This window comes from Sedimentimonas flavescens (genome assembly GCF_019264375.1).
GTDB lineage: Bacteria > Pseudomonadota > Alphaproteobacteria > Rhodobacterales > Rhodobacteraceae > Rhodobacter > Rhodobacter flavescens.
Genome location: NZ_JAHVAI010000002.1, coordinates 275,783 through 446,642, shown reverse-complemented (window position 1 = coordinate 446,642; position 170,860 = coordinate 275,783). Strand labels below are relative to the sequence as shown.

164 protein-coding genes and 1 tRNA gene (1 of these 165 only partly in view) are annotated in these 170,860 nt (G+C 64.9%); 96 read left to right on the top strand and 69 right to left on the bottom strand.

Going from position 1 to position 170,860, the window contains the following annotated elements; translation table 11 throughout:
• Positions 1–404 precede the first annotated feature (404 nt).
• The 5 genes from KTQ37_RS16935 to KTQ37_RS05240 all read left to right on the top strand — a co-directional run bounded on the left by KTQ37_RS16935 (position 405) and on the right by KTQ37_RS05240 (position 8,731).
• Positions 405–2,456 (top strand): choice-of-anchor F family protein, encoded by a 2,052-nt coding sequence (locus KTQ37_RS16935; RefSeq protein ID WP_218629415.1) that lies wholly within the window; start codon positions 405–407, stop codon positions 2,454–2,456.
• Between the two features lie 251 nt (positions 2,457–2,707).
• Positions 2,708–3,712, top strand: coding sequence for a Hint domain-containing protein (locus KTQ37_RS05255; RefSeq protein WP_236021076.1), 1,005 nt, complete (start codon positions 2,708–2,710; stop codon positions 3,710–3,712).
• A gap of 235 nt (positions 3,713–3,947) precedes the next feature.
• Positions 3,948–6,239, top strand: coding sequence for an arginine/lysine/ornithine decarboxylase (locus KTQ37_RS05250; protein WP_218629414.1), 2,292 nt, complete (start codon positions 3,948–3,950; stop codon positions 6,237–6,239).
• A gap of 107 nt (positions 6,240–6,346) precedes the next feature.
• Entirely contained in the window at positions 6,347–7,252 is a 906-nt protein-coding gene (locus tag KTQ37_RS05245; RefSeq protein ID WP_218629413.1) for a LysR family transcriptional regulator, read from the top strand.
• Between the two features lie 105 nt (positions 7,253–7,357).
• Positions 7,358–8,731: an aspartate ammonia-lyase gene (locus KTQ37_RS05240; protein ID WP_218629412.1), complete on the top strand. Its 1,374-nt coding sequence runs from the start codon at positions 7,358–7,360 to the stop codon at positions 8,729–8,731.
• 25 nt (positions 8,732–8,756) lie between these two features.
• Here the strand turns inward: KTQ37_RS05240 and KTQ37_RS05235 are convergent, their stop codons facing one another.
• Positions 8,757–9,602 carry an asparaginase gene (locus KTQ37_RS05235; RefSeq protein ID WP_218629411.1) on the bottom strand — a complete coding sequence of 282 codons (846 nt, stop codon included), beginning with the start codon at positions 9,600–9,602 and terminating at the stop codon, positions 8,757–8,759.
• A 33-nt stretch (positions 9,603–9,635) separates the two neighbouring features.
• On the bottom strand, positions 9,636–10,067 hold the full coding sequence (locus tag KTQ37_RS05230; protein WP_218629410.1) for an Lrp/AsnC family transcriptional regulator: 432 nt from the start codon (positions 10,065–10,067) through the stop codon (positions 9,636–9,638).
• 118 nt (positions 10,068–10,185) lie between these two features.
• Here KTQ37_RS05230 and rocF point away from each other — a divergent pair, with 118 nt between their 5' ends.
• The 10 genes from rocF to KTQ37_RS05180 all read left to right on the top strand — a co-directional run bounded on the left by rocF (position 10,186) and on the right by KTQ37_RS05180 (position 18,208).
• The gene (rocF, locus tag KTQ37_RS05225) at positions 10,186–11,112 is read left to right on the top strand and encodes an arginase (RefSeq protein ID WP_218629409.1); all 927 of its coding nucleotides are present in this window, start codon (positions 10,186–10,188) and stop codon (positions 11,110–11,112) included.
• Entirely contained in the window at positions 11,112–12,158 is a 1,047-nt protein-coding gene (locus KTQ37_RS05220; RefSeq protein ID WP_218629408.1) for an ornithine cyclodeaminase, read from the top strand. Before rocF ends, KTQ37_RS05220 begins: the two co-directional genes overlap by 1 nt.
• Before the next feature lie 177 nt (positions 12,159–12,335).
• Positions 12,336–13,112, top strand: coding sequence for an ABC transporter ATP-binding protein (locus KTQ37_RS05215; protein WP_233677273.1), 777 nt, complete (start codon positions 12,336–12,338; stop codon positions 13,110–13,112).
• Positions 13,113–13,135: 23 nt separating this feature from the next.
• Positions 13,136–13,861: a transporter substrate-binding domain-containing protein gene (locus tag KTQ37_RS05210; RefSeq protein WP_218629407.1), complete on the top strand. Its 726-nt coding sequence runs from the start codon at positions 13,136–13,138 to the stop codon at positions 13,859–13,861.
• Between the two features lie 54 nt (positions 13,862–13,915).
• On the top strand, positions 13,916–14,614 hold the full coding sequence (locus tag KTQ37_RS05205) for an ABC transporter permease (RefSeq protein WP_218629406.1): 699 nt from the start codon (positions 13,916–13,918) through the stop codon (positions 14,612–14,614).
• A complete protein-coding gene (locus tag KTQ37_RS05200) occupies positions 14,611–15,345 on the top strand; it encodes an ABC transporter permease subunit (protein WP_218629405.1) in 735 nt (244 codons plus the stop codon). The genes KTQ37_RS05205 and KTQ37_RS05200 overlap by 4 nt, the downstream gene beginning before the upstream one ends.
• Positions 15,346–15,491: 146 nt before the next feature.
• The gene (locus tag KTQ37_RS05195) at positions 15,492–16,007 is read left to right on the top strand and encodes a YeeE/YedE thiosulfate transporter family protein (RefSeq protein WP_218629404.1); all 516 of its coding nucleotides are present in this window, start codon (positions 15,492–15,494) and stop codon (positions 16,005–16,007) included.
• The gene (locus KTQ37_RS05190; protein WP_218629403.1) at positions 16,004–16,645 is read left to right on the top strand and encodes a DUF6691 family protein; all 642 of its coding nucleotides are present in this window, start codon (positions 16,004–16,006) and stop codon (positions 16,643–16,645) included. The genes KTQ37_RS05195 and KTQ37_RS05190 overlap by 4 nt, the downstream gene beginning before the upstream one ends.
• A 24-nt stretch (positions 16,646–16,669) precedes the next feature.
• Positions 16,670–17,389 carry a protein tyrosine phosphatase family protein gene (locus KTQ37_RS05185; protein WP_218629402.1) on the top strand — a complete coding sequence of 240 codons (720 nt, stop codon included), beginning with the start codon at positions 16,670–16,672 and terminating at the stop codon, positions 17,387–17,389.
• A 60-nt stretch (positions 17,390–17,449) separates the two neighbouring features.
• Positions 17,450–18,208 (top strand): DUF6969 family protein, encoded by a 759-nt coding sequence (locus KTQ37_RS05180; RefSeq protein ID WP_218629401.1) that lies wholly within the window; start codon positions 17,450–17,452, stop codon positions 18,206–18,208.
• 18 nt (positions 18,209–18,226) lie between these two features.
• Here KTQ37_RS05180 and ygiD read toward each other — a convergent pair whose 3' ends face one another.
• From ygiD to KTQ37_RS05165, 3 genes are read right to left on the bottom strand one after another with little or no spacing between them, the layout of a single operon-like run.
• Entirely contained in the window at positions 18,227–19,045 is an 819-nt protein-coding gene (gene ygiD, locus KTQ37_RS05175) for a 4,5-DOPA-extradiol-dioxygenase (protein ID WP_218629400.1), read from the bottom strand.
• Positions 19,046–19,100: 55 nt separating this feature from the next.
• The gene (locus KTQ37_RS05170) at positions 19,101–19,505 is read right to left on the bottom strand and encodes a DoxX family protein (protein ID WP_218629399.1); all 405 of its coding nucleotides are present in this window, start codon (positions 19,503–19,505) and stop codon (positions 19,101–19,103) included.
• 21 nt (positions 19,506–19,526) lie between these two features.
• Positions 19,527–20,153: an NADPH-dependent F420 reductase gene (locus KTQ37_RS05165; protein ID WP_218629398.1), complete on the bottom strand. Its 627-nt coding sequence runs from the start codon at positions 20,151–20,153 to the stop codon at positions 19,527–19,529.
• A 133-nt stretch (positions 20,154–20,286) separates the two neighbouring features.
• Between KTQ37_RS05165 and KTQ37_RS05160 the strand changes: the two genes are divergently transcribed.
• Complete coding sequence (locus tag KTQ37_RS05160) at positions 20,287–21,168, top strand: LysR family transcriptional regulator (RefSeq protein ID WP_218629397.1); 882 nt, start codon at positions 20,287–20,289, stop codon at positions 21,166–21,168.
• Between the two features lie 3 nt (positions 21,169–21,171).
• On the opposite strand, the gene KTQ37_RS05155 is transcribed toward KTQ37_RS05160, so the two are convergent.
• The 11 genes from KTQ37_RS05155 to ubiT all read right to left on the bottom strand — a co-directional run bounded on the left by KTQ37_RS05155 (position 21,172) and on the right by ubiT (position 30,670).
• Entirely contained in the window at positions 21,172–21,699 is a 528-nt protein-coding gene (locus tag KTQ37_RS05155; RefSeq protein WP_218629396.1) for a DUF2478 domain-containing protein, read from the bottom strand.
• A gap of 13 nt (positions 21,700–21,712) precedes the next feature.
• Positions 21,713–22,417 (bottom strand): NapC/NirT family cytochrome c, encoded by a 705-nt coding sequence (locus tag KTQ37_RS05150; RefSeq protein ID WP_218629395.1) that lies wholly within the window; start codon positions 22,415–22,417, stop codon positions 21,713–21,715.
• A gap of 24 nt (positions 22,418–22,441) precedes the next feature.
• Complete coding sequence (locus tag KTQ37_RS05145) at positions 22,442–22,891, bottom strand: nitrate reductase cytochrome c-type subunit (protein ID WP_218629394.1); 450 nt, start codon at positions 22,889–22,891, stop codon at positions 22,442–22,444.
• A 20-nt stretch (positions 22,892–22,911) separates the two neighbouring features.
• Positions 22,912–23,832, bottom strand: a complete 921-nt coding sequence (gene napH / locus KTQ37_RS05140; protein ID WP_218629393.1) for a quinol dehydrogenase ferredoxin subunit NapH — start codon at positions 23,830–23,832, stop codon at positions 22,912–22,914.
• Positions 23,829–24,644, bottom strand: coding sequence for a ferredoxin-type protein NapG (napG, locus tag KTQ37_RS05135; protein WP_218629392.1), 816 nt, complete (start codon positions 24,642–24,644; stop codon positions 23,829–23,831). The genes napH and napG overlap by 4 nt, the downstream gene beginning before the upstream one ends.
• Before the next feature lie 27 nt (positions 24,645–24,671).
• Complete coding sequence (gene napA / locus KTQ37_RS05130) at positions 24,672–27,155, bottom strand: nitrate reductase catalytic subunit NapA (RefSeq protein WP_218629391.1); 2,484 nt, start codon at positions 27,153–27,155, stop codon at positions 24,672–24,674.
• Positions 27,156–27,171: 16 nt separating this feature from the next.
• Positions 27,172–27,432 (bottom strand): chaperone NapD, encoded by a 261-nt coding sequence (locus KTQ37_RS05125; protein WP_218629390.1) that lies wholly within the window; start codon positions 27,430–27,432, stop codon positions 27,172–27,174.
• Positions 27,426–27,926 (bottom strand): ferredoxin-type protein NapF, encoded by a 501-nt coding sequence (locus KTQ37_RS05120; RefSeq protein WP_218629389.1) that lies wholly within the window; start codon positions 27,924–27,926, stop codon positions 27,426–27,428. Before KTQ37_RS05120 ends, KTQ37_RS05125 begins: the two co-directional genes overlap by 7 nt.
• 319 nt (positions 27,927–28,245) lie before the next feature.
• Entirely contained in the window at positions 28,246–29,148 is a 903-nt protein-coding gene (ubiV, locus tag KTQ37_RS05115) for a ubiquinone anaerobic biosynthesis protein UbiV (RefSeq protein ID WP_218629388.1), read from the bottom strand.
• Between the two features lie 2 nt (positions 29,149–29,150).
• Positions 29,151–30,128 carry a ubiquinone anaerobic biosynthesis protein UbiU gene (gene ubiU / locus KTQ37_RS05110; protein ID WP_218629442.1) on the bottom strand — a complete coding sequence of 326 codons (978 nt, stop codon included), beginning with the start codon at positions 30,126–30,128 and terminating at the stop codon, positions 29,151–29,153.
• The gene (gene ubiT, locus KTQ37_RS05105) at positions 30,128–30,670 is read right to left on the bottom strand and encodes a ubiquinone anaerobic biosynthesis accessory factor UbiT (protein ID WP_236021075.1); all 543 of its coding nucleotides are present in this window, start codon (positions 30,668–30,670) and stop codon (positions 30,128–30,130) included. Before ubiT ends, ubiU begins: the two co-directional genes overlap by 1 nt.
• 140 nt (positions 30,671–30,810) lie before the next feature.
• On the opposite strand from ubiT, the gene KTQ37_RS05100 reads away from it, so the two are divergent.
• From KTQ37_RS05100 to KTQ37_RS05090, 3 genes are read left to right on the top strand one after another with little or no spacing between them, the layout of a single operon-like run.
• Complete coding sequence (locus KTQ37_RS05100) at positions 30,811–32,319, top strand: UbiD family decarboxylase (protein WP_218629387.1); 1,509 nt, start codon at positions 30,811–30,813, stop codon at positions 32,317–32,319.
• Positions 32,316–32,882 carry a UbiX family flavin prenyltransferase gene (locus KTQ37_RS05095; RefSeq protein ID WP_218629386.1) on the top strand — a complete coding sequence of 189 codons (567 nt, stop codon included), beginning with the start codon at positions 32,316–32,318 and terminating at the stop codon, positions 32,880–32,882. Before KTQ37_RS05100 ends, KTQ37_RS05095 begins: the two co-directional genes overlap by 4 nt.
• Positions 32,883–32,911: 29 nt before the next feature.
• A complete protein-coding gene (locus tag KTQ37_RS05090) occupies positions 32,912–34,009 on the top strand; it encodes an NnrS family protein (protein ID WP_218629385.1) in 1,098 nt (365 codons plus the stop codon).
• Here KTQ37_RS05090 and KTQ37_RS05085 read toward each other — a convergent pair.
• Positions 33,988–35,241 carry an MgtC/SapB family protein gene (locus KTQ37_RS05085; RefSeq protein ID WP_218629384.1) on the bottom strand — a complete coding sequence of 418 codons (1,254 nt, stop codon included), beginning with the start codon at positions 35,239–35,241 and terminating at the stop codon, positions 33,988–33,990. The two genes, KTQ37_RS05090 and KTQ37_RS05085, sit on opposite strands and share 22 nt — an antisense overlap.
• A 162-nt stretch (positions 35,242–35,403) precedes the next feature.
• Here KTQ37_RS05085 and KTQ37_RS05080 point away from each other — a divergent pair, with 162 nt between their 5' ends.
• Positions 35,404–35,703 carry a spike base protein, RCAP_Rcc01079 family gene (locus KTQ37_RS05080; protein ID WP_236021074.1) on the top strand — a complete coding sequence of 100 codons (300 nt, stop codon included), beginning with the start codon at positions 35,404–35,406 and terminating at the stop codon, positions 35,701–35,703.
• The gene (locus tag KTQ37_RS05075; RefSeq protein ID WP_218629383.1) at positions 35,703–36,923 is read left to right on the top strand and encodes a phage head spike fiber domain-containing protein; all 1,221 of its coding nucleotides are present in this window, start codon (positions 35,703–35,705) and stop codon (positions 36,921–36,923) included. The genes KTQ37_RS05080 and KTQ37_RS05075 overlap by 1 nt, the downstream gene beginning before the upstream one ends.
• Here KTQ37_RS05075 and KTQ37_RS05070 read toward each other — a convergent pair.
• The 8 genes from KTQ37_RS05070 to KTQ37_RS05035 form a co-directional block, all read right to left on the bottom strand.
• Complete coding sequence (locus KTQ37_RS05070; RefSeq protein WP_218629382.1) at positions 36,905–38,077, bottom strand: glycosyltransferase; 1,173 nt, start codon at positions 38,075–38,077, stop codon at positions 36,905–36,907. The genes KTQ37_RS05075 and KTQ37_RS05070 overlap by 19 nt on opposite strands.
• Positions 38,055–39,173 carry a hypothetical protein gene (locus KTQ37_RS05065; protein WP_218629381.1) on the bottom strand — a complete coding sequence of 373 codons (1,119 nt, stop codon included), beginning with the start codon at positions 39,171–39,173 and terminating at the stop codon, positions 38,055–38,057. The genes KTQ37_RS05070 and KTQ37_RS05065 overlap by 23 nt, the downstream gene beginning before the upstream one ends.
• Entirely contained in the window at positions 39,170–40,057 is an 888-nt protein-coding gene (locus KTQ37_RS05060; protein ID WP_218629380.1) for a sulfotransferase, read from the bottom strand. The genes KTQ37_RS05065 and KTQ37_RS05060 overlap by 4 nt, the downstream gene beginning before the upstream one ends.
• Positions 40,054–41,334, bottom strand: coding sequence for a lipopolysaccharide biosynthesis protein (locus KTQ37_RS05055; protein ID WP_218629379.1), 1,281 nt, complete (start codon positions 41,332–41,334; stop codon positions 40,054–40,056). The genes KTQ37_RS05060 and KTQ37_RS05055 overlap by 4 nt, the downstream gene beginning before the upstream one ends.
• On the bottom strand, positions 41,331–42,116 hold the full coding sequence (locus tag KTQ37_RS05050; RefSeq protein WP_218629378.1) for a WecB/TagA/CpsF family glycosyltransferase: 786 nt from the start codon (positions 42,114–42,116) through the stop codon (positions 41,331–41,333). The genes KTQ37_RS05055 and KTQ37_RS05050 overlap by 4 nt, the downstream gene beginning before the upstream one ends.
• 92 nt (positions 42,117–42,208) lie before the next feature.
• Positions 42,209–45,253: an efflux RND transporter permease subunit gene (locus tag KTQ37_RS05045; RefSeq protein WP_218629377.1), complete on the bottom strand. Its 3,045-nt coding sequence runs from the start codon at positions 45,251–45,253 to the stop codon at positions 42,209–42,211.
• Positions 45,250–46,293 (bottom strand): efflux RND transporter periplasmic adaptor subunit, encoded by a 1,044-nt coding sequence (locus KTQ37_RS05040; protein ID WP_218629376.1) that lies wholly within the window; start codon positions 46,291–46,293, stop codon positions 45,250–45,252. The genes KTQ37_RS05045 and KTQ37_RS05040 overlap by 4 nt, the downstream gene beginning before the upstream one ends.
• The gene (locus tag KTQ37_RS05035) at positions 46,290–47,321 is read right to left on the bottom strand and encodes an efflux RND transporter periplasmic adaptor subunit (RefSeq protein WP_218629375.1); all 1,032 of its coding nucleotides are present in this window, start codon (positions 47,319–47,321) and stop codon (positions 46,290–46,292) included. The genes KTQ37_RS05040 and KTQ37_RS05035 overlap by 4 nt, the downstream gene beginning before the upstream one ends.
• Before the next feature lie 459 nt (positions 47,322–47,780).
• On the opposite strand from KTQ37_RS05035, the gene katG reads away from it, so the two are divergent.
• The 4 genes from katG (at position 47,781) to KTQ37_RS05015 (ending at position 51,881) form a co-directional block, all read left to right on the top strand.
• On the top strand, positions 47,781–50,006 hold the full coding sequence (katG, locus tag KTQ37_RS05030; RefSeq protein ID WP_218629374.1) for a catalase/peroxidase HPI: 2,226 nt from the start codon (positions 47,781–47,783) through the stop codon (positions 50,004–50,006).
• A 157-nt stretch (positions 50,007–50,163) separates the two neighbouring features.
• Positions 50,164–50,622, top strand: a complete 459-nt coding sequence (locus KTQ37_RS05025; protein ID WP_218629373.1) for a GNAT family N-acetyltransferase — start codon at positions 50,164–50,166, stop codon at positions 50,620–50,622.
• A gap of 52 nt (positions 50,623–50,674) precedes the next feature.
• Positions 50,675–50,751 (top strand) — tRNA-Arg (locus KTQ37_RS05020).
• 128 nt (positions 50,752–50,879) lie between these two features.
• Positions 50,880–51,881: a type I glyceraldehyde-3-phosphate dehydrogenase gene (locus KTQ37_RS05015; protein ID WP_218629372.1), complete on the top strand. Its 1,002-nt coding sequence runs from the start codon at positions 50,880–50,882 to the stop codon at positions 51,879–51,881.
• A 126-nt stretch (positions 51,882–52,007) separates the two neighbouring features.
• Here the strand turns inward: KTQ37_RS05015 and KTQ37_RS05010 are convergent, their stop codons facing one another.
• A complete protein-coding gene (locus tag KTQ37_RS05010; RefSeq protein ID WP_218629371.1) occupies positions 52,008–52,781 on the bottom strand; it encodes a Bax inhibitor-1/YccA family protein in 774 nt (257 codons plus the stop codon).
• Positions 52,782–52,886: 105 nt separating this feature from the next.
• On the bottom strand, positions 52,887–53,846 hold the full coding sequence (locus KTQ37_RS05005; RefSeq protein WP_218629370.1) for an NADPH:quinone oxidoreductase family protein: 960 nt from the start codon (positions 53,844–53,846) through the stop codon (positions 52,887–52,889).
• Between the two features lie 355 nt (positions 53,847–54,201).
• Between KTQ37_RS05005 and KTQ37_RS05000 the strand changes: the two genes are divergently transcribed.
• The 3 genes from KTQ37_RS05000 (at position 54,202) to KTQ37_RS04990 (ending at position 56,883) form a co-directional block, all read left to right on the top strand.
• Complete coding sequence (locus KTQ37_RS05000; protein WP_218629369.1) at positions 54,202–54,564, top strand: helix-turn-helix domain-containing protein; 363 nt, start codon at positions 54,202–54,204, stop codon at positions 54,562–54,564.
• 85 nt (positions 54,565–54,649) lie between these two features.
• A complete protein-coding gene (gene hisN / locus KTQ37_RS04995) occupies positions 54,650–55,471 on the top strand; it encodes a histidinol-phosphatase (RefSeq protein ID WP_218629368.1) in 822 nt (273 codons plus the stop codon).
• A 74-nt stretch (positions 55,472–55,545) separates the two neighbouring features.
• A complete protein-coding gene (locus KTQ37_RS04990) occupies positions 55,546–56,883 on the top strand; it encodes an 8-oxoguanine deaminase (RefSeq protein WP_218629367.1) in 1,338 nt (445 codons plus the stop codon).
• On the opposite strand, the gene guaD is transcribed toward KTQ37_RS04990, so the two are convergent.
• Entirely contained in the window at positions 56,880–58,160 is a 1,281-nt protein-coding gene (gene guaD / locus KTQ37_RS04985) for a guanine deaminase (protein WP_218629366.1), read from the bottom strand. The two genes, KTQ37_RS04990 and guaD, sit on opposite strands and share 4 nt — an antisense overlap.
• A 139-nt stretch (positions 58,161–58,299) precedes the next feature.
• Between guaD and mgtE the strand changes: the two genes are divergently transcribed.
• The 6 genes from mgtE (at position 58,300) to KTQ37_RS04955 (ending at position 64,091) form a co-directional block, all read left to right on the top strand.
• A complete protein-coding gene (mgtE, locus tag KTQ37_RS04980) occupies positions 58,300–59,685 on the top strand; it encodes a magnesium transporter (protein WP_218629365.1) in 1,386 nt (461 codons plus the stop codon).
• A complete protein-coding gene (locus KTQ37_RS04975; RefSeq protein WP_218629364.1) occupies positions 59,682–60,236 on the top strand; it encodes a 5-formyltetrahydrofolate cyclo-ligase in 555 nt (184 codons plus the stop codon). The genes mgtE and KTQ37_RS04975 overlap by 4 nt, the downstream gene beginning before the upstream one ends.
• A 111-nt stretch (positions 60,237–60,347) precedes the next feature.
• Positions 60,348–61,163: a TIGR00282 family metallophosphoesterase gene (locus KTQ37_RS04970; protein WP_218629363.1), complete on the top strand. Its 816-nt coding sequence runs from the start codon at positions 60,348–60,350 to the stop codon at positions 61,161–61,163.
• 82 nt (positions 61,164–61,245) lie between these two features.
• Positions 61,246–63,024 (top strand): SLC13 family permease, encoded by a 1,779-nt coding sequence (locus KTQ37_RS04965; RefSeq protein ID WP_218629362.1) that lies wholly within the window; start codon positions 61,246–61,248, stop codon positions 63,022–63,024.
• A gap of 78 nt (positions 63,025–63,102) precedes the next feature.
• Positions 63,103–63,843, top strand: a complete 741-nt coding sequence (locus KTQ37_RS04960) for a YebC/PmpR family DNA-binding transcriptional regulator (RefSeq protein ID WP_218629361.1) — start codon at positions 63,103–63,105, stop codon at positions 63,841–63,843.
• A gap of 83 nt (positions 63,844–63,926) precedes the next feature.
• On the top strand, positions 63,927–64,091 hold the full coding sequence (locus tag KTQ37_RS04955) for a hypothetical protein (RefSeq protein WP_218629360.1): 165 nt from the start codon (positions 63,927–63,929) through the stop codon (positions 64,089–64,091).
• A 3-nt stretch (positions 64,092–64,094) separates the two neighbouring features.
• Here KTQ37_RS04955 and KTQ37_RS04950 read toward each other — a convergent pair whose 3' ends face one another.
• Positions 64,095–64,955: a LysR family transcriptional regulator ArgP gene (locus KTQ37_RS04950; RefSeq protein WP_218629359.1), complete on the bottom strand. Its 861-nt coding sequence runs from the start codon at positions 64,953–64,955 to the stop codon at positions 64,095–64,097.
• Positions 64,956–65,035: 80 nt separating this feature from the next.
• Here KTQ37_RS04950 and KTQ37_RS04945 point away from each other — a divergent pair, with 80 nt between their 5' ends.
• Together KTQ37_RS04945 and KTQ37_RS04940 are read left to right on the top strand one after the other, a co-directional pair.
• A complete protein-coding gene (locus KTQ37_RS04945; protein WP_218629358.1) occupies positions 65,036–65,638 on the top strand; it encodes a LysE/ArgO family amino acid transporter in 603 nt (200 codons plus the stop codon).
• A gap of 52 nt (positions 65,639–65,690) precedes the next feature.
• Positions 65,691–66,602: a DMT family transporter gene (locus KTQ37_RS04940; RefSeq protein WP_218629357.1), complete on the top strand. Its 912-nt coding sequence runs from the start codon at positions 65,691–65,693 to the stop codon at positions 66,600–66,602.
• A gap of 3 nt (positions 66,603–66,605) precedes the next feature.
• Here KTQ37_RS04940 and choV read toward each other — a convergent pair whose 3' ends face one another.
• From choV to choX, 3 genes are all read right to left on the bottom strand, one after another.
• Positions 66,606–67,655, bottom strand: coding sequence for a choline ABC transporter ATP-binding protein (gene choV, locus KTQ37_RS04935; protein ID WP_218629356.1), 1,050 nt, complete (start codon positions 67,653–67,655; stop codon positions 66,606–66,608).
• Complete coding sequence (gene choW / locus KTQ37_RS04930) at positions 67,652–68,488, bottom strand: choline ABC transporter permease subunit (protein WP_218629355.1); 837 nt, start codon at positions 68,486–68,488, stop codon at positions 67,652–67,654. Before choW ends, choV begins: the two co-directional genes overlap by 4 nt.
• 66 nt (positions 68,489–68,554) lie before the next feature.
• Positions 68,555–69,484 (bottom strand): choline ABC transporter substrate-binding protein, encoded by a 930-nt coding sequence (gene choX / locus KTQ37_RS04925; protein ID WP_218629354.1) that lies wholly within the window; start codon positions 69,482–69,484, stop codon positions 68,555–68,557.
• Positions 69,485–69,602: 118 nt separating this feature from the next.
• On the opposite strand from choX, the gene betI reads away from it, so the two are divergent.
• The 4 genes from betI (at position 69,603) to KTQ37_RS04905 (ending at position 73,669) form a co-directional block, all read left to right on the top strand.
• On the top strand, positions 69,603–70,184 hold the full coding sequence (betI, locus tag KTQ37_RS04920; protein ID WP_218629353.1) for a transcriptional regulator BetI: 582 nt from the start codon (positions 69,603–69,605) through the stop codon (positions 70,182–70,184).
• Positions 70,181–71,632 carry a betaine-aldehyde dehydrogenase gene (gene betB / locus KTQ37_RS04915; protein WP_218629352.1) on the top strand — a complete coding sequence of 484 codons (1,452 nt, stop codon included), beginning with the start codon at positions 70,181–70,183 and terminating at the stop codon, positions 71,630–71,632. The genes betI and betB overlap by 4 nt, the downstream gene beginning before the upstream one ends.
• Before the next feature lie 59 nt (positions 71,633–71,691).
• A complete protein-coding gene (gene betA / locus KTQ37_RS04910; RefSeq protein ID WP_218629351.1) occupies positions 71,692–73,347 on the top strand; it encodes a choline dehydrogenase in 1,656 nt (551 codons plus the stop codon).
• Positions 73,348–73,429: 82 nt separating this feature from the next.
• The gene (locus KTQ37_RS04905; protein ID WP_218629350.1) at positions 73,430–73,669 is read left to right on the top strand and encodes a YdcH family protein; all 240 of its coding nucleotides are present in this window, start codon (positions 73,430–73,432) and stop codon (positions 73,667–73,669) included.
• A 46-nt stretch (positions 73,670–73,715) separates the two neighbouring features.
• On the opposite strand, the gene KTQ37_RS04900 is transcribed toward KTQ37_RS04905, so the two are convergent.
• Positions 73,716–75,110, bottom strand: coding sequence for a helix-turn-helix domain-containing protein (locus KTQ37_RS04900; protein ID WP_218629349.1), 1,395 nt, complete (start codon positions 75,108–75,110; stop codon positions 73,716–73,718).
• 48 nt (positions 75,111–75,158) lie between these two features.
• Entirely contained in the window at positions 75,159–76,355 is a 1,197-nt protein-coding gene (locus KTQ37_RS04895) for a multidrug effflux MFS transporter (RefSeq protein WP_218629348.1), read from the bottom strand.
• A 507-nt stretch (positions 76,356–76,862) separates the two neighbouring features.
• On the opposite strand from KTQ37_RS04895, the gene KTQ37_RS16930 reads away from it, so the two are divergent.
• The 9 genes from KTQ37_RS16930 to KTQ37_RS04855 all read left to right on the top strand — a co-directional run bounded on the left by KTQ37_RS16930 (position 76,863) and on the right by KTQ37_RS04855 (position 87,063).
• Positions 76,863–79,001, top strand: coding sequence for an autotransporter outer membrane beta-barrel domain-containing protein (locus KTQ37_RS16930; protein ID WP_218629347.1), 2,139 nt, complete (start codon positions 76,863–76,865; stop codon positions 78,999–79,001).
• 487 nt (positions 79,002–79,488) lie between these two features.
• Positions 79,489–81,021 (top strand): acyl-CoA carboxylase subunit beta, encoded by a 1,533-nt coding sequence (locus KTQ37_RS04885; protein ID WP_218629346.1) that lies wholly within the window; start codon positions 79,489–79,491, stop codon positions 81,019–81,021.
• 10 nt (positions 81,022–81,031) lie between these two features.
• Positions 81,032–81,472, top strand: coding sequence for a DUF6497 family protein (locus KTQ37_RS04880; protein ID WP_328799694.1), 441 nt, complete (start codon positions 81,032–81,034; stop codon positions 81,470–81,472).
• A 226-nt stretch (positions 81,473–81,698) separates the two neighbouring features.
• Positions 81,699–81,824 (top strand): hypothetical protein, encoded by a 126-nt coding sequence (locus tag KTQ37_RS16855; RefSeq protein WP_268921050.1) that lies wholly within the window; start codon positions 81,699–81,701, stop codon positions 81,822–81,824.
• 159 nt (positions 81,825–81,983) lie between these two features.
• A complete protein-coding gene (locus KTQ37_RS04875) occupies positions 81,984–82,334 on the top strand; it encodes a hypothetical protein (protein ID WP_218629344.1) in 351 nt (116 codons plus the stop codon).
• A gap of 75 nt (positions 82,335–82,409) precedes the next feature.
• A complete protein-coding gene (locus tag KTQ37_RS04870) occupies positions 82,410–82,799 on the top strand; it encodes a hypothetical protein (RefSeq protein ID WP_218629343.1) in 390 nt (129 codons plus the stop codon).
• A gap of 325 nt (positions 82,800–83,124) precedes the next feature.
• Positions 83,125–83,325: a hypothetical protein gene (locus tag KTQ37_RS04865; protein WP_218629342.1), complete on the top strand. Its 201-nt coding sequence runs from the start codon at positions 83,125–83,127 to the stop codon at positions 83,323–83,325.
• A 170-nt stretch (positions 83,326–83,495) separates the two neighbouring features.
• Complete coding sequence (locus KTQ37_RS04860) at positions 83,496–85,499, top strand: acetyl-CoA carboxylase biotin carboxylase subunit (RefSeq protein ID WP_218629341.1); 2,004 nt, start codon at positions 83,496–83,498, stop codon at positions 85,497–85,499.
• Between the two features lies 1 nt (position 85,500).
• Entirely contained in the window at positions 85,501–87,063 is a 1,563-nt protein-coding gene (locus KTQ37_RS04855) for a hypothetical protein (protein ID WP_218629340.1), read from the top strand.
• Positions 87,064–87,070: 7 nt separating this feature from the next.
• On the opposite strand, the gene KTQ37_RS04850 is transcribed toward KTQ37_RS04855, so the two are convergent.
• Entirely contained in the window at positions 87,071–87,538 is a 468-nt protein-coding gene (locus KTQ37_RS04850) for a DUF4174 domain-containing protein (protein ID WP_218629339.1), read from the bottom strand.
• Between the two features lie 203 nt (positions 87,539–87,741).
• Here KTQ37_RS04850 and scpA point away from each other — a divergent pair, with 203 nt between their 5' ends.
• The 5 genes from scpA to KTQ37_RS04825 all read left to right on the top strand — a co-directional run bounded on the left by scpA (position 87,742) and on the right by KTQ37_RS04825 (position 92,635).
• Positions 87,742–89,871 (top strand): methylmalonyl-CoA mutase, encoded by a 2,130-nt coding sequence (scpA, locus tag KTQ37_RS04845; RefSeq protein WP_218629338.1) that lies wholly within the window; start codon positions 87,742–87,744, stop codon positions 89,869–89,871.
• A gap of 133 nt (positions 89,872–90,004) precedes the next feature.
• Positions 90,005–90,493 carry a GNAT family N-acetyltransferase gene (locus tag KTQ37_RS04840; RefSeq protein ID WP_218629337.1) on the top strand — a complete coding sequence of 163 codons (489 nt, stop codon included), beginning with the start codon at positions 90,005–90,007 and terminating at the stop codon, positions 90,491–90,493.
• Between the two features lie 17 nt (positions 90,494–90,510).
• Complete coding sequence (locus KTQ37_RS04835) at positions 90,511–91,209, top strand: tellurite resistance TerB family protein (protein WP_218629336.1); 699 nt, start codon at positions 90,511–90,513, stop codon at positions 91,207–91,209.
• Positions 91,209–92,222, top strand: coding sequence for an endonuclease/exonuclease/phosphatase family protein (locus KTQ37_RS04830; protein ID WP_218629335.1), 1,014 nt, complete (start codon positions 91,209–91,211; stop codon positions 92,220–92,222). Before KTQ37_RS04835 ends, KTQ37_RS04830 begins: the two co-directional genes overlap by 1 nt.
• A 17-nt stretch (positions 92,223–92,239) precedes the next feature.
• Positions 92,240–92,635, top strand: coding sequence for an AAA+ family ATPase (locus KTQ37_RS04825; RefSeq protein WP_218629334.1), 396 nt, complete (start codon positions 92,240–92,242; stop codon positions 92,633–92,635).
• Here the strand turns inward: KTQ37_RS04825 and KTQ37_RS04820 are convergent.
• From KTQ37_RS04820 to KTQ37_RS04805, 4 genes are all read right to left on the bottom strand, one after another.
• Positions 92,632–94,185, bottom strand: a complete 1,554-nt coding sequence (locus KTQ37_RS04820; protein ID WP_218629333.1) for a Ppx/GppA family phosphatase — start codon at positions 94,183–94,185, stop codon at positions 92,632–92,634. The genes KTQ37_RS04825 and KTQ37_RS04820 overlap by 4 nt on opposite strands.
• A gap of 61 nt (positions 94,186–94,246) precedes the next feature.
• The gene (locus KTQ37_RS04815) at positions 94,247–96,412 is read right to left on the bottom strand and encodes an RNA degradosome polyphosphate kinase (RefSeq protein WP_218629332.1); all 2,166 of its coding nucleotides are present in this window, start codon (positions 96,410–96,412) and stop codon (positions 94,247–94,249) included.
• 53 nt (positions 96,413–96,465) lie between these two features.
• Positions 96,466–97,140 carry a P-loop NTPase family protein gene (locus KTQ37_RS04810; RefSeq protein ID WP_218629331.1) on the bottom strand — a complete coding sequence of 225 codons (675 nt, stop codon included), beginning with the start codon at positions 97,138–97,140 and terminating at the stop codon, positions 96,466–96,468.
• A 7-nt stretch (positions 97,141–97,147) separates the two neighbouring features.
• Positions 97,148–98,254 carry an AI-2E family transporter gene (locus KTQ37_RS04805; protein WP_218629330.1) on the bottom strand — a complete coding sequence of 369 codons (1,107 nt, stop codon included), beginning with the start codon at positions 98,252–98,254 and terminating at the stop codon, positions 97,148–97,150.
• Positions 98,255–98,521: 267 nt separating this feature from the next.
• On the opposite strand from KTQ37_RS04805, the gene proS reads away from it, so the two are divergent.
• The 6 genes from proS to KTQ37_RS04775 all read left to right on the top strand — a co-directional run bounded on the left by proS (position 98,522) and on the right by KTQ37_RS04775 (position 103,946).
• Positions 98,522–99,859 carry a proline--tRNA ligase gene (gene proS, locus KTQ37_RS04800; protein WP_218629329.1) on the top strand — a complete coding sequence of 446 codons (1,338 nt, stop codon included), beginning with the start codon at positions 98,522–98,524 and terminating at the stop codon, positions 99,857–99,859.
• On the top strand, positions 99,859–100,347 hold the full coding sequence (locus KTQ37_RS04795; protein WP_236021071.1) for a DUF2937 family protein: 489 nt from the start codon (positions 99,859–99,861) through the stop codon (positions 100,345–100,347). Before proS ends, KTQ37_RS04795 begins: the two co-directional genes overlap by 1 nt.
• Positions 100,348–100,442: 95 nt before the next feature.
• On the top strand, positions 100,443–101,576 hold the full coding sequence (locus tag KTQ37_RS04790) for a cytochrome-c peroxidase (protein ID WP_218629328.1): 1,134 nt from the start codon (positions 100,443–100,445) through the stop codon (positions 101,574–101,576).
• Between the two features lie 80 nt (positions 101,577–101,656).
• The gene (locus KTQ37_RS04785; protein ID WP_218629327.1) at positions 101,657–102,949 is read left to right on the top strand and encodes a lipoprotein-releasing ABC transporter permease subunit; all 1,293 of its coding nucleotides are present in this window, start codon (positions 101,657–101,659) and stop codon (positions 102,947–102,949) included.
• Positions 102,942–103,619 (top strand): ABC transporter ATP-binding protein, encoded by a 678-nt coding sequence (locus KTQ37_RS04780; RefSeq protein WP_218629326.1) that lies wholly within the window; start codon positions 102,942–102,944, stop codon positions 103,617–103,619. The genes KTQ37_RS04785 and KTQ37_RS04780 overlap by 8 nt, the downstream gene beginning before the upstream one ends.
• 3 nt (positions 103,620–103,622) lie before the next feature.
• The gene (locus KTQ37_RS04775) at positions 103,623–103,946 is read left to right on the top strand and encodes an arsenate reductase family protein (protein WP_218629325.1); all 324 of its coding nucleotides are present in this window, start codon (positions 103,623–103,625) and stop codon (positions 103,944–103,946) included.
• A 43-nt stretch (positions 103,947–103,989) separates the two neighbouring features.
• Here KTQ37_RS04775 and KTQ37_RS04770 read toward each other — a convergent pair whose 3' ends face one another.
• Together KTQ37_RS04770 and thrS are read right to left on the bottom strand one after the other, a co-directional pair.
• Positions 103,990–104,196 carry a cold-shock protein gene (locus KTQ37_RS04770; RefSeq protein ID WP_218629324.1) on the bottom strand — a complete coding sequence of 69 codons (207 nt, stop codon included), beginning with the start codon at positions 104,194–104,196 and terminating at the stop codon, positions 103,990–103,992.
• A gap of 254 nt (positions 104,197–104,450) precedes the next feature.
• Entirely contained in the window at positions 104,451–106,397 is a 1,947-nt protein-coding gene (gene thrS / locus KTQ37_RS04765) for a threonine--tRNA ligase (protein WP_218629323.1), read from the bottom strand.
• Positions 106,398–106,713: 316 nt separating this feature from the next.
• Here thrS and KTQ37_RS04760 point away from each other — a divergent pair, with 316 nt between their 5' ends.
• Positions 106,714–107,460, top strand: coding sequence for an alpha/beta hydrolase (locus tag KTQ37_RS04760; protein ID WP_218629322.1), 747 nt, complete (start codon positions 106,714–106,716; stop codon positions 107,458–107,460).
• Positions 107,461–107,649: 189 nt separating this feature from the next.
• The gene (locus KTQ37_RS04755; RefSeq protein WP_218629321.1) at positions 107,650–107,892 is read left to right on the top strand and encodes a hypothetical protein; all 243 of its coding nucleotides are present in this window, start codon (positions 107,650–107,652) and stop codon (positions 107,890–107,892) included.
• A 3-nt stretch (positions 107,893–107,895) separates the two neighbouring features.
• Here KTQ37_RS04755 and ilvN read toward each other — a convergent pair whose 3' ends face one another.
• Together ilvN and KTQ37_RS04745 are read right to left on the bottom strand one after the other, a co-directional pair.
• Positions 107,896–108,456 (bottom strand): acetolactate synthase small subunit, encoded by a 561-nt coding sequence (gene ilvN, locus KTQ37_RS04750; RefSeq protein ID WP_218629320.1) that lies wholly within the window; start codon positions 108,454–108,456, stop codon positions 107,896–107,898.
• Positions 108,457–108,534: 78 nt separating this feature from the next.
• Positions 108,535–110,280, bottom strand: a complete 1,746-nt coding sequence (locus KTQ37_RS04745) for an acetolactate synthase 3 large subunit (protein WP_218629319.1) — start codon at positions 110,278–110,280, stop codon at positions 108,535–108,537.
• Between the two features lie 709 nt (positions 110,281–110,989).
• Here KTQ37_RS04745 and KTQ37_RS04740 point away from each other — a divergent pair.
• A complete protein-coding gene (locus tag KTQ37_RS04740; RefSeq protein WP_218629318.1) occupies positions 110,990–111,559 on the top strand; it encodes a TRAP transporter small permease subunit in 570 nt (189 codons plus the stop codon).
• A complete protein-coding gene (locus tag KTQ37_RS04735; protein WP_236021070.1) occupies positions 111,559–113,382 on the top strand; it encodes a TRAP transporter large permease in 1,824 nt (607 codons plus the stop codon). Before KTQ37_RS04740 ends, KTQ37_RS04735 begins: the two co-directional genes overlap by 1 nt.
• Positions 113,383–113,435: 53 nt before the next feature.
• Here the strand turns inward: KTQ37_RS04735 and KTQ37_RS04730 are convergent, their stop codons facing one another.
• The 3 genes from KTQ37_RS04730 to ccmI are packed head-to-tail and all read right to left on the bottom strand — an operon-like array spanning position 113,436 to position 115,691.
• Entirely contained in the window at positions 113,436–113,693 is a 258-nt protein-coding gene (locus KTQ37_RS04730; RefSeq protein WP_218629316.1) for a DUF1289 domain-containing protein, read from the bottom strand.
• The gene (gene ruvX / locus KTQ37_RS04725) at positions 113,686–114,165 is read right to left on the bottom strand and encodes a Holliday junction resolvase RuvX (protein WP_218629315.1); all 480 of its coding nucleotides are present in this window, start codon (positions 114,163–114,165) and stop codon (positions 113,686–113,688) included. The genes KTQ37_RS04730 and ruvX overlap by 8 nt, the downstream gene beginning before the upstream one ends.
• Positions 114,162–115,691, bottom strand: coding sequence for a c-type cytochrome biogenesis protein CcmI (ccmI, locus tag KTQ37_RS04720; protein ID WP_218629314.1), 1,530 nt, complete (start codon positions 115,689–115,691; stop codon positions 114,162–114,164). Before ccmI ends, ruvX begins: the two co-directional genes overlap by 4 nt.
• A gap of 221 nt (positions 115,692–115,912) precedes the next feature.
• Here ccmI and KTQ37_RS04715 point away from each other — a divergent pair, with 221 nt between their 5' ends.
• The 7 genes from KTQ37_RS04715 to rarD all read left to right on the top strand — a co-directional run bounded on the left by KTQ37_RS04715 (position 115,913) and on the right by rarD (position 123,454).
• The gene (locus tag KTQ37_RS04715; protein WP_218629439.1) at positions 115,913–117,160 is read left to right on the top strand and encodes a sarcosine oxidase subunit beta family protein; all 1,248 of its coding nucleotides are present in this window, start codon (positions 115,913–115,915) and stop codon (positions 117,158–117,160) included.
• 72 nt (positions 117,161–117,232) lie between these two features.
• Positions 117,233–117,556, top strand: coding sequence for a sarcosine oxidase subunit delta (locus KTQ37_RS04710; protein ID WP_218629313.1), 324 nt, complete (start codon positions 117,233–117,235; stop codon positions 117,554–117,556).
• Positions 117,553–120,504 carry a sarcosine oxidase subunit alpha family protein gene (locus KTQ37_RS04705; protein ID WP_218629312.1) on the top strand — a complete coding sequence of 984 codons (2,952 nt, stop codon included), beginning with the start codon at positions 117,553–117,555 and terminating at the stop codon, positions 120,502–120,504. Before KTQ37_RS04710 ends, KTQ37_RS04705 begins: the two co-directional genes overlap by 4 nt.
• Positions 120,497–121,048: a sarcosine oxidase subunit gamma gene (locus KTQ37_RS04700; protein ID WP_218629311.1), complete on the top strand. Its 552-nt coding sequence runs from the start codon at positions 120,497–120,499 to the stop codon at positions 121,046–121,048. The genes KTQ37_RS04705 and KTQ37_RS04700 overlap by 8 nt, the downstream gene beginning before the upstream one ends.
• 264 nt (positions 121,049–121,312) lie before the next feature.
• On the top strand, positions 121,313–121,912 hold the full coding sequence (locus tag KTQ37_RS04695) for a superoxide dismutase (protein ID WP_218629310.1): 600 nt from the start codon (positions 121,313–121,315) through the stop codon (positions 121,910–121,912).
• A 139-nt stretch (positions 121,913–122,051) separates the two neighbouring features.
• Positions 122,052–122,495, top strand: coding sequence for a baeRF12 domain-containing protein (locus KTQ37_RS04690; RefSeq protein ID WP_218629309.1), 444 nt, complete (start codon positions 122,052–122,054; stop codon positions 122,493–122,495).
• Positions 122,496–122,572: 77 nt separating this feature from the next.
• On the top strand, positions 122,573–123,454 hold the full coding sequence (rarD, locus tag KTQ37_RS04685; RefSeq protein ID WP_218629308.1) for an EamA family transporter RarD: 882 nt from the start codon (positions 122,573–122,575) through the stop codon (positions 123,452–123,454).
• Between the two features lie 3 nt (positions 123,455–123,457).
• Here rarD and KTQ37_RS04680 read toward each other — a convergent pair whose 3' ends face one another.
• Positions 123,458–124,012 carry an LOG family protein gene (locus tag KTQ37_RS04680; RefSeq protein ID WP_218629307.1) on the bottom strand — a complete coding sequence of 185 codons (555 nt, stop codon included), beginning with the start codon at positions 124,010–124,012 and terminating at the stop codon, positions 123,458–123,460.
• Positions 124,013–124,134: 122 nt separating this feature from the next.
• Between KTQ37_RS04680 and KTQ37_RS16850 the strand changes: the two genes are divergently transcribed.
• From KTQ37_RS16850 to der, 5 genes are all read left to right on the top strand, one after another.
• Positions 124,135–125,334 (top strand): LysM peptidoglycan-binding domain-containing protein, encoded by a 1,200-nt coding sequence (locus KTQ37_RS16850; protein ID WP_218629306.1) that lies wholly within the window; start codon positions 124,135–124,137, stop codon positions 125,332–125,334.
• Between the two features lie 101 nt (positions 125,335–125,435).
• The gene (locus tag KTQ37_RS04670) at positions 125,436–127,349 is read left to right on the top strand and encodes an ABCB family ABC transporter ATP-binding protein/permease (protein WP_218629305.1); all 1,914 of its coding nucleotides are present in this window, start codon (positions 125,436–125,438) and stop codon (positions 127,347–127,349) included.
• Between the two features lie 84 nt (positions 127,350–127,433).
• Positions 127,434–128,078 (top strand): tetratricopeptide repeat protein, encoded by a 645-nt coding sequence (locus KTQ37_RS04665; RefSeq protein WP_218629304.1) that lies wholly within the window; start codon positions 127,434–127,436, stop codon positions 128,076–128,078.
• A 55-nt stretch (positions 128,079–128,133) separates the two neighbouring features.
• Positions 128,134–129,453, top strand: coding sequence for a PQQ-like beta-propeller repeat protein (locus tag KTQ37_RS04660; RefSeq protein ID WP_218629303.1), 1,320 nt, complete (start codon positions 128,134–128,136; stop codon positions 129,451–129,453).
• A 48-nt stretch (positions 129,454–129,501) separates the two neighbouring features.
• Positions 129,502–130,995, top strand: a complete 1,494-nt coding sequence (gene der, locus KTQ37_RS04655; protein ID WP_218629302.1) for a ribosome biogenesis GTPase Der — start codon at positions 129,502–129,504, stop codon at positions 130,993–130,995.
• 15 nt (positions 130,996–131,010) lie between these two features.
• On the opposite strand, the gene KTQ37_RS04650 is transcribed toward der, so the two are convergent.
• Both KTQ37_RS04650 and serS read right to left on the bottom strand, forming a co-directional pair.
• A complete protein-coding gene (locus KTQ37_RS04650; protein ID WP_218629301.1) occupies positions 131,011–131,217 on the bottom strand; it encodes a hypothetical protein in 207 nt (68 codons plus the stop codon).
• A 144-nt stretch (positions 131,218–131,361) separates the two neighbouring features.
• A complete protein-coding gene (serS, locus tag KTQ37_RS04645) occupies positions 131,362–132,654 on the bottom strand; it encodes a serine--tRNA ligase (RefSeq protein ID WP_218629300.1) in 1,293 nt (430 codons plus the stop codon).
• 197 nt (positions 132,655–132,851) lie between these two features.
• On the opposite strand from serS, the gene KTQ37_RS04640 reads away from it, so the two are divergent.
• Both KTQ37_RS04640 and KTQ37_RS04635 read left to right on the top strand, forming a co-directional pair.
• The gene (locus KTQ37_RS04640; RefSeq protein WP_218629299.1) at positions 132,852–133,838 is read left to right on the top strand and encodes an efflux RND transporter periplasmic adaptor subunit; all 987 of its coding nucleotides are present in this window, start codon (positions 132,852–132,854) and stop codon (positions 133,836–133,838) included.
• Complete coding sequence (locus tag KTQ37_RS04635) at positions 133,828–137,055, top strand: efflux RND transporter permease subunit (RefSeq protein WP_218629298.1); 3,228 nt, start codon at positions 133,828–133,830, stop codon at positions 137,053–137,055. Before KTQ37_RS04640 ends, KTQ37_RS04635 begins: the two co-directional genes overlap by 11 nt.
• A 66-nt stretch (positions 137,056–137,121) precedes the next feature.
• Here the strand turns inward: KTQ37_RS04635 and KTQ37_RS04630 are convergent, their stop codons facing one another.
• From KTQ37_RS04630 to KTQ37_RS04620, 3 genes are all read right to left on the bottom strand, one after another.
• Entirely contained in the window at positions 137,122–138,168 is a 1,047-nt protein-coding gene (locus KTQ37_RS04630) for a YeeE/YedE family protein (RefSeq protein WP_218629297.1), read from the bottom strand.
• Positions 138,169–138,211: 43 nt separating this feature from the next.
• Positions 138,212–138,493, bottom strand: coding sequence for an ArsR/SmtB family transcription factor (locus KTQ37_RS04625; RefSeq protein WP_236021087.1), 282 nt, complete (start codon positions 138,491–138,493; stop codon positions 138,212–138,214).
• A 211-nt stretch (positions 138,494–138,704) separates the two neighbouring features.
• Entirely contained in the window at positions 138,705–139,118 is a 414-nt protein-coding gene (locus KTQ37_RS04620) for a hypothetical protein (RefSeq protein ID WP_236021069.1), read from the bottom strand.
• Between the two features lie 98 nt (positions 139,119–139,216).
• On the opposite strand from KTQ37_RS04620, the gene KTQ37_RS04615 reads away from it, so the two are divergent.
• The 10 genes from KTQ37_RS04615 to KTQ37_RS04570 all read left to right on the top strand — a co-directional run bounded on the left by KTQ37_RS04615 (position 139,217) and on the right by KTQ37_RS04570 (position 148,526).
• On the top strand, positions 139,217–139,954 hold the full coding sequence (locus tag KTQ37_RS04615; protein ID WP_218629437.1) for a cytochrome c biogenesis CcdA family protein: 738 nt from the start codon (positions 139,217–139,219) through the stop codon (positions 139,952–139,954).
• 15 nt (positions 139,955–139,969) lie between these two features.
• A complete protein-coding gene (locus KTQ37_RS04610; protein WP_218629295.1) occupies positions 139,970–140,527 on the top strand; it encodes a thioredoxin family protein in 558 nt (185 codons plus the stop codon).
• 204 nt (positions 140,528–140,731) lie between these two features.
• Positions 140,732–141,202 carry a sulfur oxidation c-type cytochrome SoxX gene (gene soxX, locus KTQ37_RS04605; protein ID WP_218629294.1) on the top strand — a complete coding sequence of 157 codons (471 nt, stop codon included), beginning with the start codon at positions 140,732–140,734 and terminating at the stop codon, positions 141,200–141,202.
• 25 nt (positions 141,203–141,227) lie between these two features.
• Positions 141,228–141,647, top strand: a complete 420-nt coding sequence (soxY, locus tag KTQ37_RS04600) for a thiosulfate oxidation carrier protein SoxY (protein WP_218629293.1) — start codon at positions 141,228–141,230, stop codon at positions 141,645–141,647.
• Positions 141,648–141,667: 20 nt separating this feature from the next.
• Positions 141,668–141,997, top strand: a complete 330-nt coding sequence (gene soxZ / locus KTQ37_RS04595; protein ID WP_218629292.1) for a thiosulfate oxidation carrier complex protein SoxZ — start codon at positions 141,668–141,670, stop codon at positions 141,995–141,997.
• A gap of 91 nt (positions 141,998–142,088) precedes the next feature.
• On the top strand, positions 142,089–142,943 hold the full coding sequence (gene soxA, locus KTQ37_RS04590) for a sulfur oxidation c-type cytochrome SoxA (protein ID WP_236021086.1): 855 nt from the start codon (positions 142,089–142,091) through the stop codon (positions 142,941–142,943).
• Positions 142,944–143,078: 135 nt separating this feature from the next.
• Positions 143,079–144,770: a thiosulfohydrolase SoxB gene (soxB, locus tag KTQ37_RS04585; protein ID WP_218629290.1), complete on the top strand. Its 1,692-nt coding sequence runs from the start codon at positions 143,079–143,081 to the stop codon at positions 144,768–144,770.
• Positions 144,771–144,809: 39 nt separating this feature from the next.
• A complete protein-coding gene (gene soxC / locus KTQ37_RS04580) occupies positions 144,810–146,090 on the top strand; it encodes a sulfite dehydrogenase (protein ID WP_236021067.1) in 1,281 nt (426 codons plus the stop codon).
• A complete protein-coding gene (locus tag KTQ37_RS04575) occupies positions 146,074–147,129 on the top strand; it encodes a c-type cytochrome (protein ID WP_218629289.1) in 1,056 nt (351 codons plus the stop codon). Before soxC ends, KTQ37_RS04575 begins: the two co-directional genes overlap by 17 nt.
• A 422-nt stretch (positions 147,130–147,551) precedes the next feature.
• Positions 147,552–148,526 (top strand): magnesium transporter CorA family protein, encoded by a 975-nt coding sequence (locus KTQ37_RS04570; protein ID WP_218629288.1) that lies wholly within the window; start codon positions 147,552–147,554, stop codon positions 148,524–148,526.
• Here KTQ37_RS04570 and KTQ37_RS04565 read toward each other — a convergent pair.
• Genes KTQ37_RS04565 through KTQ37_RS04555 form a run of 3 tightly spaced genes read right to left on the bottom strand, consistent with a single transcriptional unit; the run spans position 148,523 to position 150,169 of the window.
• A complete protein-coding gene (locus tag KTQ37_RS04565; RefSeq protein WP_218629287.1) occupies positions 148,523–149,101 on the bottom strand; it encodes a retropepsin-like aspartic protease family protein in 579 nt (192 codons plus the stop codon). The genes KTQ37_RS04570 and KTQ37_RS04565 overlap by 4 nt on opposite strands.
• 48 nt (positions 149,102–149,149) lie before the next feature.
• Positions 149,150–149,767, bottom strand: coding sequence for a MarC family protein (locus tag KTQ37_RS04560; RefSeq protein WP_218629286.1), 618 nt, complete (start codon positions 149,765–149,767; stop codon positions 149,150–149,152).
• Positions 149,768–149,776: 9 nt separating this feature from the next.
• Positions 149,777–150,169, bottom strand: coding sequence for a helix-turn-helix transcriptional regulator (locus KTQ37_RS04555; protein WP_218629285.1), 393 nt, complete (start codon positions 150,167–150,169; stop codon positions 149,777–149,779).
• A 183-nt stretch (positions 150,170–150,352) separates the two neighbouring features.
• Between KTQ37_RS04555 and KTQ37_RS04550 the strand changes: the two genes are divergently transcribed.
• From KTQ37_RS04550 to KTQ37_RS04530, 5 genes are read left to right on the top strand one after another with little or no spacing between them, the layout of a single operon-like run.
• The gene (locus KTQ37_RS04550) at positions 150,353–150,568 is read left to right on the top strand and encodes a twin-arginine translocase TatA/TatE family subunit (protein WP_218629284.1); all 216 of its coding nucleotides are present in this window, start codon (positions 150,353–150,355) and stop codon (positions 150,566–150,568) included.
• 47 nt (positions 150,569–150,615) lie between these two features.
• On the top strand, positions 150,616–151,128 hold the full coding sequence (gene tatB, locus KTQ37_RS04545; protein ID WP_218629283.1) for a Sec-independent protein translocase protein TatB: 513 nt from the start codon (positions 150,616–150,618) through the stop codon (positions 151,126–151,128).
• Complete coding sequence (gene tatC / locus KTQ37_RS04540) at positions 151,125–151,955, top strand: twin-arginine translocase subunit TatC (RefSeq protein ID WP_218629282.1); 831 nt, start codon at positions 151,125–151,127, stop codon at positions 151,953–151,955. The genes tatB and tatC overlap by 4 nt, the downstream gene beginning before the upstream one ends.
• Positions 151,952–152,788 (top strand): ATP-binding protein, encoded by an 837-nt coding sequence (locus KTQ37_RS04535; protein WP_218629281.1) that lies wholly within the window; start codon positions 151,952–151,954, stop codon positions 152,786–152,788. Before tatC ends, KTQ37_RS04535 begins: the two co-directional genes overlap by 4 nt.
• 37 nt (positions 152,789–152,825) lie before the next feature.
• A complete protein-coding gene (locus KTQ37_RS04530) occupies positions 152,826–154,271 on the top strand; it encodes an SLC13 family permease (RefSeq protein ID WP_218629280.1) in 1,446 nt (481 codons plus the stop codon).
• Positions 154,272–154,300: 29 nt separating this feature from the next.
• Here KTQ37_RS04530 and KTQ37_RS04525 read toward each other — a convergent pair whose 3' ends face one another.
• From KTQ37_RS04525 to KTQ37_RS04510, 4 genes are all read right to left on the bottom strand, one after another.
• On the bottom strand, positions 154,301–155,482 hold the full coding sequence (locus KTQ37_RS04525) for a peptidoglycan DD-metalloendopeptidase family protein (protein ID WP_404830291.1): 1,182 nt from the start codon (positions 155,480–155,482) through the stop codon (positions 154,301–154,303).
• Positions 155,483–155,538: 56 nt separating this feature from the next.
• A complete protein-coding gene (locus KTQ37_RS04520) occupies positions 155,539–156,210 on the bottom strand; it encodes a protein-L-isoaspartate(D-aspartate) O-methyltransferase (protein ID WP_218629279.1) in 672 nt (223 codons plus the stop codon).
• Entirely contained in the window at positions 156,207–156,995 is a 789-nt protein-coding gene (surE, locus tag KTQ37_RS04515) for a 5'/3'-nucleotidase SurE (RefSeq protein WP_218629278.1), read from the bottom strand. The genes KTQ37_RS04520 and surE overlap by 4 nt, the downstream gene beginning before the upstream one ends.
• A gap of 88 nt (positions 156,996–157,083) precedes the next feature.
• Entirely contained in the window at positions 157,084–157,755 is a 672-nt protein-coding gene (locus tag KTQ37_RS04510; protein ID WP_218629277.1) for an SDR family NAD(P)-dependent oxidoreductase, read from the bottom strand.
• 205 nt (positions 157,756–157,960) lie between these two features.
• Here KTQ37_RS04510 and KTQ37_RS04505 point away from each other — a divergent pair, with 205 nt between their 5' ends.
• Positions 157,961–158,269 (top strand): biotin transporter BioY, encoded by a 309-nt coding sequence (locus tag KTQ37_RS04505; RefSeq protein ID WP_218629276.1) that lies wholly within the window; start codon positions 157,961–157,963, stop codon positions 158,267–158,269.
• 77 nt (positions 158,270–158,346) lie between these two features.
• Here the strand turns inward: KTQ37_RS04505 and KTQ37_RS04500 are convergent, their stop codons facing one another.
• The 3 genes from KTQ37_RS04500 to gltX all read right to left on the bottom strand — a co-directional run bounded on the left by KTQ37_RS04500 (position 158,347) and on the right by gltX (position 161,604).
• Complete coding sequence (locus KTQ37_RS04500) at positions 158,347–158,766, bottom strand: DUF1284 domain-containing protein (RefSeq protein WP_218629275.1); 420 nt, start codon at positions 158,764–158,766, stop codon at positions 158,347–158,349.
• Between the two features lie 66 nt (positions 158,767–158,832).
• A complete protein-coding gene (locus KTQ37_RS04495) occupies positions 158,833–160,128 on the bottom strand; it encodes a citrate synthase (protein ID WP_218629274.1) in 1,296 nt (431 codons plus the stop codon).
• 75 nt (positions 160,129–160,203) lie between these two features.
• Positions 160,204–161,604 carry a glutamate--tRNA ligase gene (gene gltX / locus KTQ37_RS04490; RefSeq protein ID WP_218629273.1) on the bottom strand — a complete coding sequence of 467 codons (1,401 nt, stop codon included), beginning with the start codon at positions 161,602–161,604 and terminating at the stop codon, positions 160,204–160,206.
• Between the two features lie 182 nt (positions 161,605–161,786).
• Here gltX and KTQ37_RS04485 point away from each other — a divergent pair, with 182 nt between their 5' ends.
• Complete coding sequence (locus tag KTQ37_RS04485; RefSeq protein WP_328799689.1) at positions 161,787–163,820, top strand: ComEC/Rec2 family competence protein; 2,034 nt, start codon at positions 161,787–161,789, stop codon at positions 163,818–163,820.
• On the opposite strand, the gene lexA is transcribed toward KTQ37_RS04485, so the two are convergent.
• From lexA to KTQ37_RS04455, 6 genes are all read right to left on the bottom strand, one after another.
• Positions 163,814–164,512, bottom strand: a complete 699-nt coding sequence (gene lexA, locus KTQ37_RS04480; RefSeq protein WP_218629271.1) for a transcriptional repressor LexA — start codon at positions 164,510–164,512, stop codon at positions 163,814–163,816. The genes KTQ37_RS04485 and lexA overlap by 7 nt on opposite strands.
• A 90-nt stretch (positions 164,513–164,602) precedes the next feature.
• On the bottom strand, positions 164,603–165,784 hold the full coding sequence (locus KTQ37_RS04475) for a molybdopterin molybdotransferase MoeA (protein WP_218629270.1): 1,182 nt from the start codon (positions 165,782–165,784) through the stop codon (positions 164,603–164,605).
• Positions 165,784–166,257 (bottom strand): cyclic pyranopterin monophosphate synthase MoaC, encoded by a 474-nt coding sequence (moaC, locus tag KTQ37_RS04470; RefSeq protein ID WP_218629269.1) that lies wholly within the window; start codon positions 166,255–166,257, stop codon positions 165,784–165,786. The genes KTQ37_RS04475 and moaC overlap by 1 nt, the downstream gene beginning before the upstream one ends.
• Positions 166,254–167,048 carry an indole-3-glycerol phosphate synthase TrpC gene (gene trpC / locus KTQ37_RS04465; protein WP_218629268.1) on the bottom strand — a complete coding sequence of 265 codons (795 nt, stop codon included), beginning with the start codon at positions 167,046–167,048 and terminating at the stop codon, positions 166,254–166,256. The genes moaC and trpC overlap by 4 nt, the downstream gene beginning before the upstream one ends.
• Positions 167,045–168,064 (bottom strand): anthranilate phosphoribosyltransferase, encoded by a 1,020-nt coding sequence (gene trpD, locus KTQ37_RS04460; RefSeq protein WP_218629267.1) that lies wholly within the window; start codon positions 168,062–168,064, stop codon positions 167,045–167,047. Before trpD ends, trpC begins: the two co-directional genes overlap by 4 nt.
• The gene (locus KTQ37_RS04455; protein ID WP_218629266.1) at positions 168,061–168,648 is read right to left on the bottom strand and encodes an anthranilate synthase component II; all 588 of its coding nucleotides are present in this window, start codon (positions 168,646–168,648) and stop codon (positions 168,061–168,063) included. Before KTQ37_RS04455 ends, trpD begins: the two co-directional genes overlap by 4 nt.
• Before the next feature lie 150 nt (positions 168,649–168,798).
• On the opposite strand from KTQ37_RS04455, the gene KTQ37_RS04450 reads away from it, so the two are divergent.
• A complete protein-coding gene (locus KTQ37_RS04450; RefSeq protein ID WP_218629265.1) occupies positions 168,799–170,205 on the top strand; it encodes a divergent polysaccharide deacetylase family protein in 1,407 nt (468 codons plus the stop codon).
• Between the two features lie 46 nt (positions 170,206–170,251).
• Here the strand turns inward: KTQ37_RS04450 and trpE are convergent, their stop codons facing one another.
• Positions 170,252–170,860: the 3' portion of an anthranilate synthase component I gene (gene trpE / locus KTQ37_RS04445; RefSeq protein WP_218629264.1), read on the bottom strand. The gene runs 900 nt beyond the window's last position; 609 of the gene's 1,509 nt are visible here — the last part of the coding sequence; the start codon falls outside the window, past its right edge; the stop codon is at positions 170,252–170,254.

Genomic DNA, 170,860 nt, shown 5'->3' with positions numbered 1-170,860 from the left:
AGATGCTGTCGCCCGTCGAGTTCGAACGGCAGCGGAAACTGAGACCCGAAGGCGTCTAGAAAACGCGGGGCTATTCACTTTGTAGTAATTGAACCCGCGCGAAACGCTTCCTCCCTCTGCTGGCGTCAGAGGGCCAGAGGTGTCTTGGCGCGTACAGCCCCGCCGGATCGGGGGGCGTCGGCTGCCTGCAGGGGCCGATCGGGTGATGTGTCTTACGACAAGGCAATCCGACATTTCTGTAGGGAGCAGACTGTGAGCAGAGCTAGCAGAGCCATGTTTGCGACGGTGGCACCGATCGCGCTTTTTTCCATACTACCGGCACCGCTTTGGTCGGGTACCTTCGATGATCTTCCGGTGATCGAGGTAATCGGCGACGGCTACATCTTCGCTGATCCGGCCGAGGGGTGCTTGAGCCTGGTTTGAAGGCGGTCACGCTGACGCCGAATGGCGATTTCGACAACCCCGACAATCCGAAGGGCGTGGACAACTGCCTGATGGCGAACAACCCAGACATCCTGTGCACGGCCTCGCAGGGAGCGGGCAAGCGCATCAAGACGCGCCTGACCGGCAAGGATGGGATGGATATTCGCCTGAGCACGCAGCCGAGCGAGGGCATCACCGAGTATTTCCTTTATGGCAAGACCTCGAACCTGACCGGCGCGCGGATCACCGGTTTCACCATCGAATTCGGCACCGGCACGGGCGCGGATTTCGTGGCCATGGACCCGAGCGATCCGGCGACGGCTGCGCTTTTTGATCCTGACTTCAACCCCTATGCGAACCTGCCCGACGGTCTGTTCGGCGACGGTGGCCAGGAAGGCACCGGCATCGGTTTCTTCGACGGCTCGGGTGCTGACATGACGGTCGAGACGGTCAACCCGGCGCTGAACCTCAGCGCGCTGTCGAACGCCACGCACGCGACCTATTTCGGCGATGCGCTGCTTGATGACAGCATGGTGCCCGACGCCTATTTCTGGGACGTCACCGGCACCGAGATCGAATCCGACGAACCGGTGTTGATCGCCTGGCACAATCTGAGCGAGGGCGCCTGGCTTTACGGCAACCTCGGGCTGGAAGAGGGCGATCTGGACCTGCGCCTTGCAGCGCTCGCCGACAGCCTTGGCGTGACCGTTGACGATCTGGCATATGCGCCGGGCGGTGAACTGCCCGAGCATATCGTGGCGCTGATGGAGGGTAACGCGCTCTTCGAGGTCGCTATCATCGAGGACCTGCGCAACCTCAACCTCAACTTCATGATCGACCTTGGCGATGTTGCGGGCAATGAGGTGACGCTGCGCCTGTCCCCGATCTTCGCCGATATCGTGCAGGAAACCCAAAGCGACTATCAGTTCGTGACTGCGGCGCTGCTCGATGCGGCGGCCAACGTACCCTATTTCGATCTGGGCAATGCCGAGGAATACCAGTCCGCCATCGCCGCGATCCTCGCGCTGGACGCGCCCGAGCAGGCCGAGGCGCTGGAGCGTACGGGCTTCAGCTTCCTCTCCGCCTTCAGTGGGCTTGGCTTCGAGATGGGCCGCGCGCAGGTTCTGGCCTTTGACGGGCTTGGCGCGGAAAGCGGCTCTGACGGGGCGGTTCTGTCCTCGAAAGGCCTGCCGAACGGCTGGATGCTGGGTGCCGACACATATGGTTTCGTCAGCCTCCAGGGCGCGGCCGCAAGCTATGAAAGCACCGCCAATAGCATCGGCTACGACGTGGACAGCTTCGGCGTCAGCGGCGGTGTCGAGCGGATGATCGACCCGACCCTGTCGGTGGGCGTCATGCTCGGCGCGGCCAGCGCCACGAGCGAGGCCTATAACGACCGCGGCGAGATCGACGCCAAGGGCTATTCGCTCGCGCTCTTCGGTCGCAAGGCCTTTGGCGAGGGCGGTACCGTGCAAGCGATCCTGGGCTATCAGGATCTGTCCTTCGATACCTCGCGCAACGTCATGGACCTGACGGCGAAGGGCGAGACCGACGGCTCGCAGATATTCGCGGCGATCAAGGCCGATTACATGTTCGAGCGCGGCGCCCTGCGTTGGGGCCCGATGGGCGGGATCGAGTATTACCACCAGAAGGTTGACGGCTTCACCGAAACCGGCGCCGACGCCTGGAACCTCTCGGTCGGCGATCAGTCGGGCGACGTGACCGTGGCGTCGCTTGGGGTAAAGGGTGACTATCGCCTGAACGCCTCGGACAGCCGCCTGACCGCGAGCCTGTCTTACAACAACGCCTCGGGCGATGATCAACTGATCCGGATGGGCTTTGTCGGCCTGCCGGGCGGGTTGGCGCCGGTCGATGGTTTCGATCAGGACTGGGTCGATGTGGCGCTTGGCTTCTCGTCGTCGATGCCGGGCGCGAACGGGCGCGGCGCGCGCATTCAGGGCGGATATGTCGGCTCGTTCGGCGACGATTACGAAAACCACGCCGTGCAGGTCGCGCTGAAAATGGCGTTCTGAGCACGCTGACGCTTTAGTTAAGAGTACGCGGGCGGGCCGGGGATTACCTCGGCCCGCTTTTCTGTACCGGTTTTTTTGGGGGAGGGGTGTGTACGCACTGATTTGGTACGGTTTGATGCGAATACCTTTCCTAACGGCACCAAATCGCGACTTTCTGCTAGAAATAGAGGATATAGCCCTTGATTGCGAGGTTCCCGCGCCGATAGGACTGAACCTGATCGATTGAAACTGTCGGCCTGAAGGGCGGGAATTTGCTGCTAGAGAACGAATACGAGTGGCAGAGAACGCCGGTCGATGAGGCGACCGGAACCGCTCAGGCGGCTTCCACGCCGGTTCTCGTGTGGTTCGGAGTGGATCCGCCGCCGGATCCTGGTCTCTACGAACTGGTGATCATCGACAGTGACGGGGATGGCAAGATTTCGCCCGAAGAGTGGGAGGACGCCACCGGAAGCGCTGGCACGAAGCTTCGCGGCGATACCACCAATAACCGCCTCTACAACCCCGACCCCTCACTGGGGAAATCGGACGGTTATGTCTATACGATCCTCCCGGTCTCGGCTGGCGAAACCGGTCTGCTCGATGACATGGTCAACGAGTTTCTTCCCGTCTATCCGACCTCTCTTGACCCCTACAACGACGTTCCCTGCTTCGCGCGCGGCACCTGGATCGAGGTTCCGGGCGGGCGTTGCCGGGTAGAGGATTTGCGCATCGGCGATGAGGTTCTGACCGCCGCCGGGCGCGCGGCCGAGATCCGCTGGATCGGGTCGCGCCGCCTGACGCGCGAGTTGCGCGAACGTCCGCACCTGCGGCCGATCCGCATCTCGGCCGGTGCCCTGGGGCCGGGCATCCCGTCCGAGGATCTTATCGTTTCACCCCAACACCGGGTGCTTGTTCGCTCGCCCATCGCGCAGCGCATGTTCGAGACCGATGAGGTTCTTGTGCCGGCCAAGCACTTGCTGGGGTATCCCGGTGTCGGCATCGTGGAAGACCTCGACATGGTCGAGTATTTCCACATCCTGCTCGATACGCACGAGATCCTGATCTCGAACGGGGCCGAGACCGAGTCGCTTTATCTTGGGCCGCAGTTCGTGAAATCCGCGGCAAGCGCCACGCTGCGCGAGATCCGCGAGATCTTCCCCGATCTTGAAGATGAGATCCCGCCGCTCGCCCACCCGGTGATCGGCGCGCGCCACGGGCGCAAGCTGACCGAACGGCATCTGCGCAATCGCAAGCCTCTGACCGTTCCGCGTGGCTAAGGCGCGGGCGCTGCGCGCCATCCTTTGGCCCGTTCGGACCCGGCCGGTAATTCACATTTGCCGCAGTTGCACGCGGGATGCGGGCGCCTATGTTTCAAGGGCCTTGACGGCACCCCCGCTACAGGAAAGAAACAGGTCCGATTTCCGCGCCGCGGCGGCCGGAAACGAGGGGGGGCTGGAACGTGTCACCGCACTTTGATTTCCCCGACCGCTGTTTTCCGGATAGGAGACTCCCATGAAATTTCGCTTTCCCATCGTCATCATCGACGAGGACTTCCGGTCGGAAAACTCGTCAGGTCTGGGTATTCGCGCTCTGGCGGAAGCCATTGAGAACGAAGGGTTCGAAGTGCTGGGGGTGACCAGCTACGGCGATCTTTCGCAATTCGCGCAGCAGCAGTCGCGCGCCTCGGCCTTCGTGCTTTCGGTCGATGACGAAGAGTTCACCCCCGGACCCGAGCTTGACCCCGCGATCATCCGCCTGCGCGACTTCATTGAGGAAGTGCGCTGGAAGAACGCCGAGGTGCCGATCTACGTGCACGGCGAAACCAAGACCGCGCGGCATCTGCCCAACGACATCCTGCGCGAGTTGCATGGCTTCATCCACATGTTCGAGGATACGCCCGACTTCGTCGCCAAGCACATCATCCGCGAGGCGAAGGGCTATCTGGAGGGCATCCAGCCGCCGTTCTTCCGCGCGCTTCTCGATTATGCCGAGGATGGCTCGTATTCTTGGCACTGTCCGGGGCATTCGGGGGGCGTGGCCTTCCTGAAAAGCCCGATCGGCCAGATGTATCACCAGTTCTACGGCGAAAACATGCTGCGCGCCGATGTGTGCAACGCGGTCGAGGAACTCGGCCAGTTGCTGGACCATAACGGCGCCATCGGTGCGTCCGAGCGCAACGCCGCGCGGATCTTCAACGCCGATCATTGCTTCTTCGTGACGAACGGCACCTCGACCTCGAACAAGATGGTCTGGCACCACACCGTCGCGCCCGGAGATGTGGTCGTGGTGGACCGCAACTGCCACAAGTCGATCCTGCATTCGATCATCATGACCGGTGCGATCCCGGTCTTCCTGCGCCCGACGCGCAACCATTACGGCATCATCGGCCCGATCCCGCACGCCGAGTTCGAGATCGAGTCGATCAAGGCCAAGATCCGCGCCAACCCGTTGCTGGAAGGCTACGACGCCGAAACAGTTAAGCCGCGCATCATGACGCTGACGCAATCGACCTATGACGGGGTGCTTTACAACACCGAGGTGATCAAGGGGATGCTCGACGGCTATGTCGAGAACCTGCATTTCGACGAGGCATGGCTGCCCCACGCGGCCTTCCACCCGTTCTACGGCACCTACCACGCGATGGGCCGCAAGCGTGGGCGCACCAAGCATTCGGTGACCTACGCGACGCAGTCGATCCACAAGCTGTTGGCGGGGATCAGCCAGGCCAGCCACGTTCTGGTGCAGGACAGCCAGGACACCAAGCTCGACCGGCATCTGTTCAACGAATCCTACCTGATGCACACCTCGACGAGCCCGCAATATTCGATCATCGCAAGCTGCGACGTGGCCGCTGCGATGATGGAGCCGCCGGGTGGCACCGCGCTGGTCGAGGAAAGCATCCTCGAGGCGCTCGATTTCCGCCGCGCGATGCGCAAGGTCGATGAGGAATTCGGCGAGGACGATTGGTGGTTCCAGGTCTGGGGCCCCGAGGCGCTGGAAGAGGAAGGCATCGGGCGCAACAAGGACTGGGTTCTGCGCCGCACCGACGAGGACGGCGTTCAACTGGCCGATGGCGAGGATAGCTGGCACGGCTTTGGCGACATGGCGCCGGGCTTCAACATGCTCGACCCGATCAAGGCCACGATCATCACGCCCGGTCTCAACCTCGACGGACGCTTCGAGCAGACCGGTATCCCGGCCTCGATCGTCACCAAATACCTGGCCGAACATGGCGTCGTGGTCGAAAAGACCGGGCTTTACAGCTTCTTCATCATGTTCACGATCGGCATCACCAAGGGCCGCTGGAACACGCTTCTGGCGGCGTTGCAGCAGTTCAAGGACGACTACGCCAAGAACCAGCCGATGTGGCGCGTCATGCCCGAGTTCTGCGCAAGCCAGAAACGCTACGAGCAGATGGGCCTGCGCGATCTGTGCGATCACGTGCACACGCTTTATGCCAAGTATGACGTCGCGATCCTGTCGACTGACATCTACCTGAGCGACCACACCCCCGCGATGAAGCCGAGCGATGCGTTCTCGCATATCGCACGGCGCACCACGCAGCGCGTGCCGATCGACGAGTTGGAAGGGCGCATCACCACCAGCCTCGTGACCCCCTATCCGCCGGGGATCCCGCTGCTCATTCCGGGTGAGGTCTTCAACAAGAAGATCGTCGAGTACCTCAAGTTCAACCGCGAATTCGCGCGCGAATGCCCGGGCTTCGAGACGGATATCCACGGCCTCGTGCAAGAGGTCGGCCCTGACGGGCAGGTGCATTACTTCGCCGATTGCGTCGCCGAGTGATCGCAGTGACAGACCGCATCCCGCCTTCGCGGTGGGGTGCGTCTTTCTTTGTCGCCGCTGTCGCGACTTGCTAAGATAGTCGCCAGAACAGTCGCCAAGGGGCATCCATGGATATCGGTTGGCTCGAAGATTTTCTCGCACTTGCCGAGCTGCGCAACTTCACCCGCGCCGCCGAGTTCCGAAATGTCAGCCAGGCCGCGTTCTCGCGCCGTATCCAGTCGCTCGAACACTGGCTGGGCACGGGGCTGATTGTGAAGGGCTCGCAGCCCGTGCGCCTGACCGAGGCGGGCGAGCAGTTTCGCGAAACCGCGCAGGTCTCGGTCGAGCGGCTGCTCGAAACCCGCGCTTCGATCCGCGGCAGTCAGTTCGACGCCATGAGCCAGATCCGCCTGGCCATGCCCAACGTGCTGGCCCGGTCCGAGTTCAAGCGCATTCTGGGGGTCATCGGGCCGCGCACCAAGACCTCGTTCTCGGTCATCGTCGGCACCACGAGCGAGGTAACCGCGCGCTACCTCGCGGGTGATGCCGAGATTCTATTCGCGCATGACGCGCCCGCGCTGCCCACGCATGAGGCGCTGGCCAGTCACGAACGGCTTGCCCTGCGGCGCGACCGTTTCCTGCCCTATGCCACGCGCGACGCGGCGGCGCGCGAGCGTTTCGGCTTTCCGGGCGCACCCGAGCGCGCCTTTCCACTGATCGCCTATTCGCAGCGCGCCTATTTCGCGCGGCTTTTTGAGCATGTGCTGGAACGCGCATCACACCGGCCCAGCTACAAGGTGACCGTGCAATGCGACATGTCGGATGTGCTCAAAGAGGTGATCGTGGCGGGCTACGGCGTCGGCTGGCTGCCGCAAAGCACGGTGGATGCCGCGAGCGCCGAGCAGATCGCGCCGGTCGATGACAAGGACTGGGCGATGGAGCTAGAAATCTGCGCCTTCCGCCCGCGCCACCCGCTTGGCCCCAAGATTGAGGCCGTGTGGGAGGCCCTTCGCGCCTCGGTCCCGCAGGGGTGATGCAAGGCCTGCATGGGCCATGCGGCATCGGCATTGGACTTGCGCGCCCGCGTGACGCTTTTGTGTCGCCAAGCTGCACCGTGCAGCGCGATACAGGAGAAAGACATGCATCACGCGATGCGCATCGAAGAGGACAACCTCGGCCAGATCACCCTGCCCAGCACCTGCCTGTGGGGCATCCACACGCAGCGGGCGATCGATAACTTCCCGATTTCGGGGATCAAGCTGAACCTCTTCCCCGAGTTCATCCGGTCACTGGCCTGGGTCAAGACCGCCGCGGCACGGGCGAACCGCTCGCTTGGAGTGCTTTCGGGCGAAAAGGCGCGGGTGATCGAAGAGGTTTGCGCCGATATCGTCGCGGGCCGCTATCACGACGCCTTCCGCGTGGACATGATCCAGGGGGGGGCGGGCACCTCGACCAATATGAACGCCAATGAGGTCATCGCGAACCTCGGCCTGATGCGGATGGGCCATGCTCCGGGTGAGTATGACTATCTGCACCCAAATGACGATGTGAACCGCTCGCAATCCACCAACGACGTCTATCCCACGGCCATGCGTCTGGCGATTGTGTCGCAATGCGACGACTTCCGCGCAGCCCAACTGCGCCTTGTCGAGGCCTTCAAGGAACGCGCCGAGGCCTTCGCCCACATCCGCAAGATCGGCCGCACCCAGTTGCAGGACGCCGTGCCGATGACCTTGGGCCAGGAGTTCGCGGGCTTCGCCGCGACGATCCTTGAGGATGTCGAGATCATTGGGCGGCTTTCGCACCTGCTGCTGGAGGTCAACCTCGGCGGCACCGCGATCGGCACCCGCGTCAACACCCCCGAGGGCTATGCCGAGGCCGCCGTGCGCGAGCTTGCCATCGTCTCCGGGCTGGAGGCCAAACTGGCCACTGACCTGATCGAGGCCTCCTCGGACACTGGCGCCTATGTCACCTTCTCGGGCGTGCTCAAGCGCATCTCGGTGAAACTCTCCAAGATCTGCAACGACTTGCGGCTGCTGTCCTCGGGGCCGCGCTCGGGCTTCATGGAGATCCGGCTGCCAGCGGTACAGGCGGGGTCGTCGATCATGCCGGGCAAGGTCAATCCGGTGATCCCCGAGGTGGTGAACCAGGTGGCCTTCCAAGTGATCGGCAACGACCTGACCGTGACCATGGCCGCCGAGGCCGGGCAGCTTCAGCTGAACGCCTTCGAGCCGGTGATCGTGCTCAACGTGCTGCAAAGCATGCGTATCCTGATGCATGCGATGGACACGCTGGCCGAGCGTTGCGTGAAGGGGATCGAGGCGAATATCGCCGAATGCGAGGGGGCGCTGGAAAACTCGCTGGTGCTGGCGACGATGCTGGTGCCGCATATCGGCTACAGCAAGGCTGCCAAGGTCGCCAAAACCGCGCTGGCCGAGGGCGCGCAGGTCATCGAGACCGCCGTCAAGCTTGGCTATGGCACGGCCGAGGAAATTGAGGCGATGATCCGATAGGAAAGGGGGGCTTCGGCCCCCTTTTTCAATTCAGCCACAGTTCGATCAGGGCGGCCTCGGGCGTTTCGGTGCCGCCATTTTCGACCCCCGCCGCCCAAAGGGCTGCACCCGCGGCATAGGCGCCGGGGGCAAGCCCGCCGGCCTCGCACTGGCTGACCGCACGGATACGCTTGCCCGCCCGCACGGCCTCAGACAGCGCCCCTATCAGAGCAGGATCGCTCATCGCCGTGCCCGCCCCGAACACACGCAACACCGCACCGTCCAGTGTGCCCAAGGCCGCACGCAGGGCCTCGGCCGGAAGCCCCGGCGAGAGGCTGAGGATCGCCAGACGCTGCGCGCCAAAGCGCCGCCGCGCGGGCAGGTGTAGCGGCGCCTGCGGCTGGCTGCGGAAACTGTCCGAGGCGTGGCTGTCGTGCTTGATCAGTCCCGCCGCAGAAAGCACACGGCCGGAAAACGCCAGATGCACCCCTTCGCCCGGTAGCAGAACCGAGCGCAGCGCGAGGTCAAGATTGCCCTCGGCATCGCCGCCCTGCGCCAGCGGCACCATCGAGCCGCAGAGCACCACGCGCCGCCCCGATCCTACCAGCGCCCGCGATAGGGCCGCGCCGGTGAAGGACATCGTATCCGTGCCATGCGTCACGATCACCGGCATCGCGGCATGCGCGTCGATCTGGTCGAGCATCCGGTTCCAGTCGGCGGGGCCGACATTGGCGCTGTCGAGCAGCGGGTCGAAGACATGGCTGGTCAGGTGAATGTTTTCGGGCAGACGCGCGGCGATAGCGGCCTCGACAAGCCCCGGCCGGGGCGTCAGGCCCTGCGCGCCCGGCACCATACCGATCGTGCCTCCGGTGTGGATCAGCAAGAGCTTCATGCGCGGCCTCCAGAGGTTCGCAACTGGGCCGGCTCAGTTCGTGACATGCGCAAGCAGCAGGCAGCTTTCGCTGTTCAGCACGCCCGGCACCTCGCGAATCTCACGCAGGACGCGGTCGAAATTGACGAGGCTGTCGGTCTTGATCTCGACCACCAGATCCCAGGCGCCGTTCGTGGCGTAGACGGTGGCGACCTCGGGGATGCGCGTCAGGGTACGGATCACGTTGCGCGACATCTTGCCTTGCAACTCGACCATGGTAATTGCGCGCACCTCACCCTCGACATCGGTGTCGGTCTCGACGGTGAAGCGGCGGATGCGGCCTTCGCGCACGAGCGCCTCAAGCCGGGCCTTGGCAGTGGTGCGCGAGATGCTGACGCGATGCGCCAGTTCGGTGATCGACATGCGCGCATCGTTGCGCAGCGCGGCGATGATCGCGCGGTCGGTGGGGGAGAGGGGCGTGCTCATTACGCGTCTTGTCCTGGACGGTGTTCAATTTGCGCAGAATAGACGTCAATCGGGTCAATTTAGCAATCAGTTTCTACATCGGATTCACGAATTCTTGTTCGCCATAAGGGAGAACAAGATGAGCCGTAGCTGTTCGATTCTCGGCGCGCCGATCCAGACGGGCGCGTCGCAGCCGGGGTGCCTGATGGGACCGGCCAGCCTGCGCACCGCGGGCCTGGGCAAAACTCTGGCCGATCTGGGCTGGAGCGTGCGTGATCTGGGGGATCTGTCGATTGCCCCGCAACAGGCGCTGAGCCACGCCAATGCCGCTATTCATGACCTGGCCGAGACCCGTGCCTGGATCGAGGTTCTGGCCAGCGCCGCCTTCGATGCCGCGCGCGATCATGACTTCCCGATCTTCATGGGCGGGGATCACTCGATGGCTGCGGGCACGGTCGCGGGCCTTGCGCGCCATGCGGCGGGGCAGGGGCGGCCGCTGTTCATCCTGTGGCTTGATGCACACCCCGATCTGCACACGCTGGCCACCACCGAAAGCGGCAATCTGCACGGCACGCCCGTGGCCTATTTCACCGGTGAGCCGGGCTTCGAGATCTACCCGCCGCTGAGCCACGCCGTCGATCCGCGCAACATCTGCATGATGGGTATCCGCTCGGTCGATCCGGCGGAGCACGAGCTGATCCTGCGCAGCGGGATCGAGGTGCATGACATGCGCGCCATCGACGAAACCGGCGTTCTGCCGCCGCTGCGCGCCTTCCTTGAGCGTGTGCGCGCCGCAAACGGGATGCTGCACCTCAGCTTTGACGTCGATTTTCTTGACCCCGACATCGCGCCCGCCGTGGGCACGACCGTGCCGGGCGGCGCCACCTTCCGCGAGGCGCATCTGATCATGGAGACGCTGTGCGACTCGGGTCTCGTGACCTCGCTCGACCTCGTCGAACTCAACCCCTTCCTCGATGAACGCGGTCGTACCGCCAAACTGATGTGCGACCTGACGGCCAGCCTGTTCGGCCGCCGCGTTCTTGACCGCATGACCCGGAGCTACTGATGAAACCGACCCCTTCGCACCTGGCCTATGTGCCCTTCGTTTCCGTCGAGAACATGATGCGCCTTGTGAATGCCACCGGGCCCGAGCGCTTCATGGCCGAGCTTGCCGGCTATATCGAGGAAGACTTCAAGCGCTGGCCCGAGTTCGACAAGACGCCGCGCGTGGCCTCGCATTCGCAAGATGGCGTGATCGAGCTGATGCCGACCGCCGACAGCGAGAATTACGGCTTCAAATACGTCAATGGCCACCCGAAAAACATGCGCGAAGGCTATCAGACCGTGACCGCTTTCGGCGTGCTCTCGTCGGTGGCCAACGGCTACCCGATCCTGTTCACCGAGATGACGGTGCTGACCGCGCTGCGCACGGCGGCCACCTCGGCGCTGGTCGGCAAATACCTTGCGCCGAAGGGCGCCGAGGTCATGGCGATGATCGGGAACGGCGCGCAATGCGAATTCCAGGCGCTGGCCTTCCGCGCGATCTGCGGGATTAACCGGCTGCGGCTTTACGATATCGACCCAGCGGCCACCGAAAAGGCCGCGCGCAACCTGATCGCGCAGGGCTTTGAGGTGGTGAAATGCGCCTCGGGCAACGAGGCGGTCGAGGGTGCGCAGGTGATCACCACCTGCACCGCCGACAAGCAATATGCCACGATCCTGACTGACAACATGGTCGGCGCGGGTGTCCATATCAACGCCATCGGCGGCGACTGCCCCGGCAAGACCGAGTTGCACAAGGATATCCTGCTGCGCTCGGATATCTTCGTGGAATACCCGCCGCAGACCCGCATCGAGGGCGAGATCCAGCAGCTGCCGGAGGACCACCCGGTGATCGAACTATGGCAAGTCATGCGTGGCGAGCTGCCCGCGCGTCGCGATGCCAAGCAGATCACGCTCTTCGACTCGGTAGGCTTCGCGATCGAGGATTTCTCGGCGCTGCGCTACGTCCATGACCGCATCAAGGGCACCGACTATTTCGCGCCGCTCGACATGCTGGCGGACCCGGACGATCCGCGTGATCTGTTCGGGATGGTTATGCGCGCGGCCTGATCGCCGCACCCTCGCTACCACAGGTGGAATCTACGCCATTCGCGCATCGAACTGATCACTTCGGTCAGAACGACATTCACGATGCGCGAATTGGCAAGTGTTTTTGGGCGCTGCCCAAAGGGATGACCTTGTCGCGCTTCTCGGGGGGAGAGGCGCCCAACGGGAAAGGGAGACTAGATGAGCGCCGATGCCATCATCGACGTGCGCGATCTGCACAAATCCTACGGCAATCTCGAGGTGCTCAAGGGCATCAGCCTGACCGCGCGCACGCATGACGTGATCTCGCTGATCGGGGCCTCGGGGTCGGGTAAATCGACCTTCCTGCGCTGCCTCAACCTGCTTGAGATCCCGACGCGCGGCGAGGTTTTCGTGCATGGCAAGCGCATGCCACTGTCCGACCCGGATCCGTCGCGGGGCGAGCGCCGCGTGACCTCGGAACGCGAACTGCGCGAGATCCGCACCCATCTGGGCATGGTGTTCCAGCAGTTCAACCTGTGGTCTCACATGACCGTGCTGCAAAACGTCATCGAGGCGCCGATCCGCGTGCGTGGCATGGCCCGCGCCGAGGCCATCGAGCGCGCCAAGGACCTGCTGGACCGCGTGGGCCTGTCGGCCAAGGTCGACAACTACCCCAGCCAGCTTTCGGGCGGCCAGCAGCAGCGCGTGGCGATCGCGCGGACTTTGGCGCTCGACCCCGAGATCATCCTGTTCGACGAGCCGACCTCGGCCCTCGACCCCGAAATGGTGGGCGAGGTTCTGGCGGTGATGCGCGATCTGGCCTCGGAAGGGCGCACGATGATGGTCGTGACCCATGAGATGGGCTTTGCCCGCGAGGTCTCGACCGAGGTCGTCTTCCTCGAAAAAGGCAAGGTCGGCGAGCGCGGCGCGCCCGAGCAGATCTTTGGCGATCCGCAGACCGCCGCCTGCAAACAGTTTCTGAACAAGGTCCTCTGACCGGAATACCCAGGGAGAATCCAATGACAAAGACCCTTATCGCGCTGGCCCTTCTGGCCGCGTCGCCCGCCGCTGCCGAACCGCTGCGCATCGCCACCGAGGGCGCCTTCCCGCCCTTCTCGGAGATCAACGCAAACGGCGAGGTCGTGGGCTTCGACATTGATATCGCCAAGGCGCTCTGCGCCAAGATGGAGCGTGAGTGCGAGATCATCGCGATGGACTGGGACGGGATCATCCCGGGTCTCGTGAACGACAAATACGACGCGATCGTCGCCTCGATGTCGATCACCGAAGAGCGCAAGCAGACCGTCGATTTCACCAACCCCTATTACAGCAACTACCTTGTGCTGCTGGCCAAGAAGGGCTCGGGGCTGACGGTTGACGGAATCGCGCAGCAGGCGGTTGGTGCGCAGCGCGCCTCGATCTCGTCGTCCTGGGCCGAGGAACAGGTCGGCGCGCGCGGTGATCTGCGCCTTTACGACACGCTGACCGCGTCGTTCACCGACCTTGAGGCCGGCCGGATCGACAGCATCGTGTCGGATTACTTCCCGGCGCTCGACTGGCTCAAGGACCACCCCGATTTCGAAGTCGTCGGTGACCGCATCGACATCGGCGATCAGATCGGCATCGCCGTGCGCAAGGACGACGCCGAGCTGCGCGACGCGTTGAACGTGGCGCTGGAGGGCATCGTGGCGGACGGTACCTATGGCCAGATCTCGACCGGCTATTTCGGCACCGACATCCACTAAGGCCGAATGCGTGCGGGCCCGCGCGGCCCGCCGCTTTCCGGGGGAGGCAAGATAATGGAACTCTTGGGTTTCGGCGCCGAGGGCTGGGGCGACGATCTGTTGCGCGGCGCGGCCCTGACGGTGCAACTCGCCGTGGTTTCGCTGGCCATCGGCCTGACCTTCGGGATGGTTCTGGCGCTGGCCAAGCTGTCGCGCTTCGCGCCGCTGCGCTGGCTGGCGCAGGGCTATACGCTGTTCATCCGCGGCGTGCCCGAGTTCCTGATCCTGCTTCTGGCCTTCTTCGGCACCGAAAAGGCGGTTGCCGCCGGTGCGGCGCTGCTGGGCCTTGAGGGGGGCATCGAGGTGCCCAAGTTCGCCGCCGCCGTGGGCGGCCTGTCGGCGATCTTCGCGGCCTATGGCTGCGAGGTGATCCGCGGCGCCTGGCTTGCCGTGCCCAATGGCCAGATCGAGGCGGGCCACTCGGTCGGCCTCAGCCGCTGGCAGATCTTCTACCGCATCCGCCTGCCGCAGTTGTGGCGCATCGCGCTGCCGGGCTTGGGGAACCTGTGGCTCGTGATGCTCAAGGACACCTCGCTGGCCGCCGTTCTGGCCATCGACGAGCTTTTGCGCGTCGCCAAGGTCGCGGGTGAGGTCACCCGTCAGCCGTTGATGTTCCTGCTGGCGGCGGGGGCGATCTATCTGCTGCTGACGGCGATTTCGGACAAGATGCGCGCCTCCTTCGAGGCGCGGGCGAACCGGGGGATGGCGCGATGAGCCTGTATCAGGATCTGAAATACGCGATCTCGGACGGGGTCTGCTATGCCGCGCAGGGCGTGACGCCCGAGGGGTTTGCCGCCTATTGCCCGCGCTACATCGACGGCTTCCTCGTGACGCTCGAATTGCTGCTGCTGTCCTCGGCGCTCGGCCTGAGCATCGGCACGCTGGTGGCCGTGGCGCGCGTGTCGCGGCAGCGCGCACTGCGCACGGCGGCGTGGGCGTGGTCTTACGTTTTTCGGGGCACGCCGCTGCTCGTGCAGCTCTGGATCGTCTATTACGGCCTTGGCAGCCTTGGGCCGGAGAAGCTGGGCATCCTGTGGCCATTCTTCAAAAGCGGGTGGGCGGTGGGGCTTGCCGTGCTGACCATCAACACCTCGGCCTATATCGCCGAGATTCTGCGCGGTGGGATCGGAACGCTGCCTCCGGGGCAACTTGAGGCCGCGCTCAGCTGTGGCATGTCGCGCGGCATGGCGATGCGCCGGATCCTGTTGCCGCAGGCCTTCCGGGTGGCCTGGCCGGCCTATGGGAACGAGTTGATCTTGCTGATGAAAGGCTCGGCGCTGGTTTCGACGATCACGGTCATGGACCTGATGGGGCAGACCCGCTCGGTCTTTGCGCGCGGCTACTCGCTGGAGACATACATGTATAGCGCGGTTCTTTACGCTTTGCTGGCGCTTCTGCTGACGGCGGGGTTGCGGGCGGTGGAAAAGCGCCTTCGCGTTGCCTAAAGCACTTCGGAAAATGACCAGAAAGGCCCGCGCATCTGTGCGGGCCTTTTTCGTTGTGCCGCGCGCGCCTCCGTCAAAGGCATTGATCTTTCCCGAAACACTAATATCATCGAATTCGAATATGAATTCATGTCTGGGGGAGGCGCATGATCGAGAAACCACAGCCATTTTGGTCGCCCGTCGCTGCGGGTGTCGCACTGGGTCTGGCCCTGCTGCTGACATTCGTCATTACTGGAAACGGGCTTGGGGCCTCGGGCTTCATCACCCGTTTTGCCGCGCAGACCAGCGCGTGGGTCGCCCCCGAGGCGACCGCGACAAACGCCTATTTCGGGCCCTTCATCCAGGCGGGCAAGCCGCTCGTGTCGTGGATTACCTGGGAAGCGATTGGCGTTCTGATCGGCGCCTATCTGGGTAGCCGCAATGCTGGCCGTATCAGTGTTCAGGTTGAGCGCGGTCCGAGCATCGGGCGTGGCGAACGTATGGTCTATGCCCTGATCGGTGGCGCGCTTGTGGGCTTTGGCGCGCGGCTTGCGCGCGGCTGCACCAGCGGCCTTGGCCTGTCGGGCGGCGCGACGCTTGCGGTCGCGGGCTTCGTCTTCCTGATCGGGTTCTTCGCGGCGGGCTTCCTTGTCAGCGCCGTCTTCCGGAGGGCCTGGCAATGAGCTTTCCGCTTTATGACTACGGCATCGCAAGCGGCCTGATCTCGGGCGTTCTGTTCGGCTACGCGCTGGAGGCGGCGGGCTTTGGCAGCCCGCGCAAACTGACGGCGCAGTTCTCGTTGCGGGACTTCTCGGTGTTCAAGGTGATGTTCACCGCCGTTCTGGTCTGCGCGGTGGGCCTGTACCTGCTGCGGATGGGCGGGATCATCGCCGACAACGCGGTCTTTGTGCCCACGCTTTTCTTCTGGGCGATCCTGGTGGGCGGTCTGCTGATCGGTGGCGGCTTCGCGCTTGGCGGCTATTGCCCCGGCACCTCGCTGGTCGGGATTTCGTCGGGCCGGATCGACGCGGTGGTCTTCACCATCGGCATGATTGGCGGCACGGCCGCCTTCGCCTTCGTCTATGAGCCGTTGCAGGATTTCTACTTTGCGGGCAAAGGCCCCGACGCACAGCGCCTGCCGGATCTGCTGGGCATTCCCGAATGGGCGGTGCTGGTGATCCTGGGGGTGTTTGCCCTTGCCGGGTTCGCCGTCGGCTCGCTGCTCGAACGCGCGCGTGGTGGCCCGCTGACCGCAGAGGAGGTCTGCACCCCTGCGGGAGAAGAGCCTATGTCGGCCTCGGGCCATGCGATGAAAATCTGAAGATCCTAGGGAGGAGATCGTTCCATGAAGACCAAGACCCGCAAGAGCCTGCTTCGTGCGGCGCTGGTGCCGGTGGCCGCGCTGGCCGTTGGTTCCGCCGTTCCGGCCATGAGCCGCGCTCAGGGCACCAACCCCTGTGCGCCCGCGATGGCACCCGCCAACCCCTGCGCTCCGGCGATGAAGCCCGCGAACCCCTGCGCGCCCGCCGCCGCACCGGCCCCGGCCACCTCGGCCGAGGCCGCCGCGATGCCCTCGGGCCCCTATGATACGACGACCAAGTATCCGCAGGCGGTCTATGGCAACGAGATGCCCAATATCGTTTCCAACTACACGCGTGCCACGCCCTATGTGGGGACGGGCGGTCTGATCGACCCCTCGGGGATCGGGATGCTGGCCGGGATGGGCTTCAAGACCATCGTCAGCCTGAACACCTCGGAAGAGGGTGCCGACACCGAGCAGCCGATGATCGAGAAGGCGGGCATGACCTTCATCGGCATCCAGGTGCCGACCAAGGCCCCGACCGCCGAACAGGTTGCCGAATTCGCCGCTATCGTCGAAAATCCGGCGAACTACCCGATGCTCGTGCATTGCGAATCTGCCAACCGCGTAGGCGCGATGTGGGCGCTGTATCGGGCCTCGAAAGGCGTTCCGGCCGAGGTTGCGGTGGAAGAGGGCCGTGCCATCGGCCTCAAGACCAGCCGCGAGCCGGCGGTGCGCGAACAGCTTGGCCTGCCGCCGCTCTGAGCGGTCAGCGCCATGCACAGCGGGGTCGCGCCACCGGCGCGGCCCGACACGGGAGGAGACATGGCGGATCACCGAGCAACCCCCGACAAGCCGCTGTCACGGCGACTGGCGCCGCTGGATCTGACCGCGCTGCCGGTCGAACGTCTTGAAGACATGCATGACGCCGCCGCGACCGTTCTGGAATGCGAGCACGCGTTGCAGAAATCTGGCATGAGCGTGATTTCCGAGGTGCTGCGCGGCCAGGGCGATTTCGTCATATGGGAGCGCTATCCCAAGGGCGACATCTTCGACTCCGAGACCCACAGCCACTACTTCTACCACTCGCACACGCCCGAAGAGATGGCCGATGGCGAGAATGGTCACTTCCACCTGTTCGTGCGGCCTGCGGGGCTCGCGCCGGGGCTGAAGCCCTGGGCCTTCTCGGGCGCGGTGATCACCGAGGACGAGGCCGCGCGCTTCATCCATATCGGCGCGATCAGCGTGGATGGCTATGGCCGCCCGCTTCGGCTGTTCACGACGAACCGGTGGGTCACGGATGAAACTCTCTATCGCGCCGCCGATATCGTGCCGCTTCTGGACCGCTTCGCCATCGAACTTGCCCACCCGAACTGGGCGGTCAGCAAATGGCTGACCTCGATGGTGCGGCTGCACCTGCCGCAGCTGGCCGCGCTGCTGCATTTGCGCGATGCGGTAATCATGGACTGGTCCTCGCGCCATGCGGCCGAGACGCTGGAGGATCGCCGCTTGCAGAATACCAGCGAGGTCGCTCTGGATATCCCGGCGCAGATCGCGGCGGTTGAGGCGGCACTTGGGCTGTAAGCGCCGCCTGCCGGTTGCTCAGTAAAACACGAAGCTGCGCATCGAGACCGAGGCGATATCGATGCTTTCGTTCATGAAGATTAGCTGGTCGCGCTCGTCCGAGGCCCCCGCAATCGTCAGCGCGGGCAGGTAGTGATCCAGCGAGGGATGCGCCATCTGCAACAGCGGGCCAAGGCCCTGACGGTCGGCCAGTGCGGCCATGTCACGTTCACCTAGACGATTGGCGAAATGGGCGTCGAACTCCTGCGCCCAGTCATAGGGCGAGCCGCCCCACCGCATGGTGCGCAGGTTATGCACCACATTGCCCGAGCCAAGGATCAGAACGCCCCGGTTGCGCAACTCTGACAGGGTCTTGCCGATCGAGAGGTGCCAGTCCATGTCCTTGGTCATGTCGATCGACAGCTGGAACACCGGCACGTCGGCCTCGGGGTAGAGGCGCGCAAGGACAGACCATGCGCCGTGATCTAGGCCCCATCGGTCATCGCCCTCGGCATGGTGGCTGGCCAGTAGCGAGATCACTTCTTTCGCGACCTCCGGGCTGCCCTCGGCCGGGTAGCTCTGGGCATAAAGCTCGGGCGGGAAGCCGTAGAAATCGTGGATCGTGCGCGGCATCGTCGAGACATCGACCAGCGTCGTGCCATGGGTCATCCAATGCGCCGAGACGACAAGGATCGCCTGCGGGCGCGGTAGGCTGCGACCAAGGGCGGCCCAACTGCGGGCGTAATCGTTATCCTCGATCGCGTTCATCGGGCTGCCGTGGCCAAGAAAGACGACCGGCATCCGGTCCGAGGCCTTGAGGCTGTCTTTCAGGGCCTGAAGTTTCTGTGCAACGCTCATCTTCTGTTCCTCCTGGCGGTTGGCCCGCCGCAGGGGATGCGGCGGGCGTATTGTCTCAGCGACGGCGCAGCGGGTAAAGGGCGTGGGCGCCATCCCCCAGCAAGGCAAGCGTGGCCTGAACCAGCGCCCACATCGCGGGATATTCCCAACCGCCGCCGGGGTTGCTCCAGCCAAACCCATTGCCGAAGTGGGCAACGAAGGCCGCACCAAGCAGCACCGGCACCAGCGCGGCCGAGACGTAGCGGGCGGCGAGGCCAAGGATCAGCGCAAGGCCGCCGCCGATCTCGGCAAGCATGGTCAGATAGCCTAGCGCGCCGGGAAGGCCGATGGATTCAAAGTAGCCGGCGGTGCCCGCAGGGGTGAAAACGAAAAGCTTCACAAGCCCGTGGTAAAGGAAAAGGGCGCCGGTCGTGACGCGCAGCAGCAATACGGCGTAGGGGGCAAGTTTGAGGTCGATCATTGGTCTGTTTCCTGTCCTGAATTAGCCGACCCATTTCGGAGCAATGCCGGCGCCTTGACCGAGCATGTAGCCGAACTGGATGTTCATGTAGCCGAGCGGCTCGAGGTAGCGGGCGTTGCTCAGCCCGCCCGCGTCGCGGACCTCAAAGCCCGCATCGGTCGCGAGAGTGGTGACGGTTGCTTTCGCCTCGGCGTCGTCGCTGGCGACGAATGTCTGGATCGGTGCGCCACCGATCTTCAGATCGCCTGCGTAATGCTGCGCGAAGACCGTGTTGAAGGCCTTGACCACTTTCGCGCCGGGCGCGAGGCGGGCGATCTCTTCGGCGGCCGAAGTGGTGTGGCCCAGTTGCAGTGCCGAGAAATCCTCGGTCACCGGGTTCGACAGATCGACGACGATCTTGCCGTTCAGGTCCGCTTCCGCCACGATCGTGGCCGAGGCGCCGTAGGGCGTGGCCAGGATCACCGTTTCGGCCGATTTGATGGCGGTTGCCACGTCGGTGGCCTGAACGCGCACGCCCTCGGCCTTGAGCTTGTCGGCAGCGGACTGGCCGCCCTCGCGGTCCGCGACCACGACGCCATGTTTCGTTTTGCCAAACACCCGCGCGAGACCCGCGCCGATGTTTCCGGTTCCAATGATTGCGATGTTCATGTGCTCTTCCTTTTGTCGCCCCGGCTTGCCGGGGGTGTCATTCGTCATGAGCGGAAGATGCGTCATTGCGTTCGACAACAAAATGGCGATGATAGCGAATGACTATCGCCATTTTGTTCTTAATTGGTGTCGTATGGATCTACTCGAAGGGATCAGGGCTTTTGTCGCAACCGCTCAGACCGGGTCGTTCACCGCGGCGGCCGAGCGGTTGGGCGTGTCGAACCGGTTGACCTCGAAATATGTGGCCGAGCTTGAGCTGCGCCTTGGCGTGCGGCTGTTGCAGCGCACGACGCGCAAGGTGGGGCTGACCCCGGCGGGGGAGGATCTGCTGGCCCGCGCGCCCGTTCTGCTCGATGAGCTTGACGATCTGGTCGCGGGACTGGGTGAAGAGGGGCGGGGGCTAAGCGGCGTATTGCGCGTCTCGGCGCCGGTGACCTTCGGCGAGGTCTTTGTGCAAGATATGCTGCGCCGCTTTGCCGAACCCCATCCCGATCTGACCATCGATCTGCGCCTGAGCGATCGCTTTGTTGATCTGGCGACCGAGGGGATCGACCTTGCCTTCCGGATTGGTGTGCCGCGTGTTTCGGCCCTGCGGGCGCGCAAACTGGGCGAGGTGTGCAGCCGTATTGTCGCCTCGCCCGACTATCTGGCGCGCAACGGTGCCCCCGAACACCCCGCCGATCTGACCAATCACGCCTGTATCCTCGACACGAACCGCGCGGCTGCATCCCGGTGGGAGCTTCTCGATGCTGGCCAGGTTGTCCCGGTCGAGGTCAAGGGGCGCTTTCTGGTGAACAGTGCGCGCGCGGCGCGCGATCTGGCGCTGGCGGGTTGTGGCATCGCCTTTTGCCCCGATTTCGTTCTCGCGGACGATCTGGCGCAGGGACGCCTGGTGGCCTTGCTGCCGGGCTATGAATCCCCGCGCCGCCCGCTCAATGCGATCTATCTTGATGGGCCGGTTCTGCCGCGCAAAGTGCGGGCACTGATCGACTTCGCCGTGCGCGAGTTGGGTTGAGATTCAGACCGCGCGGCGTGCGGGCTGCTCGGGGCAGTCGGCATCCAGCCACGCGGCGATGGCGTCGCCGGTCGGGTCGAGGCGCTCCGCGAATGCGCCCGCGAAATCTGCGAATGCGTCGATGTTCAACCCGTTCAGGCCGACGATCACGGGAATGCCGCGCATCAATGCGCTGCCGATCAGCTCGCGAAACCCGCGGCCCTCGGCTTCGTGTTTGCCGAACTTGTTGACGATCATCAGATCGGCGCCGCTTTCCAGCGCGCCTTCGGTCAGGCGCACGGCTTGCTCAAGCGCAGATGGGTCGAGGCGACAGCCCCGCGACTGTGTGCCAAGCGACTGCGAGATGCGTAGCACGGGGCCGTCGGGCAGGACGCGGACGTCCATGTCGCAATGCTTGCCGTCGGTCGGGTCGTGATTCACCTGGACCGTCCCGACGACGCGCAGCCCGCGCTGCGAGGCGCGGGCTGCGAGGTCGGAGAGCAGGCGATTGGTCTCACCCCGGCCCGTCGCCAGAACGGATGCGAGTCTCATTGCCTGCAAACCTTCAGTTCGTCTGTTGGATATTGGTCGCGACATCCTTGCCGTTGTTCGGCGTCTGCGGCGGGATGGCCCCTTCGGCCTCCAGCTTCTTGACGACTTCGCGATAGCTTTCGAGGTAACCCGCCGGCAGTTCATGCGCGATGCCCTGATGGCAGTCGATGCAGGTCTTGCCCTCATCCAGCGCCTTCTGGTGGTTCGTCGCCGCGCGGTTTTCCTGGAGCGTGAAGTCCATGAACTCGAAGCTGTGGCAGTTCCGGCATTCCTTGGAGTCGGATCGCTTCATGCGTTCCCACTCGTTGCTGGCGAGATGAAGGCGGTTCTCCTCGAACTTCTCGCGCGTCCAGATCGACTTGGTGACGAAGTGCCCGTACAGCTCCTTCGTGGCCTTGATCTTGCGGATCATCTTCGGGCCCCAGTCCTTCGGAACGTGGCAATCGGGGCAGGTGGCGCGCACGCCCGAGCTGTTGTTCTGGTGAACCGAGCCCTGATACTCCGCGAAGGCGTTGTCACGCATCTCGTGGCAGCTGGTGCAGAACTTCTCGTTGTTGGTCATTTCGAGTGCGGTGTGGAAGCCGCCCCAGAACAGAATACCCGTCAGGAAGCCGACGATCAGCAGCACGCCAAGCGAGATGGCGCCGGCCGGGCTCCAGAAAAAGCGCCACATGCGCCGGATGAGGCCCGGGCGGGCGGAAGGATTGGTGTTGGACATGTTCTTGTTCCTCTCGCCTCGGCCTTACTTGTCGGAGCTCTGGAAGGTGTTCTGGACCAACTCGGGGGCGTTGACCTGCGGAACGTGGCACTGGTTGCAGAACCAGCGGCGCGGCGCAACGTTATCGGTCTGCGCGCCGTCACGGCTGACGTAGTGCGTCATCGACAAGGTGGGAGCAGCGCGATCAGCCGCATTCTTCCAGTCGTGGCAGGCCAGACATTCGTTGGCCTTCACATCGATCTGATACTTGTCGATCGTGTGCGGGATGATCGGCGGCTGCAGGCGGTAATTGCGGTCCTGACGGCCCTCTGACTGATGATAGACCGGGGCAAGCCCGATGTCCTGATCAGGCTGGGCGCCGCGCAGCGAGGTCACCGTGCCCGAGGAGGTTCCCGCGGACTGGGCAAGCGCGAAACTGGCGGCGAACCCGAGCGAGGCCGCGGCGATGGCGCTGAAGAGAGTGGCGTTTTTCATGGCTTGGTCTCCGTAGGATCTCAGGCGGCACGCGTTTGCTGTGCCGGGGATTTGCGGGCTGCCTCGTCGCGGCCCGGAGCGGGGGCCTTGTCGAAGCGGTTGGTGAAGCGGAAGACATCGACCGAACAGACGTCGATGCAACGACCGCAATTGGTGCAGTCGGGCGACAGGATCAGAGGGGTGTCCTCTGTCTTGCCGCGCAGGGCGGGGGTGATGACATGCATTTCGGGGCAGACGGCGAAGCAATCCATGCAATCGTCGCAGGCAGCGCGGTTCGTGGCCGAGACACGCAGCAGCGCCTTGTTGCCGACAAGGCCGTAGAAGGCGCCGACCGGGCAGAGGTGGCTGCACCAGCCGCGGCGCGAGACGAACAGGTCGAACAGGAAGATCCCGAGGACGAGTGTCCAGCCAAAGCCCATCCCGAAGACCAGTCCGCGCTGAAGCATGGTGATCGGGTTGACGAACTCCCACGCGACGGTGCCGGTTGCCGCCGAGACGATCAGCAGCATCGCAAGCAACCAGTAACGCGTCGATTTCTTCGGCTGCCAGCCTTTCGGCACGCCAAGCTTGTTGTGCAGCCAGTACGCGCCATCGGTGACCGGGTTGATCGGACAGACCCACGAGCAATAGACCCGTCCGCCGATCAGCGCATAGACGGCCAGCACGATCAGCGCGCCAAGGATCGCCGTCATCTCGGGCCAGTGCCGGGCAACGATGCTTTGCAGCAAAACGAGCGGGTCGGTCAGCGGCAGCGTCTCAAGGGTCAGCGAACCGGCCAGGTTGCCCTTGACGATCCACAGCCCGAACCAGGGGCCGATCAGGAACAGACCCAGGAAAAACGCCTGCGACAGTCGGCGCAGCAGCAGCCACTTATGCGCACCGATCCAGCCCTTGGTGGCAACGGCTTCGGCGCCGATCGGTAGTTTGGTCTTCTCGCTCATTCGCTCGCCCCTGGGATCTTGAAGGCGGGCTCGAAACCACCCGGAGCGGCCAGGTTGTCTGTGCCGGGGCCGGGCAGGCGGTCGGGCAGGTCGATGATGCCTTCAACCACCGGGCCGCCCTTCTCCTGCATTTCTTCCCAGCCAAGGCGGTAATGCTCGCCCAGTTTGCCGCGGGCCAAACGTTCGGGCAGCACTTTGATGGCCGCCTCGGGGAGCACACAGGATTTCTCGCATTTGCCGCAGCCGGTGCAGTATTCGGCATGGACGGTCGGCATGAACATCGCGTGGTGGCCCGAACGCTCGTTATGCGTGAGTTCGAGCGTGATCGCCTCGTCGATGACGGGGCACACGCGGTAGCAGACGTCGCAGCGCAGACCGAGCGCGTTGAGGCAGTTCTCGCGGTCCACCAGAACCGCAATGCCCATGTTGGCGTCGCCAATATCGTCCAGCGCGGGGTCGAGCGCGCCCGTTGGGCAGGCTTTCACGCAGGGGATGTCCTCGCACATCTCGCAGGGGATGTCGCGGGCGGTAAAGAACGGGGTGCCGGTGGCCGGGCCTTCGCCCAGTTCGGCCAGTGTTAGTGTGTCATAAGGGCAGTCGCGCACGCACAGCCCGCAGCGAATGCAGGCGGCGAGGAAATCGCCCTCGGGCAGCGCACCCGGCGGGCGCAGGGCCTCGGCCGGAAGGGCGCGGGCCTGTCCGGCATAGGCGCCCAAAAGCGTGCCCGCCACCGCGCAGCCGGCCGCAACGCGCGCAGCATCCAGAAGGAAGCGACGGCGGTCGATCGGTTTGGCTTTGGCGGCGGCGGGCATCACTTGTCTCCTTGGGAGGGACGGGCGTTACGCCCGTTCCACCTTCACGGCGCACTTCTTGTAGTCGGTCTCTTTCGAGATCGGGCAGGTCGCGTCGAGCGTGAGCTGGTTAACCAGCTGGCTTTCGTCGAACCAGGGCATGAACACGAGGCCTTTCGGCGGTTTGTTCCGGCCGCGGGTTTCGACGCGGGTCACGATCGAGCCGCGACGGGTGCTCACGCGGACTTCCTGACCCCGCTTGAGGCCGCGCTCGGTGGCGTCATCGGGGTGCATGAAGAGGACCGCAGACGGGAAGGCGCGGTGCAGTTCCGGCACACGGCGGGTCATCGACCCCGAGTGCCAGTGCTCAAGCACACGACCGGTCGAGAGCCACAAGTTGTACTCTTCGTCCGGGCTTTCGGCCGCCGGCTCGTAGGGGGCGAAGATGATCTTGGCCTTGCCGTCCTTCTGACCGTAGAACTTCACGCCCTCGCCTGCCTTCACATAGGGGTCATAACCCTCGCGGAAGCGGTAGAGCGTTTCCTTGCCGCCGACGACGGGCCAGCGAAGACCGCGCGCCTGGTGGTAGGTGTCGAAATCCGCAAGGTCGTGGCCGTGGCCGCGCCCGAAGATCGCGTATTCCTCGAACAGGCCCTTTTGCAGGTAGAAGCCGAAGTCCTTGGATTCGTCGTTGTCAAAGCCCGCATAGGTGTCGGTGAGCGGATACTTGTCCACCACGCCGTTGGTGAAGAGCAGCTCGTAAAGCGTCTTACCCTTCAGCTCGGGCTTCTTGTCGAGCAGCTCGGCCGGCCACACCTCATCAGTGGTGAAGCGCTTCGAGAATTCGACCAGCTGCCAGACGTCCGACTTGGACTCGCCCGGAGCGGCAACCTGCTGGCGCCAGAACTGGGTGCGGCGCTCGGCGTTGCCGTAGGCGCCTTCCTTCTCGACCCACATCGCGGTGGGCAGGATCAGGTCGGCGGCCATCGCGGTGATGGTCGGGTAGGGGTCCGACACGACGATGAAGTTCTCCGGGTTGCGATAGCCCGGCCAACCTTCCTCGTTCATGTTCGGCGCGGCCTGCATGTTGTTGGTGCACTGCACCCAGTAGGCGTTGATCTTGCCGTCTTTCAGCAGGCGGTTCTGCAGAACGGCGTGGGCGCCGACCTTCTCCGGGATCGTGCCTTCGGGCAGGCCCCAGATTTCCTCGGTGAGCTTGCGGTGACCTTCGTTGGTCACCACCATGTCGGCCGGCAGGCGGTGGGCGAAGGTACCCACTTCGCGCGCGGTGCCGCAGGCCGAGGGCTGACCGGTCAGCGAGAAGGGCGAGTTGCCCGGCTCCGAGATCTTACCGACCAGCAGGTGCACGTTGTACATCAGCGAGTTGACCCACGAGCCGCGCGCGTGCTGGTTGAAGCCCATCGTCCAGAGCGACATCACCTTGCGGTTCGGGTCGGCATATTGCTGCGCCAACTTGAGCAGCTTTTCCTTCGGCACGCCCGAAAGCTCGGCGGTGTAGTCAAGCGTGTAATCAGCGACCATGGCCTTGTAAGCCTCGAAGTCGATCGCATCCATCTTGCCCGTGGTCTTCGGGTCAACGCCTTCTTCAAGCTTGTGGGTCGGGCGCAGGCCGTAACCGATATTCGTCTGGGTCTTTGCGAAGTTGACGTGATTGTTCACGAAGTCCCAGTTCACCGCATTGTTTTCAATGATGTAGTTGGCGATGAAGTTGAGGATCGCGAGGTCCGTCTGCGGCGCGAAGATGATGCCGTTATCGGCCAGTTCGAACGAGCGGTGCTCGAAGGTCGAGAGCACATGCACCTGGCAGCCCGGCTTGGTCAGGCGGGTGTCGGTGAGGCGCGACCACAGGATCGGGTGCATCTCGGCCATGTTCGAGCCCCAGAGCACGAAGGTGTCGGCGTGCTCGAGGTCGTCATAGCAGCCCATCGGTTCGTCGATGCCGAAGGTGCGCATGAAACCGGCCACGGCCGAGGCCATGCAGTGACGCGCGTTCGGGTCGATGTTGTTCGAGCGGAAACCGGCCTTCATCAGCTTGGCGGCGGCATAGCCTTCCCAGACCGTCCACTGGCCCGAGCCGAACATGCCGATTGCCTCGGGACCCTTGGCCTTGAGCGTGGCTTTCCACTTCTCGGCCATGATGTCGAAGGCCTCGTCCCAGGAAACCGGGGTGAATTCGCCGTTCTTGTCATAGACGCCGTTGGTCTTGCGCAGCATCGGCGTGGTCAGGCGGTCCTGACCATACATGATCTTGGACAGGAAGTAGCCCTTGATGCAGTTCAGGCCGCGGTTCACCGGGGCCTCGGGGTCGCCCTGGGTGGCGACGACGCGGCCATCCTTGACGCCTACCAGAACCGAGCAGCCCGTGCCGCAGAAGCGGCAGGCGGCCTTGTCCCAGCGGATGTTGTTGTCAGCGGCGGCCGCCGGGGTCGCCATCTGAATGCCGGCTGCCGAAGCGGTCGCTGCGGCGGCGGTGGCCTTGAGGAAGGTGCGGCGCGTGGTGTCGAGCGTCATGGGTCAGTCTCCCGGATCAGGAAAGGGTTGCAGGCGCTTCGTCTTCGAGCGCTTCGAAATGGTGGTAGGTGAGGGTCACGCCGATCACGCCCGGGATCTGGTGCATATCCATGATCAGATCAGAGGCGAGGCGTGTTTGGGTGTCCTCAACGGTCACGACGATCCGGCCCTTGTCATGGGCATGGACCTCGCTGCCTTCGGTCGCGTTGAGCGCCTCGATGACGCTTGCGGTCCGGTCGGGGGCCGTCTGGACGAGGCATCCGCAAATATTCAGCATTGGGCAGGCTCCGTCGGGTTGAAGGGGTGCAGGGCGATGGCCCCGGCAGGACAGGGCGCCACGCAGGCGCCGCAGCCGGTGCAGGCGGCATCGTCGAACAGCGGTTGCGCCGATCCGCCGGGCATCAGCCGGAAACGGATCGCGCTTGCATCGCATTGGTCCTCGCAGGCGCGGCACTGCACGCCGTTGAGCGAAAGGCAGTTGGGCTCGGCGGCGGCGCGCCAGGGGAAAGGCTGCCCCGCGATCAGCGCGCCGGTTTCGCAGGCCTCGGTGCAGGCCCCGCAGAAGGTGCAGGCGCCAGTGCGCGCGTCGAGCACGGGAAAGCCCTCGGCATCGCGCAGGATGATTTCTTCGGGGCAGGCGCGTGCGCAATCACCGCATTGGGAGCAGGCATCCTCGAACGCCATCGGCGCAAGCGCGCCGATCGGGCGCGGGTGCGGGCGGGCGTTGACCTTGCCGCGCAAGATCGCGCGCCGGGAAGGCGAGGACGTCATCGGCTTGTGGGCTCCGGGTTGAATAGGTGACGCTATCTGAACCATAGCAAAGTCCCTAGCATCACGTCCGGATGATTCCGTTGATCTGCGTCAATTAGCAGAATTGACTTCGAGGAAGAAAAGAACGTGGTGACGCTTTCAGTCTGGCGGGGCAAGAAAGGTAAAACCGCTGACATGGCTATTGCTTTGTTGGCCCGGGGCCCAAGGCGTTCGCTTCGTTCAGGCGGTGGATACCAAGGTGAAGTTTGCCGCACCTTGACCAAAGTCATTTGCATGCCGCTTTGCGGCATCAAGAAATCCGTGGAATTTGTGAAGCTTGCTATGCGGTCGATTCTACTGACCAGGCAACGCCCCGCGCGCCGTCGATGAAGCCGTCGCTGAGCCGAACCTCGGGTGTCAGCGCGGTAAGTTGCGCGATCGCGGCCTCGGGCGCGACAGAGCCCTCCAGCATCGCCCGGTAGATTCGGCACAGATCGGCGAATCGCTGCGACTGCGGCGAGAGCCGCAGGGCTGCGACACCTGCGTCGCGCAATGCGTCGATCTGGTTCAGTGTGCAGGCATGCGTGTCCGAGAGCGTCTGCACCCCGTTGATCGCCAGAAAGGGCTGCTGGTCGAGCGTCTCGACCGGGCGGCCATCGGGGTCTTCCTCGCAGGCATATTGGCAATTGTCCTTGGGCCGCCCGTAGAGGCGCGAGTGGTAGCAGCGCCCCGAGATCGCCAGCGGCAGCCGTCCGTGGCCCCAGACCTCGATCTGAACACCAAGCGCCTTGGCCGCCTGTGCAAGCACCCGGATCGAGCCAAGCGGCAATTCGGGCGGCAGGCTGATCCGCGTGGCACCGCGTGCGGCAAGCCAGGCGAGCGTGCCCTCGTTATAGGCATTGACGAGCGGTCCGACCGAGAAAGCCGTGCCTTCGGGCAGATAGGCCAGCGCGGTCAGGTCGTTGATCTCGATCTCGACGCCCATCTCGGCCAGTTCCGCCATCAGCTTGCGCTCGCGCCGCAGGGTGATCAGAGCAAGGCTGGTCAGCACAACCTCTTTGCCCGCAGCCTGCAACGTCGCCACGGCCTCGGGGATCAGATCCTGGTAGAAGGGCAGGCGTTTCGAGCAGACAAGCTCGCCCAGAACCACCCGGTCCACCGGAGCATCGGCGAGATCGGCGTGAAACTGCGCCCAGAATTCCGGCTTCCAGAAAAACTGCACGGCACCGACGGTCAGTTCCATAGTCATCTCCAGGTCTTGCGATAGGCGCCGGTGGTGTTGGCCTGCCCCTCGGACAGGCGCACCAGCATCCCCTCGGGCATGGCGCGCCCCGCGTCGAGCGCGTCCACCGCGGCGCGGAAGTTGCGCACCACCTGCGAGACATAGGACACCGAGCGTTGCCGCCCCTCGATCTTGAGCGCGGTGACGCCCGCTTTCTGAAGCTGCGGCATCAGCGCCTCGGCGTTCAGGCTGACCGGGTCTTCGAAGAGGTGGCCGGTCTTGCTGCCCGCGCTGAAGCACCCCTTGCACAGGGTCGGGTAGGGGGCGGGTTCGCCCTTGCCGACGCGGTGGATCGTGTAGCCGCCAAGGCGCGCATCCAGTTGCCCGTCTTGTTCGTGGTATTCCACATGGCTTGCGGGCGAGCAGACGCCGTTCATGTTGGGCGACTTGCCCGTCGCGTAGGATGACAGCGAACAGCGCCCCTCGGCCATGACGCACAGGCCGCCGAAGACAAAGACTTCGGTCTCCACCTCGGTCTCGGCATTGATCGCTGCGATCTCGGGCACAGTCAGGACGCGCGGCAGTACGACGCGCTTTACCCCGAAGGTGCGGCCGTAGAAATTGACGATGTCGGCGTTCGCGGCAGCGGCCTGCACCGAAAGATGGCGGCGCAACTCGGGGAAGTTCTGGTGCGCGAAGGCCAGCAGGCCGATATCGGCCAGAATGACGGCATCGGCACGGCATTTCGCGGCATCGGCGACGGCGCGATGCCACAGCGCCTCGTCCCCGGCGCGCGGATAGGTGTTGATGGCGATCAGAACCTTGGCGCCGTGATCATGGGCGAATGCGATGCTGTCGCGCATCTCGTCGCGGTCGAAGTTCAGCCCAGGGAAGTTGCGGGCGTTGGTCTCGTCGGCAAAGCCACAATAAACGGTATGCGCCCCCGCCTTGACCGCCGCGCGCAGCGCCGCCGGGGTGCCCGCCGGGCAGACGATTTCCATTACCAAGTCTCGATCTCCTCGTGTCGGCTCAGGGCAACGCCGGTGCGCCGCTCGCCGAATTCGGTCAGTCTGCGCACGAGGCCCGATGCAGGGCCAAGCGCCTCGGCCAGTTCCGCGCCCAGATCCAGCTCCGCCGCGTCGATCGCATTGCGCAGCGCCAGAACGGCCGAGGTATCGCCCTCGACGGTCAGATCGCGCGAAAAGAACAGTGCATCCCCGTCATAGGCGCCGTGGACCATTCCCAGCAGGGCCGCCAAAGGCCCTGCGATGCGTGCATCGCAGGGCTTGGGCTGACGTGACAGCGCGACAAGGGGAGCGCCGCCACGTGGCTCGATCACGATGACGAAGGGTAGGTCTGTCGGATCGATCTCGAAGCGCGCATGGGCATAGTTGCCCATGCGGCGAAACATGGAAGGGTGAGTGCGCGCCACGCGCCGCGCAAAGCGGTTCAGCGCGAGGGCGACGGGGGCCAGCGGGGCCACACGCAGGAAGCGCGCCGGAAGGCGCGGAAAGATCGGGATGTCGTCGAGGGGCTGCGACAAGGGGTGGTCCTGATGGTCTGGCACCGGTCTGTGCCGGTCTGGGGCGTTAATAGCGCGCCGCGACTCGGGGCGACTTGACCATTCTCAAGTTGCCCGCATCGACGCGCTGCTATGCCGCTTGGAACAGGAACGGATACAAGATGCGCCAACTTCCCGCCTTCCGCACGCTGCGCGATTTTCTCGATTGGTGCGCGGCCCAGAACCAGCTTGCGACGATCTCTGAGCCGGTTTCGGTGCGCCATCGCATGACCGCCGTTCATCGCGCCGCGCTGGAACGCGGCGGCCCGGCGCTTCGCTTCGATACGCCGGTGCTGGCGGATGGGCGGGTCTCGGGCATTCCGGTGGTCACCAATCTCTTTGGCACGACAGATCGGGTCGCCGCGGGGCTTGGCGTAAGTGCCGAGAGCCTGCCCGATCTCGGCGAGTTCCTGGCGGCGCTGCGCGCACCGACCCCGCCAGAAGGGATGCGCGATGCGCTTTCGCGCTGGCCGATGCTGCGTGCGGCACTGGCAACGCGACCCAAGATGGTCTCGCACCCGGCGGTGCAGGAGGTGGTCGAGGAAGGCGGCGCGATCGACCTTGGCGGCTTGCCCGTTCAAACGCACTGGCCGGGCGATGCTGGCCCCCTGATCACATGGCCTGTGGTGCTGACACGCCCCTATGGCACCGAGGCAGACAGCGTGTCGCGCTATAACGCAGGGGTTTACCGGGTGCAGGTGATCGGGCGCGACCGGCTGATCATGCGCTGGCTGGCGCATCGGGGCGGGGCCGCACATCATCGCGGTTGGGCCCGCGCGGGCGAGCCTATGCCCGTTGCCATCGTCCTTGGCGCCGCGCCGGGGTTGCTTCTGTCCGCCGCGCTGCCGCTGCCCGAAACGGTCTCGGAGCTTGGGTTTTCCGGTGTTCTGGGGGGCGCGCGCCCACGCCTGACCCCCGCGCGCTCCGTCCCGCTGCTGATTCCCGCCGACGCCGAGATGGTGATCGAGGGCTGGGTCTCTCCCGCGGAAGCCGCGCCAGAGGGGCCGTTCGGCGATCACACCGGCTACTATAACGCGGCCGAGCCCTTCCCGGTGATGCAGGTCAGCGCGGTTACGCGGCGCGCGGATGCACTTTACCTGTCCACCTATACCGGCCGCCCGCCGGATGAACCCGCGATCATCGGTGAGGTCTTCAACAAGCTCGCCCTGCCAACGATCCGCGCCCAGATCCCCGAGATACGCGATCTGTGGCTGCCGCCTGCCGCCTGTTCCTACCGGATGGCGGTCGTCAGCATCGACAAGCGCTATCCGGGGCAGGCGCGGCGCGTGATGATGGCGCTTTGGGGGATGCTTCCGCAGTTCAGCTATACCAAGGCGATCATCGTCGTGGATGATGATCTGGACCCCTCGAACTGGGACGACATCGCCTGGGCGCTTGCGACGCGCATGGATCCGTCGCGCGATGTGATGATCCTCAATGACACGCCCATGGATTACCTCGATTTCGCGTCTCCTCAGCCGGGCCTTGCCGGAAAGATGGGGATCGATGCGACGAACAAGATCGGCCCCGAGACCACGCGCGACTGGGGCACGGTGATGCGCATGACCCCCGAAGATGAGGCCGCCGCGCTGGACATTCTCGCGCGCCATCTGCCGGAGGGAATGCCATGAGCGCACCGCGCGTCGTCTTGGGAGTATCCGGCGCGTCCGGCGCGGCGCTTGGCCTTTGGGTCGCGCGCCATCTGCGCGCGCTCGGTGCGGAAATCGATCTGGTGACCAGCGCCGCAGCCGCGCGCACCTTGGCCACCGAATGCGGCCCTGCCGCGCAGGAGGAACTGCGCAGCCTTGTGGATCGCCATCACCCGATCGGAGATATCGGGGCGTCGATTGCCTCGGGCTCGGCGCCTGTCGCCGGAATGATCGTGGCGCCCTGTTCGATGCGCAGTCTCGCGGCCATCGCGCAGGGGCTGGACGACAACCTGCTCACCCGCGCGGCCTCGGTGCAACTGAAAGAGCGGCGCAGGATTGTGCTGCTGGCGCGCGAGGCGCCGCTGACGCTTGCGCACCTGCGCAACATGACCTCGGTGACCGAAATGGGGGCGGTGGTGATGCCCCCGGTGCCCGCGTGGTATCTGATGCCCGAAAGCGTCGATGACATCTCGCGCCAGATTGCGGCGCGGGCGGTCGATCTGCTCGGGCTTGGCGCGCCTAGGGCGAGCGCCTGGACGGGGTGAGGATGACGGTCTTGTCGGCCCCCTGGCGGGTGCCCCACCTGAGCTTGTTTGCTCTGGCCGGTCTTTGGGCAGCCGTGGTGCCGCTGGTCTGGGTGCTCGATCCGGGAGGCTGGCCTGCCGACCCTGTCGCATGGCACCGCCATGAGTTGATGTTCGGCATGGGGGGCGCGGCAATTGGCGGCTATCTGCTGACTGCCGCCACGCATTGGACGGGGCGACGGTTCACGCCGGGGCTGACGCAGGCCGTGGTCGCGGCATGGTGCGCGGGGCGCATCGGCTATTCGGCAGGCTGGGGCTGGCTTGGGCTACTTTATCCGGCGTTGCTCGCGGCAATTCTTATTCAGGCGGTCTGGGCCGCGCGGCGTTGGCGACGCTTGCCCATTGCGTCGATGCCGCTTGCGCTGTGTGCCGCCGAAACGGCGCTGCTGAGCGGCCACGAACCGGATGCGACGACGTTGATCTTTGGTTTCGGTGCGCTGATCGCTGTGGTCGGAGGGCGCATTGTGCCCGCGTTCTTGCGTGCCCGCGCAGGGGACGATGGTGGACGGGCATGGTCTTGGGCGAATGCCTTTGCAGACTCTACTGTGCTGGCTCTGCCGGTCTTCGCTGCCGTGGGTGTAGGCCCGCAAATCCTGGGCGTGGCAACGATACTGGCGGCCTGCGCGCAGATCTTGCGCATGCTGCGCTGGCCGATGCGGGCGGCGTCAGGGCAGGGCGATCTGATGCTCTTGCTTCTGGCGTGGCTTTGGCTGCCTGCGGGGATGGCACTGGCGGGAGGTGAGCTGTTGTTCGCGGCGGGTGGTTCTCTGGGCCGATACCTGCATATGCTGGCACTGGGCGCGATGGGGGGAATGGTTTTCGCCGTTGCCGGGCGCGCCTATATGCGCCGCGCACCGGGGCGACTGGTGCCGGGGCGCTGGCTGCGCGCCGGGTTTGGTCTGATCTGGTTGTCAGTGCCCTTGCGGCTGGCGCCCGAGTTGTTGCCCGAAGGGTTGCGCCTATCCGCGCTGGTCTGGTGCGCGGGTTGGGGCTGCTTTCTGTGCGCGGCGCTGGCCGCCCTGTGGCGCGATCTCCCCCATCCGGTCCTGAGTGCGCGGCGCGCGGGTCAGACCCTCAGCATCACGTAATAGGCCAGCCCCCCTGCGAGCAGCGCGACCAGCGTCGCCCCGGCCAGCGGTACCCAGAACTTGCGCGGACCGGCCATCGCCGCCAGAAACAGCCGCCCGAACGCGTTCGAGCTTAGCGCGATCAGGATCGCAGTCGCGATCAGGTCGGTGCCGATCGGGCCGCCGTTCAGCCGCACCGCGCCCAGAACCGCGACATCGACGTCGAACATGCCCGAGAGGGCCGAGGTGGCCAGCAGGCTTATCTCGCCGAACCAGTCCACAACCGCAGCGTTCGCCATCGAAACAAGGGCAAAGAAGCCGGCGAAGGCCAAGAGCGCGCGTAGCTCGAACGGGTTGCGGATATCGCCTTGCTCGACCGAGGAGGTGCCGTCTTGCGACAGCGCAAGCCCGCCCAGAAGCGCCATCACCAGCGCTGCGGCAAGCGTGCCGGGCAGGATCTGCACCGCGATCTGCGGCGCGAGGAACCCCACAATGATGCTGACGCGCAGCAGCGAAACCGTTGCGGCCAGCGCGGCCGTGCCGGCAAGTCTGCGCGGGTAGGGGTTGGCGCGCGCCATTCGGGCCAGCGCGACCGTCACGGCGGTGGAGGACACGACTGCCCCGGCAAGGCCGCTCAGCAGAAGTCCGCGGCGTGGCCCAAGCATCTGAACCGCGATGTAACCGGCAAAGGAAATCGTGGCGATCAGAACCGTGAAGAACCAGATCTCCCACGGATTGAGCCCGCCCCAGGGGTCGATCGTGCGGTTGGGCAGCATCGGCAGCACGATCACGGTCATCACCGCCAGAACGACAGCCGAGCGCAGCTCGACCCAGGACAGTTTGCGCAACACCGCGTGCAGCCATTCGCGGCTGGCCAGCACGGCGGTCAGGGCGGCGCCCGCGGCCGCGGCCACCTGATAATCGCCCACCACCGCCAGTGCCCCCAGTCCGAAGACACCCAGGCCCGCCATCAGGCCGGTTGCGCTGAACGTGTCCTCATGGGCGGCCTCGTGATACTGGAACGCGCCGAACAGCAGCGCAAAGCCCAGGTAGGCGGCGGCCAGAACGATCGGGGCATCCATCGCCGCGCTGATGGCGGCGAAGATCCCGCCCAGAAGGCCGAAGATGCCGAAGGTGCGCAGCCCGGCGGTGCGGCTGCCCTCGGGCTGATCGCGCTCGCGCCAGCCGCGTTCGAGCCCGACCAGCAGGCCGATCGCAAGGGCGACGGCAAGTCTCAGGATCGTGTCGGTCATCTCTGGCCCTCGGGATAGCGAATGCCTGTGCCTAGCTAGACAGCCAGCGCGCGCGATAGTCAACGTGGCCAAATGACAGGGTTTTTTGCGCCGCGCGTGGCAGCGAACGCTCCGTTCAGGGAAAATGCAGCGGTTTTCCCAATGATTTGTCGCGCAAGGCCTATGGCCGATGGATCAAATATCGAGGAACCGACAATGCGTAACCCCTTCGAGAATCGCGCCCCGGCGCTGCATGGCCCCGCGCTGGATATGGTGCCGGTGAGCCCCGCCGATGGCGCTGATCTGACCGATGTCGCCTCGGCGCTTTACGTCGAGACCGGTGGCGCGGTCAGCTTCGTGACGCTAGCGGGCGCGGTGCGCACCGTCTCGGTCGCTGACAAGTCGATCCTGCCGGTTGCGGTCCGGCGGGTGCGGGCCACGGGTACCACGGCCAGCGGCATCTTCGCGATGGTGCATGTCTGATGCTGTTTCCCGGTCTTTCCCTTCCGGCCCGGGCGGTGGCGCGGTGCCGCGCCACCGTGGCGGCATGGCTGGTGCCATACCTGTCAGGCTCGGGGGCGGTGCCCTCGCTTGTGCTCGATTATGCGGCGGGGCTTTACGCGGTGGGCGGTCAGCAGGTTGCTCAGCCCGTCACCGGGGCGCGGCTTGGCCCGCGCGCCGTCGATGGTCTGGGGCAAGGCGTGATCGTCGATCCGGCGCGCAGCAACCTTGTGACGCAGTCGGTCGCGACCGCTGCGGGCTGGTCAATCATCGGCAGCACGCAGCGCACCCAGTTGTCGGAGAATGCCCACGGCCTGTTTCCGGGCCTTGAGGTCGTCTCGGAGGGCCAGAACTGGCATCGGGCCCAACCGCCGAGCGGCAATTTCGCGGCCAACGTTCCTTATGCCGTGTCAGTCTGGTATCGGGCCGGATCGTCCGGGCGGATGCGGTGCATTCTTTACAGCGGGGCGACCAATCCGGTGACCTCGGTCGCACTGGCCGGCACGGCGGGGGCGGTGACGCTGAATACCTCTTCGGGCGCAACAATCTCGAATGTCGAGAATCTAGCGTTGGGCGGAGGGTATCACCTGCTGCGTTTCGTGATGATGCTGGCCAGCGCGGTCAGCGCCACTGCCTTCGGGGTCGGGCCGGACAGCACGGTTTCGGGCCAGAGCGTCATCGTTCACGCGATGCAGGTCGAGCAAGCCGTCGCGCCAAGCGGATACATCGGCACCTCGGGCAGCGTCGTCGCCCGTGCGGCCGATACGGCGGGGCTTGCAGGGGGCGGCTGGCTTGCGGCCCCCGAGGGGACGCTGCTTCTCCGCGCGCGCCTGCGCTGCGCGGGCGAGGTGCCTCTGGCGCGCCTGTCCGGGGCGGGGGATGCGCTGGATCTCTACCGAACGGCGGGTGGAAAGCTGCGCGCGCGGTTCGGCGGCGCGCCGGGGTTGTTGCTCGACAGTGCGGCCAGCGTCCCAAGCCACAGCGACGTTGCGATCGCGCTTGGCTGGTCGGGCAGCGGCATGTCGCTGTGCCTGTCGGGCGGTGTCGTGGCGACGGCAGGCGGGGCAGAGCCATCCGCGCTCAACCGGCTTGATTTCGCGGTGCCCGGCGTGGGGGCTGGCGCTGGCCCCGCGTTGATCCGGGCCGTCCGGTTCTACCCCAAGCGCCTGAGCGATGCAGAGCTTCAGGGCCTGACCGCCTGATCGGAGGTGCCGTGTCGCCGTTCCAGCGCCTCGGTATAGCAATGCTCAAGCAGCGCAAGGTTGGTCTCGTCTGAATAGGCAAGCGCATATTGCCGTTGCGCGGCCGCCGATAACCGGCCCGGATCGGCCCCATAGACCTCGCGGACCTTGTCCGCGAGGTCTTGTGCATCTCCGGGCGTGAAGAGGGCGCCGAACTCCGGGGAGACAATCTCGGCGGCAGCCCCGATCCGCGCAGCGACGATGGGCAAGCCTGCGGCCATCGCCTCGACAAGGGTCATGGGGAAGCCCTCATACCAGATCGAGGGGAACACCAGCAGCCGCGCCCGTGCCATGCGTTGCAGGACGGCTTCGCGCGGGAGGGCGCCGGTAAAGGTGACATTGCCCGGTGCTGCGCGGCGCAGGGCTACCTCAAGCGGGCCGCTGCCGACGACGGTCAGCGGGATCTCGGGTAGGGATCTCCACGCCGCGATCAGGCTCTCGACGCCTTTTTCCGGTGCGAGCCGCCCAACGAACAGCGCGCCCTCGCGGTGGCCGGGCGCGGGAATGTCCGCGCGCGCCACGAAGTTCGGCTTCACGAACACGCGGTCAGCCGGCAGTCCGGCCTTGGCGAAGACCTCACGGCTGAACCGGGTGAGGACGATGAAGCGGTCGATCTGCGCGCGCCAGTCACCCCGCGTGGCTGATTGCATGGCCAGAACTGTGGCGGTACCCGGCAGCGAGCCGCGATAGCAGCGACGCATCAGGGCGACGGCGCGGCTACCCTCCAGGCAATCCGTGCACAGCTTGCCATCCCTTAGAAACATCGCGTTGGCGCACAGCAGGCGGTAGTTATGCAGCGTCTGCACTACCGCAGCCCCGGCCTGCCTTGCCGCCCCATGGACGGCGGGCGACAGGAGCGGGAAGAAATTGTGGACATGTACGATCTGCGCCTGCGTTTCGCGCACAAGGTGCGCCACCTGCCTTGCCGTGTGGCGGTTATGGGCCACGCGCGCCAGCGCCCCGAAGCGCGCGCCAACCCCCTCGATCTGCTGGTTCGAGACCTGATGCAGATGGACCTCGTGCCCGGCGCGGCGCAGCAATGCGATTTCAGCCTCGACCACCGCATCCTCGCCGCCGCGCTGACGATAGGCGTTATGCAGAACGAGGATCTTCATCGGGCACCCGCAGCAGGGCAATCGCGATCACCCAGTAGTAGAAGTATGTCAGCACATTGTCGGTCAGGAAAATCAGCGCGGTATAGGTGGCGATCCCGCGAGCCACGGGCGCCGCGCGGGCCATGCGCTGAAACGCCCAGAAGGCACCCGCAAGGCCCAAAAGCCCGTAATCGCTGTAAAGCCGCAGGATGTCGTTATGCAGCAGCGGGAAATGCTTTTGCGACAGGTCGGTGCTCTCAGCCAGAAACCGTGTCGAAAACCCCGGCCCGTGACCGACGAGGCTGCTGAACAGCCCTGACTGCGCCCCAAGCCAATCCTGAAACAGTAAACTCGCGAAATAGCGCCCCGATGAGATCTGATCCGGAGAAAGCGACAGGTCGAATAGTGAAAGCGCGAGGGCGGAGAGTTGCTCATAGATCAGTGCCGAGTTCAGGCCACACAGAAAGACCGCCGCTATCAGGGCCCCGCGTAACACCGCGCCCAAGCGCACGAAACGCCCGGATTGCAGCACCTCCAGCGCAATCACGATTGCCAGTGCCAGCAGGGCGATGCGCTTGAACATCAGCACACTCAGCAGGAGGCTGAGCAGGAAGATCGGCCGCCTCCCGGTCGCATAGGCGTGGATGGCGACAAGCGGCAGGGCCAGCCCAAGTGAGGTCTCTCCCGCCGTCTGCGCCGAGCGCAGCAGATCAAACCCGGCAAACAGGCCCGCCGTGCTGCGCAGCGCCGAGATCAGCGCAACGCATCCCCCGGCAATCAACAGCGCAATCGGAAACCGCTGCGGGGTTTCGAAATGCAGTGTCAGCACCAGGAGCGAGGCGGCAACGAACAGGGCCTCATGCACACCCGCGCTGCCATTGGGTAAGGACAGTGGCAGCCAGAGCGCCAGAAAGCACAGGCCCATGAATGCCGTGCCCCGGTGTAGATCGGTGCGCCCGCTTGCCAGGCTTTCGGCGATGAAAAACAGCGGGAAAGCGTAGATCAGATCGCGCGCGCCGGCGCTTTCGGGCTGGCAGAAATAGACCGCAAGGCAGGCTGCGAACAGATAGAGACTGCGCAGCGGCGGGGGCGCGGGGATGGCGCTGGCCGCGGTCATGGTGCGCGCTCTCTGTCCCGCCGTATCAACGGATAGCCATAGCGCCAAAGCAACGGCGCGGTGAGCAACGTGACCAGCAGCCACCGCACACCGCGAAACTCGGTCAACCATCTGCGGTCAGGCGCAAGGCGTCGCGGCACCGTATCGAAGCGAAGCGGATTGCCCGAGACGGAATGGACAAGCGCCGCGCCTTCGGGCCGCGCAAGATCTGCCAGGAACGCGCGGCCCTCTGCCAGATCCTCGTAGCGCAGCAGCTGGTAGCCCGGCGTTCTGGCGAAAAGCCGGGCGGTTGCGAAATTGATGAAAAGCCAATCGAGGGCGCCCCGCAGCGCACCGATCCGGGGCATGTATTCCTCGGCCCAATGCACTTCGGGGCGGAGCTTTGGCCGCCCCCAGGAATGGGCCACGGCACGGCTGTCGCGCACGAGGTGCAGGATCGTCGCCTCGGGGGCCAGTTCGCGGATCAGGTCGATATGGGGGGGGTCTTTCGAGCTGTCGATGATCAGATCCGGCCCCGAGACGGCGGCGATCGCTTCATGGACCCGGCGCAGGATGGCCAGGTATTCGGCACGGTCTTCGGCGTAGCGCGCCGAGGGCAGCCCGATCAGCCGCCGGAGCATCAGGATGCGGTGGCGCTCGACCCGGCGACGCAGGGCCTCGATCCGCGCGGGGTCCAGCCCGTCAGGGAAGGCGCGCGCGATGACCTCGGCCCAGAACGGGCAGTCGGGGGTGGGGCGGCCACAGCCGCACAGTTCGCCGCGCATCAGCCCGCGCGACCAGAGGTATTTCAGCTCACCAACGGCAATGCCGCCCCGCGTTGCGATCATCCGCTCCAGAACAGTGCTGCCCGAGCGTCCGGTGCCCGCGATGCAGATGATCCTCATGATGCTGCCTCGGGTCTTGGGGCGGCGAGTGCGGTTCCGATCATCGCGCCAAGCGCCCCGGCGATCTGCCCGAGAACAGCCGCGACGGCCCCGAGCGGAGAAAGCAGCACAAGCGTTACGCCAATCGAGCACACCGTTCCGAAGGCCGTCGCGCGGGTGACGACCTGCGGGCGGCCGAGCGCGAGGGTCCAGCTTGTCAGCGGCAAACGCAGCAGAACGATCAGGTTGAGCAGGCAGTAAAGCAGCAACTCCGCCGAACCGCGCGGCACATCGATCTGCATCCATCGCGCGGACAAAACCGACCAGAGCGCCAGCAACGCCGCCATGGCGAGGACAAACAGGCCGGCGGTACCAAGGCTCAGGCGCAGCAACGCGCGCCGCAGGCCGTAGACGCCAAGCCTGGCATGGCAGCGCGCGGCGATTGAGGGCGCGATCTGGGACAGCGCATTAAAGGGCAGTGCCAGCAGGTTCGTCACTTGCTGAAGTGCCCGCAGAAGCCCAAGCGCGCCATCGCCCAGGATAAACCCGGCGATCAGCAGCGGGGCGTTGCCCTGCACGGTCTCAAGCAGCGTCGTCGGCAGCTGCCAGCGCGCGAGATCCCAGAGCTTCGGGCCAAGGCTGCGCGCGAACCGGGGGCGCAGCGTGGCGCGGCCGAACAGCGCAAGACCAAAGGCCACACTCGCGCTACTGCCTAGGCACAGCGCCCAAAGCGCCTCGATCTCGGTCATTTCACTGGCGGAGCGGATCAGGACCGCGATCGCTCCGATCTGCGTGGCGTGGCGCAGCACATCCTGAGCGCTGGCCGCACGGGCGCGCTCGAACACCAGCAGGTGGCGGCGCAGGAAATCGGCGAGTGTGCCGAGCAGGTTGGCCAGCGCCAGCGGGAGCGCGGCCGGCGCCGCCCAGGCATCACCATCGGCCTGTGCCAACAGAGCGAACCCTGCGAAAAGCGTCAACGACCCGATGGCGCCAAGGCAAAGCGCCAGCGCCAGCGCCAACCCGCGAAAGGCGGCAAGCGAGGTGTTGCGCAATCTTGGCCCGATTAGCGCCAGCGGCGTCAAAAGCACCGCACCCAGCAGGTTGCGCAAGATCATCAGCGCGATGAAACACAGCGAATAGCGCCCGAACCCCTCCAGCCCCATCGCGCGCACCAGCAGGACCGAGGTCGCGAAATTCCCGCCGCTGGCGACGACCTGCCCGATCAGTGTCCAGCGCGCCTCGCGCGTTTGGCGCAAAAGACCCGCCCATGGCGCGGGGCTGCGCAGCGCGGCCATCATGCCTTGGCCCCCGCGTTGCGCAGGATCAGCCAGACAAAGCGGGGCGCAAGGATCAGGTAGCGCCGCCATAACCGGCGCGGCTCTGAGATCAGCCGGTGCAACCATTCGAGCCCCGCGCGCTGCATCCAGCGCGGGGCGCGGCGCACGGTGCCGGCGTGGAAATCGAAGGCCGCGCCGACGCCGATCAGGGTGGCGGGCAGGGCCGCGACATGCTCGGCCATCCAGATGTCCTGCTTGGGCGAGGACAGGCCGACCCAGACGATATCGGCGCTGCTTTCGCGGATCAGGCGGATCACCTCGGCGTCTTCCTCGGCGGTCAGGGGGCGGAAGGGCGGGCAATAGGTGCCGACGATGTGCGCACCGGGGGCGCGGGCGCGAAAAACCTCGGCCACGCGCTCGGCCACGCCGGGCTTGCCGCCGTAGAGGAAGTGCCGCAACCCGTCCTGCGGCGCCTCGCTCAGCATCTTTTCCATCAGGTCAGGGCCGCAGCTGCGCGTGACGGGCAGGCCGCGGCTGCGCCCGATCCACACCAGAGGCATCCCGTCGGGCAGGTTCATCGCCGCACCTCGCGCGATCCGGGTCAGCGCCGGATCGTCGCGCATCGCCATCAGCGAGGGCACCTCGCGCACGCCGATATAGCGCCCTTGGCGGTCATTGGCCCAGAAGCGCAGGCTTTGCGCCGTCGCCTCAAGCGTCGTGACCGAGATCGGAATGCCTAGCACGTCGTAGCTCGGCGCCGGTTCGGCGGGCGCAGGGGCGGTCGGGGCAGGGCGAGAATCCATCAATCGGGGCCGCGCAGGAGTTCATCTTGCACAACCTTAGGATGAATTGTGGCGCTTCCGCAATCGCCATGGTTAACTAAGTGCGGAGGGCGTCAGTGCTCCGCCTCGGGCTTCACCTTGAACACCGCGCAATACAGTGCGGGCGCAAAGAGCAGCGTGATCAGCGTTCCGGCGATAATGCCGCCCATCATGGCAAAGGCCATCGGCGCCCAGAACACCTCGCGCGAGATCGGGATCAGCGCAAGGCTTGCTGCTGCCGCCGTCAGCAGGATCGGCCGCGCGCGGCTGTCCGAGGCCTCGAACACAGCCTCCCAATGGGATCTGCCCTTGGCCAGAAGCTCGGTCACCTCGTTGATCAGGATGATCGAGTTGCGGATCAGAATGCCGACCAGCGCCAGCACCCCGAGGATCGCAACGAAGCCAAGCGGCGCGCCTGCGGGCAGCAGGGCCGCGACAACACCCACCAGCCCCAGAGGGGCGACCGCCAGAACGATGAACATCAGCCGGAAGCTTTGCATCTGGATCATCACCAGCGTCAGCATGATCAGCACCATCAGGGGCACGACCTCGGTGATGGGGCCCTGGCTTTCCGAACTCGTCTCGATCACACCGCCCTTTTCGATGTGGTAGCCGGCGGGCAGGCGGGCGGCGATCTCGGCGATCTGCGGGTCAAGCTGTTTGACGATGGTCGCGGGTTGATCATCGCCGTTGACGGCGGCCTTGACGGTGATCGTGGGCACGCGGTCGCGCTGGTGGATGACCGGGGGCTCCATGTCCCACTCAAGGCGCGCGAAGCTGAACAGCGGGATCGGAATGCCCGTCGGACTGGGGATCTGCAAGGATTGCAGCGAGTTGATCGAACTACGATCCGCCGCGCCACCGCGAGCGATGACGTCGATCAGCGTATTGCCGCTGCGCAACTCGGTGACGGCGATGCCGCTGAACAGGGTTTGCAGCGCCTGCGCCACATCCTTTTGCGTCAGACCCAACTGCCGCAGCCGCTCCTGATCGAGGATTACGCGGGCGACGCGCGCAGGCTCCCCCTGATCGAGTGCAATATTCGACAGGCGCGGGTCGGTGGCCATCAGTCGGGCAATCCCGCGCGCCTCGCTCAGCAGCAGGTCGCGATCCGGGCCAGAGATGCGGAATTGCACAGGCTTGCCCACGGGCGGGCCAAGTTCCAGCGTCTTGACGAAAAGATCGACCCCCGGGATCTGCGTGGCATGTTCGTTCAGCGCGTCGCGCAGGGCGTTTCGCTCGTCCAACCCCTTCGACATGATGACGATCTGCCCCATGAAGGGCGCGGGCGTGGGCGCATCGAGCGACAGCAGGAAGCGCGGCGCCGAGCGCCCGACATAGGTCGTCCAATAGGCGGCCTCGTCGCGGGTCGCCAGCCAGTCCTCGATGCCGGCCATGGCGCGGTCGGTCTGCTCGATGGTGCTGTTCTGGCGCAGGTTGATATCGACCAGAAGCTCGGGGCGGTCGGAGGCGGGGAAGAACTGCTGCTCGACAAAGCGCATCCCGAAAAGCGACAGGCCGAAAAGCGCGACGGTGACGCCGATGGTCAGCCATTTGTGGTGCATCGAGGCCCGCAGCGCCACGCGAAACCCGCGCCGCAGGCGGCCTGCGCGATGCGCGTGATGCGAGAGTTTCGCGGGCAGGAAGGTCACCCCCAGAAGCGGCGCGAACAGGACCGCCACGATCCACGACAACAAAAGCGAGATCGCCAGCACGTAGAAGAGTGACAGCGTGTATTCGCCCGCCTGGCTCGAGTTCAGCCCGATCGGAATGAACCCTGCCACCGTCACCAGCGTGCCCGACAGCATCGGGAAGGCGATGGAGGACCAGGCATAGGAAGCGGCCTTGCCAAGGCTCTCGCCCAGTTCCAGCCGGGAAATCATGGTTTCGATTGCGATCATCGCATCGTCCACCAGCAACCCAAGCGCGATGATCAGCGCCCCGAGCGAGATGCGTTGCAGCGTCACGCCCATCATGTCGAGAATGACGAAGGTCATCGCCAGCACCAGCGGGATCGACATCGACACCACCAGCCCCGCGCGCCACCCGAGCGAGACGAAGCTGACGAAAAGCACGATGGCCACCGCCTCGGCCAATGCCTTGAGGAAATGGTTCACCGATTCCTCGACGACCTTGGGCTGGTCGGCGACCTTGTTCAGCGTGATCCCGACAGGCAGTTCCTGCTGGATACGCTCCATCAGCGCGTCAAGATCGGCGCCGAATTCCAGGATATTCGCGCTTTGGCGCATGCCGATGATCAGGCCGATGGCATCTTGCCCGTTGTAGCGAAAGATTGAGCTGCGCGGGTCTTCGTAGCCATCGCTGACGGTGGCCACATCGCCAAGCGTAAAGAAGGCGTCGTTGACCCGCAGCGGCGTTGCCGAAAGCTCGGCTGCCGAGGCGAAACGCCCCGACAGGCGCACGGCGATCATCTCATCTGCGGTGCGGATGATCCCCGAGGGCACGATCGCGTTTTGCGCCGCCAGCGTGTTCAGCACGACGGTCTTGTCGAGACCAAGCGCCGCCAGCCTGCGGGCCGAGAACTCGACATGCACCACCGGGTCGCGGGTGCCAATCAGTTCGACCTTGCCGGTGTCGCGCAGCGTCAGCACCGCCGAGCGGATATCCTCGACCCTTTCTTTCAGCTCGCGCGGGGTGAACCCGTCCGAGGTGATCGCAAAGATCGTGCCATAGACATCGCCGAAGCCGTCGTTGAACGAGAACCCGGCGAACTCTGCGGGAAACTCTCCGCGGATGTCGTTCATCATGTTGCGCACCTTGAGCCAGGTCTGCGTGACCTCCTCGCCGCGCACCTGGGGTTGCAGTTCCAGATAGACGATGGCCTGTCCGGGGAAGGTCTCTGAGCGCGTGAACTTCAGCCGCGGCAATTCCTGGAGCTTCTTCTCGATCCGGTCGGTGACCTGCTCGCGCGTTTCCTCGGCCGTGGCGCCGGGCAGGGCGGCGGCGATGGTCATGATCTTGATGGTGAACGAGGGGTCTTCCTCGCGGCCCAGATTCATATAGGCCAACGTTCCCGCGACAAGCGAGACGATGATCATGAACCACACCATCGAGCGGTGGCGCAGCGCCCAGTCCGAAAGGTTGAAGCCGCCCATCATTGCTCGCGCTCTCCCAGAATCTCGCCTTCGCTGACCGAGTGGATGCCCCGGATCAGGATCTCGTCGCCCTCGCTCAGCCCTTCGCGCACGGCGATGCGGCCGCCGACCCGGGGGCCGGGCAGGATGGTGACCTGTTCCGCGATACGGTCTGGGCCAATGCGCCAGACCGAAATCACGCCATCGGCTTCCAGCAGCGCCTCGACCGGCAGGGTCAGGATCGGAGTGTCGGGCTGGTCGAGGCGGGCATCGACCATCGTGCCCAAACGCGGCGGCTCGACCTCGGGCGAGAGGGTGATGTGCAGACGCCGATTACGAATGCTTTTGTCGGCGACCGGTTCGATCAGCCGCAGGGAGCCACCGAGCGGCGCCGCGCCAAGCGTGCGCGGCTCGATCACGAAGCGTGCGGCGGGGGGCAGAAGGCTGATCACCTCCTCGGGCACGTCGATCACCGCCTCGCGACCCTGATCGGTGGCCAGCATCAGAACCGGCGTTCCGGCCGAAACCTCGGCGCCGGGTTCGGCAAGGATCGCGGTGATCACGCCGCTGGCGGGTGCGCGCAGCGCGCCGAAGCGTTCGGCATCAAGCGCGCGGGTCAGGTTGGCGCGTGCCGCGCGCAGCCTGCCCTCGGCGCTTTCGGCCTGCGCGGTCGCGGCCTCAAGCGCTGCCTGCGAGGCCACGTTGCGTGCTTGCAGCTCACGCGCGCGGGTCAGCGATTGCTGCGCGAAATCCAGTTGCGCCTGCGCCGAGGCCAGCGCCGCGCGCGCCGTGCTGACATCCTCGTCCAGGGTGATCTGGTCGAGCGTCGCGAGCACATCGCCGGTCACGACGCGATCGCCGAGCCGGACCGGGCGGGTGGCGATCCGGCCCGAAGTCTGGAAGGCCAGCGTGGTTTCAACCTCGGCGGCGATCTGGCCGGGGTAGCTGCGCAGGGCCACGGTTTCACGCGTCAGGATCTCGGACACGACCGGGCGCGGCTGATCGGCCAGTGCGGGGGTGCACAGCAGCGCGGCAAGCATCAGGGGCAGCAGGGGGCGGATCATGGTTTGCCTCCGGCGCTGGTCACAACGCGCCCCGGGTACAGCAGCTGCGCGCCCGAGGTCACGACCTCGGCGCCCGCCGCCAACCCCTCTGACAGCTCGACCGAGCGATCGGTGAAATGGTCGATCTTGACCGGCACAAGCGCGACCTGCCGCGTCGCCGGATCGACGACCCAGACCGCCGGCCCGCCTTCGGCACGCATCAGTGCGCCCGCAGGAACGCCGATGGTTGCGGGCATGGCGAAGGAGACCTCGCTTGCCACCGCGGCCCCAAGGCTGGCGCCACCGGCGGGAGTGTCGAACCGGGCCTTGACCATGATGGTCCCCGATTGCCCGAAGATCATCGGCGAGATCTCAGAGATCGTCGCCGCAAGCCTGCGGTCGCTGCCGTCAAGGATGCGCAGCTCGATCTGTTGACCCAGAAGATCGTCGATCTCGGCAAAGTCGGGGGCGTGGAACACGGCCTCTCCGGCGCCGTCGCTGGCGATCGTCAGCACGGTCTGCGTGGCGCCCACGATCTGCGCGGGTTCGGCGGTGCGCGAGATCACGATGCCCGCCGCAGGCGAGCGGATGACGGTGTCGCGGCTTGCCTGACGTGCCTTGTTCAACTGTGCCTCGGCCTGATCGCGGCCCGATTGCGCCGCAAGCAGCGTTTGCGTGGCGGAGTCGAGCGCGGCCTGCGTCGCGGCCCCGCGCTCGGTCAGGGCGGCGATGCGTTCCTGCGCCTGCCGGGCCTGAAGCAATACCGCCTCGGCAGCGGCGAACTGCGCCTCGGCTACGGCCTCGGCGGCCTTGGCCTGCGTGTCATCCAGCCGCGCCAGGATCTGACCTTGCAGCACCTGATCGCCCATGTCGGCGACGATCTCGGTGATCCGGCCACCGCTGCGGAAGCCCATCGGCACGGCCTCGGCCGCCTCGACAGAGCCCGACAGTTCAACCGTCATCGCGGTGACGCGCTCTTGTGCGATCACGGTCTGGACGGAGAGGGGCACGTCAGCCCCCGCCGGGGAGACGGGGATGAGCACGGCCATCAGGAAAAATGATCTAACAAAACGCATATCGGCACCATGTCGCCCAGCAGGCTGCGCCACAATGTTCTGAAATCGAGGCGGGAAACAACACCATCCCCGGATTCCGTGGCGTTACCCTAGGCTGAGCCGGGGAAGGGTGGCATTTCACCTCCGAGTTGTAACTGCGGCAAATGAGCTTTCCACGCAAATCGTTAATATCAGGCTATCTTATTGAAGCGATCAATATTTACGATTTTTTCCTATGGCGCGGAGTTGCTAAACGATATGAAGCTGAGAGGAGAACGAACCCATGCCAAGCCCCCTGTGCAGGCCGCGCCCGCTGCGCCTGCTTGATGGCGATTACAGCCTTGGGTGCGGGCATATCTGAATTCAACGGTGATGCGCGCGGCCCGAGGGAAGACCTTCGGGCCGCGCGCAGCGCCCAATCCATCCACCAAGAATTGCTCTGGGAGAAAGATAATGGACGGTAATGATGTCGCGAAATCGGGCAAGTGCCCGGTTCTTCACGGGGTGAACCCGAACGTGACCTTCAAGGCACGCTCGATCCGGGACTGGTGGCCGAACCAGCTGAACCTCAAGGTGCTGCACCAGAACTCGGCCCTGTCGAACCCGATGGGCCCCGATTTCAATTATGCCGAGGCGTTCGGCAAGCTTGACCTGAACGCGGTCAAGCAAGACCTCTACGCGCTGATGACCGACAGCCAGGAATGGTGGCCGGCCGACTGGGGGCACTATGGCCCGCTCTTCATCCGCATGGCCTGGCACAGCGCCGGCACCTATCGCACCGCTGACGGGCGTGGCGGCGGCCGCACCGGCACGCAGCGTTTCGCGCCGCTCAACTCCTGGCCCGATAACGTCAACCTCGACAAGGCGCGCCGCCTGCTTTGGCCGATCAAGCAGAAATACGGCAACAGCCTGTCGTGGTCGGACCTGCTGATTCTGGCGGGCAATGCCGCGCTGGAATCGATGGGCATGAAGACCTTCGGTTTCGGCGGCGGTCGCCCCGATGTGTGGGAACCCGAGGAGGACATCTATTGGGGCGCCGAGAGCGAATGGCTCGCCCCGTCGGACAATCCCGACAGCCGTTACTCGGGCGAGCGCGATCTGGAGAACCCGCTGGCCGCCGTGCAAATGGGCCTGATCTACGTGAACCCCGAAGGCCCGGACGGTAACCCCGACCCGGTGGCCTCGGGCCGCGACGTGCGCGAGACCTTCGGCCGCATGGCGATGAACGATGAGGAAACCGTGGCGCTGGTCGCTGGCGGTCACACCTTCGGCAAGTGCCACGGCGCAGGCGATGCGGGTCTTGTCGGCCCCGATCCCGAAGCGGCGGGCATCGCCGAGATGGGCCTGGGGTGGAAGAACGCGCTCGGCTCGGGCGTCGGTATCGACACGATCTCGAGCGGCATCGAGGGCGCGTGGAAGCCTAACCCGACGACCTGGGATATGGGCTACCTCAAGGTGCTGTTCAAATACGACTGGGAACTGGTGAAGAGCCCGGCAGGCGCGCATCAGTGGCTGGCGAAAGATGTGGAAGACGAGGACATGATCGTAGATGCCCACGACCCCTCGAAGAAGCATCGCCCGATCATGACCACGGCCGACCTGTCGCTGCGTTTCGATCCGATCTATGGGCCGATCTCGCGCCGCTTCCTCGAAAACCCCGAGGAGTTCGCCGACGCTTTCGCCCGTGCATGGTTCAAGCTGACCCACCGCGATATGGGGCCGAAGGCGCTCTATCTCGGCCCCGAGGTTCCGGCCGAAGATCTGATCTGGCAAGATCCGATCCCGGCAGTGGATCACGCGCTGATCGACGCCGAGGACATCGCCGCGCTCAAGGGGCAGATCCTGTCCTCGGGCCTTAGCATTGCCGAACTCGTCTCGACCGCATGGGCCTCGGCCTCGACCTTCCGCGGTTCGGACATGCGCGGCGGTGCGAACGGTGCGCGCATCCGTCTGGCCCCGCAAAAGGACTGGGAAGCGAACCAGCCCGAGCAACTGGCCAAGGTGCTGGCGGTCTATGAGGACATCAAGGCGGGCTTCGACGCCACCGCCTCGGGCGGCAAGCAGGTTTCGCTGGCTGATCTGATCGTGCTGGGTGGCGGCGCCGCGATCGAGGCTGCGGCCAAGGCCGCCGGTCACGCGGTCGAGGTGCCCTTCACCCCGGGCCGCATGGACGCGACCGAAGAGCAGACCGATGCCGAGTCCTTCGCCGTGCTCGAGCCGCAGGCCGATGGCTTCCGCAACTACCAGAAGAAATCCTACTCGGTTTCCGCCGAAGAGATGCTGGTGGATCGGGCGCAGCTGCTGACCCTGACCGCGCCCGAGATGACCGTTCTGGTTGGCGGGATGCGCGCCCTTGGCGCCAATCACGGCGGCTCCGCGCATGGTGTGTTCACCGCGCGTCCCGGCCAGCTGACGAACGACTTCTTCGTCAACGTGCTCGATATGGGCACCGTCTGGACGCCGGTGTCCGAGGCCGAGGATCTGTTCGAAGGCCGCGACCGCGCCACCGGTTCGGTCAAATGGACCGCGACGCGCGTCGATCTGGTGTTCGGCTCGAACTCGCAACTGCGCGCCCTGTCCGAGGTCTATGGCCAGAATGACGGTCAGGCCAAGTTCGTGGCCGATTTCGTCGCCGCCTGGACCAAGGTGATGAACGCCGATCGCTTCGATATCGCCTGAGCGAGGCTCTGAAAAACGACTGCGGCGCCCCGGTTTTCGCCGGGGCGCCGTTGCCATTTTCTCCGCCCGGTCACATCTTTGCGCGGCCCTGTCCAAGTGCCTTGGGCGCGGGTAATACTGCTGCCGGACAGACCGGCACGGCCGCAAGGAGCAGACCATGATCACGATCACTCTCGAACATCCCGTGCAGGAGGATCTGGCCCTGCTACATGCGCGCCACCACGCGGCCATGCATGCCGACACCCCGCCCGAGTCGATCCACATGCTACCCCCCGATGCGCTGGCTGCCCCCGGCATCACCTTCTTCGTGATGCGCGAAGAGGGGCGCGCCGTGGGCATGGGCGCCTTCAAGCGCATCGATCCGGGCCATGCCGAGATCAAATCCATGCATGTGCTGATGGAGTTGCGCGGACGCGGGCTGGCGCGCATGATGCTGGCGCATCTGATCACCGAGGCGCAGGCTGCGGGTTATTCGCGCCTCAGCCTCGAGACCGGCGCGCAGCCCTCGTTCGAGGCCGCGCGGGCGCTCTACCTGACCGCCGGATTTGTCGAATGCGGCCCCTTCGAGGGTTACGGACCTGACCCGAATTCGGTCTTCATGACACTTGCCGTCTGAGGTCTTGCGGGGCTTGCACGCGCGCGCCCAATGCCGCAAAAGGGATGCCAGCGGCCCCTTAGCTCAGCTGGATAGAGCATCCGCCTTCTAAGCGGACGGCCGAGGGTTCGAATCCTTCAGGGGCCGCCAGACAACTTCCCGAGCTTGAGTATTGGGGCTGTCTTGGCCTCCGCGATTGTATCCATGTCAATCGTGGGCTTTCGGCCCCGCGCGCGGCGTCCTAAACAAGAGACAGGGAGGCGCTGCGGGAGTCGGTCATGCGCATATTCATCAACGGGTTCGGTCGGATCGGGCGCTCGGTTCTGCGCGCGCTGATGCTGGAGCGCGCGCGCGGCGGCGTGCGCTGGCCGGGGCTGGAGGTCGTGGGCATCAACGATATCGCCGCGCCCGAGATGTGCGCCTACCTGTTCGAATACGACAGTGTCTTCGGGCCCTGGCGCGGCTCGGTCGCGCAAGCGCCGGGTGCGCTGGTGATCGACGGGCAGCGCATCGCGCTGCACCGGGTTGACGATCTGGGGCAGCTCGACCTCTCGGGCGTGGATCTGGTTCTGGAATGCACCGGGCGCGCGGATCGGGCGGATGTGGCAGGGCAGGGGCTGGCTGCCGGGGCGGGACGTGTGCTGATCTCGGGGCCGTCGCAGGCGGCCGAGTTCACCGTGGTGCTTGGCGCCAACGAGGAAGGGCTTGATGCGCAGCGCATCGTGTCGAACGCAAGCTGCACAACGAATGCGCTGGCGCCGCTGATCCGGCTGCTCGATGACCGATGGGGAGTGGTGACCGGGTCGATGACGACGATCCACTGTTATACCGGCTCGCAGCCGACGGTCGATGCGCCCGCCGCGGATTTCGCGCGCTCGCGCGCGGCGGCACTGTCGATGGTGCCCACGACGACCTCGGCGGGGCGGTTGCTGGATGGAGTGTTGCCCGAACTCGCCGGGCGTATCATCGCCCAGGCGGTGCGGGTGCCGACCGCGAGCGTCTCGGCGGTCGATCTGGCGGTGATGACCCGCGTGCCGGTGACGGCGGAGCAGGTCAACGCAATCTTCCGCGCCGAGGCTGCTGGCGATGGGGTGATCGGTGCCACCGATCAGGCGCTGGTCTCCACCGATCTGCGCGCGCGCCGCGAAAGCGTGATCATGGCCTGCCCCGAGACCCGGGTGACCGAGGGCGGGATGCTGCGCGTCTTCGGCTGGTATGACAATGAATGGGGCTTCTCGAACCGGATGCTCGATGTGGCCTGCCTGATGGCCGAGGGGTGAGGCGCGGGGGGCGCCGGGGCATCCGCCCCGGCGCCCCCCGCGCCCCCGGGCGCCCCGCAATTGGGGCGCAACGAAAAAGCCCCGCGCGATGCGCGGGGCTTTTCCTTGTCAGGTCGCTCTGTCTGGTTACTCGCGATTGCCGAGGAACTGGAGCAGGAACATGAACAGGTTGATGAAGTCGAGATAGAGCTGCAGCGCACCCAGGATCGCGGCCTTGCCCAGGAAGTCGCTGTTCGACTCCGCCATCTGCAGATAGGTGTTCTTGATGTTCTGCGTGTCATAGGCGGTGAGGCCCGAGAACAGCAGCACGCCGATCACCGAGATCGCGAATTGCAGCGCCGACGAGGCGAGGAAGATGTTCACGATCGAGGCAACGATCAGGCCCACCAGACCCATCATCAGGAACGAGCCGAAGGCCGACAGGTTACGCTTGGTCGTGTAGCCGTAAAGCGACAGGCTCGCGAAGGCGATGGCGGTCACGAGGAAAGTCTGCGCAATCGACATGCCGGTGAAGACGACGAAGATCGACGACAGCGACGCGCCCATCAGCGCGGCATAGCCCCAGAACACCAGTTGCGCCGTCGAGGTCTGCATCTTGTGCAGCGTCGCCGAGAAGGCGAAAACCACGATCAGCGGCGCGAACATCAGCACCCATTTGAGCGGCGTGGTGTAAAGCGTGACCCCGAACGAGGTCAGGTATTTCGACGCGCCAATCTGCATCGCGGCGGCCGAGGGATCGGTCGTCATCGCCATGCTGGCCAGCATCCAGGCCACCGCGCCGGTGATCAGCATACCCACCGACATCAGGCCATAGACCTTGTTCATATGGGCGCGCAGACCCTCGTCGATCAGTTGAGCGCGCGTTCCGGCGCCAGCGCGCATGGTTTGGAACTCAGCCATTCATACCTCCGTGCATGTCCCTTTGCAGCGCCCTGGCGCCGCTTTCCGTTCGAATATTGGGGCGCCGCGCTTGGCTTTCAAGAACTTGCACCCCGAAAATCGGTCTCACTCCATCGTGACCACGACCTTGCCGGTCGAACGCCGCGAGCGCAACATCTCCAGCGCCTCGGCGGTGCGCTCCAGCGGCAGCCGAGCCGAGATATGGGGGCGCAATCCGCCCTCGGCAAACCAGCCAAACAGCGTGCGCATCGAGCCGGTCAGCACGGCGGGGTCGGTCTTGAGATAGCCGCCCCAGTAAAGCCCGTGGATTTCGAGGTTCTTGACCAACGCATGGTTGAGCCGCAGCTTCGGTTGGCTGCCGCCGGCAAAGCCGATCACCAGATAGCGCCCGCCGGGCTTGAGCGCGCCAAACGCGGCCTCACCGGCCTCGCCACCAATCGCGTCATAGACCACATCCGCCCCGCCTGCGGCCTTCAGCGCGGCCTTGAGGTCGGGCGTCTCGCTGTCGATCAGCACATCGGCGCCCGCCTTGCGCGCAACCTCCAGCTTGTCGGCGCCGCGCGCGCAGGCGATCACGCGCGCACCCATCCGCTTGCCGATCTCGACCGCCGTCAGCCCAACGCCGCCAGCGGCACCCAGAACCACCAGAGTTTCACCCGCAGCCAGCCGGCCGCGCGGCCCAAGCGCCACATGCGAGGTGCCATAGGCAATCTGGAAGGCCGCTGCCTCGTCAAAGCCCATCGCGTCGGGAAGGGGGGTGCAGCGCGCCTCGGCGAAGTTGCCCGCCTCGGCCAGCCCGCCCTGACCCGAGAAGACCGCCACTCGCGTGCCGACCGGGGTCGAGGTGCCCGGCCCGGCGGCGACGACCGTGCCCGCGAGTTCCATGCCCATGACAAAGGGCGCCTCGGGCGTGTCCTGATACTTGCCCTCGGTCATCAGCAGATCAGCGAAGTTCAGCCCGCAGGCGGCAATGCGCACCTGCACCTCGCCGGGTCCGGGCGCGGGCAGCGGCAGATCGACGAGGGCGGGAGTGCTCCCAATGGTGGTAAGCTGATAGGCGCGCATCGGGGCTCCTGTAGGGTCGGTGGTCCGTTCGGCGGCGACATTAGCGGCTCGTCCGGCCACGGACCAGCCCGATAGAGAGCGGAAAGCTCAAATCAACCATAACGCTAATTTTTCGCCCGGAAGGTGTATCTGATTCGCGAAATTTGGTGCAGAATGCGACACACGCAGGGCGCGAGTGTCCTTTTGGACAGTCTCGCTCTGGTCGCGGAGGGGAGTTTTTCCGCTTTTTGCCGATTTGCGCGCGGGTCGGTCGCCGCGCGACCTGTCTTTTTGGATAGGTTGGTGCATTTCGAACAAAAATTCCCGTCATGCGCGTGTTAGCTTGACCGCAGTTGGTGGTTTGAGGACGATTTTTATGAAACATCCCGTAGATGTCCACGTGGGGAAGCGCATCCGTCATCGTCGCTGGATGATCGGCATGACGCAGCAACAATTGGCCGACAAGGTCGGCATCAAGTTTCAGCAGATCCAGAAATATGAAACCGGCATGAACCGGGTTTCGGCCTCGCGTCTTTGGGATATCGCCGATGCGGTTGACGTTCCGATTTCTTTCTTCTTCGAAGGTCTGGCGGGCGACTCCGCTCCGGCGCGCGAAGTCTCGGGCGACATTCTTGCCGACAAGGAGGCGCTGGCGCTCGTGCGGTCCTATTACGCGATCCCCGAGGCGCAGCGGCGTCGGCTGTTCGAACTGGCCAAGGTGCTTTCGGACGCGGCCTGAACATTACGAGTATCGACGGGTGCTTGACCCGTATGAAGGGGGCGGTTACCGCTCCCTTTATTCATTTCCGAACCCGGAGGATGCGATGAGCCAGGTCCTGAGCGCGGCTGAAAAGGCCGAAGTGATCGAAATTGCGCAGGAATTGGCGGATGTTGCGCGGATTGAGACGCTGCGCCACTTCCGCGCCGATGGCGGTCTGGATGCCGAAAACAAGGAGGTCGCGCGCTTCGATCCGGTGACCGTGGCCGACCGTGCTGCCGAGGCTGCGATGCGCGAGATCCTCGTGCGGCGGCGTCCGCAGGACGGCATCTATGGCGAGGAATTCGGGATCGAGCGGGGGCGTTCTGGCCTGACCTGGGTGCTTGATCCGATCGACGGGACGCGCGGCTATATGTCGGGAACGCCGACCTGGGGGGTGCTGATTGCGCTTGCCGAAGAGGGCGAGGGTGCGCCTGGTGCGCCGCTGCTGGGGGTGATCGACCAGCCCTATATCGGCGAGCGGTTCATCGGCGGTCTGGGGCTGGCGCAAAGCATCGGCCCGATGGGCGAGCGCGCGTTGAAGGCGCGGGCGACGCGCGCGCTTTCGCAGGCCACGCTGTTCTCGACCTTCCCCGAGGTCGGCACGCCCGAGGAGGGCGCGGCCTTTGCGCAGCTTTCGCGGCAGGTGCGGCTGACCCGTTATGGTACGGATTGCTATGCCTATGCGCTGATTGCCGCAGGTCAGATCGATCTGGTGGTCGAAGCCGGTTTGCAACCCTACGATGTGCAGGCGCCGATCGCTGTGATCGAGGCGGCGGGCGGGATCGTTACCAACTGGCAGGGCGGGCCTGCCTGGGCGGGCGGTCAGGTGCTGGCGGCGGCGAATGCCGAGTTGCACGCCGCTGCCATGGCGGTGTTGAACGGCTGAGCGGGGCAGGGGGCGCTGCCCCCTCGGCCTTGCGGCCTCACCCCCGAGGTATTTCGACAAGGAGAAGGGCTGTGATGCGCGAGGTTCTGATCCGGGGTGCCGAGGTCGTTGTGACGATGGATGGCGCGCGACGGGAGTTGGCCGGGGCGGATGTGCTGATCCGCGACGGCGTGATCGCTGCCGTGGGTGTGGGGCTGGCAAGCACGGGTGAGGTGGTGCTCGCGCGCGGCTGCGTTGTGACGCCGGGGTTGGTGAATACCCATCACCATCTTTACCAGACGCTGACGCGGGCGGTGCCGGGCGGGCAGGATGCGCTGCTCTTTGGCTGGCTCAAGACGCTTTACCCGATATGGGCGAAGATGGGGCCCGAGGAGATCCGGGTCTCGGCCCTGATCGGTCTGGCGGAGCTGGCGCTAACGGGCTGCACGCTGAGTTCGGACCACCTCTATCTTTACCCGAACGGTGCGCGGCTGGAGGATACGATCCATGCGGCGGGCGAGATCGGGCTACGCTTTCACCCCACGCGCGGCGCGATGAGCATTGGCGAGAGCGCGGGGGGATTGCCGCCCGACAGTCTGGTCGAGCGCGAGGCCGATATTCTGAACGACTGCATCCGAGTGATCGACAGCTTCCATGATGCTTCAGAGGGCTCGATGTGCCGGGTGGGGGTGGCGCCATGCTCGCCCTTTTCCGTATCGCGCGGCTTGATGAAGGATGCGGCCGATCTGGCGCGCGACAAGGGCGTGATGCTGCACACCCATCTGGCCGAGAATGATGAGGATATCGCCTATTCGCTGGCGCAGTTTGGTTGCCGTCCGGGCCAATATGCGGAGGATCTGGGCTGGACCGGGGCGGATGTCTGGCACGCGCATTGCGTCAAGCTGGATAGCGCCGAGATCGACCTGTTTACGCGCAGCCGCACGGGCGTGGCGCATTGCCCCTGCTCGAATTGTCGGCTTGGGTCAGGGATCGCGCCGGTGCGCGCGATGCGGGATGCGGGCGTGAAGGTGGCGCTTGGGGTGGACGGGTCGGCCTCGAACGACGCAGGGAACCTGATTGCCGAGGCGCGGCAGGCGATGCTGTTGCAGCGCGTGCAGAACGGGGCCGACGCGATGAGCGCGCGCGAGGCGCTGGAGATTGCGACCCTTGGCGGGGCGCAGGTGCTTGGGCGGCCCGATTGCGGCAGTCTTGAGGTGGGCAAGCGCGCCGATATTGCGATCTGGGATGTCTCGGGGCTGGAGGCCGCCGGGGCCTGGGATCCGGTCGCGGCGCTTTTGCTGGCCGGGCCCCCGCGCGTGCGACACCTGTTTGTCGAGGGGCGGCAGGTGGTGCGCGACGGGCAGATCACCACCATCGACCTGCCGCGCGTGATCGAGACCCAGAACCGTCTTGCGCGCCAACTGGCCGGTTAACGCAGCTTCTTGCCGTTCACCCAGACGCTGGAGATGGCGCGGTCGTCGCCCATCATGATCGTGGGGAAAAGCGCCTCCCAGAAGCTATCGGCGCGGGCGCTGCGTTGCGCGATCACCGGGGTTGAGGCAAGGTCGAGCACGATCAGGTCGGCCTCCATCCCCGGTGCGATATTGCCGATCCGGTCGCCCACCCGCAGCGCATTGGCCGAGGCGCCGGTCGCCAGCCACCATAGCTGCGCGGGGTGCAGCGGGTTGTGGCGCAGCTGCGCGATCTCATAGGCGGCGGCCATGGTGCGCAGCATCGAGAAGTTCGACCCGCCCCCGGTATCGGTGGCCAAGCCCACCCGCAGGCGCGGCGCAAGGTGGGCCATGTCAAAGAGCCCGGATCCGATGAAGGTGTTCGAGGTCGGGCAATGCACCAGCGCCGCCCCCACCTCGGTCAGCCGGTCGATCTCGCGCGGTTCCAGGTGGATCGCGTGGCCGTAAAGCCCGTTCGGACCCAAGAGGCCGAACGCCTCGTAAGTGTCGAGGTAATCGCGCGCCTCGGGGAAGAGGCCCTTGACCCAGGCGATCTCGTCCACCTGCTCGCTCAGATGGGTCTGCATCAGGCAATCGGGATGCTCGGCCCAAAGCGCGCCGAGCGCTTCGAGCTGCGCGGGCGTTGAGGTGGGGGAGAAACGCGGCGTGATAACGTAGGACAGGCGCGCGCGGTTGTGCCAGTGCTCCAGCAGCGCCTTTGACTGATCATAGGCGCGGGCGGGGGTGTCTTGCAGCCCTTCGGGGGCGTTGCGATCCATGCAGGTCTTGCCCGCGAAGGCACGCATCCCGCGGGCCTCGGCGGCGGTGAAAAAGGCGTCCACGCTTTCGGGGTGGATGGTACAGTAGCTGCACATCGAGGTCGTGCCATGGTCGAGCGCGAGGTCAAGGTAAGTGTCGGCCACCTGCGCGGCATAGGCGGGATCGCCAAAGCGCATCTCTTCGGGGAAGGTATAGGCATTGAGCCAGTCGATCAGGCGCTTGCCCCAGCTCGCGATGATCGCGGTCTGCGGGTAGTGCACATGGGCATCGATGAACCCGGCCGAGATCAGCTCCGCGCCATAGTCATGGACCTGCGCCTGCGGATGGGCCGCGCGCATCGCGGCAGCCTCGCCCAACGCCACGATCCGGCCATCGGCGACCACGACGCCGCCCTGCGCGATGTGATGCGCGGCCTCGGGGCCCTCCAGCAGCGGATCGCCCGAGAAATGGATCACCTGTCCCAGTAGCAGTTCGGTCATGCGCGCCTCCGTTCTAAGGGCCATGCTAGGGGTTCGCGCGGGGCGCGGCAATCGCCTGCGCGCGGCGGGTTTTTCCGCGCCTCCCCCTGTTGCCCGCGCTGCGCCTCCGTTATGGTGCGCGCAAATTGCAGGGGGTGGCATGGCGGAAGAACGGGCCGAAGAGCACGAACGCGAAGAGGAAGACTATCGTCTGGATGGCGATCTGGTCGATCTGATCCTCGAAGCTGCCGAGGCGGGCGATGCAGACCGCCTCACCGCGCTTATGGAGCCCCTGCACGCCGCCGACATCGCCGACCTTCTCGAACAGGTCGGCGGGGCCGAGCGCCGCGCCATCGTGCGTCTTTACGGGCGCGAGATGGACGGTGAGATCCTGACCGAGATCGACGAGTCGATCCGTGAAGAGGTCATCGAGGCGCTGCCCAAGGACGTTCTGGCCGAGGCGGTCCGCGAGCTTGATTCGGATGACGTCGTCGACCTGATCGAGGACCTCGAAGAGCCGCAGCAGGAAGAGATCCTCAAGGTTCTGGACGAAACCGACCGTGCCGCGGTCGAGCAGTCGCTGACCTATCCGGAATATTCGGCCGGTCGTCTGATGCAGCGCGAGGTGGTGACCGCGCCCGAATTCTGGACCGTGGGCGAGACCATCGACTTCCTGCGCCGCGAGGAAGACCTGCCCGACCAGTTCTACCACGTCATCCTTGTCGATCCGGGCCATCATCCGATCGGCTATGTGACACTGGGCAAGTTGCTTGCGTCCAAGCGTGCGCTCGCGCTGAAGGACATCACTGAGGACAGCTTCCGCACCATCTCGGCCTGGCAGGAAGAGGGCGACGTTGCCTATGCCTTCAACCAGTATCACCTGATCTCGGCGCCGGTCGTGGATGACGATGATCGCCTTGTGGGCGTGATCACCATCGACGACGCCATGGCCGTTCTGGACGAAGAGCACGAGGAAGACATCCTGCGTCTGGCCGGTGTGGGCGATGAGAGTGCGATCTCGGATACCGTGATCGAGACGGTGCGTCAGCGCCTGCCGTGGCTGTTCGTGAACCTGCTGACGGCGATCCTTGCCTCGGGCGTGATCGCGGTGTTCGAGGGCACGATCGAGCGGCTGGTTGCGCTGGCGGTGCTGATGCCCATCGTGGCCTCGATGGGCGGCAATGCGGGCACGCAGACGCTGACCGTGGCGGTGCGCGCGCTGGCCACGAAGAACCTGACCGAAAGCAACGTCTGGCGTGTCGTGCGACGCGAGGCCATTGTGGGTCTGCTCAATGGTCTCGCATTCGCTTTGGTGATGGGGCTTGTCGCCTGGGTGTGGTTCGATACGGCCAGTCTGGGGCTGGTGATCGGCGCGGCCATGGTGATCAACCTCTTTGTCGCCGCCGTGGCGGGGATATTGGTGCCTCTGACGCTTGAGAAACTGGGCGCCGACCCGGCGCTGGCTTCGGGGACTTTCGTGACCACCGTGACCGATGTGGTGGGCTTTTTCGCCTTCCTCGGTCTTGCAGGGATGATGCTGCTGTGAGCCTGACCGAGCAGAAAGCCGAGGCGCGCCGCGCCGCCTTCGCCGCGCGCAAGGCCGCCCATGCCGAAGGTCCGGGCCATGCGCCCGAAATCCTGGCCGAGGTTCTCGCGGGCTGCGGTTCCGCGCCGCTTGCAGGCTATATGCCGATCCGCACCGAGATCGACCCGCTGCCCGTCATGGCGCGCCATACCGGCCCGGTCGGTGTGCCGGTCATTCAGGGGCCGGGGCGGCCCTTGGTGTTCCATCGCTGGACGCCCGGCTGCGCCATGGTCGCAGGTGAATTCGGCGCGCTGATCCCCGAGGTGGCCGATCCGATCGTGCCGCGCATCCTGATCGTGCCGATGCTGGCCTTCGATCAGCGCGGCTATCGTCTGGGCTACGGCGGCGGGTTCTATGACCGCACGCTAGAGATGCTGCGCGCTTCGGGGCCGGTGATCGCCATTGGCTATGCCTATGCGGCGCAGGAACTGCCCGAGGTGCCGATCGAGCCGACCGACCAGCCGCTCGATCTGATCGTGACCGAGGCCGGTATTCTGGCGCCCGCGCCCTGAGGCTGGCCGGTCGCCGGTGGCTTCGCGCCCCCGGACCCCCGCGGGATATTTGCGCAAAGCCGAAAGGGAAAGGGTTTGCGCTTTCGGGGCACCGGGGCTAGGGAATGGGCCATGAAAATACTCTTTCTTGGCGATGTGATGGGGCGTGCGGGGCGTGCGGCGGTGGTCGAGCGCTTGCCGAAACTGCGCGCGGAATGGGGTCTCGATTTCGTCGTGGTGAACGGCGAGAACGCCTCGGGCGGAATGGGCCTGACGGGGGACCATGCGAAGATTCTGCTGGATGCGGGGGCCGATGTGCTGACGCTGGGCGATCATGCTTTCGATCAGAAGGACATGATGCGCGCCATCGAGGGCGAGCCACGGATCATCCGGCCGCTGAACTATGCGAAAGAAGCGCCGGGGCGCGGGGCGCGGCTGTTTGAAGACCGGCGCGGGCGCAAGGTGCTGGTGGCGCAGGTGTTGGGGCAGGTCTTCATGAAGCGGCCCTTCGACGATCCGTTCTCGGCGGTGGATGCGGTGCTGCGGGCACACCCGCTGGGTGGGCTGGCGCAGGCGATCTTGCTGGATGTGCATTGCGAGGCCACGAGCGAGAAGATGGCCATGGGGCATTGGTGCGACGGGCGGGCCTCGGTCGTGGTGGGTACGCATACGCATGTGCCGACCGCCGATGCGATGGTGTTGCCGGGTGGCACGGCCTATCTGACCGATGCGGGCATGTGCGGCGATTATCATTCCGTCATCGGGATGGAGAAGGCAGAACCCATGCGCCGCTTCATCACCGGCATGGCGAAGGAGCGGTTCACGCCCGCGAATGGCGAGGCCAGCCTGAGCGGTTTCTACGTCGAGACCGACGACCGCACCGGGCGGGCTACGCGCTGCCAGACAGTGCGTGTGGGCGGGCGCTTGCCCCCGTGCGCGCCGGTCTGAGCGCCGCCTTCCACGACAGCGCGCTTGTGCGGGCGCAGCGAGCAGCTAATATCGGCCCGAGCAACCTGCTGGACGAGGTATCATGATCGAACTCCCGTTTTCCGAGACTGGCACCGCCATCGCCGCGCTGGTCATCGTTATGGGCATGTTCCTTATGTTCCTGCGAGAGAGGTTTCCGCCCGAGGTCGTGGCCATGGGCGGCGCCGCGACGATGCTGGTGCTGGGGCTGGTGCCCTATGACGACGCGGTGGGGATGCTGTCGAATTCGGCGCCCTGGACGATTGCCTTCATGTTCCTGATTATGGGCGCGCTGGTACGCACGGGCGCGCTGGATGCCATGACCCGCTATGCCGAGGCGCATATCTCGGCCCGGCCGGTGGTGACGGTGGTGATGCTGTTCGCGCTCACCATGTTCGCCTCGGGCGTGATGAACAACACGCCCGTCGTGGCGGTGATGATCCCGGTCTTCATCCAGGTGGCGCGCAAGCTGGGTTCTTCGCCCTCGCGCTTTCTGATGCCGCTGAGCTACTTCACTGTCATGGGCGGGATGCTGACGCTGATCGGCACCTCGACCAACATCCTTGTCGATGGTGTCGCGCGCAAGGACGGGCTGGCACCCTTCTCGATCTTCGAGATCATGCCCCTTGGTCTGGTCGTGGCGTTGGCAGGATCGATCTTCATGGCGCTTTTCGCCAAGAAACTGGTGCCCGAGCGGCACTCGATGTCCTTCATGCTCGGCCAGCGCCCCAAGATGAAATACTTCACCGAGGTCGCGATCCCCGAGAATTCGGGCCTGATCGGCACGCCGGTGCTGACGGTCGATGTGTTCAAGCGCGAGGGTGTGCGCGTTGTGGACGTGCTGCGCGGCGATGCCTCGCTGCGGCGCGATCTGGCCAATGCGGTCTTGCAGGCGGGCGACCGCGTCGTGCTGCGCACCGAGATGAGCGAGCTTCTCTCGATGCAGCAAAACACCGACCTGCGGCTGGTGGACAAGCTCAGCTCGGTGCAGACCGAGACGGTGGAGGTGCTGATCTCGCCCGGCTGCCGGATGATCGGGCGGAGCTTGGGTGAGCTGCGCCTGCGCCGCCGCTACGGGGTCTATGTTCTGGCCGCGCACCGCCGTAACCAGAACATCGGGCGCCAGCTTGACGATCTGGTCGTTGTCGTGGGCGACACGCTGCTGCTGGAAGGCGCGCCCGAGGATATCGGGCGTCTTGCCGCCGATATGGACCTTGTGGACGTCTCGAAGCCCACGGTGCGCGCCTTCCGCCGCTCGCACATGCCGATCGCCATCGGGGCGCTCACGGCGGTGGTGGCGCTGTCTGCTTTCAACGTGGCGCCGATCATGTCGCTTGCAATGGTGGCGGTGGCGGTGATCCTTGTGACCGGCTGCATCGACGCCGACGAGGCTTTCAGCTTCATCGACGGGCGGCTTCTGGCAATGATCTTCTCGATGCTGGTCGTGGGCGAGGCGCTGGACGCCTCGGGCTCGGTCAAGATGCTGGTCGATGCCGTGGCGCCGTTCCTGGCAGAACTGCATCCGATGACGGCGCTGTTTGCGGTCTATTTCATTGGCCTGATCCTGACCGAGTTCCTCTCGAACAACGCGGTGGCGGTGATCTACGCACCTATCGCGATCAAGCTGGCGCTGGCGCTTGGGCTTGATCCGCGGCCCTTTGCGGTGGCGGTGATGTTCGCGGCCTCGGTCGCCTTTGCCACGCCCATTGGCTACCAGACGCATATGATGGTCTACGGCCCCGGCGGCTACCGCTTCTCGGACTTCCTGCGGCTCGGAATTCCGCTCGATATCGTCACGGGCGTCGTGGCCTGCCTGACGATCCCGCTGATCTGGCCGCTATAATCGCCGCTCTGCTTGCAGGCACACCCCGGGCTGGACTATAGAGGCCGGGAATTCACAGGTATTTCGACGGAGAAGGTCATGGCAGGCCATTCCAAATGGGCGAACATCCAGCACCGCAAGGGCAAGCAGGATGCTATCCGCTCGAAAATGTTCTCGAAGCTGGCGAAGGAAATCACCGTCGCCGCGAAGATGGGTGACCCCGATCCCGACAAGAACCCGCGCCTGCGTCTGGCGGTGAAGGCCGCCAAGTCGCAGTCGATGCCCAAGGACGTGATCGACCGCGCCATCAAGAAGTCGCAGATGGGCGACGCGGCGGACTATACCGAGATCCGCTACGAGGGTTACGGCCCCAACGGCATCGCGATCATCGTCGAGTGCATGACCGACAACCTCAACCGCACCGCCTCGAACGTGCGCAGCTACTTCACCAAGTCGGGCGGCAACCTCGGCCAGACCGGCTCGGTCAGCCATGGCTTCGACCGCGTGGGCGAGATTTCGTATCCCGCCTCGGCGGGCGACGTGGACACCGTGATGATGGCCGCGCTGGAAGCGGGCGCCGATGACGTGGAGTCGGATGAAGAGGGCCACTGGATCTATTGCCAAGTCGAAAACCTCAGCGAGGTTTCCGAGGCGCTCGAACAGGCGCTTGGCGAATCGAATGAGTCCAAGCTGATCTGGAAGCCGCAGGTCAGCACCGAGGTCGATCTGGAAACCGCGCAAAAGCTGATGAAGCTGATCGACGCGCTGGAAGAAGATGACGACGTGCAGAACGTCACGCATAATTTCGACGTCCCCGAGGATGTCGCGGCGCAGCTTTAAGGCCGCGCAAAGCCAATGACGGGGCGCCTTCGGGCGCCCCTTGCCTTTGATGGGGTCACGCCCCGAACGGAAAGAGAGAGACGATGGATTACAGCAAATCCGGCGGTGCCAAGCAGGGCAAGAACACCCCGCGCCACTCCGAGCACAACGCCAAGGGCTCCGAGAAGAACCCCTTTGGCAAGACCGAGACCAAGGCCGAGCTGCTGGCCCGCATGAAGGCCGCCGCCGAGGCGCGCAAGGGCAAGTAAGCCCTAGACTTGCAACAGAACCTGCGCGGCCGCCTTGCGGATCGCGCGGGTCAATGGCGCCAGCGGCGCGCGCAGCCGCCGCAGGCTTTGCCAGTAAAGCGGCACCTCCAGCGGCTCGGGCGACAGCGCCACAAGCCGCCCCGCCGTAATCGCGCGGCCCACCATCTGTTCAGGGTTCATCCCCCATCCCATGCCCAGAAGCGAGGCCTCGACAAAGCCCGCGCTGGAGGCGATGCGGTGCTGGGGCAGGGCGGGGCTTTGCCCGGTTTCGCGCCGCGCCCAGTCGTTTTGCAGCCGGTCTTTTTCATTGAAGACAATGGCCGGCGCCTCGGCCAGCGCCTGCGCGGTGATGCCCTGCGGGAAGTGGCGTTTGACGAAGGCGGGCGAGGCCGTCGCGAAATAGCGCAGCGCGCCGAGCGAGACGACATCACAGCCCGGAACCGCCGTGGCCGAAGCGGTGACGGCACCGACCACCTCTCCGCGCCGCAGCCAGTCGGCCGAGTGGTCCTGATCGTCGATCACCAGATCGAACAGTTGCCCCTCCACTTCGGCGAGCGCTTGCAGAACCCAGGTCGCCAGGCTGTCGGCATTGACCGCGATGCGAACGGTGGGGGCGGCGTCGCGCGGGGCCAGATCGGCCTCCATCAGCGCGACGGCTTCGGCATGGCGGGCAAGGCGCAGGCCCAGGTCGGTCCCGGTGCAGGGCGTGCCGCGCACGATCAGCACGGCGCCCATCCGCTCTTCAAGCTGTTTGATGCGCTGCGAGATGGCGGGCTGCGTGACATGCAGCCGCCCCGCCGCGCCCTCGAAGGAACCCGTCGAGATCACGGCGGCAAGGGCCTCAAGCGCGGCATAGTCCAGCATAAGTATTCCTTATTTTAGATAACACAAAATAAGTCGCATGAAATCGCCGCCCCGGCTAGGGAAAAGCCCGGAGGTGCCGCATGGTTTTCGTTTCTGGCTTCAAGCTGACCCTGGGATTGATCGTCGCGATTGGGGCGCAGAATGCCTTTGTCCTGCGACAGGGCCTGCGGCGCGAGCATGTGCTGCCGGTCGCGCTCTTCTGCGCGGCCTCGGACGCGGCGCTGATCGCGCTTGGGGTTTCGGGATTTGCGGTGGCGACCCGCTCGGCCCCCTGGCTGGCCGAGGCGCTGCGGTGGGGCGGGGTGGCCTTCCTGCTGTGGTATGGCGCGCGGGCGGCGCTGGCCGCCTGGCGCGGCGGCGAGGCGCTGGAGGCCACGAACGGCGGCAAGCAAAGCCTGCGCACGGTGATGCTGACGCTGGCCGCCATTACTTGGGCCAATCCGCATGTCTGGCTGGATACGGTCGTGCTGATCGGCGCGGTCTCGGCGCAGTTTCCGGGGCAGGGGCTGGTGTTCTGGGCGGGGGCATCGGCGGCCTCGTTCTCGTTCTTCCTGGCTCTGGCCTATGGCGCGCGGCTGCTGGCGCCGATGTTCGCGCGACCCGTGGCCTGGCGTGTGCTTGAGGCCTGCGTGGCGCTGATCCTGTGGTCGGTCGCGGCCAAGCTGATCTGGGGCGGGCTGTAACCCATACAATCGGGGCCTTGCGGGGGGCTGCGGGATCGGATCATCTGGCGCGATGAACGCACATGCCACCTCGCAAGATCGGCCCGTGCTGGGCGTGATGTGGATGCTGGCCACCACGCTCAGCTTTACCGGCGTCAATGTCATCGTCCACCATCTTGGCGCCGATCTGCCCGCTGCGCAGACATCGTTCGTGCGGTTCCTCTGGGGGATACTGTTCGTGGCCCCGGCGATCTGGCAGTTGCGCAAGATGCGCTTTTCGGCGCGGATCTGGGGGCTTTTTGGGTTGCGCGGGGCGATGCAGGCGCTGGCCGTGCTGCTGTGGTTCTACGCCATGGCACGCATCCCGATCGCTGATGTCACGGCCATCGGCTACCTCAACCCGATCGTGGTGACACTAGGCGGTGCGCTTTTGCTGGGCGAGGGCTTTGCCTGGCGCCGGGGCGCGGCCATTGCGTTTGCGCTGATCGGCGCGCTGATCATCCTGCGCCCCGGCCTGCGCGAGGTCGCGCCGGGCCATGTCGCGCAGCTTGGCGCTGCGATCTTCTTCGGGCTGGCCTATCTGGTCGCCAAGCATCTTAGCGCCCATGCGCCCGCAAGCATCATCGTGGCGCTGATGACGCTGAGCATCACGCTCTGCCTTGCCCCCTTCGCCATTGCCGTCTGGCAGCCCATGAACCTGAACGAGACGCTCTGGCTGGGCCTGACGGCGGTTTTCGCGACTTTGGGGCATTACTGCATGACACGCGCCTTCGCCTGCGCGCCGGTGACGGTGACGCAGCCGGTGGCCTTCCTGCAACTCGTCTTCGGCTCGACCGCTGGCCTGCTGCTCTTTGGCGAGCATATCGACCCCTATGTGCTGCTTGGCGGCGGCATGATCATCGGCGCGGTCAGCTATGTGACATGGCGCGAGGCCAAAACGAAACGCCGGGGCGTGACCCCGGCGATTCCGCAGACCAAGGTCTGACGATCAGGAACCCATGCCGCCGCGCGGGTCGATCAGCCGCCCGATGACGCCCTCACGCGTGATCCGGCGGCCATCGCTCAGAGCCACGGCCGGGACCGAGCGCAGCATTTCCATCACGTCTTTCACGGGCGTGTCGAGCGCGAGCGCCGGGCCGTCAGCGGGGCCGACCTCGGCCAGATCCACGGCGGTCAGAACCCCAAGCGGGTTCATATGCGCAACGAAATCAGCAACATAATCGTTGACCGGGTTGGCGATGATCTCGCGCGCGGTGCCAAGCTGGACGATGCGCCCGCCCTCCATCAACGCAATCCGGTTGCCCAGTTTGAAGGCTTCGTCGAGGTCATGGCTGACGAAGATGATCGTGCGCCGGAGCGTCGATTGCAGCTCCAGCAACTCGTCCTGCAACTTGGCTCGGATCAGCGGGTCGAGGGCCGAGAAGGGCTCGTCCATCAACAAGATCGGGGCCTCGGTTGCGAAGGCGCGGGCCAGGCCCACGCGCTGCTGCATCCCGCCCGACAGCTCGCCCACCTTGCGTTCGGCCCAGTTCGACAGGCCGACGAGTTCAAGCTGTGTGTCCACGCGTTCGCGTCGCTCGGCCTTGGACATGCCGTCGAGTTCAAGGCCAAGGCCGACATTCTCGCGCACGGTGCGCCAGGGCAGCAGGCCGAACTGCTGGAAGACCATGGCCACGCGATGCAGCCGGATGCGGCGCAGGGTCGCCGGGTCGGCATGGGTCACATCCACCAGCGCATTGCCATCGCAGACATGCACCGCACCACGGCAGACCGGGTTGAGCCCGTTCACCGCCCGCAGAAGCGTGGATTTGCCCGAGCCGGACAGGCCCATGAGCACGAGGATCTCGCCTTCGGCCACGTCGAGCGAGCAGTCATGCACGCCCAGAACCTGACTGGTGGCCTTCTGGATCTCGGACCGGGTCAGGCCCTGATCCATCAGTGGCAGGGCGCGGTCAGGATGGTCGCCGAAGACAATGGAAACATTGTCGAATTTGACGGCGATGCCTGCGGTCTGCCCGGGATCGGTCGTTTGGGTCATTTGCGGCCTCCCACGCGCAGCATCCGATCAAGGATGATCGCGACGACGACGATGATGAAGCCCGACTCAAAGCCAAGCGCGGTGTTGACCGAGTTCAGTGCCCGGACGACCGGCACGCCAAGCCCGTTCGCGCCGACCAGCGCCGCGATAACCACCATCGAGAGCGATAGCATGATCGTCTGGTTCAGCCCCGCCATGATCTGCGGCGTGGCGTAGGGCAGTTCGACCTTCCAAAGCACCTGCCGGGGCGTGCCGCCGAAGGCACGGGCGGCCTCAAGCAGGGCTTGGGGGGTCGAGGAGACGCCCAGATGCGTCAGGCGGATCGGAGCGGGCAGGACGAAGATCACCGTTGCGATCAGGCCCGGAACCATGCCGATGCCGAAGAAGACGATGGCCGGGATCAGGTAAACAAAGGTCGGCAGCGTCTGCATCAGGTCAAGGATCGGCTGCATGAATGAGTAGAGACGCGGGCGATGCGCCGCGGCAATGCCGATCGGCACGCCGATGGCCATGCACACCACGCAGGCGGACAGCACGAGCGTGAGGCTCTCGGTCGTGTTCTTCCAGTATCCCTGATTGAGGATGAACATGAACCCGAGCAGCACCAGCAGGGCGGTCTTCCAGCTGCGCTGCATCGCGTAGGTAAAACCGACGAAAACGGCAATGATCACCAAGGGGTGCGGGGTCTGCAAAACCCAGAGGATCGCGTCGATCAGCCCCTGCATCAGGGCCGAGAGCGTATCGAAAAAACCACCGGCATTGTCCTTGAGCCAGTCGAAAACGAGCTTCGCGGTCTTGCCGACGGGTATCTTGTGGGCTGTAAGCCACTCCATCACGCGGTTTCTCCCTTGAACGCGTGGGAGGTGTGCGGCGGGATGCGCCGCACACCTGTTTCGGGGTTACTTCAGCGCCGCAGTCACGGCGGCCATCGCATCGCCGCCGTCCTTGGTGGTCACACCCTCAAGCCAGGGGCCGAGCACCTCGGGATGGGCCGCAAGCCAGGTCTTGGCAGCTGCGGCCGGGTCTTCGCCATCGTTGAGGATCGCGCCCATGATCTCGTTCTCCATCGCGAGCGAGAATTCAAGGTTTTCCAGAAGCTTGCCGGTGTTTGCGCATTCGGCAACATAGCCCGCGCGCACGTTCGTCGCCACCTCGGCGCCGCCGAAGTTCGGGCCGAAGAAATCGTCGCCGCCGGCAAGATAGGTCATGTCGAAATTGGCGTTCATCGGATGCGGTTCCCAGCCGAGGAAGATCACCGGCTTGCCTGCCTTGTCGGCGCGCTCGACCTGCGCCAGCATCCCCTGTTCCGAGCTTTCGATCACCTCGAAGCCAGTCAGGCCGAAGGCATCGGCGCCGATCATGTCCATGATCAGGCGGTTGCCGTCATTGCCCGGCTCGATGCCGTAGATCTTGCCATCGAGCGAGTCCTTGTTCGCGGCGATATCCGCGAAATCCTTGATGCCCAGGGCCGCGCCCGCAGCGTTGGTGGCCAGCGTGTATTTCGCGCCGACCAGGTTGGTGCGCACCGTCTCGACCGTGCCGTTGTCGCGATAGGGGGCGATGTCGGCCTCCATCGTCGGCATCCAGTTGCCGAGGAACACGTCAACGTCGCCCGTGGACAGCGCGGTATAGGTCACCGGTACCGAGAGCACCTTGATGTCGGTCTCATAGCCAAGCGCCTGAAGGACGGTCGTGGTAACGGCGGTGGTGGCGGTGATGTCGGTCCAGCCCACATCCGAGAAGGTCACCTTGTCGCAGCCAGCGGCGCCCGCGGCCGAGGTCAGTGCGATGCTGGCGGCGCCCGCCAGCAGGATGGAACGAAGGGTCATTTCAGTCTCCCTAGTTAGCCCAGTTGTGGTTGAGGCGTTTTTTGTTGATTGACGAGTCAATAAACTTACCTGTAGCTCGGAAAAGGCAAGCACTTTTTGCAGAAAGGTTACAAAACCCATGCCGAAGCTTGGCGCTGAGCCTATTCGACGGGCCGCCTTGGTGAAAGCCACGATCGAGACAGTGGGCGAGGCGGGCTCGCTTGAGGTCACGGTTGCGCAGATCGCGCGGCGGGCGGGCATGAGCTCGGCGCTCGCGCATCACTACTTCGGCTCGAAGGAGCAGATCTTTCTGGCGGCGATGCGCTCGATCCTGACGCTTTATGGCGCCGAGGTGCGCGGGGCGCTGGCCACCGCGACCGGCCCCGAGGCGCGGCTGCGGGCGATCGTCGCGGGCTCGTTCGGCGTGGGCAGCTTCCGGCGCGAGGTGATCTCGGCCTGGCTGAACTTCTACGTTCTGTCGCAGACCCAGCCCGAGGCGCGGCGTCTGCTGCATGTCTATCAGCGCCGCCTGCGCTCGAACCTGCGCCATGAGCTGCGCCCGCTGGTGGGATCGCGGGCCGAGGCGGTGGCACGCGGCCTCGGCGCGCTGATCGACGGGGTCTATATCCGCGCGGCGCTGGCGGAAGGCGCGCCGGATCGGCGCTATGCACTTAAAATCGTTACGGAATATTTGGAACGCGAGCTGGAGGGACAAGCATGAAGGCACAACCGAAAGCGAGCCATTTCGTCAATGGCGAATGGCTGGAAGATACCGCTGGCGAGGTGATCGAGGTGATCTATCCCGGCACGCTCGAGGTGATCGCGCGGCTGCACGCGGCGACGCCTGCGGTGGTAGATGCGGCGATCTCGGGTGCGGTTGTGGCGCAGCGCAAATGGGCCGCGATGAAGCCGGTCGAGCGCGCCCGGATCCTGCGCCGTGCGGCCGATATCATCCGCGAACGGGGCGAGGAACTGGCGCGGCTTGAGACGCTCGACACCGGCAAACCGATCCAGGAAACGCGCTGCGCCGACTGGCCCTCGGGGGCCGATAGTTTGGAGTTTTTCGCGGGTCTGGCGCCCACGCTGACCGGCGAGACGATCCCCCTGGGCGGCGATTTCGCCTATACGATCCGCGAGCCTCTGGGGGTTTGCGTGGGGATCGGCGCGTGGAATTACCCCAGCCAGATCGCCTGCTGGAAGGCGGCTCCGGCGCTGTCCACGGGCAATGCGATGGTGTTCAAACCCTCGGAAATGACGCCGCTTGGGGCGCTGCAACTGGCGCAGATCTTCGTTGAGGCGGGGATGCCTGCGGGCGTGTTCAACGTGATTCAGGGGCGCGGCGCGGTCGGTGCGGCGCTCTCCACCGATTCGCGGATTGCCAAGGTCTCGCTGACTGGATCGGTGCCGACGGGCGCCAAGGTCTATGCCTCGGCCGCTGCTGGCATGAAGCATGTGACGATGGAACTGGGCGGCAAATCGCCGCTGATCGTGTTCGACGACGCCGATATCGAAAGCGCGATCGGCGCGGCGATGCTGGGGAATTTCTACTCCTCGGGGCAGATCTGTTCGAACGGCACGCGGGTCTTTGTGCAGAAGGGCATCAAGGAGGCCTTCCTGAGGCGTCTGGCCGAGCGCACGGCGGCCATCGTCGCGGGCGATCCGCTGGACGAAGATACTCAGTTCGGCCCGCTGATTTCGGCCGCGCAGCACGAGAAGGTCATGGGCTATATCGAGACCGCCAAGGCCGAGGGCGCGCGGCTGGTCAGTGGTGGTGCCTCGGGCAACGAGGGACCGCTTTTCGTGCAGCCCACCGTCTTCGCCGATGTGACCGACGATATGACCATTGCGCGCGAGGAAATCTTTGGGCCGGTCATGTCTGTGCTGGATTTCGAGACCGAGGAAGAGGTGATCGCGCGCGCCAACGGGACCGAGTTTGGTCTGGCGGCGGGCGTCTTTACCGCCGATCTGTCGCGCGGGCACCGGGTGATCGCGCAGCTTGAGGCCGGCACCTGCTGGATCAACGCCTATAACCTGACGCCGGTCGAGATGCCTTTCGGGGCGGTCAAGGCCTCGGGCCTCGGACGCGAGAACTCGAAAGCGGCGGTTGAGCATTACACGCAGGTGAAGGCCGTCTACGTGGGCATGGGGCCGGTCGAGAGCCCCTATTGACGGAACCGGGGCGCTGCCCCGGGCCCCGAGGTATTTCGGCCAAGAAGAAAGCAGGAACGATGGAAGCGGATTACGTTGTCATTGGAGCGGGCTCGGGCGGATCGGCGCTGGCCTATCGGTTGGCCGAGGCCGGGCGCAAGGTTCTGATCATCGAGCATGGCGGGTCGGATGCCGGGCCGTTCATCCAGATGCCCGCAGCTTTGTCCTATCCGATGAACATGGGGATCTACGACTGGGGCTTCATGTCCGAGCCTGAGCCGGGGCTTGGCGGGCGGCGGCTGGTGACGCCGCGCGGCAAGGTGATCGGCGGGTCGTCCTCGATCAACGGGATGGTCTATGTGCGCGGGCATGCCTGCGATTTCGATCACTGGGCCGAGCAGGGCGCGCAGGGCTGGGGCTATGCCGATGTGCTGCCCTATTTCAAGCGGATGGAGACCTGGCACGGCGGCCATGACGGCGGGGATGCCGAATGGCGTGGTGCCTCGGGGCCGATGCATATCACTCGCGGGCCGCGTCGCAATCCGCTTTTCGGGGCCTTTATCGCGGCGGGCCAGCAGGCGGGCTATCCGGTGACTCCGGATTACAACGGCGGTCAGCAGGAGGGCTTTGGGCCGATGGAGGCGACGATCTGGAAGGGTCGGCGTTGGTCCACCGCGAATGCCTATCTGCGGCCCGCGATGAAGCGCGGGAATGTCAGTATTATCAGAGGCTTGGCGCGCAAGGTTCAGATCGAGAACGGGCGCGCGACCGGGGTCGAGATTGAGCGTGGCGGCAAGGTTGAGGTGATCCGGGCGCGGGCCGAGGTGATCCTCGCGGCCAGCTCGATCAACACGCCGAAGATCCTGATGCTATCGGGGATCGGCCCTGCGGCGCATCTGGCAGCGCAGGGGATTGAGGTGATCGCGGATCGCCCCGGCGTGGGCACGAACCTGCAGGACCATCTTGAGGTTTACATGCAGTTTGCCGCGCAAGAGCCTGTCACGCTTTATAAATATTGGAACCTGTGGGGCAAGGCGCTGATCGGGGCGCAGTGGTTGTTCACCAAACAGGGCCTGGGTGCGTCGAACCAGTTCGAGGCCTGCGGCTTCATTCGTTCGGACGCGGGCATCGAGTATCCCGATATTCAGTATCACTTCCTGCCGATCGCGGTGCGCTACGATGGCAAGACGGCGGCCGAGGGGCATGGATTCCAGGTGCATACTGGTCCGATGCGCTCCAAATCGCGCGGGGCGGTGACCCTGCGCAGTGCCGATCCGCGCGAGGCGCCGGTGATCTCGTTCAACTACATGAGCCACCCGGACGACTGGGCGGAGTTCCGCAAGGTAATCCGGTTGACGCGCGAGATCTTTGCGCAGCCCGCGATGGCGGGCCATGTGAAGCGTGAGATCCAGCCCGGCGCGGCGGTGCAGAGTGACGATGAGATCGACGCCTTCATCCGCGAGCACGCGGAAAGCGCCTATCATCCCTGTGGTACCGCACGGATGGGTCGGGCCGACGATCCGACGGCCGTGGTGGATCCGGAAGGTCGGGTGATCGGGGTCGAAGGGCTGCGGGTCGCCGACAGCTCGATCTTCCCGCGCATCACCAATGGCAACCTCAACGCGCCCTCGATCATGACGGGCGAGAAGGTGGCCGACCACATCCTTGGGCGCCGCCTGCCGTCGGAAAATGTCGAACCCTGGATCAATCCGAACTGGCGCGTCGCGCAGCGCTGAGGCCGAGTTTGACAAGGGTCAAAGTCGGCGCGCGCGCGGGGCGCTAGGGTCGATTCGAAACACAGGAAAAGGGAGATAACCCATGTCGAACACCCCGCATACGCTGCAGGAAGAATTCCCCTTTGACATGGAGAAACTGCACGAACTCAAGGTTTCGAATGCGCATTTCGCACGTCTGTTGAACGAGTATGACGAGGTCAACGACCAGGTGCACAATGCGGAAACGAATGTGACCCCGATGGATGGCCTGGCCGAGGTGGAGCTTCGCAAGAAGCGCACCGCGATCAAGGATGAGATCGCTCGGATGCTCGCTGCGGTGTAATCCGTGACAGGAATGACGAAGAAGCCCCGGGAAACCGGGGCTTTTTTCATGAGATGTCGTAGGGTAGCAGGCCGCGCCGGTCGGGGTTGACCGACAGGCGGCGTTCGAGCGGCGGGACCGAGCGCTGGTGGCAATCCTTGCGCTCACAGATCCGGCAGGAGATGCCGATGGGCTGATAGGCGCGCGGGTTCGACAGTTCCATGTCATCGGCATAGACGAGGCCGCGGGCATGGCTGACCTCGCAGCCCAGGCAGATCGCGTAGCGGCGCACCGGGGCGGTGAAGGAGCCGCCGGGTTTCGAGACGTCGTGCGCCAGGCACAGGTAACGCACCCCGTCGGGGGTTTCGGCCAGTTGGCGCAGAAAGCGCGTGGGCGTCTCGAACGCCTGATGGACGTTCCACAGCGGGCAGGCGCCACCGAAGCGGGCGAATTGCAGCCGCGTGGCCGAGTGGCGCTTGGTGATCGTGCCGGCCTGATCGACGCGCACGAAGAAGAACGGGATGCCCTTGGCGCCGGGGCGCTGGAGGGTCGAAAGGCGATGCGCCACCTGTTCGATCGAGGCGCCGAACATATCTCCGAGGCGTTCAAGGTCGTGCCGGGTTTCCTGCGCCGCCTCAAGGAAGACGCGGTAGGGCATCAGCGCGGCCCCGGCGAAGTAGTTTGCAAGACCGATCTTTGCGATGGCGCGCGAGGTCTCTGACTGGAAGCGCGCGAGATCGAGGGTCGCTTCGAGCAGCTCATTTTGCGTGATCAGCGCGACCTGATGCAGAAGCTGGAAAGCCTGCGTCGGGCGCCCAGCATGGGCGGAAAGGGTGATGGTCTTGCCCTCGCGGGTCCGGAGCGCCGAAGTGTCCGCGAATTGCACATCGATTCCACGCGCGTTCAGCGCCTCGGTTGCGCGAATAAAGGGCTCCAAGCGCTTGCCATCAGGGCAGGAAAATCGCTCGGCCGCGCGATCGACAACGTCGATGTAGTTGTCGCAATAGTGGAAGAAGTCGCGCACCTCTTCCCACGGGCTGACGATCGCCTGGCCGGCCTCGCGGCCGAGGGCCTCATCAAGCGAGGCGAGACGTTCATGCGCCTGCCGATAGGCGCGGTGCAGTTCAAGAAACGTCCGCGCAAGCGCCGGCGCGTTCGACGCGGCCAGCCGTAGATCGGCCAGCGGCGGGGCGCCATCGGCAAAGACCGGATCGGCCAGCGCCTCGCGCATGTCCGACACCAACCGCTCGGCATCGCCTGCGGAAAGCTCGGTCACGTCGAGGCCGAACTCCCCCGCCAATCCCAGGACGACTGCCGCCGAAACCGGGCGATGGTTGTTCTCCATCTGGTTGAGGTAAGGCAGCGAAACGCCAAGCCGGTCGGCAAAGGCCTTTTGTGTCAGGCCAAGGCGGGCGCGGGTCTCGCGCAGTTTCACACCGGCATAGAGTTTCTGAGTCGCCATAGCGCCCTCCTTTTGCAAAGAAATTGGTAGCTTTGCAAAGCGGGCGCGTCAAATCCCCAGTCGCCTGCGGCGATGAAAGACCCAAAGAATCGCGCCGACCGAGGCCGCCGAGGAGGCGAGCATGATCAGAACCAGCGGAATGGCGCCCGAGCCTGGGCCGAGCATGGCGCCCGACAGCGCGGCCAGCGCGGCCCCTCCGCCGATGCTGAGCGTCGCGCCGAGGCCCGAGGCGGTTCCGGCAAGCTCGGGGCGCACCGACATCATGCCCGCGTTCGACGAGGGCAGGGCGATGCCATTGCCCATGCCGGTCACGCCGACCATCGAGAAGAAGATGAACGGAGAAGAGTAGCCGATCATTTCCGCACCGAGCGCCACGATCAGCGCGGCGGTGGCCAGCAGCGTGCCGTAAAGCACCATGTGATCCATCCCCGTGCGCATGGCGAAACGGCCCGACAGGTAATTGCCGATCGCATAGCCGACTGCGGGCAGGGCGAAGAAATAGCCCACCTGCGCCGAGGTCAGATGAAACACCTGATCGCCCACGAAGGGCGCGCCGCCCAGGTAGGCGAAGAACAGGCCCGAGGCGAAGGCGGTGGCCAGGCAGTAGCCCCAGAACCGCTGCGAGCGCAGCAGGATCGGATAGGCGCGCAACTGGTCTTTGAACGGCACGCCGCCCTTGGCGGTGGTTTCGCCCATATCCGCCCAGACCAGCGCCGTGATCGCCACGCCGAAGGCCAGGAGCAGGGCGAAGTTCGCGCGCCAGCCGAAGGCCTCATCCAGAAAGCCGCCGATCACCGGGCCGATCATCGGCACCAGCGACATGCCCATGGTGACATAGCCGATGACCGAGGCGGCCTCGGGGCCCGGCACCATGTCGCGCACCGTCGCGCGCGACAGCACGAAGGCGGTGGCCACGACCGCCTGCACCATGCGCGCCGCGATGAAGGTCTCGAAACTGGTTGCGAGAAGGGTCGCGACGGTTGCCAGCAGGAAGATCGAGAACACGGTCAGCAGCACACGCCGCCGCCCGTAGCGATCCGAGATCGGGCCGATCACCAGCTGCAACCCCGCCGACACGGCAAGATAGCCCGAGACCGCGAGCTGCATCTGCCCGTATGGCACGCCAAAGAACCGTGCCATGCCCGGCAGCGAGGGCAGGAAGATGTTCAGGCTGAGCGCCCCGAGCCCGGAAACGAGCACGAGCGTGACGATGCTGGGGTGGGTGCGCCGGTCGAGGAAAGCCATACCCAACCGCTAGGCGCAGCGCGGTTCCTTGTCCATCAGGTAAAATGTGTGGAGCACAAGTTTGTGCCGCTCAGCCGCGCCCGGTGAAGATCACAGCACGCCCCACGACGATCTGCGCGAAGCCCGTGACGGTGCACAGGGTCACGGGCTCACCCGGCCAGAGCGCGTTGAAGGCGATGAGGATGGTCCGTGAGATGACCCCCTGAAACGTCAGGCGTTGCGCGGCGCGGAGCGCGCCATAGGCGGTGCGGTTGGCACCTGAAGGACCTATTCGAAAAAGGCGACACCCCGGATGACCAGAATCGCAATGCGGAGCAGGCTGCTGCTGTGGGGGGCGTTTCGCCCCCGGTCCGGGCAGGCCAAAGGCCCCGTCGCTTTGGGTTACACCCGCTGATCCTGCCAGTCGTTGCGCGCGTTTCGGGCGTTTGCGGGGCTGCTTCTCCCCGGCGTTTGAACCCCGCCGAGCGGCTGCGGGGATATTCGCTGGCCAACAGCACCTAGGTTGCCGTGCTCAATATCGTTGGTAACACCTATGGTGGCAGCTCCCCCACGGGTAGCACCCCCTCCACCACTCCGACCGGCAGTTTCCTGAACGAAGGCGGTGCCACGCTGAACATCTCGGGTGGCGAACTCGAAGTGGCAGGATTCACCAACAGTTCGGCGGGCAGCGGCACGACACTGGCCACTGCGGGCGTGCAGGTCGAGGCCAGCGGCATTCTGGATGCCAGCACCATCGAAAACACCGGGAGCGGTACGATCAACAACGCAGGCACGATGCGCGCCACGAGCGTGACCAATGCTGCGGACGCGACCCTTGTCAGCACCGGCACGATCAGCGGCAATACCCAAAACAGCGGGACGCTGAACGCTGCGGGCACGCTGGCCGGATCGCTGAGCAACACCGGCGCGGGCACCGTCACCACCAGCGGCGATTTGGCCGGGATCACCGCGCTGGATCAGACCAGCACCGGCCTGATTACGGTGTCCGATGGCGACACACTTGAGGCGCAGACGATCACCGTTGCGGCCGGGTCGGGGGGCATCGCGGTTGGCGCGGGCTCAACCCTGTCGGGGACCGGCAACACGCTCAACAACAGCGCGCTGATCGCGGTCGCTGCGGGGGGCACACTGAGCGATATCGGTGCGATCAACAACCTGTCCGGCGGGGTGTTCGATTTCGCGGGCGGAGGCTATCTGTCTGCCGATACCGACGCCACGGGCGACGAGGATATTACCAACGCGGGCAGCATCACCCTGGGCGCAGGCACGCTGGAGGTCGCTCTGGGCGGCGCAGGGGCCTTCATCAACAACAACCTTCTGCAGCTTGCCTCGGGCAGCGCGGTGACGGTGGACGGGCGTTATGCCAACAACGGTACGACCGACATGCAGAACGGCACTGCGGGCGAAACCGTAACGGTGAACGGCGAATATTCCGGTGGCGGTGTGTTGGCCATTGATGTCGACTTCACCGCGGACACCTCTGACCGGCTGCTGGTGAACGGGGATGTGACGGGCGCCCAGACGAGTGTCGCGGTGGCCGATGTCTCGACCGGCGGGGCCAGCGGCAACCCGGTGGTGATCGCCTCGGTCAGCGGCACCGCCGCAGCCGACGCCTTCACCCTGTCCACGCCGCTGTCCTTCGGCGCATTGGTCTATGAAATCAGCCAGAGCGGTGCGGATTTCGTTCTGGCCGGAACCGGCGGCTTCGTGCCCGAAGTGACCGGGCTTGAAGCCTTGCCCTATGCGATGCTGCAGCAAAGCAGACTGCCGAGCCTGCGCGAACGCTCTGGCACGGATCAACTGGGGGTGCCTACCGAGCTGCAGTCTGTGTGGTTCCTGGTCGATGGCGGCACATCGGAGTTTGCTCCGGCGTTTTCCGGTTCCGGCTTCCAGGCCGAGATGGATCAGGCCCGGATTCGCGGCGGCCTGAACTTCGACGCCCATACCTCCGATACCGGGCATCTGGTTCTGGGGGTCAATCTTGGCTACGGGTCCGCCCGTTCGACGATTTCCTCAGACGTCGCGACAGCGAGGATCGACACCGATGCGCGCTCGCTCGGGCTGACGGCGACATGGTTCGGCAATTCCGGCTTCTATGTCGACGGGCAGCTGCAATACACCGATTTCAGCAGCGACCTGACATCGGCGGGTTTCGCCAGCGCGATCTCGGGCGAAGGTGTCTCCAGCGAGCTTGAAATCGGCCAGCGGTTCCGCATGGCAAATTCGCCCTGGTCTCTGACGCCGCGCGGGCGGCTGAAATACAGCACGGTTAGCTATGATCCGTTCACCAGCGGGGGCGGGCTGGCGACATCGCTGGACACGGCCGAAAGCCTGCAATTGGGCATGGGTCTGGTCGCCGAGCGGCAGACCGCATCGCGCGCGGGCGGGCAGGATCAAGGCCCGACGTTCTATGGATCGGCCGACATCTTCCGCGAACTCGCGGGCGACATCACCACGATAGTTGCGGGAACGCCGGTGGTGAGCGCGGCCGAGGACTGGAGCGGCGAGATCGGTCTGGGCCTGCAGCATCGCTTCGGCAACGGGCGCGGCACGATCAATGGCGAGCTGACCTATGTGACGGGCTTTGACAATCCCGGCCGCAACAACGCGCTCTCCGTGGCGATCAGCGGTCGCATCGCCTTCTGACGAAACGGATCAGGGGCGGCCTGCACGCCAGCGCCGCCCCTGCCAGCCCCTTGGCGCAGATCACAATGCGCGTCGGACCCCAATCCAAGACTGCCTCCTCCTCCAATCGCAACCGCCCGAGAACCCGATCTTCAACGCTTGGGCAAAGGCGGAGGCCTGCGCATTGGTCGGCCCGGTGCTCTGTCGCGCGCCGGATCAGGCGGACGGGTTGGGAGATCGTAAGTGACTGATATTGCGATATTTCGTATATCAAGGACTCTAATGTCCCCTGAACTGGGTCGCCGAAATCGCCATGTGGGGTTAGAATTGCTACCGGGGTCATTTGCCAGAAGGTCTTGGGCCGCGGCGCGCGTAACAAGCGGATGAAGGTTTCGCGACTTTGCAATTCGCAATCATCGTCCTGCCAAGAATTTGCAAATTTTCGCAAATCTGCTTTGTAATGTAGTTATGTGCGTATAGGGTGCCTGAAATCTTCGGAGGGGACCCCATGAAAGACATCCTGAACCAGCTTGAAGAGCGTCGTGCCGCAGCGCGTCTTGGCGGCGGGCAGCGCCGCATCGACGCCCAGCACGCAAAGGGCAAACTGACCGCGCGTGAGCGCATCGAGCTGCTGCTCGACGAAGGCACCTTCGAAGAATTCGACATGTTCAAGGCGCACCGCTGCACCGATTTCGGTATGCAGGACGAGAAGCCCGCAGGCGACGGCGTTGTCACCGGCTGGGGCACGGTGAATGGCCGCATGGTCTATGTCTTCTCGCAGGATTTCACCGTGTTCGGCGGCTCGTTGTCCGAAACGCACGCCGAAAAGATCTGCAAGATCATGGATATGGCCATGCAGAACGGCGCGCCGGTCATCGGCATGAACGACTCGGGCGGTGCGCGTATCCAGGAAGGTGTCGCCTCGCTCGCCGGTTACGCCGAGGTGTTCCAGCGCAACATCATGGCCTCGGGCGTGGTGCCGCAGATCTCGCTGATCATGGGCCCCTGCGCGGGCGGCGCGGTTTACTCGCCGGCGATGACCGACTTCATCTTCATGGTGAAGGACTCGTCCTACATGTTCGTGACCGGTCCCGACGTCGTGAAGACCGTGACCAACGAGATCGTCACCGCCGAGGAACTGGGCGGGGCCTCGACTCACACCAAGAAATCCTCGGTCGCCGATGGCGCCTATGAAAACGACGTCGAGGCGATCGCCGAGACCCGCCGTCTGATCGACTTCCTGCCGCTGTCGAATCGCGAGAAGGCGCCGGTGCGTCCGTTCTTCGACGAGGTGAACCGCGTCGAGGATTCGCTCGACACGCTGATCCCGTCGAACCCGAACATGCCCTACGACATGAAGGAACTCATCGTGAAGATCGCCGACGAGGGCGACTTCTTCGAGATCCAGAAAGACTACGCGGGCAACATCATCACCGGCTTCATCCGCATGGAAGGCCAGACCGTTGGCGTCGTGGCGAACCAGCCGATGGTGCTGGCGGGCTGTCTGGACATCGACTCGAGCCGCAAGGCCGCGCGCTTCGTGCGCTTCTGCGATGCGTTCGAGATTCCGATCCTGACGCTGGTGGACGTGCCCGGCTTCCTGCCCGGCACCGGCCAGGAATACGGCGGGGTCATCAAGCACGGCGCGAAACTGCTGTTCGCCTATGGCGAAGCGACCGTTCCGAAGGTCACCGTGATCACCCGCAAGGCCTATGGCGGCGCTTATGACGTTATGGCCTCCAAGCACCTGCGCGGCGATTTCAACTACGCCTGGCCGACCGCCGAAATCGCGGTGATGGGTGCCAAGGGCGCAGTCGAGATCCTTTACCGCAGCGAACTGGGCGATGCCGAGAAGATCGCGGCGCGCACCAAGGACTATGAAGACCGTTTCGCCAACCCGTTCGTGGCGGCCGAGAAGGGCTTTATCGACGAGGTGATCCAGCCGCATTCGACCCGTCGCCGGGTGGCGCGCGCATTCGCTTCGCTGCGCTCGAAGAAACTCTCCAACCCCTGGAAAAAGCACGACAACATTCCGCTCTGAGGGGCGCGGAATGGGGCGCGCGGCCGGGCGAACGCAGAGATTGGCAAGTGGCCTTATGGCGGTCTTGCTGCTGTCAGCGTTTGCTCGGCCCGCCTCAGCCCAGGATGGGGCAGGGGTTTCGGTGCCGGTTCCCTCCGGGCAGGAGGTGCACTGGATCGACACGATATCGGACACGCCGGGGCCCGAGGGGCTGACGATGCGCTTCCGGTTTCTTGCGCCGCAGATCGGGGGCGACGATCCGATGGACCCGGACGTAGCCGCAGCCGACATGCAGGCGCTGTGTGAAGAGTTCGCGTTGCCGAGGCTCTCGGCCATCGGGCCCAGGCCAGCGCAGGTGGTAATCAGCCTTTCCGACCGGGTCGTGCCATTCGGCGAGACCGACGAGGAGGCGGTGCAATTTTTCGAGGCCTATTCCGTTGTGGACGGGGGCTGTGAGTGGGAGCTGTTCTGATGCAACTGCGTGGACATGAAATGTCGGGCCGGGTGGCGGGTTTCCGCCACTGCGTGGCAGCCCTGCATTCCGTGCAACGCGGTCCGCTATGCAATTGCAGCAGAAGTGATAAATTGTCGCGGGGCCGTGAGGTTCCCGGAGTGGTGCTTCCGCTCTGCACGTCATCAACAGGGCTTGGGGAAAACACGCGAATCGCACCCTCCGCCAGCCCGCTCAGGAGTTTCAAATGTCGAAGAAAGCAATCCTCGCCCTCGCTCTGGTCGCCTTCGCGGCCGCTTGCGCGCCGAAAACCGAGCCGGCACCGGTCGAGCCCATTTCGGTCGAGCCGGCTTTCACTGGCAAGTACAAGTAAGACGGTTTCGGGGCAGGGCGTTGCCCTGTCCCCTCTCTCCCCGGTCCGGGCCGGATCGTCGCCAGACTGTTTCCGGCCTCAGGCGGCATCCTTCATTGCCGTGACGTCACGTTGGCGCTACCATCGAGCTGTAATCAATAGGCTCGGGGAGGTTTCAACATGCAATACTCATTCATTCGTGTCACCGTTTTGGCGTGCGCGGCAGCCGGTGCATTGGCTGCCTGCGCGCCGCCGCCGCCCGAGCCGATTCAGCCCGAGCCAGTCTTCTACGACAAATACGGCAACCCGACCGGCGGTGAGTGTCGCCCGACCGGCGAGCGTGTCAATTCGGCCTATCCGGCATCCGTCCCCGATTGCCCGCCGCCGCCCTGTGCGCCCGGCCAGACCTCTGTCGCGTCCACCGCTTACAGCCCGGTCACTTGCGTTCCGAACAACGACGATGACCGCGACCCGGGCACTCCGGGGCGTGAACCCGGCGGTCAACCCGGCACGGCTCCTACTCGCAACTGACCTTGCAGCCGTCCGCACGTTGCGGGCGGGCGTCGAACTGCGCTATCGGGTGTCCTTCGTACAGGAGGGCACCCAATGCTGAAACACCGTGGATTTCCGGGGCGTCTGCCCGGGACCGACTTCCAATTCCTGATCCGCCGCGCGAACAAGAACGGCGCGACCAAGATCATTCGCCGCGAGCGTTATAGGGACCGCGCGGCTGCTGACCGCCGTGCCGACGCGGGCTTTATGGCCGCGCTATGGGCGCAATTCGGCGAGGAGACCTTTGAACGGGGCAACCTCGATGCCGGTCGCCTGAGCTGGCTGTTCGGGCGCGAGGTCGTGCCCGCCACCGACCCCTTCGATCCGTGCTCTTACGAGGCGCTTTTGCGCATCGACGTCAAAAAAGCCCAGGCCGCCTTCCCGGAAGTGTTCGAAGACCCCGAGGCGTTCACGTGGGACGACGAGGAGGACGATTGGGAATGATCTCGCGCGTCTCGCTTACCTATGGGCAACTTGTCGCCGATCGCGCCGCGATCGCGCGATTTGGCTTTGCCAATGTGGCTGGCGCGGCGCAGCATGGGGTAGTGCGCACCGGTGTAACCCTGCATCCGGTCTGGCGCATCTTCCCTATCCCTTCCCTTTGTCTGCGGTCTGGCCCGCTGGTCAGACCGCTTCTTTCCCCCGAAGATCAGCGGTGTGCCGCCGATTTGGCCGGCGCCGGGAGCGCCGAATGCGGTATTCGCTTTTCTTCGCGCACGGCTGCGCTAGAATCGCGGGCAAAGAAACCTGTGAATGGAGGCAGTTCAACATGCGTAAATACTCGGTTCTCGTCGCGGTTCTCGCCGTGTCCGTCCTCTCGGGCTGCTATGCAACCGAAGGGCAGCGCGCCCTTGGCGGTGCGGCCGCCGGTGCGCTCATCGCGGATGCGACCGACACCAACGTCGTCGCCGGTGCGGCGATCGGCGCCTTGGCTGGCACCTATTGCGACGACATGGGCGTGTGCCAGTAACACGTTGAACATCGGCGACGCGACCGGGCGGCGCCCGGTTGTCCGGCGCCATGCGTATCTGAATGCCATCGGGGATTCCGTCCCCGGTGGCATTTTTGTTTCCGTCAATCGAACCAGCAATCACGAAGAGCGGGGCGGCCATCATCCGTGCCCGAGGGGAAGGGACTGACATGTTCAAGAAAATCCTGATCGCAAACCGCGGCGAGATCGCCTGCCGGGTAATCAAATCGGCTCAGAAGATGGGGATCAAAACGGTCGCCGTCTACTCTGACGCCGATGCGAATGCGCTCCACGTCAAGATGGCCGACGAGGCCGTCCACATCGGCCCGCCGCCGGCAAACCAGTCCTACATCGTGATCGACAAGATCATGGATGCGATCCGTCAGACCGGCGCCGAGGCGGTGCACCCGGGCTACGGCTTCCTGTCGGAGAACATGAAGTTCGCAGAAGCCCTTGAAAAAGAAGGCGTTGTCTTCGTTGGCCCGCCGTCGCCCGCGATTGAGGCGATGGGCGACAAGATCACCTCGAAGAAGATCGCGCAGGAAGCCGGCGTGTCGACCGTTCCGGGCTACATGGGCCTGATCGCCGATGCCGACGAGGCGGTGAAGATCTCGAACCAGATCGGCTACCCGGTCATGATCAAGGCCTCCGCTGGCGGCGGCGGCAAGGGCATGCGGATCGCCTGGAACGAGCAGGAAGCCCGCGAAGGCTTCGAGAGCTCGAAGAACGAGGCCGCGAACTCGTTCGGCGACGACCGTATCTTCATCGAGAAGTTCGTGACGCAGCCGCGCCACATCGAGATCCAGGTGCTGGCCGACAAGCACGGCAATTGCGTCTATCTGCACGAGCGTGAATGCTCGATCCAGCGCCGTAACCAGAAGGTCATCGAAGAGGCTCCGTCGCCGTTCCTCGACGAAGCCACCCGCAAAGCCATGGGTGAGCAGGCCTGCGCGCTGGCCAAGGCCGTGGGTTACTCCTCGGCCGGTACGGTGGAATTCATCGTCGACGGCAGCAAGAACTTCTACTTCCTCGAGATGAACACCCGTCTGCAGGTGGAACACCCGGTTACCGAACTGATCACCGGGGTTGACCTGGTCGAGCAGATGATCCGTGTCGCCGGTGGCGAGCCGCTGCCCTTCAAGCAGGAAGACCTCAAGATCAACGGTTGGGCGATTGAATCGCGCCTTTATGCCGAAGATCCCTACCGCAACTTCCTGCCCTCGATCGGGCGCCTGATCAAGTATCGCCCGCCGGTCGAAGGTCCGACCTCGCGCGGCGGGATCGTGCGCAACGATACGGGCGTCTTCGAAGGCGGCGAGATCTCGATGTATTACGACCCGATGATCGCCAAGCTCTGCACCTGGGCGCCGACCCGCGCCGAGGCCATCGAAGAGATGCGTCTGGCGCTGGATACCTTCGAGGTTGAAGGCATCGGCCACAACCTGCCCTTCGTCGGCGCGGTGATGGACCATGACCGCTTCATCAAGGGCGACATCACGACGGCCTTCATCGCCGAGGAATACCCCGATGGCTTCCAGGGCGTGCAACTGAACGAAGAGGTTCTGCGTGACGTGGCCGCAGCCGCCGCTGCGATGAACCGCGTCTCGGAGATCCGCCAGTCGCGCATCTCGGGCACCCTTGGCAACCACGAGCGTCACGTCGGCAACGAATGGGTCGTGAGCCTGCAGGGCAAGGAATACGCGCTGCACATCGACGCCGACCGCGATGGGTCGACCGTGACCTTCAAGGATGGCGGCAAGAAGCGCGTGTCCTCGGACTGGACGCCGGGCAAGTCGCTGGCGGTTCTGGACGTGGCGGGCGAGCCGCTGGTGCTCAAGGTAGGCCTGCTTCCGATGGGCTTCCGCATCCGCGTGCGCGGTGCCGACCTCAAGGTGCATGTGCGCACCCCGCGTCAGCACGAGCTTGCGGTGCTGATGCCCGAGAAGCTGCCGCCGGATACCTCGAAGTTCCTGCTCTGCCCGATGCCCGGCCTTGTCGTGAAGATCTCGGTCGAAGAGGGCCAGGAAGTTCAGGAAGGTCAGGCGCTGGCCACCGTCGAGGCGATGAAGATGGAAAACATCCTGCGCGCCGAGCGCAGGGGTGTCGTCAAGAAGATCAACGCAGCCGCGGGCGCCTCGCTCAAGGTTGACGACGTGATCATGGAGTTCGAATGAGATGACGCTTTCGCCGGCCCGCGAAAACGCTCTCGGCTGCGCCGCGCTCTCTGCCTTTGTTTCATTGGCAGCGTTCGCGGGGTTGCAGCTGTGGGCCGCGGTGCTGGCGGGTGTCTTCGAATATCCGCTGGATGACGTCTACATCCACATGGCCATGGCCGAGGGCATTGCCTCGGGCACCTATGGTGTCAATCCGGGCGAGGCCTCTTCGGCGGCCTCGTCCATCCTGTATCCGCTGCTGCTGGTGCCCTTCGCGGGAACCGAGATGCAGCGCTGGATGCCGCTGTTGTGGAATATCGTCGGTGTTGCCGCCGTCGGTGTGCTCTGGGGGCTGGTGGTTGCGCGCGCGAACCTGTCGCGGGTAGTCACCGTTGTGCTTGCGATCGTCGGGCCGCTGGCGCTGAACGTTCCGGGCGTCGGTTTCGCCGGGATGGAGCACAGCCTGCACGCGGCCTTCGCGCTGGCCTGCCTTTTGGGCCTGTGGATTTTCGTGAAGGAAGATCGGATCTCGGCGCTGCTCGTGATCGGGGTGATCGGCGCGCCGCTCATGCGGCTGGAGGGGCTCGCCCTGTCCGGCGCGGCCTGCGGCGTGCTGTTGCTGCGCGGTCGGATCGCTGCGGCGTTTGGGCTGGGGCTGGCGGCCATCCTGCCCGTGCTGGCCTTCATGGGCTTCCTTGTGTCGTTGGGGCTCGAGCCGCTGCCCGGTTCCATCATCGCCAAGACGCAACTGTCTACCGGCAATGGGCCGGAACTGCCGGGCTTCGTGCGCGCCATTATCGAGAACATCCAAAAGAAGCCGGGGCAGATCCTTCTGGCTCTGAGCTTCTTCTCGGTGCTGATCGCGCTGGCCGTTCAGAACCTGCGCCGCGAGCGGCTGTATCTGGTGTTCTGGGCCATCGGTCTGGCGGGGATCGCGCATTTCCTCGGCGGTCGCATTGGCTGGATGAACCGCTACGAGCATTACATCTTGCTGGTTCTGATTGGCGGCCTTGTGCTGGCGCTATCGCACATGGGGCCGGTGTGGAGGGCCGTCACCGCTGCCGCTCTTGTGCTTTCGCTCGGCGTTCTGGGCGATACCTACGCGACGTCGCTGGCGGATCGTTCGGTCTGGGGACCGCGCGCGATCCATTTGCAGCAGGCCCAGATGGCCCGTTTCGCCAAGGACTATGCGCAGGCGCCCGTTGGGGTGAACGATCTGGGCTGGGTCACATGGCAAAACGATCAGTATGTGTTTGATTTATATGGGCTCGGATCGCCCTCGGCGCTGGCCGAACGGATGCGTCCGGGCGGGCCGCAGCCCGGCTGGGGCGGGCCGCTGGTGGCGCAGCACGGCGTCCGCCTGGTGATGATCTACGATAGCTGGTTCGCGGATGCGGTCGCGCCGACGTGGCAGCGCCTTGGGGAACTGACGATGGACAACCCGCGCGGAACGGTCGCGGATTGGCGCGTCGGGTTTTACGCGACCGCGCCCGAATACGCGCCGGAGCTGCGTGAAAAGCTGCGCGCCTTCGCGCAGACGCTGCCTGCCGATGCGCAGTTCACCATGGCGGAGGTGGGGCAATGATCGCCGCTTACCGCGCAGCCCCGTTGCGGATTTCCTCGCGCCGGATCGGCATCTTGTCGATGGCGCGCATGATCTCGCGCCCATCCCAGGGCAAGGGCTTGCGGATCGAGACCTGCCCGTCCTTGGTCATCAGCACCAGCGAGAAGCCACGCGGGCGCAGCTTGCGGCGGATATCCGAGGCTGGATCGAGCGTGGTGTCGGTGATCACCACAACGTCGCGCGCGGCCAGTTCCGGCCAGCGCGCCTCGATCAGCCGCAACTGCTCGGCGAAGGCCGGATCGTTGGGGCTGTCGGCGAACACCACCACGGGGCGCTTTTGCCAGACATATGCGGCCAGATCGGCCGTCGCCCCGTCGACGGGAGCGAAGACCTCGGCCGCAGCGGTCGCGGGGGCCTCCTGCGCGTTCAGCGGCGCGGCCAGCGTGGCCGAGAGCGCGAAAACCAACGCGAATCCAAGGGTTATGGGTGCAGACATCGCGGCCCTCCTTGGTTGGAATATAGGCGGCGGCGGGGGCATGTTCCATGGCCCGCGGACCGCCGGGGCAGGATTTTCGCTCAAGACGGGCGAATGACGACGGGAGTTTGCCCGGCGGGGGCTAGATCCGCCGGGTGGGGATGAATGGCACGCAACAGCGCCGGGGCAGCCCGGAGGCGGCGATACAGAAGAGGGATTGTTCCATGACGAACAAGAAAGAGGACTGGGCCAAACTTGCCCAGAAGGAACTGCGCGACACGCCGCTCGACAGCCTGACCTGGAACACGCTGGAAGGCATCGCCGTCAAGCCGCTCTATACCGAGGACGACCTTGAGGGCCTCGACCATCTGGGCAGCCTGCCGGGGATCGAGCCCTTCACCCGTGGCCCGCGCGCAACGATGTATGCTGGTCGCCCCTGGACGATCCGCCAGTATGCCGGTTTCTCGACCGCCGAGGAATCGAACGCCTTCTACCGTAAGGCGCTGGCCGCCGGTCAGCAGGGTGTCTCGGTCGCCTTCGACCTTGCGACGCACCGCGGCTATGACTCGGATCACCCGCGCGTGGTGGGCGATGTCGGCAAGGCCGGCGTGGCCATCGACAGCGTCGAGGACATGAAGATCCTGTTCGACGGCATCCCGCTCGACAAGGTCTCGGTCTCGATGACGATGAACGGCGCGGTGATCCCGGTTCTGGCGAACTTCATCGTCACCGGCGAAGAGCAGGGGCATGACCGCTCGGTGCTTTCGGGCACCATTCAGAACGACATTCTGAAAGAGTTCATGGTCCGCAACACCTATATCTATCCGCCCGAGCCCTCGATGCGGATCATCGCGGATATCATTGAATACACCTCGAACGAGATGCCGAAGTTCAACTCGATCTCGATCTCGGGCTACCACATGCAGGAAGCCGGGGCGAACCTGGTGCAAGAGCTGGCCTACACCTTGGCGGACGGGCGCGAATATGTGCGTACTGCCATCGCGGCCGGCATGGATGTCGACAAGTTCGCGGGCCGTCTGTCGTTCTTCTTCGCCATCGGCATGAACTTCTTCATGGAAGTGGCCAAGCTGCGCGCCGCGCGCCTGCTGTGGACGCGGATCATGAAGGAGTTCAACCCGCAGAAGTCGGGCAGCCTGATGCTGCGCACGCACTGCCAGACCTCGGGCGTGTCGCTGCAAGAGCAGGACCCCTACAACAACGTCGTGCGCACGGCCTATGAGGCGATGGCGGCGGCCCTTGGTGGCACGCAGTCGCTGCACACCAACGCGCTGGACGAGGCGATCGCGCTGCCGACCGATTTCTCGGCCCGGATCGCGCGCAACACGCAGCTGATCCTGCAAGAAGAAACCGGCATCACCAATGTCGTCGATCCGCTCGCGGGTTCCTATTACATCGAAAGCCTCACCGCGAAGCTGGCCGAAGAGGCCTGGAAGCTGATCGAGGAAGTCGAGGAGATGGGCGGCATGACCAAGGCTGTCGCCTCGGGGATGCCGAAGCTGCGCATCGAGGAGTCGGCGGCGCGTCGTCAGGCGATGATCGACCGCGGCGAGGAAGTCATCGTTGGCGTCAACAAGTATCGTCTGGCGAAGGAAGACCCGATCGACATTCTCGACATCGACAACGTGAAGGTGCGCGAGGCCCAGATCGCGCGTCTGACCAAGATGCGTGCGGAGCGGGACGAGGCCAAGTGCCAGGCGGCGCTGACTGAGCTGACCCGCCGTGCGAAAGAGGGCGGCAACCTGCTTGAGGGGGCCGTCGAAGCGGCGCGTGCGCGCGCCTCGGTCGGGGAGATTTCGATGGCCATGGAAGAAGTGTTCGGGCGCCACCGCGCCGAGGTCAAAACGCTGGCCGGTGTTTACGGCGCGGCCTACGAGGGCGACGAGGGCTTTGCCCAGATCCAGCGCGACGTCGAGGCCTTTGCCGAGGCCGAGGGCCGTCGTCCGCGGATGCTGGTCGTCAAGATGGGCCAGGACGGGCATGACCGCGGCGCCAAGGTGATCGCGACCGCCTTTGCCGATATCGGCTTTGACGTCGATGTGGGCCCGCTGTTCCAGACCCCGGAAGAGGCCGCGCAGGACGCCATCGACAATGACGTGCATATCGTCGGCATCTCGAGCCAGGCGGCGGGTCACAAGACCCTCGCGCCCAAGCTGATCGAGGCGCTGAAGGACAAGGGCGCCGACGACATCATCGTGATCTGTGGCGGCGTGATCCCGCAGCAGGATTACGACTACCTCAAGAAAGCGGGCGTCAAGGCGATCTTCGGGCCGGGCACCAACATTCCGGCTGCGGCGCGCGAGATCCTCGATATCGTTCGCGCGACCAAGAACTGAGGGGGGAGGGGGCTCTGCCCCGCCGAGGCTTAGCCTCGGCCCCCCGGGATATTTGGACCACATTGAAGGGCAGGGGAGACCTTGCCCTTTTCATTTTGCAGGGGCAATGTCGCGCGGAAATCAGGAGCCGCCGATGATCATTCGCCCTGCAATGCCCGCCGATTACGACGCGATCCTTGCGTTCTGGAACCCGGTAATCCGTGACACCGCAGTGACCTTTTCCAGCGAGGAGAAGACGCCTGACAGTCTGGGCGCGATGATCGCTTTGCGCCGCGATGCCGGGCAGGAGTTTCTGCTGGCCGAGGAGGCGGGGCTGGTTCTGGGCTTTGCGACCTATGGTCAGTTTCGCGGCGGGAACGGTTATCGGCACGCGATGGAGCACACGATCGTCCTGGCGCCCGAGGCGCGTGGGCGCGGTGCCGGACGGGCCTTGATGAACGCCGTGGAGGCCCATGCGCGGGCCGGTGGCGCGCATATCATGATGGCTGGAATCTCGGCCGAGAACGCCGCCGGTGTCGCCTTTCATGCGGCGGTCGGATATGTCGAGATCGGCCGGGTGCGCGAGGCGGGGCGGAAGTTTGACCGCTGGCTGGACCTTGTTCTGATGCAAAAGATCCTGTGACGCGCTAAGGTTAGGCTATGGATAAGCCGGTTTCCCTTTGGTCCCGTATCGGGCAGGCACTTGCCGCGTTGGCGCGGGGCGAGGGGCTGACGGCTGTCTTCGATCATCTGCGCGCGCCGCCAGAACGCTCGGTTGCCTTCACCATCGCCGTGATCGCGCTTGGGGCCAAGATGGCCAAGGCGGACGGCCAGGTGACACGCGACGAGGTTGCAGCCTTCCGCCGGGTGTTCCAGATACCGCCGGGCGAAGAGGAGAACGCCGCGCGGGTCTTTAACCTCGCGCGCACCGATGTGGCCGGGTTCGACGCTTATGCGCGCAAGATCGCGGCGATGTTCGGCCAGGGGAGCGAGGTTCTGAAAGACCTGCTCGAAGGGCTTTTCGTGATCGCGTTGGCGGATGGCGATTACCACGAGGCCGAGGATGCTTTCCTGGAGGAGGTCGCGCGGATCTTTGGCCTGGAGGACTGCTGTTTCCGAGCGATCCGGGCGAGCTTTGTTCCCGATGCCTTGCCCGACCCCTGGACGGTGCTTGAACTGCCGAGAGGAACGCCCTTGCCTGATGTTCGCGCACGCTGGCGCGAACTGGTGCGCGAGGCCCATCCTGATCGCGCCATCGCCCGTGGCCTGCCCCCCGAGGCAGTGCGTCTGGCCGAGGCGCGGATCATCGCCCTCAACTACGCCTGGGAGGAATTGCGGCAGGGCGCGGAGGCAAGCTGATGCGGATTGCCACCTATAATGTCGAGTGGTTCAACGAGCTTTTCGACCGGCGGGGGCGGATACTGGACGATGACGAGTGGTCTTCGCGTTATCAGGTGACGCGGGCGCAGCAGCTTGGCGCGCTTGGCATCGTTTTCACGGCGGTCGATCCCGATGTGATCCTCGTGGTCGAGGCACCCGATGAGAACGCGCGCCGCAAGACCGCAGCGATGCTGGAAAGCTTCGCCGAGTATTTCGGGCTGCGTCAGCGTCGGGCGTTGATCGGCTATGCTAATGATACGCAACAGGAAATCGCGCTGATGTATGACCCGGACGTGCTGCGCGCCCGGCACGATCCGCGCGGTGGCGAGGGGCAGAGCCCGCGCTTTGACCAGAGCCTGCGCATTGATCTCGATATCGACGCGACGCTGGACACGGTGACCTTCTCGAAGCCACCGCTGGAGGTCGAGCTGGAGACCCGTGAGGGGCGCCTGCTGCGGTTGATCGGCGTGCATATCAAGTCGAAGGCGCCGCGCGGGGCGAACTCACCCGACGCCGAGAACCGCGTTGCGATCGAGAACCGCCGCAAGCAACTCGCGCAATGCATTTGGCTGCGCCAACGCGTGGATGAACACTTGGATGCCGGCGACAGCCTGATCGTGCTGGGCGATTTCAACGACGGTCCGGGTCTGGACGAGTATGAGCGGCTGTTCGGGCGCTCGGGGTTGGAGATCGTGCTGGGCCACAGCGGGCCGCCGCGGCGGCAGATGCACGACCCGCATGCGCGGCTGCATCGCGGTCATGCGACGATGGCGGCGCCTGCATCCGCGCGGTTCTACGATCCGGAAAACAAGCAGTATTTCTCAGCGATGCTGGACTATATCATGGTCTCGCCCGACCTGTGCGCGGCGCAGCCAAAATGGCGTATCTGGCATCCGTTCGACGACCCTACCTGTTATCGCACGCCCGAGTTGCGCGAGGCCTTGCTACAGGCGTCAGACCACTTTCCGGTCAGTATGGAAATTTCGCTTTGAGCCCTTATATTGGGGCCATGAAACAGCTTCTTGCTCCGCTTCTTGTTGTCGCCATGCTCGCCTCTCCCGCCGCCGCGCAGGAGGGGGGTGAGAGTGCCGAGGCGGGCGATCTTGATGAGGGGCTCAGCCTTCTCGAAGAGGGCGCGAGGCTGATTTTCCGCGGGATCATGGAAGAGGTCGGCCCCTCGCTGGACGAGATGCAGCAGGGCTTTGACGAGGCCAGCAAGAAGCTTGGACCGGCGCTGTCTCAGCTTATGGCGCTGGTTGATGACGCGAAGAATTACGAAGCGCCCGAGCGGCTTCCGAATGGTGACGTGATCTTCCGTCGCAAGCCCGGCGCGCCGCTGCCGCCACCGATGATGGAGCCCGAGGCCGATCCGGCCCCCGAGGTGGGCGAAGAGATCGAGCTTTAGGGCAGGCGGACGCTTGGCTCCGCCTTGAGCGCGGCTGCGAGCGCGGTCAGGCGTGCCGCGGCCACCTCACCGTAAAGCCCCGCCCCGCGCTTGGTCAGGCGCAATTCCAGCAGGTTTTTCTTGGGCTTGTAGTTCAACTCCCCCGCGTCCTGCGGATCGTGGATCGAGAACATCGCGCCAAACCGCATCGCCTTGCCAAGGACTTCGGCCTCCTGGATCTGCTCGGGCGTGAGTAGGGTGAAGAGCGGCTCAAACCGCGATCCGGTGCGCGAGTTCTTGTAGCGGTGCAGCAGGGCAAGGCCGACGAAGACGCGCTCGGGGTGGCTGAGGGCCGCCATATTCGCGCGGGTGACATTGTCGAAACAGGCTTCGGCGCGGTAGTCGGGATGGGTGCGCCAGGTGGTGTCATGCAGCAGGCAGGCCGCGCGCATAAGACGGTATTTCTCGGGCGGAACCTGCCCCCAGATCGGCTGGATGAAGGCATGCAGGCGTTTGCCGAAGCCGGGCAGGCGAGCCATCGTGCGCTCGGCATGGCGGCAGGCCTCGATCAGCGGATCGCGGCGGCGCAGACGCTCGGGCATCTGTTCGTAAAGCAGCCCCTCGCGGATCCCGTAAGAGGAAATGTCGATCTCTTTCGGGCCGAAGGTGGCGATCAGCTCGCGCAGCACCATCGCGGCCAGCGGCACCAGTTCCATGCGCGCGGATGAGGTGCCGGTGCGCGAACGCAACTCGTTCAGATCGTTCTTCTCGATCCAGTCGAGGGTCTTCAGCGTGCCCTCCGGGTCCATCCGGTATTCATGCAGCACCAGAAGCGGATAGCCGCGCCGCTCCATGTCGAGCCGCGCAATCGCCCGCCAAGAGCCGCCGACAAGGTAGATGCGTTCGTGTTCGGTGCCCATTTCGCGCGCAAGACCCGCGATCACGTCCTTGATATGGGCGGCGAGTTCCTTCTTGCCGCCGGGAACCTGCTGCAGCCGGAACGGGCCAAGCGGCGATGTGACGCGGCGCCAGACCCGTCCGTTGCGGATCTCGGCCAGTTCCATCGAGTTGCCGCCGATGTCGCAGATCAGACCCTGCGCCTCGGGCCAGCCAAGCAGCACCCCCTGCGCGGACAGGCGCGCCTCTTCGGTGCCGTCGATCACATGCAGCTTGAGGCCGGTGGCGCGCTCGACCATGCGCTGGAATTCCGGGCCGTCCTGCGCCTCGCGCACGGCGGCGGTGGCCACGCAGGTGAGGGGGCCGATGCCCATGCCATCGGCCAGCAGCGCAAAGCGTTGCAGCGCGGCGAAGGCACGCTCGCGGCCCTGGGGGTTCAGCATACCGGTTTCGGCCAGCCCCTGGCCCAGACCCGCCATGACCTTTTCATTGTAGAAATAGGCCGGGCTGCGCGCCGCGCCGTCGAAAACCACCATCCGGACCGAGTTCGAGCCGACATCCACCACGCCCACGCGGCTGAGCGCCCGGGCAGAGGGATCATCGAAGAGGGGTTTGCCAAAGGGATCCCAATCGTCGGAAAGCTTCGGGCTGTGCCCCTCGGTCTTCGGGTTCATACTGTCCTGCCGTCGATAATGGGCGGCCCCGAGTCGTCCCGGCGCCGCGTCAACCTACCCTCTAGTCCATGCTATGGGCAAGTTTCGGAACGTCTTTTGCCCCGGCCGAACCACGGCCCGAAAGCGAGGGGTTCTCCATGAAGAAGCGGTGGCAGGAGAACAGATCGTCTTTCCCCGGAGGCAGGTCGCGCAGGAAGCGCCCGTCGGGTTGCAGCACCCAGCTTTGCGCCTCGTCGGCCATGTTCGCGGCCATGATCTGGCTGACGATCTGTGCCTTGACGGTGTCGTTGAGCGCCTCGACCAGCGTTTCGACCCGGCGGTTGAGGTTACGCCCCATCCAGTCGGCCGAGGAAAAGAACACCCGCGCCTTCTTCGAGGGCAGGCCGTGGCCGTTGCCAAAGCACACGATGCGTGAATGTTCGAGGAAACGCCCGACGATGGATTTCACGCGGATATTCTCGGACAGACCCTTGATGCCGGGGCGCAGCCCGCAGATGCCGCGGATCACCAGGCTGATCTTCACCCCGGCTTGGCTCGCGGCATAAAGCGCGTCGATCACCTGCGCGTCGATCAGGCTGTTCATCTTGGCCCAGATCTCGGCCGGGCGGCCATTGCGGGCGTGCTCGCTTTCGCGCGCGATCAGTTCCAGAAGGCGGGGCTTGAGCGAGATCGGCGAAATCGCAAGGTTCTCAAGCCCCTCGGGCTGCACATAGCCCGAAAGGTAGTTGAAGACCTTGGTCGCGTCGCGGCCAAGCGCGGCGTCGCAGGTGAAAAAGCTCAGGTCCGTGTAGATCCGCGCGGTAATCGGGTGGTAGTTGCCGGTGCCGTAATGGGTATAGGTGACCAGCTGATCGCCCTCGCGCCGGACCACGGTCGAGATCTTGGCATGCGTCTTGTAGTTGATGAACCCGTAGACGACATGGGCGCCCGCGCGTTCCAGCCGCCGCGACTGGCGGATGTTGGCGGCCTCGTCGAAACGCGCCTTGAGCTCCACCAGCGCCGTCACCGACTTGCCGCTTTCGGCGGCCTCGCAGAGCGCGTCCACGATCGGGCTGTCCTTCGAGGTGCGATAGAGGGTCTGCTTGATCGCCAGCACGTTCGGGTCTGCGGCTGCCTGGTTGAGGAAGCGGATCACCATGTCGAAGGTCTCGTAGGGGTGATGCAGCAGCATGTCTTTCTGGCGGATCGCCGAGAACATATTGCCATCATGGTCTTGCACCCGCTCGGGCACGCGCGGCGTGAATGCGGGCCAGAGCAGATCGGAGCGCGACGACAGCACCAGTTCCTTGAGGTCGGCGATGCCAAGCATCCCGCGCACCTCGACCACCTCGGAGGGATCGACGTGCAACTCGTCCATGATCAACGCGCGCAGGCTTTCGGGCGCGCCGGCGGTGATCTTCATGCGGATGACCTGCCCGCGGCGGCGGCGTTTCAGGGCGGTCTCGAATTCGCGCACGAGGTCTTCGGCTTCGTCCTCGACCTCAAGGTCGCTATCGCGCAGCACCCGGAAGGCGCAATGCCCGGTGTCGGCATAACCGGGGAAGAGCATGTTGAGATGCAAGAGCAGCAGTTCTTCCAGCGGTAGGAAGCGCGCCTCGCCGGGCAGGCGCACAAAGCGGTCGATCTGCTGCGGGATCGGCAGAAGGGCCTGAAGGCGGCGCTTATCGGTCTGCCGCTCCAGTTCCAGCGCCAGGCAGAAACCGGTGTTGGGGATGAACGGGAAAGGGTGCGCCGGGTCGATCGCGAGCGGCGAGAGCACCGGGAAGACCTTGTTGAGGAAGTGATCCGCCAGGAAGTCACGGTCGCGCTTGGTCAGCTTGGAGCGCGTGACAAGGTGGATGCCCACACCTTCCAGCTCGCGCTTGAGCTTGTTCCAGGTGGTCTGCTGCGTGTCCATCAGCTTGCGCGCGTCTGCGTTGATCAGCACAAGCTGCTCGGCCGGGGTCAGCCCGTCATGCGAGGGGGTAATGCTGCCCTCGCGCACCAGTTCGCGCAGGCCCGCAACGCGGACGGTGTAAAACTCGTCGAGGTTGGTCGCCGAGATCGACAGGAACCGCAGCCGCTCCAGAAGCGGGACGCGCGGGTTCGTGGCCTCATCGAGGACGCGCCAGTTGAACGCGAGCCACGAAAGCTCTCGGTTGAAGAAACGACGCGGGCCCGCGATCACTTCGGCGGGCATCTCGACAGGAGTCGGGAACGGGGTTTTGAGAAAATCTGCCTTGGTCATGATGCGCTTATGAGATGCTTTTGTAATGGCGCGATGACAGTATTTTGCGCTGCTCAGCCCAGAGTGTCCAGCACCTCGGCCGCCAAAGACCGCGTGATCGCGCGGTTCTCGGCCAGCGCGCGGGCATCTAGCGCCGCGACCAGTTGCCGCGCCGTGGCCAGAGAGCGGTCCATGCGCGTCACCAGCCAGGGGATCAGCGCGGCTGGTACTGCGATCTGGCGGTCGGCGAAGAGCTTGACGAGCACGGCAGACAAGAGCGCGTCATCGGGTGGTTCGATGCGGACATTGGCGGTGGCGAACATGCGGCTGAGCAGGTCGGGCAGGCTTAGCCCCCAGTCGCGCGGTGCGCTGCGGGCGGTCAGCAGCAGGCGCCCGCGCTCGGCCAGCATCAGGTTGTGCAGGTGGAAAAGCGCGGCCTGCGTCGCGGCGCTTTCCGCCACGCGCTCGGCATCCTCGACGACCACGGCGCCCGCGCGCACCAGATCGGGCGCGGCCTCGTCAGTCAGTTCCTCGGCCGAAATCACCGGCGCGCCTTGGGTGTCGGCCCAGATCTGCGCGAGGTGCGACTTGCCCGCGCCCTCGGGGCCGATCAGCAGCATCCGCCCCTGCGGCCAGCTTTCGGGCGCATCAAGCGTCGCCAGCGCCAGCGCATTCGCGGGGGCGACGAAGAAATCCTCTCGGCCCTGCGACTGGCGCAGGGGCAGGTCCAGGATCAGTTGACGGCTCACGTCCGGGTCAGTCCTCTGCGGGTTCATGTGCCAAGGCGGTCACGGGGGCCGCTTCTTGGCCCGATGCGAGGCCTTTGTAAAGCCGCCCCTCGAGGTATCGCTCCAGCACGAAGCGGGTCACCACGCCGATCATCGCGGCCACCGGAACCGCGACCAGCATGCCGACGAAGCCAAACAGCGTGCCAAAAGCCGAGAGCGCGAAGATCAGCCACAGCGGATGCAGCCCGACCGAGCTGCCCACCAGCTTGGGCGTGATCAGGTTGCCTTCAAGGAACTGACCGGCGGCGAAGATCGCGGCCACGATCCCGATCGACATCCAGTCGCCCCAAAACTGAAAGAGCGCAAGCCCGATGGCCAGCACACCGCCAACAAGAGCGCCCACATAGGGGATGAAGGTCAGCCCGCCCGCGATAGCCCCGGCGATCAGGCCGAAATTCAGCCCCGCGAGCATCAGCGAGATCGAGTAGAACGCGCCAAGGATCAGGCAGACTGAGATTTGCCCGCGCACGAAGCCCGACAGCACCTTGTCGATCTCATGCGCCAGCTTGCGCACGGTCGGCGCGTGATCGAGCGGCAGCCAGCTGTCGATCTTGGCCACCATATTGTCCCAGTCGAGCAGCATGTAGAAGGCTACGACCGGCACGACGACGATGAAGACGACGAAGTTCACCACACCCATCGCCGAGCTGAGCACACCAGTTGCCAGCTCTCCGCCGCGTGCCTTCACCGCCTGGCCAAGCGAGGCGAGCGTCTCGTTGATGACCGAGCCCTCCTCCATCAGTGAGGGGAAGGTGGTCGTGAGGAAGGATTGCAGGCGCCGGGCAACCTCGGGGGCGATGCCGACAAGCTGGGTCAACTGACGGATCATCGCGGGCACCACCGCCAGCGCCAGGATCACGAAGATCAGCGTGGCGACCAGCGCAATGGTCGAGGTGGAAGCCGCTCGGCTTAGTCCCAGCCGCTCCAGCCGGTCGGCCAGCGGGTCCATAAAATAGGCAATCGCGCCGCCAACAATGAAGGGCAGGATCACATCGCCTAACCCCCAGAGAGCGAGCGAAAATACCGCAGCGGTCGCCCCCCAGTAGGTCACTTGTTGTCGTGCGGGCAGGGCCATGGGTCAGTCTTTCCAATCGTTCGGGTCAGTTTGCCCAACTGCCGCGCGGTTGCAAGCGGTGGCGGCGGCCGGTCGGGCGCGAAATAGGCATGAAGACGCGCATTACATCCCCTCGGCCCGTATTTTTCTTCGCAGCCCCCTGCGCTCGCGGTGGCCGGGAGGGCGGCGTTCGTGCTCTTTTCCGGGGTGCCGTGGAGGCTGATCTTGCCCCAGCGGCCCATTTCCTCTAGGCCAGTTCGCAACGCGAAACCCAACCCGGACAAGCAAATGCGCCTTTCCCGCTACTTCCTCCCCGTCCTGAAAGAAAACCCTGCCGAGGCGCAGATCGTCTCGCACCGCCTGATGCTGCGCGCAGGCATGATCAAGCAACAGGCGGCGGGGATCTATTCGTGGCTGCCGCTTGGCTACAAGGTGCTCAAGCGCATCGAGCAGATCGTGCATGAAGAGCAGGTGCGTGCGGGCCATATTCCGCTTCTGATGCCGACGCTCCAGCCCGCCGATCTGTGGCGCGAGTCGGGCCGCTATGACGATTACGGTCAGGAAATGCTGCGCATTAAGGACCGGCACGAGCGCGACATGCTCTACGGTCCCACGAACGAGGAGATGATCACCGACATCTTCCGCAGCTACGTGTCCAGCTATAAGCAGCTGCCGCTGACGCTTTACCACATCCAGTGGAAGTTCCGCGACGAGGTTCGCCCGCGTTTCGGCGTGATGCGCGGCCGGGAGTTCCTGATGAAGGACGGCTACAACTTCGACCTGACCAAGGAAGACGCGTTGCACGCCTACAACCGCCACATGGTCAGCTACCTGCGCACCTATGAGCGCATGGGCCTGACGGCGATCCCGATGCGCGCCGCCTCGGGCCCGATCGGCGGCGACAACACCCATGAATTCCTCGTGCTGGCGCAGACCGGCGAATCCGAGGTGTTCTATGACGCCAAGGTGCCGGATCTGAAGCTGGGCGAGCGTGCCGTCGATTACGACAACCGTGATGAGGTTGCCGCGATCTGCGAAGAGTTCACCACGCTTTACGCACGCACCGACGAAACCCATGACGAGGCCGTCTTCAACCAGATCCCCGAAGAGCGCCGCATGGTCGGCCGCGGGATCGAGGTCGGCCAGATCTTCTACTTCGGCACCAAATATTCCGAATCCATGGGCGCCACCGTGGTGACCCCCGATGGCAACCGCGTGCCGGTCGAGATGGGCTCGCACGGGATTGGCGTCTCGCGCCTGCTCGGCGCGCTGATCGAGGCCAACCACGACGACAAGGGCATCATCTGGCCCGAGGGCGTGACGCCCTTCCACGTCGGCATCGTCAACCTCAAGCAGGGCGACACCGCGACCGACGCCGCCTGCGAGGCGATCTACAAGGCGCTTCAGGGCCGTGGGCTTGATCCGCTTTACGACGATCGCGAGGACCGTGCCGGCGCCAAATTCGCCACCATGGACCTGATCGGCCTGCCGTGGCGCATCACCGTCGGCCCGCGCGGGCTGGCCAATAACGTCGTCGAGCTGACCTGCCGCCGCACCGGCGAGAGCGAGGAGATGTCGGCCACCGCCGCCGTCGAGCGCATCGTCAAGATCTACGAAGCGCACTGATGCGCGGCACGCTGGCGATACTGGGCGGGCTTGCGGGGGCGGCGACGCTTTCGCAATTCCCCGAGTTTTCTCAGCAATACCTTCAGCGCCTTGGCGGTCAGGCCGAGGCGCTGGCCGCCGTCGTGGCCGAATTCGACGCGAGTGCCGAACAGGCCAACCTGACCCGCGAAGTGGCGCTGACGCAGTTGCAGGGGACAGAGTTTCTCGACACTCACGGCGGCAATATGCGCGAGCTGATCGAGCGGGCCGAACAAGCGCAGGCCGATTACGTCCTGCTGCGCGCGGCAACGCCGCTTGAGCGGCTGACGCTGCCGCAGCGGTTCCGCGACCCCGAGGTGCTGCAAGCGACCTGGGCCGATTTTCGGCCTGCAGTGCAGCTGACGCCCACCGGCATGACCGCAGCGGGCATCGGCTTTGCCCTTGGCTGGGGGCTGGTGCTTGCGCTTGCCGGTCTGATCATGCGGCCCTTCCGGCGCCGCACGGCATAGGCTTGAGCGAAACACTCGGATAATTGACCTTGGTCAATGCCGGTCTGCGGGCCGCGTCGGATAAACGCCCCCGGGGACTCGATCTGGGGTGGGCCATGAAAAAGCTGCTGTCAGGCGCTGTTGCCGCGATCTGTGTCATGGGTGGCGCGGTCGGCGCGACCGAGCCCTACGCTTCGCTGGAGGCATGGGGCGAGGCGCTGTTCTTCGACACTGACCTGTCGGCCAATCGCACCCAATCCTGTGCTACCTGCCATTCCCCCGAAACGGGCTTCGTCGATCCGCGCGAGGGGGCCGTGAGCCTTGGCGATGACGGGCATAGCCTTGGCGATCGCAATGCGCCGACTGCGGCCTATGCCGCCTTCTCGCCAGCGTTTCACAAGACCCCCGAGGGCAAATGGAAGGGCGGCCAATTCCATGACGGGCGCGCCGCGACGCTGGCCGATCAGGCCAAGGGTCCGCCGCTGAACCCAGTCGAGATGGGCATGAAGGATGAGGCCGCCGTGGCCGCGCGCCTCTGGGCCAATCCGCGCTATCTGGCGACGCTGGCTGCGCTGAAAGGGCCGGAAACCACCGCGGACCCGCTCAAGGCCTTTGACGCCATGGCCGAGGCCATCGCCGCCTTTGAGCAAAGCAAAACCTTCCAACCCTTCGATTCCAGATACGACCGTTTTCTGCGAGGCGAGGAGCGGCTGACGGATGAGGAGGAGCTTGGGCGGCTCTTGTTCTTCTCGAAGCAGTTCACCAACTGCAATATCTGCCACCAACTGCGTCCGGGGCCGTTCGAGGAAAGGGAAACCTTCTCGAACTACGAGTATCACAATATCGGTGTGCCCGCGAATGTGGCGGTGCGCGCGGTGAACGGGGTGGCGGGCGATCATGTGGATCGCGGGCTGCTCGACAATCCCGCCATCGACGATCCGGCTCAGGCTGGCAAGTTCAAGGTGCCGAGCCTGCGCAATGTCGCCGTCACCGGTCCCTATATGCATAACGGCGTCTTCACCGATCTGCGCACGGTCGTGTTGTTCTACAACAAGTACAACTCGGATCTGCCCGAACAGCAGATCAACCCCGAGACCGGCGCTCCCTTCGCCGCGCCCGAGGTTTCCCAGAACCTTTCGCTGACTGACCTGGAGACCGGCCCGGCGCTGGACGACAAGCGTATCGACGCCATCGTGGCCTTTTTGCGCACCCTGACTGACGCACGCTACGAGCCGCTTCTGGATCGGTAACCCAACAGATCCGTGAACCCGCGCGGGCTTGACCTTTAGGCCCGCGCGGGTCAGCTTGCGCGAGCTTTTGGGATAGGAACATGGCCAGCAGCACCGCGCCCTTCTCTCCGTTCGAATTCATGATTGCCTGGCGCTACCTGCGCGCGCGCCGCGCCGAGGGGGGCGTGTCGGTGATGACCTGGATCAGTCTGATCGGGATCATGCTTGGTGTGGCCGCGCTGATCATCACGCTGGCCGTGCGGGCGGGCTTTCGCGGCGAGTTCGTCGATACGATCCTGGGCGCGAATGCCCATGTGACGGTCTATTCCGCGCCGACCGAGGTTGTCGAGAACTCGGGCATCTATTCGCGGCTGATGCGCGACTACGAGGACCGCGCCGCGCGTATCCGCGAGGTGCCGGGCGTGACCCGGGCCGCGCCGCTGGTGCGCGGGCAGGTGATGGTGACGCTGGCCGACCGCTCGAACGTGGCCGAGGTTTATGGCATCGCCGCCGGGGATCTGATGACGATCCCGCGTGTGGCGCAGTCCGACGAGGCGCTTGGTGATATCGACCGCTTCGGCGAGGGGATCGCCATGGGCTCGGGCCTTGCGCGCGAGTTGGGCGTGAGCGTGGGCGACAAGGTCAAACTGATCTCGCCCAATGGCGCCAAGACCGCCTTTGGCACCAGCCCGCGGGTGAGCGCCTATGAGGTCGTCTATATCTTCACCGCCGGCCGTTGGGATATCGACCGCACGCGTATCTACATGCCCTTCGCCGAGGCGCAGAGCTATTTCAATCGCGAGGGCGGCGCAGACGAGATCGAGGTGGACGTGACCGAACCCGAGCGCGTCGATGACTGGACGCCACAGCTGATCGCGGCGGGCGGCGCTGGCACCATGCTCTGGAGCTGGCGCGACGCTTCGGGCAGCTTCCTGCGCGCGCTCGACATGGAGGATAACGTGATGTTCGTCATCCTCTCGGTCCTCGTGCTGATCGCGACGATGAACATCACCTCGGGGCTGATCATGCTGGTCAAGAACAAGGGCCGCGATATCGGCATCCTGCGCACCATGGGTCTGACCGAAGGCTCGGTTCTGCGCGTCTTCTTTCTGTGCGGGGCATTTACCGGGGTGCTGGGGACGCTTCTGGGCCTTGTGCTCGGCGTCGTCTTCTCGCTCAACATTGAGCATGTAATGAACTTCATCAACTGGCTGAACGGCGGCGGCGCGTGGGACCCTTCGGTGCGTGGGATCTACGAATTGCCCGCCAAGCTGCGCGCGGTCGATATCGCCAAGGCGGTCGGCCTGTCGCTCGGGCTGAGCTTTGTCGTCACGATCTTCCCCGCGCGCCGCGCCGCGCGCCTGAACCCGGTGGAGGCACTGCGCTATGAGTGATGTGCTGACACTGGAGCGGCTGGAAAAAAGCTACAATCGCGGCAAGCCGGGCGAGATTGCCGTGCTGCGCGGGGTGAACCTGACGATCCCGCGTGGGCAGGTCGTGGCTCTGGTGGCGCCCTCGGGGGCAGGCAAATCGACGCTGCTGCATATCGCGGGGCTGCTGGACACGCCCGACAGCGGGCGCGTGGTAATCGGCGGGCAGGATCTGAGCGGAGCCTCCGACCGCCGCCGGACCGAGGCGCGCCGCGCCGATCTGGGCTTTGTCTATCAGTTCCACCACCTGCTGCCCGAGTTCACGGCACTGGAAAACATCGTCCTGCCGCAACTGGCGAACGGGGCAGGGGGCAAGGCCGCCGAGGAACGTGCGCGCGCGCTTTTGGGGCGCGTGGGGCTTGCCGAGCGCGTCGATCACCGCCCCTCGGCCCTGTCGGGCGGAGAGCAGCAGCGCGTCGCCTTCTGCCGCGCGCTGGCCAACCAGCCCAAGCTGTTGCTGGCCGATGAGCCGACCGGAAACCTCGACCCGGCGACCTCGGACACGGTGTTCGATGTGCTGATGGAGCTGGTGCGCGAAACCGGGCTTTCGGCGCTGATCGCAACGCATAACCTCGACCTCGCCGCCAAGATGGACCGGATCGTGCGCCTCGATGGCGGGCAACTGACGGAGTAAGCGATGATCCTTTACGGCATTCCCACCTGCGACACCTGCCGCAAGGCGAAAAAGGCGCTGGAAGCCGCGGGCCATCAGGTCACCCTGCGCGATGTCCGCGCCGAACCCCTGAGCGGCGACGAGATCGCCGAGTTTGTGGCGCAGTTCGGTGAGAGAATCGTCAATCGCGCCTCAACGACCTGGCGCGGTCTGACCGAGGTCGAGCGCGCGGCGCCCGTGCCTGATCTTCTCGCAGCTCATCCGACGCTGATGAAACGCCCTGTGATCCGGGGCGCGCAGCTGACACTTGGATGGGATAAGGCCGCGCAGGCGGCTCAGGGGCTCTAGCCCCGAAATGAGAGCGGCCCGACAGGGTCGGGCCGCGGAAATTTCAGAGCAGTTTCAGGTCGCTCGCCGAGGCGCGGCCGTCACGGCCCGACTGCAGCTCGTAGCTGACTTTCTGATTGTCCTGCAGACCCTTGAGGCCGGCGCGCTCAACCGCCGAGATATGGACGAAGACGTCCTTGCCACCCTCGTCGGGCGCGATGAAGCCGTAGCCTTTGGTGGTGTTGAACCATTTCACGGTGCCAGTGGCCATTCCGTTCACTCCTTCAGGTTTTCCCGGGCAGAATTGCTTCCGGGCCGTGCAGCCAGGTCTTTCAAGTCTTCCGGCTGCCCCGCGAAGGGAGCGGTAGAAAGTCTGCAGTCACGCGAGGCCAGCCTGCCACAAGCCAAGAGAAAATCAACGAAAATAAATGTGACACCCGTGCGAAGGCCGATTTCTTGCCCAAAACGGCGTCAGGCGCCCTTGTGGGGGCGCCTGACGGGGGGCTTGGTAGGGTAACTGTGCAATCAGCGCAGGTCGGGGGGTAGAGCCTCGCCCTTGAGCGTTTCGATGATTGCGTCGAGCGCCGCCGTTTCGGTGCGGTTCTCGCCCAGGCGACGGACGGAAACGGTGCGTTCCTCGACCTCTTTCATGCCGATGGCGAAGATGTAGGGTACCTTGCCAAGCGAATGTTCGCGGACCTTGTAGTTGATCTTCTCGTTACGGGTGTCGGCCTCGGCGCGCAGGCCGGCGGCGCGCAGCGCGGCCACGACCTCGTGGACGTAATCGTCCGCATCCGAAACGATCGAGGCCACCACGATCTGACGCGGCGCCAGCCACAGCGGCAGCTTGCCCGCATGGCTTTCGATCAGGATGCCGATGAAGCGCTCGAAAGACCCGAGCGTCGCGCGGTGCAGCATGACCGGGCGGTGGCGGTTGCCATCCTCACCGATGTAGCTGGCGTCGAGACGCTCCGGCAGCACGAAGTCGACCTGAAGCGTACCGCACTGCCAGTCACGGCCGATCGCGTCGGTCAGCACGAACTCAAGCTTGGGCCCGTAGAAGGCGCCCTCGCCGGGGTTGAGCGTGAACTCGTAGCCCGCCGCCTTGGTCGCGTTGGCCAGTGCTGCCTCGGCCTTGTCCCAGACCTCGTCCGAGCCCGCGCGCTTCTCGGGGCGATCCGAGAACTTGATCTTGAACTCGGTAAAGCCGAGGTCGCGGTAGATCCGCGAGAGGAACTCAATGAAGAGCTTGGTTTCGCTCTCGATCTGGCTTTCGCGGCAGAAGATATGCGCGTCGTCCTGCGTAAAGCCACGCACGCGCATGATGCCGTGCAGCGCACCCGAGGGTTCATAGCGTGCACACGAACCAAACTCGGCCATGCGCAGCGGCAGGTCGCGGTAGGACTTGAGGCCGACATTGAAGATCTGCACGTGGCAGGGGCAGTTCATTGGCTTGAGCGCGTTGACGACCTTCTCGCGCGCGCCTTCCTCGTCCACCTCGACGATGAACATGTTCTCCTGGTATTTCTCCCAGTGGCCCGAGGCTTCCCAGAGCTTGCGGTTCACCACCTGCGGGGTGTTGACCTCGACATAGCCGCCCTTGGTCTGCTGGCGGCGCATGTAGTCCTGCAACTGGGTGTAGATGGTCCAGCCGTTCGGGTGCCAGAAGATCTGGCCGGGCGCCTCTTCCTGCATGTGGAAGAGGTCCATCTCCTTGCCGAGCTTGCGGTGGTCACGCTTGGCGGCCTCCTCAAGCATGGTCATATGCGCCTTGAGGTCGTTCTTGTTCTTGAACGCGACGCCATAGATGCGCTGGAGCATCGGGCGGGTGTTGTCGCCAAGCCAGTAGGCGCCCGCGACATGGGTCAGCTTGAACGCATCCGCCGGAACCTGCCCGGTGTTTTGCAGGTGCGGGCCGCGGCACAGATCCTGCCAGTCGCCATGCCAGTACATCCGCAGGGGCTCCCCCTCGGGGATGCGGTTCACGAGCTCAACCTTGTAGGGCTCGTTGGTGGTGATGTAGTGCTCGACCGCGCGGACGCGGTCCCAGACTTCGGTACGGACCGGTTCGCGCGCGTTGATGATCTGCTTCATCCGCGCCTCGATCTCGCCAAGGTCTTCGGGCGTGAAGGGCTCGGCGCGATCGAAATCGTAGAACCAGCCGTAATCGCGCACCGGGCCGATGGTAACCTTCACGTCGGGCCAGATCTCTTGCACGGCGCGCGCCATGATGTGGGCGAGGTCGTGGCGGATCAGCTCAAGCGCGGACTCGTCATCCTTGAGCGTGTTGATCGACACTTTGGCGTCGGTCTCGATGGGCCACTGAAGATCCCAATGCGCGCCATTCACACGCGCCGAAAGCGCGGCCTTGGCCAGCGAGGGCGCGATGGATGCAGCGACTTCCGCCGGGGTCACGCCCGCGTCATAGGAACGCTGATTGCCATCGGGAAAGGTGAGGGTGATCTGGGACATATCGTCCTCCTCGTCGGTTTGGCGCCCACGGAACGCCCGGTTGCGGGTTATGGTCGACGCCGATATGCGACGCCCGCGCGTCCAAGTCAACGGGGCGCGCTGCGGCAATCGCGCGAGCGGGGGCTCTGCCCCCGGCTTCGCCTCCCCCGGGATATTTCTGCAAAGCCGAAATAGGCGTAGTGATCTGTTCTCTTTCGGCTTTGTTCAAATATCCAGGGGGTGAGCCCGGCACGGGCGAGGGGGCAGAGCCCCTTTTTCGGCGGTTGAGGCGCGCGGACCCGCCGGTTAGGGTAAGTCCAAGTCGAAGGGGGAACGCATGACCGATTTCATCACCACGCCCGAGGGCCGCCGGATCGCCTATGCCAAGACCGAAGGGGGCGGCCCCGGGATTGTCTTTCTGCATGGCTTCAAATCCGACATGCAGGGGACGAAGGTGCTGGCGCTCGAGGACTGGGCGCGGGCGCGGGGGCGTGCGTTTCTACGGTTCGACTATTCCGGTCACGGCCAGTCTGATGGGGAGTTCTCCGATGGCGCCATCGGGGACTGGTTCGAAGACGCGCGCGACACGATTCGCGCGCTGACTGACGGGCCGCAGGTGCTGGTCGGCTCGTCCATGGGCGGGTGGATCGCGCTTCTGCTCGCGCGACATCATCCCGAGCTTGTTGCAGGGCTGGTGACCATCGCCGCTGCCCCGGATTTCACCGAAGACGGATACTGGTCCTCGTTCGACAAGGCCGAGCGGCGCGCGCTGGAAGAGGTGGGCTATGTCGATGTGCCCTCGGACTATGGCGAGCCTTACCGGATCACGCGGCGGCTGATCAATGAGGGGCGCAACCGGTTGGTTCTGCGCGATCCGCTGAGCCTGAACTTCCCAGTGCGCTGCCTGCAGGGCACCGACGATGATGCCGTGCCGGTCGAATGGGCGACCCGCCTTTTGGCCCATGCGCAAAGCCCCGATATGCGGCTGACACTGGTGAAGGGCGCCGATCATCGGTTCTCGGAGCCTGACGATCTTGCGCTGATCGAGCAGACTGTGGCCGAGGTGCTGGGCCGGATCGGTTGAGCGGGGCATTCAACGCTGTGTCGTCGTGGCGCATCGGGCGGCCAGTGAAGTCCTGTGCAGGCTCGGTGTAGCTGCGCGATTGGCTGCGGGCGCTGTTTCTGCTAGGCTGACGTTGGGTAACCGGGGCGGGCGCCTGCCGGGCGATGCAGGTAACGCATCGCCGGACGCGTCAGGCAGAGGGGATGTCGGATGAAAGCGATCGTCTGCTGGCGGGATCGCAGGCATGGATCCGCCGTGATCTATTCGGTGCGCGATGGTGCGCTGGTGTTGCTGCGCGGCGCACGCCCTGCGGATTGCTTTCCGCCCGTGGACCGGCTTCTGGCAGCCGAGTTGCTGTTGCAGCGCCTGATCTATCTGCCGCAAGACACCTGCGGAAAAGGGCGGGCCGCTCAGCGCAGCACCGCCCCTGAACCTTGTGAAACCGGTAGCTGAGCGTCAGATCCCGCGCGGCAGGGCGGCAACCCCCGTGCGGGCCACATCCGACAGACCAAGCGGGCGCATCAGTTCGGCGAAAGCGTCGATCTTTTCCGGGGTGCCGGTGATCTCGAACACAAAGCTCTCCAGTGTCGAATCGACCACATTGGCGCGGAAGATGTCGGCCAGACGCAGCGCCTCGACGCGCTTGTCGCCCGTGCCTGCGACCTTGAAAAGTGCCAGCTCGCGTTCGACAGGGGTGCTTTCAGTGGTCAGGTCGATCACCTGGTGCACCGGTACGATGCGGCCTAGCTGCGCCTTTATCTGGTCGATCACCGCAACCGTGCCGCGCGTCACGATGGTGATGCGCGAGCGGTGGCCCTTGTGGTCCACCTCGGCCACGGTCAGGCTGTCTATGTTGTAACCGCGGCCCGAAAACAGGCCGATCACGCGGGCCAGCACGCCCGCTTCGTTATCAACCAGCACCGCCAGCGTATGCGAACGCTCCACTTCCGAGTGGAAATCGCGCAGGTCATAGGCCGAATGCGAGGTCGAGCCTTTCTTGATGTTCAGAGCGGCCATTGCCCTCTCCTTTATCTTGTAAGTCCTTGGACTACATGAATTCCTGTCGCGCCCGGGGAAGGCCCCCGGGCCACTTGATCACACCAGCGTCGCGCCCGATTTGAACGCCTCGGCATCGGCTGCCAGCAGCATCTCATTGTGCGGCTTGCCCGAGGGGATCATCGGGAAGCAGTTTTCGTGCTTCTCGACGAGGCAGTCGAACAGGACCGGGCCGTCATAGTTGAGCATTTCCATGATCGCGTCGTCCAGCTTGGCCGGATCGTCGCAGCGGATGCCCTTCCAGCCGAAGCTCTCGGCCAGCTTCACGAAATCGGGCAGGCTTTCCGACCAGGAGTGCGAATAACGCTCGCCATGCAGCAGTTGCTGCCACTGGCGCACCATGCCGAGGCGCTCGTTGTTCAGGATGAACTGCTTTACCGGCGTGCGGAACTGGGTCGCGGTGCCCATTTCCTGCATGTTCATCAGCCACGAGGCCTCGCCCGCGACGTTGATCACCAGCGCGTCGGGATGCGCGATCTGCACACCGATCGAGGCCGGGAAGCCGTAGCCCATGGTGCCAAGACCGCCCGAGGTCATCCAGCGGTTCGGCGCATCAAAGCCCAGGAACTGCGCGGCCCACATCTGGTGCTGGCCCACCTCGGTCGTGATGTAGCGGTCACGGCCCTTGGTCAGCGCCTCGAGGCGTTGCAGCGCGTATTGCGGTTTGATCGTCTTTTCCGAGTTGGTGTAGGCGAGGCAATTGACCTTCTTCCAACCCTCGATCTTGGCCCACCACTTGGCGAGGCCTTCCTTGTTGACCTTGCGCCCGCGCGATTTCCAGATCTTGAGCGCGTCTTCGAGCACATGGCCCACATCGCCCACGATCGGCAGGTCCACATGCACGATCTTGTTGATCGAGGAAGCGTCGATATCCACATGCACCTTCGTCGACTTCGGCGAGAAATCCGCCACGCGGCCGGTGATCCGGTCGTCGAAGCGCGCGCCGAGGTTAATCATCAGATCGCAGCCATGCATCGCGAGGTTGGCCTCGTAAAGGCCGTGCATCCCCAGCATCCCCAGCCAGTTCTTGCCCGAGGCCGGGTAGGCGCCCAGACCCATCAGCGTCGAGGTGATCGGGAAGCCGGTGGCATCCACCAGTTCGCACATCAACTGGCTGGCCGCGGTGCCCGAGTTGATCACGCCGCCGCCGGTGTAGAAGATCGGCCGCTCGGCGGTTTCGATCAACTCGACCAGCTTGGTGATCGCATCCAGATCGCCCTTCACCTTGGGTTGGTAGTGATCGACGCGCGCAGCCTTGGGGGCGCTATAGGTGCCGGTGGCGAACTGCACGTCCTTCGGGATGTCGATCAGCACCGGGCCAGGGCGGCCCGAGGTCGCGACGTGGAAGGCCTGGTGGATGGTTTCCGCCAGCTTCTCGGTCTCTTTCACCAGCCAGTTATGCTTGGTGCAGGGGCGGGTGATGCCCACGGTGTCGGCTTCCTGGAAACCGTCGGTGCCGATCATGAAGGTCGGCACCTGGCCCGAGAACACCACCAGCGGGATCGAGTCCATCAGCGCGTCGGTCAGGCCGGTCACGGCATTGGTGGCGCCGGGGCCCGAGGTCACCAGCACACAACCCGGCTTACCGGTCGAGCGCGCGTAGCCTTCGGCCATGTGCACGGCGGCCTGCTCGTGGCGGACGAGGATGTGACGGACGTCGTTTTGCTGGAAGATCTCGTCATAGATCGGAAGGACGGCACCACCGGGATAACCGAAGATCGTATCGACCCCCTGATCCTTGAGCGCCTGAACCACCATTTTCGCGCCGGTCATCTGCCGTGCCATCACTCTCTCCATTCCCGCGGCCCTCGGGCCTCTGAACCGTTTCGCAACAAAAAGCCCTCGCGTTTCGGGCGAGGGCGCATGGGAACCATCATGGTCAAACCGTCACCGGCCCATGCACCAACCTCCTACGACGACAAGAAGCGAGAGCATCGCTGATCCTTTCCGTTGCGTTGCAGCGGACATTAGAAAGGCGCGTCGGGGGCGTCAACGGCAAATCTGTGAATATTATGTCGCAGGGGTCGAAAAAACGTTCCAAATATTGCGTAGTGACAGCTTTCAGCGGACATTTTCAGAAAATAGCACCCGGCTTCATCCTGCTGCGGGTGCAAACATGAGCTTCGCGCGGCGAATTCTGTGCCGTTGGCCCGAGTCGTGTGGCCTTGGAGCGGGTGCGGTTCGTCGCGGGTTTTCTCGAAATGGAGATGTTTCACAGCGGCACCGCGTATCCGCTTTGGGGCGCCATGACGCAGGGGCGCTGCCGCTTTTCCCGCTTCCTTTTCGCGCGACGTTCTTTATCTTGCGGTCAGCTTTCCGGGGCCACACCGGTTCGGGATCACCGCAAAATGTGCGGATGATGCAGTTTTGCGCAAACTGGTCAGAAAAAACTACCAAAATGGGCTAAATTTCTTGACGTCCGGGGGGAGTCCGTTCAAGGAATGCTGACTGCCCCTGGAGGTAGGGGGCCAAAACCGGGAAGGGGAGGACGGAGATGGGCGCTTTGCTAGCCCTGTCGCGCCTGATTGACCGAGTAAACGAGACCATCGGAAAGGCCGTATCCTGGCTGATCCTGATGGCCGTAATCATCTCGGCTGCGAACGCGACTATTCGAAAGATCTTCAACGTATCGTCGAACGCCTGGCTGGAGTTGCAGTGGTATCTATTCGGTGCCGCCTTCCTGCTGGCCGCGGCCTATACGCTCAAGCAAAACGAGCATATCCGCATCGACATCGTTTACGGCGCGTTCTCGCGCCGCGTGCAGCACTGGATCGACCTGTTCGGGCATGTCTTCTTCCTGATGCCAATGGTCAGTCTGATGCTTTATCTGCTGTATCCCTATGTGATGCTGTCCGTGAAATCGGGCGAGGTCTCGACCAACGCGGGTGGCCTGATCATCTGGCCGGCGAAAGCCTTGCTGCTGATCGGCTTCATCCTGATGTTCGCGCAGGGCATCTCCGAGATCATCAAGAAGATCGCCGTCATGCGCGGCCTGCTCGAAGATCCGCATCCGGCGACGGGCCATCACGGCCATGACATGATCGTCGAAGAGGAGGCGCTGTGATGATGGAACTGATCGCGCAGAACATGGCGCCGATCATGTTCGTCTCGCTCATCGGCTTCCTGCTTTTGGGCTACCCCGTCGCCTTCGCACTGGCCGCGAACGGTCTGGTGTTCTTCATCATCGGGGTCGAGCTTGCCCCGCTGTCGAATGGCACGATCAACCTGAGCTGGCCGCTCTTGAACGCGATGCCCGAACGGTTCTGGGGGGTGCTGTCGAACGAGACATTGCTTGCCATTCCATTCTTTACCTTCATGGGGATCGTGCTTGAGAAATCGGGCATGGCCGAAGACCTGCTCGACACCATCGGCCAGCTCTTCGGTCCGGTGCGCGGCGGTCTGGCCTATGCCGTGATCATCGTGGGCGCGCTGCTGGCGGCCACCACGGGCGTCGTGGCGGCTTCGGTGATCGCGATGGGCCTGATCTCGCTGCCGATCATGCTGCGTTATGGCTATGACCGCAGGATCGCCTCGGGTGTGATCGCGGCGTCGGGCACATTGGCGCAGATCATCCCGCCCTCGCTGGTGCTGATCGTTCTGGCCGACCAGCTCGGCCGCTCGGTGGGCGACATGTACAAGGGCGCGATGATCCCCGGCCTCGTGCTGACGAGCATCTACCTTGGCTATGTCGCGCTGATGTCGGTGCTGCGTCCGGCCTCGATGCCCGCGCTGCCGAAAGAGGCGCGCACGCTTGGCTCGGGTGTGACCTCGCTTGCTGTGGCGCTGGCTGCCGGTCTCGCGCTCTTCTACGGCGCTGAAAAGTACCTCGAAACCAACCACAACCCGAAAGACGCGGGCATCCTGGCCGCAGCACTCGCCGTTCTGGTGATCTACGCGGTCGCGGTACTCGACAAGGCGCTCAAGATCAATGCGATGAGCCGTCTTGCCCAGCAGGTCGTCATCGTGCTGATCCCGCCGCTGGCGCTGATCTTCCTGGTGCTTGGGACCATCTTCCTTGGCGTTGCCACGCCGACCGAGGGCGGGGCCATGGGTGCCGTGGGTGCGCTGATCCTGTCGGCGATGAAGCGCCGGCTGAACTACGGTGTGGTGCGCGACGCTCTGGCCGCCACGACGCGCCTGTCGGCCTTCGTGATGTTCATCCTGCTCGGCGCGCGGGTCTTCTCGCTGACCTTCTACGGCGTGAACGGCCATTTGTGGGTCGAGCATCTGCTGGTCTCGCTGCCGGGCGGTGAGATGGGCTTCCTGATCGTCGTGTCGCTGCTGGTGTTCTTCCTGGCATTCTTCCTCGATTTCTTCGAACTTGCCTTCATCATCGTTCCCCTGCTGGCCCCCGCGGCCGAGAAGCTGGGCATCGATCTGATCTGGTTCGGGGTGATCCTGGGCGTGAACATGCAGACATCGTTCATGCACCCGCCGTTCGGATTTGCGCTGTTCTTCCTGCGTTCGGTCGCTCCGAAGTCTCCCTATATCGACAAGTTGACGGGCAAGCTGACCGATCCGGTGAAGACCTCGCATATCTACTGGGGCGCCGTGCCGTTCGTGTTTATCCAGATCATCATGATCGGTATCGTGATCGCGTTCCCGGGCATGGTCATGCACTACAAGGGCAAGGCGGTCGATCCTTCGACGATCGAGCTGAAGCTGCCCGAGATGCCAGGTCTTGGCGGTGGTCTGGGCGGTCTTGGCGGGTTTGGTGCGCCTGGGGCGGCACCGGGCTCGGCTCCGGGCGGGATGGGCCTTGGCCTGCCGCCGCTTGGCGCGCCCGGCGCGCCGACCGGTGCGCCCGCAACGCCCCCGCAGGGCGGAGGGGCAAGCCTCGTGCCGGCTCCGATGGGGCTTGGCGGGCTTCCCGCCGCCAGCAACTGAAACGAAAACGGCGGCCCACGGGCCGCCGTTCCAATTTCGGTGGTAGGGTCGTTTCAGGCAGACTCGCTGGTGCGCCCCGAATGTCCGCCACGGCGCTGATGCAGTCGCGGTGCACGCGCAGGCAGTTCCCCCATGACACGGTCGCGCTCCTCGGGCGTCATGCGTGACCAGTTGCCGATCTCGTTCAGCGTGCGGTAGCAGCCCACGCAGATCTTCTCGACCGGGTGGACCGAGCACAGCTTGATGCACGGGCTTGCGATCTCGGCCCGTTTCCAGATGCGGTCGGTGTTCTCGGGGATGTTCTCAGACATTCGAGGCCCTCAGATGCGCCAGACGATCCAGCGCTCCTTGAAGGATAAACCCGGCGGCCACGTGGTCGATCACCTCGGCGCGACGCTTTCGCGACATATCCGCCTCAAGCATCGCCCGTTCGGCCGCCACGGTCGAGAGTCGCTCGTCCCAGAAGCCGATGGGCAGGGGGGTGAGCTTTTCGAGGTTGCGGGCAAAAGCGCGGGTCGATTGGCAGCGCGGCCCCTCGGTCCCGTCCATGTTCATGGGCAGGCCAAGGACTATCCCCGCGATCTCGCGATCAGTCACGATCTTGAGCAGTTTCTCGGCGTCGAGCGTGAATTTCTCTCGCCGGATGGTCGAGAGCGGCGAGGCGACCGAACGCAACGTGTCCGAGACTGCGACGCCGATCGTCTTGGTGCCAAGATCAAGCCCCGCCACCGCGCCAAAGCGGGGCAGGGCCTCGAAGAACTCTTCGATCGTGGCGCAGATCAATTCGCCACCCCGGCGGCCTGCGCGGCGCCCGTGATCACCGACAGCGCGGCCTCGTCACCCGCAAGCGCGGTGCGGGCCATGGAGTAGACCTCGGCGGCGCGCTCGGTCTGGCCAAGCGTGGCAAGCGAGGAGATCGCGCGCGCCCACTGGCTGGCGTCGCCGCCCTCAGACTCAAGTCGCTCGACCAGTCCGTTGACCATGTTCGCGATCATCTCCTGACGCTCCTCGGGCGTCATGTCCGAGGCGGACTGCATCTGCTCGTCGGTCAGTGCCGGGCCGCGCATCGGCTCGGCAGCTTCCGCCATGGGGGGCACTTCGCCCTCGGCTGCGGCCCGGATCATCTCAAGATCCTCCGGGAGATCGGCAAAGCGGCTTTGCGCCTCGCCCCAGATCGCCTGCGCGCGGTCATCCTCGCCAAGCATCCGCAGCGACGAGATCAGCTTGGCCCAATCCGCAGCCGGCCCGCCTTCGTTTGCCAGACGGTCGTTGAGTTGCGCAACCATGCCGCGGATCATCTGCTGACGGTCCTCGGGCGACATTTCCGCCGCGGCCTGCATATCGGCAGCTGAAGGGCCGCGGCCACCCGGGGCGGGCAGCTCATACCGCGTCTCGCCAGCGATCCAGGCGAGGTTCTCGATATTGGCCAAGATCGCGGGCACCCAGGGCGCTTGCGCCGGGCCATTGCGCAGCAGTGCGTCCCAGATGCGGAAGGCGCGGTCGCCGCGCCCGTTCTGCGCCATCATCAGACCGATGTAGTAGCGCGACAGGCCCTCGGCCGGGTCCATCTCGAGCGCCTTGGCAAAGTTCTCCTCGGCTTCCTTGGTCACGAGACCGCCCGCAGCGACGACCATGTATTCGCCCAGATCGGCATAATCCTGTGCGCGCGCCTTGTCGCCCAGAACCTCGACGAGGCGTTTCTTCGTTTCCCAACCTGCGCGGTAGTTGCCCATGCTCATCTCGTTACGCGCGAGAAGGGCAAGGCCCTCGGGGTCGTCGGGGCGTTCGGCCACGGCCTTGCGCAGGCGCTCCATCAGTTCAAGGAACTGCGCATCGGGTTGCGGCTGGTCGGCCTGTGCGGCTGCGGCCTGCTTTTCTGCCTCGTCCTGCGAGGGGCGCGAGTCGTAAAGCTCGTTGGCGATGGCAAAACGTTCCTTGATCGGCTGGTCGGGGTAACCCGCCGCGCCGAGGCGCTGATAGAGGTAGAACGAGGTCGCCATGATCGCGCCAAGCACAAGGATGATTGCCATCGTTGCGCCCTTGGGCGCCTCGCGGCTGTCTTGCTCGGCCTGCGAGACGCGGTCGGCCTCTAGCATCCGGCGCGAGATTTCGACGCGGGTGCGCTCGGCCTCCTCCCGGGAGATCACGCCACGGGACATATCCTTGTCGAGATCGCGCAACTGGTCGCGGTAGACCTGCACATCATAGGCAGAGGCGGGCGCATCGGCCGCGTGCCGGCGCACGAGGGCGAGGACGAAAAGCAGCGCAACAAGCGCCACGAGGGCGGCGGTAAGGGTCCAGAACAGCATGGCGTCTCCTGTGTCTGCACCCATTTAGGCCGGATAGGCCGGGCAAGAAAGGGCCAAGCGGCAAGATGGCGCGCCTTGTCGCAGGTGCATGTCGTATTTTTCCCGCAATTGCCGCTTGGGGGTGGCTTTTGGCCGGGGGGGCGGTCCATCAATAGGACGAATGACGGGGCGTTGCGGATTCGCGCCCGTCTTGAATGCGTGCCGAAGGAGTGAACATGGCTTTGAGACGCTACTCGATGTTTGCCGTTGCGCGGGAGGCCTTGCGCTTCCACGCCGGATGGGAACGCGCCTGGCAAAGCCCCGCGCCGAAAAAGCGCTACGATGTGGTCATCGTCGGCGCGGGCGGTCATGGTCTGGCGACGGCCTATTACCTTGGCAAGGTTCACGGCATCACCAATGTCGCAGTGATCGAGAAGGGGTGGCTGGGCGGTGGCAACACCGGGCGTAACACCACGATCATCCGCTCGAACTACCTGCAAGATCCCTCGGCTGCGATCTACGAAAAGGCGCGCTCGCTTTACGAGGATCTGAGTCAGGATCTGAACTACAACGTCATGTTCTCGCCGCGTGGCCTGCTGATGCTGGCCCAGTCCGAGCATGAGATGCGCGGCTACAAGCGCACGGTCTATGCCAACAACCTGCAAGGCGTCGAGACCCGCTGGATCACGCCCTCCGAGGTCAAGGATCTGGTTCCGATCGTGAATATCGACGGGCCGCGCTACCCGGTTCTTGGCGCGCTTTATCAAGAGCGCGGCGGCACCGCACGCCATGACGCGGTGGCCTGGGGCTATGCGCGGGCCTGCTCGGCCATGGGCATGGACATCATCCAGCAATGCGAAGTGACCGGCGTGCGCACCGAGAACGGCAAGGTGCAGGGCGTCGAGACCACCAAGGGCTCGATCGACTGCGGCAAGCTGGCCATCGTGGTGGCGGGCCATTCGAGCGTGCTGGCCGAGATGGCGGGCTTCCGCCTGCCGATCGAGTCGATGGCGCTGCAAGCCTGGGTGTCGGAGCCGATCAAGCCCTGCATGGATGTCGTTGTCATGGCGAACCTTGTGCATGGCTACATGAGTCAGTCTGACAAGGGCGAGATGGTCATCGGCGGCGGCACCGACGGGTTCAACAACTACACGCAGCGCGGCTCGTGGCATCATGTCGAGGAAACTACCCGCGCCCTGATCGAGACCTTCCCGATCATCTCGCGCCTCAAGATGCTGCGCCAGTGGGGCGGGATCGTGGACATGACCGGTGACCGCTCGCCCATCCTGTCGAAAACGCCGGTTGAGAACATCTTCGTCAACTGCGGTTGGGGCACGGGCGGCTTCAAGTCGATCCCCGGTTCGGGTTGGGCGATGGCGGAACTGGTCGCCAAGGGCGAGCCGGGTCCGCTGGCCGCCGACTTCGGGCTGAACCGTTTCCGGGAAGGCCGCTTCATCGACGAATCCGTCGCGGCGGGGGTGGCGCATTGACCCGTCTTCGCTTCGCTCTGCTCCACGATCTTGCGGGCGCCGTGTCGTCCGCTTCCCGAAAGGCCCTCTGACATGCTGACTCTCACCTGTCCCTATTGCGGCGTGACCGTCGAGGAAACCGAACTTGCCCCCGGCGGCGAGGCGCATCTCAAGCGCTTCGGGCCGGGCGCGTCCGACGAGGACTTCGAAGGCTATCTCTTCGCCCGCAAGAACCCCAAGGGGGTCCATTTTGAGCGTTGGCGCCATGCCTATGGCTGCGGCAAGTGGTTTCTGGCGGCGCGCTGCACCGCCACGCTTGAGGTCTTCGGCACCTATCCGGCGCAAACGACCGAGCCTCCGGCAGAGCTGATCGTGAAAATCAACGAGAAACGACCGAACTGGGGGGGCTGGAAATGAGCACGCGTCTCGCGAAAGGCGGGCGGCTGATCGACCGCGCCAAACCGCTCAACTTCACCTTCAACGGCAAGCCCATGCGTGGCTATGCGGGCGACACGCTCGCCTCGGCGCTGCTCGGGGCCGGTCAGGTGATGCTCGGGCGTTCGTTCAAGTATCACCGTCCGCGCGGCCTCGTGGCCAGCGGCGCGGAAGAGCCGAACGCGCTGGTTAACCTTGGCCGCAACAACCGCCACGAGCCCGACCAGCGCACCACCACCACCGAACTGTTTGAGGGCGCCGAGGCGACCAGCCAGAACCACTGGCCGTCGCTCGAATTCGATGTGGGCGCGATCAACGACACCTTCTATCGCTTCCTGCCGGCGGGCTTTTATTACAAGACCTTCATGGCGCCGCGCTTCGCCTGGAAACATGTGTTCGAACCGATCATCCGCCAGTCGGCGGGTCTGGGTGCTGCGCCGAAAGAGGCAGACCCAGATCGCTATGAGCAGGCCTATGACTATTGCGACGTGCTTGTCGTCGGCGGGGGCGTGGCTGGCCTTGCAGCAGCCCTGACCGAGGCGCGCGCGGGCAAGCGCGTGATCGTGATGGAGCAGACCGCGCATTGGGGCGGTCGTGCCCCGGTCGATGGCGGCCAGATCGACGGGCAAGAGCCCGAATCCTGGGTCGCCGCGGCGGTTGAAACGCTGTCGGACATGGCCAACGTGCGCCTGATGCTGCGCACCATGGCGGCGGGTCTGCACGATCATGGCTATGCGATCGGCTATCAGTCGGTGGGCGAGCACGCCGCTGACGGTCGTCCGCGTCATCGCCTGTGGCGCGTGCGCGCGGGGCTGACCATCACCGCAAGCGGCGCGATCGAGCGTCCGATCGCCTTCTCGGGCAACGATGTGCCGGGCGTGATGCTCGCTTCGGCGGTACGCGACTATCTGGTGAACTGGGCCGTCAGCCCCGGCGACCGGGTCGTCGTGGTGACCAATAACGACGACGCCTACCGCACCGCGCTTGCGGTGCAGGCTGCGGGCCTCACAGTCCCCGCCATCATCGATGCGCGCGAAGCAGCGACCGGTGAGTTGCCGGAGTTGGCGCGCGCACGCGGTATCAAGGTGATGACCGGACGCGGCGTGGCCAAGGTGCTCGGACGCAAGTCGGTCACCGGCGTCGAGATCTGCGCCCAAGCGGGCGAGGGCGGTGTGATCGAGACGGTCGCCTGCGACTGCGTCGCCATGTCGGGCGGCTGGTCGCCGGTCGTCCACCTCTGGAGCCACTGCGGCGGCAAGCTTGTGTGGGACGACGCCGCGGCGATGTTCCGCCCCGACGCCACCCGCCCGCCGACCGGCGCGGCGGGCGAGCCGCTGGCCCGCGTGGTCGGTGCCGCGAACGGCCTGCTGCAACTCGGCGCGATCATGGACGAGGCGGGCATCCCCGCCGTGTCCGAAGTCGAGGCGCCCCTTATGCCGGTCTGGGTCATGCCCGCCGGCGCGAAGGAGAAGCTCAAGTTCAAGGCCTTCCTCGATTACCAGAACGACGTGAAGGTTTCGGACGTCCAGCTGGCCGCCCGCGAAGGCTATGAGAGCGTCGAGCATACCAAGCGCTACACTACGCTCGGGATGGCCTCGGATCAGGGTAAGCTGAGTAATATCAACGGCCTAGCGATCCTTTCGGATGCACTTGGTCGGCCGATCCCGGTGACCGGGACGACCACCTTCCGCCCGCCCTACACGCCGATCAGCTTCGGTGCCGTCACCGGCGAGGCGCGGGGCGAGCTGTTCCAGCCGCTGCGCCGCACGCCGATGCATGGCTGGCACGAGGCCAAGGGCGCGCATTGGGAACCCGTGGGGCTGTGGCGTCGCCCCTATTGCTACCCGAAAGCCGGGGAAAGCCACCGCACCGCCGTCAACCGCGAGATCGTCAACACCCGCACCAATGTGGGCCTGCTCGACGCCTCGACGCTTGGCAAGATCGTGGTGAAGGGGCCGGACGCGGGGCGTTTCCTCGACATGCTCTACACCAACATGATGTCGAACCTCGCCGTGGGCAAATGCCGCTACGGTCTGATGTGCAACGAGAACGGCTTCCTAAGCGATGACGGCGTCGTCGTGCGTCTGTCCGAGGATACCTGGCTGTGCCACACGACGTCGGGCGGTGCCGACCGCATCCACGGCTGGATGGAAGACTGGCTGCAATGCGAGTGGTGGGACTGGAAGGTCTACACTGCCAACCTGACCGAGCAATATGCCCAGGTCGCGGTCGTCGGCCCGCAGGCGCGGATGCTGCTTGAGAAACTCGGCGGGATGGACGTCTCGAAAGAGGCGCTGCCCTTCATGACCTTCGCCGAAGGCACGCTTGGCGGCTTCCCGGCGCGGGTGTTCCGCATCTCTTTCTCGGGCGAGCTGAGCTACGAGATCGCCGTGCCCGCGAACATGGGTCTGGCCTTCTGGGAGGCGCTGAACGCCGCGGGCGAAGAGTTCGGCGTGATGCCCTACGGCACCGAGGCGCTGCACGTGATGCGCGCCGAGAAGGGCTTCATCATGATCGGTGACGAGACCGACGGCACCGTGATCCCGCAGGATCTGGGCCTTGGCTGGGCGATCTCGAAGAAGAAGGAAGACTATCTCGGCAAGCGCGCGCAAGAACGCAGCCACATGACCGATCCGAAGCGCTGGAAGCTTGTGGGTCTTGAGACGCTCGATGGCTCGGTGTTGCCCGATGGGGTCTATGCCGTGGCCGAAGGGCACAATGCCAACGGCCAGCGCAACACGCAGGGGCGGGTGACCTCGACCTATTACTCGCCCATGCTCAAGCGCGGGATCGCGATGGGGCTGGTGCTGAACGGACCCGACCGGATGGGCGAGGTGCTCGACTTCCCCGCTGACAAGGGGGCCGTGTTCAAGGCGAAGATCGTCGACCCGGTCTTCTACGACAAGGAAGGGGAGAAGGCCAATGTCTGAGGCAATCAGCGCACTCAAAGGCGCAAGCCACACGGGCTTTGCCACGGTTGCCGAGGCGGGCCTGACGGGGATGATCTCGATCCGGGCCGATCTGAAGTCGAAGGCGCTGGCCAAGGCTCTGAAAGGGCTCGGCCTGTCCACCCCAGGACAGCGCAAGGTCATCACCGCCGACGGGCGCAGCGTCGCCTGGATGAGCCCGGATGAGCTATTGCTCATCTGCTCCTACGACGAGGCGCCGGGCCTGAGCCAGTCGCTGAGCGAAGCCTTGGCGAAAGAGCATTCGCTGGTGACCAACGTCTCAGATGCGCGGGCGATGTTCACCGTCTCGGGCGAGAAGGGCGACGAGGTGCTGATGAAGCTTTGCCCCGTCGATTTCGCGACTTTCCCCGAAGGCGAGATGCGCCGCACCCGTGCAGCACAAGTGGCTGCCGCACTCTGGCGCTCGGGCCCGCAGGAGCTGAGCGTAATCTGCTTCCGATCGGTTGCTGCCTATATGCTCGGGCTTCTCGAGGTCTCCTCTCGCAAGGGCGGCGAGATTTTCTGAGGAGGCAGGGGGCGCTGCCCCCTCGCGGCCGGGGCCGCTCACCCCCGGGATATTTGCGCCACGTTGATGGGCAGGATCGCTCTTTCAATGTGGGGAAAATATCCTCGGGGGGTGAATTGACCGGATACGGGCAAGAGGGGGGCAGACAGCCCCCCTTCTTATTTGTGCCAAGAGGGGCTGACGGATGTGCTCAAGTGCCCTTGACCTCGGGGTCCCGCGCGCTTCTATAGGGGTAACGCTAACTGCACGCGAGAGGACAAGAAAATGGCTTTCGAACTTCCCGATCTTCCCTATGCCCATGATGCGCTTGCCGACCTTGGCATGTCGAAGGAGACGCTCGAGTATCACCACGATCTGCACCACAAGGCCTATGTCGATAACGGCAACAAGCTGATCGCCGGGACCGAGTGGGAAGGCAAGTCGCTTGAAGAGATCGTCAAGGGCACCTACCAGGCGGGCGCGGTTGCGCAAAATGGCATTTTCAACAACGCCTCGCAGCATTGGAACCACGCCCAGTTCTGGGAAATGATGGGTCCGGGCGGCAAGGCGATGCCGGGTGAGCTGGAAAAGGCGCTGGTCGAGTCGTTTGGCTCGGTTGGCAAGTTCAAGGAAGATTTCGCGGCCGCTGGCGCAGGTCAGTTCGGTTCGGGCTGGTGCTGGCTGGTCAAGGATACCGACGGCGCGCTGAAGGTGACCAAGACCGAGAACGGCGTGAACCCGCTCTGCTTCGGCCAGACCGCGCTTCTGGGTTGCGACGTGTGGGAGCATTCCTACTACATCGATTTCCGCAACAAGCGCCCGGCCTACCTCACCAACTTCCTCGAGAAGCTGGTGAACTGGGAAAACGTCGCCTCGCGCATGTAATCCGCGCTTCTGCGCGATTTCGGGGCCCGTCGGAGCGATCCGGCGGGCCTTTTCTTTTCCTGCGGCAGAACGTCTGGTCGGCTCGAAATCAACGACGTGCATCCCCATGTTGAGCAAAGAGAGACAAAAGGAGGTCGTCATGCTGCTTTCCAAAGGAATTTGGGTTGTCGTTGCGGATTCCGAGAAGGCCTTGGTTTTGCGCAATGAGGGGACGGGGCGGGAGCCGCGTCTGGCATTCGTGCGCCGCGAAGAGGCGCCCGAGGTCATCGTCGCGTCCGATGCGCCCGGGCGTCGCGCCGATGTCGGGCAGGGACAGCGCTCGGCGATGGAGGTGCCGGATTACTCCCGGCTGAATGCCGAAACCTTCATGGCGGATCTCGCCGACGATCTGGCACGCGCGCAGCGGCGCGGTGCGTTCGACAAGCTGATCCTCGTGGCGCCGCCACAGGTTCTGGGCGCGCTGCGCGCTGCGCTGAGCGAGGGGCTGGCAGCCCATGTCGTGGCCGAGATCGACAAGACCCTGACCAAGCACCCGCTGCCCGAGATCGGCAAGATCGTCGCGTCCGACATCGACGCGCTTTGACCTAGGGAAAACGCAGCCGCCCCTTTCCTTTACCGGCGCTTTCGGTCAGCGTGGCGCCGAACGGACAGGGGCGGTTCATGCGAGATCAGGTCAAGGGGTTCTGGGCGCTGCTATTCGCCTGCGTGGTGTGGGGCCTCTCGGGGCTTTACTACAAGCAACTGGCCGCCGTTCCGCCGCTTGAGGTGCTGGCGCACCGGACGCTCTGGTCGCTGGTATTCTTTGGTGCCGTCCTGACGATGCAGGGCCGGCTTCGCGCCGTGGGCCTTGCGCTGCGTGGGCGCAACCTACTGATTTTGTTACTTTCCGCGATCATGATCTCGACCAACTGGTTCGGGTTCATCTGGTCGGTGCAGAACGGGCGCGCGCTTGAGGCGAGCCTCGGCTACTACATCTTCCCCCTTGTTGCGGTGGGCCTTGGTGTCGTCGTGATGCGCGAGGCGATGACGCGCGCGCAGGCTCTGGCCGTGATGATCGCGGCCAGCGCGGTTCTGTATCTGACCTGGGGCATCGGTGCGCCGCCTTGGATGGCGCTGATGCTGGCGGGAACCTTTGGCGCCTATGGGCTTATCAAGAAGCGTCTGGATGTGGGGCCGGTGGTCTCAGTCACCGCCGAGGTGTTCTTGCTGGCACCACTGGCGCTCGCGTTGCTTCTGGGGCTGCACTACGGATGGGCAGGGGCCGCGCCGGGGTCGGGGGCGTTTGGCTCGGACTGGGGCACCAGCCTCTTGCTGGCCTTCTCGGGCGTGCTGACCGGCGGCCCGCTGATCCTGTTTTCCTATGCCGCGCGGCGGGTGCGGATGGCGACGCTCGGGTTGGTGCAATACCTTAACCCGACCTTGCAATTGTCGGTCGCCGTGATCGCCTTCCACGAACCGATCACGCAGTGGCATGCGGTGGCGCTGCCGATGATCTGGCTTGCGCTGGCGATTTATTCGCTGACGTTGCTGCGGCGCGGGTAGGTGTCAGCTTAGCGCGGTGGCCAGCGCGGTTTCGAGCGCCGAGACATCCTCGACCCAGATCAGCATCTCGGCCAGCGAGCGGTCGGCGAAGCCCTCGCTGATCATATGCTCGATGGCGGTCTTGATCGGGTTCCAGTAGCCATCGGTGTTGAGAATGAGGATCGGCTTTTCATGCAGGCCGATCTGGCGCCAGGTGAGCACTTCGAACAACTCGTCCAGAGAGCCTGCGCCGCCGGGCAGGACGACGATGGCATCCGAGTTCATGAACATCACCTTCTTACGCTCATGCATGTTTTCGGTGACGATGAAGGTGGACAGGTCGCGCTTGCCGACCTCGCGCTGGAACAGGTGGATCGGGATCACGCCGAAGGTGGCGCCGCCTGCCTGTTGGGCCGCGCGGGCGACCTCGCCCATCAGGCCCACATCGCCTGCGCCGTAAACAAGGCGCCAGCCGCGTGTGGCGAGCATCGTGCCGGTGGCCCGGGCTGCCTCGGCATAGGCGGGCCGGTTACCGGTGCGCGAGCCGCAAAAGACACAAATCGAAGGCTGGTGGGACATCAAAGCACCTTTCGGGCTGAACTGCACGGCGGGTGCAGCGAATTGTTGTTTGGTGATAGCGGCTTGGCTAAGGTTGCTCAAGTCATGCGGCGCAAGATCGCATCGGAACGAGGGGAAATGGGATGAAAAACGTCGAATCGGGGCAAGAGCCGGCCGCGGCGAAGGCGGGCTCGGGTCTGGGTGGGGCGATGCTGGGCGGCGTATCCGCGCTTGCACTGCTGGCCGTTCTGGCGGGCTACTGGGTGTTGCGCGATCCGCCGCAGCAGCCTGCGCCCGTGGCACAACTGCCTGAGGCCGCGCAGCCTGAACCTGTTGCAGCCCAACCCGCGGCTGAGGCGCCGACGACTGCGGCGGCCGAACCCGAAGCGCAGCCGACCGTGGCCGCCGCGCCAGAGTCGGAGCCTGCGCCCGAACCGGCCCCGCCCGAGCCCGCCTCCGCAGAGCCCGGTCCTGTGGCCAGCCTCGATCAGTTCCGCGCCGCGCCTGATGGCGCGCTGACGCTGGCGGGGCGGGTCGAGCCGGGTGCCAAGGTGGAAGTTCTGCTTGATGGTGCCGTCGTCGATACCGTCACCGCCGAGCCGGGTGGCAGCTTTGCCTCGGTCGTGCTGGCTGATCCCTCGGCCGAGCCGCGGCAGATGAGCGTGCGCGTCACCGGTGCCGATGGCGTGGCCCGCGAGGGCGAGGAAAGCGTGACTGTCGCACCAAGCGCCGAAGCCGTGGCACAGGCGGCCGAGGCCGAGGGCGCCTCGGAAGCAGCGGTCGCCGAACAGGTCAATGCCGCTGAGACGCTGGCGCAAACCCCGCTGGTGACCGACGAGCAGGGCGCGCGCGTTCTGGCCGAGGCCAGCGCCGATCTGTCCATCGACACCGTGTCTTTCGATGCGGGCGATCAGATCGCGGTCAGTGGGCGCGGCGCGCCCGCGGGGGCGCTTCTGCGCGCCTATATCGACAATGCCGAGGCGGGGCTGATCCAGGCGGGAACCGAGGGCAACTGGCGCATGGTGCTTCCGGCAGGCGCGCCGGGCCAGCATGTCCTGCGCATCGATGCGCTCGATGTGGATGGCAAGGTTCTGACGCGCGCCGAGACCAGCTATGACCGCGTTGCACCCGAAGCCCTTGCCGCCGCCGAAGCACCTGCGGGTGCCGAACCAAAGCGTGGCACCCGTATGATCACGATCGAGCCGGGCAACACCCTTTGGGCCATCGCGCGCGAGAATTATGGCGACCCCTATCTTTATGTGCGCCTCTTCGAAGCGAACCGCGATCAGATCCGCGATCCGGACCTGATCTATCCCGGGCAGGTCTTCGCCATTCCCGAATAGGGCTGGACTCTGACGGTTTCCGGCTTAGGTTTTGCCCGCCCGGTGGGGACTATCCCCGAACCGGGCGTCGCATTTCATGACCAGTCGAAAGGTTTTCCCTCATGGCGCCTTCCCAGATCACCGTCGCGGGCAAAGTCAGCGCGAATGAGCGCGCCCGAGGCTGGCGTACGATCCGCGCGGTCGCGCCATACCTGTGGCCGGATGCGCACCCCTGGGTGAAGAAGCGCGTCCTGATCGCGATGAGCCTGCTGGTCATGGCCAAGGTGATCGCAGTCGCAACGCCGTTCCTTTACAAGGCTGCGGTGGACGGTCTGGCCGGAACCGCGCGGGCCGAGGGCTGGCTCTTGCCGCTTGGCGCGGTCGCGCTGACGGTGGCCTATGGCGTCGCGCGGATGGCCTCGGTCGGCTTTGGCGAACTGCGCGATGCGGTGTTCGTGAGGGTCGCACAGCGCGCTCTGCGTCAGTTGGCGCTGGAAACCTTCGAGCATATCCACCGCCTGTCGATGCGCTACCACATCAACCGCAAGACGGGCGGGCTAAGCCGGATCATCGAGCGCGGCGTGAAGGGCGTCGAGTTCCTGCTGCGCTTCATGCTGTTCTCGGTCGGGCCACTGATCCTGGAACTGACGATGGTGGCGGTGCTCTTCGCGGTGCTGTTCGACTGGCGTTACGCGGCGGTGGTGATCGTGACGATCGCAGCCTATGTGACCTTTACCTTCAAGGTCACCGAATGGCGCGTCGCGATCCGGCGCAAGATGAACGAGGCCGACACGCAGGCCAACCAGAAGGCCATCGACAGCCTGCTGAACTTCGAAACCGTCAAGTATTTCGGCGCCGAGGCGCGCGAGGCCAAACGCTACGACGCCTCGATGGCGGGCTATGAGCAGATGGCGGTCAAGACCGGCCAGAGCCTTGCGATCCTGAACTTCGGCCAGAGCCTGATCATCTCGGTTGGCTTGATCGCGGTGATGGTCATGGCGGCTATCGAGGTGCAGTCGGGCAAGCTGACCGTGGGCGATTTCGTCATGGTGCAGGCTTACATGATCCAGATCACCATGCCGCTTGGCTTCCTCGGCACCGTCTATCGCGAAATCCGGCAGGCTCTGGTGGACATGGGCGAGATGTTCGACCTGCTGCACCAACCCGCCGAGATCAACGACAAGCCCGGCGCCCCGGACCTGCGCGTGCAGGGCGGTGCGATCGAATTCGAAGATGTGAAATTCGCCTACGATCCGACGCGACCGATCCTCAAGGGGGTCTCGCTCAAGGTGCAGGCGGGGCAGACCGTCGCGCTGGTGGGCCCCTCGGGCTCGGGCAAGTCGACCATCGGGCGGCTCATGTTCCGTTTCTATGACGTGACGGGCGGCGCGATCCGCATCGACGGGCAGGATCTGCGCGACATCACCCAGACCAGCCTGCACGACGCCATCGGTGTGGTGCCGCAGGACACGGTGCTGTTCAACGACACCATCGGCTACAACATCGCCTATGGCCGCGCGGATGCGACGCAAGACGAGATCATCGCCGCCGCCAAGGCCGCAAAGATCCATGACTTCGTCATGAGCCTTCCTGAGGGATATGAAACGACCGTGGGTGAGCGCGGACTGAAGCTCTCGGGCGGTGAAAAACAGCGCGTGGGTATCGCGCGCACGCTGCTCAAGAACCCGCCGATCCTGCTGCTGGACGAGGCGACCTCGGCCCTCGATACGCAGACCGAGCGTGACATCCAGGTCAGCCTCAAGGCGATGGGCGAGGGGCGCACGGTGATTTCGATCGCGCACCGTCTCAGCACGATTGTCGATGCGGACCGGATTGTGGTGCTTGAACAGGGCGAAATCATCGAGGAAGGCCGTCACGAGGAACTTCTGGCCCATGGCGGGCGCTATGCGGCGATGTGGGCGCGCCAGGGTGGCGAGGAGTATCTGCTGCGCAACTCGGTGCGTCAGCTCGAGGAGGATGGCGAGGCGGAACCTACCGACCAGCGCCACCGCACCCCGCATACCTGGACGACCTGAGCGGGCCGCGGCACCGCCCGGGCTGGCCTTGGCAATGGTCTTGGAAATGTATAAGAAAACCGCAAACCGTTAAGGGAGCCGCCTGTGGACGAGACCGACAGCTTTATCGAGGAAGTCACCGAAGAGGTCCGCCGCGACAAGCTCTTTGCCGCCATGCGCAAATATGGCTGGATCGGCGTCGTGGCGATCCTGGGGATTGTCGGCGGGGCGGCCTATACCGAATGGACCAAGGCGACGGCCCGCAATCAGGCCGAGGGCTTCGGCGATGCGCTTCTGGCCGCTGTCGAGTCCGACGATCCGGCGGACGCGCTTGCGGCGATTGAGGCCGATGGCGGCCGCGCTGCACTGGCGCAGCTGATGCTGGCCGGTCAGCAGGCCGAGGCGGGCAATGCCGAGGGCGCGCTGGCGTCCTATCGCGCCGTTGCGGCGAATGCCGCTGCTCCGGCGAGCCTGCGCGAACTGGCGCGGTTCAAGGCGCTTGGCGTTGCGGGCGATACGATGAGCGCCGAGGAACGCGCGGCCGAGCTGAGCGCGCTTGCGCAACCGGGCGCGCCTTATCGTCTGCTGGCGCTTGAGGCGCAGGCCGAGGCCGCCGTTGCGGCGGGCGATCCCGAACAGGCGATTTCGCTGGCCAAGCAGATCCTTGCCGAGGCAGGGGTCACGCCGGGCTTGCAACAGCGCGCGACAGAGTTGATTGTGGCGCTTGGGGGCGATCCGGCGGAGCAGTGACCGGAACCTCGGACCGGGCCGCATGGCCGGGTCCAAATGATGCGAGGGCAGGGGGATGAAAGCGGTGAAGCTGATCCGGGGAATGGCCGTGCTTGGCATGGCGGCGTTGGTAACCGGTTGCGAAAAGGAGCTGATCCTTGAGGGCGACCGGATTGACCCGCGCGATGTGCTGAGCCAGAGCGCAGCCGATGCTCCGCTGGCGATATCCACGGCAATCGCACTGCCCGCGCAGCAATCGAATGCGGAATGGACCCATCGGGCCGGCAACCCGTCCCATGCGCTGGTGAACCCGGCGATCGGCGGCGGCACGGCGCGCGTCTGGTCGGCCGCGATCGGCGAGGGCGCAGGGCGCAAGCATCGCATCACGGCCGATCCGGTCGTGGGCGCGGGGCGGATCTACACGCTCGATGCGCGCGCGCAGGTCGCGGCGACGGGCCTGAACGGTGCGGCACTCTGGAAGGCCGATCTGACACCGCCCTCGGACAATGCCGACGATGCCTCGGGCGGCGGTTTGGCCTATGCGGACGGGCAGGTTTACGTCACCACCGGCTTTGGTGAGCTGGTTGCGCTGGATGCAGCCTCGGGCGCGGTGAAGTGGCGCCAGAAATTCGACGCCGCCATTGGTGGCGCACCGACCGTGTCGGGCGGTCTGGTCTATGTCGTGGCGCGCGATGCCTCGGCCTGGGCGATCCGTGCCACGGACGGCAAGGTGCAATGGCAATTGCCCGGCACGCCCTCGGGCTCGGCCATGGTGGGCGTTTCCGCGCCCGCAGTGAACGAGCGGATGGTTGTCTTCCCGTTCTCGTCGGGCGAGATGGTCGGCGCGCTCAAGCAGGGCGGTCTGACGCTGTGGCAGGGCAAGGTTGCGGGCGCGCGGCTTGGCCGGGCCTTCGCGACGGTGACCGACCTGACCGGCGATCCGGTCATCGTGGGCGACAAGCTTTACGCGGGTTCCTCGGCGGGCAAGGTCGGCGCGTTCGACGTGAACTCGGGCGAGCGGATCTGGACCGCGACCGAAGGCGCGGTGTCGCCGGTGCAGGTTGCGGGCGGCTCGATCTTCCTGGTGTCGGACGAGGCGCGGCTGGTGCGTCTGGACGCGGCCACCGGCGCGACGATCTGGGCGCAGGATCTGCCCTATTTCGTCAAGGAAAAAATCAAGAAGCAGGCCAAGATCTTCGTGCATTACGGTCCGCTGTTGGCGGGCAATAAGCTGTTCGTCGCCTCGACCGACGGGCTGTTGCGCAGCTTCGATCCGGCGACCGGCGCGCTGCTTGGCCAGACCGAGATCCCCGGCGGCGCGGCGACCAACCCCGTTGTCGCGGGCGGCACGCTGTATGTTGTCGGCATGAATGGTCAGCTTCACGCTTTCCGTTGACGGAAAAAGGGTGTAGAGGGGCCGCTTGATCCGCCTCAGGAGGCAGAAATGAGCTTTACCCTGGCCGTCGTTGGTCGCCCGAACGTCGGCAAATCGACGCTGTTCAACCGCCTTGTCGGAAAACGTCTGGCGCTGGTCGATGACCAGCCCGGCGTGACGCGCGATTTGCGCGAAGGCGATGCGCGCCTTGGCGATCTGCGGTTCGTCGTGATCGACTCGGCGGGTCTGGAACTGGCCGAGGATGACAGCCTTCAGGGCCGCATGCGTCGCCTGACCGAGCGCGCAGTGGAAGAGGCCGATGTCTGCCTGTTCCTGATTGACGCGCGCATGGGCGTGACCCCGGCCGACGAGATCTTTGCCGACATCCTGCGCCGCAAGAACGCGCATGTGATCCTTGCCGCGAACAAGGCCGAAGGCAGCGCGGGCGATGCCGGCGCGCTGGAGGCCTGGTCGCTTGGTCTGGGCGAGCCGCTGCGGATCTCGGCCGAGCATGGCGAGGGCCTCGACGATCTTTATACCGTCCTGAAGCCTCTGGCGGATGAATTCGCCGAGAAGAACGCAGCCAACACCCCCGAGGTCGATGTCGAGATCGAGGAAGGCTCGGAGGAAGAGGGCGTCTATCAGGCGCCGACCAAGCTCAAGCCGCTGCAACTGGCCGTCATTGGCCGCCCGAACGCCGGGAAATCGACGCTGATCAACAAGATCCTCGGCGAGGATCGTCTGCTGACTGGCCCCGAGGCCGGGATTACCCGCGATGCGATCTCGGTCACGACCGAGTTCATGGGCACGCCCATGCGGATCTGGGACACCGCCGGGATGCGCAAGCGCGGCAAGATCAACGACAAGCTCGAAAAGCTTTCGGTGGCCGACGGTCTGCGCGCCGTGCGCTTCGCCGAGGTGGTCGTGGTGCTGCTTGACGTGAACATCCCCTTCGAGACGCAGGATCTGCGCATCGCCGACTTCGCCGAGACCGAGGGCCGTGCCGTCGTCGTCGCCGCGAACAAGTGGGATCTTGAGGAAGACAAGCCCGAGAAGCTGAAAGAGCTGCGCGAGGCGTTCGAGCGCCTGCTGCCGCAGCTGAAAGGCGCGCCGCTGGTGACCGTCTCGGCCAAGACCGGCAAGGGTCTGGACCGGTTGCACAACGCGATTATGAAGGCCCACCAGGTCTGGAACCGCCGTATCTCGACCGCGAAACTGAACCAATGGCTCTCGGCGATGACCGAGGCGCACCCGCCGCCGGCACCGGGCGGGCGGCGCATCAAGCTGCGCTACATGACGCAGGCCAAGACCCGTCCGCCGGGCTTCGTCATCATGGCGACCCATACCGACAAGATCCCGGAAAGCTACGGGCGCTACCTCGTCAACGGGCTGCGCAACGATTTCGACATGCCGGGCACGCCGATCCGCATCTACTTCCGCGATCAGGGTTCGAAGAACCCCTACAAGGATCGCAAGAAGTCGATCCCCTCGCGCCTGAAAAAGCACGTGGATGCGCGCAAGCACGAAGCGCGCAAGGGCAAGCCGGGATCCAGGCCTGAGTGACCGCTCTGGCCGTGCTCAGATGAACCCTAGGTGACTGAGCGCGGCCCGAGCTTTCTCGCGCGCCGCTGCATCGCGGCTGAGAGCCGCCGAGTTCAATCCATGCACAAGCGTCGAAAGCTTCTTTCGCGCGCGCAGGGTCTCGATATGTGCGGGAACATCCGCGTCGCGGATTCTGAGGATCTCAGTCGCCGCGAAGTCGATGGCGTTATGGTCGGTCAGCATTCCAGCCCCCAGCTGAATTGTTCCTCCCTGTGCGAATCTTAGGGCAGAAAACCGGGACTGTCAGCCGAGGAATCAGCGCTGCGCTGAAATCACGCGGCCTTAAGATCAAGTAAAAGGCCCCGAAAGGGGCCTTCTCCTTTGAATTCAAACGAGCTTGCCGTCCACCAGCCGGGTCTTGCCGCCCAGATAGGGATGCAGGGCAGCGGGCAGTGTGACCGAGCCATCCTCTTCCTGGCCGTTCTCCAGCACCGCGATCAAGCAGCGCCCGACAGCAAGGCCCGAGCCGTTCAGCGTCGCCACGAACTCGGGCTTGCCACCGGCGGCAGGCTTGTAGCGGCCATTCATGCGCCGCGCCTGGAAGGTGCCGCAGGTCGAGACCGAGCTGATCTCGCGGTAGGTGTTCTGACCGGGCAGCCAGACCTCGAGATCATAGGTCTTCTGCGCACCAAAGCCCATGTCGCCGGTGCACAGCACGATGCGGCGATAGGGCAGGTTAAGGCGTTCCAGCACTGTCTCGGCGCATTTGGTCATGCGCTCATGCTCGGCGATCGCGTCCTCGGGGCGGCAGATGGTGACCATCTCGACCTTTTCGAACTGGTGCTGGCGCAGCATGCCAGCGGTGTCTTTGCCGGCCGAGCCCGCCTCGGAGCGGAAACAGTTCGTGTGTGCGGTCAAGCGCCAAGGTAGCGTCTGCTCATCAACGATTCCGTCGGCCACAAGATTCGTCAGCGTCACTTCCGCCGTCGGGATGAGCCATTGGCCATTGGTGAGCTGATAACTATCCTCTGCAAATTTTGGCAGCTGACCGGTGCCGATCATCGCGTCTTCGTTTACAATTACAGGCGTCAGAACTTCGCGTAGTTCATGTTCGCTCGTATGTAGATCAAGCATGAACTGTGCAAGTGCTCGATGAATTTTGGCGACACCGTCGGTCAAAATTACAAAGCGGCTGCCTGACAGTCGTGCAGCGGCGCCGAAAGACATCCCGCGTTCACTGGTGGCCTTCAGTTCATAATGCTCCTTGGCGGTGAAACCAAGCTCGCGCGGGGTGCCCCAACGGTGCACCTCGACATTGTCGGCCTCGTCCGCGCCCTGCGGCACCTCGTCGAGCGGATTGTTCGGGATCAAGAGCAGCTTGTCGCGCAGTTCGGTGTCCAGCGCACCGGCGCGCGCCTGCATCGCCGCAACCTCGGCCTTCTTCTCGGCCACCAATGCGCGCAGCCGTTCGAACTCGGCCTCGTCGCCCTTGGCCTTGGCCGCGCCGACCTGCTTGGAGGCCGCGTTCTGCGCCGCCTGTGCGGTCTCGGCCGCGTGGATCGCCGCACGGCGTTCCTCGTCAAGCGAGAGGATATCCGACGACATCGGCGCAAGTCCCCGGCGCGCAAGGGCTGCGTCAAAGATCTCGGGGTTCTCGCGGATCGCGCGGATGTCGTGCATGTCATACCTCGTTGGTTGCGCGACAGGGTTTAGCGCGGAAACATGCGCCGTAAAAGCCCTGCGGATCAGCTAAGTGACACAGGTCAAAGCAGGAACCCTTGCGCGGATGTTGAATAATGGTGTAAAGGGACACATATTCAAAAAGCGGAATGTAAATTTCCGCTGATTTGCGCATACCCGAAGGGAAGGGACCCGATATGAAATCCATCATCTTGCCGCTGGCGCTTGTCGCGCTGGTTCTGCCGCAGGTGGCCGTGGCCGAATCCGGCGGGCCCTTTGTCGTGACCACCACCGAGGCCATTGACTGGAAGGCCGTCTATGGCCGGGTCGAGGCGAAGGATTCGATCCCCGCGCGTGCACGTCTGGGCGGCACCTTGGTCGAACTGACGGTGGGCGAAGGCGATCAGGTACAGGCGGGCCAGCCGCTTGGTCGGGTCGTCGATGAGAAGATCAACTTCCAGCTTTCGGCGATCGACGCGCAAATCACCGCGCTCGAGTCGCAACTGGCCAACGCCCAGTCCGAACTCAAGCGTGGCGAAGAATTGCAGGCGCGCGGCGTGACGACGACACAGCGGCTTGATCAGTTACGCACTCAGGTCGATGTCTACACCGGTCAGATCGAGGCGCAGAAGGCCAGCCGCAAGGTGATCGAGCAGCAGGCTTCGGAGGGCGAGATTCTGGCGCCGATCTCGGGCATGGTTCTCAACGTTCCCGTGGCCAAGGGGGCCGTGGTGATGGCGGGTGAGAACGTGGCCACGGTCGGTGGCGGCGGCTTCTTCCTGCGTGTCTCGGTCCCCGAGCGTCATGCCGGCGCCATTACCGAGGGCGATACGATCGCCATCGAGACAGCGTCTGGCCCGAAAGAGGGCCGACTGGCCAAGGTCTATCCGCTGATCGAGAATGGTCGTGTGACGGCCGATGTCGAGGTTCCCGACCTGGATGCGGCATTTGTCGATGCGCGCGTTCTGGTGCGTCTGCCGCTGGCCAAGCGCGAGGCGATCCGTATTCCGGCCGACCTGATCCGCACCCATTCGGGTCTGGATTTCGTGACCGTCGAGAAGGACGGAGCAAAGGTTGTGCGCACCGTGGTTCCGGGTGCGCGCTCGATGGTCGATGGCGTCGAGATGGTCGAGATCGTGACCGGCCTCAATGGCGGTGAGACGGTGGTCGCCGATGAGCACTGATCCGAGCACCCGCCCCGAGGGCGACGAATTCGAGGGCATCAAGCTTGGCATCGCCGGGCGCCTGACGCGCGCCTTCATCGAGTCGGCGCTGACGCCGCTGATGATCCTTGCAGCGCTGGCCGTGGGTTTCGTGGCGCTGGTCAGTCTGCCGCGCGAGGAAGAGCCGCAGATCTCTGTGCCGATGGTGGATATTCACATCCAGGCGCCGGGTCTGAAGGCGCCTGACGCGATGAAACTGGTGACCGAGCCGATGGAAACCATCGTCAAGGGCATCAACGAGGTTGAGCACGTCTATTCCCAGACCTCGGACGATTATGCGCTGGTGATGGCGCGTTTCGTCGTGGGCACCTCGGCCGATGCGGCGATCCTGCGGGTGCATGAGAAGGTGCGCGCGAACATGGACCGCATCCCGGTTGGCATCTCCGAGCCGATGATCGTTGCGCGAGGGATCGACGACGTGGCCATCGTGTCGCTTACCCTGTCAGGCAAGCCCGGAACCGGGATCGGCGCGAATGAATTGACCCGGATCACCCGTGAGCTGCAGGCCGAAGTCACCAAGATCGAAGATGTGGGTCTGACCTATGTCGTCGGCGAAGCGACCGAGGCGATCCGTATCGAGCCCGATCCAGAGAAACTGGCGCTTTACGGCATCACGCTGCAAACTCTGGGCTACAAGGTGCAGCAGGCCAACCGCTCTTTCTCGACCGGAAAGCTTCGCGATAATGGCGAACAGATCGACCTTGTGGTCGGGGAAACGCTGACCGCACCCGCTGAAATTGCCGGGCTTCTGCTGACCGCGCGTGATGGGCGGCCCGTCTATGTCGCCGATGTCGCCAAGGTCTCTTACGTGGGCGACACCTCGGACCAGATCGTGGCGAATGTCACGCGCGACGGCGAGACGCTCAACCGGACCCCCGCCGTGACGCTGGCGATCGCCAAGCGCGCCGGGGCAAATGCGGTCGTTGTGGCCGAAGAAATCCTGCACCGCGTCGAGGAGATGAAGGGCGAGCTGATCCCCGAATCGATCGAGGTGCAGATCACCCGCGACTATGGCGAGACCGCGAACGAGAAGGCCAACGAGTTGCTGTTCCACCTTGGCCTTGCCACGGTGTCGATCATTGCGCTGGTGCTATTTGCGATTGGCTGGCGCGAGTCGATCGTGGTGGCCATCGTCATTCCGGTGACGATCCTGCTGACGCTCTTTGCCGCCAATATCATGGGCTATACGCTCAACCGGGTGTCGCTTTTCGCGCTGATCTTCTCGATCGGTATCTTGGTCGACGACGCCATTGTGGTGATCGAGAACATCGCCCGGCACTGGGGCCTCAAGACGCCCGGCAACCGGACCCACAAGGCCATCGTGGCCGTGGCCGAGGTCGGCAACCCCACCATCGTCGCCACGCTGACGGTTGTCGCGGCGCTTCTGCCGATGCTCTTCGTGTCGGGGCTGATGGGGCCCTATATGTCGCCCATCCCCTCGAACGCTTCGGCGGCGATGATCTTCTCCTTCTTCGTGGCGGTCATCATCACGCCCTGGCTCATGGTCAAGATCGCTGGCAAGGCGCCGCTCCATCACGCTGATGACGCACATCACGGCGGCAAGCTTGGCGCGCTTTATACCCGCGTGGCGAAACCGGTTCTGGCATCGAAAAAGTCGTCCTGGATTTTTCTTCTGGTGACGGTGGTGCTCAGCTTCGGTTCGCTTGGGCTGCTTTACACCAAACATGTCACGGTCAAGCTTCTGCCCTTCGACAACAAGTCGGAACTGAGCGTGGTCATCGACCTGCCCGAGGGCGCCTCGGTCGAGGCGACCGACGCAGTGGCGCAGAAGGTGGCGGCGGTCGTGACCGAACTGCCCGAGGTGATTTCGGTCCAGACCCATGCCGGGGCGGCCGCGCCGTTCAACTTCAACGGTCTCGTGCGGCACTATTACCTGCGCCAGTATCCCTGGCAGGGCGATGTGCAGATCAACCTGACCAACAAGACCGAGCGCGACCGCGCCTCGCATGAGATCGCGCTTGAGATCCGCGAACGGATCATGGCGCTTGACGTGCCCGCAGGTACCAGCCTGAAGACGGTCGAACCGCCGCCCGGCCCACCGGTCATTTCGACCTTGCTGGCCGAGGTCTATGGCCCCGACGCCGAGACGCGCCGCGCGGCCGCGACCAAGATCCGTCAGGCATTTGAGAGCGTGCCCTATATCGTCGATGTCGATGACAGCTTCGGCACACAGGCACGCCGTCTGCGGGCCACGGTGAACGCGGACGATCTGGAGTTCTTCGAGGTCTCCGAGGGCGATGTCTTCGACACGCTCGGGCTGCTCAACGGCTCGACCACGGTTGGCTATTCGCATCGCGGCGCCGAACGCGCACCCTTGCCCATCGTGATGGAACGCTCGAAAGGCGCCAAGGTGATGGACGAGGCGACGCTGTCCACGCCGATCCCGGCAAACCTTCTGCCCGGCGCGCGCGGGGTGGTGGAACTGGGCGATGTGGTCTCGATCCGCGAGGAAAAGGCATCCTTCCCGATCTTCCGCCACAACGGGCGCGAGGCCGAGATGGTCACCGCCGAGCTTGCGGGCGACTACGAGGCGCCGCTCTACGGCATGATCGCGGTCAGCGATGCGCTCGAACAGATCGAGTGGGCCGAGGGCGAAAAGCCCGAGATTGCCCTGCATGGCCAGCCCAATGACGAAAGCAAGGTGACGCTGCTGTGGGATGGCGAGTGGGAGGTGACTTGGGTGACCTTCCGCGACATGGGCGCGGCCTTCGGCGTGGCGCTTCTGGGGATCTATATCCTCGTCGTGGCGCAGTTCGGCTCGTTCAAGCTGCCGCTGGTAATCCTGACGCCGATCCCGCTGACCTTCCTTGGCATCATGGCGGGGCATCTGCTCTTTGGTGCGCCTTTCTCGGCGACCTCGATGATCGGGTTTATCGCGCTGGCGGGGATTATCGTGCGCAACTCGATCCTGCTGGTGGACTTCATCCGCCATGCCGACCGGACCGGGAAAACCGAGATCGACATCCTGATCGAGGCCGGCGCGATCCGCTTCAAGCCGATCCTGCTGACCGCCATCGCCGCGATGATCGGGGCCGTGGTGATCCTGGCCGACCCGATCTTCCAGGGTCTGGCGATCTCGCTGCTGTTCGGTCTGCTTAGCTCGACCCTGCTGACGGTGTTGGTGATCCCGGCGATCTACCGGATCTTCCGCACCTGATCGGGTGACATGAAACGAAAAGGCCCGCCGTTATCTGGCGGGCCTTTTGCATTTCGGGGAATGGGATCAGTCCGGCTGGAAACCGTGGATCAACTGGCGTAGCCCCAACAGCCCGCCCGCGATGATCGCGGCCAGCGTAACCGGGGCCGAGAAGGCGAGGGTGGACATCGCGCTGATCCCCTGACCGACCGAGCAGCCAAGCGCCACCGTCCCGCCAATACCCATCAGCGCCGCGCCTGAAACCTGACGCCCCAGTTCACGCGGGTCTTCGCATGCTTCCCAACGGAAGAGGCCGCGGATGGCCGAACCGGCGAATGCGCCCGCCAGAACCCCGGCAACCAGACCGACCGAGAAGGTGATGCCACCGCCGGTCGAGGTCATGAAATACAGGATCGTCCGGCCAAGGGGGGCGGTGAAAGAGGGCGCCTCGACGCCAACCTCGCCCAGGCTTTCGCGCGACAGGTAGGTCGTGCCGACAAGGCACCAGACGACGGCGAGGCCAGCGGCGATGCCCCACAGGATCTTGCGGCGGTCGCCGCGTAGGGGCGCGTAGCTGAGCGCCCAGATCAGGAACAGGGCCGCGACGGGCAGGGCGAAGGTGATCGGGGCAAGGCCGGAGCGTTCCGCCAGCCAATGCGCGATGCCCTGCGGAGCGGTTGCATCCACCTGCGGCAGCAGTGCCGCGCGCAGCGGGGCCAGCGGGCCGGACAGCGTGGCGAAGGCGAAGATCCCCATCACCACCACCACCACGAGCGAGCGCAGATCGCCACCGCCGAACCGCGCCAGCGCCCCGAAGCCGCAGTTACCCGCCAGCGCCATGCCGTAGCCGAACACCAGCCCGCCCACGACCGACCCGATCGGGTTCCAGCTGATCGTCAGATAGAAGGTCGAGGTCAGATCGGCCCAACCTGCGGCCTCGGCGACGAAGGCGCCGGTGATCGCCACGGCCAGAACGATGCCCCACAAGCGTATGCGGCGCTGATCCTCGCCATAGGCGGCGGCCTCCAGCGCGCCGAGAGTGCAGAAATCTCCAAGACGCGCTGCCATCCCCAGCACGAGCCCACCAATGAGCCCCACCAGAGCGGACAACACGCCGATCGGCAGAATGTCCATAAGTCCTCCCCCTCCCGAACGCAGCGCCTCCCCAGGGCTACGATCAGACTTCGCTGCAGAACATATCGTATACTAGGGCGATGATACGCGCGGCGCGCGGGTCGCTGAGGGAGTAGTAGATCGCCTTTCCCTCGCGGCGGCAACTGACCAGACCTTCAAGACGCAGCCGCGCGAGCTGCTGGCTAACCGCGGCTTGGCGCGATTCCAGCAGGTTCTCAAGCTCGGTCACCGACTTTTCGCCGGAACTGAGGTGGCACATGATCATCAGCCGCCCCTCATGGGCAAGCGCCTTGAGAAGGTTCGAGGCATCCTGTGCCCGGCCCATCAGCTCATCCGCGTCGAGGCGTGCGCAGCCGTCATCGTCCAGCGCCGCAGCCGGCTCTCCCTTCAGCGGGGATTTTTGACCATCTGGCGCCATCGGTTGCACCAACTTCCCTTTCATCGCCTTGGCATGGCACTGACATGCACAATAGGTCCGCGCATAGCATGTATGCGCAGCAGAATCGAGAGCGAAGCAGCCGCTATTTGCGCGGCTTTTATTGGGGGGGCGGCAAGTCGGCACCCGCGTCGCGCAGCGCTATTCCCAGCAACCCCCAGAAAAAATCCTCTCCCGGATAGCCTTCGATCCTGCCGACTTCCGCGTCATCCTGCATCAAGACGAAGGTCGGAGTGAACACTGGTGCCGCGCCGATCTGGAGCCCTTCGGCCCAATCGCTGCGCAGGTCCACGTGTTCTAGCGGGGCAAGTTTTCCCTCGGGAGACTTCGGATAGATCGGGCCGATTTCGGCGTCCCACTGGGCGCAGTAGCCGCAACCGGCCTGCTCGACCATGATCAGCCGGAAAGGTGCGTCGACGGCATCGGCTGCACTCGCACCGATACTGGCCACCGGAGCCGCCGAAGCCAGCCACGACAGCGCAGGCAAGAAAATCGCCGCCAGTGCAATGCGCATGATTGACGCACCTCCCATTACATATGAATATCGTAATATGTTTGCGGGGGCGGATCAAGCAATCGATCCGGGGGAGACCCTGACAGGGAGGATAAATGATTCTGGACCCGAGTTACGGGGGCGCGCTGATTGCGGGCCTTCTGTCATTTCTGACCCCCTGCATCCTGCCGATGGTTCCGTTTTACCTGTCCTATATGGCGGGCATCTCGATGTCTGAACTGCGTGGCGGCGGAAAGATCGCGCCCGGCGCACAGCGGCGGCTGGTCTTTTCGGCCATGGCCTTCGCCCTGGGCGTCACCACGATCTTCATGCTGATGGGGTTGGGGGCGACGGCACTTGGGCAGGCGTTCCGCAGCTGGATGGGGCCGCTCAGCTACGTCGCGGCGGCGGTTCTGTTCCTGTTCGGTCTGCATTTCCTGGGCGTGCTTCGGATCCCGTTTCTCTACCGCGAGGCCCGGATTGAGGCGAAGTCCGACCCCTCGACGCTGATTGGCGCCTATGTCACCGGGCTGGCCTTCGGTTTTGGTTGGACGCCCTGTGTCGGGCCCGCGCTGGCGGCGATCCTGATGGTGGCCTCGGGGATGGGCGATCTGACGCGGGGCACGCTGCTGCTGTTCTTCTACGGCGTTGGCATGACCGCGCCCTTCATCCTTGCGGCCTTTTTCGCCCGCCCGTTCCTTGCGTTGATGAGCCGCCATCGCGCCAAGCTTGCTTATGTCGAGAAGGCGATGGGGGTCATGCTGATCCTGTTTGCCGTGCTGATCGCCACCAACAAGGTCAGCGTCATCGCCGATTTCCTGATCAAGACTATGCCCTCGCTCACGTCGTTGGGCTGATTCAAGGAGGAGACCATGCGCCGTATACTGACCGCTGCCATCACCGTCATCGCGCTGGCGCTGCCTGCGTTTTCCGCCGAACTGGGGGATGACGGCCTTCATAAGGAGCCGTGGTTCCGCGACACCTTCAAGGACATGCGCGAGGATCTGGCCGAGGCCAATGCCGAGGGCAAGCGCCTCCTGATCATCTGGGAGCAGCGCGGCTGCCTCTACTGCGCCAAGATGCACGAGGAGGTCTATTCCGATCCCGAGATTCGCGCCCAGATCGAAGGGGGGTATTTCGTCGTTCAGATGAACCTCTTCGGCGATGTCGCGGTCACCGATTTCGATGGCGAGACCCTGCCAGAAAAAGAGATGGCGATGAAATGGGGGGTCATGTTCACGCCCACCATGATGTTCTTTCCCGAAGAGGTCGGGGAGGGGATTCCCGCCAGCCGCGCCGCAGTCGCCGCCATGCCGGGCGCCTTCGGGAAAGGAACCACCGGAGCCCTTCTGACCTGGGTGCAGGAGCATGGATACGAGAGCGGTGTGAACTTCCAGAAATACGTTGCCGAGCGGGTAACCGGGCAATAGTTCGCTGTATCGCGTGCGCGCTTTCGCCCTGACTGCGTCAATTAAATTACGATTAATCAAAGTTATACTATGCAAAGTTCATCTTTTGCATGAGGCGCTTCGAGACGCGCTATCATCAGATATATAGATTTATGAATTTAACTATTGCGTCGATCTGACGCGCATGGATATGTTGTCGGTGGGAGAAGAAATGGGAGGTCTTCGATGAATCGCCACGTCGTGCTGGCGGCAGCTGCCGTCACACTCGCCACCGGGGTCGCCTTCGCTGAAACCGCACCCACCGAGGTGCAGTTCGAAGAGGGCGCGGTCGCGCAATCGCTTACCGGCCAGCCGGGCAATGCCGAAGAGGGTGCGAAGGTTGCGACCACGCGCTCGCTTGGCAATTGCGTCGCCTGCCACCAGGTGTCGTCGCTCAGCGCGGATTTCCAGGGCAACATCGGCCCGGCGCTGGATGGCGCCGCGGATCGCTGGTCCGAGGAGCAGCTGCGCGGCATCGTTGTGGACGCCAAACACACCTTCGAGGGGACCGTGATGCCCGGCATGTACAAGACCGGCCCGTTCATCCGTCCCGGAGATGCCTACACCGGCAAGGCCGCCCCGGCCGATCTGCCGCCGATCCTGTCGGCGCAGCAGGTCGAGGACGTGGTCGCCTTCCTGCTGACGCTCAAAGAGTGATCACCGAGATCAAGAGGAGAAACCAATGAAACTTTCCAGACGTGATGCGCTGGCCCTGGCCCTCGGTGGTGCTGCCGCCGCCATGCTGCCGGCCCGCGCCATGGCCGACGCTGCCGCCGACGCCATTGCCGCCTTCACCGGTGGTGCCGCGACCGGCACGGGTGGTCTGACCCTGACCGCCCCCGAGATCGCCGAGAACGGCAACACCGTTCCGATCGCCGTCGACGCCCCCGGCGCGACCGAGATCATCGTGCTGGCCACCGGCAACCCGACCCCGTCGGTCGCGACCTTTAAGTTCGGCCCCGCCGCCGGCTCGCAAGCCGCCTCGACCCGCATCCGCCTGTCGAAGACGCAAGACGTCCTCGCGATCGCGAAGATGCCCGACGGCAGCTTCGTGCAGGCCAGCTCGACCGTTAAGGTCACCATCGGCGGCTGCGGCGGCTGATTTTTCGAGGAGACACAGACATGGCTGATAACGTCAAACCCCGCGTGAAAGTGCCCTCGAAGGCGAAAGCCGGCGAAGTGGTCGCGCTCAAGACCCTGATCTCGCACCCGATGGAATCGGGTCAGCGCAAGGACAAGGACGGCAACCTGATCCCGCGCTCGATCATCAATCGCTTCACCTGCGAGTTCAACGGCGCGCTGGTGATCGATGTCACGCTCGAGCCTTCGATCTCGACCAACCCCTATATCGAGTTCGACGCCAAGGTCGATGCCACCGGTGAGTTCAAGTTCACCTGGTATGACGACGATGGCTCGGTCTACGAGGACAAGAAGTCGATCGAAGTGGCCTGAGGCCGATCCGGCGCGTGAGGGAGCGCGCCGCACCAAGGAAAGCCTGCGCCCGGCAAGGGCGCGGGCAGAACTCAGGGAGGATCAAGGAATGATGCTGCGCACTCGCGCCACTACCGCCGCCGCCGTCGCGCTGGCCCTCGGCTTTGGCCCCGCCATGGCTGAGCCGGCCGATGCCGAACTGGTGGTCAACGAAGAACTGACCATTACCACCAAGGCCCCCGCCGCAGCGCATCTGGACGGTGCACTGAGCGAGGTCTACTCGGGCTGGCTCTTCCGTGAGGACGAGACCCGCGCCATGCAGATGGACGACTTCGACAACCCGATGTTCGTCTATGCCGAGCAGGGCATGGATGCCTGGAACACCGCCGAGGGTTCCGAGGGCAAGTCCTGTGCCGATTGCCACGGCGCGATCGAGGAAAGCATGAAAGGCGTGCGCGCTGTTATGCCCAAGGTCAATGCCGCTGGCGCGCTGTGGTCGATGGAAGACTACGTCAACTCGTGCCGCACCGAGCGCATGGGTGCCGAGGCGTGGAAGTGGAACTCGGATCAGATGAAGAACATGACCACGGCCATCTCGCTGCAATCGCGCGGGATGCCGGTCGCCGTTCAGATCGACGGCCCCGCCGCCGAGTTCTGGGAGCGCGGCAAGGAAATGTACTACACCCGCTTCGGTCAACTTGAGATGAGCTGCGCGAGCTGCCACGAGTTGAACGCCGGGAACTACATCCGTGCCGACCACCTGAGCCAGGGCCAGATCAACGGCTTCCCGCTCTATCGCCTGAAAGACGCGGCCCCGGTCTCGATCCACCAGCGCTTTGTGGGCTGTGTGCGCGACACCCGCGCCGAAACCTTCGGTGCCGGTAGCCAGGAGTTCCGCGAGCTTGAGCTCTACGTCGCCTCGCGCGGCCTCGGGCTTGATATCGAAGGCGCTGGCGTCCGTCCGTAACCCGTAACGCGGGGCAGGGGCCATCCTTGCCCCGCGTTATTCTTTCCTGACACATTCAAGAATTTCTATCTATCGGATATCCTTGAGGAAATCCGGTGTGACGACCCCGGAGGCGGGGCAGAAGGAGGCTACCTCATGATTTCGCGGCGGGAGTTCATTCAGGCGAGCCTTGCGGCCTCGACCATCCTTGGCGCATCCGGCCTGAGCCGCTGGTCGCGCGTGATGGCGCAGCAGTCGCTGACCCAGGACCAATTGCTGGAGTTCGACAGCTTCGGCAATGTGACGCTGATCCACATCACCGACATTCACGCGCAGGCCAAGCCGATCTACTTCCGCGAGCCTGAGATCAACCTCGGCGTGGGCGATGCCAAGGGCCGCCCGCCGCATGTGGTGGGCAAGGACTTCCTGAGCATGTTCAAGCTCCAGCCGAACTCGCCCGAGGCCTATGCGCTGACCTATGACAACTTCACCGATCTGGCGAAGTCCTACGGCAAGATGGGCGGCATGGACCGCGTGGCGACCGTGGTCAAGGCGATCCGCGCCGACCGCCCCGAGGCGCTGCTGCTGGACGGCGGCGACACCTGGCACGGCTCGATGACCTCGCTCAAGACCGCCGGGCAGGACATGGTCAACATCATGAACGCGCTTGGCACCGATGCGATGACCTCGCACTGGGAATGGACCTTCGGCCAGGACCGCGTGAAGGAGATCGTCGAGACCCTGCCGTTCCCCTTCCTTGGCGCGAACATTTTCGACGTCGAATGGGATGAGCCCGCCTTCGAGCCCTACAAGATCTTCGAACGCGGCGGCGTTCGCATCGCTGTCATCGGTCAGGCCTTCCCCTATATGCCGATTGCCAACCCCAAGTGGATGTTCCCCGACTATTCGTTCGGGATCCGCGAGGAGCGCATGCAGGAGGTCGTGGACGAGGTTCGCGCCGAGGGCGTCGATCTGGTCGTCTGCCTGTCGCACAACGGCTTTGATGTGGACTACAAGATGGCGGGCCGCGTGAAGGGCATCGACGTCATCCTGACTGGCCACACCCATGACGCCGTGCCCGAACCGGTTCTGGTGGGTGAGACGATCCTGATCGCCTCGGGTTCGAACGGCAAGTTCGTCAGCCGCGTCGATCTGGATGTGCGCGAGGGGCGCATGATGGGCTTCCGTCACAAGCTGATCCCGATCTTCTCGGATGTCATCACCCCCGACACCGACATGGCCGCCCTGATCGACAACGAGCGCGCGCCCTACAAGGCCGAACTGGAAGAGGTTGTCGGCCAGACCGAGAGCCTGCTTTACCGTCGCGGCAACTTCAACGGCACCTGGGACGACCTGATCTGCGACGCGATCCTCTCGGAACGCGATGCCGAGATCGCCATGTCCCCCGGCGTGCGTTGGGGCACCACGCTGCTTCCGGGCGACAACATCACCCGCGAGGACATCCACAACGCCACCTCGATGACCTATGGCGCGTGCTACCGCACCGAGATGACCGGCGAGACCATCAACACGATCCTTGAGGACGTGGCCGACAACATCTTCAACACCGATCCCTACTACCAGCAGGGCGGCGACATGGTGCGTATCGGCGGCATGGGCTACCACATCGACGTCTCCAAACCGATCGGCGAGCGTGTCTCGAACATGACGCTGCTCAAGACCGGCGAGGCCATCGACCCGGCGCGCAGCTATGTGGTTGCCGGTTGGGCCTCGGTCAACGAGGGCACCGAAGGGCCGCAGATCTGGGATGTTATCGAAAGCCATGTTCGCAAGATCGGCACCGTCCAGCTGACTCCGAACGAGTCGGTCGTCGTGACGGGCGCCTGAGCAACGCGATCCAACAGATTGAACTAAAGGGAGAAGACGATGGACGAGAAGGAACGCGAAAGCAGCGGTCTGGCCATGGGTCGCCGCGGTTTCCTGCGCGCCGGAGCGGCCGCAGGCGCACTGGTCACCGGGGCGGGTGCGGCGCGCGCCGAGGGGCCCGATCCGCTGATCACCGAGGTGCAGCCCTGGGCGACCGGCTTCGGCGATGGTGTGGATGCCACGCCCTATGGCTTGCCGATCCAGTATGAATCCGACGTGGTGCGTCGCAATGTGGGCTGGCTGACGGCGGATGTGATCTCGTCGATCAACTTCACCCCGATCCATGCGCTGGAAGGCACCATCACCCCGCAGGGCTGCGCGTTCGAGCGTCACCACTCGGGCGCGATCGAGATGCGCAAGGAAGACTACCGCCTGATGATCCACGGCCTCGTGGACCGTCCGCTGGTCTTCACCTACGAGGATCTGGAGCGTTTCCCGCGTGTCAACCAGACCTATTTCCTCGAGTGCGCCGCGAACTCGGGCATGGAATGGGCGGGCGCGCAGCTTAACGGCGTGCAGTTTACCCAAGGCATGATCCACAACATGGAATACACCGGCGTCACGCTGCGCACCCTGCTGGAAGAGGCGGGCGTGCAGACGGCGGGCAAGTGGATCTATGTAGAGGGCGCCGATGCCTCGTCGAACGGCCGTTCGATCCCGATCGAGAAGGCGCTTGATGACTGCCTCATAGCTTTCAAGGCTAATGGCGAGGCCCTGCGCAAGGAGCATGGCTACCCGGTGCGCCTCTGCGTTCCCGGTTGGGAAGGCAACATGTGGGTGAAGTGGCTGCGCCGCATTGAGGTCACCGAAGGCCCGGTCGAGAGCCGCGAGGAGACCTCGAAATACACCGATACGCTGGAAGACGGCACCTCGCGCAAGTGGACCTGGGTGATGGATGCCAAGTCGGTCATCACCTCGCCCTCGCCGCAGATGCCGATCAAGCATGGCAACGGGCCTCTGGTGATCACCGGTCTCGCGTGGTCGGGCCGCGGCGCGATCACCAAGGTCGATGTCTCGCTCGACGGTGGTAAGAACTGGAAAGAGGCGCGCCTGGCCAACCCCGGCCAGCCCATGGCGCTGACCCGCTTCTACCTCGACATCAACTGGCAGGGTGAAGAGATGCTGCTTCAGGCCCGCGCAACCGATGACACGGGCTATGTCCAGCCGACCAAGGACCAACTGCGCGCCATTCGCGGCGAGAACTCGGTCTATCACAACAACGCTATCCAGACCTGGTGGGTCAAATCGAACGGGGAGGCCGAGAATGTCGAAGTTTCGTAATCTGGTGATTGCCACTGCGCTGACGGCGCCGCTGGCGGTTCCGGCCTTCGCGGAACCGCTCGGCCTTGGGCGTGCAGCGCTGCCCGAAGAGATCGCGGCCTGGAACCTCGACGTCAGCCCCGATGGCACCGGCCTTCCGCCGGGCTCGGGCTCGGTCGCGGATGGCGAGGAGCTGTTCTCGGACAAATGCGCGGTCTGCCACGGCGAATTCGCGGAGGGCGTGGACAACTGGCCGAAGCTGGCGGGCGGCATGGATACGCTCAACCGCAAGGATCCGCTGAAGACGGTCGGGTCGTACTGGCCTTACCTCTCGACGGTCTGGGATTACGCGCATCGCTCGATGCCCTTCGGCAATGCGCAGACGCTGAGCGTGGACGAGACCTACGCGATCGTGGCCTACATCATCTATTCGAACGATCTGGTCGATGATGATTTCGTGCTCTCGAACGAGAACTTCCTCGAAGTCGAGATGCCGAACGCGGATGGTTTCATCGTCGATGATCGCGAAACCGTGGAATACCCCGAGTTCTCAAAGCCCGCCTGCATGGAAAACTGCAAGGAAAGCGTTGAGATCACGGCCCATGCGACCGTTCTGGACGTGACGCCGAACGATCCCAACGATGATGCCCCCGCGACTGAGGCCCCCCCGGCCGAGGAAGCAGCCGCTCCGGCCGCTGAGGCGGCGACCGAGGTTGCTGCTGCCCCGGCAGAGGTCGATCCGGCGCTGGTCGCAGCGGGTGAGACCGTGTTCAAGAAGTGCAAGGCCTGCCACAAGGTCGGCGAGGGCGCCAAGCACGCCACCGGCCCGAGCCTGAATGGCGTGGTCGGTCGCAAGGCTGGCGGTGCCGATGGCTTCAAATACTCGCCCGCGATGATTGCTGCGGGTGATGCGGGCATGGTCTGGGATCACGAGACGATCGGCGCCTATCTGAAAGACCCCAAGGGATTTGTTCCGAAGAACAAGATGTCCTTTGCCGGTCTGAAGAAAGAGGACGATATCGCCGCTGTTCTGGCCTATATCGAAGCGACCGGCCAGTAAGGTCGTTGTCCGTAAAACAATGCGCGCCCGTCCTGCGACGGGCGCGCTTTTTTCGTTGCTTGGCACTGAAAAACGAAACGCCCCGAGCGAGGCTCGGAGCGCTGTTGACTGCCCGGTGGTGGGGGACCCGGGAGATGTCTGGCAATCACGGAGCGGAGGGAGATCGGCGGTTCGTGACCCGTAGCTGAATCTCGCGCAACAAGCCGATCACGATAGCGGCGACGGCGATGTTGTCGAAGCTGAGCAGGCCAAGGATATCCATCTGTCCCTCCTGTATTTCCTAGTTCACCATGCGAGGCGATTGCGGCGTAACGATGGCAGGACCGAGGCAATTCCCCTTCTGCGGTGCCAGACCGCTGGCATTTGGCTTGACCCGGACGCGCAAGCGGCTACCGATGGGGTGACACCTTTGGGGTAGTGCCATGCTTTACGCTTTCATCCCCGGCCCGCGAGGTCTCTTGCGTCTTGAGCAAGAAACCTCGATCTCGCCCGGCGCAGAGCTTGCCAAGGCGCTCTGGATTGATCTTTACCGCCCGCTCGACAGCCAGATCGCGGCGGTGAGCGCGCTCGGGATCGAAGTGCCCACACTGGCGGATATGGAAGAGATCGAGATCTCGAACCGGCTTTACCGAGAAGAGGGGGCCGACGTCATGACCGTGGTGCTGCCCGGGATCACGCCCGACGGGGTGCAGATCGCGGGGCCGGTCAGCTTTATCCTGACCGAGCAGCGTCTTGTCACCGTGCGCCACCATGCGCCACGCAGCTTCGAGACCTTTCCCGAACGCGCCGACCGATCGGCGGCAGGCTGCAAATCGTCCGAGCGCATCTTCCTTGGCCTGCTTGAGGAGATCATCGCCCGGCAGGCCGACCTGCTGGAGGCGGCGGGCAGGGCGCTCGACAAGGTCTCGGCGCGGGTTCTGTCTGGCAAGGGGCTGGATTCGCACCAGCTTCAGCAGGCGCTGGAGGAAGTGGGACGCCAGGGTGAACTGGTGGGCCGGGTGAAGCTTGCGCTGTTGACGCTGGAGCGCGCGCTGTCGTTCTTCGATCAGACGCTGGCCGCCAGTGCGCAGGGTAAGGAACTCAAGCCGATCGCGAAAAGCCAGATGCGTGACATCGGCTCACTCGCGGTACATGGGGATTTCCTGTCGAACCGGGTGCAGCTTTCCGTCGACGCCACGCTCGGCATGATCAGCCTTGCGCAGAACGCGACGGTGCGGATCGTCTCTGTCGTCGCGGCACTGTTCATGCCGCCCACCATGATTGCCTCGGTTTACGGGATGAACTTTCAGTTCATGCCGGAGTTGGACTGGCACTGGGGCTACCCGATGGCGCTTGGGCTGATGGTGGCCTCGGCGGTGGGAACCTGGGCGGTGTTCAAGTGGAAGAACTGGCTCTAACGCTCGAGTACGAGGCGGTCACGGGTCAACTCGACCCGGGCAAAGCGGGTCAGGTAGGTCATTCCCATCAGCGATGTGTCCATCTCGCTGTCGTTCACGACGGCACGGACATTGCTGTCACGAATCGGGCCTAGCTCCATGGTTTCAAGCCGGACCGGCGCGGTGCGCACGATGCCATTGGCGGTGCGCGCCTGCCCGATGTAGGCAAGCCCGGCCGTGTCGATCCCAACCCGCGTCGCGTCGCGTCGGGTCAGCACGATGTCGGTGGCGCCGGTATCCACGACGAAACGCACCGACACGCCGTTGATCTCGGCGGTAAGGTAGTAATGCCCGTCAGGGGCAAGGGGGGCCTCGATCCGCCCGTCCGACAGGACCGTCTGCGAGGGCATCACCGTGCTGCGGATATCCGTCCAGAGGCCCACGGCGGCCAGCGTGCCCAGAAAGATCAACCCCCAGAGGATCGCCTGCTGGATCGTGCGCTGCGGGCGTCGGCGGAACTCGATCAGGAAATACCCGCCCACAGCGACAAGCAGCAGGCCAAGGTAAACCAGTCGGGCGAAGTTTTCGGTATCCATTCCGTCGATGTAAGGTGTCACGGGAAAAATGCGAGAGGGCGGATCGCCTCAGCCCATCACGCCCGCGCCTTTCAGCCCGTCGAGGATGAACTGGATCGCCAGCGCGGCCAGCAGCATCCCCAGCAACCGCGTGACGACCATCGTGCCGGTGCGCCCCAGAAGGCGCTCAAGCGGCGAGGCGAGGACGAAGAGCGTGAAGGTGCAGCTCAGCACTGCCAGCATCACCAGATGCACCAGCACGATATGCGTCGTATCCGCACCCGGCGCCCCTGCGAGCAGAATCATCGTGGCCATTGCGCCAGGCCCCGCGATCAGCGGCGTGGCGAGCGGAAAGACCGAGGGGTCGTGCTCGGGCTCGGCCTGCTGGCCCTCACGGCGTTGGGTGCGGCGCTCGAACAGCATGTCGAGCGCGGTCAGAAACAGCAGAACACCCCCGGCAATTCGGAAGGCGGGCATCGAGATGCCGATCCCCACAAGGATCTTGTCGCCGAAAAGACCGAACAGAGTCAGCAGGATCGCGGCGATTGTCACCGCGCGCAGCCCCACGCCAAAGCGCGCGCGGGCAGACATGCCTTGTGTCAGTGCAATGAACAGCGGCGCCAGGCCGATAGGGTCCATGACGACGAAGAGGGTGACAAAAGCGGTGACGTATTCGGCGCTCGGCATGGGCGGATCCTAGCTGAGGCGTTCGTCCTTCGCCAGCCCCGGCGCTGAGCCGTCATCGGTCTCGACGGGGGCGGGAAGGGCCGCGCGGATCTTGGCGGCGAGGCTTGCCGCACCCGCGCCGATTCTGGTGTCGTGATGCGCCGCGGCCAGAACCAGCAGATGCTCAAGCGCGGCAAGCTCCTCGGCGTTCAGCACGAGGGGCGGCAGGGCCATCGCGCGGCGCAGCATATACCCCACGCCGCGCTCGCCCTCGACCGGCAGGCCGTAATTCGCAAGCTCGGCCATGTCGCGCCAGATCGTGCGGTCCGACACCCCCAGACGTGCTGCAAGATCGCGCGCGCGGTGCATCCGCCCGTCGCGCAGGATCGCGATAATCTGTTGCAGCCGCTCGGTCCGGGTCATCTGGGTCTCCGTTTCTGGCAGCATAACGCGGCAGGGGGGCAACTGACAATGAACTGTCAGTAATCTGCGCGCCGAGTCCGGCGCGGGGCCAGAATCGGGCTTTGATCGCGCTGCCAAGGGGCCTAGATGTTGAATAGCTGAATAACTGGCATCGGGTGCGGCCCTTGCCATGAGGAGAAGACAATGCTCAACAATATCGGCCTTCCCGGCCTTCTTCTGATCGCGGTTGTGGTGCTGGTGCTTTTCGGGCGCGGCAAGATTTCCTCGCTGATGGGTGAGGTTGGCAAGGGCATCACTGCCTTCAAGAAGGGCGTTTCGGATGGCTCCAAGGAAATCGAGGACGCCACGGCAGACAGCGCGCGCGACGTGACGCCGGAAAACGACAAAGACAAGGTCTGAAGTCCCGGCCCGCAAGGGTGCAGGGTGGGCCGGAGGCCTGACGTTTCATGTTCGATATCGGTTGGAGCGAGCTTCTGCTGATCGGCGTTGTGGCGCTGATCGTCGTAGGGCCCAAGGACTTGCCTGGCATGTTTCACTCGCTTGGGCGGATGACGTCCAAGGCGCGTTCCATGGCGCGCGAGTTTTCGCGGGCGATGGAGGATGCGGCGCGCGAAAGCGGGCTCGATAAGGCGGCAAGCGGTCTGAAAGACATCAAGGATGCCGCCTCGAAGAAGTCGCTTGGTATCGACGCGCTGGAGCGCGCGACCGAGAAATTCGAGAAGTGGGAGCCGAAGCTGCCGGGCACGATCAAGACGCCCGAGCCGCCGAAATTCCCCACCGACCCCGAAGATTTCGACGAACCGACACCCGAGGAGCTGGAGCCCGAACCGGCCCCGGCCAAGCCCAAGCGCGCGGCCAAGCCCAAGGCCGCCAAGGCGACCGAGGCGAGCGCCGAAGCCAAGCCCAAGGCCGCGAAGCCAAAAGCCAAGAAAGCCCCCGCCAAGAAGGGTGACGCATGAGCGCCGAGGAACAAATCGAGGATACCGCCGCCCCGCTGATCGAGCATCTGGCCGAACTGCGCACGCGAATCCTGTATGCGCTTGGCGCCTTCGTCGTGGCGATGGTGATCTGCTATTCGGTCTGGAACCCGATCTTCAACTTCCTGACCCAGCCGATCTGCCACGCGCTGGACGAGCGCGGCCAGCAATGCGGCCTTTATCTGATCAAGCTTCAGGAAGGCTTCTTCGTCGCGATCAACATCTCTTTCGTGGGTGGCTTCGCGCTGAGCTTCCCGATCATCGGCTACCAGCTGTGGCGCTTTGTGGCGCCGGGGCTTTACCGCTCGGAAAAGCAGGCGTTTTTGCCCTTCCTGCTGGCGTCGCCTGCGATGTTCTTCGCCGGTGCGGCGTTTGCCTATTACATCATCCTGCCGATGGCCTTCACCTTCTTCCTCGGCTTTCAGCAGGGCGGTCTGGGCGATAGTGCAACGAATGAGCTGGCCTCGATCGGCTTTCAGGGCTCGGTGCAGGAATACCTTGGCCTGACGATCAAGTTCATTCTGGCCTTCGGCATCTGCTTCCAACTGCCGGTGCTGCTGACGCTGATGGGCAAGGCGGGGCTTGTCTCCTCGCAAGGGCTCGCCAGTGTGCGCCGCTACGCTGTGGTCGTGATCCTGATGGTGGCCGCCGTCGCGACGCCGCCCGATGTCATCAGCCAGGTCACGCTGTTTGCGGTGGTCTATGGCCTCTATGAAGTGTCGATCCAACTGGTCGCCCGGATTGAGCGCGTGCGCGAGGCAAAGATGCGCGCCGAGGGCACCTGGATGGATGAGGAAGCCGAAGAATGACCGACCCGCTGATCCGGATCGCCGAGGCGCTTGAGCGCCTCGCCCCCGCACCGGCCGCTGCGCCCGATTTCGGATCTGCCGACGCCTTCGTATGGCACACCGCCCCGGATCGGCTGGAGCCGGTCAAGACCGTCTCGCGCGTCGATCTCGCGCTGCTGCGCGGGATTGATCGCTCGCGCGATACGCTGCTGGCCAATACCTTGCAATTCGCTCGTGGGTTTGCGGCTAACAATGCGCTGCTTTGGGGTGCGCGCGGGATGGGCAAAAGCTCGCTCGTCAAGGCGGTCCATGCCGAGGTGATCCGTCAGGGTCAGAGCCTGAAACTGGTCGAACTCGCGCGCGAGGATCTGCCGTCGGTCGGGCGGCTCCTGAACCACCTGCGCAATTCGGGCCAGCGTTTCGTGCTGTTCTGCGACGATCTGTCGTTCAGCCATGACGACCAGCATTACAAGAGCCTGAAGGCCGTTCTGGATGGCGGCATCGAAGGCCGCCCGGCAAACGTGATCTTCTACGCCACTTCGAACCGGCGCCACCTGATGCCGCGCGACATGATCGAGAATGAACGCTCGACCGCGATCAATCCCTCGGAAGCGGTCGAAGAGAAGGTCTCGCTCTCGGATCGGTTCGGGCTGTGGCTGGGCTTCCACCCCTGTGGGCAAGATGAGTTCCTAGCGATGATCGAGGGCTACTGCGCGGCTTACGGCGTCGAGATTTCCGCCGCCGATCTGCGCGCCGAGGCCATCGAGTGGCAGGCGACCCGCGGCGGGCGCTCGGGGCGCGTGGCCTGGCAGTATTTCACCGATCTGGCGGGGCGGCGCGGAATCGCGCTCTGATCTTTTCTTCTGCGGCGCAGCATGGCACTTTGCGACCATGCCCGATACTTCTGAGACCTCCCCCTCGGCCTTCAAGCGCTTGACACTCGTGGGCGGGCCGCTGGCTTTGGCGGTGACCTTGCAGATCGCACCGCCGCCGGGGCTGACGCCTGAGGGCTGGCACCTGTCCGGCATCGTTGTGTGGATGGTGATCTGGTGGCTGGGGCAGGCCGTGCCGATGGCCGGAACGGCACTGTTGCCGGTGGTGCTGATCCCGCTGATGGGGATCGCGCCCGTCGACGAGGTCACTGCGCAATATGCGAATCCGTTGATTTTCCTGTTTCTCGGCGGCTTCCTTATGGCCTCGGCAATGCAGGTGCACGGTTTGCACCGGCGGATCGCGCTGGCCATCGTCGGCTATGCCGGAGAGGCCGCTGGCCGCATCGCCGGGGGCTTCATGCTGGCGACCGCGCTGCTGTCGATGTGGATATCGAACACCGCGACCGCGATGATGATGTATGCCGTCGCGCTTTCGGTGATCGAATTTGTCGCCGCGCAAAACGACAACCCCGAGGCCGCGCGCCGGTTCGGAGTGCGGCTGATGCTGGGGATCGCCTATGGCGCCTCGATCGGCGGGGTGGCAACACTCATTGGCACGCCGGGGAACGCGCTCTTGGCCTCGGTCCTGCGCGAAAGCTACGGGATCGAGATCGGCTTTGGTCAGTGGATGCTTCTGGGCCTGCCGCTGACGTTGATCATGTTGCCCTATGCGCATTTCCTGCTGCGGCGAATGTTCCCGTCGCACGGGCTGCAACTGACGGGTGCGCATGGCCTGATCCGGGCCGAACGCGCTGCACTTGGCCCGATGAGCCGTGCCGAGATCTCGGTGGCCGTGGTCTTTGCGGCGATGGCGCTTGGCTGGATGACGCGCGGCGCGCTCGGCCTGCCGATCAGCGATGCGGGGATCGGCGTTGCCGGGGCGCTGATCCTGTTCGTCCTGCCGGATGGTCGCGGAGGCCCCGTGCTGCGGTGGGAGGCCACGCAATACCTGCCCTGGGGCGTGCTCATCCTTCTTGGCGGCGGGCTTGCGCTGGCACGTGGGATCGAGGTTACAGGACTTGGCGACTGGATTGGCAGCGGTCTGGCAGGGCTGCATGGATTGCCGCTATGGGCGCTGATCCTGACCGTCATCGTTACGGCGATCGTACTGACCGAGGTGACCTCGAACACCGCTGTCACCGCAACCTTCGTGCCGGTGCTGGCCGCCGTGGCGCTTGGGTTGGGGGTGGATGTGCCGTGGTTGACGCTGCCCGTGGCGCTGGCCTCCTCCATGGCCTTCATGATGCCAATCGCGACGCCGCCCAATGCCATCGTTTTCTCGTGGGAGGGGCTGCGCCTGTCCGACATGCTGCGGGCGGGTTTTGCGATGCACCTGCTCTCGATCTGCGGGATATTCGCCGTGGTCGAACTGCTCGCGCCCCTGATCTTCGGGCTGACCCGGTAAAACGAAGGGGCGCCGAAGCGCCCCCGGGGTCATTGCAGGTAGGGCATCGGGTCGAGGCTGTCGAGGCCCTGGCGCACCTCGAAATGCAGATAGCCCGGCTGGCTCGGCGCGACCTTGGCGATGGTCTGGCCGCGCTTCACGTCATCGCCCTTCTTCACCTGAATGTCGGTGACGTTGTAGTAGATCGTCACCAGGCCGTTGGCGTGCTTGATGCCGACGAAATAGACCTTCTCGGTATCCTGGCTGAGCAGCAGAACCTTGCCGGCCTCGGCGGCGGCGACATTGGTGCCGGGCGTCGCGGCGATGTCGATGCCGTCGTTCTTCTTCTTCACGTAGGGCCGGATGACTGCGCCCTGCACCGGCATTTGCAGCTTCGACTTTGCGGCAGCGGTGCGCGAGGCGCCAAGGTCGGGGGCCGCGCTCTTGTCGACCGGGGCCGAAGCCTTGGGCGGGGTTTCGGAGGGCAGCGGCTTGGCGGCCGAGGGCGGCGTCGGCGTGGGCGAACCCTGACCCGGCTGCGTTGTCGCGGATGCGGTCTTGGGCGGCGCGGCATTGGCCACGGGGATCATCAGATACTGGCCTTCCCGCACGCTCAGATCGGCGGGCAGGCCGTTCCATTCCGCCAGCGAACGGACCGACACGTTGTAATAGCGCGCGATCGAATAGGCGGTCTCGCCACGGGCAACCTTGTGGCGCACGGGCTCGGCCGAGGGTGTGGCGGGTTTCGCCGCAGCAGCAGGGGCGCTGGCCTCGGCCCGGTCGATGGCGTTCGAGGCAAGCGAAGTGATCGAGATTGCCTCGGAGCCGATAGCGCCGGTGTTGGTGGGCGCTGCGGCCTCGGCCACGCGGCGGGGCAGGGAGAGCACCTCTCCCTCACGCAGCGGGGCGGTGGGCGAAACAGCGTTATAGCGCGCAAGCTCCCCCGCATCGGCGCCAACGCGCGCGGCAACCGAGGCCACCGTATCGCCGCGACGTGCGACGGCAACCTGGTAATTCGGGTAGGAGATGACCCCGCGCGCATCGGGGGTCGGGCGCGCGGCAGTGGCCTGACGCGCGGCATCCGAGGTATCAAAGCCGATCTGACCGAAGTTGCGCAGGTCGGCGTCGAATGTGCCGGTCGAGTCGCAGCCCGCCAAGGCGGCTACGGCGCAGCCGGCCAGCATCAGGCGGCTCAGGCGCAGAGTCGGTCGTGCGGGAAAGGGCGTTTTCATCTGCTCGGTCCTCGTCATTCGTGCCGCGCCCCTGTGACCGGGGCTTTGCGGTCGTGTCAGTCGCTTGCCATGCCTTCGACAAGCGGAACAAAGCGCACGGGGCGCAATTCCTCGTAATCGAACCCGGTTTCCAGACGCTTCACGCGGATCAGGCTTTGCACCGTGTCAGACTGTCCCACCGGAAGAACCATGATACCGCCGATCTTGAGCTGCGACAACAGCGGGCCCGGCGGGTCCTCGGCGGCGGCGGTCACAAGGATGCGGTCGAAGGGCGCCTGTTCGGGCAGGCCGCGCGATCCGTCTGAAGCCAGGGTCACGATATTGGTCATGTTGAGCGCGCGGAACAGCTCCTCGGCCTCGCGCACAAGGCGGCGATGGCGATCCACGGTATAGACGCGCCGCACCAGCAGCGACAGGACCGCCGCCTGATAGCCCGAACCGGTGCCGATCTCTAGCACGGTATCGCGCGGTCCGACCTGGAGCGCCTGCGTCATCAACCCCACGACCGAGGGCTGCGAGATGGTCTGTCCGCAGGCGATCGGCAAGGGCATGTCCTCATAGGCGCGATCCGAGAAAATGCCGCGCACGAATAGCCCGCGGTCGATCTTCTCCATCGCGTTCAGCACGCGCGCGTCCGTCACCCCCTTGGAGCGCAGCGCGAAGAGGAAGCGCATCTTGCGCTCGGCCAGCTCTTCGGGGCTGCTCTCGGGGTGAGGGTCGTCGCTCATGCCAGCCGCACCTCAAGGTCTTTCAGAACGTCATGCGCGGTCAGGTCGGCGCGCATCGGCGTGACCGAGATCCAGCCCTCGAGGTTCACCGCCGCATCCGTGCCCGGCGCGGTCGCATTGTGCTGCGGCCCGCCCTTGATCCACAGGAAGCGGCGCCCGGTGGGCGAGTGGTGCGGCTCGACCGAGAAGAAGCTATCGGTACGGTAACCCTGCGCCGCGACCTTGAAACCCTGTACTTCAGCGGCCGGAACCGGTGGGAAATTCACGTTGTAGAACACGCGGTAGGGGCCATCGTCCCAGATCGCGCGGCCCCACAGCTTGCGCACCAACGCGGGGCCGTGGACGCGCGCGGCCTCGAACGGGTCTATCCCGGGGCCCATGCATTTCGGGCCAAGGAACTGCGAAAGCGCGATGGCGGGGATGCCCTGAAGTGCGGCCTCCATCGCGCCGCCAAGCGTGCCCGAGTAAAGCGCGTTCTCGGCCGAGTTGTTGCCCCGGTTCACGCCCGACAGGATCAGGTCGGGGCGGCCATCATTCAGCACATCGTAAAGACCCGCGAGCACGCAATCGGCGGGGCTGCCCTCGGCGGCGTAGCGGCGCTCGTCCAGACGCTCGATCATCATCGGGTGGGTGTAGCTGATGCAATGCCCCACGCCAGACTGCTCGAACGCAGGCGCCACGGTCCAGACATCGCCGTCGGGGCCGGCAAGCTCGGTCGCGATGTGATGCAGAACCTCAAGACCCGGCGCGTTGATGCCATCGTCATTGGTGATGAGAATGCGCATACTGCCCCCCGTGCCGCTGTTTTTCCCTGCTTATCCTTTGGGGGCGGGGTCGTAAAGCGGTTGAGGTGGGTGCGGCGCTATTGTCGCGTCAGAGCAGCGCCACGATACGCGCAGCCTCGGCTCGCGGATCGGCCAGCGGCGCGCGGTCTTCGCTGGGGAAGAAGCGCGCGCGGGTGGCTGTGGGCATCGGCGCCGGGGTATCGATCAGCACCTGCGGCCCGATCTTGACGTTCTCGGCCTGCCAGCTGCGCACCAGCGCCATCTGCGCGGCCTTGGTCGCGCCGTAAGAGCCGAAAAACTTCTCGCCCGCGTGGATGTCATCAAAGAACATCGCCGCGCCATTGCCCGCGCGCAGCAGCGGCTCGATCAGCGGGATCAGGGTCGCAGTCGCGGTCAGGTTGGTGGCGACCGATTTGGTCATGTCCTTGCCGGCGATATGTCCGGCCGGAGCCAGCGGCGCCGCATGGATTGCCGCATGCACCCAAAGCTGCAATCCGCCCCAACGCGCAGCGATCGAATCCGCCAGATGCTTCATCTGGTTCTCGTCGGTGACATCAAGGGGGGCGAGCGTCGCCGTGCCTCCAGCGGCCTGAATACGATCGTCAAGCTCTTCAAGCCCGCCCACCGTGCGGGCCACCGCCATCACGTGCCAGCCCGAGGCGGCAAGGGACTCGGCCATGGCGCACCCCAAACCGCGCGAGGCGCCGGTCACGAGGGCCAGTTTCTTGGGTTCCAGCGGGGCGGTGTCGGTTTTGCTCATGCGGTGCTGATGCCAGAGGCTGTGCAATCGCGCAAGGGGGTCGCTTATGCTGCGGCGGCGTGGCGCATTCGAAGATCTGCAACTCTTCGACGCTCGAAGCTAGACCTGTTTGCAGATATGCTCATTCGTTCCGTCACGAGATTGACAGGCGGGCCTTCAAAAACAGTTTGCCGGGCAATGCTTCACCTATGCGGAAGCTCCTGCCATGACGCTTTCGAAGGCCCTCGTACCCTCCAACGCGATCGTCACCCGTGTCGCGATGGTCGCCGTTGCCGGTATCGCGGCTGACCGTGGCGTGAAGTCCTTTGTCGGCCTCTCTGTCGCCGGTCTGATCGCCGGAGCCGTACTTGATGTTCCGGGCCTTGCCTGGCCTGCGCTTGTGCTTGGCAAATCGGTTCCCGAACTGCGTTCGGGCTGGATGATGCCGTTCTTGGCGGGCGATACCGTCAAGGCGATCATTGCGGCTCTGATCGTGTCGGGTGGCTGGAGCGTTCTGGCCAGGCGCCACGCCTGATCGGCCCAGTTATCGGCCCAGTTATTGTTAGGAAGACGCCGCCCAAGGAGCGGCGTTATTCGTTTCTTTATAGTGCTTTATGTGCCTGACTTGAGGCGCCCGAGGGCGGCGGTGCACATCCCGAAGGCAAGCCATTGGCACGGCGCGCAGATCTCCGAGAGCGCATTGTCCGGAAGCGCCCGCATCCGTTCCCGCGCCTCCCCCCATGTCAGCTTGTCGCCCGGTTTCAGTCCGAGGGCGGCGGCATGGGCCGCGTCAAGCTGGTTGATGTGGTAGCCGCTGCCGCAAGCGGTGCCGCGGCGCGACGGGCAGGGGGCGCAGATATCATCTGTGTCTTCGACGACCTCGATCACGACCTCATCCCCGCGTGCGGCACGCAGGCGCCCCATCACGATAGCCGTCATGTTGGTGGTGAACTCGGGCGAGTAGCCCTTGCCCTCAAAGCCGAGCGAGCACAGGAAATGGTGCGGCCGGTAGCGCAGTGGAGTGTCGTTCATGGCTCTCTCCCTTCAAACGCCAAAGGCCGGGGAAAACCCCGGCCTTCGTCTGTCTGTCCCGCGAGATCAGCGGTTCTCGACATCGAGATAGTCGCGACCTTCGGAGCCGGTGTAGAGCTGGCGCGGACGGCCGATCTTGCCCGCCGGGTCCGAGATCATCTCTTTCCACTGCGAAATCCAGCCGACGGTGCGCGAGAGCGCGAAGATCGGCGTGAACATCGAGGTGGGGAAGCCCATCGCTTCAAGGATGATGCCCGAGTAGAAGTCGACGTTCGGGTAGAGCTTCTTCGCGATGAAGTATTCGTCGTGAAGCGCGATCTGCTCCAGTTCCTTGGCGACCTGCAGCAGCGGGTTGTTGTGCACGCCCAGCAGATCCAGAACCTCGTCGGCCGATTCTTTCATGACCTTCGCACGCGGGTCGAAGTTCTTGTAGACGCGGTGACCGAAGCCCATCAGCTTGAAGGGGTCGTTCTTGTCCTTGGCGCGGGCGATGAACTCGGGGATGCGGTCAACGGTGCCGATTTCGCGCAGCATCTCGAGGCAGGCCTGGTTGGCGCCGCCGTGGGCGGGACCCCAGAGGCAGGCGATGCCGGCAGCGATACAGGCGAAGGGGTTGGCGCCCGACGAGCCGGCCAGACGGACGGTCGAGGTCGAGGCATTCTGCTCGTGGTCGGCGTGGAGCATCATGATGCGGTCCATCGCCTTGGCCAGCGCGGGCTGCACGGTATAGGTCTCGGCCGGGACCGAGAAGCACATGTGCAGGAAGTTCGACGCGTAGTCGAGATCGTTGCGCGGGTACACGAAGGGCTGACCGATCGAGTACTTGTAGGCCATCGCGGCGATCGTCGGCAGCTTGGCGATCATGCGCATGGCGGCAACTTCACGCTGCCACGGATCGTTGATGTCAAGGCTGTCGTGGTAGAAGGCCGACATGGCGCCAACGACGCCGACCATGGTCGCCATCGGGTGGCTGTCACGGCGGAACCCACGGAAGAAGTTGTGGATCTGCTCGTGCAGCATGGTGTGGCGAGTGATGCGGCCTTCGAAGTCAGCCATCTGCTCTTTGTTCGGCAGCTCGCCGTTCAGCAGGAGGTAGCAGACTTCAAGATAGTGCGACTTGTCGGCCAGCTGCTCGATCGGGTAGCCGCGATACAGAAGCTCGCCCTTGTCGCCGTCGATATAGGTGATCGCCGAGTCACAGGCCGCAGTCGAGGTAAAGCCGGGATCATAGGTGAACACGTCCGCCTGCGCATAGAGCTTGCGGATGTCCAGAACGTCGGGACCCACGGTGGGCGAGAGCACCGGCAGATCGTAGGTGTTTCCGTCAAGCGTCAGTGTGGCAGTTCGTTTGGTGTCAGCCATGAGCTTCCCTTTCCTGTCGTCCGGCTGGGCCCGCCGGGTGCTGTGTTCCGGATTTTCCGGAGTGGCGGCCCGCCCTCAGGCCGCCTGATCATTCAGTCGGGCCAGAGTTTCATCTTGGCCCAAGACGAGCATCATATCGAACACGCTCGGCGTCACACTGCGCCCAGCCAGAGCGGCGCGGAGTGGGGCGGCAAGTTTGCCAAGTCCCAGCCCATGCGCCTGCGCTACGTCGGTTACGATGGCCTCCAATTCCTCACGCATCCAGCTAGCATCTTGCAGTCGCGGCGTCAATTCTTTCAGTATACCACGGGATACAGTATCAAGGGCCTTCGCGGCCTTCTCTTCGATGTTGAGCGGTCGCGAAGTCAGTGCGAACTGCGCCTTTTCAATGAGTTGCGGGAAAGTTTTGGCACCGCCTTTCAGGAAGGGAAGCGAAGCGGCCAGACCTTTGCGCTGCATTTCGCTCAGCGCGGGTTGCTGCGCTGCGGCCAAATACCCCTCGATTTCGCTCAGCAATGCAGCATCCTCGGCGATCGAGATGTGCTGACCGGAGATATTTTCGAGCTTTTTGAAGTCCAGCCGCGCGGGCGAACGGCCGATTCCCTCCAGCTCGAACCATTCCTTGGCCTGTGCGTCGGTGAAGAACTCGTCGTCGCCATGGCTCCAGCCAAGGCGTGCCAGGTAGTTGCGCATCCCGGCGGCGGGGTAGCCCATCGCCTGGTATTCCTCGAGCCCGACAGCGCCGTGACGCTTCGAGAGTTTCTTGCCATCGGGGCCATGGATCAGCGGGATATGCGCGAAGACCGGAACGTCCCAGCCCATCGCATTATAGACCTGCACCTGGCGCGCCGAGTTGGTCAGGTGGTCGTCGCCACGGATCACATGGGTCACGCCCATGTCGTGATCGTCCACCACCACGGCCAGCATATAGGTGGGCGTGCCGTCCGAGCGCAGGCAGACCATGTCGTCAAGCTGGTCGTTACGGAAGGTCACGTCGCCCTGCACCTTGTCGGCGATCACCGTGGCGCCCTCATGCGGCGCCTTGAGCCGGATGACATAGGGCGCGTCGGGATGCGTCGCCGGGTCGGCATCGCGCCAGGGCGATTGGAACAGGGTCGAGCGTCCCTCGGCCCGTGCCGCTTCGCGGAAGGCCTCGATCTCTTCTTGCGGCGAGAAGCACTTGTAGGCCTTGCCATTGGCCAGCATCTGATGCGCGACCTCGGCGTGACGGGGCGCGCGCTCGAACTGGCTGATCGGCTCGCCGTCATAATCGAGGCCCAACCATTCGAGACCCTTCAGGATCGCCGCCGTCGCCTCGGGGGTTGAGCGCGCGCGGTCGGTGTCTTCGATACGCAGCAGGAACGTGCCACCATGGCCCCGGGCGAAGAGCCAGTTGAACAGGGCCGTGCGCGCGCCGCCGATATGCAGATATCCGGTGGGCGAGGGGGCGAAGCGGGTGACGATCTTCTGCGACATCGGGGCCTTTCCTGCGCGCGGGCCATCGGGTCGCCGCGCGTTAACCTTTTGCTAACCACGAAGCCCTTAGGCTTCCTTGCGCAGATGCATAAGCAGGCTGAGGCTGAGAAACAAGCGTGGGATCGGATGGCGCGGGCCAGATCGGGGTTTCTGGGGGGCGCAGATGGCCTTTGCAGGGGGCGGTGGCGGCGCTCGCGCGCGCCCGGGCCGATCTGCCACTCTGGGCGCCGGTCGGGCTGGGGGTGGGAATCGGGCTCTATTTCCTGTGGTGGGGCGAGCCAGGGGCCGAGGCCCGCCTGAGCGCATGGGCGCTCATTGCGATTGGCGTGCTGCTTTGGTGGCGTGCTGCCGAGGCCGCGCGGTTCGGGCTTGGTGTCTTGCTGTGTCTGGCCTGCGGATTCCTTCTGGCGCAGTCGCGCGCGCAAGCGCTGGCGGCACCTGTCCTGAGCTTTCGCTACTATGGCCCGATCGAGGGGCGTGTCGTCGAAATCGACCGCTCGGGCACCGACCGGCTCAGGATCACGCTTGATGAGGTGGTGCTGTCGAACATGTCACCAGATCGGACGCCGGCGCGCGTAAGGGTGTCGCTGCACCACATCCAGCCGGGTTTCACCCCCGAGCCGGGCCTGCGTGTCATGCTGACGGGGCATCTTTCTCCGCCGCCGCCGCCCGCTGAACCGGGCGGTTACGATTTTCGCCGCCATGCCTGGTTCGAGCAACTTGGCGCCGTCGGATACACGCGCACTCCGGTCATGCTGGTCGCCCCGCCCGCGGCTGAGGATTGGCAACTCGCCGGACACCGCGCACGGATGCGCCTTTCGGCCACGATCCAGGAGCAAATACCGGGGCAGGCGGGGGCGGTGGCCTCGGCCCTGCTGACAGGGGATCGCGCCGGGATTTCCCAAGCCACGAACGAGGCGATGCGCGCCGCGAACCTGTCGCACATCATCTCGATCTCGGGGCTGCATATGGGGATGGTTGCGGGCTTCGTCTTTGCCGCGCTCAGGCTTGGTCTGGCCTGCGCGGGGTCGCTGGCGCTGCTCTGGCCGACCAAGAAGATCGCCGCCGCCGGGGCACTTTTCGCGGCCACGGGGTATCTTTGGCTTGCCGGCCCCGAGATCGCGACCGAGCGCGCCTACCTGATGGCGGCCGTTATGCTGGCGGCGGTGCTGTTCGACCGGCGCGCGCTCAGCCTGCGCTCGGTCGCCATGGCGGCAAGCGTGCTTCTGGTGCTGCGCCCCGAAAGCCTTCTGACCCCCGGCTTTCAGATGTCCTTCGCGGCCACGGTCGCGCTGATCGTGACGTTCGAGCCCTGGGGACGGGTCGGTCCGCGCATCCCGGCGATCCTGCGCCCGGTTGCGATGCTATTGTTGACCTCGGTCGTTGCCGGATTCGCCACCGCCCCGATCTCTGCTGCGCATTTCAACAGGATGTCGGCCTATGGGTTGATCGCGAACCTGCTCGCGGTGCCGGTAATGGGCAGCATCGTCATGCCTGCAGGGGTGGTGGCCACATTGCTCGCCCCCCTTGGCCTTGAAGGTGCCGCGCTATGGGTGATGGGCTGGGGAACCCGCTGGATGATCTGGGTGGCCGAGTGGGTTGCGGGCTTCGATCAGGCCGTTGTCGCGGTTGCGACGCCCCCCGGATGGGCGATGCCCTTGATGGGATTGGGGGCGTGCATCGCCATCCTCGCGCGCGGGTTGGGGCGTGGTGTCGGGATGTCCCTGGTCGCGGTCGCATTCGTCGGATGGGCGCTGTCCGAGCGTCCGGCGCTGCTGATTGCCCCCGAAGGCGAGCTGGCCGGGCTGGTGACGCCCGAAGGCCGGGCGCTGTCCAAATCCGGGGCGAGTTTTATTGCGCAGAACTGGCTCGATGCCGATGGCGATACCCTGACGCCGGAGGAAGCTGCCGCCCGCCCGGCGTTCATCGGCCCCAAAGCTGCGCGCGAAACGGAGCTGCCCGACGGGCGCCGCCTTGTGCATCTGACCGGAAAAGGCGCCGAGTCGCGGCTGGCAGAGCATTGTCATGACGGCGCAGTGGTGATCCTTGCAGCCCGGGCGCAGGGGCTGTCCTCGGGGTGTGATCTGTGGGACCAGAACCGCCTGCGCGAGACCGGCGCTTTGGCGATCATGCCTGACGGGCGGCTGGTAACTTCATACCAAGCGACTGGCCCACGCCTTTGGGTCGGGCTCCCAAGCGAAAGGCTCGTTCAGTAGGTACGGATCAGCCCGACGAGGCGCCCTTGCACCTTCACCTGCTCCTCGCGAAGCATCCGCGTTTCATAGGCCGGATTGGCGGCCTCGAGCGCGATCATCCCGTTGCGCCGATAATAACGCTTGAGCGTTGCCTCTTGCCCCTCGACCAGCGCCACGACGATATCGCCATTGTCGGCGGTGCCCTGCTCGCGGATGACGACCACATCGCCATCGTTGATCCCGGCCTCGATCATCGAGTCGCCGCGCACCTCAAGCGCATAATGCTGCCCGCGCCCCGAGAGCATCGAGCCCGGCACCGCGACATGGTGCGAGACCTCAGAAATCGCCTCAATGGGCACGCCTGCCGCGATGCGCCCCATCACCGGCAGTTCCAGCGCATGAACGGCCTCAACCGGGATCGCGTTGCGCGGCGGATCGGTGCGGTCACCCTCAATCACGCGGGGGGCGAAGCCCGCCTTCGGCTGCGCCTTCTCCATCGCCTCGGGCAGCTTGACGATCTCGATCGCGCGGGCGCGGTGGGCAAGACGGCGGATGAAGCCGCGCTCTTCCAGCGCGGTGATCAAGCGATGGATCCCGGATTTCGAGCGCAGGTCGAGCGCATCCTTCATTTCGTCAAACGAGGGCGGAACACCGTCCCGCGCCATACGCTTCTGAATGAAGTCCAGCAATTCCAACTGCTTGCGCGTCAGCATCCGCATTTCTCCGCACGGGCAAAAAATCCATGTTCGATAAAAGTTCTAACTCTGTTCTCTTTGCGTGTCAACGTGAGACACGCGCCGGGATCAAAGCGGAATGTAATCCACGGTCTCGCCCGCGCGGCGCGCACCGTCGCCAAGCGGGCGGATCAGCAGCGCGTCGGCTTCGGCCAGGATGCCCAGAAGGGCGGAATCCTGACTGCCAAATGGGCTAATGGTCGGCAGGCCCGCGCCGGGCGTCAAGCGCGCGCGCATGTAATGCGTGCGCGGGCCGGCGGGGCCGGTATCGGCGCCAAGAATAGCCTGACGGACGTCATGTGCGGCGGGCAGGCCCTGCAGGGCGGCCAGCATCGGCTCCAGAAACAGTTTCGCGCAGACCGTGGCCGAGACCGGGTTGCCCGGCAGCCCAAGCATCGCGGCATTCCCCATCCGGCCTGCCATCAAAGGCTTGCCGGGGCGCATGGCGATCTTCCAGAAGGCGCGCTCAAGACCCAGATCCGCGGCGACCTTGCCCACAAGGTCATGCTCGCCCACCGAGGCGCCGCCCGAGGTAACGATCAGATCCGCGCCCTCGGCCAGGCCGAAGACCATGCGCAGGCTGGCCTCGTTATCGGCTGCGATCGGGAGCATCCGCACCTCGGCGCCAGCCGCTTCGGCCAGTGCTGCCAGAACGAAGTTGTTCGAGCAGATGATCTGGTCGGGGCCGGGCGTTTCGCCGGGCATGACCAACTCGTCGCCGGTCGCGATGATCGCGACGACGGGGCGGCGGTGCACCGTCAGTTCGGCCACGTTCATCGCGGCCATCAGGCCCAGGTCGCGCGCGGTTAGGCGGTGGCGGGGGAAATATGGGGTGCCCTCGGCAAAGTCCTGGCCGCGCGGGCGGATGTTGTGATTGTCCGACAGTCGTTCGGACAGGGTGATAGTGTCACCGTCGCGGGTAACGTCCTCTTGCAAGACAACCACGCCGCCCTCGGCAGGGACCGGGGCGCCGGTAAAGATGCGCACGGCCTGACCAGGGGTCAGAGTGCCGTCAAAGCCGCGTCCTGCGGCGGCCTCGCCCTCGACGCGCAGCGTGGCGCCGGGGCGGTGATCGGCGGCGGCCAGCCAATAGCCATCCATGGCCGAGGCTGCAAAAGGCGGCTGCGTCAGCGCGGCCTTGACCGGCGCGGCCATGACCCGCCCCAAGCCCTTGCGCAGAGGCACGGTTTCGGTGCCCAAGGGCTGGATAAGCTCAAGTACGCGGGCTAGCGCCTCTTCAACAGAAATCATCACTTTGCCTCGTAACGACCAGATTTTCCACCATCTTTCAGCACCACGCGGATACCTTCAATGCGCATCGATTTCTCGACCGCCTTGAGCATGTCATAGACCGTCAGCGCTGCGGTCGAGACCGCGGTCAGCGCCTCCATCTCGACCCCGGTCTGCCCCGAGGTCTTGACCGTCGCAGTGATCCGCACACCCGGCAGGGCCGCGTCGGGCACCAGATCGAGCGCGACCTTGGTGATCGGCAAGGGGTGGCAAAGCGGGATCAGGTCCGAGCATTTCTTGGCCCCCATGATGCCCGCGACGCGCGCAATCCCCAGCACGTCGCCCTTCTTGGCGGTGCCAGCCAGCACATACTCCAGCGTCTCGGGCAGCATCACGACCGCGCCTTCGGCCACGGCCACGCGGTCGGTGACCTCCTTGTCCGAGACATCGACCATATGGGCCTGACCCTGAGCGTCGAAATGCGAAAGGCTCATGCGATCTCCAGCAGGTTGCGGGTGGCCTTGGCGACGTCGGCCTGACGCATCAGGCTTTCGCCAATCAGAAAGCGACGCGCGCCCACCTCGGCCATTGAGGCCAGATCGGCGGGGGTGAAGATGCCGCTTTCGCAAACCAGGTCCCGGCCCTCGGCCAGAATGGTCGGCGCAAGCTGGCGCGTCACATCAAGGGTGACCTCGAAGGTCTTGAGATTACGGTTGTTTACGCCCATCAGCGGCGATTTCAGATGTTTGAGCGCGCGCTCAAGCTCCTCGGCGTCATGCACCTCGATCAGCACATCCATGCCCCAACCGAAGGCGGCATCTTCCAGCTCGACGGCAAGGCTGTCTTCAACCGAGGCCATAATGATCAGGATGCAGTCGCCGCCCCAGGCGCGGGCCTCGGCGACCTGATAGGTGTCATAGAGGAAATCCTTGCGCAGCGCGGGCAGCGAGCAGGCCGCGCGCGCCGCCGTCAGATACTCGGGTGCACCCTGGAACGAGGGCGTGTCGGTCAGCACAGAAAGACAAGCCGCGCCACCCGCCTCATAGGCACGGGCCAGTGCGGGTGGGTCGAAATCGGGGCGGATCAGGCCCTTCGAGGGGCTGGCCTTCTTGATCTCGGCGATGAGGCCGTAGCCGTCGGCGGCCTTGGCGGCCAAGGCCGTGGCAAAGCCCCGGGTGGGCGACTGCGCGCGGGCGGCGTCCTCAACCTGCGTCAAGGGGCGGGCGGCCTTGGCTGCGGCCACTTCCTCAAGCTTGTAGGCCTTGATCTTGTCGAGGATGTTCATTCCGCCTCCGTCGTGATCCGGGCGAGCGTTTCGACCGTTTTCAGGGCCTTGCCGGAATCGATGCTCTCGGCGGCAATGGCAACGCCTTCCTTCAGGTCCGCGGCCTTGTCGGCTACCACCAGCGCGCCGGCAGCATTCAGCAGCACCGCGTCGCGATAGGCGCCGGTCTTGCCCATCAGGATCGCGCGCAGGGCGGCGGCGTTTTCATCGGGCGTGCCGCCAAGGATGTCTTTCAGCGGATGAACCGGCAGGCCGGCGTCCTCGGGGTGGATCTCAAGCCCTGTGATCTTGCCATCCGCCAGCGCTGCGACCGAGGTCGCCCCGGTGATCGAGATTTCATCCATTCCATCCGCGCCATGCACGAGCCAGGCCTTCTCGGAGCCAAGCTCTTTCAGCGTCTCGGCCATCGGCCAGATCAGGTCGAGCGCGAAGGCTCCGGTCAGCTGGCGCTTGACGCCTGCCGGGTTGGTCAGCGGCCCGAGGATGTTGAAGATGGTCTTGCAGCCCAACTCCATCCGCACCGGCATGACGTGCTTCATCGCCGGGTGGTGCATCGGCGCCATCATGAAGCCGATCCCGGCCTCGGCCAGCGCGCGCTCGACCACGCGGGCCTCGCGCATGACATTGATGCCAAGCGCGCCGAGCGCATCGGCCGAGCCCGATTTCGACGACAGGTTGCGGTTGCCATGCTTGGCGACCGGCACACCCGCGCCCGCCACGACAAAGGCCGTCGCGGTCGAGATATTCAGCGTGCCCATGCCGTCGCCGCCGGTGCCGACGATATCCATCGCGCCCTCGGGGGCCACGACCTTGTTGCACTTGGCGCGCATCACGGCGGCGGCGGCGGCATACTCGGCCACCGATTCCCCTCGCGCGCGCATCGCCATCAAGAGCCCGCCGACCTGCGCGGGGCTTGCGGTGCCTTCGAACAGCTCCTCGAACGCGGCTTCGGCCTGGGCGCGCGACAGCGGCCCCTCGGAGGCCGCGTAGATCAGCGGTTTCATCGTGTCGCTCATGCGCTCACCTTTACCTTGGCCTCATCGAGGAAGTTGCGGATCATCTGGTGGCCATGCTCCGAGGCAATCGATTCCGGATGGAACTGCACGCCCTCGATCAGTTTTTCCTTGTGACGCAGGCCCATGATCATGCCACCCTCAAGCCATGCGGTGACCTCAAGGCAATCCGGAAGGCTCTCGCGCTCGACGATGAGCGAATGGTAGCGGGTCGCCTGGAAGGGCGAGGGAAGGTCGCGGAAGACGCCTTTGCCCTCGTGATGGATCGTGCCCATCTTGCCATGCACGATCTCGCCCGCGCGCACGACCTTGCCGCCGAAAGCCTCGCCGATGGTCTGATGCCCGAGGCAAACGCCAAGAAGGGGAAGGTTCGCCTCGGCCGCCGCCAGCGTCAGCGGCAGGCAAATGCCCGCCTGCGCCGGGTCGCAGGGGCCGGGGGATAGCACGATCGCCTCGGCGCCCATGCCCATGGCCTGCTGAACGTCGAGCGCATCGTTGCGCACCACCTTCACATCGGCGCCCAGTTCCCCGAAATAATGCACGAGGTTGTAGGTAAAGCTGTCATAGTTATCAATGAGCAGGAGCATGATCGCATTTCCCGTGTGCCGCCCGGATTCTGGGGGTGAACCGGGAGTGTCGTCGGGCTATAGATGTTCAGAGCAGTGCGCCGGGGTCAAGGGTTGCAGGCGGCTTTCCGCACCCGGGCGCAGGATTGAGATATATAAGGGAGCGCAAGAATGATGCGTGGGGTGCTCGGCGGGCTGTTGACCGGAGGTGTGGTCACGGTTCTGGGGATTGGGGCTTTGTCGTTGATCTCCCCCTTGCCACAGCAGGCGCCCGCGCCCGTGCCCGCCGCCGAGCCACAGGCTCCCGATGCCGCGCCGACCCCGCTGCCCGCTGAACCCGCGATGCCCACCGCAGAGCTTCCCGCCGCGCAACCGCCGACCGAGGCCGCGCCGCAGGTGGTTGATGGCGCGCCCGCTGCCCCCGCGATGGGCGAAGCCGCCGAGGCGCCCGGCAAGACCGCCGATCTCTCGCCCCGGCTTCCCCCGCCGGAAGGTGTCCCGAGCGTCGTGAACGGCGGCACCCGGATGGCCCAGATCGAGGCCGAGGAAACCACCTCGCCGCATTGGATCGCGACCGATCCGGGCGCGCGACCCGAGGCGCGCGAGACCCGCCCCGAGCCGCAGCCTGCGGGCGATGTTCCCACGGCGGCGCTGGAAAACGCGCCCGAGGGGGAAAGCCCGATGCCCGTTCCGCCGCCCGGCGAGGTCTTCTCGCCCGAACTTGCACCGGCAGAAGACGGCGCGCCGTCGCTGCCGCGCGTGTTCTCGGTCGATGGCGGTGCCGGGGCAGGGGGCGCGGCTTTCTCGACCGCACCCGGCGTTGTGACCGACCGTTTGCCCCGGATCGCGACTGAGGGTGCCGAGACCCCCGTTGACCCCGTTCCGGTCGCGACCGATCCCGATCTTCCCGCGTTCGAGCGTTATGCGCAGGCGTTCATCGCGCCGCCCGGTGTTCCGCTCGTGTCGGTGGTGCTGGTGGATGTCGGCACACAGGCCGGGGGGCTGGATCGCAACACGCTGAAGATGCTCGATTTCCCGGTGACTATTGCCATCGACCCCGATCGCGCCGATGCGCGGGAAGCCGCGGTCGAATATCGTGCGCGGGGGCTTGAAGTTGCCATTCTCGCACAGGCCTTGCCGGAAAATGCCTCGGCCACCGATCTAGAGGTTGCCGTTGAGGCATGGCGCGCTGCGATCCCCGAGGCGGTCGCCGTGGTCGAACCCGCGCAGCCGATGATCCAGAACAACCGCAAGCTGGCCGAGCAGATGGTGACCATTCTGAACCGCGCCGGGTTGGGGCTGATCACGCAGCGGCAGGGGCTGAACCCCGCCGCGCAGCTTGCCCGCGCCGCAAGCTTGCCCGAAGCGGAAGTATGGCGCGTTCTTGATGCCGAGCGCGAACCGGCTGCCGCAATCGAGCGCGCGCTGACCCGAGCGGCCTTCGAGGCGCAGCGCGACGGGCGCGTAACGATCATGCTTAGCGCCTGGCCGGAATCGGTTGCGGGGCTCAGTGGCTGGGCCGCGCGCCTCGGGCAGGGGATCGCGTTGGCCCCGGTTACGACGCTGGTCGAGAACTAAAAAAGGCGGGCCTTGGCCCGCCTTTCTTGTTTCCTGGTGCGCCTGCTTAGATGTTGCCGCGCTGGACGAACAGGCCCGCATCCTCGGCCGCCTTGCGCAACGCCTTGGATTTGTTGACGGTTTCCTGGTATTCGGCTTCCGGGTCGCTGTCGTAGACGACGCCGCCACCGGCTTGGATATAGAGCGTCTGATCCTTCAGAACGGCCGTGCGCAGCGCGATGCACATATCCATCTCGCCGTTGGCAGCGAAGTAGCCCACGCCGCCGCCATAGATGCCGCGCTTTTCGGGTTCCAGCTCGTCGATGATCTCCATCGCGCGCACCTTGGGCGCCCCCGAGACCGTGCCCGCAGGCAGGCCAGCCAGCAGGGCCGACAGCGCATCCTCGCCCTCGGCCAGTTCGCCGACGACGTTCGAGACGATATGCATCACGTGGCTGTAACGCTCGATGATGAACTTCTCGGTCGGGTGCACCGTGCCGATCTTCGCCACGCGGCCCACATCGTTGCGGCCCAGATCGAGCAGCATCAGGTGCTCGGCCAGTTCCTTCTTGTCGGCCAGAAGATCCTCTTCCAGCGCCTTGTCCTCGGCGGGTGTCGCGCCGCGTGGGCGGGTTCCTGCGATCGGGCGGATTGTCACCTCATTCTCGCGCAGGCG

Bases quoted from the DNA above. Each gene is read 5' to 3' on its own strand.
- KTQ37_RS05250 (WP_218629414.1), top strand. From the start codon at position 3,948: ATGAAATTTCGCTTTCCCATCGTCATCATCGACGAGGACTTCCGGTCG.
- KTQ37_RS05245 (WP_218629413.1), top strand. From the start codon at position 6,347: ATGGATATCGGTTGGCTCGAAGATTTTCTCGCACTTGCCGAGCTGCGC.
- KTQ37_RS05240 (WP_218629412.1), top strand. From the start codon at position 7,358: ATGCATCACGCGATGCGCATCGAAGAGGACAACCTCGGCCAGATCACC.
- KTQ37_RS05235 (WP_218629411.1), bottom strand. From the start codon at position 9,602: ATGAAGCTCTTGCTGATCCACACCGGAGGCACGATCGGTATGGTGCCG.
- KTQ37_RS05230 (WP_218629410.1), bottom strand. From the start codon at position 10,067: ATGAGCACGCCCCTCTCCCCCACCGACCGCGCGATCATCGCCGCGCTG.
- rocF (WP_218629409.1), top strand. From the start codon at position 10,186: ATGAGCCGTAGCTGTTCGATTCTCGGCGCGCCGATCCAGACGGGCGCG.
- KTQ37_RS05220 (WP_218629408.1), top strand. From the start codon at position 11,112: ATGAAACCGACCCCTTCGCACCTGGCCTATGTGCCCTTCGTTTCCGTC.
- KTQ37_RS05215 (WP_233677273.1), top strand. From the start codon at position 12,336: ATGAGCGCCGATGCCATCATCGACGTGCGCGATCTGCACAAATCCTAC.
- KTQ37_RS05210 (WP_218629407.1), top strand. From the start codon at position 13,136: ATGACAAAGACCCTTATCGCGCTGGCCCTTCTGGCCGCGTCGCCCGCC.
- KTQ37_RS05205 (WP_218629406.1), top strand. From the start codon at position 13,916: ATGGAACTCTTGGGTTTCGGCGCCGAGGGCTGGGGCGACGATCTGTTG.
- KTQ37_RS05200 (WP_218629405.1), top strand. From the start codon at position 14,611: ATGAGCCTGTATCAGGATCTGAAATACGCGATCTCGGACGGGGTCTGC.
- KTQ37_RS05195 (WP_218629404.1), top strand. From the start codon at position 15,492: ATGATCGAGAAACCACAGCCATTTTGGTCGCCCGTCGCTGCGGGTGTC.
- KTQ37_RS05190 (WP_218629403.1), top strand. From the start codon at position 16,004: ATGAGCTTTCCGCTTTATGACTACGGCATCGCAAGCGGCCTGATCTCG.
- KTQ37_RS05185 (WP_218629402.1), top strand. From the start codon at position 16,670: ATGAAGACCAAGACCCGCAAGAGCCTGCTTCGTGCGGCGCTGGTGCCG.
- KTQ37_RS05180 (WP_218629401.1), top strand. From the start codon at position 17,450: ATGGCGGATCACCGAGCAACCCCCGACAAGCCGCTGTCACGGCGACTG.
- ygiD (WP_218629400.1), bottom strand. From the start codon at position 19,045: ATGAGCGTTGCACAGAAACTTCAGGCCCTGAAAGACAGCCTCAAGGCC.
- KTQ37_RS05170 (WP_218629399.1), bottom strand. From the start codon at position 19,505: ATGATCGACCTCAAACTTGCCCCCTACGCCGTATTGCTGCTGCGCGTC.
- KTQ37_RS05165 (WP_218629398.1), bottom strand. From the start codon at position 20,153: ATGAACATCGCAATCATTGGAACCGGAAACATCGGCGCGGGTCTCGCG.
- KTQ37_RS05160 (WP_218629397.1), top strand. From the start codon at position 20,287: ATGGATCTACTCGAAGGGATCAGGGCTTTTGTCGCAACCGCTCAGACC.
- KTQ37_RS05155 (WP_218629396.1), bottom strand. From the start codon at position 21,699: ATGAGACTCGCATCCGTTCTGGCGACGGGCCGGGGTGAGACCAATCGC.
- KTQ37_RS05150 (WP_218629395.1), bottom strand. From the start codon at position 22,417: ATGTCCAACACCAATCCTTCCGCCCGCCCGGGCCTCATCCGGCGCATG.
- KTQ37_RS05145 (WP_218629394.1), bottom strand. From the start codon at position 22,891: ATGAAAAACGCCACTCTCTTCAGCGCCATCGCCGCGGCCTCGCTCGGG.
- napH (WP_218629393.1), bottom strand. From the start codon at position 23,832: ATGAGCGAGAAGACCAAACTACCGATCGGCGCCGAAGCCGTTGCCACC.
- napG (WP_218629392.1), bottom strand. From the start codon at position 24,644: ATGCCCGCCGCCGCCAAAGCCAAACCGATCGACCGCCGTCGCTTCCTT.
- napA (WP_218629391.1), bottom strand. From the start codon at position 27,155: ATGACGCTCGACACCACGCGCCGCACCTTCCTCAAGGCCACCGCCGCC.
- KTQ37_RS05125 (WP_218629390.1), bottom strand. From the start codon at position 27,432: ATGCTGAATATTTGCGGATGCCTCGTCCAGACGGCCCCCGACCGGACC.
- KTQ37_RS05120 (WP_218629389.1), bottom strand. From the start codon at position 27,926: ATGACGTCCTCGCCTTCCCGGCGCGCGATCTTGCGCGGCAAGGTCAAC.
- ubiV (WP_218629388.1), bottom strand. From the start codon at position 29,148: ATGGAACTGACCGTCGGTGCCGTGCAGTTTTTCTGGAAGCCGGAATTC.
- ubiU (WP_218629442.1), bottom strand. From the start codon at position 30,128: ATGGAAATCGTCTGCCCGGCGGGCACCCCGGCGGCGCTGCGCGCGGCG.
- KTQ37_RS05100 (WP_218629387.1), top strand. From the start codon at position 30,811: ATGCGCCAACTTCCCGCCTTCCGCACGCTGCGCGATTTTCTCGATTGG.
- KTQ37_RS05095 (WP_218629386.1), top strand. From the start codon at position 32,316: ATGAGCGCACCGCGCGTCGTCTTGGGAGTATCCGGCGCGTCCGGCGCG.
- KTQ37_RS05085 (WP_218629384.1), bottom strand. From the start codon at position 35,241: ATGACCGACACGATCCTGAGACTTGCCGTCGCCCTTGCGATCGGCCTG.
- KTQ37_RS05080 (WP_236021074.1), top strand. From the start codon at position 35,404: ATGGCCGATGGATCAAATATCGAGGAACCGACAATGCGTAACCCCTTC.
- KTQ37_RS05075 (WP_218629383.1), top strand. From the start codon at position 35,703: ATGCTGTTTCCCGGTCTTTCCCTTCCGGCCCGGGCGGTGGCGCGGTGC.
- KTQ37_RS05070 (WP_218629382.1), bottom strand. From the start codon at position 38,077: ATGAAGATCCTCGTTCTGCATAACGCCTATCGTCAGCGCGGCGGCGAG.
- KTQ37_RS05065 (WP_218629381.1), bottom strand. From the start codon at position 39,173: ATGACCGCGGCCAGCGCCATCCCCGCGCCCCCGCCGCTGCGCAGTCTC.
- KTQ37_RS05060 (WP_218629380.1), bottom strand. From the start codon at position 40,057: ATGAGGATCATCTGCATCGCGGGCACCGGACGCTCGGGCAGCACTGTT.
- KTQ37_RS05055 (WP_218629379.1), bottom strand. From the start codon at position 41,334: ATGATGGCCGCGCTGCGCAGCCCCGCGCCATGGGCGGGTCTTTTGCGC.
- KTQ37_RS05050 (WP_218629378.1), bottom strand. From the start codon at position 42,116: ATGGATTCTCGCCCTGCCCCGACCGCCCCTGCGCCCGCCGAACCGGCG.
- KTQ37_RS05045 (WP_218629377.1), bottom strand. From the start codon at position 45,253: ATGATGGGCGGCTTCAACCTTTCGGACTGGGCGCTGCGCCACCGCTCG.
- KTQ37_RS05040 (WP_218629376.1), bottom strand. From the start codon at position 46,293: ATGATCCGCCCCCTGCTGCCCCTGATGCTTGCCGCGCTGCTGTGCACC.
- KTQ37_RS05035 (WP_218629375.1), bottom strand. From the start codon at position 47,321: ATGGCCGTGCTCATCCCCGTCTCCCCGGCGGGGGCTGACGTGCCCCTC.
- katG (WP_218629374.1), top strand. From the start codon at position 47,781: ATGGACGGTAATGATGTCGCGAAATCGGGCAAGTGCCCGGTTCTTCAC.
- KTQ37_RS05025 (WP_218629373.1), top strand. From the start codon at position 50,164: ATGATCACGATCACTCTCGAACATCCCGTGCAGGAGGATCTGGCCCTG.
- KTQ37_RS05015 (WP_218629372.1), top strand. From the start codon at position 50,880: ATGCGCATATTCATCAACGGGTTCGGTCGGATCGGGCGCTCGGTTCTG.
- KTQ37_RS05010 (WP_218629371.1), bottom strand. From the start codon at position 52,781: ATGGCTGAGTTCCAAACCATGCGCGCTGGCGCCGGAACGCGCGCTCAA.
- KTQ37_RS05005 (WP_218629370.1), bottom strand. From the start codon at position 53,846: ATGCGCGCCTATCAGCTTACCACCATTGGGAGCACTCCCGCCCTCGTC.
- KTQ37_RS05000 (WP_218629369.1), top strand. From the start codon at position 54,202: ATGAAACATCCCGTAGATGTCCACGTGGGGAAGCGCATCCGTCATCGT.
- hisN (WP_218629368.1), top strand. From the start codon at position 54,650: ATGAGCCAGGTCCTGAGCGCGGCTGAAAAGGCCGAAGTGATCGAAATT.
- KTQ37_RS04990 (WP_218629367.1), top strand. From the start codon at position 55,546: ATGCGCGAGGTTCTGATCCGGGGTGCCGAGGTCGTTGTGACGATGGAT.
- guaD (WP_218629366.1), bottom strand. From the start codon at position 58,160: ATGACCGAACTGCTACTGGGACAGGTGATCCATTTCTCGGGCGATCCG.
- mgtE (WP_218629365.1), top strand. From the start codon at position 58,300: ATGGCGGAAGAACGGGCCGAAGAGCACGAACGCGAAGAGGAAGACTAT.
- KTQ37_RS04970 (WP_218629363.1), top strand. From the start codon at position 60,348: ATGAAAATACTCTTTCTTGGCGATGTGATGGGGCGTGCGGGGCGTGCG.
- KTQ37_RS04965 (WP_218629362.1), top strand. From the start codon at position 61,246: ATGATCGAACTCCCGTTTTCCGAGACTGGCACCGCCATCGCCGCGCTG.
- KTQ37_RS04960 (WP_218629361.1), top strand. From the start codon at position 63,103: ATGGCAGGCCATTCCAAATGGGCGAACATCCAGCACCGCAAGGGCAAG.
- KTQ37_RS04955 (WP_218629360.1), top strand. From the start codon at position 63,927: ATGGATTACAGCAAATCCGGCGGTGCCAAGCAGGGCAAGAACACCCCG.
- KTQ37_RS04950 (WP_218629359.1), bottom strand. From the start codon at position 64,955: ATGCTGGACTATGCCGCGCTTGAGGCCCTTGCCGCCGTGATCTCGACG.
- KTQ37_RS04945 (WP_218629358.1), top strand. From the start codon at position 65,036: ATGGTTTTCGTTTCTGGCTTCAAGCTGACCCTGGGATTGATCGTCGCG.
- KTQ37_RS04940 (WP_218629357.1), top strand. From the start codon at position 65,691: ATGAACGCACATGCCACCTCGCAAGATCGGCCCGTGCTGGGCGTGATG.
- choV (WP_218629356.1), bottom strand. From the start codon at position 67,655: ATGACCCAAACGACCGATCCCGGGCAGACCGCAGGCATCGCCGTCAAA.
- choW (WP_218629355.1), bottom strand. From the start codon at position 68,488: ATGGAGTGGCTTACAGCCCACAAGATACCCGTCGGCAAGACCGCGAAG.
- choX (WP_218629354.1), bottom strand. From the start codon at position 69,484: ATGACCCTTCGTTCCATCCTGCTGGCGGGCGCCGCCAGCATCGCACTG.
- betI (WP_218629353.1), top strand. From the start codon at position 69,603: ATGCCGAAGCTTGGCGCTGAGCCTATTCGACGGGCCGCCTTGGTGAAA.
- betB (WP_218629352.1), top strand. From the start codon at position 70,181: ATGAAGGCACAACCGAAAGCGAGCCATTTCGTCAATGGCGAATGGCTG.
- betA (WP_218629351.1), top strand. From the start codon at position 71,692: ATGGAAGCGGATTACGTTGTCATTGGAGCGGGCTCGGGCGGATCGGCG.
- KTQ37_RS04905 (WP_218629350.1), top strand. From the start codon at position 73,430: ATGTCGAACACCCCGCATACGCTGCAGGAAGAATTCCCCTTTGACATG.
- KTQ37_RS04900 (WP_218629349.1), bottom strand. From the start codon at position 75,110: ATGGCGACTCAGAAACTCTATGCCGGTGTGAAACTGCGCGAGACCCGC.
- KTQ37_RS04895 (WP_218629348.1), bottom strand. From the start codon at position 76,355: ATGGCTTTCCTCGACCGGCGCACCCACCCCAGCATCGTCACGCTCGTG.
- KTQ37_RS04885 (WP_218629346.1), top strand. From the start codon at position 79,489: ATGAAAGACATCCTGAACCAGCTTGAAGAGCGTCGTGCCGCAGCGCGT.
- KTQ37_RS04880 (WP_328799694.1), top strand. From the start codon at position 81,032: ATGGGGCGCGCGGCCGGGCGAACGCAGAGATTGGCAAGTGGCCTTATG.
- KTQ37_RS16855 (WP_268921050.1), top strand. From the start codon at position 81,699: ATGTCGAAGAAAGCAATCCTCGCCCTCGCTCTGGTCGCCTTCGCGGCC.
- KTQ37_RS04875 (WP_218629344.1), top strand. From the start codon at position 81,984: ATGCAATACTCATTCATTCGTGTCACCGTTTTGGCGTGCGCGGCAGCC.
- KTQ37_RS04870 (WP_218629343.1), top strand. From the start codon at position 82,410: ATGCTGAAACACCGTGGATTTCCGGGGCGTCTGCCCGGGACCGACTTC.
- KTQ37_RS04865 (WP_218629342.1), top strand. From the start codon at position 83,125: ATGCGTAAATACTCGGTTCTCGTCGCGGTTCTCGCCGTGTCCGTCCTC.
- KTQ37_RS04860 (WP_218629341.1), top strand. From the start codon at position 83,496: ATGTTCAAGAAAATCCTGATCGCAAACCGCGGCGAGATCGCCTGCCGG.
- KTQ37_RS04855 (WP_218629340.1), top strand. From the start codon at position 85,501: ATGACGCTTTCGCCGGCCCGCGAAAACGCTCTCGGCTGCGCCGCGCTC.
- KTQ37_RS04850 (WP_218629339.1), bottom strand. From the start codon at position 87,538: ATGTCTGCACCCATAACCCTTGGATTCGCGTTGGTTTTCGCGCTCTCG.
- scpA (WP_218629338.1), top strand. From the start codon at position 87,742: ATGACGAACAAGAAAGAGGACTGGGCCAAACTTGCCCAGAAGGAACTG.
- KTQ37_RS04840 (WP_218629337.1), top strand. From the start codon at position 90,005: ATGATCATTCGCCCTGCAATGCCCGCCGATTACGACGCGATCCTTGCG.
- KTQ37_RS04835 (WP_218629336.1), top strand. From the start codon at position 90,511: ATGGATAAGCCGGTTTCCCTTTGGTCCCGTATCGGGCAGGCACTTGCC.
- KTQ37_RS04830 (WP_218629335.1), top strand. From the start codon at position 91,209: ATGCGGATTGCCACCTATAATGTCGAGTGGTTCAACGAGCTTTTCGAC.
- KTQ37_RS04825 (WP_218629334.1), top strand. From the start codon at position 92,240: ATGAAACAGCTTCTTGCTCCGCTTCTTGTTGTCGCCATGCTCGCCTCT.
- KTQ37_RS04820 (WP_218629333.1), bottom strand. From the start codon at position 94,185: ATGAACCCGAAGACCGAGGGGCACAGCCCGAAGCTTTCCGACGATTGG.
- KTQ37_RS04815 (WP_218629332.1), bottom strand. From the start codon at position 96,412: ATGACCAAGGCAGATTTTCTCAAAACCCCGTTCCCGACTCCTGTCGAG.
- KTQ37_RS04805 (WP_218629330.1), bottom strand. From the start codon at position 98,254: ATGGCCCTGCCCGCACGACAACAAGTGACCTACTGGGGGGCGACCGCT.
- proS (WP_218629329.1), top strand. From the start codon at position 98,522: ATGCGCCTTTCCCGCTACTTCCTCCCCGTCCTGAAAGAAAACCCTGCC.
- KTQ37_RS04795 (WP_236021071.1), top strand. From the start codon at position 99,859: ATGCGCGGCACGCTGGCGATACTGGGCGGGCTTGCGGGGGCGGCGACG.
- KTQ37_RS04790 (WP_218629328.1), top strand. From the start codon at position 100,443: ATGAAAAAGCTGCTGTCAGGCGCTGTTGCCGCGATCTGTGTCATGGGT.
- KTQ37_RS04785 (WP_218629327.1), top strand. From the start codon at position 101,657: ATGGCCAGCAGCACCGCGCCCTTCTCTCCGTTCGAATTCATGATTGCC.
- KTQ37_RS04780 (WP_218629326.1), top strand. From the start codon at position 102,942: ATGAGTGATGTGCTGACACTGGAGCGGCTGGAAAAAAGCTACAATCGC.
- KTQ37_RS04775 (WP_218629325.1), top strand. From the start codon at position 103,623: ATGATCCTTTACGGCATTCCCACCTGCGACACCTGCCGCAAGGCGAAA.
- KTQ37_RS04770 (WP_218629324.1), bottom strand. From the start codon at position 104,196: ATGGCCACTGGCACCGTGAAATGGTTCAACACCACCAAAGGCTACGGC.
- thrS (WP_218629323.1), bottom strand. From the start codon at position 106,397: ATGTCCCAGATCACCCTCACCTTTCCCGATGGCAATCAGCGTTCCTAT.
- KTQ37_RS04760 (WP_218629322.1), top strand. From the start codon at position 106,714: ATGACCGATTTCATCACCACGCCCGAGGGCCGCCGGATCGCCTATGCC.
- KTQ37_RS04755 (WP_218629321.1), top strand. From the start codon at position 107,650: ATGAAAGCGATCGTCTGCTGGCGGGATCGCAGGCATGGATCCGCCGTG.
- ilvN (WP_218629320.1), bottom strand. From the start codon at position 108,456: ATGGCCGCTCTGAACATCAAGAAAGGCTCGACCTCGCATTCGGCCTAT.
- KTQ37_RS04745 (WP_218629319.1), bottom strand. From the start codon at position 110,280: ATGGCACGGCAGATGACCGGCGCGAAAATGGTGGTTCAGGCGCTCAAG.
- KTQ37_RS04740 (WP_218629318.1), top strand. From the start codon at position 110,990: ATGGGCGCTTTGCTAGCCCTGTCGCGCCTGATTGACCGAGTAAACGAG.
- KTQ37_RS04735 (WP_236021070.1), top strand. From the start codon at position 111,559: ATGATGGAACTGATCGCGCAGAACATGGCGCCGATCATGTTCGTCTCG.
- KTQ37_RS04730 (WP_218629316.1), bottom strand. From the start codon at position 113,693: ATGTCTGAGAACATCCCCGAGAACACCGACCGCATCTGGAAACGGGCC.
- ccmI (WP_218629314.1), bottom strand. From the start codon at position 115,691: ATGCTGTTCTGGACCCTTACCGCCGCCCTCGTGGCGCTTGTTGCGCTG.
- KTQ37_RS04710 (WP_218629313.1), top strand. From the start codon at position 117,233: ATGCTGACTCTCACCTGTCCCTATTGCGGCGTGACCGTCGAGGAAACC.
- KTQ37_RS04705 (WP_218629312.1), top strand. From the start codon at position 117,553: ATGAGCACGCGTCTCGCGAAAGGCGGGCGGCTGATCGACCGCGCCAAA.
- KTQ37_RS04700 (WP_218629311.1), top strand. From the start codon at position 120,497: ATGTCTGAGGCAATCAGCGCACTCAAAGGCGCAAGCCACACGGGCTTT.
- KTQ37_RS04695 (WP_218629310.1), top strand. From the start codon at position 121,313: ATGGCTTTCGAACTTCCCGATCTTCCCTATGCCCATGATGCGCTTGCC.
- KTQ37_RS04690 (WP_218629309.1), top strand. From the start codon at position 122,052: ATGCTGCTTTCCAAAGGAATTTGGGTTGTCGTTGCGGATTCCGAGAAG.
- rarD (WP_218629308.1), top strand. From the start codon at position 122,573: ATGCGAGATCAGGTCAAGGGGTTCTGGGCGCTGCTATTCGCCTGCGTG.
- KTQ37_RS04680 (WP_218629307.1), bottom strand. From the start codon at position 124,012: ATGTCCCACCAGCCTTCGATTTGTGTCTTTTGCGGCTCGCGCACCGGT.
- KTQ37_RS16850 (WP_218629306.1), top strand. From the start codon at position 124,135: ATGAAAAACGTCGAATCGGGGCAAGAGCCGGCCGCGGCGAAGGCGGGC.
- KTQ37_RS04670 (WP_218629305.1), top strand. From the start codon at position 125,436: ATGGCGCCTTCCCAGATCACCGTCGCGGGCAAAGTCAGCGCGAATGAG.
- KTQ37_RS04660 (WP_218629303.1), top strand. From the start codon at position 128,134: ATGAAAGCGGTGAAGCTGATCCGGGGAATGGCCGTGCTTGGCATGGCG.
- der (WP_218629302.1), top strand. From the start codon at position 129,502: ATGAGCTTTACCCTGGCCGTCGTTGGTCGCCCGAACGTCGGCAAATCG.
- KTQ37_RS04650 (WP_218629301.1), bottom strand. From the start codon at position 131,217: ATGCTGACCGACCATAACGCCATCGACTTCGCGGCGACTGAGATCCTC.
- serS (WP_218629300.1), bottom strand. From the start codon at position 132,654: ATGCACGACATCCGCGCGATCCGCGAGAACCCCGAGATCTTTGACGCA.
- KTQ37_RS04640 (WP_218629299.1), top strand. From the start codon at position 132,852: ATGAAATCCATCATCTTGCCGCTGGCGCTTGTCGCGCTGGTTCTGCCG.
- KTQ37_RS04635 (WP_218629298.1), top strand. From the start codon at position 133,828: ATGAGCACTGATCCGAGCACCCGCCCCGAGGGCGACGAATTCGAGGGC.
- KTQ37_RS04630 (WP_218629297.1), bottom strand. From the start codon at position 138,168: ATGGACATTCTGCCGATCGGCGTGTTGTCCGCTCTGGTGGGGCTCATT.
- KTQ37_RS04625 (WP_236021087.1), bottom strand. From the start codon at position 138,493: ATGGGCCGGGCACAGGATGCCTCGAACCTTCTCAAGGCGCTTGCCCAT.
- KTQ37_RS04620 (WP_236021069.1), bottom strand. From the start codon at position 139,118: ATGCGCATTGCACTGGCGGCGATTTTCTTGCCTGCGCTGTCGTGGCTG.
- KTQ37_RS04610 (WP_218629295.1), top strand. From the start codon at position 139,970: ATGCGCCGTATACTGACCGCTGCCATCACCGTCATCGCGCTGGCGCTG.
- soxX (WP_218629294.1), top strand. From the start codon at position 140,732: ATGAATCGCCACGTCGTGCTGGCGGCAGCTGCCGTCACACTCGCCACC.
- soxY (WP_218629293.1), top strand. From the start codon at position 141,228: ATGAAACTTTCCAGACGTGATGCGCTGGCCCTGGCCCTCGGTGGTGCT.
- soxZ (WP_218629292.1), top strand. From the start codon at position 141,668: ATGGCTGATAACGTCAAACCCCGCGTGAAAGTGCCCTCGAAGGCGAAA.
- soxA (WP_236021086.1), top strand. From the start codon at position 142,089: ATGCTGCGCACTCGCGCCACTACCGCCGCCGCCGTCGCGCTGGCCCTC.
- soxB (WP_218629290.1), top strand. From the start codon at position 143,079: ATGATTTCGCGGCGGGAGTTCATTCAGGCGAGCCTTGCGGCCTCGACC.
- soxC (WP_236021067.1), top strand. From the start codon at position 144,810: ATGGACGAGAAGGAACGCGAAAGCAGCGGTCTGGCCATGGGTCGCCGC.
- KTQ37_RS04575 (WP_218629289.1), top strand. From the start codon at position 146,074: ATGTCGAAGTTTCGTAATCTGGTGATTGCCACTGCGCTGACGGCGCCG.
- KTQ37_RS04570 (WP_218629288.1), top strand. From the start codon at position 147,552: ATGCTTTACGCTTTCATCCCCGGCCCGCGAGGTCTCTTGCGTCTTGAG.
- KTQ37_RS04565 (WP_218629287.1), bottom strand. From the start codon at position 149,101: ATGGATACCGAAAACTTCGCCCGACTGGTTTACCTTGGCCTGCTGCTT.
- KTQ37_RS04560 (WP_218629286.1), bottom strand. From the start codon at position 149,767: ATGCCGAGCGCCGAATACGTCACCGCTTTTGTCACCCTCTTCGTCGTC.
- KTQ37_RS04555 (WP_218629285.1), bottom strand. From the start codon at position 150,169: ATGACCCGGACCGAGCGGCTGCAACAGATTATCGCGATCCTGCGCGAC.
- KTQ37_RS04550 (WP_218629284.1), top strand. From the start codon at position 150,353: ATGCTCAACAATATCGGCCTTCCCGGCCTTCTTCTGATCGCGGTTGTG.
- tatB (WP_218629283.1), top strand. From the start codon at position 150,616: ATGTTCGATATCGGTTGGAGCGAGCTTCTGCTGATCGGCGTTGTGGCG.
- tatC (WP_218629282.1), top strand. From the start codon at position 151,125: ATGAGCGCCGAGGAACAAATCGAGGATACCGCCGCCCCGCTGATCGAG.
- KTQ37_RS04535 (WP_218629281.1), top strand. From the start codon at position 151,952: ATGACCGACCCGCTGATCCGGATCGCCGAGGCGCTTGAGCGCCTCGCC.
- KTQ37_RS04530 (WP_218629280.1), top strand. From the start codon at position 152,826: ATGCCCGATACTTCTGAGACCTCCCCCTCGGCCTTCAAGCGCTTGACA.
- KTQ37_RS04525 (WP_404830291.1), bottom strand. From the start codon at position 155,482: ATGAAAACGCCCTTTCCCGCACGACCGACTCTGCGCCTGAGCCGCCTG.
- KTQ37_RS04520 (WP_218629279.1), bottom strand. From the start codon at position 156,210: ATGAGCGACGACCCTCACCCCGAGAGCAGCCCCGAAGAGCTGGCCGAG.
- surE (WP_218629278.1), bottom strand. From the start codon at position 156,995: ATGCGCATTCTCATCACCAATGACGATGGCATCAACGCGCCGGGTCTT.
- KTQ37_RS04510 (WP_218629277.1), bottom strand. From the start codon at position 157,755: ATGAGCAAAACCGACACCGCCCCGCTGGAACCCAAGAAACTGGCCCTC.
- KTQ37_RS04505 (WP_218629276.1), top strand. From the start codon at position 157,961: ATGACGCTTTCGAAGGCCCTCGTACCCTCCAACGCGATCGTCACCCGT.
- KTQ37_RS04500 (WP_218629275.1), bottom strand. From the start codon at position 158,766: ATGAACGACACTCCACTGCGCTACCGGCCGCACCATTTCCTGTGCTCG.
- KTQ37_RS04495 (WP_218629274.1), bottom strand. From the start codon at position 160,128: ATGGCTGACACCAAACGAACTGCCACACTGACGCTTGACGGAAACACC.
- gltX (WP_218629273.1), bottom strand. From the start codon at position 161,604: ATGTCGCAGAAGATCGTCACCCGCTTCGCCCCCTCGCCCACCGGATAT.
- lexA (WP_218629271.1), bottom strand. From the start codon at position 164,512: ATGCTGACGCGCAAGCAGTTGGAATTGCTGGACTTCATTCAGAAGCGT.
- KTQ37_RS04475 (WP_218629270.1), bottom strand. From the start codon at position 165,784: ATGATTTCTGTTGAAGAGGCGCTAGCCCGCGTACTTGAGCTTATCCAG.
- moaC (WP_218629269.1), bottom strand. From the start codon at position 166,257: ATGAGCCTTTCGCATTTCGACGCTCAGGGTCAGGCCCATATGGTCGAT.
- trpC (WP_218629268.1), bottom strand. From the start codon at position 167,048: ATGAACATCCTCGACAAGATCAAGGCCTACAAGCTTGAGGAAGTGGCC.
- trpD (WP_218629267.1), bottom strand. From the start codon at position 168,064: ATGAGCGACACGATGAAACCGCTGATCTACGCGGCCTCCGAGGGGCCG.
- KTQ37_RS04455 (WP_218629266.1), bottom strand. From the start codon at position 168,648: ATGCTCCTGCTCATTGATAACTATGACAGCTTTACCTACAACCTCGTG.
- KTQ37_RS04450 (WP_218629265.1), top strand. From the start codon at position 168,799: ATGATGCGTGGGGTGCTCGGCGGGCTGTTGACCGGAGGTGTGGTCACG.